The 215,181-nt window shown below is 61.5% G+C and carries 204 protein-coding genes, 1 tRNA gene and 4 pseudogenes (1 of these 209 only partly in view); 123 read left to right on the top strand and 86 right to left on the bottom strand.

The window, feature by feature from the left end; translation table 11 throughout:
* Window positions 1-175 precede the first annotated feature (175 nt).
* The 4 genes from RBB18_RS05300 to RBB18_RS05285 form a co-directional block, all read right to left on the bottom strand.
* On the bottom strand, window positions 176-1,162 hold the full coding sequence (locus RBB18_RS05300; protein ID WP_306110398.1) for a GSU2403 family nucleotidyltransferase fold protein: 987 nt from the start codon (window positions 1,160-1,162) through the stop codon (window positions 176-178).
* Between the two features lie 313 nt (window positions 1,163-1,475).
* Complete coding sequence (gene nadC / locus RBB18_RS05295; protein WP_103762533.1) at window positions 1,476-2,375, bottom strand: carboxylating nicotinate-nucleotide diphosphorylase; 900 nt, start codon at window positions 2,373-2,375, stop codon at window positions 1,476-1,478.
* Window positions 2,375-3,343 carry a quinolinate synthase NadA gene (gene nadA, locus RBB18_RS05290; protein WP_103762534.1) on the bottom strand — a complete coding sequence of 323 codons (969 nt, stop codon included), beginning with the start codon at window positions 3,341-3,343 and terminating at the stop codon, window positions 2,375-2,377. The genes nadC and nadA overlap by 1 nt, the downstream gene beginning before the upstream one ends.
* Window positions 3,344-3,433: 90 nt before the next feature.
* Window positions 3,434-4,330, bottom strand: a complete 897-nt coding sequence (locus RBB18_RS05285) for a hypothetical protein (protein WP_306110397.1) — start codon at window positions 4,328-4,330, stop codon at window positions 3,434-3,436.
* 276 nt (window positions 4,331-4,606) lie between these two features.
* Between RBB18_RS05285 and RBB18_RS05280 the strand changes: the two genes are divergently transcribed.
* From RBB18_RS05280 to RBB18_RS05255, 6 genes are all read left to right on the top strand, one after another.
* Window positions 4,607-5,293, top strand: coding sequence for an IS6 family transposase (locus RBB18_RS05280; protein ID WP_306110396.1), 687 nt, complete (start codon window positions 4,607-4,609; stop codon window positions 5,291-5,293).
* 200 nt (window positions 5,294-5,493) lie between these two features.
* Window positions 5,494-6,579 carry an ROK family protein gene (locus RBB18_RS05275; protein WP_306121236.1) on the top strand — a complete coding sequence of 362 codons (1,086 nt, stop codon included), beginning with the start codon at window positions 5,494-5,496 and terminating at the stop codon, window positions 6,577-6,579.
* Window positions 6,580-6,604: 25 nt separating this feature from the next.
* Window positions 6,605-7,591 carry a tripartite tricarboxylate transporter substrate binding protein gene (locus RBB18_RS05270; RefSeq protein WP_103762538.1) on the top strand — a complete coding sequence of 329 codons (987 nt, stop codon included), beginning with the start codon at window positions 6,605-6,607 and terminating at the stop codon, window positions 7,589-7,591.
* Between the two features lie 54 nt (window positions 7,592-7,645).
* Window positions 7,646-8,149, top strand: coding sequence for a tripartite tricarboxylate transporter TctB family protein (locus RBB18_RS05265; RefSeq protein WP_103762539.1), 504 nt, complete (start codon window positions 7,646-7,648; stop codon window positions 8,147-8,149).
* A gap of 15 nt (window positions 8,150-8,164) precedes the next feature.
* The gene (locus RBB18_RS05260; RefSeq protein WP_103762540.1) at window positions 8,165-9,718 is read left to right on the top strand and encodes a tripartite tricarboxylate transporter permease; all 1,554 of its coding nucleotides are present in this window, start codon (window positions 8,165-8,167) and stop codon (window positions 9,716-9,718) included.
* A gap of 43 nt (window positions 9,719-9,761) precedes the next feature.
* On the top strand, window positions 9,762-11,657 hold the full coding sequence (locus RBB18_RS05255; protein WP_170067159.1) for a metallophosphoesterase: 1,896 nt from the start codon (window positions 9,762-9,764) through the stop codon (window positions 11,655-11,657).
* A gap of 155 nt (window positions 11,658-11,812) precedes the next feature.
* Here RBB18_RS05255 and minE read toward each other — a convergent pair whose 3' ends face one another.
* The 4 genes and pseudogenes from minE to RBB18_RS05235 form a co-directional block, all read right to left on the bottom strand.
* The gene (gene minE / locus RBB18_RS05250) at window positions 11,813-12,097 is read right to left on the bottom strand and encodes a cell division topological specificity factor MinE (protein ID WP_103762542.1); all 285 of its coding nucleotides are present in this window, start codon (window positions 12,095-12,097) and stop codon (window positions 11,813-11,815) included.
* Window positions 12,094-12,942 carry a septum site-determining protein MinD gene (gene minD / locus RBB18_RS05245; protein WP_103762543.1) on the bottom strand — a complete coding sequence of 283 codons (849 nt, stop codon included), beginning with the start codon at window positions 12,940-12,942 and terminating at the stop codon, window positions 12,094-12,096. The genes minE and minD overlap by 4 nt, the downstream gene beginning before the upstream one ends.
* Window positions 12,939-13,688 (bottom strand): septum site-determining protein MinC, encoded by a 750-nt coding sequence (minC, locus tag RBB18_RS05240; protein WP_103762544.1) that lies wholly within the window; start codon window positions 13,686-13,688, stop codon window positions 12,939-12,941. Before minC ends, minD begins: the two co-directional genes overlap by 4 nt.
* Before the next feature lie 381 nt (window positions 13,689-14,069).
* Window positions 14,070-14,369: pseudogene (locus RBB18_RS05235) on the bottom strand (helix-turn-helix domain-containing protein); the annotation flags it as partial.
* A 320-nt stretch (window positions 14,370-14,689) separates the two neighbouring features.
* Between RBB18_RS05235 and RBB18_RS05230 the strand changes: the two are divergent.
* From RBB18_RS05230 to RBB18_RS05200, 7 genes are all read left to right on the top strand, one after another.
* Complete coding sequence (locus RBB18_RS05230; RefSeq protein WP_170067160.1) at window positions 14,690-16,681, top strand: TonB-dependent receptor domain-containing protein; 1,992 nt, start codon at window positions 14,690-14,692, stop codon at window positions 16,679-16,681.
* 36 nt (window positions 16,682-16,717) lie between these two features.
* The gene (locus RBB18_RS05225; protein ID WP_306110394.1) at window positions 16,718-17,641 is read left to right on the top strand and encodes an ABC transporter substrate-binding protein; all 924 of its coding nucleotides are present in this window, start codon (window positions 16,718-16,720) and stop codon (window positions 17,639-17,641) included.
* Window positions 17,638-18,705 (top strand): iron ABC transporter permease, encoded by a 1,068-nt coding sequence (locus RBB18_RS05220; RefSeq protein WP_274592732.1) that lies wholly within the window; start codon window positions 17,638-17,640, stop codon window positions 18,703-18,705. The genes RBB18_RS05225 and RBB18_RS05220 overlap by 4 nt, the downstream gene beginning before the upstream one ends.
* The gene (locus tag RBB18_RS05215) at window positions 18,702-19,454 is read left to right on the top strand and encodes a heme ABC transporter ATP-binding protein (RefSeq protein ID WP_306110393.1); all 753 of its coding nucleotides are present in this window, start codon (window positions 18,702-18,704) and stop codon (window positions 19,452-19,454) included. The genes RBB18_RS05220 and RBB18_RS05215 overlap by 4 nt, the downstream gene beginning before the upstream one ends.
* 17 nt (window positions 19,455-19,471) lie before the next feature.
* Window positions 19,472-20,125, top strand: a complete 654-nt coding sequence (locus tag RBB18_RS05210; RefSeq protein WP_103762549.1) for an O-methyltransferase — start codon at window positions 19,472-19,474, stop codon at window positions 20,123-20,125.
* 68 nt (window positions 20,126-20,193) lie between these two features.
* Window positions 20,194-21,030, top strand: coding sequence for a glycosyltransferase family 25 protein (locus tag RBB18_RS05205; RefSeq protein WP_306110392.1), 837 nt, complete (start codon window positions 20,194-20,196; stop codon window positions 21,028-21,030).
* The gene (locus RBB18_RS05200; protein WP_306110391.1) at window positions 21,017-21,883 is read left to right on the top strand and encodes a glycosyltransferase family 2 protein; all 867 of its coding nucleotides are present in this window, start codon (window positions 21,017-21,019) and stop codon (window positions 21,881-21,883) included. The genes RBB18_RS05205 and RBB18_RS05200 overlap by 14 nt, the downstream gene beginning before the upstream one ends.
* A 14-nt stretch (window positions 21,884-21,897) precedes the next feature.
* On the opposite strand, the gene RBB18_RS05195 is transcribed toward RBB18_RS05200, so the two are convergent.
* Complete coding sequence (locus RBB18_RS05195) at window positions 21,898-22,992, bottom strand: DegT/DnrJ/EryC1/StrS aminotransferase family protein (RefSeq protein WP_306110390.1); 1,095 nt, start codon at window positions 22,990-22,992, stop codon at window positions 21,898-21,900.
* Entirely contained in the window at window positions 22,989-23,399 is a 411-nt protein-coding gene (locus tag RBB18_RS05190; protein ID WP_306110389.1) for an FdtA/QdtA family cupin domain-containing protein, read from the bottom strand. Before RBB18_RS05190 ends, RBB18_RS05195 begins: the two co-directional genes overlap by 4 nt.
* Before the next feature lie 115 nt (window positions 23,400-23,514).
* Here RBB18_RS05190 and RBB18_RS05185 point away from each other — a divergent pair, with 115 nt between their 5' ends.
* Genes RBB18_RS05185 through RBB18_RS05170 form a run of 4 tightly spaced genes read left to right on the top strand, consistent with a single transcriptional unit; the run spans window position 23,515 to window position 27,512 of the window.
* The gene (locus RBB18_RS05185) at window positions 23,515-24,189 is read left to right on the top strand and encodes an acetyltransferase (RefSeq protein WP_103762554.1); all 675 of its coding nucleotides are present in this window, start codon (window positions 23,515-23,517) and stop codon (window positions 24,187-24,189) included.
* 1 nt (window position 24,190) lies between these two features.
* Window positions 24,191-25,120 (top strand): hypothetical protein, encoded by a 930-nt coding sequence (locus RBB18_RS05180; protein WP_103762555.1) that lies wholly within the window; start codon window positions 24,191-24,193, stop codon window positions 25,118-25,120.
* On the top strand, window positions 25,117-26,064 hold the full coding sequence (locus RBB18_RS05175) for a GNAT family N-acetyltransferase (RefSeq protein ID WP_306110388.1): 948 nt from the start codon (window positions 25,117-25,119) through the stop codon (window positions 26,062-26,064). Before RBB18_RS05180 ends, RBB18_RS05175 begins: the two co-directional genes overlap by 4 nt.
* Complete coding sequence (locus RBB18_RS05170; RefSeq protein ID WP_306110387.1) at window positions 26,061-27,512, top strand: hypothetical protein; 1,452 nt, start codon at window positions 26,061-26,063, stop codon at window positions 27,510-27,512. The genes RBB18_RS05175 and RBB18_RS05170 overlap by 4 nt, the downstream gene beginning before the upstream one ends.
* Before the next feature lie 758 nt (window positions 27,513-28,270).
* Here the strand turns inward: RBB18_RS05170 and RBB18_RS05165 are convergent.
* The 5 genes from RBB18_RS05165 to RBB18_RS05145 all read right to left on the bottom strand — a co-directional run bounded on the left by RBB18_RS05165 (window position 28,271) and on the right by RBB18_RS05145 (window position 32,482).
* A complete protein-coding gene (locus RBB18_RS05165) occupies window positions 28,271-29,023 on the bottom strand; it encodes an ABC transporter permease (protein ID WP_103762560.1) in 753 nt (250 codons plus the stop codon).
* A 5-nt stretch (window positions 29,024-29,028) separates the two neighbouring features.
* Window positions 29,029-29,823 (bottom strand): ABC transporter ATP-binding protein, encoded by a 795-nt coding sequence (locus tag RBB18_RS05160; protein ID WP_211286126.1) that lies wholly within the window; start codon window positions 29,821-29,823, stop codon window positions 29,029-29,031.
* Complete coding sequence (locus RBB18_RS05155; RefSeq protein ID WP_103762561.1) at window positions 29,823-30,635, bottom strand: ABC transporter permease; 813 nt, start codon at window positions 30,633-30,635, stop codon at window positions 29,823-29,825. Before RBB18_RS05155 ends, RBB18_RS05160 begins: the two co-directional genes overlap by 1 nt.
* Window positions 30,636-30,696: 61 nt before the next feature.
* Window positions 30,697-31,692, bottom strand: coding sequence for an ABC transporter substrate-binding protein (locus tag RBB18_RS05150; protein ID WP_103762562.1), 996 nt, complete (start codon window positions 31,690-31,692; stop codon window positions 30,697-30,699).
* Between the two features lie 61 nt (window positions 31,693-31,753).
* The gene (locus RBB18_RS05145) at window positions 31,754-32,482 is read right to left on the bottom strand and encodes a FadR/GntR family transcriptional regulator (protein WP_274592743.1); all 729 of its coding nucleotides are present in this window, start codon (window positions 32,480-32,482) and stop codon (window positions 31,754-31,756) included.
* 131 nt (window positions 32,483-32,613) lie between these two features.
* On the opposite strand from RBB18_RS05145, the gene RBB18_RS05140 reads away from it, so the two are divergent.
* The 6 genes from RBB18_RS05140 (at window position 32,614) to RBB18_RS05115 (ending at window position 38,731) form a co-directional block, all read left to right on the top strand.
* Window positions 32,614-33,300, top strand: a complete 687-nt coding sequence (locus RBB18_RS05140; RefSeq protein WP_306110405.1) for a fumarylacetoacetate hydrolase family protein — start codon at window positions 32,614-32,616, stop codon at window positions 33,298-33,300.
* A 308-nt stretch (window positions 33,301-33,608) separates the two neighbouring features.
* Window positions 33,609-33,779, top strand: a complete 171-nt coding sequence (locus RBB18_RS05135) for a hypothetical protein (protein ID WP_274592744.1) — start codon at window positions 33,609-33,611, stop codon at window positions 33,777-33,779.
* An 11-nt stretch (window positions 33,780-33,790) separates the two neighbouring features.
* Window positions 33,791-35,053 carry an imelysin family protein gene (locus tag RBB18_RS05130; protein WP_274592745.1) on the top strand — a complete coding sequence of 421 codons (1,263 nt, stop codon included), beginning with the start codon at window positions 33,791-33,793 and terminating at the stop codon, window positions 35,051-35,053.
* A 61-nt stretch (window positions 35,054-35,114) separates the two neighbouring features.
* Window positions 35,115-36,671 carry a di-heme oxidoredictase family protein gene (locus tag RBB18_RS05125; protein WP_306110386.1) on the top strand — a complete coding sequence of 519 codons (1,557 nt, stop codon included), beginning with the start codon at window positions 35,115-35,117 and terminating at the stop codon, window positions 36,669-36,671.
* On the top strand, window positions 36,668-37,651 hold the full coding sequence (locus tag RBB18_RS05120) for an imelysin family protein (protein ID WP_306110385.1): 984 nt from the start codon (window positions 36,668-36,670) through the stop codon (window positions 37,649-37,651). Before RBB18_RS05125 ends, RBB18_RS05120 begins: the two co-directional genes overlap by 4 nt.
* A gap of 3 nt (window positions 37,652-37,654) precedes the next feature.
* Entirely contained in the window at window positions 37,655-38,731 is a 1,077-nt protein-coding gene (locus RBB18_RS05115) for a DUF1513 domain-containing protein (RefSeq protein WP_306110384.1), read from the top strand.
* Between the two features lie 115 nt (window positions 38,732-38,846).
* Here the strand turns inward: RBB18_RS05115 and RBB18_RS05110 are convergent, their stop codons facing one another.
* The 7 genes from RBB18_RS05110 to RBB18_RS05080 all read right to left on the bottom strand — a co-directional run bounded on the left by RBB18_RS05110 (window position 38,847) and on the right by RBB18_RS05080 (window position 45,450).
* Window positions 38,847-40,292, bottom strand: a complete 1,446-nt coding sequence (locus RBB18_RS05110; protein WP_103762979.1) for an NCS1 family nucleobase:cation symporter-1 — start codon at window positions 40,290-40,292, stop codon at window positions 38,847-38,849.
* 85 nt (window positions 40,293-40,377) lie between these two features.
* Window positions 40,378-41,226: a bifunctional allantoicase/(S)-ureidoglycine aminohydrolase gene (locus tag RBB18_RS05105; protein ID WP_103762568.1), complete on the bottom strand. Its 849-nt coding sequence runs from the start codon at window positions 41,224-41,226 to the stop codon at window positions 40,378-40,380.
* Complete coding sequence (locus RBB18_RS05100) at window positions 41,223-41,723, bottom strand: ureidoglycolate lyase (RefSeq protein WP_103762569.1); 501 nt, start codon at window positions 41,721-41,723, stop codon at window positions 41,223-41,225. The genes RBB18_RS05105 and RBB18_RS05100 overlap by 4 nt, the downstream gene beginning before the upstream one ends.
* A complete protein-coding gene (puuE, locus tag RBB18_RS05095) occupies window positions 41,720-42,970 on the bottom strand; it encodes an allantoinase PuuE (protein ID WP_103762570.1) in 1,251 nt (416 codons plus the stop codon). The genes RBB18_RS05100 and puuE overlap by 4 nt, the downstream gene beginning before the upstream one ends.
* A gap of 94 nt (window positions 42,971-43,064) precedes the next feature.
* Entirely contained in the window at window positions 43,065-44,441 is a 1,377-nt protein-coding gene (locus tag RBB18_RS05090) for an NCS1 family transporter (RefSeq protein ID WP_274592750.1), read from the bottom strand.
* A 21-nt stretch (window positions 44,442-44,462) separates the two neighbouring features.
* Entirely contained in the window at window positions 44,463-45,161 is a 699-nt protein-coding gene (locus RBB18_RS05085) for an aspartate/glutamate racemase family protein (protein WP_103762572.1), read from the bottom strand.
* 49 nt (window positions 45,162-45,210) lie between these two features.
* Window positions 45,211-45,450 carry a hypothetical protein gene (locus RBB18_RS05080; RefSeq protein ID WP_306110407.1) on the bottom strand — a complete coding sequence of 80 codons (240 nt, stop codon included), beginning with the start codon at window positions 45,448-45,450 and terminating at the stop codon, window positions 45,211-45,213.
* Here RBB18_RS05080 and RBB18_RS05075 point away from each other — a divergent pair.
* Window positions 45,370-45,972 carry a GntR family transcriptional regulator gene (locus RBB18_RS05075; RefSeq protein WP_306110404.1) on the top strand — a complete coding sequence of 201 codons (603 nt, stop codon included), beginning with the start codon at window positions 45,370-45,372 and terminating at the stop codon, window positions 45,970-45,972. The two genes, RBB18_RS05080 and RBB18_RS05075, sit on opposite strands and share 81 nt — an antisense overlap.
* 168 nt (window positions 45,973-46,140) lie before the next feature.
* Here RBB18_RS05075 and RBB18_RS05070 read toward each other — a convergent pair whose 3' ends face one another.
* The 3 genes from RBB18_RS05070 to RBB18_RS05060 form a co-directional block, all read right to left on the bottom strand.
* A complete protein-coding gene (locus RBB18_RS05070) occupies window positions 46,141-46,482 on the bottom strand; it encodes a DUF2853 family protein (RefSeq protein WP_103762980.1) in 342 nt (113 codons plus the stop codon).
* Between the two features lie 217 nt (window positions 46,483-46,699).
* Window positions 46,700-47,473, bottom strand: coding sequence for a PRC-barrel domain-containing protein (locus tag RBB18_RS05065; protein ID WP_103762574.1), 774 nt, complete (start codon window positions 47,471-47,473; stop codon window positions 46,700-46,702).
* A gap of 214 nt (window positions 47,474-47,687) precedes the next feature.
* Window positions 47,688-48,002, bottom strand: coding sequence for a hypothetical protein (locus RBB18_RS05060; RefSeq protein ID WP_146049989.1), 315 nt, complete (start codon window positions 48,000-48,002; stop codon window positions 47,688-47,690).
* Between the two features lie 294 nt (window positions 48,003-48,296).
* Here RBB18_RS05060 and RBB18_RS05055 point away from each other — a divergent pair, with 294 nt between their 5' ends.
* On the top strand, window positions 48,297-48,863 hold the full coding sequence (locus RBB18_RS05055; protein ID WP_306110403.1) for an HD family hydrolase: 567 nt from the start codon (window positions 48,297-48,299) through the stop codon (window positions 48,861-48,863).
* Window positions 48,860-49,351, top strand: a complete 492-nt coding sequence (locus tag RBB18_RS05050) for a GNAT family N-acetyltransferase (RefSeq protein WP_306110383.1) — start codon at window positions 48,860-48,862, stop codon at window positions 49,349-49,351. The genes RBB18_RS05055 and RBB18_RS05050 overlap by 4 nt, the downstream gene beginning before the upstream one ends.
* Here RBB18_RS05050 and RBB18_RS05045 read toward each other — a convergent pair.
* Together RBB18_RS05045 and RBB18_RS05040 are read right to left on the bottom strand one after the other, a co-directional pair.
* On the bottom strand, window positions 49,340-49,888 hold the full coding sequence (locus RBB18_RS05045; protein WP_103762577.1) for an ActR/PrrA/RegA family redox response regulator transcription factor: 549 nt from the start codon (window positions 49,886-49,888) through the stop codon (window positions 49,340-49,342). The two genes, RBB18_RS05050 and RBB18_RS05045, sit on opposite strands and share 12 nt — an antisense overlap.
* A gap of 71 nt (window positions 49,889-49,959) precedes the next feature.
* Entirely contained in the window at window positions 49,960-50,586 is a 627-nt protein-coding gene (locus tag RBB18_RS05040; protein WP_306110382.1) for an SCO family protein, read from the bottom strand.
* An 88-nt stretch (window positions 50,587-50,674) separates the two neighbouring features.
* Between RBB18_RS05040 and regB the strand changes: the two genes are divergently transcribed.
* From regB to RBB18_RS04970, 14 genes are all read left to right on the top strand, one after another.
* Window positions 50,675-52,069, top strand: coding sequence for a sensor histidine kinase RegB (gene regB, locus RBB18_RS05035; protein WP_274592752.1), 1,395 nt, complete (start codon window positions 50,675-50,677; stop codon window positions 52,067-52,069).
* 71 nt (window positions 52,070-52,140) lie between these two features.
* Window positions 52,141-53,601, top strand: a complete 1,461-nt coding sequence (locus RBB18_RS05030) for a PAS-domain containing protein (protein WP_103762580.1) — start codon at window positions 52,141-52,143, stop codon at window positions 53,599-53,601.
* A gap of 47 nt (window positions 53,602-53,648) precedes the next feature.
* On the top strand, window positions 53,649-54,122 hold the full coding sequence (gene tsaE / locus RBB18_RS05025; protein ID WP_103762581.1) for a tRNA (adenosine(37)-N6)-threonylcarbamoyltransferase complex ATPase subunit type 1 TsaE: 474 nt from the start codon (window positions 53,649-53,651) through the stop codon (window positions 54,120-54,122).
* Window positions 54,119-55,147 (top strand): aminoglycoside phosphotransferase family protein, encoded by a 1,029-nt coding sequence (locus tag RBB18_RS05020; RefSeq protein ID WP_306110381.1) that lies wholly within the window; start codon window positions 54,119-54,121, stop codon window positions 55,145-55,147. The genes tsaE and RBB18_RS05020 overlap by 4 nt, the downstream gene beginning before the upstream one ends.
* Entirely contained in the window at window positions 55,123-55,815 is a 693-nt protein-coding gene (locus tag RBB18_RS05015) for a nucleotidyltransferase family protein (RefSeq protein ID WP_306110380.1), read from the top strand. Before RBB18_RS05020 ends, RBB18_RS05015 begins: the two co-directional genes overlap by 25 nt.
* On the top strand, window positions 55,808-58,756 hold the full coding sequence (addB, locus tag RBB18_RS05010) for a double-strand break repair protein AddB (protein WP_306110402.1): 2,949 nt from the start codon (window positions 55,808-55,810) through the stop codon (window positions 58,754-58,756). The genes RBB18_RS05015 and addB overlap by 8 nt, the downstream gene beginning before the upstream one ends.
* The gene (gene addA, locus RBB18_RS05005; protein WP_306110379.1) at window positions 58,750-62,109 is read left to right on the top strand and encodes a double-strand break repair helicase AddA; all 3,360 of its coding nucleotides are present in this window, start codon (window positions 58,750-58,752) and stop codon (window positions 62,107-62,109) included. Before addB ends, addA begins: the two co-directional genes overlap by 7 nt.
* A 58-nt stretch (window positions 62,110-62,167) precedes the next feature.
* The gene (gene trxA, locus RBB18_RS05000; RefSeq protein WP_057795333.1) at window positions 62,168-62,488 is read left to right on the top strand and encodes a thioredoxin; all 321 of its coding nucleotides are present in this window, start codon (window positions 62,168-62,170) and stop codon (window positions 62,486-62,488) included.
* A 335-nt stretch (window positions 62,489-62,823) separates the two neighbouring features.
* Window positions 62,824-63,375: an ATP-dependent protease subunit HslV gene (hslV, locus tag RBB18_RS04995; protein ID WP_057795335.1), complete on the top strand. Its 552-nt coding sequence runs from the start codon at window positions 62,824-62,826 to the stop codon at window positions 63,373-63,375.
* 70 nt (window positions 63,376-63,445) lie between these two features.
* Window positions 63,446-64,246 (top strand): alpha/beta fold hydrolase, encoded by an 801-nt coding sequence (locus RBB18_RS04990; protein WP_306110378.1) that lies wholly within the window; start codon window positions 63,446-63,448, stop codon window positions 64,244-64,246.
* 94 nt (window positions 64,247-64,340) lie between these two features.
* On the top strand, window positions 64,341-65,420 hold the full coding sequence (locus tag RBB18_RS04985; protein WP_306110377.1) for a hypothetical protein: 1,080 nt from the start codon (window positions 64,341-64,343) through the stop codon (window positions 65,418-65,420).
* Window positions 65,421-65,483: 63 nt separating this feature from the next.
* Entirely contained in the window at window positions 65,484-66,794 is a 1,311-nt protein-coding gene (hslU, locus tag RBB18_RS04980; RefSeq protein ID WP_306110376.1) for an ATP-dependent protease ATPase subunit HslU, read from the top strand.
* A 198-nt stretch (window positions 66,795-66,992) separates the two neighbouring features.
* A complete protein-coding gene (locus RBB18_RS04975) occupies window positions 66,993-68,306 on the top strand; it encodes a P-loop NTPase fold protein (RefSeq protein WP_306110375.1) in 1,314 nt (437 codons plus the stop codon).
* 293 nt (window positions 68,307-68,599) lie between these two features.
* Window positions 68,600-69,823 (top strand): MFS transporter, encoded by a 1,224-nt coding sequence (locus RBB18_RS04970; protein ID WP_306110374.1) that lies wholly within the window; start codon window positions 68,600-68,602, stop codon window positions 69,821-69,823.
* Here RBB18_RS04970 and RBB18_RS04965 read toward each other — a convergent pair.
* Genes RBB18_RS04965 through RBB18_RS04955 form a run of 3 tightly spaced genes read right to left on the bottom strand, consistent with a single transcriptional unit; the run spans window position 69,806 to window position 72,089 of the window.
* A complete protein-coding gene (locus RBB18_RS04965; protein ID WP_103762591.1) occupies window positions 69,806-70,396 on the bottom strand; it encodes a Smr/MutS family protein in 591 nt (196 codons plus the stop codon). The two genes, RBB18_RS04970 and RBB18_RS04965, sit on opposite strands and share 18 nt — an antisense overlap.
* On the bottom strand, window positions 70,393-71,397 hold the full coding sequence (locus RBB18_RS04960) for a murein transglycosylase A (protein WP_306110373.1): 1,005 nt from the start codon (window positions 71,395-71,397) through the stop codon (window positions 70,393-70,395). Before RBB18_RS04960 ends, RBB18_RS04965 begins: the two co-directional genes overlap by 4 nt.
* A gap of 29 nt (window positions 71,398-71,426) precedes the next feature.
* On the bottom strand, window positions 71,427-72,089 hold the full coding sequence (locus RBB18_RS04955) for a Tim44/TimA family putative adaptor protein (protein WP_306110372.1): 663 nt from the start codon (window positions 72,087-72,089) through the stop codon (window positions 71,427-71,429).
* Between the two features lie 113 nt (window positions 72,090-72,202).
* On the opposite strand from RBB18_RS04955, the gene RBB18_RS04950 reads away from it, so the two are divergent.
* Window positions 72,203-72,700 carry an FxsA family protein gene (locus tag RBB18_RS04950; RefSeq protein WP_103762594.1) on the top strand — a complete coding sequence of 166 codons (498 nt, stop codon included), beginning with the start codon at window positions 72,203-72,205 and terminating at the stop codon, window positions 72,698-72,700.
* A gap of 75 nt (window positions 72,701-72,775) precedes the next feature.
* Window positions 72,776-73,291: a protein-export chaperone SecB gene (gene secB, locus RBB18_RS04945; RefSeq protein ID WP_103762981.1), complete on the top strand. Its 516-nt coding sequence runs from the start codon at window positions 72,776-72,778 to the stop codon at window positions 73,289-73,291.
* Here secB and dnaQ read toward each other — a convergent pair.
* Genes dnaQ through RBB18_RS04925 form a run of 4 tightly spaced genes read right to left on the bottom strand, consistent with a single transcriptional unit; the run spans window position 73,288 to window position 75,995 of the window.
* Window positions 73,288-73,983: a DNA polymerase III subunit epsilon gene (dnaQ, locus tag RBB18_RS04940; RefSeq protein ID WP_103762595.1), complete on the bottom strand. Its 696-nt coding sequence runs from the start codon at window positions 73,981-73,983 to the stop codon at window positions 73,288-73,290. The two genes, secB and dnaQ, sit on opposite strands and share 4 nt — an antisense overlap.
* On the bottom strand, window positions 73,976-74,569 hold the full coding sequence (gene coaE / locus RBB18_RS04935; protein WP_306110371.1) for a dephospho-CoA kinase: 594 nt from the start codon (window positions 74,567-74,569) through the stop codon (window positions 73,976-73,978). Before coaE ends, dnaQ begins: the two co-directional genes overlap by 8 nt.
* Window positions 74,566-75,399 (bottom strand): shikimate dehydrogenase, encoded by an 834-nt coding sequence (locus RBB18_RS04930; RefSeq protein ID WP_306110370.1) that lies wholly within the window; start codon window positions 75,397-75,399, stop codon window positions 74,566-74,568. Before RBB18_RS04930 ends, coaE begins: the two co-directional genes overlap by 4 nt.
* Window positions 75,396-75,995, bottom strand: coding sequence for a nucleoside triphosphate pyrophosphatase (locus tag RBB18_RS04925; RefSeq protein WP_274592958.1), 600 nt, complete (start codon window positions 75,993-75,995; stop codon window positions 75,396-75,398). Before RBB18_RS04925 ends, RBB18_RS04930 begins: the two co-directional genes overlap by 4 nt.
* 416 nt (window positions 75,996-76,411) lie before the next feature.
* On the opposite strand from RBB18_RS04925, the gene hemJ reads away from it, so the two are divergent.
* From hemJ to RBB18_RS04890, 7 genes are all read left to right on the top strand, one after another.
* On the top strand, window positions 76,412-76,861 hold the full coding sequence (hemJ, locus tag RBB18_RS04920) for a protoporphyrinogen oxidase HemJ (RefSeq protein WP_306110369.1): 450 nt from the start codon (window positions 76,412-76,414) through the stop codon (window positions 76,859-76,861).
* A 124-nt stretch (window positions 76,862-76,985) separates the two neighbouring features.
* The gene (gene rho, locus RBB18_RS04915; RefSeq protein ID WP_103762599.1) at window positions 76,986-78,257 is read left to right on the top strand and encodes a transcription termination factor Rho; all 1,272 of its coding nucleotides are present in this window, start codon (window positions 76,986-76,988) and stop codon (window positions 78,255-78,257) included.
* A gap of 23 nt (window positions 78,258-78,280) precedes the next feature.
* Window positions 78,281-79,567 carry a tRNA uridine-5-carboxymethylaminomethyl(34) synthesis GTPase MnmE gene (mnmE, locus tag RBB18_RS04910; RefSeq protein ID WP_306110368.1) on the top strand — a complete coding sequence of 429 codons (1,287 nt, stop codon included), beginning with the start codon at window positions 78,281-78,283 and terminating at the stop codon, window positions 79,565-79,567.
* A 4-nt stretch (window positions 79,568-79,571) separates the two neighbouring features.
* The gene (gene mnmG / locus RBB18_RS04905) at window positions 79,572-81,443 is read left to right on the top strand and encodes a tRNA uridine-5-carboxymethylaminomethyl(34) synthesis enzyme MnmG (RefSeq protein WP_306110367.1); all 1,872 of its coding nucleotides are present in this window, start codon (window positions 79,572-79,574) and stop codon (window positions 81,441-81,443) included.
* Window positions 81,440-82,051, top strand: a complete 612-nt coding sequence (gene rsmG / locus RBB18_RS04900; RefSeq protein WP_274592766.1) for a 16S rRNA (guanine(527)-N(7))-methyltransferase RsmG — start codon at window positions 81,440-81,442, stop codon at window positions 82,049-82,051. Before mnmG ends, rsmG begins: the two co-directional genes overlap by 4 nt.
* Window positions 82,044-82,853, top strand: a complete 810-nt coding sequence (locus RBB18_RS04895; protein WP_103762602.1) for a ParA family protein — start codon at window positions 82,044-82,046, stop codon at window positions 82,851-82,853. The genes rsmG and RBB18_RS04895 overlap by 8 nt, the downstream gene beginning before the upstream one ends.
* A 10-nt stretch (window positions 82,854-82,863) precedes the next feature.
* Complete coding sequence (locus tag RBB18_RS04890) at window positions 82,864-83,763, top strand: ParB/RepB/Spo0J family partition protein (protein ID WP_103762603.1); 900 nt, start codon at window positions 82,864-82,866, stop codon at window positions 83,761-83,763.
* Here RBB18_RS04890 and hemW read toward each other — a convergent pair.
* From hemW to rph, 3 genes are read right to left on the bottom strand one after another with little or no spacing between them, the layout of a single operon-like run.
* Window positions 83,760-84,917, bottom strand: coding sequence for a radical SAM family heme chaperone HemW (gene hemW, locus RBB18_RS04885; protein ID WP_306110366.1), 1,158 nt, complete (start codon window positions 84,915-84,917; stop codon window positions 83,760-83,762). The two genes, RBB18_RS04890 and hemW, sit on opposite strands and share 4 nt — an antisense overlap.
* The gene (gene rdgB, locus RBB18_RS04880; protein ID WP_103762605.1) at window positions 84,910-85,518 is read right to left on the bottom strand and encodes an RdgB/HAM1 family non-canonical purine NTP pyrophosphatase; all 609 of its coding nucleotides are present in this window, start codon (window positions 85,516-85,518) and stop codon (window positions 84,910-84,912) included. The genes hemW and rdgB overlap by 8 nt, the downstream gene beginning before the upstream one ends.
* The gene (gene rph, locus RBB18_RS04875; protein WP_103762606.1) at window positions 85,511-86,227 is read right to left on the bottom strand and encodes a ribonuclease PH; all 717 of its coding nucleotides are present in this window, start codon (window positions 86,225-86,227) and stop codon (window positions 85,511-85,513) included. The genes rdgB and rph overlap by 8 nt, the downstream gene beginning before the upstream one ends.
* A 117-nt stretch (window positions 86,228-86,344) precedes the next feature.
* Between rph and hrcA the strand changes: the two genes are divergently transcribed.
* On the top strand, window positions 86,345-87,409 hold the full coding sequence (gene hrcA / locus RBB18_RS04870) for a heat-inducible transcriptional repressor HrcA (protein WP_103762984.1): 1,065 nt from the start codon (window positions 86,345-86,347) through the stop codon (window positions 87,407-87,409).
* A 9-nt stretch (window positions 87,410-87,418) separates the two neighbouring features.
* On the top strand, window positions 87,419-87,985 hold the full coding sequence (locus RBB18_RS04865; RefSeq protein ID WP_103762985.1) for a nucleotide exchange factor GrpE: 567 nt from the start codon (window positions 87,419-87,421) through the stop codon (window positions 87,983-87,985).
* Window positions 87,986-87,990: 5 nt separating this feature from the next.
* On the opposite strand, the gene mutS is transcribed toward RBB18_RS04865, so the two are convergent.
* Window positions 87,991-90,609 carry a DNA mismatch repair protein MutS gene (gene mutS / locus RBB18_RS04860; protein ID WP_103762607.1) on the bottom strand — a complete coding sequence of 873 codons (2,619 nt, stop codon included), beginning with the start codon at window positions 90,607-90,609 and terminating at the stop codon, window positions 87,991-87,993.
* A gap of 154 nt (window positions 90,610-90,763) precedes the next feature.
* Here mutS and RBB18_RS04855 point away from each other — a divergent pair, with 154 nt between their 5' ends.
* Complete coding sequence (locus RBB18_RS04855; protein ID WP_306110365.1) at window positions 90,764-91,636, top strand: ribokinase; 873 nt, start codon at window positions 90,764-90,766, stop codon at window positions 91,634-91,636.
* Here RBB18_RS04855 and msrA read toward each other — a convergent pair.
* Window positions 91,633-92,295 (bottom strand): peptide-methionine (S)-S-oxide reductase MsrA, encoded by a 663-nt coding sequence (gene msrA, locus RBB18_RS04850; protein ID WP_274592771.1) that lies wholly within the window; start codon window positions 92,293-92,295, stop codon window positions 91,633-91,635. The two genes, RBB18_RS04855 and msrA, sit on opposite strands and share 4 nt — an antisense overlap.
* 181 nt (window positions 92,296-92,476) lie before the next feature.
* Here msrA and RBB18_RS04845 point away from each other — a divergent pair, with 181 nt between their 5' ends.
* Window positions 92,477-93,385, top strand: a complete 909-nt coding sequence (locus tag RBB18_RS04845; protein WP_306110364.1) for a D-amino acid aminotransferase — start codon at window positions 92,477-92,479, stop codon at window positions 93,383-93,385.
* Window positions 93,385-94,116, top strand: a complete 732-nt coding sequence (locus RBB18_RS04840) for an HAD family hydrolase (RefSeq protein ID WP_306110363.1) — start codon at window positions 93,385-93,387, stop codon at window positions 94,114-94,116. Before RBB18_RS04845 ends, RBB18_RS04840 begins: the two co-directional genes overlap by 1 nt.
* 131 nt (window positions 94,117-94,247) lie before the next feature.
* On the opposite strand, the gene RBB18_RS04835 is transcribed toward RBB18_RS04840, so the two are convergent.
* Window positions 94,248-95,474, bottom strand: a complete 1,227-nt coding sequence (locus RBB18_RS04835; protein ID WP_103762611.1) for an argininosuccinate synthase — start codon at window positions 95,472-95,474, stop codon at window positions 94,248-94,250.
* Window positions 95,475-95,581: 107 nt separating this feature from the next.
* On the opposite strand from RBB18_RS04835, the gene ilvA reads away from it, so the two are divergent.
* Window positions 95,582-96,817 (top strand): threonine ammonia-lyase IlvA, encoded by a 1,236-nt coding sequence (ilvA, locus tag RBB18_RS04830; protein ID WP_274592774.1) that lies wholly within the window; start codon window positions 95,582-95,584, stop codon window positions 96,815-96,817.
* Here ilvA and RBB18_RS04825 read toward each other — a convergent pair.
* Entirely contained in the window at window positions 96,809-97,141 is a 333-nt protein-coding gene (locus tag RBB18_RS04825) for an Hpt domain-containing protein (RefSeq protein WP_103762612.1), read from the bottom strand. The two genes, ilvA and RBB18_RS04825, sit on opposite strands and share 9 nt — an antisense overlap.
* A 186-nt stretch (window positions 97,142-97,327) precedes the next feature.
* On the opposite strand from RBB18_RS04825, the gene RBB18_RS04820 reads away from it, so the two are divergent.
* Window positions 97,328-98,542, top strand: a complete 1,215-nt coding sequence (locus tag RBB18_RS04820) for a PP2C family protein-serine/threonine phosphatase (protein ID WP_306110401.1) — start codon at window positions 97,328-97,330, stop codon at window positions 98,540-98,542.
* Here the strand turns inward: RBB18_RS04820 and RBB18_RS04815 are convergent.
* Window positions 98,517-98,957, bottom strand: coding sequence for an NUDIX hydrolase (locus RBB18_RS04815; protein ID WP_103762613.1), 441 nt, complete (start codon window positions 98,955-98,957; stop codon window positions 98,517-98,519). The genes RBB18_RS04820 and RBB18_RS04815 overlap by 26 nt on opposite strands.
* Window positions 98,958-99,049: 92 nt before the next feature.
* On the opposite strand from RBB18_RS04815, the gene RBB18_RS04810 reads away from it, so the two are divergent.
* The 6 genes from RBB18_RS04810 to RBB18_RS04785 all read left to right on the top strand — a co-directional run bounded on the left by RBB18_RS04810 (window position 99,050) and on the right by RBB18_RS04785 (window position 105,620).
* Window positions 99,050-100,045 (top strand): Hsp33 family molecular chaperone HslO, encoded by a 996-nt coding sequence (locus tag RBB18_RS04810; RefSeq protein WP_306110362.1) that lies wholly within the window; start codon window positions 99,050-99,052, stop codon window positions 100,043-100,045.
* A complete protein-coding gene (locus RBB18_RS04805; RefSeq protein WP_274592776.1) occupies window positions 100,035-100,652 on the top strand; it encodes a CoA pyrophosphatase in 618 nt (205 codons plus the stop codon). The genes RBB18_RS04810 and RBB18_RS04805 overlap by 11 nt, the downstream gene beginning before the upstream one ends.
* Window positions 100,636-101,793 carry a CCA tRNA nucleotidyltransferase gene (locus tag RBB18_RS04800; RefSeq protein ID WP_306110361.1) on the top strand — a complete coding sequence of 386 codons (1,158 nt, stop codon included), beginning with the start codon at window positions 100,636-100,638 and terminating at the stop codon, window positions 101,791-101,793. Before RBB18_RS04805 ends, RBB18_RS04800 begins: the two co-directional genes overlap by 17 nt.
* 170 nt (window positions 101,794-101,963) lie before the next feature.
* Window positions 101,964-103,805 (top strand): ABC transporter ATP-binding protein, encoded by a 1,842-nt coding sequence (locus RBB18_RS04795; RefSeq protein WP_306110360.1) that lies wholly within the window; start codon window positions 101,964-101,966, stop codon window positions 103,803-103,805.
* A 3-nt stretch (window positions 103,806-103,808) separates the two neighbouring features.
* Window positions 103,809-105,032 (top strand): class I SAM-dependent RNA methyltransferase, encoded by a 1,224-nt coding sequence (locus tag RBB18_RS04790; protein WP_306110359.1) that lies wholly within the window; start codon window positions 103,809-103,811, stop codon window positions 105,030-105,032.
* Window positions 105,033-105,110: 78 nt separating this feature from the next.
* Window positions 105,111-105,620 (top strand): murein L,D-transpeptidase family protein, encoded by a 510-nt coding sequence (locus RBB18_RS04785; protein WP_274592780.1) that lies wholly within the window; start codon window positions 105,111-105,113, stop codon window positions 105,618-105,620.
* 10 nt (window positions 105,621-105,630) lie between these two features.
* Here the strand turns inward: RBB18_RS04785 and RBB18_RS04780 are convergent, their stop codons facing one another.
* Window positions 105,631-106,146: a CAP domain-containing protein gene (locus tag RBB18_RS04780; RefSeq protein WP_103762620.1), complete on the bottom strand. Its 516-nt coding sequence runs from the start codon at window positions 106,144-106,146 to the stop codon at window positions 105,631-105,633.
* Window positions 106,147-106,315: 169 nt separating this feature from the next.
* On the opposite strand from RBB18_RS04780, the gene RBB18_RS04775 reads away from it, so the two are divergent.
* Window positions 106,316-106,906: a L,D-transpeptidase gene (locus RBB18_RS04775; protein WP_306110358.1), complete on the top strand. Its 591-nt coding sequence runs from the start codon at window positions 106,316-106,318 to the stop codon at window positions 106,904-106,906.
* A gap of 248 nt (window positions 106,907-107,154) precedes the next feature.
* Here RBB18_RS04775 and hemH read toward each other — a convergent pair whose 3' ends face one another.
* Together hemH and RBB18_RS04765 are read right to left on the bottom strand one after the other, a co-directional pair.
* Complete coding sequence (hemH, locus tag RBB18_RS04770; protein WP_103762622.1) at window positions 107,155-108,216, bottom strand: ferrochelatase; 1,062 nt, start codon at window positions 108,214-108,216, stop codon at window positions 107,155-107,157.
* A gap of 60 nt (window positions 108,217-108,276) precedes the next feature.
* Window positions 108,277-109,092: a methyltransferase domain-containing protein gene (locus RBB18_RS04765; RefSeq protein WP_306110357.1), complete on the bottom strand. Its 816-nt coding sequence runs from the start codon at window positions 109,090-109,092 to the stop codon at window positions 108,277-108,279.
* A gap of 47 nt (window positions 109,093-109,139) precedes the next feature.
* Between RBB18_RS04765 and RBB18_RS04760 the strand changes: the two genes are divergently transcribed.
* The 4 genes from RBB18_RS04760 to RBB18_RS04745 are packed head-to-tail and all read left to right on the top strand — an operon-like array spanning window position 109,140 to window position 111,404.
* Window positions 109,140-109,838: a double zinc ribbon domain-containing protein gene (locus tag RBB18_RS04760; protein ID WP_103762989.1), complete on the top strand. Its 699-nt coding sequence runs from the start codon at window positions 109,140-109,142 to the stop codon at window positions 109,836-109,838.
* A 35-nt stretch (window positions 109,839-109,873) separates the two neighbouring features.
* Entirely contained in the window at window positions 109,874-110,131 is a 258-nt protein-coding gene (gene grxC, locus RBB18_RS04755) for a glutaredoxin 3 (protein ID WP_103762624.1), read from the top strand.
* Window positions 110,128-110,958, top strand: a complete 831-nt coding sequence (locus tag RBB18_RS04750; RefSeq protein WP_274592783.1) for a carbon-nitrogen hydrolase family protein — start codon at window positions 110,128-110,130, stop codon at window positions 110,956-110,958. Before grxC ends, RBB18_RS04750 begins: the two co-directional genes overlap by 4 nt.
* A complete protein-coding gene (locus RBB18_RS04745; RefSeq protein WP_245890454.1) occupies window positions 110,949-111,404 on the top strand; it encodes a MarR family winged helix-turn-helix transcriptional regulator in 456 nt (151 codons plus the stop codon). The genes RBB18_RS04750 and RBB18_RS04745 overlap by 10 nt, the downstream gene beginning before the upstream one ends.
* 8 nt (window positions 111,405-111,412) lie before the next feature.
* Here RBB18_RS04745 and ubiG read toward each other — a convergent pair whose 3' ends face one another.
* Window positions 111,413-112,156: a bifunctional 2-polyprenyl-6-hydroxyphenol methylase/3-demethylubiquinol 3-O-methyltransferase UbiG gene (gene ubiG, locus RBB18_RS04740; RefSeq protein ID WP_306110356.1), complete on the bottom strand. Its 744-nt coding sequence runs from the start codon at window positions 112,154-112,156 to the stop codon at window positions 111,413-111,415.
* A 48-nt stretch (window positions 112,157-112,204) separates the two neighbouring features.
* Here ubiG and pip point away from each other — a divergent pair, with 48 nt between their 5' ends.
* The 5 genes from pip to infB all read left to right on the top strand — a co-directional run bounded on the left by pip (window position 112,205) and on the right by infB (window position 118,798).
* Window positions 112,205-113,179: a prolyl aminopeptidase gene (gene pip / locus RBB18_RS04735; protein WP_306110355.1), complete on the top strand. Its 975-nt coding sequence runs from the start codon at window positions 112,205-112,207 to the stop codon at window positions 113,177-113,179.
* Between the two features lie 251 nt (window positions 113,180-113,430).
* Complete coding sequence (rimP, locus tag RBB18_RS04730) at window positions 113,431-114,003, top strand: ribosome maturation factor RimP (protein WP_274592786.1); 573 nt, start codon at window positions 113,431-113,433, stop codon at window positions 114,001-114,003.
* A 4-nt stretch (window positions 114,004-114,007) separates the two neighbouring features.
* Complete coding sequence (gene nusA, locus RBB18_RS04725; protein ID WP_103762627.1) at window positions 114,008-115,639, top strand: transcription termination factor NusA; 1,632 nt, start codon at window positions 114,008-114,010, stop codon at window positions 115,637-115,639.
* A gap of 25 nt (window positions 115,640-115,664) precedes the next feature.
* On the top strand, window positions 115,665-116,288 hold the full coding sequence (locus RBB18_RS04720; RefSeq protein ID WP_274592787.1) for an RNA-binding protein: 624 nt from the start codon (window positions 115,665-115,667) through the stop codon (window positions 116,286-116,288).
* 5 nt (window positions 116,289-116,293) lie between these two features.
* Window positions 116,294-118,798 (top strand): translation initiation factor IF-2, encoded by a 2,505-nt coding sequence (infB, locus tag RBB18_RS04715; protein WP_103762629.1) that lies wholly within the window; start codon window positions 116,294-116,296, stop codon window positions 118,796-118,798.
* Between the two features lie 117 nt (window positions 118,799-118,915).
* On the opposite strand, the gene RBB18_RS04710 is transcribed toward infB, so the two are convergent.
* From RBB18_RS04710 to RBB18_RS04700, 3 genes are read right to left on the bottom strand one after another with little or no spacing between them, the layout of a single operon-like run.
* A complete protein-coding gene (locus RBB18_RS04710) occupies window positions 118,916-119,314 on the bottom strand; it encodes a (deoxy)nucleoside triphosphate pyrophosphohydrolase (protein WP_103762630.1) in 399 nt (132 codons plus the stop codon).
* A gap of 55 nt (window positions 119,315-119,369) precedes the next feature.
* Window positions 119,370-120,599 carry a bifunctional glutamate N-acetyltransferase/amino-acid acetyltransferase ArgJ gene (gene argJ / locus RBB18_RS04705; RefSeq protein WP_306110354.1) on the bottom strand — a complete coding sequence of 410 codons (1,230 nt, stop codon included), beginning with the start codon at window positions 120,597-120,599 and terminating at the stop codon, window positions 119,370-119,372.
* Window positions 120,600-120,601: 2 nt separating this feature from the next.
* Window positions 120,602-121,486 (bottom strand): peptidylprolyl isomerase, encoded by an 885-nt coding sequence (locus RBB18_RS04700; protein WP_306110353.1) that lies wholly within the window; start codon window positions 121,484-121,486, stop codon window positions 120,602-120,604.
* A 186-nt stretch (window positions 121,487-121,672) separates the two neighbouring features.
* Between RBB18_RS04700 and secA the strand changes: the two genes are divergently transcribed.
* The 3 genes from secA to RBB18_RS04685 all read left to right on the top strand — a co-directional run bounded on the left by secA (window position 121,673) and on the right by RBB18_RS04685 (window position 127,282).
* Window positions 121,673-124,393 (top strand): preprotein translocase subunit SecA, encoded by a 2,721-nt coding sequence (secA, locus tag RBB18_RS04695; RefSeq protein ID WP_103762633.1) that lies wholly within the window; start codon window positions 121,673-121,675, stop codon window positions 124,391-124,393.
* A gap of 105 nt (window positions 124,394-124,498) precedes the next feature.
* On the top strand, window positions 124,499-125,701 hold the full coding sequence (locus RBB18_RS04690; protein ID WP_306110352.1) for a hypothetical protein: 1,203 nt from the start codon (window positions 124,499-124,501) through the stop codon (window positions 125,699-125,701).
* Window positions 125,702-125,722: 21 nt separating this feature from the next.
* A complete protein-coding gene (locus tag RBB18_RS04685) occupies window positions 125,723-127,282 on the top strand; it encodes a phosphate ABC transporter substrate-binding/OmpA family protein (RefSeq protein WP_306110351.1) in 1,560 nt (519 codons plus the stop codon).
* A gap of 4 nt (window positions 127,283-127,286) precedes the next feature.
* Here RBB18_RS04685 and radC read toward each other — a convergent pair whose 3' ends face one another.
* From radC to dnaK, 3 genes are all read right to left on the bottom strand, one after another.
* Complete coding sequence (gene radC / locus RBB18_RS04680; RefSeq protein ID WP_103762636.1) at window positions 127,287-128,048, bottom strand: DNA repair protein RadC; 762 nt, start codon at window positions 128,046-128,048, stop codon at window positions 127,287-127,289.
* 167 nt (window positions 128,049-128,215) lie between these two features.
* Complete coding sequence (gene dnaJ / locus RBB18_RS04675; RefSeq protein ID WP_103762637.1) at window positions 128,216-129,388, bottom strand: molecular chaperone DnaJ; 1,173 nt, start codon at window positions 129,386-129,388, stop codon at window positions 128,216-128,218.
* Window positions 129,389-129,453: 65 nt separating this feature from the next.
* A complete protein-coding gene (gene dnaK / locus RBB18_RS04670) occupies window positions 129,454-131,370 on the bottom strand; it encodes a molecular chaperone DnaK (protein WP_103762638.1) in 1,917 nt (638 codons plus the stop codon).
* A 210-nt stretch (window positions 131,371-131,580) separates the two neighbouring features.
* On the opposite strand from dnaK, the gene RBB18_RS04665 reads away from it, so the two are divergent.
* Window positions 131,581-132,189 (top strand): alpha-ketoglutarate-dependent dioxygenase AlkB, encoded by a 609-nt coding sequence (locus tag RBB18_RS04665; protein WP_103762639.1) that lies wholly within the window; start codon window positions 131,581-131,583, stop codon window positions 132,187-132,189.
* Window positions 132,190-132,202: 13 nt separating this feature from the next.
* On the opposite strand, the gene RBB18_RS04660 is transcribed toward RBB18_RS04665, so the two are convergent.
* The gene (locus RBB18_RS04660) at window positions 132,203-132,814 is read right to left on the bottom strand and encodes an SH3 domain-containing protein (protein WP_103762640.1); all 612 of its coding nucleotides are present in this window, start codon (window positions 132,812-132,814) and stop codon (window positions 132,203-132,205) included.
* Window positions 132,811-133,632, bottom strand: coding sequence for an ABC transporter permease (locus RBB18_RS04655; RefSeq protein WP_103762641.1), 822 nt, complete (start codon window positions 133,630-133,632; stop codon window positions 132,811-132,813). Before RBB18_RS04655 ends, RBB18_RS04660 begins: the two co-directional genes overlap by 4 nt.
* A 139-nt stretch (window positions 133,633-133,771) precedes the next feature.
* On the opposite strand from RBB18_RS04655, the gene cysQ reads away from it, so the two are divergent.
* From cysQ to RBB18_RS04615, 8 genes are all read left to right on the top strand, one after another.
* Window positions 133,772-134,569, top strand: a complete 798-nt coding sequence (gene cysQ, locus RBB18_RS04650; protein ID WP_103762992.1) for a 3'(2'),5'-bisphosphate nucleotidase CysQ — start codon at window positions 133,772-133,774, stop codon at window positions 134,567-134,569.
* A complete protein-coding gene (locus RBB18_RS04645) occupies window positions 134,569-135,369 on the top strand; it encodes a 3-deoxy-manno-octulosonate cytidylyltransferase (protein WP_103762642.1) in 801 nt (266 codons plus the stop codon). Before cysQ ends, RBB18_RS04645 begins: the two co-directional genes overlap by 1 nt.
* A gap of 118 nt (window positions 135,370-135,487) precedes the next feature.
* Window positions 135,488-136,387, top strand: coding sequence for a UTP--glucose-1-phosphate uridylyltransferase (locus RBB18_RS04640; RefSeq protein ID WP_274592796.1), 900 nt, complete (start codon window positions 135,488-135,490; stop codon window positions 136,385-136,387).
* A gap of 19 nt (window positions 136,388-136,406) precedes the next feature.
* Window positions 136,407-137,390, top strand: coding sequence for a UDP-glucose 4-epimerase GalE (gene galE, locus RBB18_RS04635; RefSeq protein ID WP_103762644.1), 984 nt, complete (start codon window positions 136,407-136,409; stop codon window positions 137,388-137,390).
* 39 nt (window positions 137,391-137,429) lie between these two features.
* Window positions 137,430-138,452: a glycosyltransferase family 2 protein gene (locus RBB18_RS04630; RefSeq protein ID WP_103762645.1), complete on the top strand. Its 1,023-nt coding sequence runs from the start codon at window positions 137,430-137,432 to the stop codon at window positions 138,450-138,452.
* A 182-nt stretch (window positions 138,453-138,634) separates the two neighbouring features.
* Window positions 138,635-139,621 carry a glycosyltransferase family 2 protein gene (locus RBB18_RS04625; protein ID WP_306110400.1) on the top strand — a complete coding sequence of 329 codons (987 nt, stop codon included), beginning with the start codon at window positions 138,635-138,637 and terminating at the stop codon, window positions 139,619-139,621.
* 13 nt (window positions 139,622-139,634) lie between these two features.
* A complete protein-coding gene (locus RBB18_RS04620; protein ID WP_103762647.1) occupies window positions 139,635-141,335 on the top strand; it encodes a beta-1,6-N-acetylglucosaminyltransferase in 1,701 nt (566 codons plus the stop codon).
* Entirely contained in the window at window positions 141,336-142,766 is a 1,431-nt protein-coding gene (locus RBB18_RS04615; protein WP_103762648.1) for a sulfotransferase family 2 domain-containing protein, read from the top strand.
* Here RBB18_RS04615 and RBB18_RS04610 read toward each other — a convergent pair.
* From RBB18_RS04610 to RBB18_RS04585, 6 genes are all read right to left on the bottom strand, one after another.
* Window positions 142,754-143,218 (bottom strand): PTS sugar transporter subunit IIA, encoded by a 465-nt coding sequence (locus RBB18_RS04610; RefSeq protein WP_103762649.1) that lies wholly within the window; start codon window positions 143,216-143,218, stop codon window positions 142,754-142,756. The two genes, RBB18_RS04615 and RBB18_RS04610, sit on opposite strands and share 13 nt — an antisense overlap.
* Window positions 143,219-143,266: 48 nt before the next feature.
* Entirely contained in the window at window positions 143,267-143,830 is a 564-nt protein-coding gene (hpf, locus tag RBB18_RS04605; protein WP_103762650.1) for a ribosome hibernation-promoting factor, HPF/YfiA family, read from the bottom strand.
* 228 nt (window positions 143,831-144,058) lie between these two features.
* Window positions 144,059-144,817 (bottom strand): LPS export ABC transporter ATP-binding protein, encoded by a 759-nt coding sequence (gene lptB / locus RBB18_RS04600; protein WP_103762651.1) that lies wholly within the window; start codon window positions 144,815-144,817, stop codon window positions 144,059-144,061.
* The gene (gene lptA / locus RBB18_RS04595) at window positions 144,818-145,315 is read right to left on the bottom strand and encodes a lipopolysaccharide transport periplasmic protein LptA (protein ID WP_103762652.1); all 498 of its coding nucleotides are present in this window, start codon (window positions 145,313-145,315) and stop codon (window positions 144,818-144,820) included.
* Complete coding sequence (lptC, locus tag RBB18_RS04590) at window positions 145,312-145,935, bottom strand: LPS export ABC transporter periplasmic protein LptC (RefSeq protein WP_103762653.1); 624 nt, start codon at window positions 145,933-145,935, stop codon at window positions 145,312-145,314. Before lptC ends, lptA begins: the two co-directional genes overlap by 4 nt.
* A 2-nt stretch (window positions 145,936-145,937) precedes the next feature.
* The gene (locus RBB18_RS04585) at window positions 145,938-146,549 is read right to left on the bottom strand and encodes a ribonuclease D (RefSeq protein ID WP_103762654.1); all 612 of its coding nucleotides are present in this window, start codon (window positions 146,547-146,549) and stop codon (window positions 145,938-145,940) included.
* A 416-nt stretch (window positions 146,550-146,965) separates the two neighbouring features.
* Here RBB18_RS04585 and dctP point away from each other — a divergent pair, with 416 nt between their 5' ends.
* From dctP to RBB18_RS04565, 4 genes are all read left to right on the top strand, one after another.
* Window positions 146,966-147,979: a TRAP transporter substrate-binding protein DctP gene (gene dctP, locus RBB18_RS04580; protein WP_103762655.1), complete on the top strand. Its 1,014-nt coding sequence runs from the start codon at window positions 146,966-146,968 to the stop codon at window positions 147,977-147,979.
* A 123-nt stretch (window positions 147,980-148,102) separates the two neighbouring features.
* Window positions 148,103-148,678, top strand: coding sequence for a TRAP transporter small permease (locus RBB18_RS04575; protein WP_371931592.1), 576 nt, complete (start codon window positions 148,103-148,105; stop codon window positions 148,676-148,678).
* A gap of 3 nt (window positions 148,679-148,681) precedes the next feature.
* Window positions 148,682-149,968 carry a TRAP transporter large permease gene (locus RBB18_RS04570; protein ID WP_103762657.1) on the top strand — a complete coding sequence of 429 codons (1,287 nt, stop codon included), beginning with the start codon at window positions 148,682-148,684 and terminating at the stop codon, window positions 149,966-149,968.
* 13 nt (window positions 149,969-149,981) lie between these two features.
* Window positions 149,982-150,422, top strand: coding sequence for a universal stress protein (locus RBB18_RS04565; protein WP_103762658.1), 441 nt, complete (start codon window positions 149,982-149,984; stop codon window positions 150,420-150,422).
* 268 nt (window positions 150,423-150,690) lie between these two features.
* On the opposite strand, the gene RBB18_RS04560 is transcribed toward RBB18_RS04565, so the two are convergent.
* The 4 genes from RBB18_RS04560 to RBB18_RS04545 form a co-directional block, all read right to left on the bottom strand.
* Window positions 150,691-150,766: transfer RNA gene (locus RBB18_RS04560), tRNA-Thr, on the bottom strand.
* Window positions 150,767-150,811: 45 nt separating this feature from the next.
* The gene (locus tag RBB18_RS04555) at window positions 150,812-152,305 is read right to left on the bottom strand and encodes a heme biosynthesis protein HemY (protein WP_306110349.1); all 1,494 of its coding nucleotides are present in this window, start codon (window positions 152,303-152,305) and stop codon (window positions 150,812-150,814) included.
* A 19-nt stretch (window positions 152,306-152,324) separates the two neighbouring features.
* The gene (locus RBB18_RS04550; protein ID WP_306110348.1) at window positions 152,325-153,620 is read right to left on the bottom strand and encodes a COG4223 family protein; all 1,296 of its coding nucleotides are present in this window, start codon (window positions 153,618-153,620) and stop codon (window positions 152,325-152,327) included.
* A gap of 47 nt (window positions 153,621-153,667) precedes the next feature.
* Window positions 153,668-154,396 carry a uroporphyrinogen-III synthase gene (locus RBB18_RS04545; RefSeq protein WP_306110347.1) on the bottom strand — a complete coding sequence of 243 codons (729 nt, stop codon included), beginning with the start codon at window positions 154,394-154,396 and terminating at the stop codon, window positions 153,668-153,670.
* Between the two features lie 71 nt (window positions 154,397-154,467).
* Here RBB18_RS04545 and tsaD point away from each other — a divergent pair, with 71 nt between their 5' ends.
* The 5 genes and pseudogenes from tsaD to RBB18_RS04520 all read left to right on the top strand — a co-directional run.
* Window positions 154,468-155,562 (top strand): tRNA (adenosine(37)-N6)-threonylcarbamoyltransferase complex transferase subunit TsaD, encoded by a 1,095-nt coding sequence (tsaD, locus tag RBB18_RS04540; protein ID WP_306110346.1) that lies wholly within the window; start codon window positions 154,468-154,470, stop codon window positions 155,560-155,562.
* A complete protein-coding gene (locus tag RBB18_RS04535) occupies window positions 155,559-156,518 on the top strand; it encodes an NAD(P)H-dependent glycerol-3-phosphate dehydrogenase (protein WP_103762663.1) in 960 nt (319 codons plus the stop codon). Before tsaD ends, RBB18_RS04535 begins: the two co-directional genes overlap by 4 nt.
* On the top strand, window positions 156,518-156,787 hold the full coding sequence (locus RBB18_RS04530; RefSeq protein WP_274592801.1) for a YciI family protein: 270 nt from the start codon (window positions 156,518-156,520) through the stop codon (window positions 156,785-156,787). Before RBB18_RS04535 ends, RBB18_RS04530 begins: the two co-directional genes overlap by 1 nt.
* A gap of 3 nt (window positions 156,788-156,790) precedes the next feature.
* A complete protein-coding gene (locus RBB18_RS04525) occupies window positions 156,791-157,210 on the top strand; it encodes an EVE domain-containing protein (protein ID WP_103762664.1) in 420 nt (139 codons plus the stop codon).
* Window positions 157,211-157,533: 323 nt separating this feature from the next.
* A pseudogene (locus RBB18_RS04520) lies at window positions 157,534-157,629 on the top strand (chemotaxis protein MotB); the annotation flags it as partial.
* A 231-nt stretch (window positions 157,630-157,860) separates the two neighbouring features.
* Here the strand turns inward: RBB18_RS04520 and RBB18_RS04515 are convergent.
* Both RBB18_RS04515 and RBB18_RS04510 read right to left on the bottom strand, forming a co-directional pair.
* Window positions 157,861-158,220 carry a flagellar protein FlgN gene (locus tag RBB18_RS04515; RefSeq protein WP_103762665.1) on the bottom strand — a complete coding sequence of 120 codons (360 nt, stop codon included), beginning with the start codon at window positions 158,218-158,220 and terminating at the stop codon, window positions 157,861-157,863.
* On the bottom strand, window positions 158,213-158,512 hold the full coding sequence (locus RBB18_RS04510) for a rod-binding protein (RefSeq protein WP_306110345.1): 300 nt from the start codon (window positions 158,510-158,512) through the stop codon (window positions 158,213-158,215). The genes RBB18_RS04515 and RBB18_RS04510 overlap by 8 nt, the downstream gene beginning before the upstream one ends.
* A gap of 114 nt (window positions 158,513-158,626) precedes the next feature.
* On the opposite strand from RBB18_RS04510, the pseudogene RBB18_RS04505 reads away from it, so the two are divergent.
* A pseudogene (locus RBB18_RS04505) lies at window positions 158,627-160,252 on the top strand (flagellar hook-length control protein FliK); the annotation flags it as partial.
* Here RBB18_RS04505 and RBB18_RS04500 read toward each other — a convergent pair.
* From RBB18_RS04500 to ubiE, 3 genes are all read right to left on the bottom strand, one after another.
* Window positions 160,146-162,248, bottom strand: coding sequence for a YjbH domain-containing protein (locus RBB18_RS04500; RefSeq protein WP_371931589.1), 2,103 nt, complete (start codon window positions 162,246-162,248; stop codon window positions 160,146-160,148). The pseudogene RBB18_RS04505 and the gene RBB18_RS04500 overlap by 107 nt on opposite strands.
* Before the next feature lie 116 nt (window positions 162,249-162,364).
* Window positions 162,365-163,897, bottom strand: coding sequence for a 2-polyprenylphenol 6-hydroxylase (ubiB, locus tag RBB18_RS04495; protein WP_306110343.1), 1,533 nt, complete (start codon window positions 163,895-163,897; stop codon window positions 162,365-162,367).
* Window positions 163,898-163,900: 3 nt separating this feature from the next.
* The gene (gene ubiE, locus RBB18_RS04490) at window positions 163,901-164,644 is read right to left on the bottom strand and encodes a bifunctional demethylmenaquinone methyltransferase/2-methoxy-6-polyprenyl-1,4-benzoquinol methylase UbiE (RefSeq protein WP_103762672.1); all 744 of its coding nucleotides are present in this window, start codon (window positions 164,642-164,644) and stop codon (window positions 163,901-163,903) included.
* Between the two features lie 95 nt (window positions 164,645-164,739).
* Here ubiE and mutM point away from each other — a divergent pair, with 95 nt between their 5' ends.
* Together mutM and RBB18_RS04480 are read left to right on the top strand one after the other, a co-directional pair.
* Window positions 164,740-165,591, top strand: coding sequence for a bifunctional DNA-formamidopyrimidine glycosylase/DNA-(apurinic or apyrimidinic site) lyase (mutM, locus tag RBB18_RS04485; RefSeq protein WP_306110342.1), 852 nt, complete (start codon window positions 164,740-164,742; stop codon window positions 165,589-165,591).
* Between the two features lie 65 nt (window positions 165,592-165,656).
* Entirely contained in the window at window positions 165,657-166,433 is a 777-nt protein-coding gene (locus tag RBB18_RS04480; protein ID WP_103762674.1) for an enoyl-CoA hydratase, read from the top strand.
* 31 nt (window positions 166,434-166,464) lie between these two features.
* On the opposite strand, the gene glyA is transcribed toward RBB18_RS04480, so the two are convergent.
* The gene (gene glyA / locus RBB18_RS04475) at window positions 166,465-167,778 is read right to left on the bottom strand and encodes a serine hydroxymethyltransferase (protein ID WP_306110341.1); all 1,314 of its coding nucleotides are present in this window, start codon (window positions 167,776-167,778) and stop codon (window positions 166,465-166,467) included.
* Between the two features lie 103 nt (window positions 167,779-167,881).
* Between glyA and RBB18_RS04470 the strand changes: the two genes are divergently transcribed.
* From RBB18_RS04470 to gyrB, 6 genes are all read left to right on the top strand, one after another.
* Complete coding sequence (locus tag RBB18_RS04470) at window positions 167,882-168,748, top strand: LysR family transcriptional regulator (RefSeq protein ID WP_274592809.1); 867 nt, start codon at window positions 167,882-167,884, stop codon at window positions 168,746-168,748.
* Between the two features lie 195 nt (window positions 168,749-168,943).
* Window positions 168,944-169,207, top strand: coding sequence for a 30S ribosomal protein S20 (gene rpsT, locus RBB18_RS04465; RefSeq protein ID WP_103762677.1), 264 nt, complete (start codon window positions 168,944-168,946; stop codon window positions 169,205-169,207).
* A 487-nt stretch (window positions 169,208-169,694) separates the two neighbouring features.
* Window positions 169,695-171,074 carry a chromosomal replication initiator protein DnaA gene (gene dnaA, locus RBB18_RS04460; protein ID WP_306110340.1) on the top strand — a complete coding sequence of 460 codons (1,380 nt, stop codon included), beginning with the start codon at window positions 169,695-169,697 and terminating at the stop codon, window positions 171,072-171,074.
* Window positions 171,075-171,163: 89 nt separating this feature from the next.
* Window positions 171,164-172,282, top strand: a complete 1,119-nt coding sequence (dnaN, locus tag RBB18_RS04455) for a DNA polymerase III subunit beta (protein WP_103762678.1) — start codon at window positions 171,164-171,166, stop codon at window positions 172,280-172,282.
* A gap of 53 nt (window positions 172,283-172,335) precedes the next feature.
* On the top strand, window positions 172,336-173,439 hold the full coding sequence (gene recF / locus RBB18_RS04450) for a DNA replication/repair protein RecF (protein ID WP_306110339.1): 1,104 nt from the start codon (window positions 172,336-172,338) through the stop codon (window positions 173,437-173,439).
* Between the two features lie 154 nt (window positions 173,440-173,593).
* Window positions 173,594-176,011: a DNA topoisomerase (ATP-hydrolyzing) subunit B gene (gene gyrB / locus RBB18_RS04445; protein WP_103762680.1), complete on the top strand. Its 2,418-nt coding sequence runs from the start codon at window positions 173,594-173,596 to the stop codon at window positions 176,009-176,011.
* 288 nt (window positions 176,012-176,299) lie between these two features.
* On the opposite strand, the gene RBB18_RS04440 is transcribed toward gyrB, so the two are convergent.
* Entirely contained in the window at window positions 176,300-176,749 is a 450-nt protein-coding gene (locus RBB18_RS04440) for an ImmA/IrrE family metallo-endopeptidase (protein WP_306110338.1), read from the bottom strand.
* 114 nt (window positions 176,750-176,863) lie between these two features.
* Window positions 176,864-177,178: a helix-turn-helix domain-containing protein gene (locus RBB18_RS04435; protein ID WP_306110337.1), complete on the bottom strand. Its 315-nt coding sequence runs from the start codon at window positions 177,176-177,178 to the stop codon at window positions 176,864-176,866.
* 169 nt (window positions 177,179-177,347) lie between these two features.
* On the opposite strand from RBB18_RS04435, the gene RBB18_RS04430 reads away from it, so the two are divergent.
* Entirely contained in the window at window positions 177,348-179,081 is a 1,734-nt protein-coding gene (locus tag RBB18_RS04430) for a nucleotidyltransferase (protein ID WP_306110336.1), read from the top strand.
* On the top strand, window positions 179,071-180,102 hold the full coding sequence (locus RBB18_RS04425; RefSeq protein ID WP_306110335.1) for a CBASS cGAMP-activated phospholipase: 1,032 nt from the start codon (window positions 179,071-179,073) through the stop codon (window positions 180,100-180,102). Before RBB18_RS04430 ends, RBB18_RS04425 begins: the two co-directional genes overlap by 11 nt.
* Before the next feature lie 508 nt (window positions 180,103-180,610).
* Here the strand turns inward: RBB18_RS04425 and RBB18_RS04420 are convergent.
* Genes RBB18_RS04420 through RBB18_RS04380 form a run of 9 tightly spaced genes read right to left on the bottom strand, consistent with a single transcriptional unit; the run spans window position 180,611 to window position 187,635 of the window.
* A complete protein-coding gene (locus RBB18_RS04420) occupies window positions 180,611-181,279 on the bottom strand; it encodes an NnrU family protein (RefSeq protein ID WP_306110334.1) in 669 nt (222 codons plus the stop codon).
* A 2-nt stretch (window positions 181,280-181,281) separates the two neighbouring features.
* Entirely contained in the window at window positions 181,282-182,469 is a 1,188-nt protein-coding gene (locus tag RBB18_RS04415) for an NnrS family protein (RefSeq protein ID WP_306110333.1), read from the bottom strand.
* Entirely contained in the window at window positions 182,469-182,723 is a 255-nt protein-coding gene (locus RBB18_RS04410; RefSeq protein ID WP_306110332.1) for a DUF6522 family protein, read from the bottom strand. The genes RBB18_RS04415 and RBB18_RS04410 overlap by 1 nt, the downstream gene beginning before the upstream one ends.
* Complete coding sequence (locus RBB18_RS04405) at window positions 182,720-182,959, bottom strand: NnrT protein (protein WP_306110331.1); 240 nt, start codon at window positions 182,957-182,959, stop codon at window positions 182,720-182,722. Before RBB18_RS04405 ends, RBB18_RS04410 begins: the two co-directional genes overlap by 4 nt.
* Window positions 182,956-183,132, bottom strand: coding sequence for a protein NnrT (locus RBB18_RS04400; protein ID WP_306110330.1), 177 nt, complete (start codon window positions 183,130-183,132; stop codon window positions 182,956-182,958). The genes RBB18_RS04405 and RBB18_RS04400 overlap by 4 nt, the downstream gene beginning before the upstream one ends.
* Before the next feature lies 1 nt (window position 183,133).
* Window positions 183,134-185,017: a nitric oxide reductase activation protein NorD gene (locus tag RBB18_RS04395; protein WP_306110329.1), complete on the bottom strand. Its 1,884-nt coding sequence runs from the start codon at window positions 185,015-185,017 to the stop codon at window positions 183,134-183,136.
* Window positions 185,018-185,022: 5 nt separating this feature from the next.
* Window positions 185,023-185,817: a CbbQ/NirQ/NorQ/GpvN family protein gene (locus RBB18_RS04390; protein ID WP_306110328.1), complete on the bottom strand. Its 795-nt coding sequence runs from the start codon at window positions 185,815-185,817 to the stop codon at window positions 185,023-185,025.
* Between the two features lie 3 nt (window positions 185,818-185,820).
* A complete protein-coding gene (locus RBB18_RS04385) occupies window positions 185,821-187,170 on the bottom strand; it encodes a cbb3-type cytochrome c oxidase subunit I (RefSeq protein WP_306110327.1) in 1,350 nt (449 codons plus the stop codon).
* 12 nt (window positions 187,171-187,182) lie between these two features.
* Window positions 187,183-187,635, bottom strand: coding sequence for a cytochrome c (locus tag RBB18_RS04380; RefSeq protein WP_306110326.1), 453 nt, complete (start codon window positions 187,633-187,635; stop codon window positions 187,183-187,185).
* A gap of 121 nt (window positions 187,636-187,756) precedes the next feature.
* Here RBB18_RS04380 and RBB18_RS04375 point away from each other — a divergent pair, with 121 nt between their 5' ends.
* Window positions 187,757-187,969 (top strand): DUF1858 domain-containing protein, encoded by a 213-nt coding sequence (locus tag RBB18_RS04375; RefSeq protein ID WP_306110325.1) that lies wholly within the window; start codon window positions 187,757-187,759, stop codon window positions 187,967-187,969.
* Between the two features lie 5 nt (window positions 187,970-187,974).
* Here RBB18_RS04375 and RBB18_RS04370 read toward each other — a convergent pair whose 3' ends face one another.
* On the bottom strand, window positions 187,975-188,664 hold the full coding sequence (locus RBB18_RS04370; RefSeq protein ID WP_371931590.1) for a Crp/Fnr family transcriptional regulator: 690 nt from the start codon (window positions 188,662-188,664) through the stop codon (window positions 187,975-187,977).
* 173 nt (window positions 188,665-188,837) lie between these two features.
* On the opposite strand from RBB18_RS04370, the gene RBB18_RS04365 reads away from it, so the two are divergent.
* The 3 genes from RBB18_RS04365 to RBB18_RS04355 are packed head-to-tail and all read left to right on the top strand — an operon-like array spanning window position 188,838 to window position 191,315.
* Window positions 188,838-189,269, top strand: coding sequence for a pseudoazurin (locus tag RBB18_RS04365; RefSeq protein ID WP_306110323.1), 432 nt, complete (start codon window positions 188,838-188,840; stop codon window positions 189,267-189,269).
* A 49-nt stretch (window positions 189,270-189,318) separates the two neighbouring features.
* Entirely contained in the window at window positions 189,319-190,536 is a 1,218-nt protein-coding gene (nirK, locus tag RBB18_RS04360; protein WP_306110322.1) for a copper-containing nitrite reductase, read from the top strand.
* A 17-nt stretch (window positions 190,537-190,553) separates the two neighbouring features.
* Window positions 190,554-191,315: an SUMF1/EgtB/PvdO family nonheme iron enzyme gene (locus RBB18_RS04355; RefSeq protein ID WP_306110321.1), complete on the top strand. Its 762-nt coding sequence runs from the start codon at window positions 190,554-190,556 to the stop codon at window positions 191,313-191,315.
* A gap of 216 nt (window positions 191,316-191,531) precedes the next feature.
* On the opposite strand, the gene RBB18_RS04350 is transcribed toward RBB18_RS04355, so the two are convergent.
* Window positions 191,532-192,206 (bottom strand): GntR family transcriptional regulator, encoded by a 675-nt coding sequence (locus RBB18_RS04350; protein WP_172978124.1) that lies wholly within the window; start codon window positions 192,204-192,206, stop codon window positions 191,532-191,534.
* Window positions 192,207-192,410: 204 nt separating this feature from the next.
* Between RBB18_RS04350 and torT the strand changes: the two genes are divergently transcribed.
* The 9 genes from torT to lhgO all read left to right on the top strand — a co-directional run bounded on the left by torT (window position 192,411) and on the right by lhgO (window position 205,067).
* On the top strand, window positions 192,411-193,469 hold the full coding sequence (gene torT / locus RBB18_RS04345) for a TMAO reductase system periplasmic protein TorT (RefSeq protein ID WP_306110320.1): 1,059 nt from the start codon (window positions 192,411-192,413) through the stop codon (window positions 193,467-193,469).
* 122 nt (window positions 193,470-193,591) lie between these two features.
* Complete coding sequence (locus RBB18_RS04340; RefSeq protein ID WP_306110319.1) at window positions 193,592-195,106, top strand: sugar ABC transporter ATP-binding protein; 1,515 nt, start codon at window positions 193,592-193,594, stop codon at window positions 195,104-195,106.
* Window positions 195,103-196,098: an ABC transporter permease gene (locus tag RBB18_RS04335; RefSeq protein ID WP_306110318.1), complete on the top strand. Its 996-nt coding sequence runs from the start codon at window positions 195,103-195,105 to the stop codon at window positions 196,096-196,098. The genes RBB18_RS04340 and RBB18_RS04335 overlap by 4 nt, the downstream gene beginning before the upstream one ends.
* Window positions 196,091-197,065, top strand: a complete 975-nt coding sequence (locus RBB18_RS04330) for an ABC transporter permease (protein ID WP_306110317.1) — start codon at window positions 196,091-196,093, stop codon at window positions 197,063-197,065. The genes RBB18_RS04335 and RBB18_RS04330 overlap by 8 nt, the downstream gene beginning before the upstream one ends.
* A 23-nt stretch (window positions 197,066-197,088) precedes the next feature.
* On the top strand, window positions 197,089-199,161 hold the full coding sequence (locus tag RBB18_RS04325; protein WP_306110316.1) for a hydantoinase/oxoprolinase family protein: 2,073 nt from the start codon (window positions 197,089-197,091) through the stop codon (window positions 199,159-199,161).
* Between the two features lie 3 nt (window positions 199,162-199,164).
* On the top strand, window positions 199,165-200,943 hold the full coding sequence (locus RBB18_RS04320) for a hydantoinase B/oxoprolinase family protein (RefSeq protein ID WP_152493335.1): 1,779 nt from the start codon (window positions 199,165-199,167) through the stop codon (window positions 200,941-200,943).
* 15 nt (window positions 200,944-200,958) lie between these two features.
* Complete coding sequence (locus tag RBB18_RS04315) at window positions 200,959-202,323, top strand: aspartate aminotransferase family protein (protein WP_306110315.1); 1,365 nt, start codon at window positions 200,959-200,961, stop codon at window positions 202,321-202,323.
* Between the two features lie 17 nt (window positions 202,324-202,340).
* Window positions 202,341-203,777 carry an aldehyde dehydrogenase family protein gene (locus RBB18_RS04310; RefSeq protein WP_306110314.1) on the top strand — a complete coding sequence of 479 codons (1,437 nt, stop codon included), beginning with the start codon at window positions 202,341-202,343 and terminating at the stop codon, window positions 203,775-203,777.
* Window positions 203,778-203,873: 96 nt separating this feature from the next.
* A complete protein-coding gene (lhgO, locus tag RBB18_RS04305; protein ID WP_306110313.1) occupies window positions 203,874-205,067 on the top strand; it encodes an L-2-hydroxyglutarate oxidase in 1,194 nt (397 codons plus the stop codon).
* Between the two features lie 20 nt (window positions 205,068-205,087).
* Here lhgO and RBB18_RS04300 read toward each other — a convergent pair whose 3' ends face one another.
* A complete protein-coding gene (locus tag RBB18_RS04300; protein WP_306110312.1) occupies window positions 205,088-207,922 on the bottom strand; it encodes an FAD-binding and (Fe-S)-binding domain-containing protein in 2,835 nt (944 codons plus the stop codon).
* Window positions 207,923-207,984: 62 nt separating this feature from the next.
* On the opposite strand from RBB18_RS04300, the gene RBB18_RS04295 reads away from it, so the two are divergent.
* A complete protein-coding gene (locus RBB18_RS04295) occupies window positions 207,985-208,884 on the top strand; it encodes a LysR family transcriptional regulator (protein WP_371931588.1) in 900 nt (299 codons plus the stop codon).
* 89 nt (window positions 208,885-208,973) lie between these two features.
* On the opposite strand, the pseudogene RBB18_RS04290 reads toward RBB18_RS04295, so the two are convergent.
* Window positions 208,974-209,306 (bottom strand): annotated as a pseudogene (locus RBB18_RS04290) (TonB-dependent receptor plug domain-containing protein); the annotation flags it as partial.
* A 56-nt stretch (window positions 209,307-209,362) separates the two neighbouring features.
* Between RBB18_RS04290 and RBB18_RS04285 the strand changes: the two are divergent.
* Window positions 209,363-209,503 carry a hypothetical protein gene (locus tag RBB18_RS04285; RefSeq protein WP_306110310.1) on the top strand — a complete coding sequence of 47 codons (141 nt, stop codon included), beginning with the start codon at window positions 209,363-209,365 and terminating at the stop codon, window positions 209,501-209,503.
* A gap of 419 nt (window positions 209,504-209,922) precedes the next feature.
* Here RBB18_RS04285 and RBB18_RS04280 read toward each other — a convergent pair whose 3' ends face one another.
* Entirely contained in the window at window positions 209,923-210,282 is a 360-nt protein-coding gene (locus RBB18_RS04280; protein WP_306110309.1) for a hypothetical protein, read from the bottom strand.
* Between the two features lie 639 nt (window positions 210,283-210,921).
* Between RBB18_RS04280 and RBB18_RS04275 the strand changes: the two genes are divergently transcribed.
* The 4 genes in view from RBB18_RS04275 to RBB18_RS04260 are tightly spaced (at most 6 nt apart) and all read left to right on the top strand, a layout consistent with a single transcriptional unit that may run on beyond the window.
* Complete coding sequence (locus RBB18_RS04275) at window positions 210,922-211,635, top strand: hypothetical protein (protein WP_306110308.1); 714 nt, start codon at window positions 210,922-210,924, stop codon at window positions 211,633-211,635.
* A complete protein-coding gene (locus RBB18_RS04270) occupies window positions 211,632-213,566 on the top strand; it encodes a Mu transposase C-terminal domain-containing protein (RefSeq protein WP_306110307.1) in 1,935 nt (644 codons plus the stop codon). Before RBB18_RS04275 ends, RBB18_RS04270 begins: the two co-directional genes overlap by 4 nt.
* A gap of 6 nt (window positions 213,567-213,572) precedes the next feature.
* On the top strand, window positions 213,573-214,559 hold the full coding sequence (locus RBB18_RS04265; protein WP_306110306.1) for a TniB family NTP-binding protein: 987 nt from the start codon (window positions 213,573-213,575) through the stop codon (window positions 214,557-214,559).
* A protein-coding gene (locus tag RBB18_RS04260) for a TniQ family protein (RefSeq protein WP_306110305.1) crosses the window boundary here: on the top strand, window positions 214,556-215,181 show its start. Its footprint extends 1,156 nt past the window's final position; only the first 626 of its 1,782 coding nucleotides appear in the window; it begins with the start codon at window positions 214,556-214,558; the stop codon falls past the right edge of the window. The genes RBB18_RS04265 and RBB18_RS04260 overlap by 4 nt, the downstream gene beginning before the upstream one ends.

Below are 215,181 nucleotides of genomic sequence, written 5' to 3'. Positions count from 1 at the left end.
AAGCCGCGGCCGCCTAAACTCAAACAGAAACCGAACCAGAGCCTCCGTTACCAAAACAAACGACTTGTCCGAAAAACTCTGAAGACGGACAGAGATCGGGCTGGTCGACATCATCACCATGGCGATGATCGCCGTGCCAGTGATGAAATGTACATCGTCGCTACGATGATCGACGTTAAAGTCTGCTCAAAATGTCATGCGTTTCAGGCATGCGGTCAAGTGAGTTTGCAATGTGCTCCCGCCAGCGCGGGCCGACATCCTGGGCCGCGGCATATGCTCGTGATATATCGTCAGGCCGATCCTCCGCCAGCGTTTCTATGAGAAACGCAGCCTGTTCCCTATCCTTGACTGCCTTCAGGCTCCCTGCCCCGTCGCGCCGACGATCCGCGATAATCAACTTGTGAATTGCGTAGCGCTCCGGACGCGGCACCTGGACCAGTATCCCTGACCTATAGATGGCCGCTGCATAAATCGGCTCCGCAATAAGGAAATTGAGGTAGTTGAGTGCCTGCGCGTTGACACCAAGCGCGGGTAGGTCCTTAACGCTCTCGTCCCCGAAAGCAGGCGTCAGGAACTCGACCAATTGGCCGCTGCCCCCTTGCGTCCATCGCCATGTCCGCCCTTTGTCGAGCCCGGGCACCGGATCGAACTTCAACGCCGAAAAGGTCTCGGCCAGACTTGGGTCAACTTGGTCCCGCAACGCGACGCTGAGCTTTTGGAACTGTGCGATGTCGATGTCGCCGGTGTTCGCCATCCCGCCCAATGGCAGCCGTACCCCAAGCTCGCCTTCATATAGGCGAAACGCATTCGTACCGACAATTGTGCCGCCCAATCTGAACGTCCCCGCATGTGCCATCGCAGATAAAATTGAGCCCGTCGCCCGATCGGTCGGTGTCATGCCTTCGGCACGAAGCAGTCGGACCAGGCGAGATTGCTCGGCCTGCCGCTCTTTGGCAGTTTCTTGCAGTTCTTCGATGCGGTCGATGCGTCCACGCGTTTCCTCGTTATCTTCACCGATATAGAAGAAACGCGTGTCGTGTCCGACGCGGCGCGCGGCGTACCAATACGCCTTGTCGCCGCGTTTTTTCAGCGTCGGCTTGCCTTTCACTCCGGAGACTGCTTCATCCCTTAAGAGACGTACCAAATCGGTATATGCGCTCATTGCGATGCTGCTGAGGGAAGTCATGCCTATCACTTTCATGTTTTGCTTGGCACAATATGCCTAGCAAAAATTTAAATTGCTAGGCATTTTCTCAGGCGCCTTATGGATCGTAGATATGAAACAGCCATTCAGTGGAATTCAAGATGCAACGCTGTATCCGGCTATTCGGAACGGTTGCTCAAAATTTAGGGTTACGAGCTCAATCACCCACAGCTCACAGACTGTTTCTTTCTCAAATCTAAAACTTGCCCAGCCTTTCAGCCGCCACCGGGTTGGCTCATGCACAGCACCGCACACCTTCAGAAGCGGCGCATCATCGCTCTGCCGAGACGAAATCCAGTCCGATATCGAGCACTGGAGCGCTGTGCGTAATCCAGCCAAGCGAGATCAGGTCCACGCCCGAGGCCGCCACCTCGGCAACGGTCTCCGGTGTAACGCCACCTGACGCCTCGGTGATCGCACGCCCGTCGATCATGACTACAGCTTTACGCAGGGTGCCAGGCTCCATGTTGTCAAGCAACACGGCGTCGGCGCCAATCGTCAGCACCTCGGCCAGTTGCTCTAGCGTGTCGACCTCGATTTCGATCTTCACCATGTGCCCGATTTCGGACTGTGCTCGCTTGAGTGCCGGGCCGATTCCGCCCGCCAGCGCGATATGGTTGTCCTTGATAAGCACCGCATCGCCGAGCGAGAAGCGGTGGTTCATACCGCCACCCGCGCGCACCGCGTACTTCTCGAGTGCGCGCAGGCCGGGTGTCGTCTTCCGGGTGCAAACGATGGCCGCTTTCGTCCCGTCTACGGCACGGACCAGACCAGCGGTAGCCGTAGCGACCCCGGAAAGGTGACACAGGAAATTCAATGCGGTGCGCTCCGCGGTCAGGATGCTGCGTGACGATCCCCGGAAGGTCGCGACCCTTGAACCGGGCAGAACAGCGGCGCCGTCCTCGACATGGCGGGTGACGGCGATGCCGGGGTCGATCAGGGCGCAGGCCAGCTCCGCGCAGTCCATCCCGGCAATAATGCCGGGTTGGCGCGTGATGGCGGTACCCACCGAACAATGGTCGGCTGGGATCACTGCCGCCGAGGTCACATCCCCGGCCATCCCCAAGTCTTCATCTAGTGCGCGCCGGACCGCGTTTTCGATGACCGAACGGGGTGGCGGAGTGATCGCGGCCGTTTCCCGACCATCGAAGGGTGTGAAACGGTCCTGCATCAGATCGCCAGCATCCGCTCTACGGCGCGCCGGGCATCTTCAGCGATGGTCGGGTCCACTACAACCTCGTGAGTTCCCTTTTCCAGCGCGACCCGGATATTACGCAGACTGATCTGCTTCATGTGAGGGCACAAGTTGCACGGGCGCACGAACTCCACATCCGGGTGATCCACAGAAACGTTATCGCTCATGGAACATTCCGTCAGCAGGACCACTCGGTTCAGTCCTTTCTGCCCGACATAATCTGACATTACGGCGGTCGAGCCCGAGAAATCAGCCTCCGCGACAACTTCGGGCGGGCATTCTGGATGAGCCAGTACAGTTACTCCGGGCCACCCCTCGCGGATGCCGCGCACGTCCGCCGCCGTGAACAGTTCATGCACCTCGCAATGGCCATTCCAGGAAATGATTTCCACCTCCGTTTCCTTGGCCACGTTCCTGGCAAGGTATTCGTCCGGCACCATCAACACTTTGGGGACGCCCAACGACTCGACCACCTGTTTCGCATTGCCGGACGTGCAGCAGATATCCGACGCGGCCTTCACGGCTGCCGATGTGTTCACATAAGTAACGACCGGCACGCCGGGATTGGCCTGCCGCAACAGCCCGATATCCGCCGGCGTGATCGATTCCGCCAATGAGCAACCCGCGCCGGTATCCGGGATCAGAACAGTTTTTCCGGGGTTCAGCAGCTTCGCCGTCTCCGCCATGAAATGCACCCCTGCCAGCACGATCACATCCGCCTCAACTTCGATGGCCTGCCGTGCCAGCGCCAGGCTGTCCCCTACAATATCGGCGACCCCATGAAAGATTTCCGGGGTCTGGTAATTGTGCGCAAGTATCACCGCACGCTTATCGCGTTTGAGCTGTAGGATTGCCTCTATGTCCCCCTCCATCTGGATCCAGTCCGGTTCCGGGATGATCTTTGCGACACGATCATAAAGCTCGGGAAGGCGAAGTGCGGCCATGGGATTTCTTAATTCTCACTTTGAGTACATTTTCACATGGAATATGCTCCAATTGAGATTAAGTCAACTCCCCTTCCCGTCTGGACCTGACTACCGCGAGACCGGCAAACGTACACTGGTCAGAGCGCGCGCTTCCACAATGTCATTACGGTACCGAAACAGCTTGGCCGGCCGCCCCCGCATGTCGCCCGACATTTCTCCGGTTTCTTCGATCAGCTCCTGTTGGCTGATTTGCCGCCGAAAATTCGGTTTGTGCAACGGCAGACCGGACAGAGCCTCGACCGTGCGCTGCAACTGAAGCAGAGTAAAGCAGTCCGGCATCAGTTCGAACACTACAGGGTGGTATTTGATTTTTGCCCGGAGCCGCGCAATCCCGGTCGCAAGGATACGCCGGTGATCTCCGGTCATGACGCGTCCGAAACCCTGCACACCAGATTGAATAAAGTTTTCGGTCAGCCCGGCCTCGAACATCAGTTCATAGCGCTGCAAAACAAGGTCCTCGTTCCAGGCCATGCCATTCTGGCCGAACAGGAAGTTGATGCGCTGACAACGCAATTCATCGCCTTGCGCCCAATGATGCAGCCTTGCGTACAGCTCGCCCAGAACCTCCGGTCGGGCCGTACGATGATCTTCCCACGGGAAATAGTCATACCATCCGCGCCATTGCGGCCGGTCGGCGCCGAGGGCGTCCTGTTCGCGGACAAGGCCGAGATAGCCAATGGATATCTGGCGAACTTGCCCACCCACGCCCTCGGCAGACGGGGTACGATCACGATCACCAAAGGTGTAAAGCTGCTCGAGATATCCCACCGGATGCTTTGTCTGACTCTCAATCCAGACGCGAAGGCCACTCTGCAAACTGCGGTGTTCGGATTCGAACGGACCCGAAGGCAACGCATCGCCTGCATTTACGGTCATTACCCTGGGGTCATTGTCTGTGACCGCGACAAGAACAGCGATCAGTTCGGCATGTGCAAGCCCGTTCACCACGTAATCACCCAGTCATTGGTCTTCGTCCGAAAGCGTGCAGCTTGAAGGTGCACGTCTATGACGCTAACGGCTATCAGATACGCTTTTAACCGAAGATTTTGGCGCAGGCGATGGCAATGCACACTCCGACCCGGCGAAAAAACTGTCGGCTGAATTGCCACCCAATCCCTGGATAGGATCTGGCGTAATTTGAACGGTTCTGTCGCAAACTTTTGGGTGTTGGGCGTGTTGTGTAAGCAACTGGTCTTTGATTTTGAAGGCGGGTGCTCAAACATGACAATTGATTTCAAAGGCAGCCATTGTCCAAGATCGGTGATCTTGTACGCGGTATTTTTCTATATCCGCTACGGGGTCTCATATCGAGATCTTGAGGAAATCATGGCCGAGCGCGGCGTTGAAATTGATCACGCCACGCTGAATCGCTGGGTCGTGAAGTTCTCACCGTTGATCGCCGAAAAGGCACAGGCCAGAAAGCGGTCAACAGCCAAATCGTGGCGGATGGTCGAAACCTACATCAAGGTTCGTGGCAAGTGGACTTACCTGTACCGCGCAGTTGACCGTGACGGCCAAACCCTTGATTTCATGTTATCTGAACGCCGCGGCACAGCCGCTGCGCGCAGGTTCTTCAAACAAGCGGTTGGCACAAATGGTATCCCTGATCGGATTGCCATCGACAAGAGTGGCGCCAATCTGGCAGGCTTGCAAAGTTTGAACGTCATCCTCAAATTCACTCGGGCGGGACGGACTATCAACATTGTCCAGTCGAAATATCTCAACAATATTGTTGAACAGGACCATCGATTTATCAAGCGCATCACGCGGCCAAGCCTCGGATTCAAGTCGTTCCATTCCGCTGCCGCCACACTTGCTGGGATCGAGGCCGCACACATGATCCGCAAGGGCCAAGTCGGTCAAACAGGGATCTCGCCGTTTAAGCAATTTGCGGCCCTCGCAGAATAAGTGCGTCCTGCGAAAGGCGTTTTTCAAACAACCAAAAACTTTGCGACAAAACCTGAAGAACCTTTCCTTACTAATTAATTTCTTCTAGAATGAAATTAATTAGGAGATTCGGAATGCTTCCGCTTCAATCTAGACAAGTTTTAGGTGAACTACTTCTTAATGGCGCGCTTCCGCGTTCGGTTCTGGCCAAGCGGATCGGGGTGAGCCAGTCGGTTATCACGCGCGTTACGCAATCTCTGATCTCTGATGGGTACCTTCTCGAAGGCAGCGCGCTGTCCAATACGGCCGCCGGTCGGCGTGCAGTGGAATTGCTGCTCCGACCGGATCAGCATCATGTGGTGGGATTGGCTATAAATGCCTACAGGCAATCTGCATCGGTCTCGGACCTGACCGGGCGTGTCATCGCATCGCGCCAGATTCCAAGGATCGCGCAATCGGACCCGGAAAGCACTTTGCAAAAGCTCTCCGAGGTCGCGCGGGAGTTGGTCGCCGAGGCCGGTGTTCCTGAATCGACATTGCTGGCGGTGGGCGTCGCTTGTGTCGGCCAAGTCGACCGAACGGGGCGGTGGATCGCTACCTCGCCGGACCTGGGCTGGAACGACGTGGCCGTCGCCGACCTGGTCGGCGCGGACCTCGGTCTGCCGGTGTTCGTGGACAGTATGCAGAACGCCCTGAACGAAACCGAGCGGAAGTTCGGCAAGGGGGGCGGTATGCAGAACACGCTTCTCGTGTCTGTCGCGCTGGGGATCGGGGCAAGCTGCATCGTCGATGGAAACCTCCTGCGCGGACGACAGCCGGTGGTCGCGACGATGGGCCACATGCCGGTGAACGGCATTGGCCACGGATGCAACTGCGGGCGCAAGGGATGCCTTGCCACCGTGGCGTCTGGTTTCGCGGTGCTGCGCATGTTGGGGCTGGTGGAAGAATATGCCGCGCCTGGCCCGCACGATGCTGCACTCGTACCGATGCTGACCGCGCTGATCGAACGGAGCAGGGACGATGAGGCTGTGAGTTCCGCCTTCAGAACTGCCGGTCATTACCTGGGGCAGGCGTTGAAATCGGCGGTCACGGTGACCTCGCCGGACGCCATTCTGCTCTGGGGGCCGGTCGCGCAGGTCGATACCTATCGCGCGGGTATCGAGGATGCCTTGCGCCCCAATTCTTCCGATCCCTTTGGGTGGGACGGAGAGATTGTGGTGAGCGAAACCCCACTCGATCATGCTGCAGCCCGCCTAGCTCTGGACCGGTTCGCGTTCTGCACGCGGCCAAAGCCCAAAAGAAACTAAAAAATGAACCCAACAGGAGAGAAAAATGACTGGTAAGACATTAACACGGCGTGCGGCTCTTTCGGTCGCTGCGATGACCGCGACGGTGATGGCCGCGGGCCTTGCCCTCGCGCAGGACTTTCCCGACAAACCGGTGCGGCTCGTCGTTCCCTTTGGGGCCGGTGGCGCTACCGATCTGGCCGCACGTGCCCTCGCGAACGTACTGCCGGAGTATCTTGGTCAGCCGGTGGCAGTCGTCAACGTGCCGGGCGCGGGCGGTGCCGTTGGCGTGACCCAGATCATGGAAACGGACGCGGACGGCTATACCATGATCATGGCTGCCATCGGCGCGCTCGCGTTACGCCCGGCCCTGAGCCCGGACCTCAATTATTCCTACGACAGCGTGTCCTACGCGGCGCGCACCCAAATAAACCCGAATGTCCTGATCCTGCCGGACGGCGCATATGAAGATTTCGCTGCCTTCGCCGAGACGCTCGCGAATGCCGACGCGCCCATGCGCTATGGGACCGCCGGGGCTGGGCAGGTTACGCATCTTGGTCCGATCATGCTGGCCGAAAGCCTCGGGCTGGCCGCGGACAGCATCCGCCCCGTCCATTACGACAGCGACAACGGTGCGCTGCTTGCCCTGATGCAGGGCGAAGTGGATTTCGTGCAGGGGAACCTTCCGAGCTTCTCTTCGGCAATCGAGGCGGGGCAGGTGCAGGCCCTGGCGGTGACGACGCCGGAACGACTGGAGGCGTTGCCGGATGTGCCGACTTATGTCGAACTCGACCATCCCGACGTGTCGATCGTTGGATGGCGTGGCGTGGCCGGCCCGAAGGACCTGCCGGAAGACGTGCTGACCGTCTGGCAGGACGCAGTGAAGCAGGCGACGGAAACCGAGGAATGGCTAGAAGCGATCAGTTCGCTTGGCGACGAGGCCGGCTACATGCCGTCGGCGGCGTTCACCGAGTTTGTCGCGAACGACTATGATCGCTACCGCGCCATCGCGGAAAACATCGGACTGCGCTGATCCGCAGACCCGCCTTCGCCATTAGTCCAACCTGCCTGACAAGGATACCGTGTCATGAAACGATGCGCCTATTTTGTCATGCCCGCCATACTGGTCGCAGCCAGCCTGCTGGTCATGTTCTGGGCAATTCCCGTGCAGGTTTCGGTCTTCGGCGGAGGCAGCCCCGGCCTCGGCCCAAGGTTCTTTCCGACGGCGACCGCAGCCCTCGTCGGTCTTTTCGCCCTCATCCGGCTGGTGCAGGTTGCCCTGGGGCATGACCACGGCCTGGAGACGCCTGACGCGGATGCCGGAGACGAAGCGGACAGTACCTCGGTCCCATGGCGTTGGATCTTCCTTTCCGTCTTGGTCTTCGCGATTGTCTACGTCGCGATCCTGCTGATCGGGCTGCTCGCTACCTGTTTCTTCACGCTTCTCGGGTTCACGTATGCCTTCCGCGTGCGGAGCCACACCCAGGTCATCTCAATCTCAGCCATCGGCACGCTCCTTGTTTACCTGTTCTTTACAAGGCTCGCTGCGATCCCCCTGCCGCAGGGCGCAATCAGCGCCTGGCTTCCCTGAACTCGGATCAATTCCATGTCAGATATTCTCGTCGCAATCGGCACCTACTTTTCGGATCTTGGCACAGGCCTCATGGGCGGTGCCGAAATGTTCATGACCTGGAACAACGTGCTGACCATCTTCTTCGGCGTGTTCATCGGGTGCTTCTTTGGCGCGTTGCCAGGGCTCAGCATCAGCCTAGCGGTGGCATTTGTGCTTCCGTTCAGTTTCAGCCTGGAGCCACTGACCGCCCTGTCGCTTTTGAGCGCGGTCTACGTCGGGGCGATCTACGGCGGGTCGATCTCGGCGATCCTGTTCAACACGCCCGGCACGCCAGCGGCGGCCTGTACGACGGCTGACGGTTTCGCGCTGACCAAGCAGAACCGGGCAGGCAAGGCGCTTCAGATGGCCAACCTTGCGTCAATGGTTGGCGACGTCACCAGCACGGTGCTGGTCATTCTGCTGTTCCCGCTGCTAGCGCAGGTGGCGATCTATTTCAAATCGCCAGAGTATTTTGCACTCATATTGTTCGCAGTGATGATCGTCGGAAGTCTTTCGGGAAAGTCGCTCGTTCTCGGCTTGATTTCGGCGGCGCTCGGCTTCGCCCTCTCGACCATTGGCATGGACCCGATCGAGGGATCCGGGCGCTTTGACTTCGGGAATGTGAACCTGCTCAGCGGCATCAGCTTCGTGCCGCTGCTCATCGGAATGTTCGCGCTTCCCGAATTCGTGGCGCAGCTTACCAGGGCGCGCAGACACGACAAGCCGAGCGCGATCGCGCGCTCGGTCGAAGTGGATTCGAACGACAAGCTGACCCGCGAAGAGTTCCGGACCAGCCTGCCGCACATGGTGCGCGGGGGCTTGATCGGTCTCGTCTTGGGCGTGATCCCGGGCCTTGGGGCGACCCCAGCCGCTTTCGTCAGCTATGATCAGGCAAAGAAACGCTCGAAGGCTCCGGAGGCCTTCGGCACTGGCTCGCTCGAAGGGATCGCGGCGGCGGAGGCGGGCAACAATGGCGTCAACGGCTCCACGCTTGCCCCGCTGCTAACGCTTGGTATTCCGGGTGACGTTGTTACTGCAATCATGCTGGGCGCGCTTCTTGTGTTCAATATCCAGCCCGGTCCGATGCTTTTCGTCATGCACCAGGACCTCGTCTACGGTCTCTTCATCGCGCTGCTGATGTGCGATCTGGCGCTACGCGTTGTCGGTCTGATCTTCATCCGGCTCGGACGGCACGTCAGCCGACTTCCCACCAGTTACATCTTCCCCGGCATCATCACGCTTTGCCTCGTCGGCACCTATTCCGTCAACAACAACGTCTTCGACATCGGCGTCATGATCGCGGCGGGGGTCGCGGCACTCGTGATGGGCCGCTGTGGGCTGCCGGTGATCCCCCTCATTATCGCGTTCATCCTGGGGCCGATGCTGGAACGCGGACTGCGCCGGTCGCTGGCAGCCTCGCACGGCGACCCGATGGTCCTGGTCCAGAGCCCGATCGCCCTGGTTTTCTACGGGCTGACCATTATCGCCCTCATCTCGATCATAAGATCCAATCGCAAGCGCGGCTGGCCGCACAAGGCCGACGCTTGAATTCTCGATCCGAATCAAACTGCAATCTACAGGAATGAGTTACATGACCAAGAGACCCAGCGGTGCCCTAAAACTGAAAGCCTGCCTCGTTTCGGACACCCATGTGAACGAAGCAGAGGACCAGTCCGCGTCGCCCTATCCGGCGAACGCGCAGGCCAACCCTCGTGCACGGCACATCTTCGCGCAGATCAACGCAATCGATCCGGCGCTCGTTATTCATCTCGGGGACATGATTAATCCGGTTCCGGAATTGCCTAGCTATGCTCCGGCAGCCGAGAACTTCCAAAAGCTCGCGTCGACGCTCAACGCGCCGCTTTATCTCATGCCGGGCAACCACGATATTGGCGACAAACCCGTGAAATGGATGCCGGCGGGGATGGTGAACCCCGAGTTTTCGCAGCTTTACCGCGACACCTTCGGGCGCGACTTTTTCGCCGTGGAGGAAAACGGGATCCACTTCGTGATGCTGAACTCGCCTCTCGTCAACTCCGGTCAGCCGGAAGAGGCCGAACAGGCGGCGTGGTTCGAAGCGTATCTCGAAAGCAACGCGGGGGCCCGGATTTTCGTGTTCACCCACTACCCGCCGTATATCAACAGCACTGATGAGCCGAGTTCCTACGACAACTACGAAGAGCCGGGGCGGACCTGGTTCCTTGACCTGATCCGAAAGTATCAGCCCGAAGCCGTGTTCGCTGCGCACGTGCATAACTTCTGGTACGACCGGATCGGCGAGACCGAGTATTACGTGACGCCGTCAACCTGCTTCGTGCGGCACGACTATTCCGAGATGTACCGGATCGACGGAGGGTCGCAGAAGGGGCGCAACGATACCGCGAAGCTCGGTTTCCTTACGCTCGAGATCTTTGAAAACGGCCATGTCGCGAAGTATCACCGCAGCTATGGTCAGGGCATGGCGGAAGGCGCCGCCGCACCCGCTGCCCCCCCCCAACACCCGCACGTGAAGACGACGGCGCATGATCGCCTGTTCGTCGATCTGCGGCGTGGCTGGGCCGAGGAAATGGTCATAGCGCCCTCGGGGGGCGTGGATGAGTTTCAGCGTAAGGTCGCGCGCAACGATTATCCTGTCATGGCGATGTGGGAAATGGGACTACGCGGTCTGCGCGTTCCACTTCACGATCTGACCGATGAGCGTGTGCGGCGGCGGATGGCACTCATGGTCGACGTCGGTCACACCTTCCAAGTCTATCTCTACGGCATGCCCAATCCGGCGCAGCTTGAAGTTCTGAAAGCGCATTCGGACTTGGTCGATCGCCTCGAACTGGTGCTCAACTGGGAAGACGTGACATCGCTCGAAGACGAGATCCGCGCGCTGCACGAGGGGACAGGGTGCAAGATCATCCTGTCGCGCGTCAACCGCAAAGACGGAGCAAAACATTCCGGCAAGCAGTTCAACCACCTGATCAGTCACGGCTTCACGACACAGGAAATCGGCGAGTTGAAGTCCCTTATGGCCGCGGCGCCGGGTTTGGTGGACGGTTTCCAGTTCACGATCATGCGCGACGACGATCCGTGGGCCAAAGCAAAGGCGCTGAACGACTTCGCCGCCGATAGCGGGGCGCATGTCACGCTTTACGTGAAATCGACCGGCGCGAGCCCGGCGGAGGCCTTCCTCGACGAAGAGGCGAACACCGAACGGTTCGTGAAAACCGCGATGGCATCCTTCGCCTTCGACATCGACATTGTTCTCGATACGCTTGAGGACGCAGATCGCGGCTATTTCACACGCACCGGGTTGATCGACCGGCGGTTCAATCCGAGGATTGCGGCGATTGCGCTGTCGGAGCTGGTTCAAGCTGCGGACGGCATGGAGTGGAAAGCCGATTTTGATCGCCAGACGCTGACCGGTCCGGGCGGAGTGAGTCTTTCGGTTCAGGCGCTTGTCGATGCAGCCCGGAAACAGTACTGTCCGCAGGAATAATATGTGATGGCATTGCCAACTTGTTTGCCCACCGGCTTTCGCATAGGCAACCGACATTCGCCGTGGGCTGTTCACTGCGAGCGTTTCCGTCTGATCGTTGATTCATGACCGGCGCTGGAGCAACGGGCGTGTAAGGCCTGGACGGAGCCGTGCCCTCAGGTCTTCGAGTCCGATCCGGGCTTTTTGTCAGCGGGAATCTCGACATTGATCTCGAGGCTTGAGATGTCCCTGCTCCGGTCCATCCGGACGTCGACATCTTCGATCTCGATATCGACGTATTTCCGGACCGCCTGCACGATGTCCCGCTGAAGGTCCGGCAGGTAGTCCGGTGTGCCGGAGCCACGGCTGCGTTCATGCGCAAGCAGGATCTGAAGGCGATCCTTGGCCGTCTGTGCCGACTTCGCACGGCGCGATCCGAGATTGAGGCCGAAAAGGTTCATGCCGACCGTCCAAACAGCCGGTGAAAGATCCCCGGGCGACGCTCGCCCGCGATCCGCATCTCCACCTCCTGGCCGGTTAGCCGCGCAACCGCGTCCTCGTAGGATCGGGACGCAGCCGATGGTTCGTCCAGTATGACGGGCGTGCCGATATTCGACGCGCGCAGAACAGCCTGACTTTCGGGAATGATGCCCAGCAAGGGCACTGCCAGGATTTCCAGCACGTCCTCGACCGTCATCATCTCGCCGTTCTCTATCCGCGTCCGGTCGTGGCGTGTCAGCAGGACCTGTGCCTTGACGGGTTCGGAGCCTTCGGTTTCCGCGCGCCGCGTCTGGCTGCTCAGCAGGCCAAGTACGCGATCACTGTCTCGCACGGAAGAGACCTCGGGATTGGTCACGACCACGGCCTCGTCGGCGAAATACATCGCGAGTTGCGCACCGCGTTCGATTCCGGCAGGACTGTCACAGATGATGTAGTCGAACTCCTGCTTCAGTTCGTTTAACACTGTCTCGACCCCCTCCTTCGTCAGGGCGTCCTTGTCGCGCGTCTGCGAGGTGGGCAGGATGGAGAGATTTTCCAACCGCTTGTCACGGATCAGCGCCTGCTTGAGCCGCGCATCACCCTGGATGACGTTGATGAAGTCGAACACCACGCGGCGTTCGCAACCCATGGTCATGTCGAGGTTACGAAGGCCGACGTCGAAGTCGATCACGACGGTCTTGTAACCCATCTTGGCCAGGCCGGCCGAGATGGCCGCGGCCGAGGTTGTCTTGCCAACACCGCCCTTGCCCGACGTGATAACGACGACCCGGCCGAAGGGCGGATCTTCCTTCAATTGCTCCGTCATGTGATCGCCTCCATGCATAGTTTCTCGTCTTCGAGGAAAATTTGCGCGCAACGCCCGCGTGCCTCGGGAGCGAGCGTCTCGCTGGTCTGGTAGAGACCGGCGACAGCCACCAGTTCAGCGTCGAGTTTCTGGCAGAAGATGCGCGCTTTCGCGTCGCCATGCGCGCCTGCCATGGCCCGGCCCCTCAAGGTGCCGTAAACATGAATATTGCCACTGGCGACCAGTTCCGCGCCCGATGCCACGGAGCCGACGATGGTCAAGTCACCGCGTTCGGCGACGACCGTTTGGCCGGATCGGACCGGGACGGTAACGATCTTGTTGTCAGGCGGTAGCAACTTCTCGATCCCACGCTTGCGGCGAGCGCCATCATTCGGACCCGGTGCGTCCCGTCCGGCGGCGACGATCGGAATGAGCCCCATGGCCTGCAGGGCCGGTTGATCCACGGGTCCCGCGTTCTGCACACCGAAAACCAGCAGGTTGCGTTCGCGCAGCGCCTTCGTGAGCCCGCGTATCTTGTCGGTCGTGGCGATGCCGGGGGCCTTGGCGAAATCGAGCACCACCGGAGCCTCGGAAAAGAACTGCGGCGTCTGCTGCAACTGTTCGTCCAGTGCCTGGTAAAAGGTGTCGTCAGGCGGAGCACCTTCGAGCCGGATGGCGAGTGCGGTCAGGAACCGACCGCGAATCTGGAATGGCTTGACAATCGCCGGCACGCCTTCGGGCCGGCCCCTGGGGTGGTGGGAAGACACGGTACTGCTCTGCTCCTGCTCTTATCAGCTAGCGACTCGACTCGCTCCATTTTTGCTCTGGCTATAGGGTTGGTCATCGAGTGCCACGCCGAAAATCGGATCAGGGCAGGTTTCAGCGGGATGCCGCTGTCCGCGATCGTCCGCGAGCGGGTCAAATGTCTCGGCGATGCTTGGATGACAATGATGGAATGGAGGGCGCCGGAAACTCGGCGATCTTGTGCTCGCGTATGGCCTTCAGAAGCGAGCGCAATGGGGCAAACCCAGTCACGCTTTTGAAGGTCGGAGTATCGTTATCTTCTTCATCAAGAGGATTCTTTGCGCCAATGTGCTGGTCAATGGGTCGTTGGTCGAGACGCCGGAACGGTCCGCATCCGGATGTTTTTGGATGCCGTGATAGCGCTCCAGGTACCAGACGATCCGTATCGGGCCGAGATGATACTTGCGTCGTCGATAAAGCACCTTGTCCTCACGCTCAGGCGGCGTCCGATTGGCATGCCACTTGGGAATGGGCGGTGCATTGATCAGGCCAGCTTCGCCGCACTCCGCATAGGCTTGACGCCAACGGTAGAAGCTGGATCGACCTGTCCCGAAATAGCGGCAAGTCCTCGCGACGTGACCGGTCTCCTCCAGATGTCGCAGTATCCGCAATTTGCGCTGAATCTCGCGTTGATCTTTAGCCATGAACATCTCCTTCTTCCCAAACTTGGGAGATTAGAGAAAATGTCCCGCGCGTAACGGCATATCTACGACACATCCGCGCCCGGGTAGCCGATCAATTTTGGTGTGTTGGGTGTTCGGCATTGCCATCCGCTTGACTCCAAACGCAATCCATAGGAGAGAACGCGATTATATTCCGGTCGAACTCTTGGCGCGCGTCTGCGATGGCGTGAGATCAGAGCAGAGCCACCGAAAACCAAAGCAAGGTTCTCCCCAGCTATCCAATGAAATGATGCGCGCGCCTTCGCGAGTGAAGCACGTGCGCCGAACGCATGGGACAGCACATGAACCACAAGAAACTTTCCTTCCTCCGTCCGATACCGCATCTCACCCGCGCCCTTGCTCTTTCCAGCGTCGCCCTGCCCGGTATGGCACTTGCGCAGGACGACGGCGCGCATGACCTCGGCACGCTGGTCTTGACCGCCGCCGGGTTCGAGCAGTTGCTGACCGACGCGCCCGCCTCGATCACCGTGATCGACGCCGAAGACTTCGAGGGTCGCTCGGTCGAGACCATCGCCGATCTTCTGCGCGACACCGCCGGTGTCTCGGTCGAAAAGGGCGGCAAACTCGGTGGGGACAACATCACCATTCGCGGCCTTGGCGAGGATTACGTCCTCATGCTGATCGACGGCAAGCCCATCGGGGCCTCGCAGGATGCTTTCTACAACGGGTGGGGCACGGGCCAGCGCAGCGGTTACCTGCCGCCCGCCTCGGCCATCGAACGGATCGAGGTCATCCGTGGCCCGATGTCGTCGCTCTATGGCTCGGCGGCCTCGGGCGGGGTGATCAACGTCATCACCAAGAACGTGCCCGACAAATGGGGGGGCAGTGTCACGTTGGGTTACACCGCGCAGGAAGACAGTGCGAGCGGCGACGGGTATGCCGGACGCTACTATGTCAGCGGACCGATCCTGTCCGACAAGCTGGGGCTCACCTTTTACGGTCAGCGCTTCGAACGGTACCGCGACAGCTTTGCTGGCGGCTACCCGGGCGGCACCCGGGACACCCACGGGGTCAAGCTGGACTGGGGCGTCACGGAAAATCAGGACCTGCAATTCGAGTACAACTACACTTGGCAGGACTTCGAGAACACGACAGAGAATGCACCCGGCAATGTTGGCTCCGTCCAGAACGAACGCCAATACGGCGCCGTTACTCATGAACTGCGTTGGGGCCAGGGCATCCAGACGACAAGCTTCCTGACCCGAGAAATCGTCGACATCACCAATGGAAACCTCGGCTCGCGTTACGAGCAGACCAACTTCAACACCAAGACGGTGGTGCCGCTGCAAAGCCACATGCTGACCTTCGGTTTCGACTACAAGGACGAGCGCACGCGGCATGACGCGGGCCGGTTCGCGGGATCGATCGACACCGATCTCGACCGCTGGCACTACGCGGTCTTCGCCGAGGACGAATGGAGCCTTACGCCCGATTTCAACCTTACGCTGGGCCTGCGCTGGGACCGGAACGAGAATTACGGCGATGCGCTCACCCCCCGCCTTTACGGGGTGTATTCGCTGAACGACAACCTAACGCTCAAGGGCGGTGTCAGCGGCGGCTACCTCGTGCCCGAGCTCAAGCAGGCCGATTCCAATATCGTTGAACCGGCCGGGCGCGGCGCCGGCTGGGATCGGGGTAACACCGACCTGCAACCCGAGGAAAGCCTCAACTACGAGCTTGGCTTCGTCTATGACGGCGCCGGCGGCATTCAGGCCAGTGTGGTCGCCTTCCATACCGAGTTCCGGGACAAGATCGACCGCGAATTCATCTGCCAGTCGCCCCCGGGCACACTGGCCTGTTCCTACAATGGCCAGACGCGCGAGTGGATCCAGCAATACGTGAACCGTGACAAGGCCGAGCTGCGCGGCATCGAGGCCACGCTCGATTTTCCGGTGGGCGCGGTCGATGTCGGCATGAACTACACCTACTCGGACACCGAGATCACATCGGGGACGGCGGCGGGCCAACCCTTCAGTGACGTGCCGAAGCATATCTTCAACGTCGGGCTCGACTGGCAGGCGACGCAGGATCTGGCCCTCTGGGCCGATGCAACCTATCGCAGCGAAGCGTTCACCAACGGTTTCAGTCGCGGGGCGGGCACCCGCACGCCGCCCTACACCCTGGTCGATATCGGGGCGAACTACGATTTCACTGACAGCGTGCGAGGTCACCTGACCGTCTACAACGCCTTCGACAAGACTATCGAAGACGAGACCTACAACAAGACTCTCGACGGCCGTCACTACTATTTCGGCGTCACCAAAACGTTTTGATTGCGGACCGAACCGCACCTCGCAGGAGTCATGAAAATGAAAAGGTTTTTGCCGGTCGCACTCGTGTTGGGACTGATGGCCATGTTGCACCCCGCAGGATCGGCCAGCGCCGAGGTGGTGGATTTGAGTGATGCTCCGGCCTATCCGGAAATCACCGTCACAACCGAAAGCGTAACTGGCTCCCGCGACATCGTGCTGCTGGGGGCGGACCTGGTTGAGATCGCCATCGCACTTGGCGCGTCCGACCGTGTCCTGGCCCGCCCTCTTGCACCGGGGCTGACCGGTGTTGACGACATACCCCACGTCTTCCGCGAGCGTCCGGGCATCGAAGGCATCGCGGCCATGCGGCCGGGCACCGTGATCGCGTCAAACATTCGCTTCGACTCGCTGCGCAACGGGCTGGAACAGATAGGAATCCAGACCGCGCTGATTGACCGAACACTTCCTGCCACCCAAAAGGTGCGCCGCCTCGCCGCGCATCTCGGCGCCGAGGACCGCGGCGAGGCGCTTGTCGACGCGATCGAGCAGGAATACGCAAATGCCCCGACTGTCACCGCGCCCGATGGCGAAAAGCTGCGGATCATGCATGCGTCCAAGGCGGGCGCCGGCGGTAACTTCTCGGTCGGCGGGTCGGGAACAGCGGTCCACAACCTGATCCAACGGGTCGGCGGGATCAACCCGGCGGCCGAGATCGGCAAGGACCGCTACAGAGGCGTCACGCCCGAGGGCATTCTGCTGATGAAGCCGGACGTGGTACTGATCTCGGCCGAGGAGATGGATGTTTTCGGCAACCTGGATCGTTTCTGGACGGAATATCCGGGCATTGCGCTGACGCCCGCAGGCCGCAACAAGCGCATCATCATAATGCGAGACATGCACGTTCGAGCCGACGCCGCTTCCAGCGGTATCGCGACGCGCGCATTGAGCGAAGGTCTGGCACAGATGTTCGAGGAGCCATGAGCAGCGTCGAAAACGTAGCTCCGCAGCAAAGACGTGCCAGCCGAACCCCGGTCCTGGCCACCCTTGTCGGCATCGCGTTCTGCGGCGTGCTCGTCGCTTCGGTGGCGATGGGGCCGATGATGCTTTCGGTTTCCGACGTGCTGGGTGCGATCGGTGCACGGTTCACCTCCAGCCCGATCTCCGACACGCAAGAGCTGAACATGGCCGTGGTATGGGACCTGCGCCTCGCGCGGTCCGTCACGGCAATCATCGTCGGCGCCTGCCTTGCCACCTGCGGAGCGGCGATGCAGGGTCTGTTCGGCAATCCGCTGGCCGATCCGGGCATCGTCGGTGTGTCGGCGGGCGCATCTCTGGGCGCCATTGCGGTGGTCGTTCTTCAGATATCGGTTTTCGGGATCTGGACACTCCCGCTCGGCGCGTTCGTTGCCGGTGTCGGTACGACCTTCCTAATCTACGTCCTCGCTCGTCCGGGACGGGAAGGCGCTGACAGTTCGCGCCTGCTGCTGGTCGGTATCGCCATCAATGCGATTGGCGGCTCCATCGCAGGCTTCCTCACCTATCTTGCAACGACAGAGCAGCTGATGACGTTGACCTTCTGGTCAATGGGATCTCTGTCTTCGGCGCGCTGGCTGACCGTGTCCATCACCGTGGTCCCGGCCCTAATCGGTACCGCCTTCCTGCTTATGTGGGCACGTCAGCTCGATTTGCTTGCCCTTGGCGAACGGCAGGCACGGCACCTCGGCGTCGATGTGCGCGCGCTGCGGCGCAAGCTCATCGTCATCACAGCGTTGCTGGTGGCCGCCGCAGTGTCCTTCAATGGCACCATAGGTTTCGTCGGGTTGGTGGTCCCGCACCTGGTCCGTCTCATTATCGGACCGGGCCATCGGCTCTTGCTGCCGTTTGCAGCGGCAGGCGGCGGGCTTCTGTTGATGCTGGCCGACCTTGCCGCACGCACTCTCGATCCCCCCAACGAAATCCCGATCGGGGTCATCATGGGCTCGATTGGCGGACCGTTCTTCCTTTGGATGATCTGGCGCGGCGGTGCAAATGGCAGGGCGGCATGATCAAGGTGTCGGACCTCGTCGTCGGGATCGGAGGGAAGACCCTCCTGCATGGCGTGTCAATCGCCTGCGCGTCGGGCACGCTGACCGCGCTTGTCGGGCCGAACGGCGCCGGGAAATCCACGCTGCTTTCCGCCATCGCCGGTGACGTGACACCAGAGGCGGGGACCGTCCTGCTGGACAATCAGCCGGTCCACAGGATGCGCATCCGTGAATTGGCACAATTGCGCTCGGTCTTTCCGCAGGGGTCTGAAATCCGCTTTGGGTACAATGTCGAGGATGTGGTGGGAATGGGGCGGGCCTTTCGAGATCTTCCCCCCGATGAGGACCGCGCCACGATAGCTGCCGCCTTGGCGGACTCCGAGGTCGATCACCTCCGGGACCGCAACGCACAGACATTGTCAGGCGGCGAACAGGCCCGCACCACCTTTGCCAGGGTGCTTGTACAGGAGGCTCCGGTCGTCCTGTTGGACGAGCCCACCGCCGCACTCGACCTGCGTCACCAGGAACGCCTGCTCGAGCGCGCCCGCGGGCTTGCCGCTTCGGGCGGAACGGTCCTCGCGGTCCTGCACGATCTCAACCTTGCTGCCGCCTATGCCGACCAGATCGTTCTGATGCGAAACGGCGGCATCGTGGCAAACGGCCCGCCATGGGACGTCCTGACCGAGCCGCTCATCTCCGATGTGTACCGCCAGCCGGTATGCGTCATGGCACACCCCGAGCGCGACTGCCCCGTCGTTCTCACAAAATAACGGAAGGACACCCACCTATGACAGCTCTGACAGATCCGACGCTCAACGCCGTCCTGAAGCGCGAGCACGAGGCCGCGGATGCAGAACGTGCGGCCCGGCGAGCGGCCTCTGATACCCCCGACGCCCGGGCAGATAATCCGGATTTCCGCTTTTCGGACCGAATGAAGACCGCCTATCTGGCCATCCGACCGGACCAGGGGCGTTTCCTCTACGGGCAGGTGGTTGCATGTGAGGCAAGAACCATAGTCGAGTTCGGTTCGTCCTTTGGCATCTCGACGCTGTACCTGGCCGCAGCCGCCGCCCAGACAGGCGGGCACGTCATCGGCACAGAATACCACGAGTCCAAGGCCGAAAGAGCCCGCGCCACATTGTCAGATGCAGGTCTCGACGCAGACATACGCGTCGGCGACGCCCGCGAAACTCTTTCCGGACCCGGTGCAAATATCGACCTGCTGTTTTTGGATGGCGCTAAAGACCTTTACCTTCCTATCCTGCGCTTGCTTGAACCGCGCCTGGCAAAAGGCGCGCTGATCATCGCCGACAATATCCCGACGGACCGCCAAATGCCGTTTCTAACGGCGATCGCTGAGCCCGCATCAGGCTACGCCACAAGCCTCATTCGGTTCGGCAAAGGCGGCATGAGTTGTTCGGTAAGGCTGTCGCCAGTGTAGACTGCAAGCCTTGGAGCAGAAAACCCTGGATGCGAAACTCGTCCGCGCCAGACATTTTGCGGTACGCCATGCCGTTTTCTGAATTGAAGCATGACCTGGAGTGGCATCTCGTTCCGAAAGCCAATACTTGTAAGGAACCGATGTCAGCTCGTAGAAAGGCGGCTGTTTTGAAAGCGGAGTGTATGATTATCCACCTTGAACGTGCGGAGGCCCGTCTGCCGCAGGTTGAAGCCACGAAAAAGACCGTGCCGCTTGACTCTCATGTTGTCAGAGCCGTGGACGGGCAGCAGATGAGCGAGGCCCACGCCGACGCCTATCGCCGGAAGTTGATGCGGCCGACCTATCCTTTCACCATGCGGTCCTCTGAAATCGCGGCCTTTCACAGTCACCGCGCCTGCTGGCAGAAAATCCTCGATGACGATCTGGACGCGGCCCTCGTCCTGGAAGACGACCTGCATTTTCAGGAGGATGTTTTCCCCAAGGCTCTGACCCTGGCGCTCTCGAACATCCAACCGGGGGATTTCATACGCTTTCCCATCAAGCTGCGCGAGGAGAAGACGGAGGAGATCGATACATCGGGTGGAATCGGGTTGCATCGCTATGACCGGATCGCACTTGGCATGGTCGCGCAGCTGGTCACCCGTGATGCGGCACGCGCGCTGCTTGCCGCGTCCGAACAGTTCGACAGGCCCGTCGATAATTTCCTCCAGATGCAATGGGTCCACGGCGTCCGCGTGCTGACGGTTTGGCCGTCCGGTGTGCGCGAAGTGTCTGCCGAACTCGGTGGCAGCATGATCGGGCGGAAAGAAGGCCTTTGGCAAAAACTGCGCCGCGAGATCCTGCGCCCCCTCTACCGGCGCAAAATTCGTGCAATGGCAAGGCAGCATCTGAATGCCTCGAAGTAGCGCCGAAGACCGCGTGACGATCGTCACGGTCGCGTATAACAGCACGGGTGTGTTGCCCGATATGCTGGCCTCGGTGCCGCAAGGCACACCCGTGGTGATCGTCGACAACGCCTCGGACGATCGCGACCGGCTGCAACGGATCGTCGCCGCACGGCAGGACACGACACGCCTGGTCGAGAATGAGCGCAACCTTGGCTTTGGCGCCGGGTGCAACAAAGGTGCGGAACAGGCGAACACGGAATTTCTCCTGTTCCTCAATCCTGACACGGCGCTTGGCCCTGACACGTTGCAAAAGCTGATCGATGCGGCGGAACGGCATTCGGATGCGTCAGCCTTCAACCCACGAATTCTGGACGAGGCGGGCAGGGCGGTCGTGAAGCGCCGCAGCGACCTCGTCGATCGCTCAAAGTGGTTGCCAAAGCACGAACTGACAAAGGACACGGTCGTTCCGGTCCTCTCCGGCGCCGCGCTCTTCGTTCGTCGGCGCGCCTTCGAGGCGGTGGGCGGATTCGACTCCGAGATTTTTCTGTTCTTCGAGGATGACGATCTCAGCCTTCGCCTGTCCAGATCCCGGGGCCACCTGGTTTATGTGGCAGACGCAGTGGTCCACCATGCCGGAGGCGCGTCATCAGGCGGGTCGTTGAAAAGCGAGCGCATCAAGAATTGGCATTGGGGATATTCCCAGATCTACACCACGCGCAAGCACGGCATGCGCCGCAACTGCTATGCTGCAATCCTCAAGACCGGGATACGCGCCCTGTCACCTGCAACGATCTTTTCGTCCCGGCGCCGACAGAAGTACTTTGCGCGTTTCTCGGGGATGATCGCGGCGCTGCGCCAGAACGATAGCTGAATAGGTGCAGGTCCTCAGGCGAGTTCCAACACCTTTTCGATCACGTACTCGGTCTGCGCTGGCGTCTGTCCGGGGCACATGGGCAAGCTGACGACCTCGTTCGCCAGCCGCTCTGCAACCGGAAAGGCGCCTTGCGTATAGCCAAGGTCGGCATAGGCTTTCTGCAGGTGGGGCGGGATGGGATAGTGGATCACGGTCCCGACGCCGGCCTCCGACAGGCGCGCCTGAAAGCGGTCCCGGTCGGGGTGTCGCAGCACGTAAAGGTGCCAGACCGGCTCGGCCCAGTCGGGCACGTAAGGAGCGCACAGCCCGGCGCGGGCAAAGGCGTTGGTGTACGCGCGCGCGATGGCGCGGCGGTGCTCGGTCCAACTGTCCAGAACCCGTAGTTTCACCGATAGCAGGGCGGCCTGAAGAGGATCCAGACGGCTGTTGATGCCGCGGATCTCGTTCTCGTACTTCCGCTCGGACCCATAGTTGCGCAGCAGCCTGACGGTCTGCGCGACATCGGCATCCGATGTGGTCAACGCCCCTGCATCGCCCAGCGCACCCAAGTTCTTCGTAGGATAAAAGCTCCAGGCCGCAGTGCCGACGCTGCCGATCCTGCGCGACTTGTAGCGTGCGCCATGCGCCTGTGCGGCGTCCTCCAGAACCTTCAGCCCGTTCTGTTGGGCCACTGCGTTCAGCGCGTCCATGTCGGCAGGCTGCCCATAAAGGTGCACCGGCAGGATGGCCTTGGTGCGCCCGGTGACTGCCGCGGCGGTGCCCTCGGGGTCGATGTTGTGCGTGTCCTCGAGGGGTTCGACGGGCATCGGCACCGCACCGCATTGACTGACGGCAAGCCAGGTCGCGATATAGGTGTTCGACGGCACGATGACCTCGTCGCCCGGGCCGATGCCCAGCGCGCGAAGTCCCAGGTGAAGCGCATCCAGCCCGTTTGCCGTCCCGATGCAGGCGCCGGCTTCGACGTAGGCCGCAAAGGCGCCTTCGAAACGCTCCAGCTCGGGGCCCATGACATAGCTGCCGGAATGCGCGACACGCAGAAGCTCGTGGTCCAGCTCGGCCTGTATGCCGGCCCGGGCCGCCGCAAGATCCAGGAAGGGGACGTTCACGCCGCCCCCACCGCTTTGAGGAATTCGCCGCGGTCGCGGATGTAATCCGTCTCGTCATAGGGGGCCGACGCGAGAACCATGCACACCGACCCGGAGGAGAAATTGTCCAGGTAGCGCCACATCATCGGGCAGACGTATATGCCGTAATAGGGCCGGTTGAGCTGGAACCGCTTTTTCTCGAAGCCGTCATCCAGCAGCAGATCGAAACTGCCGGACATCGAGATCACGAACTGGTGCAGGTCCTTGTGCGCATGCTCGCCCCGGTCGGCGCCGCCGGGAACGTCGTAAAGATAGTAGACCCGCTTGACCTCGAACGGGATGTGGTTGTTTCCCTCGATGAAGGTAAGATTGCCCCGTGCGTCCGAGATCTTGGGTAAATCTATTATGCGACAGTCACTTAGCGGCAAGGGATTACGACTCGCTTCTGCATTGGTCCATGTTTATAAACCGCGCAACGACGATTTGAAATAGCCGGGCATCGAAGAGAGACGGCCCGGAACACCGGGCACAGAAAGGTTTGGAATGTCAAAAGATATCCTGATCGTGGGAGCCGGCGAGTTCGCGGATATCGCCTACGAGTATTTCACCGTCGACAGCGATTACAGGGTTGTCGGGTTCGCGGTCGAACGGGACTATCTGGACGAAACCGTCAAGTTCGACCTGCCCGTGGTCCCGCTCGAGGACGCCCCGTCGCATTTCGATCCTGGCAAGACTGACGCGCATGTCGCGGTGACCTCGACCAAGCTCAACCGGATCCGCGCGCGTCTGATCGCGCTGACGAAGGAGCACGGATATCACCTTGCCAATTTCGTCAGCCCGCGCGCTATGGTCTGGCGGACCGCCGAACTGGGCGAGAATGTCTTTATCTTCGAGAACAACGTGGTGCAGCATGGCGTACAGATAGACGACGGATGCGTGCTGTGGTCCGGCAACCATATCGGCCATCAGACCCGCATCCGGGAAAACTGCTTTTTGTCCTCGCATATCGTGGTGTCGGGCTATTGCGATATCGGCGCGCGCAGCTTTCTGGGCGTGAACGCCGCCCTGGCCGACAATGTGCACCTGGCCGAGGATTGTCTCGTCGGCATGGCGGCGGCCGTCACCAAGAGCTTCGACACCCCCGGCCTGATCCTGAACGGCAACCCGGCCGAGGCCGCCAAGGTGTCCTCCTACCGCTATTACCGGATCAAGCCCTGACATGGCCTGGGTGAAACAGGGCCATATCTTCAGCCCTGACGGAAGCCTGGAGTGGGCGCAGCATTCCTTCATGACGCCGTGCCCGTGGTTGCGCGACGAAGACACGATACGGATCTTCGGCGGGATGCGCGACGCACATGGCATCAGCCGCATCGGCTGGGTCGATGTCGCCGCTGACGACCCGACCCGGGTCAAGGCCAGCTCCACGGCCCCGGTGCTGGATCTCGGTGCACCGGGCATGTTCGATGACAACGGCCTTATCCTGGGCGATGTGGTAGAAGTCGCGCCCGACGAACTGCGGCTTTACTACGTGGGGTTCCAGCTGGTGGAGAAAGCGAAATTCCTGGCCTTCACCGGCCTCGCCATCAGCCGGGATCGCGGCGACAGCTTTCAGCGGGTTGGTTCGACCCCGGTGCTCGACCGCTGCCCCGACGGGCCCTTCATCGGCGCGCTGCACTCGATCGCCCGCCTGCCGGATGGCAGCTTTCGCGCGTGGATTTCCCGTGGCGACGGGTGGGAGGAGATCGGCGAAAGGCTTTATCCCCGCTATGATTGCTGGACGCTGACCAGCGACGACGGTGTCACCTTCGACAACGCGGCCGCGCAGCGCATCATCACGCCCACGGGCGACGAGTACCGCATCGGCCGCCCCCGGGCGACGCGGCTGGATGACGGCACGTGGGAATTGCGCGCAACCTCCGACACCCGCGCCAAGCAATATGCCGCCTTCCGCTTCACCTCTCCGGACGGTGTGGAGTTCACCCGTACGGATGATGTCGAACTGCCGCTGGGGGCGCCTGAAAGCTGGGACAGTGACATGACCTGTTATCCCGCGCATTTCGTGGCGCCGGATGGTGGCCGGTACCTGTTCTACAACGGCAACGACATGGGGCGGACAGGTGTCGGCTTGGCGAAGTGGCAGGCAGCATGAGCGGTGACATCGAAATCAAGCGCTACACGCCCGCTCTTTCGACTTCGTGGAACGACTTCGTCGCCGCCTCCACAAACGGCACGTTCCTGCATGACCGTCGTTTCATGGAGTACCATTCCGACCGCTTCGACGATCACTCGCTGATCTTCGAAAGCGACGGCAAGATAATCGCGTGCCTGCCCGCGAACCGGGTGGGCGATACCTTGCAGTCCCATGGCGGCCTGACCTTTGGCGGTCTGCTGATCAAGCCCTCGACCTCCGCCGCGCAGGTGGTCGAGATCTTCGACAGCCTGCGTGACGACCTTGTCAGTCAGGGGATCGGGGCGCTGCACTACAAGCCCGTGCCGCATATATTTCACACTCAGCCGGCCGAGGCCGACATCTATGCGCTGTTCAACGCCGGCGCTCGCCAGGTCCGCATCGACCTGAGCGCCGCCATTCCCCTGCACCGCAAGCTGTCGTTCAGCAGTGGCCGCAAATACGGAGCCAAGAAGGCGGCCAAGGCAGGGCTGACAACAGCCGAGACCACCGATTTCGCCGCCTTCTGGGATATCCTTGCAGAGGTGCTGGACCAGCGCCACGACGCGCGGCCGACCCATTCGCTGGACGAGATCACGCGTCTTAACGCGGCGTTTCCCAAGCGGATCCGTCTGTTCGCGTCCTTCGAGGATGAACGTATGCTGGCCGGCGTCGTGCTGTTCGATTTCGGGCGTAGCGTGCATTGCCAGTACATGGCCTCATCAGGCGATGGGCGTGACCTGGGCGCGTTGGATCTCGTGGTTCAGTCGCTCGTCAACGACACCTTTGCGGACCGCGACTGGTTCAGCTTCGGCATCTCGACCACAGCCGAAGGCCGAGAGCTCAATGTCGGGCTGTCCCGTCAAAAAGAAATGTTCGGCGCGCGCAGCCTCGCGATTCCGCAGTATAAGTGGGATCTGGCATGATAACATCCCGAGCGACGGCTGATCTGCGCGCTCTTTCTGATGTCTTGGCTTCGGTAGCGCTGGACAGTAGTAACCCCAATGACGCGTTGGCACTTTTGCGACTATATGCACGCCTTCATTGGGATAATATCTCGGGGCACTTTTCGAACGAAGAACTGGAGGCATCCATCTACGCAAAATGGAGGCGCTACCTGCCCGAGACCAGTCAGGTTGCCTTCCCGGAAATCGACTTTCTTCACATCGCAACACAGACCTATGAACAGGGCGGTCATTCACGGCTTTTGAAGCGATTGGGTCAGGGGCTATCCAAATACGGAAGCCAAGCCATGCTTCTTACCGACGCGCGCAAAAGAAACCATGTTCCGGACTTTCCTGGACCGGTAATGCGTTTAAGGGACAGACCTGCAGAATGTGCCGCAGCCATCATTGCCGCGTCACGAAATGCCGGAACGATTTTCTTGCATATCCACCCTGACGATAGCCCGGCGGCCTTCGCGGCTCGCGCTCTGCGAGCGGAAGGCAAACGTATCATGTTTGTCAATCATGCCGATCATGTCTTCAGTTTGGGACCCGGCGCTTCGGACGTCGTACTGGAAATCTGTATGACAGGGTGGAAAACAACCCGCAATCGCCGTGCCGCGCGCGCTCAAAGCTTCATGGGTATTCCTATCGTTGATGAGAATGTGCCTGTACAGGAGCATTCCCCCCCGCGGGATGGTCCGATCGTGTCCATAGGCGGTCCAGGAAAATTCTGTCCTACCGATGGCCTGAGTTTTCCAGACTTCCTGATGAACGTGATGTCGCAAGTTTCCAATGACGTGATCCTGATCGGCCCGTCTTCAAAGGAGCCGTGGTGGAAAAACGTCACCGATGCGTACCCCGGCCGTATCCACTTGCGAGGCCTCTTGCCCGCGGGAGAGGTCGACGAGATATTGAGATCCGCGTCCTGTTATGTTGACAGCTTTCCGCTGGACGGTGGCACGGCCTATCCTCAGGCTCTGGCCATGGGCGTTCCTTGTTTTGGCCCGAATGCCGATAACGCCCCGGGCGTTTCCCCGACTGACGAACTGAGATTCGGGACCGTACAAGCGCTTCAAACCTCATTGGTTTCGTACCTCAAGGGTGGTGCCTATCCTTTCGACATCAAAGCGATCCAATCCAAGATCAAACAGGACTTTTCGAATGCTGCCGTTATTGATCGCGTCATGGCGGCTGTAAATGGCGATATTGTCTCGCCACCTGACGAGCTTATGACAGTTGGCAAAAGAGACTCTGACTATAACGCACGCAGATGGGCCGAACAGAACAAGGTTTCCCTCCCCAAACGTATCTGGCGAGACCTTTCGCCAACTGCCCGTCTAAGATTGCACAGAGCGATTCGGCAGTCCAGAATGCCGACCGCTATGAGTCAGGCCATAGTGAGAGAACTGGTAACCCGATGGCTATAGGGGACGACTACAACGTGCGCCGACATAGGCTGGGTCTATGTGGGTCTCGAATGGTCAAAATTCTTGTTTGTGATAGATTTCGTGAGAATTCAAAATACCCCGGTAGTGATACCGTGCCGGTTCGAGTCCGGCCTTGGGTCCAAAGCCTTCAATAGATCACGCCACCTGCGCCCGAAGCGGTGACCCTCTCGTCCGGGATCGCCGCGCCGCACACACCTCCCAGGGGCAATTGCCGCGATATCTCGCATCACTTTTTTCGGAACGGCGAGGGCGTCAAAGCCATTTCTCCGGAGTCGACTGTCAGCGTCCTCGGGTGGCGCAACCTGGCCAAGGCGAAGACATGCCGGGTCTCTGCGTCATCACGTCCTGCGATTGCTTTCCACGTCCACGTTTGGATAAAGAGAATTTGTCGAAATTACGTTTCTGGTGCCGTCCCGGGTATTTTCGCGGTTTCGGGGGTTTTTGGCGGTTTTATTGAATGCAAACCCTAGATTTGTTTGCGTACGAATTCCTGAACTGTCTACGGGAGGCAGGGGCCGGAGGTTCGAAATCTTCTCACTCCGACCAGTAAAATCAGGGCCCGCAGGAAACATTTGTCGCATCAGCCTGCGCCAGATTTTTCCGGCCCCAACTCGGCGTCGTCGTGGTGAAACCGAGTGCCGGAGCCGTAGCGAGATGCTCCAAGCCGGTCTACGGATGGTAGTCCGGCTTGGAGGGGAGTGTCGTGGCCTTAAGGGTGCCGGAACTTCAGGTCGCCCTTAGCTTCGTGCACCAGCATAATATTCAACACGCTGTTCCAGCCGCCCGATCATCTCGGCGAGGCCGAGAGCAAAGGCGAAAAGGATCAGGATCAGAGCCCAGAAATGGGCCATGAGAAAGTTCTGCGAGTAGAGTGCAAAGAGCGCTCCGACCCCGATGATCGAGACAAGCAGCTGGCCGATGACGACGCCCTTGACGCCCCGGATCACGCCCAGCCTGAAGCCGGCAAGGATCTCCGGCAGAGCCGAAAGCAGGATGATTTTCATCCGGTGCCAGCGCGAGGCCCCGAAGGACGAGGACATCTCCATCAGGGATGGCGACACATGCAGGACTCCCGCCCGTGTATCCAGGGCGATGATCCAGACGGCGAACATGAAGACGGTTACGATTACCGTTGGCATGCCCATTCCGAAAAGGATCATGATGACCGGCACGAGCGCCGAAAGCGGCGCCGACAGGAATACGTTCACCCACATGTTCAGAAGTCTGTCCGCGGGCTTGACCAACCCCATGAGAAGACCCAGCGAGACGCCGACGACGAGCGCCAGCGCCAGGCCGCCGAGATAGCTCAGCACGGTGATGCGCGCTGCCTCAAGGAAGCTGGGCGTCGTGATGACGTCCGGGATCGCCAACAGGACGTCGCTGAATGGCGGGAACAACATGACGAGTTCGAACTGGCCGATGATTTCCCAGATGACGACCCAGACCAGCAAAGCTGCCATCTTGGGGACCTTGTATCCGTAGAGTTCCATGTGCGTTACTCCACGTAGTCGCGCAGACCGGCCCAGATATCGTCGATCAAGTCGAGATACTCCGGGTTGCGCCGGATGGCTTCGGGATTGCCGGAGCGGTCGATCTCGGGCGTCACAACCTGTTTCAGACGGCCGGGACGCGGTGACAGAAGAACGATCCGGTCGGACAGGTAGACCGCCTCCTCGATTGAGTGGGTCACGAGAATGAATGTCTTGTTCTCGGTCTCGCGCAGGCGGATCAGGTCCTCCTGGAACTTGCGGCGGGTCTGTTCGTCCACGGCCGAGAACGGCTCGTCCATCAGCAGGACCTCTGCCTCGACCGCCAGCGCACGTGCAAGCCCGACGCGCTGGCGCATCCCGCCGGACAGCTCATGCGGATACTTGTCCTCGAAACCGGCAAGGCCGACCTCGTTGATGTAATGGCGCGCCTTGTCTTCCCGTGCTTTCTGACCAACGCCTTTCAGTTCCAACCCGAACGCCGCGTTCTTGAGCACGGTGGCCCAGGGCATCAGCGCGAAGTCCTGGAAGACGAAGGCGCGTTCGGGGCCGGGGCCGGTCACGGTCTCGCCGTTTACGCGGATCTCGCCCGAGGTGGGTTTCAAGAGCCCTGAAATGATCTTCAGAAGCGTGGTCTTGCCACAGCCCGACGGGCCAAGCAGGCTGGTCAGTTCGCCGCGGCCGAAGCCAAGGTTGATGTCCTTCAGCGCGGTCACGGTTTCGTTGTAGACTTTGTGAATTCCGGCGACCTCGATGATCTGGTCCGCCTCGGTTTCCGCGACGATTGGTTGCGTCATGTGCATCAGGTGCCTCTTTTCTCGGGCCGGAACAGCTTGGTTTCCAGCAATTGAAGGAGCGAAACGGTTATTACCGCGAACGCCACGATTGACAGGATGACCGCGTACATGTGGTCGAATTGCGCGACCGACCTGCTGTAGGTGATCAGGTCGCCGATACCTGTCGGTGTGATCAGAAGTTCGGCCAGAACCGCACCGGAGAAGCCTTCCGCGACGCCAAGCCGTATCCCGGCGAACATCATTGGGCTGGCCGCCGGCAGTATGATCCGGAAAACCTGCTGTCGCCTCGAGCCCTGGAACGACTTGCACATGTCGACCAACGAAGGTGATACGTTGCGGACCGACTTGTAGCTGTTGATCGCGATGACCGGCATGGCCAGCATGACCACGGCCAATACCTTTGATGTCATCCCGATCCCGTAGACAAAGGTGATCAGGGGGATCAATGCGGCCATCGGTGCTGCTTGCATCGTGATGAAGACCGGCAGAGTGATCCATTCCGCATCCCGCCGAAGGCCCATCAGAACCCCTGCGCTTACCCCCACGGCAAGGGAGAAAACCAGGCCGATCACCAGGGGCTGGAGTGTCCGCAGGTAGGCGGAAAAGAGCGAGCCATCGGCGGTCATCTCCCAGAGCGCCGTCATGGTCTCGAAGAAGGTCGGGAAGGCGTAGTTGAAATTGGTCCGCCCGGCGATTTCCCACGCCGCGAAGAACAGAGCAAGCGACAGAAGGCGCCACAGAACCGGCGTGTTGTCCGCCAGCACGCCAAGGGCACCGGTCATGGGGCCAGCAACAGCGGTTGGAGATTGTGTTGTCATTTATAGATCCATCAGGGTCAGGGCTCACCCCGGACGTGCCGGGATGAGCACCAGTGACGTCTTACTGGGCAGCCTTGGCCGCTTCGAGCGGGCCGAAGTTCCAGTAGTCGGCAGGGTCGATCTCTTCCGGGTTGCCCTCGACCTGGCCCGCCGCTGCGAGAAATGCGATGTCATCCTTCGCATTCTGCGGCTCACCCCCGTCGAGCGGATAAACACCGCCCTCGACAGCCTCGCTGTAGTAGGGCACCGCGTCGGCCACGGCATCATCCGGCAGGTCCGGCAGAAGGCCGTATTCCTCGCGCAGGTCCGCCACGATGCTTGGGTCGGCGTCGATGTCCTTCCAGGTCCGCAGCAACTCCTCGACGAATATCGCCAGATCGTCGCCACGTTCCTCGAAGGTCTCGGCATTGGCATAGAGCGCTTCGTCCGTCGCATCGACGCCTTCCAGCGGAAGACGCGCGAACTTGTCGCCGCCCTGTTGCTGCAACAGCCGGAAATTGGCCGCGTCCACGATCGTGGCGTTGATCGTACCCTGAAGCATGGCGCCCGCCCGCACTTCCGAGCCCGGAACATAGGAAATTCGGGAATACTCGATGCCGTGCTTGCTTTCCATCAGGCGCATCAGTGCCTCGGTGCCGGAACCGCGCGAATGAACCGTGACTTCTTCGCCGTCCAGGTCCTCCCATCCGGAATAGACTTCGCTGTTTACCACCGGGAAGAAAAGCAGGCTCGACATCCGGTAGAACATCCGGATCGGTGCCTTTGCGTTCTGGATAAAGGCATAGGGCGCGCCCACCCCGATATCCGCTTCACCGCCCAGAACCGCCTGAGAAGCGACATCCTCGGAGTTGAAGAAGGTCATCTCCATTGGCACACCACGTTCCTTGGTGCGCTCCATGGCGATCAGCAGGTTCAGGCTTTCGACACTTGCGATGTCACCGAAGGCCACGCGCAGCGGATCTTTGTCCTGCGCGAAAACCGGGCCGGCCATCGCCATTATCGTCCCCGCGGCGAGGCCCGCCACGGATTTCAGAATGGATCGTCTTTGCATATTCATCGTCTCCTCCCAAATTCGATGTTGAATGCCCGGTTGGCGGGCTCTGCGACTTGATCTGCTCTTATCCTTCGTCAAAGAGCCGTCGCGAGACCGACCCGAGATGGACGCGCATCGCGTCGTACGCACCCTCCGGATTACGCGCCTCGATCGCGACGGCAATCGCCTCATGCTCCCTGAAACTTTGGTGGTCTCGGTTCGGACGAACCGTGTCGCGCGTGACGCTGCCCCAGGCCACCGCCCGGCGGACCTGATTGAGCTGGTCGAACAGCGACAACAACAGCAGGTTATCGGCCGCCATCGCGATCGTGCGGTGGAAATGGTCGTCCTGCGCCTCGTAATCGTCCCAGTTGGGCGCCGACTCCGCGCGGTTCATGGCAAGGCGCATCCGCGTCATCGACTCGCTCGATGCATTCATCGCGGCCTCTCGGGCGATGGCGGGCTCGATGCAAAGCCGCGCGCGCATCATGCGGAACGGCGTCAACTGCCGGCCAAGCTGCACAAGCCCACCTGCGCCGCCCGAGGCAGCAGCGCCATTGGCCACAAAGGTGCCCTTGCCGACATGTCGCCAGATCACCCCATCCCGTTCCAGATGGTCGAGCGCACGCCGCAGCATCGAACGGCCCATCGCCAGCGCGCCTGTCAATTCCCGTTCAGGGGGCAGTCGGTCACCCGGCTCATAGCCACCATCGGCGATGAAGGCCCGCAGTCGTGCCACGGCATCATTCTGGTCCGACGGTTCCGGCTTGCTGAGCAAGTCGTCTTGCGAAATTGGTGCACCAATTGATCTCATGCCTGATCGATTCCCAGTTTTATCCGCAACCTATACTGCTTTCTTTCGAAAAAACCAGATTGGTTGCGATTGATCTTACCAATCCATATCGCTATTACAAGACACAATCCAAATTTTCCGGGAGGAATCGAATGTCAGACTATGTAATCCCCACGCCACCCGTCGTTGCGCTGCCCGTCGCGGGCAGTGCGGCGAAGTTTCCGGTGCGACGCGTTTATTGCATCGGCCGGAACTATGCCGCTCACGCCATCGAGATGGGCCATGACCCGGATCGCGAACCGCCTTTCTTCTTCCAGAAGAACCCTGACAACCTGGACCCGTCCGGCATTTTTCCCTATCCGGACCATTCCTCGGATGTTCATTTCGAGGTCGAGATGGCGGTGATGCTCAAATCGGGCGGCGATAAAATCTCGATCAAGGACGCGGAGAGCCATATCTTCGGTTATGCGCTGTCGCTCGACATGACTCGTCGTGACCTGCAGGGAGAGCAGAAGAAAATGGGCCGGCCGTGGGAAATCGGCAAAGCGTTCGAGCGTTCCGCGCCCTGCGGTCCGATTCATCCGGTTAGCGAGACGGGCCTGCTGAACGAAGGTCGCATCACGCTGTCGGTCAACGGAGAGGTTCATCAGGAGGGCGACTTGAACCAGATGATCTGGAAGGTGCCCGAGATGATTTCCTACCTGTCCGACTACTTCACGCTCGCTGCCGGCGACGTGATCCTCTCCGGCACGCCCGCCGGCGTGGGGCCGATCAATCGCGGCGACGAAATACTGATGGCTGCCGACGGTCTGGGCGAAGTCAAGATCAAGGTAGAATGATACCGCGCCTGCCCAGGGCGCCGGCCATGGGCAGGCTTTTCTAACCTGAGACGCATTGTGGACGACCGGGTCACCGTTGCATCCGGCCGTCCCAGAATTCACAGAAATCATTGAATTTATTGGTGAATTACCAAAGCTGGTCGTGGCCTTGCCTGGCACCTGACCCGGCGCAAGGGTGATCCGGCGTCATGTCCGGACGAGGATCATGCGCCTTTTTGAATCCCTACTGAAAAACTCGACTATTGCATCGTCCGACTTATTCCGTCAGGAATTTGGCAGAGCGCAATCGGTCCAGCGAAAGATGCAGGATGACCAACGTTGATTCGCAACCCGGTGAGATCTGCCGAAACGCGCTGCTTCAGCTGGCAGTCTATGGCATTGCCGGACAGGGTCTGTCGGTCGAGCGGCTTCTGGATCGCATGGCAAGCCCGGATCGCCCGGACGATGAAGCCACGCCGCGCCGCCTTGGAACCCAATAGAGGACAAAGAGATGCTCCGCACCGTATTGACCACCACTGCCATCGCGACCGCGATGTCGGGACCCGCCCTGGCGCAGTCCGCCACAGAAGTGCTCGACACCTATGCCGATATCGCCGAGGCGAACTACGGCGACAGCCTTGAGGCCGCGCGTGTGCTGCAAGAGGCTGTGAGCGCCCTGATCGAGACGCCGTCGGCGGACACCATGGCCGCCGCCCGCGAAGCCTGGCTGGAGGCGCGTGTTCCCTACCAACAGACCGAGGTCTTCCGCTTCGGCAACCCCATCGTGGATGACTGGGAGGGAAAGGTGAACGCATGGCCCTTGGATGAAGGGCTGATCGACTATGTCGACGGTGCCTATGGTGGTCCGACCGATGCCAACCAACTGGCGGCGCTGAATGTCATCGCCAATCCGACCTTCACCCTGTCGGGCCAGGAGATCGACGCGACCGAGATCACACCTGACCTTCTGGAAAACACCTTGCACGAGGTGGATGGCATCGAGGCCAACGTCGCCACCGGCTATCACGCTGTCGAGTTCCTGCTGTGGGGGCAGGATCTCAACGGCCATGACGACGGCGCGGGCAACCGGCCTTGGACCGACTATGCGCAGGGCGATGCATGTACCAATGACAATTGCGACCGCCGGGCCGATTACCTGTCTGCGGCGACCGATCTCCTGGTTTCGGATCTGGAATGGATCACCGCCCAATGGGCAGAAGGCGGCGAGGCCCGCGATACCCTGATGGCCGACGAACAGGCGGGGCTGTCGGCCATCCTGACCGGTATGGGCAGCCTGTCCTACGGTGAAACCGCGGGTGAGCGGATGCGGCTGGGCCTGATGCTCAATGATCCCGAGGAAGAGCATTCCTGCTTTGCCGACAACACCCATAATGACCACTATTACAACGGTGTCGGCATCCGGAACATCTATCTTGGACGCTACGTGCGCACGGATGGCACCACGGTAAGCGGGCCGTCCTTGTCCGATCTTGTCGCTGCCCGCAATCCCGAGCTGGACACGGAAATGCGCAGCCGTCTCGCCGACGCGGTGCTGGCACTGGGCCGGATCAAGACCGCTGCCGAAGCGGGTTTCGCCTATGACGAGATGCTGGCCCGCGGCAACGAAGGTGGCGAGGCGCTGATCATGGGAGGCGTTGACGGACTGGTCGGCCAGACCCGGTCGATAGAACGCGTCGTTGCCGAGCTAGAACTGGGCGGGATCGAGATCGAGGGCTCCGACAGCCTGGACAATCCCTCCGCCGTCTTCCAGTAACCACACTCAAGCGGGGGTGCGGCGTGTTCGCGCCCCCGGCCTGTCGCACGACGTGAGACCCATGCGAAAGCCGCTGATTTTCCTGCTGCCGCTTGCGGCGGCTTTGTTCATTCCAGTTGCCGCACACCTGTCCGAGACTGCGCCATGGTCGGGCTTGGCGGATGTGCATCTCGACATCATCCCGCGCACCGAGGCGGAGCGTGCACGCATTGCGGCGGTGACCGCGCGTCCAACCGATTTCTCTGCGGCCTGGGCATTCGAACAGAACCCCGCAGGCGGCCAGACCGTGCGGGCGCGCAACACGCCCGACGCCTTTTCCCAACCCGCCGCCAACCTGACCTTCGAACAGGAAATGGAGTTCAAGCTTGGCAATGGCATGTTCGAACGTGTCTGGGTTTCGGCACCCGCGTCGACGCTGGCGTCGGACGGGCTTGGGCCGCTCTATAACGCGCGCTCCTGTCAGCGCTGTCACCTCAAGGACGGGCGGGGCCATCCGCCCGAAGGGCCCGACGACAGCGCCGTGTCGATGTTTCTGCGCGTATCGGTTCCGGCCGCGGCGGCAGAGGCCGAGGCGATCCATTCCTTTATCGAGGGGACCTATCCCGTGGCGCCTGAACCGACCTATGGCAGCCAGTTGCAGGACTTCAGCCTGCCGGGCCATGCGCCTGAATATCGGCTTCAGATCGACTACGAGGAGATCGAGGTCGTGCTTTCGGGAGGCGAGGTCGTCACCCTGCGCGATCCGGCCTACACAGCTGCCGATCTGGGCTATGGCCCGCTGCACGAAGCTGCCATGATCAGCCCTCGCGTCGCGCCCCAGATGATCGGCATGGGGCTGCTCGAAGCGATCCCCACGCAGGATATCCTGGCTTGGGCTGACCCCGAAGATATGGATGGCGATGGCATCTCGGGCCGGCCCCAGGTCGTCTGGTCCGACGTGCACGAGCAGCCGATGCTGGGCCGTTTTGGTCTGAAAGCCGGCAACCCGACCGTGCTCGAACAAAGCGCCAGCGCCTTTGCCGGCGATATCGGTATCTCCAATCCGGTCCACCCGGCAGGCTCGGGCGAATGCACCGATGCACAGACCGATTGCACGGCGGCCCTGCATGGTGGCGACGCGGAACAAGGCGGCCATGAGATCGATCAGGTCGGTCTTGATCTGGTGACCTTCTACAGTCGGACGCTTGCCGTTCCCGCGCGCCGCGACGTGGAGGACGCCCGGGTTCTGCGAGGGCGCGAAGTCTTCTTTCAGACCGGCTGTGCCGATTGTCATCGTCCGAACTACGTGACCCATCGGCTGGAAGGTGACAACCCGGCCAGTTTCCAGTTGATCTGGCCGTTCACCGACATGCTGCTGCATGACATGGGGCCGGGTCTGGCAGACAACCGCCCCGAAGGCCGCGCAAGCGGTCAGGAATGGCGCACTGCCCCGCTCTGGGGGCTCGGCATGACCGAAACCGTGTCCGGCCACACATATTTCCTGCATGACGGCCGCGCCCGGTCGCTTCTGGAGGCGATCCTGTGGCATGGTGGCGAAGCGCAGGCGGCCCGCGACCGGGTTGTCGATATGCCCCCCGCCAACCGCGACGCCCTGATCCGTTACCTGGAGAGCCTATGAGACTGCCCATCCTCGCCACGACGCTTTGCCTTGCCGCGCCAGCCCTGGCCGACGTGGACAGCGCTTTGGACCGGCACATCCTGCCCGGCTTTGACGCTTTCGCCGAAAGGGCCGCGGTGCTGGCGGAAACCGCGGCCGCGGACTGCCGTCCGAAAGCCGTGGGGCCGGCCTATCAGGCCGCGTTCGACGCCTGGATGCCGGTGGCGGACCTGCGCCTTGGCCCCTCCGAAACCGGCGCCCTTTCGATCGCTTTCTGGCCCGACCCGCGCGGCTTTACCCAGCGCACGCTGACCCGTTTCATTGCCGAGGAAGACCCGATCGCCCGTGACCCGGAAGGCTATGCCGATGTCTCGATCGCCGCGCGCGGTTTCTTCGCGCTGGAAATGCTGATCCATGACCCGGCCTTCGCGGAGTATGCCCCCGGAAGCTATACCTGCGATCTTGTCACCGCCATCGCCGCGGACCTGCACAACCAGGCCAAGGCGCTGGAGGCAAGTTGGGAGGGGGAGTTCGCCGCCACCCTGCGCAGCGCCGGCGCTGCGGGCAATGCCACCTTCCTGACCGAAGACGAAGCCCTGCGCGCGCTCTACACGCAGATCCTGTCGTCGCTGGATTTCACCGCGCAAAAGCGGCTGGGCTTGCCCTTGGGCACCTTCGACCGCCCGCGTCCCGCGCTGGCCGAGGCGAGGCGATCAGGGCGGTCCGTCCGCAACGTTGTACTGGCAGCCGAAGCCGCGCATGGGCTGGCCACGGCTCTGGCGGATTGGCCGACGCCTACAACCGACGCCGCTCTGGAGACCGTGCAAACCGCAGCGGCGCGTATCGAGGCGCCCGCGTTTCAGGACGTGACTGATCCACAGGCGCGGCTGCGCGCAGAGGTCCTGCAACAGGCCGTCAACAGCCTTCGCGAGGCCATTGAGCAAGAGATCGGCGCCCGCTACGGGATCACGCCGGGCTTCAATTCACAGGATGGAGATTGAACGATGGCCACGCGGCGCAGTTTTCTCGCATCGCTCATGGCGGCTGGCGCTGCCCCGCGCCTTGGCTGGGCGGCGGTGGGCGACCCACACTACCTGGCCGCGGCGAAAGACCCCGACGGGGTCTTTGCGCTCTATGGCGTGTCCCGGGACGGCACGACGACCTTTCGGGTGCCGCTTCCGGCACGGGGTCACGCCGGGGCGGGACATCCGCGGCGCGCCGAAGCCGTGGCCTTTGCAAGGCGACCGGGCCGTTTCGCGCTGGTGATCGACTGCGCGACGGGTGCGGTGCGCCACCGGCTGACCCCGCCCGAGGGGCAGCATCTGAATGGGCACGGCGTTTTTACCTCCGACGGCGCGCTGCTGCTGACGAGCGAGCAGCGGGCCGACACCAGCATGGGCATGATCGGTGTCTGGGATGCAGCGCAGGGCTACACCCGGATCGGAGCCTTTCCCACCGGCGGCATAGGCCCGCATGATATTCGGCTCATGCCCGACCGCGCGACCCTGGTCGTCGCCAATGGCGGCATTGCAACCGATCCCACGGACCGCAGAAAGTTGAACCTGGAAAGCATGCGACCCAGCCTCGTCTACCTGTCATTGGAGGGCGTCGAGCGGGATCGCGTGGAATTGGCCCCAGAGCTGCACCAGAATTCAATCCGGCACCTTGCGGTCCGGGCAGACGGGCTGGTCGGTTTCGCGATGCAATGGCAGGGCGAGGCCGGGGCCGCGACCCCGCTGCTGGGTCTGCACCGGATGGGCGAAGCGCCGGTTCTTGCCTCCGCGCCCCTGGCCGATGAACTTGCGATGGATGGTTATGCCGGAAGCATCGCTTTCAGCGGGGACGGGGACGGCCCCGACCTGGCCATCACCTCGCCCCGAGGCGGGCGATTGCATCGGTTCACGGATGACGGCACGTTCTTGGGCCGCGTAACCCGCGCGGATATCTGCGGCCTGGCGCCACTCGGGTCGGGATACCTGGCCAGCGACGGGCTCGGCGGGCTGTTCGCCATCGACAAGGCCGGACCGCAAGCGCTGGCCCGGCACGACGTCGCCTGGGACAACCATATCGTCATGTTGTGATAGCGGGCGAACCTGAAACCCTCAGGTCGTCGCCCCGGACGCGCGCCACAAGGCTGATCCGGTCCGCGGTAGGCCGGCAGCATCACTCTGCCGCCGGCCGCCATTTTTGCCAGGGTCAGGTCGTAGCGGACGTCTTGGCCAGCGCATAGTACAACGCGCCGCCAAGGCAGGCCCCGATCACCCAGTTATACCCCGACAGGAACCCGAACCACGGCACCCAGACCGTCGCGACCGAGAAGATCGCCGCGATGGCAAAGACCTTGACCGCCGTGAGGTTCCAACCGTTGCTGTAATGATAGCGCCCCCCCGACATGTCATAGAGATCATCCACGTCCAGGATTTGCCCGCGATGCAGGTAGTAGTCCACGATCATGATCCCGAACACCGGGGCCAGCGTCGCACCCAGCGTGTTGACGAACCCGCTGATGCCGACCTCGCTGATGAAGCTGGTCCAGAAGCCGCCGATGATCAGCGCCAGGAACGAGGTGATCAGCCCCGCCTTGCGAAAGCTGATCTTTTCCGGTGCAAGGTTGGCGATGCCATTCACCGCCGGGATGAAATTGGCGACAAGGTTGATCCCGACCGTGGCCGCAAAGAAGGTCAGCGCGGCGATGACCCCCAGCAGCACGCTATCCGTGCGCTCGACGATAACGCTGGGGTTGGTGATCTCCTCGCCAAAGACGACAGCCGCCCCCGCGGTGGTCAGCAGGGCCAGCGCCGAGAACAGGATCATGTTGAACGGCAGCCCCACCAGGTTGCCCAGCACCATCGAACGCTTGTCGCGCGAATAGCGCGAGAAATCGCTGAAGTTGATCATCACCGCGGCGAAATAGGCCACCATCGTGCCGACGATCGCGACGAAGCCGTTGAACTCGGTCAGGAAGGTCGCATCCGGATTGGCAAAGATCGTGGCGGTCGCGTCCAGCAGCTTGCCGTCGGCGCGTTGCCAAAGCACGATCAGCAGGCCGATCATCACCAGATAGACGAAGGGCCCGGCGATGTTCAGGAAGGTCTCGACCCAGTTCATGCCACGCCAGAAAATCACGATGTGAAACGCCCAGACGATGAAAAACGACAGCCAGTCGATTCCGGTCAGGCCCAGAACCTCCGCGCCCCCGGCCTCGATCCCGGTCAGGGACCGGATCAGCAACGCAACCGCGGTCGAGGCAAAGTAGACCTGCACACCGTACCAGAACACCGCGACCGTCGCCCGCAGGACCGCGGGCAGGCGCGCGCCGCCGGTGCCAAGGCTGGCGCGGGCCAACACGGGATAGGGGATGCCGTATTTCTCGCCCGGCGCACCGGACAGGTTGACCATCCACATGGTGAACAGCCCCGCGGCGATCAGCGCGGCAAAGGCGGTCCAGCCGCTGACCCCGTAGGAGATGAACAGCGACGCCACCAGCGAATAGCCGAACAACGACTGAACGTCGTTGGCCCAGACGTTGAAGATCGCGAACCATCCCCAGGTCTTTTCCCCGGGCTTGACCGGCTGAAGCGTGTTGCCTTCCGGGTCCAGCGTGGACCCGGCATGGCCGTGGTTGTTATCGATTGCAGTCATGGTGTCCTCTCTGTCCATCGACATCATTATTGTTTTTTTGAATTGGCCCGGCGGCGTGTCGACTACCGCTGCCGGGATGCGCCGCTCAGCGCGGCAAGTGACCCAAGGCCCCGGGCGCGAGCGGCATGTGCCGGTTCACGTCCTTGTAAAGAAGATAGCGGAACGGCTCCGGCCCCCCGGCATAGCAGGCCTGCGGGCAGAACGCGCGCAACCACATGAAATCGCCGGCCTCTACCTCGACCCAGTCCTGGTTCAGCCGATAGACCCCCTTGCCCTGCAACACGTAAAGCCCGTGTTCCATGACATGGGTTTCGGCAAACGGGATCACTGCGCCCGGCTGCAGGGTGACGATGGTCACATGCATGTCGTGGCGCAGGTCGTCGGGATCGACGAACCGGGTGGTGGCCCACCGGCCGTCGGTGTCGGGCATCGCGGTCGGTGCGACATCTGCCTCGTTGGTAACCAGCGCCGGGGGCGCGTCGATCCCGTCAACCGCCTGATACGCCTTGCGTATCCAGTGAAACCGGGCCGGCGCCGCGCCCGGTACCCTCAGCTGCCAGTCCGTATCGGGCGGGATGTAGGCGTATCCGCCGGGAGCCATTTCGTGCGCCACGCCATCCAGCGTCAGCCGCAGCGTCCCGTCGACGACGAACAGCACCGCCTCGACCCCTGCTTCGGTTTCGGGCCGGTCGCTGCCGCCGCCGGGCTGCACCTCGGCGATATATTGCGAGAATGTCTCGGCAAAGCCCGACAGGGGCCGCGCCAATACCCAGAACCGGGCCTTGTCCCAGAACGGCAGCTTGCTGGTCACGATATCGCTCATCGTGCCGTGCGGGATCACCGCATAGGCCTCGGTAAACACCGCGCGGCCGGTCAGCAGCTGACTCTGGGGCGGCAACCCGCCCTCGGGATAGGCATAGGTGCGGTCGCTCATGACAGGTCTCCCTGGACTGTGAAAGGTTGCTCGAACCAGTGTTCTTCAAGGTTGTCGCCCGGTCCGATCCGGTCGATCACCAAAAACCGGCCCGGCCCGCCGATCGGGTTCAGGACGCCGTGCCAGACGCCGCGCAGCAGGTTCACCGCCTGTCCGGGCTGGCTGAGAAAGGCGCGCGGTTCGCCGGGGCGGCCCGACGCATCCGGGGCCACGCAGATCAGCATCGCCACGGGATCCATCGGCACGAAGGCCTGGCTTCCCAGCGGGTGACGCTCCATCATCCCGAGGCTGGCGGGCAGGGTTTCCGCCTCGGCGTCGAACAGGCTCAGCCCGGCGCGGCCCTCGTCTCCGAAATCGAGCCGCGCGCGGTCGTGGAACCGGCCACAGCGACCCTGGTTTATCATGATATCGGGCGCGCCCCGAGCCTCGATCACGTCGCCGAACGGGGCAAAGGCCTCTGCCGTCAATGGAGCGGCCTGAATGCGCGGGCCGCTCATGGCAGCAACTCTCGCAGGCGCGGCAGAAGCGCGGTTTCATACGCCGTGCAGGCACGGTCGACGGCGCGCGCGTCTGTCGCCGCTCCGGGATCATCCCCGCCCGCGCCGACCGTCGCGGACTGCGCCGTCCCGGCAAGCTCTTGCGCCAACGCCGCACGCTCCGCGTCAGAGGCGCTGCGCAGGGCGCGGCAAAAGGCATTGTGCAACCCGATGGCGCTGTCATGGCCCGGCCCAAGTTCCAGTGCCCAGGCCCGCGGGGCCAGCCACTTGCCCGCGCCAAGCGTCGGTCCGAACACTTGGATGAACCGTCCCTCTTTCATCGCGCTGGGGCGTTCCTGGCGATGGTGGGGGTGGGTGGCGGCCCAATGCCGCGCGATGTCGCTGCGGAGCGGGCACCAGACGGCATCGTGACGCTGCACATGCTCGATGAAACGGCGCAACCCGGCGATCTTGCCGGGGCGGCCGATCAGGCGGCAATGCAGCCCCACCGTCATCATCTTCGGCGCGCCCGCCGCGCCCTCGGCATAAAGCGTGTCGAACGTGTCCTTCAGGTAGGTCTCGAAATCGCCGCCCGTCACCCAGCCAGGCGTGGCGGCAAAGCGCATGTCGTTGGTTTCCAGCGAATAGGGGATCATGAGTTGATCGCGCCGGGAGAATTCGCGCCAGTGGGGCAGATCGTCGTCATAGCAGTCCGAGATATAGTCGAACCCGCCTTCCTCGGCGACAAGGCGCACGGTGTTGACACTGCACCGGCCCGTGTACCAGCCGCGCGGCCGTTCACCGACCACCTCGGTATGCAGGCGCACCGCTTCGGCGATTGCCGCGCGCTCCTCGTGTTCGGGCATATCCTTGTGGTCGATCCACTTCAGGCCGTGGCTGGCAATCTCCCAGCCGGCGCCGGTCATCGCCGCCACCTGTTCGGGGCTGCGCGCCAGCGCGGTCGCGACGCCATAGATCGTCAGCGGAATACCCGCCCCTGTGAACAGGTCGTGCAAGCGCCAGAACCCGGCCCGCGCGCCGTATTCATAGATCGACTCCATGTTCCAGTGACGCTGGCCCGGCCACGGCACCGCGCCGGGAATATCCGACAGGAACGCCTCCGAGGCCGCGTCGCCATGCAGAACGCAGTTCTCGCCGCCCTCCTCATAGTTCAGCACGAATTGAACGGCGATCTTCGCACCATCGGGCCAGCGCGGGTCCGGCGGCGTCGCGCCGTAGCCGCGCATGTCACGGGGATAGCGGGTCATGTCTGCTCCTTTGTTGAAATCTGTCCGGGCACGCGTCAGCGGCGGACGGGCGGAAGGGGCCGGCGCGCGACCCCTTCCGGGCGATATGCGTGCCTCAGCCGTCGAGGAACCGGCGCGCGGCGGGCATGTGCCGCATCAGCAGGTAATAGGTCAGCCCCGCCGGGATCAGGCTTGCATACCACGAAACCGACGAAAAGGTCAGAGCCGCGGCAATCCCCACGGCCATCGCGATCAGCGCCGCCGGGTTGAATCCCTTGTAATCGCCGGTCTCGTCGTAAAGCTTGTCCAGGTCCAGAACCTGCCGGCGCAGCACGTAATAATCCACCACCAGGATCGCAAAGATCGGGCCGAGGAAGGCGCTGTAGGTCTGGATGAACAGGTTCAGACCGGCGGCGGACTCGTCCTTGACCAGTTCCCACGGGAAGGTGGCGAAGGCCAGCAGACCGACCAGCACAGCCGACGTCTTGTAGTTCAGCTTGAACACATCCATCAGCGCATAGGCCGGCGGCACCACGTTGTTGAGAATGTTGGTCGTCACCTGCGCAAAGGCGATGAACAGCAACGTGATGACCAGCAACAGCTTGTTGTCCACCGCGTTCGAGAACACGCGGATCGGGTCCACCTCGCCGGTCGCACCCGACACCATCAGCCCGATCAGACCCATGAACAGTGTCGCGGGCAGGATCGAGTTGGCATAGATCACCACCTGCCGCGTGCGCCCGACGGAACGGCGCAATTCGCGCGAGTAGTCCGACACGTTCAGCATCATCGTCGCGTAGATCCCGAGGAACAGCATTGTCGCCCCCCAGAACGGCGCGCCCCAGGTGCCTTCGACATTCACGAGGTTCGTGCTGATCTCCTCGCCGTATTTGCCGATCACCGACACGAACATGTAGATCAGCGATCCGATGATGAAGACCGAGCCGATGTTTTCCAGCCACTTGATGCCATGGAACCCGAGGACCGACAGGAATATCTGCAGGAACTGGAAGCCGATGAAGAACACGACGATGTTGGAATAGCCAAACAGCGTTTCACTCACCAGGTTCAGCGCCCCGGCACCGATCCAGCTTTGAAAGCCGAACCAGACGATGGCCGGAACCGACCGCACCAGCGCGGGAATGCGCGAGCCGGTGAACCCGAAGGCGGAGCGCACCTGCACCATCATCGGAATGCCGTACTTGTGGCCTGCCGCCCCGTTGATCATCAGCGCAACGCCGATGACGGTGCAGCCGATGGCGATGGCCAGAAAAACCTGAAGCAGGTTCAGCGTGCCCACCAGGCCCGACCCGATGGTAAAGGTGCCAATCGACACGCAGCCGCCCAGCCACGCGAACAGGTACGACCAGGGATCCATGATCCGGGTCTCCTGCGGGGCCAGCGATTCCTCGCCCAGGCCCTTCTTGTCGATTGCATGGGGTACGTGGTCTTCCTGGGGCATAACGCCCTCGTTTGTATCCGAAATTGTCATCTGTCTCCTCCCAGTTGTCTGTTATTTCGGGTTGGGTGTGGCGTAGGCTCCGATCTTGCTTGTTTTCAGCCCCGCGCCGACCAGCGCCTCGGCGAATTTCGTCGCCACCGAGACACCGTCGATCACCGGAATGCCTGTCTCCTCCGACAGCCATTCCACCAGATCGGACATACCGGCACAGCCCAGCACCACGGCCTCGCAGCGATCCTCCTCGATCGCGCGCAGGATCTCGTCGCGCACCAGAAGGCGGGCATTCGATCCGGGCTCTTCCAGTGCCAGCACGGGAATCGCCGCCGAGCGCACCTTGCGGCACTGGTGATCCAGCCCATAGCGCCGCACCAACTCCTCGATGATCGGGGCGGAACGGGGCAGCGTGGTGATCACGCTGAACGACGTGGCGATCATGCTGGCGGCCTTCACCGCCGCCTCGCACAGCCCCACCACCGGGCCGGTCGCGATCTCGCGGCACGCCCCCAGGCCCGGGTCGTCGAAACAGGCCACGACGATGGCATCGGCATGTCCGGCTTCGGCGTCGCGGACCTGATCCAGAAGCTTGGGCATTGCCATCGCCTCGTCGTAATGGCCTTCGATACTGACCGGCGCGCCGATTCCGGTGCGCGCCTCGATCTCCACGCCCGGCGCGCAGACCGACCGCGCCGTCGCTGCGATCTTGTCTGTCATGCTGACCGTGGCGTTCGGGTTGATGACGGCGATTTTCATGTGCTCCTCCACTTGATCTGCACTTTAGATAACATAAATTGTTAACAATCTAAATAGACAATTTTTGCGGTCGAATTTTGTCGGGAATAATGGCACCTTTCAACACAGGCTGAATTGCGGTGATCCGATGTCCGAAAATCCAGAATTGATGATCGTCGAACATGTTTTGGACGCGGTCGCGGATCAGCGCCTTCAGGCGGGGACCAAACTGGGGGAACAGGCGCTCTGCGATCTTTTTTCCTGCAATCGCGCGCATGTACGCCGTGCGCTGGCGACCCTTGCCGCGCATCAGGTGGTCGATCTGATCCCCAATCGCGGCGCTTTCGTCGCCACCCCGTCCGAAGCCGAGGCGCGCGACGTATTCCAGGCCCGGCGCGCGATCGAGGCCACGATCATCCGCAACGTCGTGCGCAATGCAAACGCCGCCGACCTGACCGCCCTGCGCGCCCATCTGGAGGAAGAAGACCGCGTGCGCAGCGCCAACGACAGGTCCCGGGCGATTCGCGCCTCACGCGCCTTTCACATGTTGCTGGGCCGGATCGGCGGCAACGGCGTGCTGGAAAAATATCTGTCCGAACTGACCATGCGAACCTCACTGATCATCGGGCTATACGGATCCAATCGCGCCAGCCTGTGTGACGATGACGAGCATTCCAGGATCGTCGAAAGCATCGTCAACCGCGACGAGGCGACAGCGCAGTCCATGGTCGACATGCACCTGCGCCACATCGAATCCGAGATCGACTTCAACAAGGAACGCCCGCGCGGCGGTCCCCTGTCGGTCCTGATTCAACCGACGGCTCCCGAATAGAACGCCGGGGCTTTGATGCGGTGAAGATCCGCGCTCGGATAAAGCATTTCGGGCACGCAACGCGGGCGATCTGACAGCTGAAAACCTTGGCCGACCTCTTCAAACAGTCGCCCTGAACGCAAGACGCCCACCACTGGGGGCGGGCGTTTCATTCGGGTCTTGCCGGTCTCAGCGATAGACCGCTTCTTTGCCGAAGTGCTTGGTCAGCATGTAGTAGATCACCGCTCGGTACTTGTTGCGCTCGGACTTGCCGTAGGTCTCGATGCACTGGTTGATCGCATCCATCAGTTGCGGCCCGTCGGACAGACCCAGCTTCTTGATCAGGAAGTTGTCCTTCACCGTCTCCAACTCGTGCTCTTGCCCCGCGGCCACGGTCGCGGCATCGGCATCGTAAATCGCCGGCCCGCAGCCGATCGTGACCTTGGTCAAAAGGTCCATGTCCGGGGTCATCCCGCATTTGGTTTTCAAATCGTCTGCGTATTTTGCAATCAATTCATCACGGCGTCCCATAAAGTCTTCTCCCACCTGTCCCGGCATTCCACCGGGGTGTGTTTTCAGTTCCGGCGCAAAAGCCTCGCGCAGGATAGCCACATACCGTTGCTCGACAAAGGGAATTCTCGCGGCTTTTCCACGGAGCGCACGAATGCGCCGGGGCGATGCCGGAAACGACAACGGGCGCCCCCGTCAAGGGGCGCCCGGCGTCCTGCGTAACGCTGCAGGGTACGATTTACATCGCGCTGTCGAGCGGCACGTCGTCTTCCAGACCTTCCACGCCGGTCTCGTCGAATTCAGGCTGTGCTTTCAGCTCTTCTTCGGTCCACGAGCTCAGCATCATGCCTTCGCCTTCGGGGGCCATCGAGAATTCTTCCAGCGGGATGGCGACGGTGTATTCGCCCAGCCCAAGGAAGCCACCGATGCCGATCACGGCAGCAAGGTCTTCACCCTGGCGCACGATGTAGTCGATCTCGCCCACATCTTCGCCGGCTTGCGTGGTCACGTTCTGGCCAAGGATGTCGCCGACCAGCATGCCGCTGAAGCTGCTGTCCATGCCACCCTCGGTGCTGGTGACGTCGTTGCCTTCTTCAGCATTCATCTCGGTGTCGGCAGCCATGTTGTCCGACGACTCGGTAGCTGCATCGGTCTCGGTGTCAGCAGCAACGTCGCTGTCCGTCATGTCGTCAGCGGCCTCATCGGTCGATTCCGCAACATCATCGGCTGCTTCTTCGGTCGCGTCGGCTGCGCCTTCGGCCATGTCCTCGGCACCCTCGGCTGCATCTTCTGCGGTGTTTTCAACAGCTTGTGCTGTGTCTTCCGCCGCGTCTTCAACAGCATCGCCGGTCTGCTCGGCGCTCTGTTCCAGCTCTTCCGAGGTGTCCTGGCTCTCGACCTCGGCCGATTGCTCGGTCGTCAGCGTGCCTTCGGCATCCGCTTCGGATTGGGCGAACGTTGCGCCGGTCATCAGGGCGATGGCGGCAACAGAAGTTGTCAGTGTCTTATACATTGGATCTTCCTCCTTTGCGTTATGCCGCCTCAACCAAGCCCGCATCAGGTTAGTTCCCGGCGGAATCGAAAATGCCGCCCGGCGGGGCGCAGGGCGGCGCTTTTTTGCCGAAAACGGAGTCTTTCCAGCGAGATGTGCCGGTTGCAGGGCTTTCGTACCCACGAGAAGACGAAGCTTTTGCACAAGGCTCGGAACGGTTCGACCGGAACCGGATTTAGCTGGCCGATCCCAGGATATGCGCGTCTGGCCCCTGCTGGTGCCAGTCGGTGCCGGTGGCCACGATGCATGTCATGCCGTCGGGCCTGGTCATCATCACGGTGAAGGTTCCGGTTTCGCGCGAGGACCACACCTCGACCAGCGCCTGGCTGTCATCCGTGGTCTGCAGGCCGGCGGCGGTGGGCTGTTCGTCGTAATGGACGGCGAGCCGCTCCACGACCGTCTCGCGCTCTGCACATTGCGCGGCGATGGCGGGCGTGCCGATGGCAAATGCGCCCAATGCTGCCCCGACCGCTGAGAGTTGCCTGATCATCTCAAGCTCCTTTTACAGGTCTATCAGGGGCACGCCGCAGCAGTTCGGACATACCCTGTCTATGGTCGCGATCACGTCGATGCGGGGCAGTTCTCGATTGTTTTTTGCCTCATAAGCCCGACATCGTTGGCAGCAGTGATGCGATGCGGCCAGTGTGCGGCGGAAATGTGGCAGGAATGTGGCACACCGGACGTGCCAGCGAAGCTTTGCAATTCGGCCATCCGATGCATAAACCATGAACAAACCCTGTAGTAACGGAGCCCCCCCGTGCCCCCTCCTCGTGCCTGGCAAAAGATGCTGTCCGGTCGTCGTCTCGACCTTCTGGACCCGACGCCCGTCGATATCGAGATCGAGGATATCGCCCATGGGCTCAGCTTCGTCGCGCGTTGGAACGGGCAGACAAACGGCGATTTTGCCTATTCGGTGGCCGAACATTCGCTGCTGGTTGAAAGGCTCTATTCCCGCCTGAACCCGCGTCCGGCCCCAAAATGGCAACTGGCCGCGCTGCTGCATGACGCACCGGAATACGTGATCGGTGACATGATCTCGCCCGTGAAAAATGCCGTTGGGCCGGCCTATGACGAACTCGACAAGCGACTGGCGGCAGCGGTGCATCTGCGGTTTGGCCTGCCCGCGGCGATCCCGATGCAGGTCAAGAAGATGATCAAGAAGGCCGACAAGATCAGCGCCTGGATGGAGGCCACGACAATCGCCGGCTTTTCAGAGGCCGAGGCGACGCGTTTCTTCGGCACGCCCCCGGCTGATATCATCGACGGTCTGCACATCGTGCTGCGCCCGCCGATGGAGGCCCGCGCCGATTACACCGCCCGCCATGCAGAGCTGATGCGCCTGACCGAATGATCCACGTTCGTCAGGCCAATCCGCTCGACGCCCGCCAGATGGCGGAACTGCTGAACCGGATCATCGCCAAGGGCGGCACCACGGCCCGGACGACGTCCATCACTCCCGAAGAGATGCAGGCCGAAATGCGGCTCTATCCCGGCCTGAACGCATGGATCCTGGCCGAAGACGACGCGGCGCAGGTGCTGGGCTTTCAGCATATCGGCCCGCATCCCGACCTGCCGCCCGAGGCCGCCGATATCGCCACCTTCGTCCGGCTGGGCCAGACCGGCCTCGGCATCGGCTCGAAACTGTTCGAGGCCACCAAGCGGCGCGCCAGACGCATCGGATACAAATGGATCAACGCCACGATCCGCGCCGACAACGACAGTGGCCTGACCTATTATCAAAGCAAGGGGTTCGAGGATTGCAGGCGCCTGCCCGACACAGTGCTGGCCGACGGCACGACCGTCGACCGCATTTGCAAGCGGTATGACTTATCGCGGTGAGCGTTTCGCCAGGATCCGCTGCAAGGTCCGGCGGTGCATGTTCAGCCGCCGCGCCGTCTCGCTGACATTCCGGTCGCACAGCTCATAGACCCGCTGAATATGCTCCCAGCGCACGCGATCCGCGCTCATCGGGTTGTCCGGTGGCGGCGGCATTTCGTCGTCACTGGCCAACAAGGCGTTGGTGATGTCCGTCGCATCCGCCGGTTTCGACAGGTAATCCGTCGCCCCGATCTTGACTGCCGCGACGGCGGTGGCAATCGCGCCATAGCCGGTCAGCACCACGACCCGGCTGTCGGGACGCTTTTCGCGAATGGTTTCCACGACGTCGAGGCCATTGCCATCCTCCAGCCGCAGATCGCACACCGCGTAGGCCGGTGGGCGCGCCGTGGCAATCGCCTGTCCCGCTGCAACGGAGCCCGCCATCTCGACTTCGAAGCCTCGCTTCTCCATCGCCTTTGCAAGGCGTCTCAGAAAGGGTTCGTCGTCATCGACAAGCAGCAATGTCCTGTCGGCTCCGAGCTCCGCGTGTTCCGCCATTGTGCAAGTCTCCTCCCGCTCGCGACTTCAGATGTAGCGCGCCCCTGATCATGCGTCAAACTATCGCAGGGTCAACTGGCATCTAAGTAGCACTGGACACGGTCCGCCATAGCCTCGGCGGTGTCATCCCGCCGAAAAAACTCGACAAATCCGTGCTCGGGCAGGGTGAGATAAGTAAAGGTCGAGTGATCCACGAGGTAGTAATCCGGGTCGTCGCTATCCTGTTTGGACGAAAACGCGCGGTAGGCAGTGGTCGCCGTCTTCACCTGCTCCTCGCTTCCCGTCAGGCCAAGCAGATCGGGGTGAAAGGCGTCGGTGAACTCGCGCATCACTTCGACCGTGTCACGCTCGGGGTCGACGGTGATGAAAACCGGCTTCACGTCCTCGCCGCGCTCTTCCAGCATTTCCACGGCGGCCACGTTGCGTGCGTTGTCGATGGGGCAGACATCGGGGCAGAAGGTATAGCCGAAATAGATCAGTGCCGGCTTGTCGATCACGTCTTCTTCGGTCACCGTCTCGCCGGTTTCACTGACCAGCGTGAACGGCCCTCCGATGGCGCCGGCTCCACCGGCTACCGCACCGCCGCGACATTGGGCGAACTGGTCATCGCCTTCGCCGCCCGAAAATCCCAGCCACGACATCGCGCCGACCATCGTTACAACGGTCAATGCCGCAAGAATCGCGTAAACTCGTGTCATGATGCCTGTCACCTCGCTAGGATTATCCGCTTGCCTGTGGCACATCTAAAGCCACCCTTCGCCGAAGGAAAGAGAGACAAGATCACGCATGGCAAACACCCACGTGACCCCGCAGGAGTTCAGCTCGGGCCGGCAATCGGTTCCGCTGCGCACATTGGTGATGCTGCGCTGGTGGGCGGTGACCGGGCAATTGGCCGCGCTCCTGGTGGCGCAATACGTGCTGGGGCTCAGCCTCGCCTTCGGCCTGTGTTATTTCGTCGTCGGCCTGTCGATCATCTCCAACGTCACGGCCTATTTCATCTTTCCCGAAAACAAGCGCCTCAGCCAGCGCGAGACGCTGCTGGTGGTCCTGTTCGACATGCTGCAACTCAGCGCGCTGCTCTACCTGACGGGCGGGCTGCACAATCCGTTCTCTATCCTGATCGTGGGGCCGGTGACCGTGTCGGCCTCGGCGCTGACGGCCGGGTCGACGATCTTCCTCGGCGGCGCGGCGATCCTCATCACGTCGCTGCTGACGCGGTTCTACATGCCCTTGACCACGCAAACGGGCGAACGGCTGTTCATTCCCGACCTGTTCCTTTTCGGGAACTGGATCGCGATCCTGATCGCGGTGGTGTTCCTGGGTGTCTATTCCCGCCGGATCGTCTCGGAAATGTACGCGATGTCCGAGGCGTTGCAGGCGACGCAGATGGCACTGGCCCGCGAACAGAAGCTGACAGACCTGGGCGGCGTGGTGGCTGCGGCGGCGCATGAGTTGGGCACGCCGCTGGCGACGATCAAGCTGACCAGCGCGGAACTGGCCGAGGAACTGGACGACCATCCCGACCTGCGCGACGACGCGCTCCTGATCCGTGAACAGGCCGACCGCTGCCGCGACATCCTGCGGTCCATGGGGCGCGCGGGCAAGGACGACCTGCACCTGCGCCGCGCGCCGCTTTCGGCCGTGCTGGAAGAGGCCGCCGAGCCGCATCTCGACCGGGGCAAGGACATCCGCTTCGAGATCGTCGCCGACATCGCCCATGCCGGGCCGCAGCCCACCATCCTGCGCCGGCCCGAGGTCATCCACGGCTTGCGCAATCTCATCCAGAATGCGGTCGATTTTAGCAGGAACAGTGTCTGGATCGACAGTGAGTGGAACGATTCAGCCATCACCGTGCGGATCATGGATGACGGCCGCGGCTATCCGCAGCAATTCCTTGGCCGCATCGGGGAGCCATTCATGCGTCGCCGTTTCACGCGCCCCGATCCACTGCGCCCGGGATACGAGGGGATGGGGCTGGGGCTGTTTATCGCCAAGACGCTGCTGGAGCGCTCCGGCGCCGATCTGGTCTTTGCCAATGGCAGCGACTCGTTTCGCAAGCGCGAAGGCTTTTCCGACCGCACCGGCGCCTTTGTCGAGGTGTCCTGGCCGCGCGCAAGGCTGGAGGAAGACACCCGGCAGGGACGGCAATCATTGGGTGACAACCAGCTGATCGAGACCTGACGCGCGGCTTCGTTAACGACACATTAACCTTGGGGGCTCATGCTGGCGCTAACTGGATCAGGATACGTTGCATGGCCGGCCTCTCGCCTTTCTCGCTTGCACTGGCACTCGCAGTGTCCGCGGTGGTCTCGCTGCTGGTCTTGTGGGTGCTGGGCCGGTCGTGGCAGCCGGCCACGTCCCGTGATGCCGACAACGGCATGCGGTCCTCCAGTTTTCTCTTTCACGACGACACCCTGACATCTCAGGATACCGGACCCGCTACGCTGCCGGGCCCTGGCTGGGGCGAGATTGATCGCTGGTCGGACCTGCGGCATTGGCTGGGCAACCGCTTTGGCCCGCTTCCCGGCTCCCTGAGCGAGCTGGAAAACGGCGAAATCCGCGACCTGCAAGCGACGATGCGCGGCGATCATGCGTCATTGACCCTCTCGCGGCATGACGGTGCCGAGCGGGTCGAGGTAAACGAGCCCGCCACGCTCCCGCCACCGGGCGCCGCCTTCGACAAGGTGCAGACGGTGTTCGATCATGCCCCCTGTGCCGCGCGCATGCTGGGCGGCGACGGCAAAACGATCTGGCAGAATGCCGCTTTCGCCGATTATCCCGACGCGGCGGCAGAGCAGCTCGTCGCGGCTGCCACCGGGGCAAGTGGCCCGACGCGGGTCCACCTTGACGCGCAGGACCGTGTCTTTGAGGTCGAGCATGTGACGGCGGGCGATATCCGCGCCGTGTTCGCCACCGACATCACCCGGGTCACCAATGCCGAAACCGTGCGCCGCGAGTTTATCCAGACCCTGACCAAGATCTTCGCGAACCTGACAACCGGCCTTGCCGTCTTTGACCGCAACCGCCAGCTGGCGCTTTTCAACCCCGCGCTGCTGGACCTGACCGGGCTGCCAGCCCCTTTCCTGTCGTCGCAGCCCCCGCTGATGCAATTCTTCGACAGCCTGCGCGACAACCGCGTGCTTCCGGAACCCAAAAACTATGACACGTGGCGAAAACAGATCGAGGATATGAGCAGCACCGCCGCCGGGGGCCTCTACCTCGAGGACTGGCACCTGCCCAACAGCGTGACGTACCGCGTCACCGGGCGGCCGCACCCGGACGGCGCCATCGCGTTCCTGTTCGAGGATATCACCGACAACGTGTCGTTGGCGCGGCACTTTCACAGCCAGATCGCCCTGCGCGAGGCCGTGCTGGACGCCAGCGATCAGGCCAAGGTGGTCTTTGGCCCGGACAACATCGTGACCCTGTGCAACCTGGCCTGCCGGAAAATGCTCGGGGTCGATCCCGACGCGTCCTTCGCGGACATGACATTGCAGGATTTCCTGTCGGTCAGCCGACAGGCCCTGCCGGGCGCGTTCTGGGAACGGGTCGAACAGGCGGTGCTGGATCGCGCCACGCTCTCGGACTCCGTCACCGCGCCGGATGGAACGCCTGTGTCCTGTCAGGTCGGGCACCTGCCGGGGAATTCATCGATCATCACCCTGATGGCCAAGGGCAATGTGCCCGGCCCGGTGGCAAAAGCTGGACGTTGACGCGCGCTTTGTATTGCAGGTCAGACCCGGCGGTGTAGTGTCGTGCCATGCCCGCCCGCAGCCTGCACCTCACCCTTCGCGGCCCCGACGCCACCTCCACTCTGGCCCGGCGCATCGGGGCCGTCCTTCGGCCCGGCGACGTGCTGTTGCTCGACGGTCCGGTCGGCGCCGGAAAGACGCATTTCGCGCGCAGCCTGATCCAGTCTCTTCTGCCCGAACCCGAGGATGTGCCATCGCCCACCTTCACCCTCGTGCAGACTTATGACGGGGGCGTGTTCGAAATCTGGCATACCGATCTTTACCGTCTGTCCTCACCCGGCGAAGTGATCGAGCTTGGACTGCTGGAGGCTTTCGAGGACAGCGTCACGCTGATCGAATGGCCCGACCGGCTTGGCGATCTTGCACCGGACCACGCGCTCTCGCTCGATTTCGCGCCGCATGACGACCCCGATCAGCGGGTTCTTGACATCACCTGGCGCGATCCGCGATGGGATGACCGGGCAGGGGAGTTTTCCACATGAGCGACCGCGACACACAGATCGGCGCCTTCATCGAGCGGGCAGGCTGGGGCGATGCGGTGGTCTCGTTTCTCGCGGGCGACGCCTCGAACCGGCGCTACCTGCGCCTGATCCGCCCGTCGAACGCGGAACGTGCCGTGCTGATGGATGCCCCCCCGGAAAAGGGCGAGGATGTGCGCCCCTTTGTGAAAATTGCGGACTACCTGGCAAGCATCAGCCTGAGCGCGCCACGCATTCTCGGTCGCGACGAAGACGCCGGGTTCCTCTTGCTCGAGGACCTTGGCGATGCGCTGTTCGCCAGCATCATCCCGCGGAATCCGGACCTTGAAAACAGTCTCTATTCCACCGCAACGGACGTGCTTGTGCATCTGCACGCCCAGACCCCACCCGCCGGTCTCGCCACCTATGACGCGACGACCGCCAGCGCCCTATCGTCCCTTATCTTCGACTGGTACATCCCCGGGGCGACGGACGATGCCGACACCTCCGCGCGATCCGACGTCGAGCGTTGCCTGCACGACCTGCTGGCCGAGCATGCCGGCACTTGCGACGTCCTGATTCAACGCGACTACCACGCCCAAAACCTGCTGTGGCTGCCCGACCGCAAAAGCATCGCCCGCGTCGGGCTGCTCGACTTTCAGGATGCGATGCTGGGCCACCGCGCCTATGACCTCGTCTCGCTGTTGCAGGATGCCCGCCGCGACGTTCCGCCCGAATTGGAGCAGCGGATGCGCGACCGCTACGCGCTGCAGACCGGCCAGAACCCGGACGCGTTCGCGACCGCCTATGCCGTGCTTGGCGCCCAGCGCAACCTGCGCATCCTCGGCGTCTTTGCCCGGCTTTGCATCCGCGACGGCAAGGCGCATTACGTCGACCTGATCCCCCGGGTCTGGGGCCTTTTGCAGCGTGACCTTGCGCATCCGGCCCTTGCCCCGCTGCAGGCCATGCTGGCCGACCGACTGCCGACGCCTGATCCTTCTCTCCTTGAAAAGCTGAAATCAAAATGCGCGACGCCCCTGACGCAGTGATGCTTTTTGCCGCCGGATTCGGCACGCGGATGGGTACGCTGACCGCGTCCCGGCCCAAGCCGCTTGTCGAGGTGGCGGGGAAGCCGCTTATCGATCACGCGCTCGATCTAGTGGCGGCATACGGTCCTGCGCGCACCGTGGTGAACACGCACTACCTGCCGAACCAGATCGCGGCCCACCTTGCCGGGCGGAATATCCGGATCTCGGACGAACAGCCCGATATCCTTGAAACCGGCGGCGGACTGCGCAAGGCACTGCCACTGCTTGGCGACACCCCGGTCTTTACCATGAACACCGATTCCGTCTGGTCCGGCCCCAACCCGCTGGCGCAGCTTGCCGCCGCGTGGAACCCGACACAGATGGACGCGCTTTTGCTCTGCATTCCGCGCGAAGACGCCATTGGCCATGCAGGCCCGGGCGACTTCGTGATCGAAACCGATGGCCGCGCCAGCCGTGGCCCGGGCGTCGTCTACACTGGCCTGCAGATCCTCAAGACCGACGGCCTCACCGAGATTCCCGAGCCTTCCTTTTCCCTCAATATTTTCTGGAACCGGATGCTGCGAGAGGGCCGCCTTCATGCCGTGACCTATCCCGGCAAATGGTGCGACGTCGGTACGCCCGAAGGTATCACGCTGGCCGAGGCCATGCTGCACAATGCCCATGTTTGAGCCGCTCGACACCCCGCGCGTCTTCGGTATGCCGCTTGGCGCGGACTTTCCCCGGGAACTGGTGCGCGGTCTTCTGGCCGCCTATGACGGCCAGCCGCCCGAGGCGCTGGCGCGGGTGCATCTGATCGTCAACACCCGCCGCATGGCCCGGCGCATCCGGGCGCTGTTCGATCAGGGTCCGGCGCTGCTTCTACCGCGGATCAGCCTTGTCACCGATTTCGGCGAAACCCTGGGACTTGCCCATATCCCCGAGCCGATGCCGCCCCTGCGTCGGCGGCTGGAACTGATCACCGTGGTGTCTGCCCTGCTGGAACAGGAGCCCGATCTTGCGCCACGCGCCGCGCTGTACGATCTGTCGGACAGCCTGGCCCGGCTGATGGACGAAATGCATGGCGAAGGCGTCGTGCCGGAGGACATCACCGCCATAGATACCGGCGATCAATCCGGTCACTGGGCGCGGATCAAGACGTTTCTGGGCATACTCAGTCCCTATTTCGAGGCCAGCGGCGACGCGCCCGATGTCGAAACGCGCCAGCGCCTCGTCATCGAGACCTATGCGCGGCTCTGGCAGGACCAACCGCCCGATCACCCGATCATCCTGGCGGGCTCCACCGGGTCCCGCGGCGCGACCCGGCTGTTGATGAAGACGGTCGCGCAACTGCCCCAAGGTGCCGTCGTGCTGCCGGGGTTCGATGTCGACCAGCCCGATCATGTCTGGGCACGACTGGACGATCCCCGCAACAGCGAGGATCACCCGCAGTTCCGGTTCGCACAGCTTCTGTCCGATCTGGACACCACGCCGTCTATTATCCGTCCCTGGCCCGGAACAGCGCCTGTTTCACCCGAGCGCAACCGCCTGATGTCTCTTGCCTTGCGGCCCGCGCCGGTGACCGACGAATGGCTGTCGCACGGGCCCTCGCTTGCAGGCGATATCGGTCCCGCCACCGAAGGGATCACCCTGCTGTCGGCCCCCTCGGCCCGGATGGAGGCGCTCTGCATCGCCATGCGCCTGCGCGAAGCGGTCGAACACGGACAGACCGCGGCGCTGATCACCCCCGACCGGACCCTGACGCGCCGTGTCGCGTCGGCGCTGGACCGTTGGGGCATACGGCCCGATGACAGCGCGGGCGTGCCGCTGCACCATTCCGCGCCGGGCCGGTTCCTGCGCCACGTGGCCGAGATGCTGAACGCGCCGCTGGATGCCGCGCAACTGCTGACGCTGTTGAAACACCCGCTGACCAACGCGGGCGACGCGCGCGGCATGCACCTGCGGCTGACACGAGAGCTGGAACTGTACCTGCGCCGCGATGGACCGCCAGAGCCGGATCTGGAAACGCTCGACGCCTTTGCAGCCGGGTCCGACGATCCCTATCTTGACACCTGGCTTGCCTGGCTGCGCGCCTGCTTTTTCGGCAACGCCGCGCCAGAGGCGCGACCGCTGACCGCCATCGTGGACAGTCATATCACCCTGGCCGAGGCGATTTCTCGCGGGCCCGATGCGAACGCGCCGTTGCATCTGTGGGACGAGGACGCCGGCATCGAGGCCGAGAAATGCGTCTCTAACCTTGCCGAAAACGCGCAGTATGCACAGGCGATGCAGGCGATCGACTATATCAACCTGTTTCACGCCGTCCTCTCGCGAGAGGTGGTCCGCAACCAGACCGGCACCGATCCGCGCGTCCTGATCTGGGGTACGCTGGAAGCGCGGGTGCAGGGTGCCGACCTGATGATCCTTGCCGGGCTGAACGAGGGAACATGGCCCGAGATCCCGCCGCGCGACCCGTGGCTGAACCGCGACATGCGGTGCCAGGCCGGCCTGTTGCTGCCCGAGCGGAATATCGGCCTGTCGGCCCATGATTTCCAGCAGGCCGCGACCGCCACGCCCGAGGTCTGGATCACGCGCTCGGTCCGGTCGGACGACGCCCAGACCGTGCCGTCGCGCTGGCTGAATCGCCTGACCAACCTGCTGAAAGGATTGCCGGAAGAGGGCGGAACCGACGCATTGGCGGCCATGACCTCGCGGGGCAACGACGCGCTGGCCCGCGCCGAAGCGCTCGAGGCCGTGACGCCCACCCCCTCGGCCCGCCGCCCTGCGCCGATTCCGCCGGTCCACACGCGGCCCAAAGAGCTTTCGGTGACACGGATCGAAAAGTTGATCCGTGATCCCTACGCGATCTATGCCGACAAGATCCTGCGCCTGCGCCCGCTCGATCCGCTGATGAAACTGCCCGATGCCCGCTTGCGCGGCGAGGTGCTGCACGATGTGCTGGAGCATGTCATCAAGGCCACGCTGGACGATCCCGACAGCCTGACACCTGCCTACCTGACACAGGAAACCGTCTCTGTTCTCGCCAAAAGCGTGCCTTGGGGCGAGGCGCGGGCACTTTGGCTTGCCCGCATCGCGCGTATCGCCGACTGGTTCATCGAGACCGAGGCGGGCCGCCGCGCGCTGGCCCGGCCCACCGCGTTCGAACAGATGGCGCGCGCGCAGGTCGAGCCGCTCGATTTCACCCTGACGGCCAAGGCAGACCGGATCGACATCGACACGGGCGGGCGTCTGCACATCTACGATTACAAGACCGGCGCGCCCCCCTCGCCAAAGTCGCAGAAGGCGTTCGAAAAGCAGCTTTTGCTCGAGGCCGCGCTGGCCGAACGCGCCGGGTTCGGGGAGCTGTCGCCCAGCCCTGTCGAAAGGGCGGTTTTCATCGGCCTGACGGGCGAGCCCAAACAGGTGCCCGCCCCACTGGAAGAGGCCCCGACCGGCCGGACATGGGCGGAACTCAAGGACCTGATCACCCGCTACATGGACCCTGGCCAGGGATACCTGTCACGCCGCGCGATGAAGACCAAGGACATGCCGGGTGACTACGATCAGCTGGCCCGCTTCGGCGAATGGGACATCACCGACGAGGCCGATCCGGAAAAGGTGGGCAAATGGTAGACGACGCCACCCAGCGCCAGATCGACGCCGCCCGCCCCGACCGCTCGACATGGCTGTCAGCCAATGCCGGATCGGGCAAGACCAAGGTCCTGACGGATCGGGTTGCACGGCTTCTTTTGGCTGGAACAGACCCGCAGAATATCCTTTGCCTGACCTACACCAAGGCCGCGGCGTCAGAGATGCAGAACCGCTTGTTCGACCGTTTGGGCGAATGGGCGATGCTACCCGATGACATTCTGGAAACACGCCTGACCGACCTGGGCATCGACGGCCCGATCACTCCCGAGCGCCTGCGCGAGGCGCGCCGCCTGTTCGCGGTGGCGATCGAAACGCCCGGCGGGCTGAAGATCCAGACGATCCACTCGTTCTGCTCCGCTCTCCTGCGGCGTTTCCCGCTCGAGGCCGGGGTCAGCCCGCAATTCACCGAGATGGAAGACCGCGCCGCCGCCCTCCTGCGCGCCGAAGTGGTCGAGAAAATCGCCAACGGCCCTGATGCGCAGGCGCTTTATGACCTTGCCGAGCACTACACCGGCGAGGACCTCGAAAGCCTGACGCAGGAGATCGTCGGCAAGCGGGATCGTCTGTCCAACCCGGTCAGTGAGGCCGATCTCTCGGCGCTCTTCGGGCTGAGGCCGGAGGAGTCTGCGCAGTCGCTCGTTACCTCTGTCTTCCTCGGGGGCGAAGCCCAGTTGATGGCCGACCTCCTGCCGATCCTGACCGCAGGCAGCACCAATGATGCGAAGGCGGCGGTCAAGCTGACGATGGCCGACATTCCCTCGCTTCAGGCGCTGCCGATCCTCGAGGATGTCTTTCTGACCGGCAGTAGTGCAAAATCGCCATTCTCGGCCAAGATAGGGTCTTTTCCAACCAAGGCCCTGCGCGAGGCAAACCCAGGCCTGACCGATGCGCTGAATGCCCTGATGGTCCGGGTCGAAGAAGCCCGCGACACGCGCCTTGCCCTTCAGGCGCGGGAGACAGCGCGGATTCTGCACCGTTTCACGGGCATTTTCCTGCCCGCCTATGCCGCCGCCAAGGAGGCCCGCGGCATGCTGGATTTCGACGACCTGATCCTGCGCAGCCGTGACCTTCTGGACGATCCCAAGGTCGCCGACTGGGTCCTGTTCAAGCTGGACGGTGGCATTGACCATATCCTGGTCGACGAGGCGCAGGACACCAGCCCGGTGCAATGGACCCTGATCGAACGCCTGTCGCAGGAATTCACCAGCGGCACCGGCGCCCGCGCCGACCGGCAGCGGACGATCTTTGTCGTGGGCGACAAGAAACAGTCGATCTATTCGTTCCAGGGCGCCGATCCCGAAGGGTTCGACCGCATGAAGGAGGATTTCCGCACCAAGCTGGAGGTGACCGACGCGCCGCTGCAGGACATGGAGATGGAGTTTTCCTTCCGTTCCGCGCAGACCATCCTGTCACTGGTCGACGAAACCTTCCGCGGGCTCGATTCCAGCGGCTTTACCCAGCGCGAAAAGCACAAGGCGTTCCATGATGCGATGCCGGGTCGTGTCGACCTCTGGCCGCCGATCGAGAAGGAAGACGCCGAAGAGCCGCCGGAGTGGTACGACCCCGTCGATATCAAGGCCCCGGGCGACCCGGCCACCCGGCTTGCCGCGCAGATCGCACGCAATATCAAGGAGATGCTGGGCACGCCCTTGCCATCAAAGGAAGGAAACGCCGCGCGGGCCATCACGGAGGGCGATATCCTGATCCTCGTACAGCGCCGCTCCGGCCTCTTTCACGAGATCATCCGCGCCTGCAAATCCGAGGGGCTGAACGTCGCCGGGGCCGACCGCCTGCGCGTCGGCGCGGAACTGGCGGTGCGCGATGTCGCGGCGCTCTTGTCGTTTCTTGCGACGCCCGAGGACAGCCTGTCGCTCGCCACTGCCCTGCGCTCGCCGCTATTCGGGTGGAGCGAGGCACAGCTTTTCGACCTCGCCCATGACCGCCCGCACCGATATCTCTGGCAAACCCTGCGCGAGCGCGCGGCGGAGTATCCCGAAACGCTTGCCGTGGTGAACGACTTGCGCCGCGCCGCCGATTACCTGCGCCCCTATGACATGATAGAGCGAATCCTGACGCGGCACCAGGGGCGCGCCCGCCTTTTGTCACGGTTGGGGCCCGAGGCCGAGGACGGCATCGACGCGCTTTTGTCGCAGGCGATGGCCTATGAACGCAATGCGATCGACAGCCTGACGGGTTTCCTGGTCTGGATGGAAACCGACGACCTGGAAATCAAGCGCCAACTGGACAATGCGGGCAACCGCATTCGCGTCATGACCGCGCACGCGGCCAAGGGGCTGGAATCGGCCATCGTGATCCTGCCTGACAGTGCCAAGCGCGATCTGCGCGTCGACGCCAAGCTGATCGGGGCAGGGGACACCGCACTGTGGCGGCCGCGCAAGGATGATCTGCCCACGGCCCTTCAGGCCATCGACACCGCCGAGCGCGATGCCCAATGGGCCGAGCGCGACCGCCTGCTTTATGTCGCCATGACCCGGGCCGAGCAATGGCTGATCGTCGCCGCGGCGGGTGATCTCGATAAGGAAGGGCGCGACTGGTACAGCAAGGTGCAGGGCGGAATGCTGCGATCCGACGCCGTCGAGCACGTGTTCGACGGCGGGCAGGGCTTGCGGCTGCAATCCGGGAATTGGGCCGGAACAGAGCCTGTATCGGCCCCGGTCGATCTCACGATCACGCCGTCCCTTCCCGCGTTCTTTCAGGATCACGCCAAGCCCGCGATGCGCGCTACTGAGACGCTTGCGCCGTCTGATCTTGGCGGCGACAAGGCCTTGCCGGGCGAGGCAGGGCTGGACGAGGACGCCGCCAAGCGCCGCGGCCGGCAAGTGCACCGCCTTTTGGAAATGCTGCCTCAGCGCGACCAGACCGACTGGGCCGGAACCGCCGAGTCTCTGCTCGCCCACGGACCGGACGCCGCAACGGGGCAGGAGCTTGCCCTGCTCCTTGCCGAGGCCGAACACGTCCTTGCGCAAGAGCCCCTGCGCTTTCTTTTTTCACCGCAGGCGCTGGCAGAGGTGCCAGTTTCCGCCAATCTCGATGCGCTGGGTGGCCGCCGGATTCACGGCGCGATCGATCGCCTGATCGTCACCCCCGAAAAAATCCTTGCCGTGGATTTCAAGACCAACGCCGTGGTCCCCAACGCGCCCGCCGACGTGCCCTCGGGACTTCTGCGGCAGATGGGCGCCTATGCCCATGCCCTGCAACAGATTTATCCCGGCCGCAGCATCGAGACCGCGCTGCTCTGGACCCGCACGGCGACCCTCATGCCCCTGCCACACGATCTTGTGACGCAGGCCCTGGCCGACACCCATATAGCTTGACGCTCCCTATCGCTCTACATAGGTTCGCTGTCGAACCTGAGCTCAAGGAGAAACCGAGATGGCCACCGTTGCCGTAACCGACGACACGTTCGATAGCGAAGTGAAGAACTCCGACATTCCCGTCGTGGTGGATTTCTGGGCCGAATGGTGCGGCCCCTGCAAACAGATCGGCCCGGCGCTGGAAGAGCTGTCCTCCGAGATGGACGGCAAGGTCAAGATCGCCAAGGTGAACGTGGACGAAAACCCCAACTCGCCCTCGCAGCTGGGCGTGCGCGGCATTCCGGCGCTGTTCATCTTCAAGAACGGCGAAGTGGTGTCGACCAAGACCGGCGCCGCGCCCAAGGCCGCGCTGCAAGGCTGGATCGAAGAGTCGATCTGAAGCTAATCGGATAAAACAGTCAAAGGGTCGCCCACTGGGCGGCCTTTTTTCGTTTAAGCACCATGCGCGGAACCAAGGCGCGGCCCTGCCGCGCCGCCGCGTATCGTCATGCGAGTAGCATGCCTTCGGCATGACGCCGCCCCCACGGCACGGCGATTGGGCTGGGCATGGCGCTCCGACCTAAACTTTCACGGACTTGGCTGAAATAAAACACCCAGGAACAACGGTAGATCGCCGCACCGCGGCCCGCCAATGCGCGGCTCCATTTGCCCACCCGGGTTGCCACTCCGCCCCGCGCCTTCCATATAGGTCCAAAGATCAAAGGAGCCCCGACCATGAGCGATTTCCCCGGCTGGCACGGCACAACCATCATCGGCGTCCGCAAGGGCGGGCAGGTCGTCGTCGCGGGCGACGGGCAGGTCAGCCTTGGCGATACCGTCATCAAGGGCACCGCCCGCAAGGTCCGCCGCATCAGCCCTGGTGGCTATGACGTGGTCGCCGGTTTCGCCGGCTCCACCGCCGACGCCTTCACCCTGCTGGAACGGCTGGAATCAAAACTCGAAGCGACCCCCGGCCAACTGCAACGTGCCTCCGTCGAACTGGCCAAGGACTGGCGCACCGACAAGTACCTGCAAAAGCTCGAGGCGATGCTGATCGTCACCGACGGCTCACAGCTTTACGTGATCACCGGCGCGGGCGACGTGCTGGAACCCGAACATGACGTGGCCGCCATCGGCTCGGGCGGGAACTACGCGCTGGCCGCCGCGCGAGGCATGATCGACAGCGACAGGTCCGCCGAACAGATTGCGCGGGATGCCATGGCCATCGCGTCGGACATCTGCGTCTACACCAACGGCAACCTGACCGTGGAATCCATCAGCGCCTGAGGACAAGGCGGAACATCACTGCCGCCCACCTCGTTCTCCTGACTGAAGTGCATCGCACGAGGAGGGCTCCATGAGCTTGCATATCGAAGACACCGGCGGCAACGGCCAGCCGGTCATCCTGATCCACGGCTGGCCCCTGTCGGCAGAGGCATGGGAATACCAGGTTCCGGCGCTCAACCAGGCCGGCCACCGTGTTATTGCCTATGACCGTCGCGGCTTTGGCCGCTCGACCGCGCCCGACGACAAGTACGATTACGACACGCTCGCCGCCGATCTCGAAGAGATCATAAAGGAAAAGAACCTGAACGACGTCACGCTCGTCGGCTTTTCCATGGGTGGCGGCGAGGTGGCCCGCTTCATCGGCACCCACGGCGAGGCACGGCTCAAAAGGGTGGTCTTCGCCGCTGCCGTTCCGCCCTGTCTGATGCAATCGGACGATAACCCCGACGGCCCACTGACCAAGGACGCCGCGCAGGAGTTCGAGGACAACCTGAAGGCAGATCGCGACGCGTTCTTTGAGGGATTCACCAAGGATTTCTTTTCGGCTGATGGCGACCTGAAGGTGACGGAGGAACAGCGGCAACAGGCACTTGACCTGTGCAAGCAGTCCACGCCGGAGGCCGCGCTTGGCTGCATGAAGGCTTGGGCCACGACCGATTTTCGCGATGATCTGGAGAAGATCACCGTGCCCACGCTGGTCCTGCACGGCACCGCCGACGGCATCGTGCCGATCGAAGGCTCCGGCCACCGCACCCACAAGATGGTTGCCCACAGCAGCCTGTGCGAGATCGAGGGCGCGCCGCATGGCTGCAACACGAGCCACGTGCAGGACTTCAACGCCGGGCTTCTGGATTTCCTAGGCAAGCACTGACCTGCCGAGCAGAGTCTTTCCACGTCAGAATGCTGCCTTTCTTTCGGCCAACAGGTCCTTTAGGGCTGGCGCGAAGACGACCCGAGGACCGCCCATGACCCTGACCCAGGACGACCTGCGCGCGGCCACTGCCGCCGGCATCATCGACGAGGCACAGGCCGCGCGCCTCAGCGCCCTATCGCACGAACGCGCCGGCCGTATCGCACGGCGCGCGAACGAGGATGAACCGTTTGAGCTGTTTTCCGGCTTTGCCGAGATCTTCATCTCGCTGGGGCTGATCCTGCTGACCTCGGGGGCCGTAGCTTTCGCAGCCGCCGCGGGCGGTATTCTCTTTGTCATGGCGGCGCTCATCGCCGTCGGCTGGTTCGCCGCGCATTACTTCACGCTCAAACGCCGGATGAGCCTGCCGTCGATCGTGCTGGTCTGCACCTATGCCACCGGCGCGGGCGGGCTGATCGGCTATGTCCTCGACATGATCGGCCTCACCTCCGGCGCGTTGGCCGCCATCCTGCTGGGCCTCGGTGGCATGGCGTCGATCCTGTTGCATTACCGGCGCTTCCGCGTGCCGTTCTCGATGCTTCTCGTCGGCCTTTACGGCTTCATGACGATCTACGCGATCACCACCGAAACCAGCCCTGTCAACACATTGATGTCCGGCAGTTTCTGGAGCCTCTTCGACCTGCGCCAAGGTGGCTCACTGGCCCTCGGCACGCTGATCTTCGGCATCCTCGCCTTCATCTCCGGCCTCTGGTTCGACATGCAGGACCCGCACCGCATCGGCCGCCGCGCCCGCTCGGCCTTCTGGCTGCACCTGCTGGCCGCGCCCGCGCTGGTGAACACCGTGATGATGACCGTCTACAACCTCGACGGCGCCCTCGGCACGATCCTCACCATCGTCGGCTTCCTGCTGGTCACCTGCCTTGCCCTCGTGATCGACCGCCGCTCGTTCCTGACCGCCGGCATGGGCTATCTCGCCGCCGTGATCTACTGGCTCTTCAGCATGGACGGCGGCGGCACGCAGCTTCCGCTCCTGATGCTGGTCATCGGCGCCTTCATCACCGGCCTCGGCACCTTCTGGACCCACCTGCGCGTCGCCCTCATGCGCGCCCTGCCCAACTTCCCCGGCAAGGACCGCCTGCCGCCCTGGGACGACGTCACCGCAACCTCCGAATAACCGCACCTTGCGTTTCGGCCCCCCATGCTTACGTTCCCCGGTAACGCAATCACAGGACGCCCCATGACCGACCTCACCCCGCGCGAAATCGTCTCGGAACTCGACCGCTACATCATCGGCCAGAAGGACGCCAAGCGCGCCACCGCCGTCGCCCTGCGCAACCGCTGGCGCCGCAAGCAGCTCTCCGACGACCTGCGCGAGGAAGTCTACCCCAAGAACATCCTGATGATCGGCCCCACCGGCGTGGGCAAAACCGAAATCTCCCGCCGCCTGGCGAAACTCGCCCGCGCCCCCTTCATCAAGGTCGAGGCGACCAAGTTCACCGAGGTCGGCTATGTCGGCCGCGATGTCGAGCAGATCATCCGCGACCTCGTCGACAGCTCCATCGCCCAGACCCGCGACTTCATGCGCGAAGACGTCAAATCCCGCGCTCACCAACAGGCCGAGGATCGCGTCATCGCCGCCATCGCCGGCGAGGATGCCCGCGAATCCACGCGCGAGATGTTCCGCAAGAAGCTCAAGGATGGCCTGCTCGACGACACCGAGATCGAGCTTGACGTCGCCGACACCTCCAACCCCCTTGGCATGATGGACATCCCCGGCCAGCCCGGCGGCGGCCAGATGGGCATGATGAATCTCGGCGACATCTTCGGCAAGGCCTTCGGCGGCCGCACCACCCGCAAGAAGATGACCGTCCGCGAAAGCTACGACATCCTGATTTCCGAGGAAGCCGACAAGCTCCTGGACGACGAAACCGTCAACCGCACCGCGCTGGAGGCGGTCGAGCAGAACGGCATCGTCTTCCTCGATGAGATCGACAAGGTCTGCGCCCGGCAAGAGGCCCGCGGCGGCGACGTCTCGCGCGAGGGGGTGCAGCGCGACCTCCTGCCCCTGATCGAGGGCACGACCGTCTCGACCAAGCATGGCCCGGTCAAGACCGACCACATCCTCTTCATCGCCAGCGGCGCCTTCCACATCGCCAAGCCGTCCGACCTCTTGCCCGAACTTCAGGGCCGCCTGCCCATCCGGGTCGAACTGCGCGCGCTCACCGAGGAAGATTTCGTGCGCATCCTGACCGAGACGGACAACGCCCTGACCCGCCAGTACTCCGCGCTCATGGGGACCGAGGAGGTCAACGTTGAATTCACCGAGGACGGCATCAAGGCCCTCGCCCGCATCGCGGCGGAGGTCAACCACACCATCGAGAATATCGGCGCGCGCAGGCTCTATACCGTGATGGAACGCGTGTTCGAGGAACTCAGCTTCACCGCCCCGGATCGTGCCGGCGAGAAGGTGGTCGTGGACGAAGCCTTCGTGGACGCCAACCTGGGCGAGCTGATGAAGTCGACGGATTTGAGCAGGTATGTTTTGTGAGGTAGCTATCAAGGCGCGTGGCTGCGCCAGTTGGCTTTCCTTATAAGCAAGATCAAAATCGTTTTGAAACAAAACCTATCCAAAAATTTTTGGCCAATTGGGGCGTATCCTTGATCTGCGCTAATCTAGCTTTGGAGACATAGAGCTTTCGCATAGGATGCATCCCAAGTTCTTCTAAACACTGAGAATGGAAAATTTATGTCTCATACAAGGCTTACACCAAAAGCGCTTGAAATCGACTTGTATAAGCAGGGCTTTGAAGGTGTTTGCAAACTTGGCAGGGCATCAGATGGCAAAAAGCTGTCGGACTTAGTAGAAAGAATTTCTGAACCGATGGTGATTGCTTTGGACGCACCTTGGGGCGCAGGCAAAAGTGTGTTTCTAAAATGCTGGGTCGGTGCCCACAAGTTAGAGAATAATGGAACAGCGGAAACCGTTTATTTTGATGCATTCAAACATGACTTCATGGACGATCCCCTGATTGGCCTGACTGGGGCCATATCAGAAAGACTCGAAGCAAACCCAAAAACGAAGTTCAATTGGCAAAAAGCCAAGCAGGCCGCTTCAAAACTTGTGCGTCCGTTATTCCGTATCGCCTTGTCGGTCGCCACTGTTGGAGCCACAGAAGCAGCCAGCTCTGCTGTTGATCCTGCTCTTTCAGCCGGATCGAAAGAGCTAGAAGACGCTTCCAAGACCTTCTGGGAGAAAGAGGAAGGCAAACGTGCCGCAATGGAAAACTTTCGCACTACGCTTGAGCAAGTTGCAGCCGAACAGAAACTAGTGATTGTGGTCGATGAGTTGGATCGGTGCCGTCCTGACTACGCTCTTAGCCTTTTGGAAGTGGTTAAACACTTTTTCGATGTTGATAACGTGCATTTTGTGCTCGGCGTGAATCTTAGAGAACTGGCCAACAGCGTGCGTGCACGATACGGAGAGAAGGTTCAAGCCGAGCGTTACCTGCAGAAGTTTGTCACGTTATCAATGCCTCTAATCCCGCAACCAAGCAGAGCCGGTACCAGCCAGACTCAAATCAGGTATTTCCGAAAGGTCGCACAAGACATTGGCCTGTGCGACACGTGGAAAGAAGATTGGATTGCGCAGTATCTATCGCAAGTCATTCACCATAATCACCTTAGTCTCCGGGACGTCGAAAAGATCGCTACATTGGCAATGGTCACTCCCGAACCGTCTCACCGCATGCACGCTGCGCTCCACCTATATGTTGGAGCGCTGATTATGCAGGTAATCGCGCCGAGCTTGATCATCAAAGCTCGAAACAAGCAGCTGTCCGACGATGACTTTTTTACTATTTTTCATTTTCGCGACCGCCGAAAAGGCACGCCTGATGGTGAGCCTCACGAGGTGTGGACACTAGCTACATGGGATCGACAAAAGACGCGACCAGTGTATCTAGACGATGCAAGTACAAGCCTATTCGATGACAAAGATCCTCGTGAAACATTAAGTCAGATAATTGCAGAAACATTGGATGTATTTCGCTTAATGGCTTGAGATCAAGATCATTGCAAAAGTTAGCTTAAAGCAACCAACCCGACCAACGTATCTGCAATAGTATTCCCTGATCCAAGCACTGGAGAGGGGCGAAAATGAATTGACATTATCCGATCACACCGCGCTCCCTCTTAACCCCGAAAACCCCAAAAATCGCACCGTCGGCATGCCACCCAAATACCGACGCGATACCGACGTTCCGTTTTGGCCTATCCGGGGGGCTTTAACGAATCAAATCGGCAGCACTTTGAATCCCCTTTCCTTCCCCCGGGTTTCGGGCCACGAAGGGGGCCATGCGGCTCCTCGATTTTCTCCGTGACAACCTCCCCTTCCTGTCGGCGGGTATGCTGCTGACCTTCCTAAGTTCTTTTGGACAAACGTTTTTTATCTCGCTCTTCGCAGGCGAGATTCGGGCCGCGTTCGACCTCAGCCACGGGCAATGGGGCGGTATCTACACGCTCGGCACCACCGCCTCCGCCCTGGTCATGGTCTGGGCCGGCGGCCTCACGGATTTTTTTCGCGTCCGCACCCTCGCCCCTATCATCTTGATATTGCTCGCTTTTGCCTGCCTATCCATGGCCTTCAATCCGGTCTGGTGGGGGTTGATCGCGGTTATTTTTGCTCTGCGTTTCACCGGCCAGGGCATGACCAGCCACCTCGCCGTCGTCGCCATGTCCCGCTGGTTCATCGCCACAAGGGGCAAGGCCCTGTCCATCGCCACCCTCGGCTTCGCCCTGGGCGAGGCCCTGTTACCCATTGTTTTCGTTGCACTTCTGGCGGTCTACGACTGGCACATGCTGTGGGTCGCCGCCGCCCTCATCGCCCTTGTCGGCGTCCCCGTCATCCACCGCCTCCTCCGCCTCGAACGCACGCCCCAATCCCTGGCCGAAACCGACCAGTCCTTGGGCATGGAGTCCCGCCACTGGAACCGCAATCAGGCCTTATTTCATTGGCTTTTCTGGTTCATGGTCCCCGCATTGTTGGGCCCCGCAGCCTTCAACACGGCCTTCTTTTTCCACCAGGTCCACTTCGCCGATCTAAAGGGCATCCCTCACGTCCAGCTGGTCGCCCTCTACCCGTTCTACACCGCTGTCGGCATCGTCGCGATGGTCCTGTCCGGCTGGGCTTTGGATCGCTGGGGAACCGCCAGACTGATCCCGTTCTTCCAGCTCCCCATGGTCGCCGCCTTCGGGATTTTTGCGATATCCGACAATACCTTGACCCTGCTCTCAGGCCTGTTTTTCCTCGGCCTGACAACCGGCGCGAACACAACACTCCCCAACGCCTTCTGGGCCGAATTCTACGGCACCGCCCGCCTTGGTTCGATCAAGGCCATGGCCGCCGCCGTCATGGTCTTCGGCTCCGCCATCGGCCCCGGCCTGACCGGCATGGGCATCGATTTGGGGCTGGGATTGGAGAGCCAGTACCTCATTGTCGCAGGCTATTTCGTCTTCACCACCCTGATGATGACCATCGGCATCACACGGGCCAAACCCCTGCTACCGGTTGCGGCGTAGATACACGTAATACGCCCCGCCACCCCCATGCCGCACATGCGCCTGGGTGATCTGCAAAACCAACCCCGACAACGGTGCCGCGCCCAGCCATTGCGGTACCGCATGGCGCAATACACCATGCCTGGTAGGTATCGGGCCACCGGTATCGTTGTTCCTGCCCTTGCCGGTGATCACCAAAACCAGCCTTTTGCCCTGAGCCTGCGCCCGCAAGATAAAGCCGGTCAGGGCAGGCTGCGCCTGGGCGAGGGTCATACCGTGCAGGTCGATCCGGGCTTCCGGCTCGACCTTGCCGCGTTTCAGACGCGTGTTGGTGCGCTTGTCCATCTGCAGCGGTTGCCGGGCAAGGCGTTCGGGCAGGCCAGGCAAGGTATCGTGGCGATTGGACGGTGTACCGGCCTTTTGGCCGATTTCGAATTGCGGCAACTCGGGCTTGGTTCGCTCGGGCGATTTTCGGGTGGATGGCTGCAGCGAGCGAGGTCTGTCGCGGCTTTTCTCGGGGTCGAGCCTGTCCGCGGTCCGCGCCACCTGTTGCCAAAGTTTCAGTTCCTCCGGCGTGATGCGACGACGGCTCAAAGGTTCGGCTCCGTCGCAGTGGCATAGGCGCGCTGGATCGGCAGAAGGACGACCATGCGACCGGGATCACGCAGGCGCCCGGCTTTGCGACCAGCATCATCGCCGGTGCCGATGAAGATATCCGCGCGCTGCGCCCCCTTGATGGCAGAGCCAGTGTCCTGCGCAATCATAAGCCTGCGGATCGGGCCGGCCCCCTCTTTCTCGATCCAGACCGGAGCGCCGAGCGGGACATAGGCCGGGTCGACCGCAACGGTGCGGCCCGCGGTGACGGACCGGTTCATCGCACCGAGCGGGCCCATGTGGGCGGGCACGGAATCGATCCGCCGGAAGAACACATAGGAAGGGTTGTGCCACAGCAGTTCCTGACCGGCCACAGGATTGCGGCGAACCCAGTTCTTGATGACCTGAGCCGAAACCTGGTGGGCCTGGTAGATACCGCGGCGAACAAGCTCGGCCCCGATGGAGCGATATTCGTGGCCATTCGCCCCACCATAGCCCACGCGGATCTTTCGGCCATCGGGAAGGGTCACACGACCAGACCCCTGGATCTGCAAAAAGAACTTCTCGACCGGATCATCGACCCAGACAATCTCGAGCCCGCGACCCTGCATGGCAACGCCTGCTTCGATTTCTCGACGAGACAACCAAGGTACGGCACCCTGAGCCTCGGGTGGTTTGCGGTAGAGCGGGTAGCGATATCGGCTCCCCGGTGACAAAGACCCGCTGAGTTCCGGCTCGAAATAGCCGGTAAAGAGCGCTTTTTTACCGTCCTCGATGAGAACAGGGCGGAAGAAGAGCTGAAAGAAATCCTTGGCGTTGGGCTTTTGCTGTGCGAGTGCACACAGGGCGCGCCAATCGGGATCATTGAGGTCGGGACAGGTCAGAAGAAAGGCTTCGAGCGCCTTCTCGTGATCATCGGCCTCCCAACCCTTCAGGTCGTCGAAGTCGAGAACAGTATGCGTCACTTCCTCTGCTCTGACGGCGATTGTGGCCATCAGCATAAGGAATAAAGCCGCTGTCGCCCGTCCGATCATTCGTCCGTGGCAACAAGCCGCCAGTTGGGATCGTCGGACCCCATCACACGTTCGAAGGTCCAGGTATCCTTCTGCTTTTTGGATTTGCCAGGCTCACCCTCGACGATCTCGCCATTCTGGTCGCGCACAACCGAGATCAATTCACCGATGAAGCGCACGGTAATCTCGGCAGTATTGGTCGCGTCGTCGAACCGAGCGCTGGCCAGCGTGGTTTCGCGGACACCGACGAATTCAGCCTCGATGGTCAGGCCCTGTTGGGCACGGGACTCGACCACGCCGTTGAATGCCTCGAAGACGTCATCACCAAGGAACGGTCGCATCTCGTCCATCTGGCCGCGCTCAAAGGACATAAGAATCCATTCGTAAGCCTGCTTCGCGCCCTGCAGAAACTCGCCAACAGAGAAACTGCTTTCAATGCGTTTCATGTCTGCAAGCGCCTTGGCATCCTCGGACCCTTCGGGCACATGATCGGTGATGTCGTGATCGGGGCCCCCCTCGATTACTTCGAATTCCTGCCGGCGCGAAGGCGTCTGCGTCGAAGGGCGCGACTGTTGCGAAGGCTCGTACCCGTCGCGGGTGCCAAGAACACTTTTCAGGCGGAGTATCAGGAAAATCGCTATGCCCGCGAGGACAAGCAACTGAAGCAGGGGCGAATTCATTCATACCTCTCAACGTGCCCAGGATGGAAACCTCCCGGTGTTGTTCTTATGTAGGGTGTTGATCCGGGCGAGTCCACCGTACCCGCCTTTAGAAACCAAGGAGGATCGTGCTCATGTGGCTATTTGTAGCCTTTCTGTTGGTGCCGCTTGTCGAAATCGCTCTGTTTATTCAAGTTGGCGGGTTCATCGGTTTGTGGCCGACGCTAGGGATTGTGGTACTGACCGCGATCATCGGCACTTGGCTGGTGCGCACGCAGGGGGCAATGGCCATCGGGCAGCTTCGGTCGTCGTTTCAGAAATTGGATGATCCGACCGAGCCGCTGGCCCACGGCGCCATGATCCTGATTGCCGGTGCGCTTCTGCTAACACCGGGGTTCTTTACAGACGCGGTGGGGTTCTCGCTACTTGCACCGCCCATTCGCAAATCGCTGTTCCAATTTCTTCGCAAGCGGATCAAGGTACGGCGTTTCGAAATGGGCCCCGAAGGCCCGCGCGACATGAAGCGAAAGCCGGGACCGCGCCAGCGGGATGACGTTATCGAAGGCCAATACGAGGAAGTGGATCCGCCGAAGACGCCGACGCATGGCAGTTCGGGCTGGACCCGCCACTGATATGCAAAGCATTGAGGCGCGTTCGGCATCCTGCTAATGCTTCGCACGATGAATTTTTCCGCCTGGAGACAGTACATGGCCGAACAGAATAACGGTGCCGCCAAGACGGACGCCCAAGCTACACAAACCGGACCGAAAATGAACGTGCTGACGCAGTTCATTCGGGACATGTCGTTCGAGAACGCATTGGCCCAGCGTGGATCGGGTGGCGAGGTGAACCCCGATGTTCAGGTCGCGGTAAACCTCGACGCAAAGAAGCGGTCTGCTGAGCATCAGTTCGAAGTCATGATCAAGCTTGTGATCACGTCAAAGAACAAGGGCACTGAAGAAACCCTGTTTCTGTTAGAGTTGGAATACGTCGGCGTATTCCAGATCGAGGATGTGCCGGACGACCAGATGCATCCTTTCCTTCTGATCGAATGTCCGCGGATGATCTTCCCGTTCGTTCGCCGCATCGTCAGCGATGTGACGCGGGACGGGGGCTTCCCACCGCTGAACCTTGAGACGATCGATTTCGTGCAGCTTTACCGCAACGAGATCAAACGCCGCCAAGCCGCCGCGGCAGAGGAAAAACCGACGCCCGACGCCTAAGTCAGTTGTTTCCAGAGCGCGCCGTCGCCCATGTGTTCCACGAATGCCTGGTGTGCGGCGCGTTCTTCTTCATTCAGGCGAGACGGCAGCGGTTTCGACCGTGGTCCGGGATGCCAGTCGGTTTCGGCGCTGTCTTCCGTGGTTTCCGGAGAATAAGCGCCAGCCAGTCCGAAATCCGGCTGTCGGCCACCAATCAGTTCCAGGTAAACCTCGGCCAAGATCTCGGAGTCGAGCAGAGCCCCGTGCAGAGTCCGCGATGAATTGTCGATACTGAACCGGCGGCACAGTGCATCAAGCGATGCAGGTGAGCCCGGAAACTTGCGCCTTGCTATGTCGAGGGTGTCGATTGCCTGTTCCCAGGGAATTTTAGGCATGTTGAGCCAGCCAAGCTCGGCGTTCAGGAACTTCATGTCAAAGGCCGCATTATGGATCACCAGCTTGGCGTCTGAAATGAAATCGACGAAGCTTTGGGCGATCTTCTCGAATACGGGTTTGTCGCGCAGAAAATCATCGCCAAGACCGTGAACCTCAAACGCTTCCTGCGGCATGGAGCGAAGCGGATTGATGTATTCGTGAAAGGTGCGGCCCGTCGGCATGTGGTTGTAAAGTTCCACCGCGCCGATCTCGACGATACGGTCGCCCTGTTCGGGATCGAAGCCCGTGGTTTCGGTATCGAGTACGATTTCACGCATGGTTCTGCCTGCTTCGGATGTCCTTGAGGATATTCTGAACCTGCACGCGGGCATGTTCAAGCGTATCGGTCACGATGACAAAGTCGGCGCGGGCGCGTTTTTCCTCGTCGGGCATCTGCTTGGACAGGATCGCGTTGAACTGGTCTTCGGTCATGGTGCCACGGGCCAAAACGCGGTCCTTCTGAGTTTCGGCGGACACGGTGACGCAGACGGTGGCGTCCATCTGCGCGTCGCCGCCGGTTTCGAACAGCAGGGGAATATCCAGCACCGTAATATCAGCGTCTGTACCGGCCAAGAAAGCCGCACGGTCTCGAGCAACGAGGGGATGGACGATGCTTTCGATGGTTTCGAGGTCATGTGGATCTTCGGCGATAAGTGCCTTGAGTCGGTCGCGCGACACCGAGCCGTCTTTGACCGCTGTAGGGAAGGCGCGGCCGATGGGGGCGACTGCCGCACCGCCCCGAGCGTAAAGACGATGAACCGCCGCGTCGGCATCCCAAACCGCACAGCCGTTTTCGGCAAAGAGTTTTGCCGTGGTCGATTTTCCCATTCCGATGGAACCTGTCAGGCCCAGCTTGAAGGTCATCGGAGCGCTGCCGCCCGGGTCGCGCTGTCAACCTCGGGACGCACGCCGAACCAGCGCTCGAACGCGGGCACGGCCTGATGCAGCAACATTCCCAGGCCATCAACCGTCTGGCAGCCCAGCGCCTCTGCCTCGGCCAGAAGACGGGTCTTGAGCGGGGCATAGACAAGGTCCGTGACCAGCGTGCCCTTGTGCAAACCGTCGAGCGGAACGCGCAACGGCGGTTTGCCCATCATGCCAAGTGCGGTGGTGTTCACGACTGTTGCGGCATCTTCCATCATGTTCCCGGCCTGCACCCAGTCGACCACCACGATCCGCTTGCCGAACTCGGTTTTCAGCGCGTCGGCACGGACCCGCGTGCGGTTGGCGATCATGATTTCCGGCACGCCGACTTCAAGCAACGCCGAGATAACCGCCCGTGCCGCTCCACCAGCGCCCAGCAAAGCGGCGGGGCCAGCCTTGGGATTCCAGTCAGGCGCATTCTGGCGAAGATTCTGTATAAAGCCGACGCCATCTGTATTGTCGGCATGGATTTTGCCGTCCTTGCGGAAAATAAGCGTATTGGCCGCGCCGATCAGCGTGGCGCGATCGGTGATCAGGTCAGCGATTTCCAGCACCTTTTCCTTGTGTGGAACGGTGATATTGACGCCGACGAACCCCATCTTCGGAAGAGTGCGCAGGACATTTTCCAGATCATCCGCAGCGACGTCCATTGGAACGTAATAGCCGGGGATCCCGTGTGTCTTGAGCCAATGGCTGTGGATTTGCGGAGATTTCGAATGCGCAACCGGAGATCCGATCACGGCCGCCAGAGGAATCCTTTTCTTGGTCATGTCTCGATCTCTCCGCGCAATGCCAGGTATGAAAGCAATTCCAGAAGTGGCAGGCCAAGAACGTTGAAATAATCCCCGTGAACCTGGCTGAACAGCCGGATGCCTTCCTCTTCCAGCTTGTATGCACCGACGGCGTGCCGGATGCTATCCCAGTTACGGGTGACATACCCTTCGAGATAGTCATCCGAAAAATCTCGCATCGTCATCCGTACCACACCAACATGTCTCCAAACCGGCTTGCCGTCTTCGCAGATCACTGCGGCTGAAAGCAGTTCGTGCCGTTTGCCACGCATCGCCCGAAGCTGATCGAGCGCCTGTTCCGGCGTTTCGGGTTTGGACAGGATGCGGCGCTCGAAGCTGAGAACCTGATCGCAACCGATGACCAGCGCACCGGAGTGCTTCGTGCTTTGCTTGACGGCCTTCATTTCCGCCAGCGCATCGGCAATATCGCGTGGTGGCGCATCATCGGCCACCATGGAATCTCGGATCGAGTCCTCATCCACGCGGGCCGGCGACACCTCGAATTCCACCGCGGCGTTCCGGAGCAGCGTCTTCCTGATATCCGACCCCGAGGCCAGAATTATCCTGCGTGACATGTGGATATCCCGTTGCATATCTCTTCGGGTTTTTAGGGATACAACGACGAAATTTCCAACACTTCCGGCGGCGACCTGAAAACCCCACCAGATCGTCATCTTCCGCCTGCCTTTTACACGTGGGGAAAAGGAAAACCTGTTCTTCTGGATAAGCGCGATCAGGCGACCTCGGACAGTAGTTAATCCACTGTGAGCTTCAATCTCTGATAACTGAAAAACGATTTTAATTCAGCATTTTATCGGAAAATTATAGAAATTCGGAAAAGGTATTAACAAGTTTATCCACACAATCCCGGCACTCGGGACAAATCGGGTATAATTACATAATCTCCAGCTTGACCTGCCCCCTACAAAATCATCATCCTTTTTCTTCTTATATTTATTTATTAGGAGGAGAGAACGTAGATAGGGAAAACATGACAGACCTCCTTGCCTCGCTTTATCCATGGACGAAGGCGCTGCATATCATGGCGGTGATTTCCTGGATGGCAGGGCTATTCTACCTTCCCCGTCTTTTCGTTTATCACGCAGAACAGTCCAAGCCGGGTGACAGTCGTGACGAAGTGTTCCAGACGATGGAGCTAAAGCTTTTACGCGTCATCATGACTCCGGCGATGATTGTGGCCTGGGGTGCGGGGATCATACTGGTCGCCACGCCGGGTATCGTGGACTGGAGCGCTGTGTGGCCATATCTCAAGCTGGCCGGTGTGCTCGGCATGACGTGGTTCCACCATTGGCTTGGACAGCAGCGAAAAGCCTTTGCCGGTGGTACCGCGACATTGTCGGGCCGACAGTACCGGATGATGAACGAAGTGCCTACGATCCTGATGGTCGTCATCGTTCTTGCGGTGGTCGTGAAGTTCTGAGATTGACTCGTGCCGTAGCTGATCTTAGGTAGCGTCAAACGGCGCCCGTCCGGGTTACCCGTCTTCCGTATATAAAATCTGAACACGCGCGCGCTCCACGCGTCGATGCCGCAAGGACCTATCCATGTCTGACGAACGTTTGAATCTGTCCGATCTCAAGAAGCAGACCGCCAAGGATCTGCTTTCGATGGCTGAAGAGCTCGAGATCGAGAATGCCTCGACCATGCGCAAGGGCGAGATGATGTTCCAGATCCTCCGTGAGCGCGCTGACGAGGGCTGGACCGTTTATGGCGACGGAACGCTTGAGGTCTTGCAGGATGGTTTCGGATTTCTGCGCTCGTCGGAAGCGAATTATCTGCCGGGCCCGGATGATATCTATGTCTCACCAGAGACGATCCGCAAACATTCTCTGAGGACCGGCGACACGATCGAAGGCGAGATCAAGGCTCCCGAGGAGAACGAGCGGTACTTCGTGCTGACCTCGGTGACGCAGATCAACTTTGCAGATCCGGAAAACGCGAAGCACAAGATCGCATTCGACAACCTGACGCCGCTTTACCCTGACGAGCGGTTTCAGATGGAAATTGACGATCCGACGATCAAGGACAAGTCCGCCCGGGTGATCGACCTGGTCGCGCCAATCGGTAAAGGTCAACGGTCGTTGATCGTGGCGCCGCCGCGGACGGGTAAGACCGTCATCCTTCAGAACATCGCAACCAGCATCGAACGGAACCATCCCGAATGCTATCTGATCGTTCTACTGATCGACGAACGTCCCGAAGAGGTGACGGACATGCAGAGATCGGTGAAGGGAGAAGTCATCAGCTCGACCTTTGACGAGCCGGCCGCGCGGCACGTCGCGGTGGCGGAGATGGTGATCGAGAAGGCCAAGCGTTTGGTCGAACATAAACGAGATGTTGTTATTCTTCTCGATTCAATAACAAGACTTGGTAGGGCTTATAACACTGTTGTGCCGTCGTCGGGCAAGGTTCTGACAGGTGGTGTAGACGCCAATGCGCTGCAACGTCCAAAACGGTTCTTTGGTGCGGCCCGGAACATCGAGGAAGGTGGTTCGCTGACGATCATATCCACCGCGCTGATCGACACCGGCAGCCGGATGGACGAGGTGATCTTCGAGGAATTCAAGGGTACGGGTAACTCGGAACTGATCCTGGATCGCAAGATTGCAGATAAGCGCGTGTTCCCGGCCATCGACATCTTGAAATCGGGTACGCGGAAAGAAGACTTGTTGATCGACAAGGTAGACCTGCAAAAGACCTACGTCCTGCGTCGTATCTTGAATCCGATGGGGACGACGGATGCTATCGAGTTCCTGCTTGGAAAACTCAAGCAGACCAAGACGAACTCGGATTTCTTCGATTCGATGAACACTTGATGTAACACCCTGTCGGAAGACTGATGGACACGATTTTTGCCCTTTCGACGGCACCCGGAAAGGCAGGTGTCGCCATCATCCGTGTTTCTGGCGCTGGTGCATTTGCCGGGGTCAGGGCGTTGGTGGGTGACCTGCCGTGCGAAAGGCAAGCGGCTTTGCGCACGGTCCGGTCGCAAAACAGAGAGGTCATCGATAAAGCACTGGTGCTCGTGTTCGAAGAAGATCGAAGCTTTACGGGCGAGCCAACGGTTGAGCTTCAATGCCACGGCTCGTCCGCTGTCATTTCGGCGATCCTGGAGGCGCTTGGTCAGCAAAATGGATTGCGGCCGGCCGACCCTGGTGAGTTCACGCGGCGTGCTCTGGAGAACGAGCGGCTGGACCTTGCCCAAGTCGAAGGGTTGGCCGATCTTATTGACGCCGAAACCGAAGCACAACGAAGGCAGGCGCAGCGGGTCTTCTCCGGCGAACTTGGCGCGCGGGGCGAGCTTTGGCGTAGCAAGCTGATCCGGGCAGCGGCCTTGCTGGAGGCGACGATAGACTTCGCGGATGAAGAAGTGCCCGAGGACGTGTCGCCAGAGGTGAACGCGCTTCTGTCCGAAGTTCGCAGTGAATTGGACCTCCAGATTTCTGGCGTCCGTACTGCAGAACGCATCCGCGAGGGTTTTGAGGTTGCGATCGTAGGAGCGCCGAACATTGGCAAATCAACGCTTTTGAATGCGTTGGCCGGTCGTGACGCCGCGATCACGTCTGAGGTTGCGGGCACAACACGTGACGTCATCGAAGTGCGGATGGATTTGCACGGACTTCCAGTAACGCTTCTCGATACTGCGGGATTGAGGGAAACCGAGGACGTGGTCGAATCGATTGGAGTCGAGCGCGCGCGGGCACGGGCAGAGAATGCAGATCTTCGGGTATTTCTCGTACAGCCAGGTGGCGCGCCCGAGATTTTACCTCAAGAGAACGACTTGCTGCTCGTAGGAAAAGCGGATCTCTATGGTAATCCGCATGACGGCGTATCCGGTGCAACGGGACATGGGGTGTCCGGTCTTGTCCAGCGGATAACTGATGTTTTCAAAGACAGGGCGTCGAACGCTGGGGTGGCCACGCGTTTGCGGCATAAGCGGGCCTTGGAAGCCGGGAGCGCTTATCTGGAAGCTGCAACGGACATGCTGAACACTCCGGAGGGCGCACCGGATCTTGTCGCAGAAGAGCTGCGAAGTGCTGTGCGCGCCCTTGATTCTCTGGTAGGACGAGTTGATATCGAGAACGTTTTGGACGAAATATTCTCGAGCTTTTGCCTGGGTAAATAGCGGAGTGTTTCACGTGAAACATTTTGATGTCATCGTTATTGGCGGCGGTCACGCTGGCGCTGACGCGGCGCACGCGGCGGCGCGAATGGGCGCGCGCACGGCGCTTGTTACGCTGACACACGCGTCTATCGGTGTGATGTCGTGCAACCCAGCGATTGGGGGGTTGGGAAAAGGGCACCTCGTACGAGAGATTGACGCTTTGGACGGTATCATGGGGCGCGTCGCGGATGCGGCGGGTATTCAGTTTCGTCTTTTGAACCGTCGGAAAGGTCCAGCGGTACAGGGCCCTAGAACCCAGGCTGACCGCAAGATTTACCGCGAGGTGATACAACGAGAGATTGCTGCGCAGCCGAATCTCTCCGTCATTGAGGGTGAGGCGGCAGATTTTCTGTTTGAGGGCGAAGCGGTCGCAGGCGTACTGCTTGCGGATGGCAGCAGCATTTCTGCGCATTCAGTGGTGCTGACGACCGGTACATTTTTGCGCGGTGTCATTCACATTGGCGACGTCTCGCGCCCCGGCGGTCGTATGGGAGACAAGCCATCTGTAAAGCTTGCCGAGCGAATTGATGAATTCGGACTGCCCTTGGGGCGGCTCAAGACGGGCACACCGCCCAGGCTGAACGGAAAGACGATCAATTGGGATGGGCTGGACGTGCAGCCGGCAGATGAAGATCCGGTGATGTTTTCCTTCATGTCCAAGGCGCCAACGGCCCGGCAGATTTCATGCGGGATTACGCATACCAACGAGACTACACACGACATCATTCGAGCCAATCTTAAGCGCTCAGCCATGTACGGTGGGCATATATATGGGGTCGGACCACGCTACTGCCCCTCCATCGAGGATAAGATCGTGCGATTTGCGGACAAACAGTCTCACCAGATCTTCCTTGAGCCGGAAAGCCTGTCTGATGATGTGATTTACCCGAACGGTATTTCGACATCGTTGCCAGAAGACATCCAGCAAGAGTACGTTCACTCGATTAACGGCCTTGAGAATGCTGAGATTCTTCAGCCTGGTTACGCGATAGAATACGATTACGTGGACCCCCGGGCGCTAGATACGACGCTCGCGGTACGATCGGTGCCCGGACTTTATTTGGCTGGTCAAATCAATGGGACTACCGGTTATGAAGAGGCCGCCGCGCAAGGGGTGGTGGCAGGATTGAACGCTGCGCTCTCGGCTTTGCGGCGTGAGCCGGTCATTTTCAAACGCTCTGAAAGCTATATCGGGGTCATGATCGATGATCTGACCATGCGTGGCGTGACGGAGCCGTACAGAATGTTCACGTCCCGCGCAGAGTTCCGGTTGTCGCTGAGAGCAGACAATGCGGACCAACGCCTGACACCTATCGGTTTGAGCTTGGGGTGTGTCGGGGAAAACCGTCGTGCCGCCTTTGGCGAAAAGATGGAGCGGCTCGAGGCCGGTAAGGACAAGATCAGCGCACAAAGCTACACACCCAAACAGTTGAATACAGCGGGCATCAAAGTAAACGAGGATGGGTCGAAGCGTGATGGGTTTGCGCTGCTTGCGTATCCTGACGTACAGTTCGAAGATCTGCTCGCTCTTGACCCATCTCTTTCCGAGATTGATGTGGAATCGCGTCGCCAGCTTGAGAGGGATGCGCTTTACGCGAATTATATCGAGCGTCAGAACCGTGATGTCGAGCTTATGAAGAACGACGAAAAGCACGCGATACCGAATGGCTTCGACTTCAGTTGTGTCGAAGGATTATCGAGTGAGCTGAAAAGTAAGCTGACTGCTGCACGACCGGAAAACCTTTCCCAAGCGAGTAGAATCGACGGAATGACGCCGGCTGCTTTGACAATCATATTGGCCAAGCTCCGCCAGCAAAAAAGATCTAGGTCGGCATGAGCGTCATTGGCGACTTGCGTGTTTCACGTGAAACAATCCAAAAGCTGGAGCATTACGCAGACGCGCTCAGAAAATGGAACCCCAAGATCAACCTCGTCTCCAAGTCGACTATTGATGATCTTTGGCGCCGACACTTTGTCGATTCTGCGCAGATCTTGGAGCTTGCGCCTTCGGATGCGAAAACATGGGCAGATCTTGGCGCCGGTGGTGGTTTTCCAGGCTTGGTTGTCGCTATTATTGCCGCAGAAATTCAGCCAAAACTTTCTATGACACTTGTGGAATCGGACCATCGAAAATGCACATTTCTCCGTAGCGTATTAAGGGAAACCTCGATCAAGGCAAACGTAATCTCTCGTCGTATCGAAGAGATCCCGCCGTTGCAGGCTTGCGTTATATCGGCACGTGCTTTGGCGGAATTGCCAAAGCTTCTTTCGTTGTCGCACGGGCATTCAGCAAAAGGCGGTGTAATGCTGTTTCCAAAGGGCGAAAACTGGCGAACAGAAGTGACTGAGGCGCAATCGAAGTGGCGTTTCGACCACCAAGTTGCTAAAAGCAAGACGAACACAAAATCCGTCATTCTACGCATTTCAGGAGTATGCCGTGCTTGATCTCACGCGCACTGCCGGACCGAAAATCATCGCGATCGCAAATCAGAAAGGCGGCGTCGGAAAAACCACAACAACAATAAATCTGGCAGCCGCCTTGTCAGAGGACGGGTTCAAGGTTTTGATTGTCGATCTTGATCCACAGGGCAACGCATCGACCGGCTTGGGAGTTGAGCCTGGCGAGCGGGAATACACCACATACGAGCTTTTGCTTGAGGAAATCGAGCTTGGCCGGGTAATCCAAAAAACGGCTCAGGACAACTTGAGTATCGTGCCTGCCACGGTCGATCTGAGTTCTGCGGACATGGAGCTTATTTCGAACGAAAAGCGAAGCTTTCTTTTGCATGACGCGCTGCGTCAGCCCGCAATGGACGGTTTTGCGTTCGATTTCATTCTGATCGACTGCCCGCCTTCGCTTAATCTTCTGACCGTGAACGCGATGGTGGCGGCGCACTCCGTTCTTGTGCCATTGCAATCCGAATTCTTCGCACTCGAGGGGTTGTCTCAGCTGATGTTGACGGTGCGCGAGGTACGTCAGTCCGCGAACAAGGATTTACGGATCGAAGGTGTTGTCTTGACCATGTATGACGGCCGGAACAATCTGTCATCACAAGTCGAACAAGATGCCCGCGACAACCTTGGGTCACTGGTGTTTCAGACGAAAATTCCGCGTAATGTCAGGGTGAGCGAAGCGCCATCTTATGCCCTTCCGGTGCTTTCCTACGACCCGGCATCCAAAGGTGCGGAGGCGTACCGTGCGCTTGCACGGGAACTGGTACAAAACAACAAGCGCCAGGCGGCGTAAGGAGAGCGGGATGTCCGAAAACAGATCAAAACGAGGCCTGGGACGGGGGTTGTCGGCGTTGATGTCAGATGTGGCAGAGTCGCAAGATGCGCCCGAGAACGCGGCAAAGGCTGCGGACAAGGCGGTACCGATCGAAAAGATCGAGCCGAATCCCGACCAGCCGCGGCGGGACTTCGACGAAGCAGCGATGCAAGACCTTGCGTCGTCGATCGGGGCAAAGGGCATCATCCAACCTTTGATCGTACGGCCGAACCCCAGAAAGAGTGGCGCCTACGAGATTGTTGCAGGCGAACGGCGTTGGCGGGCCGCGCAACTCGCCAAGCTTCACGATGTTCCGGTAATCGTTCGGGAGTTTGACGATACCGAGGTTCTGGAAGTCGCCATTATTGAGAATATCCAGCGCGCCGACCTGAATCCAGTCGAAGAAGCGGCTGGATACAGCCAGCTAATGGAGCGGTTCGGTCACACCCAGGAAAAGCTGGCCCAGGCCTTGGGTAAGAGTCGCAGTTACATTGCGAACCTTGTTCGTTTGCTTGGTTTGCCAGATGACGTCCTGACATATTTGCGCGACGGGAGGTTGAGCGCAGGCCATGCGCGCGCCCTGATAACATCTGACGATCCGTCCGGACTTGCCAGCCAAGTGCTGAAGAAAGGGCTGTCAGTGCGCGAGACCGAGAAGTTGGCCAAGAAAAGCGAGGGCAACATTTTTTCGGATGAAGGCAAGCCGAAGAAGAAGGGCTCGGCGCAGAAGGACGCCGATACAAAGGCACTGGAAGGCGATCTGGCGGCGAACCTCGGGATGAAAGTTGCGCTGAACCACAAGCCGGGGGCGGAGAATGGGAGCATGACCATTTCCTATACTAGCCTCGATGAACTGGACGATCTGTGCCGAAAGCTAACCGGCAGTTAGTCGTTGAGCAGTTCCGCAATGACGCGGTTAAGGAGCAGCCGGCCAGCAGGCGTGACCGATAACCGCTCTCGCTGAACCTCCAGTAGGCCAAGTTCTGTTAGCTCGGTTATTTTAGACGGCGAAATTGGCGCGCCAGACAAAGCATGGTGCCTGTACAGATCAATGCCTTCGACGATCCTCAGGCCCATCAGAAGATGCTCGGCCTTCTGATCTACGCTATCTATTTTACTGAATAATTTCAGTGACTTACTTTCTTCTGAGCGCGTCAGCCATTGCTCCGGGTTGGACCAGGCTTCCGTCTCGTGTCGCGCGCCGTTCAGCGTGATCCGGCCATGGGCGCCGGGGCCGATGCCCACGTAGTCGCCATAACGCCAGTAGACGAGATTGTGCCGGGATTCGGCGCCCGGCTTGGCGTGATTTGAAACCTCGTAGGCGCTGAATCCGGCTGCTTCGCACAGTTCCTGCGTCAGTTCGTACATATCGGCGGCAAGATCGTCCGATGGAAGGCCACGCAGACCGCCCCGAGCGCGCCTTTGAGAGAAGATCGTGCCGGGTTCGATGGTGAGTTGGTAAAGAGAGAGGTGATCGACAGCGAGCGCAAGGGCCTCGGAAAGCTCCTGGCGCCAATCCGTCAGGGTTTGATCCTGCCGGGCATAAATGAGATCGAAACTGACCCGGTTGAAATGGGCGCGGGCGATTTCATAGGCGCTGATGGCCTCTGCCGCGCTGTGAATGCGCCCGAGACGGCGCAGGTCGTCGTCGCGAAAGGATTGAACGCCAAGGGACACCCGGTTTACACCAGCTTGGGAAAACCCGGCGAAACGATCCGCCTCGACCGAACCGGGATTCGCCTCAAGCGTGATTTCGATATCGTTGGCAGGCGTCCAGATCCGACAGGCATGTTCGATGATGGTCGCCACCAACTCCGGCTTCATAAGGCTTGGCGTGCCACCTCCGAAAAAAATGGAGTTCAAAACCCGGCCCGGGAGGCGTTCGGCAAATCGGTCAAGTTCTCGCAAATAGGCTCTAAGCCACCGCGATTGATCGATCTCGCTCCGAACGTGGCTGTTGAAATCGCAATAAGGGCATTTCGCCTCGCAGAAGGGCCAATGAATGTAGAGGCCAAAGCCGCCAGCCTGCCAATCCTCAGTCAAAGCAGCCCTTCACAAGTTTGGCAAACGCATCGGCGCGATGACTGATCTTGTTCTTCTCCGACCCGTCCATCTCACCGAAGGTAATGTCGTATCCGTTCGGTTGAAAAATCGGGTCGTAGCCGTGGCCGTGCGTTCCGCGCATCGGCCAAACAATTTTCCCGTCAATGGTGCCGGGAAAAACTTCGTCATGCCCATCGGGCCATGCCAAAACCAAAGTGCAGCAGAACCGTGCTGTCCAGGGCTGTGCTGCACCAACCTCCAGGATGCGGTCATGTGCCTTGACCATCGCCATGGCAAAATCGCGACCAGTCTCTGTTTCAGCCCAATCCGCTGTATAAACGCCCGGAGCGCCCCCAAGCGCGTCAATCTCGATACCACTGTCGTCGGACAAGGAAGGCAGCCCCGTCGCCTGCGCGGCGGCATGGGCCTTGATCCGGGCATTGCCAACAAAGGTGGTTTCGGTTTCATCGGGCTCGCCCAGTTGCATTGCTGCGGCGCCGACGACCTTGATACCGTAGGGTTCAAGCAACGTTACGATCTCTTCAAGTTTGCCCGCGTTGTGGGTGGCAACCAGAAGTGTATCGCCCGAGAACTTACGCATCCGCAGCCGCTTTCTGTATCGCGACAAGCTCGCCGACGCCTTTTTCCGCGAGGTCCATGAGGCTCTCCATCTCGGTCCGGCTGAAGGTTGCACCCTCGGCACTCATCTGGACCTCAATGAGGCGGCCGGTGCCGGTCATGATGAAATTGCCGTCGACACCGGCGTCGCTGTCCTCCGGGTAGTCCAGATCAAGGACGGGCTGGCCCGCATAAATGCCACAGCTGACGGCGGCCACGGGATCGACGAGCGGGTCACTGAGTATGTCGCCGATTTTGAGCAGTTTGTTGACCGCAAGGCGCAGCGCGACCCAACCTCCGGTAATGGAGGCGCAACGTGTTCCACCATCAGCCTGAATTACATCGCAATCGACGGTGATCTGACGTTCGCCCAAGGCCACACGATCGACACCGGCGCGCAGACTGCGCCCGATGAGGCGCTGAATCTCAACGGTCCGTCCACCCTGTTTGCCTGCAGATGCCTCGCGCCGCATACGCGACGTGGTCGAACGCGGCAGCATTCCGTACTCTGCCGTGACCCAGCCGAGGCCGGAGCCCTTGATGAACGGCGGAACACGATCCTCGATCGTTGCGGTACACAGGACGTGGGTGTCGCCGATGCGGATCATGCAGGATCCTTCGGCATGTTTGGTCACGCCCGTTTCGATTGAAACCGCGCGCATTTCACTTAAGTCTCTTCCCGAAGGACGCATGCCAGATCTCCTTGTTTGCCTGTTCGGGATACAGGCGACCGAAACCTGATAGCAACCCCGATTGACCTTTTCGGCAAGCCGTTATTAATGGCACTTCACGGGGTGACAGAAATGAAGATGGATAACGCGCGACAGATCCTCGAAGAGATGAACGACCGCTCGCGGGAAGTGTTTCGGCGGGTTGTCGAAGGGTATCTCGCCACCGGCGATCCTGTGGGGTCGCGTACGCTGACCCGCGACATGAGCGAGAAAGTGTCCGCGGCGACTATTCGAAATGTGATGCAGGACCTCGAGTACCTTGGGCTGCTGGACAGCCCTCATGTCTCGGCCGGGCGCGTCCCGACGCAGCAGGGCCTCAGGATGTTCGTCGACGGACTGCTGGAGGTCAGCGACCTTGAACTGAATGATCGGGAGAAGATCGACGCGACGTTGGGCTCCAACTCGGATGACGTCAGTCTTGCGCTGGATCGGATCGGCTCTGCTCTTTCTGGTGTGACACAGGGCGCCTCGCTGGTTTTGGCGCCGAAGCGCGAAGCGCCGATCAAGCATATCGAGTTCGTCGCGCTGGGCCACGATAGAGCGCTGGTTGTTCTGGTTTTCGCCGACGGGCATGTCGAGAACCGTATCTTCCATCCGCCGCCGGGACAGACGCCAAGCTCGATGAGAGAGGCGGCAAATTTTCTGAATGCCCTGATCGAGGGAAAAACACTTTCCGATGTCCAGACGGTCATCGCCAAAGAGATCGACAATCGTCGCCAGGAAATCGACGGACTTGCGCATCAATTGGTCGAAAGTGGGCTGGCCGTATGGGAGGGCGAGGCTGACAGTTACGAGAGGTTGATCGTGCGGGGGCGTGCGAATCTGATCAACTCAGAGGTTGAACAGGAGGACCTTGACCGGATGAAAACCCTGTTCGACGACCTTGAACGGAAACGAGACATCGCAGAATTTCTCGAATTGACCGATCAAGGCGAGGGTGTGCGCATTTTTATCGGGTCAGAGAACAAACTTTTCTCACTTTCGGGTTCCTCTTTGGTGGTCTCTCCATATATGAACGCTGATCGTAAGATCGTGGGCGCGGTCGGTGTGATTGGTCCGACGCGCTTGAACTACGGTCGAATTGTTCCAATCGTGGATTACACCGCGCAGCTTGTCGGAAAGCTGATCGCGGACCGAAAGTAGAGGATGAGCATGGCACAGTCGAAAGAAGACCCGTTTCTGGACGACGTGGAGCAAGCGGAAGAAGAAGAGCACGCTGCAATGACCGAAGAAGACGCTCCGGAAAGCCCGGAGCATCAAATCGAGGCGCTGCGGGCTGAGCGTGACGCGTTCCAAGACAAGTTCATGCGGGCCCTTGCCGATGCCGAAAACGCCCGGAAACGGGCTCAGCGGGAGCGCACGGAAGCCGAGAATTATGGCGGGTCGAAGCTGGCCCGGGATATTTTGCCGGTCTACGACAACCTGAAGCGTGCGGTCGAGACCGTGACCGACGAACAGCGCAAAGAAGCGGCGGCTCTGATCGAAGGTGTCGAGCTGACAATGCGCGAACTGGTCAACGTGTTTTCCAAGCACGGTATTCAGGTGATCGATCCCCAAGTGGGCGACAAGTTCGACCCGAAACAGCACGAGGCAATGTTCGAGGCGCCTGTGCCCGGCACCAAGGCGGGTGAGATCATCCAGGTTTCGGCACAGGGCTTCATGTTGTACGACCGTATCTTGCGCCCGGCGCAGGTGGGCGTTTCTTCCTTTTCAGGCTGACGCTCTCAGAGATCGCGAGACAAACCTTTCAGCTCGTAGAGCAGATCCAAAGCCTCTTTGGGGCTAAGGTGATCCGGTTGAATTTCTTTTAGCCGCGCGTCGACCACTGAGTCTTTTGACACAGGTTGGGGTGCGGGCGGCGGGGACGCGGCAAAAAGAGGCAGATCGTCGATCAAGGCGGCACGCTTGCCGCCGCCCTCGCGCTCGCCCTTTTCCAAAGCATCCAGAACGACGCGGGCGCGCTCAACTACAGCGGCGGGCAAACCGGCCAGCTTCGCCACCTGCACGCCATAGCTGCGATCCGCTGCGCCACGCCGGACCTCGTGCATGAAGATCACGTCGCCCTCATGCTCTTTAACAGCGACGGTGGCATTATCCACGCGCTCCAGCTTGTCGCTCAGCCGTGTCAGTTCGTGGTAATGCGTAGCGAAAAGGGCGCGGCAGCGGTTGGTTTCATGAAGATGCTCCAACGTCGCCCACGCGATGCTGAGCCCATCGTACGTGGCCGTGCCACGGCCAATCTCGTCCAGGATCACCAGCGCCTTGTTGTCAGCCTGGTTCAGAATGGCCGCGGTTTCCACCATTTCGACCATGAAAGTGGAGCGGCCACGGGCCAGATCGTCAGAGGCGCCGACGCGGCTGAACAGTTGGCTGACAAGCCCGATATGCGCCCTTGTTGCCGGAACGTAACTGCCCATCTGGGCGAGAACTGCGACAAGAGCATTCTGGCGCAGGAAGGTCGATTTACCGGCCATGTTCGGCCCGGTCAGCAGCCAGATATCGCTGATCTCGCCGAGAGCGCAGTCATTCGCGATGAAAGGTGCCCCGCCTTGCGATCGGAGGGCTGCCTCGACAACAGGGTGACGGCCCGCTTCGATGTCGAGCGCGCGGCTTTCATCGACCTTGGGGCGGCACCAGTGTTCGGCCCGGGCGAGATCGGCAAGGCCGGCGGCGAGGTCGAACTCGGCCAGTGAGCGTGCCGCTAGCGATACGTCTCCGGACCGCTCCAGAATCGCGCGCTTCAGGGTGTCATAGAGCCGTTTTTCAATCTCCAACGCCCGACCGCCTGCGTTGAGAATGCGGGTTTCCATCTCGCTGAGCGGAACGGTGGTGAACCGGACCTGGTTCGCGGTGGTCTGGCGATGCTTGAAGGTTTCGTTGAGCGGCTCTGACAGCATCTTGTCGGCGTGGGTGGCGGTGACTTCGACGAAATAACCCAGAACGTTGTTATGTTTGACCTTCAGGCTTTGAATCCCGGTCGTCTTTGCATAATCCGCCTGCATTCCGGCGATGACGCTACGCCCCTCGTCGCGCAGCTTGCGCGCCTCGTCCAACTCGGTGTCATAGCCGTCGGCGATAAAGCTTCCGTCGCGGGCGAGCAAAGGCGGCTCGGCGATCAGGGCTTCATCGAGCAGGTCGAGCAGCTCATCGTGGCCGGTCAGCGCCAAAGACACTTCCTGAAGCGGTTTTGGCAGGTCCTGTCCCTCAAGCATCCGCGCAACCTCGGCGCTTTGCGCGAGGCCGTTACGAATGGCAGCGAGGTCGCGGGGGCCGCCCCGGTCGAGCCCGAGACGCGACAAGGCCCGGTCAAGGTCGGGAACCTTGCGCAGCGCTTCGCGCAGATCCTGAGAGAACCGTGCATTCTGAACCATGAACTCCACGCAATCGAGGCGATCCTGAACCACATGCAGAACGCGGCTGGGGCTGGAGATGCGCCGCTCGAGCAAGCGACCGCCCCCGGCGGTTACCGTACGGTCGATGCAAGACAGAAGCGAGCCCGCCCGCCCGCCGGTCAGTGACTGGGTCAGTTCCAGATTTCGACGCGTGGCGGCGTCGATCTGAATGACACGCGCCTCGTTCTCGCGCACGGGTTTTTGCAGGAGCGGCAGCTTTCCCTTCTGCGTGATTTCCAGGTACTCGGCGATCGCGCCCATTGCGGCGATTTCTGCGCGTTCGAACTGACCGAAGGCCTCGAGCGTGTTGACGTCGAACAAAGAACAGAGCCGCCTTTCGGCGCCTGCGCTGTCAAATGCCGAGCGGCCGAGCGGGGTGATCGAGATGCCATGTTCCTCGGTGATGTCACGAATGTCGGCTTCGTCACTATCGGCCACGATCAGTTCACTGGGCGCAAGGCGGGCGAGCTCAGGCGACAGGCGCGGGCCGGCCAGCGGCATGACATGAAACGCGCCGGTCGAGATATCGACCCAGGCCAAAGCAGAGCTTTCACGTATCTTCGCGAATGCGGTCAGAAAGTTGTGGCGGCGCGCCTCGAGCAGACTTTCCTCGGTCAGCGTTCCGGGGGTCACCAGGCGCACCACGTCACGTTTGACCACGGATTTCGAGCCGCGCTTCTTGGCCTCGGCGGGGTCTTCCATCTGCTCGCAGACGGCAACGCGAAAGCCCTTGCGTATAAGGGTAAGAAGGTAGCCCTCGGCGGAATGTACGGGCACGCCGCACATGGCGATATCTTCGCCCAGATGTTTGCCGCGCTTGGTAAGGGCGATATCCAGCGCCTCGGCGGCGGCAACCGCGTCTTCAAAAAAAAGCTCGTAGAAATCACCCATACGGTAGAACAGAAGTGCGTTCTGGTACTGTGCTTTCAGTTCCAGATATTGCGCCATCATCGGCGTCACGGTTGTTGTCGTGGATGCCACATTGCCCCCTATAGGCTTTGGCCGGCAGCTTACAAATCGCGAGCAGGGGGTGAAAGGCAAAAGCGAAGCAAGGCTTGAAAACTGCGCCCATGCGCGGAAGCTGTGAAAAGCGATGGAGGGGCGAATGATCTTCAACCTGGGCTCTGTGAATACCGACTACGTCTATCTGGTGCCGCACCTGCCGCAGCCGGGCGAGACGCTGGCGGCGGCGTCGATGTCGGTCGAGTTGGGCGGCAAGGGCGCCAACATGTCGGTAGCGATTGCAAAGGCGGGGGGACGCGTGCGCCACATAGGTGCGGTGGGACCGGATGGCGCCTGGGCCAAATCGCGGTTGGCCGAGTACGGCATAGACGTGGAACATATTAAAAAGGTCGATGTGCCGACGGGGCATGCAATCATTAGCGTCGACCCGCAGGGCGAGAATGCGATCGTGATCTTTCCCGGCGCCAATCACGAGCAATCGCATCATGGGATTGCCGCGGCCTTGGCGGAGGCGGGTGCGGCTGACCTTCTGGTGCTTCAGAACGAAACCAAGGGCAGGGCGTTTGCCGTGGCGCAAGCGCGGGAACGGGGATCGAGGGTGATGTATGTACCTGCGCCCTATGATGAGAAGGCGGTAATCGGGTTACTTCCGCACGCGCATATCCTGGTGTTGAACGAAGTCGAATTCGGCCAGATGGTGCAGGCCACGGGGCGGGATGTAGCAACGCTTGGAGTACCGACCATCGTCGTGACACGCGGGGCGCAAGGGGCCCTTCTTCTGGAGGAAAGCTCTGGCTGGTCGGAACGGAATTTCCCGGCACCGAAGGTTGACGCGGTTGATACGACAGGCGCGGGAGACACGTTCGCTGGATTTCTGGCCGCCGGGCTGGACTCCGGCTTTTCGGCCGAACGGGCGGTGGAGCGCGCCGTTTTCGCGGCGGCGTTGAAGGTCACGCGGCGCGGGACGGCGGAGGCTATTCCGTCCTTGGCCGAGGTTCAGGCCTTCGTGGGTTAAGAGCCGACGAACGGCGCGTTGTCGCCCCAAAGCTGGCGGATGCGTTCGTCGCGGCCACAGGCCTCGCGATATGCCTTGTAGGCTTTGGCCTGGGTCTTCGGGCCGAACCGCGTGATGATCAGGCGGTCGCCCTTGTAGTAATCCTGATGATAGTCTTCCGCCTCGTAGAAGTTCGACGCGGACAGGATCGGGGTGACAATATCTTGGCCGAGGGTAGCGGCGGCCTTGGCCTTGGCAGTCTTCGCCGCTTGTTCTTCGGCGGCACCGTCGGCAAAGATCGCGGTGCGATAGCTGTCGCCACGGTCGCAGAACTGGCCGCCGGCATCGGTCGGATCGACCGAGCGGAAAAACAGCGACAAGAGTTCCTCGCGGCTGACTTGTGCCGGATCGTATTCGATCTGCACCGCCTCGTAATGGCCCGTTCCGCCGCGCACGACCTGCTTGTATGTGGGGTTTTCCACGGTGCCGCCGGTGTATCCCGATACGACTTCGCTGACGCCGTCCACGGATTCGAAATCCGCCTCGACGCACCAGAAGCAACCGCCCGCCACCGTAAGCGTTTCGGTTTCTGCGGCCTTGGCGGCGTTGGTCTGGACGCCAAAGCCGATGACGATGGATATGGCGAGCACGGTCGCCTTGATGTTACGCAGATGGTTCATGGCACAGCCTCCCTTTGCCTGAGGTCAAACTGCCGCGTTTGTGCAACTGTTCCAACTCACCTGCTTGTGAGGTCACGGGGCGGTGAAGCGAATTTATCTCTTGGCACCGAAATGGCCTGTTCCTAGCGTGGGCTGAAACAAATCGCGGGGGTGGTTTGTAACAAAGTGAAAGGCGACAGGCATGGCAGAGCATCAGACGACACACCAAGCAGAAGAGGATGCGCGAAACGAGGACATCCTGATCTGGCTGAACGGGCGGATTGTGCCCAAGGCCGAGGCGGTCGTCAGTGTCTATGACAGCGGGTTCATGCTGGGCGATGGAGTGTGGGAGGGTTTGCGACTGTATAACGGGACGTGGGCTTTCGTAGACGAGCATCTTGATCGGTTGTTCGAAGCGGCAAAGGCGATTGACCTCGATATTGGCCTGACGCGGCAAGAGGTCTTGCAGGCGCTTCTGGACACGCAGACCGCCAACGAGATGACGACGGACGCGCACGCCCGCCTGATGGTGACGCGGGGCATCAAGACCCGGCCGTTTCAACACCCCAGCCTGTCGCGGCAAGGACCGACGATCACGATCATCATGGAGCATTCGCGCCCCAAGATCGCGCGGCCCATACGGCTGGCCACGGTGCCGCATATCCGGGGCTTGCCGATGACGCAGGACCCGAAGCTGAATTCCCATTCCAAGCTCAACTGCATCCTGGCGTGCATCGCCGCGGAAAAAGCGGGTGCAGACGAAGCCCTGATGCTGGATGTGCATGGGTTCGTGAACACGACTAATGCCTGCAATTTCTTTATCGTTCGTAAAGGGGCCGTTTGGACCTCGACCGGGGACTACTGCATGAACGGGATCACGCGGCAGAAGGTGATCGACCTGTGCCGGGAAAGTGACATCCCGATCTACGAGCGGAATTACTCTCTGGTGGACACCTATGGTGCGGACGAAGCATTCCTGACCGGCACATTCGGCGCGCAGACACCGGTGAGCGAGATCGATGGGCGGCCCATTGGCGACGGCGAGGCCGGGCCGGTGACGCGAAAGATCCAGGGGCTGTACAGGGACCTGATCGCGAAGGAATGCGCCTGATGCGGATCGCGATGTGGTCGGGGCCGCGAAACCTGTCGACGGCGATGATGTATTCGTTCGCGGCGCGGGGCGATTGCGCCGTGATCGACGAGCCGTTCTATGCCGCCTACCTGACGATGACAGGGCTGGAGCACCCGATGCGGGACCAGATCATTGCCTCGCAGCCGAGCGACCCGGCGGATGTGGTCGCGGGTCTGATGGGGCCTAACCCACGGGGAAAGCAGCATTATTACCACAAGCATATGGCGCAGCACATGATAGACGGCATGCCGCGCGACTGGATCCGGGACGTGGTGAACGTGTTCCTGATCCGGCATCCGGCGCGGGTGGTGGCGAGTTTCTCGGCCAAGTATGAAAAGCCCACGCTGGACGATATCGGGTTTCGCCAGCAGGCGGAGCTGTTCGACCAGGTCAAGGCGCTGGGCGGAGATCCGGTGGTGATCGACAGTGCGGATATACGGCGCGATCCGGAGGGGCACTTGCGGGCCTTTTGCGACCGGATCGGGCTGGACTGGACGCCGGACATGCTGCGCTGGCCCAAGGGCGGGCACGCGGATGATGGGGTCTGGGCCAGTCACTGGTATGGGGCGGTACATGGCTCGACCGGGTTCGCATCGGCCGAGGGAGAGGTGCCGGAGTTGACCGGGTGGAAGGCGGATTTATCAACGGCCGCGATGCCCTACTACGAGGCGTTGCGCGGGGAAGCGGTTAAGGCACCGTTGCAGGGTTAACGGGCGAATCAGGGTCGAAAATGGCACGTCGGTATCGCGTCGGTAGTTCAGTGGTATCGCGACGGTGCCAATTTCGCAGAATGCCGTGGTAAACGGGCCGAACGTTCGTCGGCCCGTTTGAGCTGCCTTTCTTAACCTTTCAGGCGACGGTTGCGGGCAGCCAGAAGTTTCAGACGAAGCGCGTTCAACTGGATGAAGCCAGCGGCGTCTTTCTGGTCGTAAGCGCCGGCGTCTTCCTCGAAGGTCACGTGCGCCTCGGAATAAAGCGAGTGATCGGACCAGCGGCCGACGCAGGTGGCCGACCCTTTATAGAGCTTCAGTCGGACGGTGCCGGTGACGTGTTCCTGGCTTTTGTCGATGGCGGCTTGCAGCATCTCGCGCTCGGGGCTGTACCAGAAGCCGTTGTAGATGAGCTCGGCATAGCGCGGCATCAGGCTGTCCTTGAGGTGGCCTGCGCCGCTGTCGAGGGTGATCTGTTCGATGCCGCGATGCGCCTCGAGCAGGACGGTGCCGCCGGGCGTCTCGTAGATGCCGCGGGACTTCATGCCGACAAAGCGGTTTTCCACGAAGTCGAGCCGGCCGATGCCGTGCTTTCCGCCAAGCTCGTTCAGCTTGGTCAGGATCGTGGCCGGCGACATCGCCTCGCCATTGATCGAGACGGCGTCACCTTTCTCGAACCCGATCTCGACGAGTTCGGGCATGTCGGGCGCATCCTCGGGGTTGGTGGTGCGCTGGTAGACATAGTCGGGCGCCGGCTCGGCGGGGTCTTCCAGCACCTTGCCCTCGGACGAGGTGTGCAGAAGGTTGGCGTCGACGCTGAACGGCGCCTCGCCGCGCTTGTCCTTGGCGATGGGGATCTGGTTCTTCTCGGCGAACTCGATCAGGCGGGTGCGCGAGGTCAGGTCCCATTCGCGCCAGGGGGCGATGACCTTGATATCGGGGTTGAGCGCGTAGGCAGCCAGTTCGAACCGGACCTGGTCATTGCCCTTGCCGGTGGCGCCGTGGGCGACGGCATCGGCGCCGGTCTCGGCGGCGATCTCGACCAGGCGCTTGGAAATCAGCGGGCGCGCGATGGAGGTGCCGAGCAGGTACTGGCCCTCGTACAAAGCGTTGGCGCGGAACATCGGGAAGACGAAGTCGCGGACGAATTCCTCGCGGATATCCTCGATGTAGATATTGTCGGGGTTGATACCGAGGAGTTCGGCCTTCTTGCGGGCCGGGTCAAGCTCCTCGCCCTGGCCGAGATCGGCGGTGAAGGTCACGACCTCGCAGCCATATTCGGTTTGCAGCCACTTGAGGATGATCGACGTATCGAGGCCGCCGGAATAGGCCAGCACGACTTTCTTGGGCGCGGACATCTTGGTACCCCTTTGCATGATGTTGCAGGGGCGATTACCGGGTTTTCACAGGCGGGGCAAGGCGGCGGAGGCTTGTCATGCGGGCCGTGATGGGCGAAGGACGAGGCATGAGCGATTTCAGAACCCAAGCCCGGGCCGCCGAGGCCGAAATGCGCGCCGTCTTCGAGCCGACGCCGTTGCAGCGCAATGCGCACCTGTCCGACAAATACGGCGCGGAGGTGTATCTGAAGCGGGAGGATCTGAGCCCGGTTCGGTCATACAAGCTGCGCGGTGCGTTCAACGCGATGCGCAAGGTGATGGCTGCGGGTGAGGATGCGCCGGTGTTCGTTTGTGCCAGCGCGGGCAACCATGCGCAGGGCGTGGCGTTCATGTGTCGGCATTTCGGGGTGAAGGGCGTGATCTTCATGCCGGTGACGACGCCGCAGCAGAAGATCGGACAGACGCGCAAGTTCGGCGGCGATGCCGTGACGATCCGCATGGTTGGAGACTATTTCGACGATACGCTGGCGCAGGCGCAGGCCTATTGCAGCGATGTGGGCGGGCATTTCCTGTCGCCGTTCGATGATGAGGATGTGATCGAAGGGCAAGCCTCGGTCGCGGTGGAGATCGAGGCGCAGCTGGGCGCGGTGCCCGACCGGATCGTGCTGCCGGTCGGTGGCGGCGGGCTGTCGTCGGGTGTGCGCAGTTACTTCGGGCCGGAGGTGAACATGGTGTTCGTGGAGCCGGTGGGCGGGGCCTGCCTTGCGGCGGCTTTGCAGGCCGGTGCGCCGGTGCGGTTGAAGTCCGTGAACACCTTTGCCGACGGGGCGGCTGTGGCGCAGATCGGGGCGCGGACGTTCGCGCGATTGCGCGATGTCGATCCGGCCAATGTGGTCGCCGTGGCCGAGGATCGGGTCTGCACCACGATGCTGGAAATGCTGAACATCGAGGGCATGGTGCTTGAACCGGCAGGCGCGCTGGCGGTGGATGCGTTGAAGGATCTCGACATCAGCCCCGGCGAGACGATCGTCTGCGTGACCTCGGGCGGGAATTTCGATTTCGAGCGTCTGCCGGAGGTGAAGGAACGGGCGCAGCGGTTCGCGGGGCTGAAGAAATATTTCGTGCTGCGGATGCCGCAACGGCCCGGGGCGCTGAAGGATTTCCTGACCATTCTTGGACCCGACGACGATATCGCGCGGTTCGAGTACTTGAAGAAGTCTGCGCGCAACTTTGGTTCGGTCCTGATCGGGATCGAGACCAGCGATGCCGCGAATTTCGAGCGGATCGAGGCGGAAATGACCGCGGGCGGGTTCGAGCATCGCGACATCACCAATGACCAGATCCTGGCGGAATTCCTAATCTGAGGCGAGGTGCGGCAGCGCGCCCAGGAACTTGGTCTTGGACGAGGTGTAGGTCTCGACGATATTGGCGAGGTCGATATCGGAGGCGTCGCCGCGAGCGGCCGTGAGCTCGACATCCTTACAGAGCCTGGAAAAGTCATCGAAGCCGAGGTTGAGCGCGCTGCCCTTGAGGAAATGCAGCTTGGCCTCGAGCGTTTCGGGGGCCGGGTTGGTGCGAAGCTCGGCAATCTCTTCCTCGACCTCTTCGAGGAAGATCTCGACCACCTCGTCGAAATCCTCGGCCCCGATTTCGTCGCGGAGCTGGGTGACGCGGTTCCAATCGATCATGGCATCCTCCTTGGACCTGAACGCTAGGCGCGGCGAATTAAGGGCGGGTGAAGAATGTGGGCGAATTAGACGGCATTTTAGGCTTCACATGGCATTAAGAGGCGCGTGCTTGCATATGGGCGAAAACGCATAGGCAAGACCGTGTCGGCCCACCCCAGCAAGGCGATAGACCCGCCGCCCGATCAGATGAGCATCCGCCGTGTGCTGGTTGTGGATGACAGCCGGTTGCAGCGGCGCATCATCACCGCGGCCCTGTCGCGGCTGGGGCTGGACGTGGCCGAGGCCGGATCGGGAACCGAGGCGCTTGCCATTTGCGAAGCGGTGCCGCCGGACCTTGTGATCAGTGACTGGATGATGCCCGGGATGAACGGGCTGGAGCTGTGCCGCGCGTTCCGGGCGCTGCCGCGGGAGGATTACGGGTATTTCATCCTCGTCACCTCGAAAAGCGAGAAGGAAGAGGTGGCGCTGGGCCTGGAGGCCGGGGCGGACGATTTTCTGACCAAGCCGATCAACCCCGGTGAGCTGCGCGCAAGGATCGCGGCAGGGGACCGGATCGTGCGGATGCAGCGGGAATTGAGCGAGACAAACCGGCTGGTGCGCGAAACGCTGGAAGAGCTGCAGGGCCTATACGAATCGCTCGACAATGACCTGATCGAGGCGAAAAAGCTGCAACAGTCCCTGATTTCAGAGCGGTTCAGGGACCTTGGGCCGGCCCAGGTGTCGTTGCTGTTGCGCTCGGCGGCGCATGTGGGGGTCTTTCCGGTCAGCGAGACGCGGATCGGCCTGTATGCGATCGACGTGTCGGGGCATGGTGTGAGTTCGGCACTGATGACCGCAAGGCTGGCGGGGTACCTTTCGTCCACGTCGCCCGAGCAGAACGTGGCGCTGGCGCAAGGGCCGGACGGGTTTCTGCCACGGCCGCCCGACGAGGTGCTGGCGGACCTGAACCAGATGTTTCTGGGTGAAATAGAGACTGAATTGTACTTTACGATGTTGCTGGCCGATGCGGACCTGGCGACCGGGCGCGTGACCATGGCACAGGCAGGGCATCCGTGCCCGGCCATCCAGCGCGCCGATGGGCGGGTCGAGATCAAAGGCCCCGGGGGATTGCCCGTGGGGCTGATCGACGGCGCAACCTATGAGCGGTTCGACGTGCAGCTTTATCCCGGTGATCGGTTGCTCCTGCATTCCGACGGGGTGGACGAATGCGTGGATGGCACGGGCAGGCTGTTGGGCGAGGACGGGGTGCGGCGCATCCTGCAGGAGTTGCGGCAGACCGAAGGCATGGCGTTTCTGGAATCGGTGATCTGGAAACTGGCAGAGTATGCCGGGCGGGACGATTTCGACGATGACGTGTCGGCGGCGTTGCTGGAGTTCAAGCCAGTCGGAAAAGTGCCCTGACGAAATGCCTGTCGCCCGGATTGCCGACGTGACGTGCGGCGGTTTCCGGATCCGCGAAAAAGGCGGTATGGCCCGGCTCGGACGGCGCGGAGAGCGGCCGGACCGGACGGGCGTGGTAGATGATGCAGATCTTGTCGGCCCAGAGATCGTATTCCGGCATGTAGACGAAGCGCCGGAAGGAGCCCAGCCGCTGGGGCGAAGCGATGCGCCAGCCGGTTTCCTCGAACACTTCGCGATGCAGCGCTTGCAGGGGCGATTCGCCGGGGTCGATGCCGCCGCCGGGCAGTTGCATCTCGGGCTTGGGCTCTTCCTGCCAGGTCAGGAGCAGTTTTCCGTTGCGCGGCAGGATGGCGTAGGCGCCGGGACGCGCGGTGTAGCGGATATCTGGCCTTGGCGGCTTGCCGAAGCGTCGCATGGCGGGCCCCCCTTGGAGTATGCCTTGTTGCGCATATATAGTCGCGATATGCCAAGAACGGGCGCCCAAGAAAACCCCCTTAAGGATACGCGATGACACTCGGCCAGAAGATCGCCTGGGACGATACCGTCCTGCCATTTCAATTGGACCAATCGGACGTGCGCGGCCGCGTGGTGCGGCTGGACGGTGCGCTGGATGGTGTGCTGAAGCAGCATGACTATCCCGCGCCGGTCGAGGCGCTGATCGCCGAAATGGCGCTGATGACGGCGCTGATCGGCCAGACGATCAAGCTGCGCTGGAAGCTGTCGTTGCAGGTACAGTCGCAAGGCCCGGTGCGGATGATCGCCACCGATTACTTTGCGCCGGAGAACGAGGGCGAGGCCGCGTGGATCCGCGCCTATGCCAGTTTCGATCCTGATGGGATTACCGACGCGCCCGCGTTCGAGCAGTTGGGCGACGGGTATTTCGCGGTGATTTTGGACCAGGGCCAGGATACCGCGCCTTATCAGGGGATCACGCCGATTGCGGGCGAGCGGCTGAGTGACTGTGCCGAGGCGTATTTCGCGCAGTCGGAACAACTGCCGACGCGGTTCGCGCTGAGCTATGGACGGTCGACCGAGCGCGATGGGCGCGAACATTGGCGCGCCGGTGGCGTGTTGCTGCAACTGATGCCCAAGGCGTCGCCCTTCGCCACGGGCGGCGGTAGCGGCGAGGACGGATTGTTGCAGGCCTCGGATATCCTGGACGAGGACAGCGAAGAGAACTGGAACCGGGTGAACACCCTGTTGGACACGGTGGAAGACCTCGAGCTGATCGGGCCTTCGGTGTCGTCCTCGGACCTGCTGGTGCGGTTGTTCCACGAGGAGGTGCCGCGGGTGTTCGACGTTCAGGCGGTGCGGTTTGGATGTACCTGCTCGGAAGAGAAGGTACGTAGCAGCCTGTCGATCTATTCGGCCAAGGATATTGCGACGATGACGACCGAAGAGGGCATCGTGACCGCCGATTGCCAGTTCTGCGGCGCACATTATGCGATGGACCCCAAGACGCTGGGGTTCGAGGCCGAAGCGCAGGACGGCGATGAAGAGTGACCTTGTCGCGACCCTGCGCGCAGCGTTGCAGGGCGAAATGGCGCCGTCGTCGGATTACGACCTGAACCCGGACGTGGTTTTGCCGGAGGGGCGCAAGCTGCGGCCCGCCGGCGTTCTGGTGCCGATCGAGGTGACGGAGACGGGCGCAAGGCTGTGGCTGACCAAGCGGTCCTCGGCCTTGCAGCATCACCCCGGGCAAGTGGCCTTTCCCGGCGGCAAGCAGGAAGAGGGTGACGCCGATATTGTTGCTGCCGCGCTGCGCGAGGCGCACGAGGAAATCGGGCTGGCACCGGGCATGGTGGAGGTCATGGGCACGTTGCCGCCGCACGAGACGGTGACGAGTTTCCACGTGACGCCGGTGATCGGGGTGATCTCGGAGCCGTTTTCGCCTGTGCCCGAGGCGGGCGAAGTGGAGGAAGTGTTCTCGGTTCCCTTGGATCACGTGTTGGAATTGGGCCGGTTCAGGGTCGAATCCCGGCGCTGGCGCGGGACGCGGCGGTACTATTTCGCGGCGCCTTACGGGCCCTATTATATCTGGGGCGCGACCGCGCGGATGTTGCGCGCGATGGCGGAGGCTGTACGTTTGCAGCATGACGCTGACGGGTGAGTGGATTGACGCGGGCGAGACGCAGGATGTGTGCCGGATGCTGGAGGCAGCCGGGCATCGCGCCTTGATGGTCGGTGGCTGTGTGCGGAACGCGCTGATGGGCGTGGCGGTGAACGACATCGACATCAGCACCGATGCGCGGCCGGAAACCGTGGTCTCGCTGGCCGAGGCGGCGGGAATGAAGCCGGTGCCGACGGGCATCGAGCATGGCACGGTGACGGTGGTGTGCCGGGGCGTACCCTTTGAGGTAACCACCTTTCGCAAGGATGTGGAAACGGACGGGCGGCGCGCCGTGGTGGCCTTTGCCGACGACGTGGAAAGCGATGCGCGGCGGCGGGATTTCACGGTGAACGCGCTTTATGCGACGCGCGAGGGCAAGGTGATCGACCCGCTGGACGGGCTGCCCGATATTGAAGCGCGGCGCATCCGGTTCATCGACGACGCCGAGACGCGGATACGAGAGGATTACCTGCGTATCCTGCGGTTTTTCCGGTTTCACGCGGCCTATGGGGACCCCGCCGGGGGGTTGGACCCGGATGGCCTCGCGGCCTGCGCGGCGCTGGCGGACGGGATCGACGGGCTATCGAAAGAACGGATCGGGGCGGAGATGGGCAAGCTTTTGGCCGCGCAGGACCCTGCGCCGTCGGTGGCGGCGATGCGGCAGGCGGGGGTGCTGGCGCATGTTCTGCCCGGTGCCGATGACCGGGCCCTGGCGCCGCTGGTGCACCTGGAAGAGATGCATGAGGTCTCAGCCGAAGCCGCGCGGCGACTGGCAGCATTGGGTGGGGAAAACCCCGTCGAGGCGCTGCGGCTGAGCCGCAAGGACGCGCGGCGGCTGGAGGTTTTGCGCGACGAGGCCGCGGGCACGCAAACACCCGAGGCGCTGGGCTATTTCCACGGGTCGCAGACGGCGCGGGATATCGTGCTGTTGCGCGCCGCCCTGTTCGAGATGCCGGTTCCGCGTGATGCTTTCGCTACCGTGGACTTGGGGGCGAACGCGGTCTTTCCTGTCAGCGCGCAGGACTTGATGCCGACGCTGGAAGGCCCGGCATTGGGCAAGGCGTTGAAAACGCTGGAGGACGCGTGGATCGCGTCGGGCTTCACGCTTGACCGGCAGGCGCTGCTGAGCCTCGCGACATGAAAGGGTCATTTGACTTCGCCGGGGTTTGGCGGCATCTTGCCCGCACCACATGGAGGTTGAGACATGTTTATCGGGGATTTTGAACGCTCATAAGCGCCGGATCGCAGGAGTGATCCCGTGCGCGGCGTCGCGCCCCTTTGCCATGTCTTTCCCTTCGCGGAGTTCCCTCCATGTTCAAGCTTTTCGAAAATCTGGTTGATCCCTATGTGCCGTACGAAGAGACGGACAGGCCGCCGACGCGCCTGTGGCCGTTCATGCGGCTATACATGGCGCCGTTTCGCCGGGTGTTCTGGATGGCCGGGATCATGTCGGTGGTGGTGGCTGCCATCGAGATCTGGCTGATCTATTACATGGGACGGATCGTCGATATCCTGGCGGGCGAGCCGATGGAGGTGTGGGAGCAATACGGCACCGAGATTATCGTGGTGGCGGTCTTCATCCTTCTGATCCGACCCGCGATACAGGCGTTCGACGTGATGTTGCTGAACAACACGATCCTGCCGAATTTTGGCACGCTGATCCGCTGGCGGGCGCACAAGCATGTGCTGCGGCAGTCGGTGGGATGGTTCGAGAACGACTTTGCCGGGCGGATCGCCAACCGGATCATGCAGACCCCGCCCGCGGCGGGCGAGGCGGTGTTCCAGGCGTTCGACGCCATCGCCTTTTCCATCGCTTACATCATCGGGGCGGGCATATTGCTGAGCGATTCCGATCCGCGACTGATGCTGCCCCTGATCGGGTGGCTGGTGCTGTACGGCTTTTTGGTGCGCTGGACGGTGAAGCGGGTGCAGCCGGCGTCCAAGGCGGCGTCGGATGCGCGGAGCCTTGTGACGGGGCGGGTGGTGGATGCCTATACCAACATTCATTCGGTGAAGCTCTTTGCGCACAACACGCGCGAGGTGGAATACGCCAAGGACGCCATCGAACACGCGCGTCAGACGTTCCAGAACGAGATGCGGATCTACACGGTGATGGACGTGGTCCTGACGCTGCTGAACGGCCTGTTGATCGTGGCGGTGGTGGGTTGGGCCATGTGGTTGTGGATGCAGGGGCAGGCGAGTGTCGGCGTGGTGGCCGCGGCGACGGCGCTGACCCTGCGACTGAACGCGATGACCGGGTGGATCATGTGGGCGCTGACTTCTTTCTTTCGGCAACTGGGTGTCGTGGCCGAGGGGATGGAGACGATTGCCCAGCCAATTACGCTGGTGGATTCAAAAGAAGCAAAGCCGTTGGATATGCAGGAAGGCCGGATCGAGCTGCGCGAGCTGTCGCATCATTTCGGGCGTGACAGCGGCGGGTTGGACCGGATTTCGCTGAGCATTCAGCCGGGCGAGAAGATCGGGCTGGTCGGCCGGTCCGGGGCCGGGAAATCGACCCTGGTCAAGCTGCTTTTGCGGTTTTACGACGCCGAGAAGGGTCAGATCCTTATCGACGGGCAGGATATTTCCCAAGTGACTCAGGACAGTTTGCGCGACCGGATCGGGATGGTGCAGCAGGACAGTTCGTTGCTGCACCGCTCGGTGCGGGACAACATCCTCTATGGCAAGCCCGAGGCAAGCGAGGCGCAGATGCTGGAGGCCGCGAAGAAGGCCGAGGCGCATGAGTTCATCTTAGACCTGGCGGATCCGCAGGGGCGCACGGGCTATGACGCGCATGTGGGGGAACGGGGTGTGAAGCTGTCGGGCGGGCAACGGCAGCGGATCACGCTGGCGCGGGTGATCCTGAAGGATGCGCCGATCCTGTTGCTGGACGAAGCGACCAGTGCGCTGGACAGCGAGGTCGAGGCAGCGATACAGGAGACGCTCTATGGCATGATGGAGGGCAAGACCGTGATCGCGATTGCCCACCGCCTGTCGACGATTGCGCAGATGGATCGCATTATCGTGCTGGATCAGGGTCGAATTGTCGAGGAAGGCGGCCATGCCGAACTGCTGGCGCAGGGCGGGCTTTATGCCCGGTTCTGGAGCCGCCAGTCGGGCGGGTTCATCAATGCGGACGAAGCGGCGGAGTAAGGCATGTCCGAGTTTGTCATCGAGCGGTTGGGCCATCTGGGTGACGGGATTGCCGAGGGGCCGGTCTATGTGCCCGGCGCCCTGCCCGGCGAGCGTGTGGCCGGGACGCTTGAGGGCAACGTGCTGCGCGAGGTCAAGATCGTGGAGCCGTCAGGAACTCGGGTGAAGGCGCCGTGCCGACATTACAAGTCCTGTGGCGGGTGCCAGTTGCAGCATGTGGATGATGCTTTCCTGGCCGAGTGGAAGACGGGGATCGTGCGCGAAGCGCTGGCGGCGCAGGGGATCGAAACCGAGTTGCGTGAGATCGCGGTATCCCCTGCGAATGCGCGACGCAGGGCCGGGTTTTCGGCGCGGCGTACCAAGAAGGGTGCGACGGCGGGGTTTCACGCCAAGGGATCGGACCTGATCGTCGAATTGAGCGAATGCCACGTGGTGGTGCCCGAATTGCTGGAGGGCGCAAGGGTGGCGCAGGAGCTGGCCCGGATCGGCACCAGCCGCAAAGGCGAGTTGAGCGTTTCGGTCACGCTGTCGGAGGCGGGGTTGGATCTGCGTGTGGAGGGCGGCAAACCGCTGGACGGTCCGCTGCGGATCGCTCTGGCGCAACTGGCCGAGAGTGAAGACCTGGCGCGGCTGGCCTGGGACGATGAAACCGTGGTCACCCGGCGACCGCCGATACAGCAATTTGACGGGATCGCCGTGACGCCGCCACCAGGGGCGTTCTTGCAAGCAACGAAGGACTCGGAGCGTCTGTTACAGGAGGAGGTTTCGGCAATTTTGGCCGGAACAGAGCCTGTTATCGACCTGTTTGCCGGCTGTGGCACCTTTGCCCTGCCGCTGGCGCGCGCGCGAGCGGTCCACGCCGTCGAAGGCAGCGCGGCGATGACCCGTGCGCTGGATGAAGGATGGCGGCACAGTGAGCGGTTGAAGAAGGTCACGGTCGAGGCGCGGGACCTGTTCCGTCAGCCGATCATGGCCGAAGATCTGAAACGTTTCGGTGGTGCCGTGATCGACCCGCCACGCGCCGGGGCCGAGGCGCAGTGCCGCGAGCTGGCCGAAGCGCAGGTGCCGGTGATCGCCTATGTCTCCTGCAACCCGGTGACCTTCGCGCGCGATGCAAAGATATTGGCGCAGGCGGGCTATGAGGTGGAGTGGGTGCGGCCGGTCGACCAGTTCCGGTGGTCGGTCCATGTTGAGCTTGTGGCCGCAATCCGCCACAAAATAAGCTGATCGGGGCAAATTTGAAATGACGTGGCGGGTCTGACGCGGTAAAAGGTTGTCAGGGACAGGCAACAGGTTTATCGAGCAATGAATCGCAGGAATTTCGTACTTCTGTCGGTCGCCAGCGCGTTTCTGGCGGCCTGTGGATCCAAGTTCAAATCTTACAATGGGCCCGAGGTGACTCAGGTTCTGATCAGCAAGAGCCGGCGGCGGATGTATCTTTTCCACCACAACGAGGTGCTGAAGGCGTATGACGTGGACCTTGGTTTTACCGCTGCGGGGCACAAGCAGTTCGAGGGTGACGGCAAGACGCCGGAGGGCGATTACACGATCGATCGGCGCAATCCGAACAGTTCGTTCCACCTGTCGCTGGGTATTTCGTATCCCAACGAGGCCGACCGCGCCTTTGCCGAGGCGCAGGGGAAGAAACCTGGTGGAGATATCTTTATCCACGGAGAGCCCAATGATCTGGGCTGGGTCCGCAAGCGGCGTTTGGGCCGAGACTGGACCGCCGGGTGCATTTCCGTGCGAAACAAGGAAATTGAAAGGATCTATGCGATGGTGCGGAACGGCACCCCGATCCGCATTACGCCGTGATGGGCTGGGCTTACTTGCCCATCACCATCGTCCACCAGATCTTGCCGTTGCGCTCCTGCTCCCAGGAAAAGCCCATTTGCCGGGCGTCCGGTGCCATGATGACCTGCTTGGTCGACGGCTCGTCCATCCAGGCAGTCAGGGTTTCCAGCTCGGTCTCGTAGGTTTCCGAGATGTTTTCGCCGACAAGCTCGCCGCCATAGCCGACGCGGCGCACGCGGTCGATGGGAGAAGAGCCGTCGGAGCCGAAATGCCAGGGGCGGTTCTGGACCGACATGTCGCGTGAATGCGTGGCGGCGGCGGCGTTGAGTTGAGCGTTCAGTTGAACGGCAGGCCGCCCGGCCGCCTGGCGCAGGGCGTTGACCGCGTCGAGCATCCGGTACTGGATTTCGGCGGTCTGGCCCGAGCGGATGCGATAAACCTGGGGCACCGGTTCGCCATTGGGGCCGACAGTGGTTTGCGGCGGCGGCGGGGCGCAGGCCGACAAGAACACAAGTGCGGAAACCAGCAGGCCGAAAATACGCGTCATCAGTGTCTACCACCCAGAAGTTCGTTCGACTCGCTCCTTAGCGCGGCTTGCGTGGTGTTTCAAACCCACAACCGCGTCAGGTGGGCGAATGTTGCCGGTTTGATTTGCGACTGAGACATTCGCGCCATATGATTCGGTCAGTTCCAAAGCAGACAGTTGGAAAACAGACATGTCCATTGATCTTAAAAATACTTTCAGTCGGCGCGCTTTCCTGGTCGGAACCGCCGCAAGCCTATGCGCGCCTGCCTTGGCGCAGACCGGCACGACCGAGATGGAAAGCGCGATTACCCAGACGGTACAGCGCAACATCTCGAGCTTTCGCGCTGCGGACTGGCGGCCGCATTTCAGCAGCTTGAGGAATGGCGCGATCCTGGTCGATATTTCGTCGCGCGCGTTGCATTTCTGGGACGAGGACGGGCAGACGAAGTTCTTGTTCCCGTCGAGCATCCCGATGTCCGAGGAATTGACCCGCCGTGGCCGGACGCGGGTGGTGCGCAAGGTCGAGGGCCCCGACTGGCGTCCGACGCCGTCGATGCTGAAGCGGAACCCGGACTGGCCGTCCTATGTGCCGCCGGGGCCGGACAACCCGCTGGGCACGCACGCGCTGTACCTTGGCTGGACCTATTACCGGATCCACGGCACCCATGACACGCGCAAGATCGGGCGGCGGTCGTCGAACGGGTGTATCGGGCTTTACAACGAGCACATCGCGCAGCTGTTCGCGCGGGCCAAGGTTGGTACGCAGGTTCTGGTGATCTGAGGCGGATTCCACTGGATTAGAGACGAATATAGGCAGCGTTCCGGCGCTGCCTTTTCTTTTTGTTTGGAGGGTCAAGCTGCTTTGCGCGGAATCGAGGCCGAAGGCCGCCGCGCGATCGCCAGACCGCCCCCCGGGCTGGCGATTGGTTGACACAGGCGCGTCGATCAAAAGTTCTGCGGAAGTGGCCGAAATAAACTGCGTCAAACCAATGTTGGGTCGCCATCCCGCGGTCTGGCAATCGCGCGGCTCTAGTCCAGCCAGCCCTTCAGGTTGTCCTCGATCACCGTGCTCAGCGCCTTGATGTGGGCGTCGCTGTCGTTGAGGCAGGGGATATAGAGGAACTCCTCGCCGCCGGCTTCCTCGAAGCTTTCCTTGATCTCTTCGTTGATCTCTTCCAGCGTCTCGATGCAGTCGGCGGAAAATGCGGGGGCGATGACGGCGATGTTCTTTTTGCCGTCCTCGGCCAGCTTGGCGACATGTTCGACCGTGTAGGGGCGCAGCCATTCCTCGGGGCCGAAGACCGACTGGAAGGTGGTTGTGATCTGGGTGTCGTCCCAGCCAAGCCGTTCTTTCAGCAGGCGCGTCGTTTTCTGGCACTGGCAGTGGTAGGGGTCGCCCTGTTTGAGATAACGCTGTGGCATCCCGTGATAGGAGACGACGAGGATCTCAGGCTTCGTTTCAGTCTCTGCATAGGCCTTTTCGACCGATTGGGCCAAAGCCTCGATATAAAGCGGATGCTCGAAATAGGGTTCGACCACGCGGGCGATGGGCTGCCAGGTTTCGTCCATCAGGGCGCGGAAGAACTGGTCGTTCGCGGTGGCGGATGTGGCGCCGGCATAATGCGGGTAGAGCGGGAAAAAGAGGATCCGGGTGCAGCCGGCCTCGACCAGTGCGCGGACCTTGGACTTGGTCGATGGGTTTCCGTAGCGCATGCAGAAATCGACCATGACGTTGTCGCCGTAGCGGGCCTGCAGCGCCTCGGACAGTTTTGTCGTCTGGTCCCGGGTGATGGTCATCAGGGGGCTTTCGCCCTTGTCCTCGTTCCAGATGGATTTGTAGGCCTCGCCGCTGGTAAAGGGTCGTTTCGACAGGATCACCAGTTGCAGCAGCGGCTGCCAGAGCCAGGGCGAATAGTCGATGACGCGGCGGTCCGACAGAAACTCGTTCAGGTAGCGCCGCATCGACCAGTAGCCATAATCGTCGGGCGTGCCGAGATTGGCGATCAGAACCCCCGTTTTCGGTTCCGGAATGGCCGGATGGTCGGACGGAGCATGGACAGGACAGGTCTTGTTCTTGGCGGCGTCAAACATGGGCGGGCGTCTTTTCTTGTCGGATTGGATCACGGACACATAAAGGATTGCAGTCGGTCGTCAATCTTTGAACTTGGTCTCGGACGTGCCGAGCGCATCGGCGAGACGTGTTGTCGCGCTTCCGGGGCGGAGGGGCTGGGGTTGGTCTTCGGACGGGGCCCAGCCGGTGAGGGTGATAAGCTCGAACGTGGCGGGGATGCGGCCGTCGGGCGTGCTGAAAGAGCTGGCGTAGAGGTCGGCGGCGCGCAGGAGCACGTCGCGGCGGGTGAAATTGCGGGGCCGGGCGTCGAGCGCGTTGGCCTCGCCCATGGCGCGCAGGTCGTGCATCAGGGCGATGAGGCTTTCGTAGCTGACATCGAGCGGCAGGGTGTCGGCGACCGGAAGGGCGAAACCGGCGCGCTGCAGAAGCGCGCCAAGGTCGCGGATGTCGCCCATGGGCACGACCCGGGGTGAGAGACCGCCGCGCAGGTCGGATTCGGCCTGGGCCAGTACGGCACGCAGCTGGTGCAAGGTCTGGCCGCCGAAGAACACCGCGATGAAGAGGCCATCGGGGCGCAGGGCGCGGCGGGACTGGATCAGCTGGCCCACCGGGTCGTCGGCCCAGTGCAGGGACATGGCGTGCAGGATCAAGTCGCGTGATTCAGTCTCTAACGCGAGGGTTTCGGTATCCTCTACGATCTGCGCGTCGGGGAACGCGGCCTTCCATGGGTCGGGCAGGCCTGTGACGATGCTCGCATCCGTAAAGGATTTGTTAACGAAACTCAGCCGATCCTGTACCTCGTCGATCGCGGTCTCGTGCAAGAACAGCGCGGGGTCGCGGCTGGCTCGTTGGCGGTTGCGCTGAAGCGCGCGGCGATCGGTGAGGGTTCTGGTCATGGTGGCTAAATAGAGTGGCTTTCGAGGCAATTCAAACGGCGCTTCGCGTGGTCTATCCCCCGCGCTGCACGCTATGCGGCGGGTTGGTGGACAGCGAATTCGGCCTGTGCGGGCCGTGCTGGCGCGATACGCCGGTGCTGGCCGGGCTGGTCTGTGACCTGTGCGGCTGTCCCCTGCCCGGCGAGGAGTCGAGCGGGGACGCGCGGTGCGACGATTGCCTGCGCGTGGCGCGGCCCTGGCAGAAAGGGCGGGCGGCGCTTATCTACAAGGACAACGCGCGCAAGCTGGTGCTGGCTTTGAAACACGGTGACCGGCATGACGTGGTGCCGCTGGCGGCGACGTGGATGAAGCAGGCGGCGGGACCGCTGATGGTGCCGAATTGCCTTTTCGTGCCGGTGCCGTTGCACTGGACACGGCTGTTGAAACGGCGGTTCAACCAGTCGGCGCTGCTGGCGCAGGCGGTGGCGAAGGAGGTGAACGCGGCGTGGTGCCCCGATGTGATGGAGCGGGTGCGGCGCACGCCATCGCTGGACGGGATGGGCATGGAGGCGCGGTTCGCCACGCTGGACGCGGCCATAGGTGTGCGGCAGGGGCGTCGCGTGAGGATCCAGGGGCGTGTGGTGATATTGGTGGATGACGTGATGACCTCGGGCGCGACGCTGGCGGCTTGCGCAAGCGCCTTGTTGGCGGGGGGCGCGGCGGAGGTCAGGACACTGACACTGGCGCGTGTGGTCAAGTATGCTTAAGTAGGGTCCAACCACGGAAAGGATTGGACCCTGTCATGAGACCCGTTGAAATCTACACCTCGCAGCTTTGCGGATTTTGTCACGCGGCCAAGCGGTTGTTGTCGCAGAAGGGTGTGGACTACACCGAGATCGATGTGGGCCGGGAGCCCGAGAAGCGGGCGGAGATGACGCAGCGTGCGAAGGGCGGGCGGACGGTGCCGCAGATCTTCGTCGGCGATGTGCATGTCGGTGGCTGTGACGAGCTTTATGCGATGGACCGGGCGGGCAAGCTGGATGCGTTGCTGAAGGCATGAAAACGGCTCTGATACAGCTTAATACGTCCGATAGCCCCGACGACAACCTGCCGGTCACGCAGGGTTTTATCGACGAGGCGGCGGCGGGTGGCGCGGGGTTCGTGCTGACGCCGGAAGTGACGAATTGCCTGTCGGCCAGCCGCACGCGGCAGAACGAAGTTTTACGCCACCAGGAGGACGATCCGACGCTGGCCGGACTGCGACAGCAGGCCGAGCGGTTGGGGATCTGGGTTTTGATCGGGTCGATCGCGGTCAAGACGCAAGACGCGGATGGGCGGTTCGCCAACCGGTCTTTCCTGATCGACCCCAAGGGAGGGATCGCGGCGTGGTATGACAAGATTCACATGTTCGACGTGAAAGTGTCCGAGACCGAACAGTACCGGGAATCGGCCGGCTATCGCCCGGGCGACCGGGGTGTGACGGCGGCGACGCCGTTTGGCACTGTCGGCTTGACCGTATGCTATGACCTGCGGTTTCCAAGGCTTTACCGGCGGTTGGCGCAGGCTGGGGCGGAGATTTTGACCGTTCCGTCGGCCTTTGCGGTGCCCACGGGCGAGGCGCACTGGGAGACGTTGCTAAGAGCACGGGCAATCGAAACGGGATGTTATGTGCTTGCCCCGGCGCAAACCGGGCAACATTCGGCCACGCGGGGCAAGGAACGCCGGACTTATGGGCATTCGCTGGCCGTGGGGCCATGGGGTGACGTATTGGCAGATGCCGGAACCGAGCCGGGTGTGGTATTCGTGGACGTGAACCGGGACGAGGTGACCCAAGCGAGGGCACGGATACCGGCAGTAAACAGTGAGGTCGATATCACTTGGTCGTAACCACGGATAACACGCTGCATTCGATTGCCGTTTCGCTGTTCAGCGAGGTTCTGGCGAACGAGCAGTTGATCCGGAGCCGGTTGAGCCGGGTTCTGCCGAAAGGCATGGAGATCTCGCATTTCTCGGTGCTGAATCACCTGGCGCGGGCCAATGGCGAGCGGAGCCCGGCGCAGCTGGCCAAGAGTTTTCACGTCACGCGCGGGGCGATGACCAACACGCTGAGCAAGCTGGAATGGGCGGGGTATGTTCATATCCGGCCCGACTGGGACGATGCGCGGCGCAAGATGGTGTCGATCAGCCCGGCCGGTACACGCGCCCGGGATGCCGCGATTTCCGCGATCATGCCGCTGATCACCGAGGTGGTCGCAGAGTTGGGCGAGACCAATGTGCGCGCCACCCTGCCCGTTCTGCGCGAGATGCGGGCGAAGCTGTCGGACGAAAGCTAGACTCTAATTCAGGGTTTTATGCTGGTCGTGACGTAATTCACGGCAAGGTCGCGATCCGACAGGGACCAGGACCAGCTGATGGGACTGAAGACGAAGCCCTTGCGGTCGACCGGGTCGAGGCCTGCGTCGCGCAGAAGGTCATAAAGCTCTTCCGGGGTGATGAACTTGTTCCAGTCGTGGGTACCCTTGGGCAGCCAGCGCATGATGAATTCCGCGCCGACGATGGCGGCGGCAAAGCTTTTGGCGGTGCGGTTGAGGGTAGAGCAGATGTGCAGGCCGCCCGGTTTCAGCAGGCGCTGGCAGGCAGTGAGATAGGTGGCGGGGTCGGCCACATGCTCGACCACTTCCATGTTCAGAACGACGTCGAACTGCTCGTCCGCCGCTGCCAGGTCCTCGGCGGTGGTGTTGCGGTAGTCGATGTCGAGGCCGGATTGCGCGGCGTGGACCTGTGCCACGGGAATGTTGCCTGCCGCGGCGTCGGCGCCGACCACCGTCGCGCCAAGGCGGGCCATCGGTTCGGCCAGCAAGCCGCCGCCGCAGCCGATATCCAGAAGGCGCAGGCCGGTGAACGGTTTCGACGTTTTCAGGTCGCGATCGAATTCCGCGCCGATCTGGGAGGTGATATAATCCAGCCGGCATGGATTGAGCATGTGCAGCGGCTTGAACTTGCCGTTCGGGTCCCACCATTCGGCGGCCATCGCCTCGAACTTGGCGACTTCTTCGGTGTCGATCGTGGTCGAGTTGGGTTGCATTCCGCGTTCCATGTGCTCAATGTCTCAGACGGTCTATATAGGACATTCATGGACAAGTTTTCGAGCCAAAATAGCGCAGCGCAATTCCTGTATCCGTCGATCGAGCCGTTCGACCGGCGAATGATGGACGTGGGCGACGGGCACACGATCTATGTCGAGCAGTCGGGCAATCCCGACGGCACGCCCGTCGTGGTGCTGCATGGCGGCCCCGGTGGCGGGTGCAGTCCGGCGATGCGGCGGTATTTCGATCCGAACCATTACCGGATCGTGCTGTTCGACCAGCGCGGCTGTGGCCGGTCGAAGCCGCATGCGAGTGTCGAGGACAACACGACGTGGCACCTTGTGGCGGATATCGAGCGGATCCGCGACGCGCTGGGCATCGAGACGTGGATCGTCTTTGGCGGAAGCTGGGGCGCGACGCTGGCGCTGATTTACGGCCAGAGCCATCCCGAAGCGGTGGCGCATCTTGTGTTGCGCGGCGTCTTTACCATGACCCAGCGGGAGCTGGACTGGTTCTATGGCGGCGGCGCCGGGCGGTTCTGGCCCGAGACATGGGCGAAATTTCGGTCGCTGATCCCCGAGGATGAACAGGGCGACATGATCGGGGCCTATAACAAGCGCCTGTTTTCCGGTGACCGGGCCGAGGAGGTCCGGTTCGCCAAGGCGTGGAGCGCCTGGGAGAATGCGCTGGCCACGGTCAATTCCAACGGCCAGAGCGGCGACAGCCCGGCGGATTACGCGCGCGCGTTTGCACGGCTGGAGAACCATTATTTCCGGCATGGCGGGTTCCTGGGGCAGGACGGCTATATCTATGACAACATGGACAAGCTGGCGGATACGCCCGGCGTGATCGTGCAGGGGCGGTACGACATGATCTGCCCGCCCGAGGCGGCGCACCGGCTGGCGGGGCTGTGGCCCAAGGGAGATCTGCGAGTTATTCCGGTGGCGGGGCATGCGCTTTCGGAGCCGGGGATCAGTGCCGAGCTGGTGAAGATCATGGACCGGATGGTAACCGGGCGGTAATAGGCGGGGTCTTGGAGTGCCGTCACCCTCTGGCTTGACCAGAGGATCTCTGACCGCGCGAGATCACCGATCAAGTTGGTGATGACGTGCGCGGGAAGGGCTGACATGTGCGCAACCTGCTTTCCCCCTTGCAGACTCAGCCATCGAGTCGTATATCCCATCTCAACAGCGGCGCGCTGGGGTCCACACCCGACGCTCCACCGGGAAAGACCGACGGGCCGCGCGCCCGTTTTTTTGTGTTTGAAAGACCCATGAGCAACGACCTGATTGCAAAATCCTCGATGGATCGGCGGCTGGCCGAGATCGTCACCCCTGTCATAGAGGACATGGGGTTCGAGCTGGTGCGCGTGCGCCTGATGGGCGGCAAGACCGCCACGCTTCAGATCATGGCCGAGCGGCCCGAAGGCGGCATCGAGGTGGACGAGTGTGCCGAGATTTCCACCGCCGTCAGCGCCGTGCTGGATGTGGAAGACCCGATCGTCGATGAGTACACGCTGGAAGTGTCCAGTCCCGGCATTGACCGGCCCCTGACACGGCTGAAGGATTTCGACGAGTTCGAGGGCTACGAGGCGAAGCTGGAGACCCACGAATTGATCGACGGGCGCAAGCGGTTCAAGGGCGTTCTGGCCGGGACCGAGGGCGGCGAAGTGCTGATCAACGTCGAGGAAGGCACCATCGGGCTGCATTTCGACTGGCTGGCGGATGCCAAGCTGGTTCTGACCGATGAGCTGATCAAGGACATGCTGAAGGCGCGCAAGGAAGCGGGCGTTCTGAACGAAGACAATTTTGACGACATAGAGACTGACTCGTCCGAGGAGACCTGAGACAATGGCTATTACCTCTGCCAACCAGCTTGAGCTTTTGCAGACCGCCGAGGCGGTGGCGCGGGAGAAGATGATCGACCCGAGCCTCGTGATCGAGGCGATGGAAGAAAGCCTCTCGCGCGCGGCCAAGAGCCGGTACGGCGCCGAGATGGACATCCGCGTCAGCATCGACCGCAAGACCGGCAAGGCGACGTTCACTCGCGTGCGCACCGTCGTCGAGGACGAGGAGCTGGAGAATTACCAGGCGGAGTTCACCGTCGAGCAGGCCAAGCAATACCTGGACGATCCCAAGGTCGGTGACACCTTCGTCGAGGAAGTGCCCCCCGTGGACATGGGCCGGATCGCCGCGCAGAGCGCCAAGCAGGTGATCCTGCAGAAGGTGCGCGAAGCCGAGCGTGATCGCCAATACGAGGAATTCAAGGATCGTGCCGGCACGATCATCAACGGTGTGGTCAAGCGCGAGGAATACGGCAATGTCATCGTCGACGTGGGTGCGGGCGAAGCGATCCTGCGCCGGAACGAGAAGATCGGCCGTGAAAGCTATCGCCCGAATGACCGGATCCGCTGCTACATCAAGGATGTGCGCCGCGAGGCCCGGGGGCCGCAGATTTTCCTGAGCCGCACCGCGCCGGAATTCATGGCGGAGCTGTTCAAAATGGAAGTGCCGGAGATCTATGACGGCATCATCGACATCAAGGCCGTGGCGCGCGACCCGGGTAGCCGCGCCAAGATCGCGGTGATTTCCTATGACAACTCGATCGACCCTGTCGGCGCCTGCGTCGGTATGCGCGGCAGCCGCGTGCAGGCCGTGGTGAACGAGCTTCAGGGCGAGAAGATTGACATCATTCCGTGGAACGAGGACCAGCCGACCTTCCTGGTGAACGCGCTGCAGCCCGCCGAGGTGAGCAAGGTGGTTCTGGACGAGGAAGCCGAGCGGATCGAGGTCGTGGTGCCCGAGGACCAGCTGAGCCTGGCCATCGGTCGCCGGGGTCAGAACGTGCGGCTGGCGAGCCAGCTGACCAACCTCGACATCGACATCATGACCGAGGCCGAGGACAGCGAGCGCCGTCAGAAGGAATTCGAAGTGCGCACGAAGCTGTTCATGGACACGCTGGACCTGGACGAATTCTTTGCCCAGCTTCTGGTGTCGGAAGGCTTTACCAACCTCGACGAGGTTGCCTATGTCGAGATCGACGAACTGTTGGTGATCGACGGCGTCGACGAGGACACGGCCAACGAACTGCAGGCGCGTGCGCGTGACGTACTGGAGGCACAGGCGAAGGAAGCGCTGGAAAAAGCCCGCGCGTTGGGAGCCGAGGACAGCCTTATTGAATTCGAAGGCCTGACACCCCAGATGGTACTGGCGCTGGCCGAAGATGACGTGAAAACGCTGGAAGATTTCGCCACCTGCGCCGACTGGGAATTGGCAGGCGGCTGGACCACCGTGGATGGCGAGCGCGTCAAGGACGACGGTGTGCTTGAACCCTTCGAAGTATCGCTGGACGAGGCGCAGGACCTTGTGATGACCGCGCGGGTCATGCTGGGCTGGGTCGACCCGGATGATTTGCAGGCTGACGAGGAAGCCGAGGACGAAGACGGCGCTGAAGGCGACACCGCAGAGGAGGCCGAGGCCTGATGCGTCAGGTCTCGTAGGCGTTGATATGGGGCGCGGTGGACAGCCCAAGGACCGGACGAATGGTCCCGAGCGCAAGTGTATTGCCACGGGTGAGGTGCGTCCGAAGCACGGGTTGATCCGGTTCGCCATCGGTCCCGAGGGTCAGGTGGTGCCGGATATCCTGGAGAAACTGCCGGGGCGGGGCATCTGGGTGAGCGCCTCGCGGCAGGCGCTGGAAACGGCGGTGAAGAAAGGCCTGTTCTCGCGCAGTGCGAAGCAGAGCGTCACGGTGCCCGACGGGCTGGTCGAGCAGGTCGAGGCGATGCTGGCGCGGCGGGTCGTGGAGTTGCTGAGCCTGGCGCGGAAAGGTGGCCAGGCGGTGGCCGGATACGAGAAGGTCAAGGACTGGCTGGCCAAGGAAGAGGCCGAGGTTCTGATCCAGGCCAGCGACGGGTCCGCGCGCGGGAAGACGAAACTGAGCACGCCCTATGGCGGTAGCTGGATCGGCTGGATCACTGCCGATGAGCTGGGCCAGGCCTTTGGGCGTGAAACAAGCATCCACGCAGCACTCGCTGCTGGCGGTTTGTGCGAGCGTGTTGTAGAGGAGGCGGCAAGACTCAAGGGCTTGCGCGTCACGGACGGGGACCGACCCCGCCGGAAAGGAAGTTGAGATAGATGAGCGACAACGACGGAAAGAAAACTCTGGGTGTGCGTGGTGGTGGCGGTCCTCGGTCGGGGAACGTCAAGCAGAGCTTTAGCCATGGCCGCACCAAGAACGTCGTGGTGGAAACCAAGCGCAAGCGCGTCGTGAAGCCCAAACCGGGTGCTGCGGCGCCTGCGCCGGGTGGCGCCAAGGCGGGTGCGCCCGGATCTGCATCGAAACGGCCGGCGGGGATCTCTGACGAGGAGATGGAACGCCGGATGAAGGCGCTTGCCGCCGCCAAGGAACGCGAGGCGGAAGAGGCCGCCCAACGCGAGGCCGAGGCGAAAGACCGCGAGGAAGAGAAACAGCGCCGCCGCGAGGAAGCCGAGGCCAAGGAGCGCGAACAGCGCGAGGCCGAGGAACGCGCCAAGGCGAAAGCCGACGAGGAAGAGCGCAAGAAGCGCGAGGAAGCGGACGCTGCCAAGCAGGCTGCTGCCGCTGCCGCGGCACCGCCGGCAGAAGAGACGCAGGCGCGTGCCTCCAAGCAGGCGCCACGCAGCAAACCGCCCGAGCGCGACCAGCGCGGTGACGATGGCCGTGGCAAGGGCAAGGGTCGTGGTGGCGACGATGGTGGCCGTCGGTCCGGCAAGCTGACGCTGAACCAGGCGCTGTCGGGTGGCGAAGGCGGCCGGCAGAAATCCATGGCCGCCATGAAGCGCAAGCAGGAACGCGCCCGGCAAAAGGCCATGGGCGGCACGCAGGATCGTGAAAAGGTCGTGCGCGATGTGCAGGTGCCCGAGGCGATCGTGGTCAGCGAGTTGGCCAACCGGATGGCCGAACGCGTGGGCGATGTGGTCAAGGCGCTGATGAACAACGGCATGATGGTCACGCAGAACCAGTCGATCGACGCCGATACCGCCGAGCTGATCGTCGAGGAATTCGGTCACCGTATCGTCCGGGTCAGCGATTCGGACGTGGAAGACGTGATCGATTCGGTCGATGACAAGGAATCTGATCTTCAGCCGCGTCCGCCGGTGATCACGATCATGGGTCACGTGGACCACGGCAAGACATCGCTTCTTGACGCGATTCGCGACGCCAAGGTCGTGGCGGGCGAGGCCGGTGGCATCACCCAGCATATCGGCGCCTACCAGGTGACGACCGATGGCGGGGCTGTTCTGAGCTTCCTCGACACACCGGGTCACGCCGCGTTCACCAGCATGCGCGCCCGCGGTGCGCACGTGACGGACATCGTGGTTCTGGTGGTGGCTGCCGACGATTCGGTGATGCCGCAGACGATCGAGGCCATCAACCACGCCAAGGCCGCCGAAGTGCCGATGATCGTGGCGATCAACAAGTGCGACAAACCCGAGGCGAACCCCGACAAGGTGCGCACCGAACTGCTGCAGCACGAGGTGATCGTCGAGGCGATGTCGGGCGACGTGCAGGATGTCGAAGTGTCTGCCCAGACGGGTCAGGGCCTGGACGAGCTACTGGAAGCCATCGCGCTGCAATCCGAGATCCTGGAGCTGAAAGCGAACCCGGACCGCGCCGCCGAAGGTGCGGTGATCGAGGCGCAGCTGGACGTGGGCCGTGGCCCCGTGGCGACGGTTCTGGTGCAGCGCGGGACGCTGAAACAGGGCGATATCTTCGTCGTGGGCGAGCAGTACGGCAAGGTCCGTGCGCTGATCAACGACCGCGGCGAGCGCGTGAAGGAAGCCGGGCCGTCGGTGCCTGTCGAGGTTCTTGGCCTCAACGGCACGCCGGAGGCGGGTGACGTTCTGAACGTGGTGAAATCCGAAGGCCAGGCGCGTGAGATTGCCGAGTACCGCGAGAAGGCCGCGAAGGAAAAACGCGCGGCTGCCGGTGCGGGTACGACGCTTGAACAGCTTCTGGCGCAGGCCAAGGAGAACGAGAACGTCAAGGAACTTCCGATCCTGGTCAAGGCCGACGTGCAAGGCTCTGCCGAGGCGATCGTTCAGGCGATGGACAAGATCGGCAATGACGAGGTGCGCGTGCGCGTGCTGCACTCGGGCGTTGGCGCGATCACCGAATCCGATATCGGCCTGGCCGAGGCATCGGGTGCGCCTGTGATCGGCTTCAACGTGCGGGCCAATGCGCCGGCACGGAATTCAGCGAACCAGAAGGGCGTCGAGATCCGCTATTACAGCGTGATCTATGACCTCGTGGATGACGTGAAGGCGGCCGCCAGCGGTCTGCTGGGAGCGGAAATCCGCGAGAACTTCATCGGTTACGCCGAGATCCGGGAGGTCTTCAAGGTCACGGGCGTCGGCAAGGTTGCGGGCTGTCTGGTGACCGAAGGCATCGCCCGCCGGTCGGCCGGTGTGCGCCTGCTGCGCGACGACGTGGTGATCCACGAAGGCACGCTGAAGACGCTGAAGCGCTTCAAGGACGAAGTGTCCGAGGTGCAATCCGGACAGGAATGCGGCATGGCGTTCGAGAAGTACGAGGACATCCGCGAAGGCGATGTAATCGAAATTTTCGAGCGCGAGGAATTCGAGCGCAAACTCGATTAAGCCTTGTCAGAGACTGTTTTGGAAAGGGGCGGCCTGTTTGGTCGCCCTTTTTCGTGCGGCGCGCCAAATCTTTTATGAAAAGATTTGGCAAAAGCTTTGTGAAAGCTTTTGCCGTCGTCAGAGCCAGTCGCGGAGGATCGGAATGAGGGGGATGTCCGCGGGTGGCATTGGGTAGTCGCGCAACGCGTTGGGACGGACCCATTTCAAAGCCTGTTCCTCACGCGATTGGGGCATGCCCTCCCACTTGCGGCAGGCAAAGAGCGGCATCAGCAGGTGAAAATCGTCGTAGCTGTGGCTGGCGAAGGTCAGCGGCGCGAGGCAGCTTTCCCAGGTGTTGATGCCAAGCTCTTCTTCCAGTTCGCGGATAAGCGCGACCTCGGGCGTTTCACCCGGCTCGACCTTGCCGCCGGGGAATTCCCAGAGGCCGGCCATGGATTTGCCCTCGGGGCGTTGCGCCAGAAGGATGCGGCCATCGACGTCGATCAGGGCGACGGCGGAAACCAGAACGGTCTTCATTGCCGCAATCCCGGACGGAAAACCGGAGCCCACTTTTCCTGTGATTGCTTCGGTTTCAAGACCGATAATCCGCGTTGATCGAGATGTAGCCGTGGGTCAGATCGCAGGTCCAGACGTGGGCGGTGCCGCCGCCCAGACCGAGATCGACATGGATCGTGATCTCCTGGTTCTTCATGTGGGCGGCGCCGTCTTCTTCGCGGTATGAGGGACTAACCCAGCCTTTTTCGGCTACGAGCGTGTCGCCGAACCAGATCGACAGCGTGTCGCGATCGGCTGGCGCGCCGGATTTGCCGATGGCCATCACGATCCGGCCCCAGTTGGGGTCTTCGCCGGCGATGGCGGTTTTCACCAGCGGTGAGTTCGCGATGGCGAGGCCGTGGGTCTTGGCGTCATTGTCACTGGAGGCGCCGGTGACGGAGATGGTGACGAACTTGGTTGCCCCTTCGCCGTCCCGGACAACCTGATGGGCGAGGTCGAGCATGACGCCGCGCAGCGCCTCCATGAAGCCGACGCTGTGATCGGTGACGCGCACGCCCGAGGCGCCGGTGGCGGCGACCAGAAGCGTGTCGGAGGTGGAGGTGTCGCTATCGACGGTGATGCAGTTGAAAGTCTTTTCATTCAGCGCCGAGACCATCTGTTGCAGGTGCTCGCGGTCGATGGCGGCGTCCGTGAAGATGTAGACCAGCATTGTCGCCATGTCGGGCGCGATCATGCCGGAGCCCTTTGCGATGCCGGCGATGCGCACCTCCTGCCCCTCGAACATGAGGGTCGCACTGGCCCCCTTGGCGAAGGTGTCGGTGGTCATGATCGCGCGGGCGGCGTCCTCGATGCCGTCGGGGGAAAGCTTGTCATTAAGTTCGGACATTTTCGCGGTGATGCGGTCGTGTTTCAGAGGCTCCCCGATGACGCCGGTAGAAGAACTGAAAATACGCGATTCCGGCAGGGATAGGGTCTGTGCGACGGCATTCGTCACCGCCTTGACCGACTCCACCCCGTTGCGCCCGGTAAAGGCGTTGGAATTGCCGGAATTGACGATGATCGCCGCGCCCTCCGCGGACTGGAAGGAGATCTTTTCCTGGCAGTCGAGCACCGCGGCGGAGCGCGTTGCGGACCGGGTGAAGACCCCCGCCATGGCCGTGCCCGGCGCCAGCCGCGCCAGCATCACGTCCGTGCGACCGGCATAGCGCACGCCGGCCTCGACGCTGGCGAATTCCACGCCGCCGATGGCGGGAAGCTCGGGAAATGTGGCAGGCGCCAGTGGCGACACGGCGAGGGTCTTGGCCATTGTCAGTTCTCCAGGAGTTCGAGCGCGTCGATCACGGTGGGGTCTATTTCCTCGAGGTCGATCCGGTCGATCTCGGCGTTGGACTCCAGGCTTTCGATATGGGCTTCGAGTGCGCCCTGTTGAAGCTGCGCTGTCAGTTCCTCGCGCACGGTCTCAAGCGCAGGACGTTCCTTGTTGCGAGTCTCGGCCAGCGTGATCACGTGCCAGCCGAACTGGGTTTCGACCGGGTCGGACACTTCGCCGGGTTCGAGCGCGGCGACGGCATCGAAGAACGGTGCGACCATGTCGCTGGCGCCGAACCAGCCGAGATCACCGCCGGAGGCGCCCGAGGGCCCGGTGGATTTTTCGCGGGCCAAAGCGGCGAAATCGGCATCGCCTTCGAGCGCGGTCACCAGTTCCTGCGCCTCTTCCTCGGTTTCCACCAGGATGTGCGAAGCGCGGTATTCGGTTTCCTGCACATCAGCGGGGTATTGCTCTTCGTAGGCCGCTTGCAGGTCCTCGTCAGAGGGGGCCTGCTGCATCACGCCGGCCATGACCTCGCCGGCGATGATGGCGCGTTCCTCGTTCTCGATCGAGACCTGGCTGCGCAGGGAAGGCTCGCCCTCCAGCGACTGGTTCAGCAGGGTATGCTGGATCAGTTGGTCGACGATGCCCTGCAACAGCAAGTTCGGAGGGAACTGGTTGTATTGCTGCGGCAAGGTGGCGCGGAGCGCTATGACGTGGGCCAGCGTGATCTCGGTGCCGTTGACCGTGGCGACGACCTGGCCGACATCGGCGTCCGGTGCCGCGTCAGTCTCTGTCTCGGCTGTATCCTGGGCCAGGGCGCCATGAGCGAGTATGGCGGTGGCGCAAGCGGCGGTCAGAAGCGACTTAATCGGATGTGACATGGAAAACCCTTTGCTTTCTCGCGCCAAGACGTGGCGCGTTGTGACGTTGACAGTCCATGAGCGGCCCCTTACATCGCCTTATGATCAAAGGCAGGGCCGTCCCCTTGGGCCCGTTCTAGGGCGGTGCGGCGGACGGGGCAAGCGATTGCCTTTCACGAGATAGTCAAAGACCGGAACGGATAGGATATGCTGGGTATTGGAACGGTTGCCAGAAAGGTTTTTGGCACTCCGAACGACCGAAAGGTCAAGACGACCCGCCCGCTGGTGGAAAAGATCAACGCCCTGGAGCCCGAGTACGAGGCTCTGGACGACGCCGGGCTGATCGCCAAGACCCAAGAGTTCAAGACGCGTATCGCGGACGGTGAGAAACTGGACGCGATCCTGCCCGAAGCCTTCGCCAACTGTCGTGAAGCCGCCCGACGGGCGCTGGGCCTGCGGGCCTTCGATGTGCAGTTGATGGGCGGGATCTTCCTGCATCAGGGCAACATCTCGGAGATGAAGACGGGTGAGGGCAAGACCCTTGTGGCGACCTTTCCGGCCTATCTGAACGCGCTGACCGGCAAGGGCGTGCATATCGTCACGGTGAACGATTACCTCGCCAAGCGGGATGCCGAGTGGATGGGCAATGTCTTTTCCGCGCTGGGGATGACTACGGGCGTCGTCTATCCGCAGCAGCCGGATGACGAGAAGAAAGGCGCGTATGCCGCCGACATCACCTATGCCACCAACAACGAGCTCGGCTTCGATTACCTGCGCGACAACATGAAATCGAGCCTCGAGGAAATGGCGCAGCGCGGGCATAATTTCGCCATCGTCGACGAGGTGGACAGCATCCTGATCGACGAGGCCCGGACGCCGCTGATCATCTCGGGCCCGGCGCAGGACCGCAGCGAGCTGTACGTGACCATCGACGGGCTGATCCCGAGCCTGGAAGAAGACCACTACAAGATCGACGAAAAGACCAAGAACGTCACCTTCACCGACGAAGGCAACGAATATATCGAAGAGCTGCTGCACCAGAAGGGTCTGCTGGAAGAGGGTCAATCGCTTTACGATCCCGAAAGCACGACCATCGTGCACCACATGAACCAGGGCCTGCGGGCGCATAAGCTTTTCCTCAAGGACAGAGACTATATCGTCCGCGACAACGAGGTCGTGCTGATCGACGAGTTCACCGGGCGGATGATGGCCGGACGCCGGCTGTCGGATGGTCTGCACCAGGCGATCGAGGCCAAGGAAGGCTGCGAGATCAAGCCCGAGAACGTGACGCTGGCGCAGGTGACGTTCCAGAACTATTTCCGCCTGTATGACAAGCTTTCGGGCATGACCGGGACGGCGACGACCGAGGCCGAGGAGTTTGGCCAGATCTACGGGTTGGGCGTGGTCGAGGTGCCGACGAACAAACCGATTGCTCGCGTGGACGAGGACGATGCCGTCTACCGCACCGCGCAAGAGAAATTCGACGCCATCGTCACGTCGATCAAGGAGGCACACGAGAAAGGCCAGCCGATTCTTGTGGGCACGACGTCGATTGACAAGTCGGAGATGCTGAGCGAGTTGCTGAAGAAGGCGGGGGTGAAGCACAATGTGCTGAACGCGCGCCAGCACGAGAAGGAAGCGCAGATCGTCGCGGATGCCGGCAAGCTGGGCGCGGTGACGATTGCCACAAACATGGCCGGGCGCGGCACCGACATCAAGCTGGGCGGCAACCTGGATTTCCAGATCATGGAAGCGATTGCCGCCGATCCTGAAGCCGACACCGAGGAGCTGCGCAAGCGGCTGGAAGCCGGGCACAAGGATGACGAGCAGGCGGTGATCGATGCCGGTGGTCTGTTTGTTCTTGCCACGGAACGGCACGAAAGCCGCCGGATCGACAACCAGCTGCGCGGCCGGTCGGGCCGCCAGGGCGACCCGGGGCGGTCGGCGTTCTTCCTGAGCCTGGATGATGACCTGATGCGCATTTTCGGGTCTGAACGGCTGGAAAAGGTCCTGTCGACGCTGGGCATGAAGGAAGGCGAGGCGATCATTCACCCGTGGGTGAACAAGAGCCTGGAACGCGCGCAGGCGAAGGTCGAGGGGCGCAACTTTGACATCCGCAAGCAGCTTCTGAAGTTCGACGACGTGATGAACGAGCAGCGCAAGGTGATTTTCCGGCAGCGTCTGGACATCATGGAGGCGACCGACCTGTCGGAGACCGTCAAGGACATGCGTGGCGAGGTGATCGACGACCTGATCGACCAGTACATGCCGCCCAAGACCTATGCCGACCAGTGGGACATGGAAGGGCTCTATGCCGCGGTGATCGAGCGGCTGAACCTGGACGTGCCGGTGATGGCCTGGGGCGACGAGGAAGGCGTGGACGACGACGTGGTCGCCGACCGGCTGGAAGAAGCCGCCGACGAGATGATGGCCGAAAAGACCGAGGCGTTTGGGCCGGAACAGATGCGGATGATCGAAAAGCAGGTCCTGCTCCAGACCATCGACAGCAAATGGCGCGAGCACCTGTTGACGCTGGAACACCTGCGCAGCGTCGTGGGTTTCCGTGGCTATGCGCAGCGCGACCCGCTGAACGAGTACAAGAACGAGGCGTTCCAGCTGTTCGAGACCATGCTGGACAGCCTGCGGCAGGACGTGACCCAGCAGCTGGCCCGGATCCGCCCGATGACGGACGCGGAACAGCAGCAGATGTTGCGTGACCTGCAGGCGAAACAGGCCGCGATGGCGCCGAACCCGTCCGAGACGGAAGAGCGCGAGCCCGGTGCGGTGACGCTCGAAGACCCCACGGGCGCCGCCCTGCCCGGGTTCGACGAAAACGACCGGTCTACCTGGGGCAACCCGGGGCGGAACGAGGCCTGTCCCTGCGGTTCGGGCAAGAAATTCAAGCATTGCCACGGGCGGCTGGGCTGACGCCGGACGCCACAACACGGCCCAAATGACACCCTCTGGTTGCCTTCAAGCAGCCATGTTCATCGACTAGCGATCTTTTGACCTATGAAGGTGTGGGAGATCGTTATGATCAAGTTGGGGAATTCGAAACGTATCGCCATGGCCGGCGTGACCTTGGGCTGTGCCCTTGGGATTGGCTATTTCATGCAGTTGTCGAGTGGCGATCGCAACGTGCCTTCGGCGCAGGCATCCGCGATTGATACCGCGTCTGCCGATGCGTTCGCGCAGGCGTTCGTGGGAGCGACACCCAAACCGGCAGATACGGCGCAGTCGCCTGTCACGGTTCCTGTCGAAGAAAAGATTGGAGTGACCGCGCGGGCGGAAGAGCGCGAGGCGCCGGTCCTTGCCGCCGACGCCGGGAAAGATGAGCTTTTGCAAAAGGCTGTTTTGGTGACTGGACAGAGCTTTGAGGCGGATGGCCTTGAAGTTCAAAGCGTCACGCTGACGTCGGCCGAGCCGGTTCCACCGGCCGCGGCTCCGCAGCCCAAGGCGCTGCCCGATGCGCCGCTGCAATTGGCCGCGTTGCAGGATGCGCCGATCCGGACCTTCCCGAAGGAAGAAAAGGCCCCGGCTCTGGCGGCGTGTGAAGGCGAGATCGAGATGGTCGCGCGCCCCGACGCAGCAGCGATGGTTCAGCTGGAGCTGACCGCGCCTTGCCATGCGGACACGCAGTTCACTCTGCACCACAATGGCATGATGTTCAGTGCGATCACCGATCTCGATGGCACATGGTCGATGCAGGTGCCAGCCCTGACGCAGAGCGCGGTGTTCATCGCGGCCTTCGACAATGGCGAAGGTGCGGTGGCGCAGGCCGATGTCGATATGCTGGATTATTACGACCGTTACGTCGTGCAATGGCAGGGCCGCAGCGGGCTGCAGATTCACGCGATGGAATACGGCGCGAACTATGGCGAGCAGGGCCACGTCTGGCGCGATGCGGCTCGGGATGTATCCAGCGCAGCGACAGGCGAGGGCGGTTTCCTTCTGCGCCTTGGCGACGGGGTGATCGAGGAGACGACCCTCATGGCAGAGGTTTACACCTTCCCGACGCAGAACGCGCTGCGCGAGGGCGATATACAGGTGAGCCTCGAAACCGAGATCAACGCGGCCAATTGCGGCCGGGATATCGCGGCGCAGGCATTGATCAAGCCCGGGGCTGGGGAAATCTCGGCGCGCGACCTGACGATGGCGATCCCGGATTGCGATGCGGTGGGTGACTTTCTGGTGTTGAAAAACCTGTACGAAGACTTGAAGATCGCGCGCAACTGACGCTGCGATCCGAGGGCATCCATGAAAATGCTACGTGCGGCGGCTTACGCCGCACTTTTCCTTTTTGCGGGCGCGTTCCCGGTCAGCGCGCAGGATGTGACGCTGACGTCGCGTGACGGAAATGTCGAGATTACCGGTAACCTTCTGGGATTTGATGGCGAGTTTTACCGGGTCGATACGGTCTATGGCGAGCTGACGGTAGACGGCTCGGGCGTGGATTGCGCAGGGCCGGGCTGCCCCAATCTGGATACCTACGTGGCGCAGGTGGTGTTTTCCGGGGCGCCGACGATCGGACGGCTGTTGATGCCGGCGCTGGTCGAGGCCTTCGCCATCCGCGAAGGTTATGAAATGAGCCGCGAGACGCTGGAGGACGGCAGCTTGCTGTTGTCGATCCACGACCCGGCCGAGGCGCGCGTCGTGGGCGAGTTCCAGTTCCGGTTGACCAATTCCGACGAAGGTTTTGCCGACCTGATCGCGGATGTGGCGGACATTGCCATGTCGATGCGCGAGATCCGCCCCCGAGAGGTGCGGCTGGGCAAGGATGCGGCGCTGGGCGACATGTCGGCCAATGGGCGCGGGCGGGTCATGGCGCTGGAGGCGCTGGTGCCGGTGGTGGCGCCGTCGAACCCGGTGCAGCAGGTGACGCTGACGCAATTGGCCGAGGTTCTGTCGGGCAAGATCGATAATTGGAACGCGCTGGGTGGGCCGGACGCGCCGATCGCGGTACATCTTTTCGATGCGCGGTCCGGGCTGGGACAGGCCAGCGAGGATCTTGTGGTGCGCCCGGCGGGCGTGAGTTTTGCCGAGACCGTCACCCGCCATGCCGACGGCGTGTCGCTGGCCGAGGCGGTGGCGGAGGACCCGTTCGCAATGGGCCTGATGGCGCGGGCCGAGACGGGGAACACGCTGACGCTGGCGCTGAGCGGAGAATGCGGGTTCGCGTTGCGCGCCACGCGGCGGGCGGTCAAGACCGAGGATTATCCTTTGACCGCACCGATGTTCCTGTACCTGCCGGCGCGGCGCCTGCCAAAGCTGGGGCGGGAGTTCCTGGCATATCTGAAGGACCCGTCGGCGCAGCTGGTGATCCGGAGGGCAGGTTTCGTGGATCAGGCGCCGGAGGAGATCGGGATCAACGAACAGGGCGACCGCTTGGCCAATGCGATTGCGCAGGCGGGCGAGGAGCTGGGGCTGGAGGAGCTGCAGCGCATGGTGTCGGCCCTGACGTCGCTCAAGCGGCTGACAACCACGTTCCGGTTCGAGGCCGGGTCGGCGCGGCTGGATGCACAGTCACGCTCGAACGTGGCACAGCTTGCGCGGGCGATGGAAGTTGGCAAGTACGATGCGCGGCGGCTGGTCTTCGTGGGGTTCAGCGACGGGGCGGGTCCAGCCGACAACAATCGGCGGATCGCGCTGCGCCGGGCCGAGGCGGTACGCAGTGCTGTTGTCGCGGCGGCGGAGACGGCGAACATGGATCGGATCACGACAGAGCTGGAAGCCTTTGGCGAGGCGATGCCGATGGCCTGTGACGGCACCGGCTGGGGCCGGCGGATCAACCGGCGGGTCGAGGTTTGGGTGCGGTAGCGCCCTAGATCAGGCCTTTGCTGCGGAAACTGGTTTCGCAGGATTTGCCGATGATGATGTGATCGTGCAGCGTGATGCCAAGCGCGCTTGCCGCCGTCTCGATCTGTATGGTCATGTCGATATCGGACTGGGAGGGCGTGGGATCGCCCGATGGGTGATTGTGCACGAGGATCAGCGCGCTGGCGTTGAGATGCAGGGCACGTTTGACCACTTCGCGCGGATAGACCGGCACGTGATCGACGGTGCCGCGCGCCTGTTCCTCGTCGGCGATGAGCGTGTTGCGGCGATCCAGGTAGAAGACGCGGAACTGTTCGATATCCCGGTGCGCCATGGCCGTGTGACAATAGTCCAGCAGGGCATCCCAGCTGGAAACGATGGGGCGCTGGGCGACGCGGGACCGCGCGAGGCGGTGGGCGGCGGCCTCGACCACCTTGAGTTCGCAGATCACGGCCTCGCCCACACCCGGAACGGTGCAAAGCTGATCGAAGGGGGCGGAGATCACGGCGTTGAAGCTGCAGAACTGTTCAAGCAGGGCATGCGCCAGCGGTTTGACATCGCGCCGAGGGATTGCGCGGAAGAGCACGAGTTCGAGCATCTCGTAATCCGGCAGCGCTTCGGCGCCGCCGGCCATGAAGCGGTCACGCAGGCGCTTGCGGTGGTCGCGGATGTAGGAAGGTTGTTTGCCGGGCACGTTCGCGGAAACGGGAACCTCGTCGCTGTCGAAGAGCGGCAGGGACATTTCCTTGAAGGCGCGCGAGTCGGGCATGGCCCGAAGGTGACGCGGGAAGGTTAGTGAATGGTTAATGCCGGAAGAGAGGCCCCGGGTCAGGCCCGGGGCGGGGCTTTGCGTTGGCGTGACGCCATCCCGGACCTGATCCGGGATCTCATGCAGTCAGAGATCCGCAGGTCAGACCCGAGGATGAGGTTTGCGCTTTAGCTTTTCATCGAGTCCCAGAAGCCCTTCACCGATTTGAAGAAGCTCTTGGTTTCCGGGTTGTTGTCCTCTGACAGCGTGTCGAACTCCTTGAGGATTTCCTTTTGCCGCGAGGTCAGGTTGACGGGTGTTTCCACCGCCAGTTCGATGAACATGTCGCCGTGACCGCCGCCACGCAGGGCGGGCATGCCCTTGCCGCGCAAGCGCATCTGGCGCCCCGATTGCGAACCCTCGGGGATCTTGACCCGGCTGCGGCCGCCGTCGATCGTCGGCACCTCGATATCGCCGCCGAGCGCGGCCTTGGCGACCGAAACGGGGACGCGGCAGAAAAGGTTGGTGTCCTCACGCTCGAATATCTTGTGCGGCGCGACCTCGAGGAAGATGTAAAGATCGCCTGCCGGACCGCCGCGCATTCCGGCCTCGCCCTCGCCGGCGAGGCGGATGCGGGTGCCGGTTTCGACGCCTGCGGGAATGTTCACCGAAAGCGAGCGGTCCTGTTGCGTGCGGCCCTGGCCGCCGCAGGTGTTGCAGGGGTTCTTGATGATCTGGCCGAGGCCCGAGCATGTTGGGCAGGTGCGTTCGACCGTGAAGAAGCCCTGTTGCGCACGAACCTTGCCCATGCCCGAGCAGGTCGGACAAGTCGTCGGTTCGGCGCCGCCTTCGGCCCCGGACCCGTCACAGGAATCGCATTTGACCGAGGTGGGCACGTTGATGGTTTTTTGCAGGCCACGATACGCGTCGTCCAGGTCGACGCGCAGGTTGTAGCGCAGATCGGCACCACGCGCCGCACGCTGGCGTCCGCCGGGACCACCACGGGCACCGCCGCCCATGAAATCGCCGAACAAGTCGTCGAACACGTCGGAAAACGCACTGGCAAAATCGCCCTGACCGGGACCGCCTGCGCCGCCGAACCCGCCACCGGGTCGCGCGCCGGCACCCGTGCCGCCCTCAAAGGCCGCGTGGCCGAAACGGTCATAGGCCGCCTTCTTCTCGGCGTCCTTCAGGATGTCGTAGGCCTCGCCCGCTTCCTTGAACTTCTTCTCGGAATCGGGGTTGTCCTTGTTGCGGTCGGGGTGAAGCTCTTTGGCCTTGGTGCGGTAGGCTTTCTTGATCTCGTCGGCACTGGCGCCCTTGGACACGCCAAGAACCTCGTAATAATCGCGTTTGGCCATCGGATGTCTCCTTTATATCGGAGAGCAGGGGGCGCGGATGCGCCCCCTGCCTGTCCGTTTGACGCTTAAGCGCGTTTATCGTTGTCGAGGTCCTCGAAATCGGCGTCGACGATGTCTTCGTCGTCTTTGCCCATTTCGTCGGCGCCCGCAGGTTCGTCATCGCCGTCGTCCTGGCTGGCCTTGTAGATCGCCTCGCCCAGTTTCATGGCGGCCTCGGTCACGTTCTGGATGCCGGCCTTGATCTTGTCGGCGGTGGCATCCTCTTTCTCGAGGTCGTCCTTGAGGGCCGAGATGGCCAGTTCGATGGCCTCGATGGTGGACGGATCGACCTTGTCCGAATGCTCTTCCATCGACTTCTCGGTCGAGTGGATGAGGCTTTCGGCCTGGTTGCGGGCCTCGACCAGGGCGCGGCGTTCCTTGTCCGCGTCGGCATTGGCCTCGGCGTCCTTGACCATCTTGTCGATGTCCTCCTCGGACAGACCGCCCGATGCCTGGATGGTGATCTTCTGCTCCTTGTTCGTGCCTTTATCCTTGGCGGAAACAGAGACGATGCCGTTGGCGTCGATGTCGAAGGTCACCTCGATCTGGGGCATGCCGCGCGGGGCCGGCGGAATGTCCTCGAGGTTGAACTGACCCAGGATCTTGTTGTCCGCGGCCATTTCACGCTCGCCCTGGAAGACGCGGATCGTCACGGCCGACTGGTTGTCTTCGGCGGTGGAGAAGATCTGCGACTTGTTGGTCGGGATCGTGGTGTTGCGGTCGATCAGGCGGGTAAACACGCCACCCAGCGTTTCGATGCCGAGCGAGAGCGGGGTCACGTCGAGCAGGACAACATCCTTGACGTCACCTTGCAGAACGCCGGCCTGAATGGCGGCGCCCATCGCGACCACCTCGTCGGGGTTCACGCCCTTGTGCGGCTCCTTGCCGAAGAACTTGGTCACTTCCTCGACGACCTTGGGCATACGGGTCATGCCGCCGACGAGAACGATCTCGTCGATGTCGCCAGCCGAGAGACCCGCATCCTTGAGCGCGGCCTTGCAGGGCTTCAGCGAGTTGGTGATGAGGTCGCCCACCAGGCTTTCCAGCTTGGCGCGGGTCAGTTTCATGACCATGTGCAGCGGCGAGCCGTCGGAGCCCATCGAGATGAACGGCTGGTTGATCTCGGTCTGGGACGAGCTGGAAAGCTCGATCTTGGCTTTCTCGGCCGCCTCTTTCAGACGTTGCAGCGCCATCTTGTCCTTGGTCAGGTCGACGCCGTGTTCCTTTTTGAACTCGTCGGCAAGGTAGTTGACGATGCGCATGTCGAAGTCTTCACCGCCCAAGAACGTGTCGCCGTTGGTGGATTTCACTTCGAAAAGGCCCTCGTCGATTTCGAGGATTGTCACGTCGAACGTACCGCCGCCAAGGTCATAGACCGCTATGGTGTGCGTGTCTTCCTTGTCGAGGCCATAGGCCAGCGCTGCCGCGGTCGGCTCGTTGATGATGCGCAGCACTTCGAGACCGGCGATCTTGCCGGCGTCTTTCGTGGCCTGTCGCTGGGCGTCGTTGAAGTAGGCGGGCACGGTGATGACGGCCTGCGTCACTTCCTCGCCGAGGTAGCTTTCGGCGGTTTCTTTCATCTTGCCGAGGATGAAGGCCGAGATCTGGCTGGGCGAATACTTGTCGCCCTTGGCGCGCACCCAAGCGTCGCCATTGCCACCGTCGATCACTTCGAACGGCATGTTCTTCTTGTCCTTGGCCAGATCGCTGTCGTCCGCACGACGACCGATCAGGCGCTTGACGCCGAAGATGGTGTTTTCGGGGTTGGTGACCGCCTGGCGTTTCGCCGGCTGGCCGACAAGGCGCTCGTCGTCGGTGAAGGCGACGATCGAGGGCGTGGTGCGTGCACCTTCGGAGTTCTCGATGACGCGCGCTTGCGAGCCATCCATGATGGCGACGCAGCTGTTGGTGGTTCCGAGGTCAATACCAATGACTTTGGACATGTTTTTCGATCCCTTCTGTTCTTAAGGCGATTGAGGGGCGACCGGACCCGTCAAAGGCATCTGGCCACCATGTGAGTTACAGATACCGAAAGCGGTCTCTGCGCTTCGGACGGTATATAGGCAGGGGACTATGACCCTGCAAGCGGTTGAAAAGCGGTGAATCGCAGGATTCGGGTTTTAATTTGACGGATTCGATGGAATTCGGGGTACATGGCACAGGAGACGCTGGAGATACGCGGTTTCCGCATTTTCAAGGGATTCCTTGAAGCGGCGGAGCAGGCTGCGCTGGTGGAGGCGCTGCGGGGCGTGGTGCGCGCCGCGCCGCTGTTTTCGCCGATGACGCCCTATGGCAAGCCGATGCGGGTCAAGTTGACCTCGGCCGGACGCTATGGCTGGGTGTCCGACAGGCGGGGATACCGGTACGAGCCGCGGCATCCGGACGGTATGGCGTGGCCGCCGATCCCCGAAGAGGTGCTGCAGATTTGGCGCGATCTGGTGAGCAGTGAGCGCATGCCGGATTGCTGCCTCGTAAACTTCTACGATGCAGATGCGCGGATGGGGATGCACCAGGATCGGGACGAGGCCGATTTCAGCTGGCCGGTGCTGTCGGTATCCTTGGGGGACGAGGGGCTGTTCCGGATCGGGAACGCGACGCGGGGCGGCAAGACGGAATCGCACTGGCTGCAATCGGGGGACGTGGTGGTGATGGGCGGTGACGCGCGGCTGACCTATCACGGGATCGACCGGATCAAGCCGGGTACCTCGATGCTGCTGGAAAAGCCGGGGCGGATCAACCTGACATGCCGGGTCGTGGATTGACGCCGGAAGTTGGTCAGCGTGCAAGGTTGCAGCAGCCTGTGAGGTAGGTGACACCGGACTCTTCGGTGACGAAGAGATCGACGCTCATTCCGTAAAAACGGTCGGACATGCCGTCGGTGCAGGCGTCACGCTGGAACATGAAGGTAAAGACCTGGGTTTGCGCCTGGCCGAAAATCGCATAGCGGTCGGTGCGGTTTTCAGAGGTGACGGGATCGAGGGTCGCGACAGAGATGGGATCGTCGTCCATGCGGTCGAGCGTGGCCGTGGAGGTCCTGGCAACATCGAGCGACCAGAACGGCTCGGTTCCGGCGCACATCAGCGGGCGGGGCAGCTGATCGTCCGGCTGATCCGGGCGTCGGTCCAGGAAGCGCAGGGCGACCCAGCCCGACGTCTCTTCCACATTGACGCGAGCCCATTCTCGGCTTTCGTCGAATGCGACGACTTCGATGAAGCGGGCGTCGGCGGTCAGCTTTGCGACGATGGAGTTTCCGACGCCGGGACCTGCGCGGACATTCAGGACGTCGTCAGGTGCGACGCCCGAGACATCGTAGAAGGCAGGTAGCGCCTGAGCATGGGCGAAGGTGGCGCACAGTAGAAGGGCACAGGTCGCGAGAAGTGTTCTCATCTGCGGGCGTACCAACTGCTGGAGGCGAATTGCCGGGTGTAGAATTCCGCCAGAAGCCCGATGACGAGAAGAACGCAGCCTACGATAACCGCGTATTCGACACTGGTGTTGCGCGGGAAGTAGTTGGCGAAGACGTACCCACGGCACTGATCGATGGCGTGAAAGAGCGGGTTCCAATCGAACATCGCCAGCATGTAGCCGGGCAGCGTATTGGCGACGAAAAGCTTGCCCGAGGCGATCATGTTGGCCCGGGTATAGACGATCTGGATCAGGTTCACGGCGGTCGGGAACCACGGCTTGGCCGCCATGACCAGCAGACCCACGCCGCAGCCGGTGAACCAGGCCAGCAACAGCATTCCGAAGGCGCCGATGGGATCGGCGATCTCGATCCGTTGAAAGGCGGTGTGATAGATGAACAGGATCACCAGGGCCGACAGGACCTGTATGTAAAGGGAGCCAAGCGCGGCGGAGGTGATCGATATGATCGTGTTCATCGGCGCGTGCTGCATCATCGGCGATGACGGGCCCGCCGCACCCGCCACGGCGCCCAGCGCCTTGACGTGGGTAAGGTAGAGAAACACGCCGGACATCATGTAGAGCAGGAAGTCGCCGCGCAGCTTGGCCCCGCGCAGGCCAAGGACCGAGAACATGAAGTAGAAGGCAAGAACGAAGATGATCGCGGTGCTGATGTTGAGGAAAAGCGCCATGAACGCGTTGCCATGCGCGCTGCGCACGTCGCGGACCGTAGTATGATAGATCAGCTCGCAAATCGTCATGATGGACGAAAGAACCGATTTCTTGCGCGTATTCTGGAACATGACCTGTCTGAAGCAACCGCCTTGTTGTGAAATTCTCGCACGGAATTCTTGCTGTCCCGTTAGTGACATATCATAAGGGGCGCGCATCAGTCCCGCAACAAACGCCTTTGTGCGTTGGACAAAAGAATTGGAGCAGGCATTGGATTACGACAATCTTGTCACGGTCATGCGGAGGCTGGCGCTGGAAGCCGGCGACCGGATCATGGAGATCTACGACATGGACGATTTCGACGTGAAGGTGAAATCGGATGACAGCCCTGTCACCGCGGCGGACGAGGCGGCGGACAAGATCATCTCGGACGGCCTGCGGGCGACGTTTCCCGATGTGGCCCTGATCACCGAGGAACAGGTCGCGACCCATGGCGAGCAGGCCGACACGTTCCTGATCGTCGATCCGCTGGACGGAACCAAGGAATTCATCCATCGGCGCGGCGATTTCACCGTCAACATCGCCTATGTCGAGAACGGCGTGCCGACGCGCGGCGTGGTCTATGCGCCGGCCAAGGGACGGATGTTCTTTACCCGCGCCGACGGGGTTTCGGTGGAGGAAACCGGACCCTTCGCACGGCACAGGTCGGGCGCGCTGAAAAAGATCAGGGTGTCCGATCCGGACAACGCGGCGCTGATGGTCGTAGCCAGCAAGTCGCACCGCGACCAGGCGACGGATGATTACATCAACAAATATGCCGTGAGAGACATGAAAAGCGCCGGATCCTCGCTGAAGTTCTGCCTGATCGCGACGGGAGAGGCAGACATCTATCCGCGCCTTGGCCGGACCATGGAATGGGATACCGCCGCCGGGCACGCGGTGCTGTTGGGCGCCGGGGGCCAGGTGGTGCGATTCGATGACCAGACACCGCTTCGCTATGGCAAGGAGGCTTATGCCAACCCGTTCTTCATTGCCTATGCGCCCAAGGTGGAGCTGAAGCCCGCCTGATGAGTGTGTTGGTGGTCATCCCGGCACGCTATGCCTCGAGCCGCTATCCGGGCAAACCGTTGGCCGTTCTGCGTGGTGCGGATGGCACGGAAAAGAGCCTGATCGAACGCAGTTGGCTTGCGGCCACGAGTGTCTCGGGTGTCGACCGGGTGGTCGTGGCCACGGATGACACGCGGATCGAGCAGGCGGCACGCGGTTTTGGTGCCGAGGTCGTGATGACCTCGCCGGACTGCGCCAACGGGACGGAACGCTGTGCCGATGCGCTGCGAAATCTTGGTGGCGATTACGAGATCGTGGTGAACTTGCAGGGTGACGCGCCGCTGACCCCGCATTGGTTCGTCGAGAACCTGATCGCGGGAATGCGCGAAAACCCGGAAACCGATGTGGCCACACCGGTGCTGCGCTGCGACGGCCGGGCGCTGAATGGTTTCCTGGAAGATCGCGCGAATGGCCGGGTCGGCGGCACGACGGCGGTTTTTGGCCAATCGCGCCACGCGCTCTATTTTTCGAAGGAAGTGGTGCCCTATACGTCGCGTGTGTACGGCGACGGGGAAGAGACGCCGGTGTTTCACCATGTGGGGGTCTATGCCTACAGGCCCGATGCATTATATGCTTACGGCACTTGGCCGGCTGGCCCTCTGGAGACGCTGGAAGGGCTTGAACAACTACGCTTCCTCGAGAACCGGCGGTCGATCCTGTGTGTCGAGGTCGAGGCGCGCGGCCGACAATTCTGGGAACTTAACAACCCGGAAGATATTGAAAGGATAGAAGGCATGATGCGGGATATGCACATGTCATGAGCAGATCGAAGAAAAGGCGCCGCATTGTGTCGGTTTGCCGCTTCGGACCGCTTGTGTTCCGGTCTGTGACGTGGGCCTTTTCGATTGTGTTGCCAGGAAAGCGGCAAAGGAGTTCTAGATGCGCAAGAAACTGACAAAGGCGATTTTTCCCGTCGCGGGGCTGGGAACGCGATTCTTGCCGGCAACCAAATCGGTTCCGAAAGAGATCATGACGCTGGTCGACCGCCCGCTGGTGCAATACGCCATCGACGAGGCGCGCGAAGCAGGTATCAAGGAATTCATCTTTGTCACGTCCCGCGGCAAGGGCGCGCTGGAGGATTATTTCGACAATGCGCCGCAGCTTGAGCAGGAGTTGCGCAAGAAGGGCAAAGACGAGCTTCTGGAAATTCTGAAGTCGACCAACATGGACAGCGGCGAGATCGCCTATACCCGGCAGAACAAGGCTCTGGGCCTGGGCCACGCCGTGTGGTGCGCGCGGCGCCTTATCGGCAACGAGCCTTTCGCGGTGATCCTGCCCGACGATGTGATCGCGGCGGAAAAGTCCTGCCTGGCGCAGATGGCCGAGGCGTTCAAGGAAACCGAAGGCGAGAACAACATGGTCGCCGCCATGGAGGTGCCCGAGGACAAGGCGTCGGCCTATGGCGTGCTGGACGTGAAGGAGGATATGGGCCGGATCGTTTCGACCAAGGGCATGGTGGAGAAACCCGCCCCCGGCGAGCAGCCATCGAACCTGGCCGTGATCGGGCGCTATATCCTGACGCCGACGGTTTTGCAGAAACTGAACAAGAAACAGACCGGCGCCGGCGGAGAGATCCAGCTGACGGATGCCATTGACGCGGCCCGGGGCGAAGGCGAAGAGGTCCTGGGGTATCGGTTCGAGGGTGAACGGTTCGACTGCGGCTCGAAGTCCGGGTTCCTTCAGGCGACAGTGGCCTTTGCGTTGAACCGGCCCGAGTTGCGCGACGACCTGCTGAACTATATCACGGATGTGGTGCAGCCCGCGAAGGCCGCGCAATAACGAAGGAGTGCGGCGCCCCTTGCCCAATGTTCTTGTCACCGGCGGCGCGGGCTATATCGGTTCGCATGCCTGCAAGGCGCTGGCAGGTGCCGGCTATACCCCGGTTACCTATGACAACCTGAGCACTGGTTGGGCGGACGCCGTGAAGTTCGGCCCGTTCGAGCAGGGCGACCTGCGTGATCGGGCGCGGCTGGACGCGGTGTTTGCGGCCTACCAGCCCATCGCGGTGCTGCATTTCGGGGCGCTGAGCCAGGTGGGCGAGAGCATGCGCGAGCCGGGCCTCTATTGGGATAACAACGTCACGGGCTCGTTGGTTTTGCTGGAGGCGGCGGTGGCGGCGGGCTGCGAACGGTTCGTATTTTCCTCGACCTGTGCCACCTATGGCGATCAGGATAACGTCGTGCTGAACGAGGACAGCCCGCAGGCCCCGATCAACGCCTATGGCGGGTCGAAGCGGGCGATCGAGAACATGCTGCGTGATTTCGAGGCGGCACACGGGTTGCGGCACGTAATCTTTCGGTATTTCAACGTGGCCGGGGCGGACCCCGAGGCCGAGGTGGGCGAGTTCCACCAGCCGGAAACGCACCTTGTGCCGCTGATCCTGGACGCGATCGACGGCAAGCGCGACGCGCTGACGATATTCGGCACGGATTACGACACGCCCGACGGTACGTGCATACGCGATTACGTGCATGTCTGTGACCTGGTGGATGCGCATGTGCTGGGCTTGAAATGGCTGGAGGACGACAAGGGCAGCCGGGTGTTCAACCTTGGGACCGGAAGCGGTTTCTCGGTGCGCGAAGTGGTGGAGCATGCGCGCAGCATCACGAACAAGGAGGTGCCCGTTGTCGAAGGTCTGCGGCGGCCGGGGGACTGTACCAAGCTGGTGTCGGGCTCGGAGCGGGCGGTGTCGGAGCTGGGCTGGACTCCGGGCCGCTCGACACTGGACGAGATGATCCGCGATGCGTGGCGGTGGCATCAAACTGGACATTACGAAAAATAACGCCGACCCTGCGGTCGAAGGAAGGGTCAGGCAGGACGAATGAGCGTGCTGTTGCAAGCATGGGAGGCGTACAGGCTTCGGTGGAAGCGCCGGCGCCTGTTGTTTCGCGCGCTGCGCAAGCGGCGGCAGTTGCGCCCGGTTGTGGATCGCACCGACCGGATCGCGCCGGGGGACATCCTGTGCTTTTCCACCGTGCGGAACGAGGCGGTGCGCCTGCCGTTCTTCCTGCAGCATCACCGCGCGCTGGGCGTGCGACATTTCCTGTTCGTGGACAATGACAGCGACGACGGCACGCGCGACTATCTGAAGGCGCAGGAGGATGTTTCCCTGTGGTGGACGCAGGCCAGCTACAAGCTGTCGCGCTTTGGCGTCGATTGGCTGACATGGTTGCAGATGCGGCACGGGCACGGGCATTGGTGCCTGACGCTGGATGCCGACGAGATCCTGATCTATCCGCATCACGAAACGCGCCCTTTGCCTGCGCTGGTCGAAAGGCTGGAGCAATCGGAGCGTGACTCGTTCGGGGTGCTGATGCTGGACATGTATCCCAAGGGGCCGCTGGCGCAGCATGACTATGCTGCCGGGGCAGATCCGTTCGAGCGGCTGTGCTGGTTCGACGGCGGGAATTACATGATCCAGAAAAAGCCTGACCTGCATAACCTCTGGATCCAGGGGGGTGTGCGGGCGCGGAAGTTCTTTGCTGACCGGCCCGAGCGAGCGCCGACGATGGGCAAGATGCCCTTGGTGAAATGGAACCGACGCTATGCCTATGTCAGCAGCGCGCACTCGCTGTTGCCCCGTCGGCTGAACCGAGTTTACGACGAGGACGGTGGCGAGCGTCTGTCGGGGGTCTTGCTGCATACGAAGTTTCTGAACACGGTGGTGGACCGGTCCGCCGAGGAAAAGCAGCGGCAGGAGCATTTTGCCAACAGCGACCTTTACGACAGCTACTATGACGCGCTGACCGGGAACCCCGATCTTTGGTGCCCAGCTTCGACGCGGCTGATCGGATGGCGGCAGCTGGAGGCGATGGGCCTGATGTCAAAGGGCAATTGGATCTGAGGGCCAGAATTGATTGCGTTTTGGAAACAATCTCTTATACCGATTGAAGGGGAACGGAACCGGCCTTTGCGGCGGTGTACCATTTTGGAAAAGAATGTATTAACACGATGCGTGTATGGTGGCGGCTGGTCAGTCCGGTGGCCCAGAGGATGTGAGTAGTGAGTTTGTTGCAGTCATATGCCATGCGGCTGCGCCGGAAGCGGCACAGGGTGCGCGCATTTCGCAAACATTTCTCGCTCAAGCCCGTGGTGGATCGCACGCGAAAGATCCGGCCTGGCGACATCCTTCTGTTCAGCACGATGCGTGACGAATTCGTGCGCCTGTCGTTCTTTTTGCAGTATTACCGCAACCTTGGCGTTTCGCATTTCCTGATCGTGGACAACGACAGCACCGATGGCGGGCGCGAGTTCATGGCCGACCAGGAGGATGTGTCGATCTGGACCACCAAGGCCAGCTACAAGGGGTCAAAGTTCGGGGTCGACTGGCTGAACTGGTTGCAGCGCAAATATGGCCACGGGCACTGGACGCTGGTGGTCGATCCCGACGAGCTTTTCATCTATCCGTTCTGCGACACGCGCCCCATTCGGGCGCTGACCGACTGGCTGGACACCAGTCAGGTCAAATCCTTTGGCGCGATGCTGTTGGATATGTATCCCAAGGGGCGCATCGACGACGTGCGATATTTGCCCGGACAGGACCCGTTGGAGATTGCGGGATGGTTCGACCCCGGCAATTACGTGATCCAGAAGAATCGGCAATACGGCAACCTGTGGATCCAGGGCGGGCCGCGCAGCCGGGTGTTCTTTGCCGACCGGCCCAAGAAGGCGCCGGCGCTTAACAAGACGCCGCTGGTGCGGTGGGACAAGCGGTACACCTATATCAGCTCGACCCACACGCTTTTGCCGCGGGGGCTGAACCTGACCTATGATGAATGGGGCGGGGAAAAGGCCAGCGGGATCCTGCTGCACGCGAAGTTCCTGAACACGTTTACCGCCAAGGCCGAGGAAGAGTTGCGGCGCGGTCAGCACTATGCCGGAAGTGTCGAATACAAATCATACGCCGAGAAATTTCAGGACAGTCCTGACCTTTGGTGCAAATGGTCGGAAAAATATATAAACTGGCGGCAATTAGAAATTCTTGGGCTGATGTCCAAGGGGAACTGGGCATGAGGATGGGCAGAGGGTGAGCGTCGGCATCATAATGCTGGTCCACACGGCCTTTGACCGGGCCGAGCAGGTGGCGCGCCATTGGGCCGCCTCGGGCTGTCCTCTGGTCATTCATGCCGACCGCAACGTGCCCAACGCGACCTACCGGAAATTCGTCAACGCCCTGTCGGACCTTGATCAGGTGGAATTCGCCAGGCGCCACCGCTGCGAGTGGGGGACGTGGGGGCTGGTGGCGGCGACGCAGGAAGCGTCGGAAATCATGCTACAGAGTTTTCCGGATGTGCGGCACGTCTACCTTGCCTCCGGCTCCTGCTTGCCGCTGCGCCCGGTGCAGGAGCTGATCGACTATCTGGCAGAGCGGCCTCAGACGGATTTCATCGAAAGCGCGACGACGGCGGATGTGCCTTGGACGATCGGGGGGCTGGACCACGAGCGGTTCACCCTGCGCTTTCCGTTTTCGTGGCGGCGAAATCGCAAGCTGTTCGACCGATATGTCCGCCTGCAACGCAAGATCGGTTACAAACGGCGCATTCCAAACGGGATCGTGCCGCATATGGGCAGCCAGTGGTGGTGCCTGACGCGGCAGACCCTGTCGGCGATCCTGACGGACCCGGAACGGGCGACCTATGACAGCTATTTCAAGCGCGTGTGGATCCCGGACGAAAGCTATTTCCAGACGCTGGCAAGGCTCTATTCCCGGCAGATCGAAAGCCGGTCACTGACCCTGTCGAAGTTCGACTACCAGGGCAAGCCGCATATTTTCTACGACGATCACCTGCAACTGCTGCGGCGGTCCGATTGCTTCGTGGCGCGCAAGATCTGGCCCTTTGCCAATCGGCTCTACAATGCGTTCCTGACCGACGCGGCAGGCGCGATGAAGCGGACCGAGCCCAACCCCGGCAAGATCGACCGGATCTTTGCCAAGGCCGTGGAACGGCGTACCCGCGGGCGGCCCGGCCTGCTGATGCAGAGCCGGTTCCCAGTGGAGGGGCGCGAGAACGGGCTGACCTGTGCGCAATACTCGGTGTTCGAGGGGTTCAGCGACCTGTTCGAGAATTTCGAGCCGTGGCTGGCCAAGGTCACCGGCACGCGGGTGCACGGCCACTTGTTCGCACCGGAGCGCGCCGAGTTTTCCGACGGCCAGACCGTGATGAACGGCGCGCTGAGCGACAGTGCGAAGTTGCGCGATTACAACCCTCAGGCGTTCCTCGCGAGCCTGATCTGGAACACGCGCGGCGAGCGGCAGTGTTTCCAGGTCGGACCGCGCGACCACATCGAGAAGATCGAGTGGTCGCTGGCCAAGGACCAGAACGCGCAGATCTCGGTGATTTCGGGCGCGTGGGCGGTGCCGTTGTTCAAGTCGAACATGAACTTCGCCGATATCCGGCAGGAGGCCGCGCTGTTGCAGCAGGTCGAAAGCAAGCACCTGGACGTTCTGCGGTCGCAGTGGGGCAAGGCGCGGGTGCGCATCTGGACCATGGCGGAATTCATCGAGGCCCCGATGGAACCCTTGCAGACGATCATCGACGAGATCGGCAAGCAAAGCGTGCATGGCCTGGCCGAGGTGCCCAAGATGGCCGACCTGACCGGGTTCGGGCAGTTCCTGCAGAACCTCAAGAATCAGGGGATGCATCCCTACCTGATGGGCGATTTCCCGGTGGAGCATCGCCTGCATGAGCCGCAGGGGCAGACGCGCAAACCCTACCTGGTGCGATAGATGGCAGGCCAATTCGACTATTTCGTCGTGTTTGCAGAGATGCGCACCGGGTCCAACTTTCTCGAGGCGAACCTGAACGCATTCGAAAACTTCGAGTGCTTCGGCGAGGCGTTCAACCCGCATTTCATCGGCTATCCCAACCGCGACGAGATCGCGGGGGTGGCGCGGCACACGCGCGATGCCGATCCGATGCAGCTGATCAAGGCGGTGCGGGACGTGCCGGACAAGATGGGCGGGTTCCGGTATTTCCATGACCACGATCCGCGCATCCTTGACGTGATGCTGGATGATCCGCGCTGTGCCAAGATCATCCTGACGCGCAATCCCCTGGACAGTTATGTCAGCTGGAAGATCGCGCAGGCGACGGGCCAGTGGAAGCTGACCAACGTCAAGCAGCGTAAGGACAGCCAGGTGCGGTTCGACAAGGCCGAGTTCGAGACGCACGTGACCAAGCTGCAGGAGTTCCAGGTGTTCCTGCTGAACCGGCTGCAAGCGTCGGGTCAGGCGGCGTTCTACATCGCCTACGAGGACCTGCAGAACCTTGATGTGCTGAACGGTCTGGCGAAGTTTCTGGGCAGCGACGAACGGCTGGAGGCGCTGGACGCGTCGCTGAAAAAGCAGAATCCCAGCGGGCTTGAAGACAAGGTGTCCAACTTCAGGGATATGGAACAGGCCTTTGCCGGGCTGGATCCGTTCAACCTGACCCGGACGCCGAATTTCGAGCCGCGCCGGGGGCCGGCGGTGCCCGCTTTCGTGGCCGGGGCGCATGCGGCACTCCTGTATATGCCGATACGGTCGGGGCCGGAGGCGGCGGTGTGCGACTGGCTGGCCGGGCTGGATGGCGTGGCGGTGGACGACCTGCCAACCAAGCTGAACCAGAAGGAGTTACGCCAGTGGAAACGGCGCAAGCCAGGGCATCGCGGCTTTACCGTGTTGCGGCATCCGGTGGCACGTGCCCATGCGGCATTCTGCGACAAGATCCTGCAAACCGGGCCGGGATGCTTCTTGGACATCCGCAAGACGCTGCGCAATTTTCACAAGCTGCCGCTGCCGGGGAAGATGCCGGACGAGGGGTATGATCGCGAGACGCACAAGCTGGCCTTTGCCGCGTTTCTGCAGTTTCTGAAGGCGAACCTTGCCGGGCAGACGAATATCCGGGTGGATGCGCATTGGGCCACACAGTCGTCCATCATGCAGGGTATGGCACAGTTCAGCCTGCCGGACATCGTGCTGCGCGAGGACGAGCTGGCCGAGGCGCTGCCGCGCCTTGCGGCGTCGGTGGGATATGACGCGGCCGCGGCGCCTGCGAGACCGGCGCCAGATCAGCCATTCTCGATCGACGAGATCTATGATGAAGAGATCGAGTCGCTGGTCAGCGACATCTACCAGCGGGACTACATGATGTTCGGGTTCCGGGCCTACGCCGCCTGAACCGACTGCGATTCCGTTATGATCGTGTGCAACGTCGCCGGGTCGTCATTGGCGCGCAGCTTGGCGCAGATCGAAGGATCGCGCAGGGTTCGCGAGACAAGCGCCAATGCCTTCAGATGTTCCACACCCGCATTCTCGGGCGCGAAGAGGGCGAAGGCGAGGTCGACCGGCTGGCGGTCGACCGAGTTGAAATCGATGGGCGTGTCCAGAAGCACGAGCGCACCGACGACCATGTCGATGCCCTCCAGCCGCGCATGCGGCAGGGCGACGCCATGCCCCACGCCGGTGGGCCCAAGGTTTTCCCGTTCGATCAGGGCATCCACCACCTTTTGCGGATCAAGGCCATAGACGGACTCGGCAATGCTGCCGAGTTCGTGCAACAGCCGCTTCTTGCTGGACACGGAGGAGTAGACCCGGACCGCGTCAGGCCGCAAAATCTGAGTGAACTGCATTCAGCTATGCTCCATCGGCGGCCGGCGCCGCCTTGCTTGCTCGATAATTTAAGGGTCGATCCATCCGATATTGCCATCATCGCGGCGATACACGACGTTCAACCCTTCTTTCCCTTCATTTCGGAACACGAGCACCGGTGCGCCGGCAAGCTCCATCTGCATGACTGCTTCGCCGACCGACAAAGAGGGAATATGATGTTCCATCTCTGCAACGATAACGGGCTGGAGGCTTTCTGGTTCCGATTCTTCCCCTTCGCTTTCGGAGGCGAGGATATAGGCGGATGCCTGAGAAAGTTCAATAGGTTCCGCCCGCTCTCGGTGATGGTCCTTCAATCGGCGCTTGTACCGGCGCAACTGCTTTTCCAGCTTCTCGCTGCAATCGTCGAAGGCGGCGTAGATTTCATGCGCATGGGCCTTGGCCGTGGCCGTCATGCCCGTGGACAGGTGAATCGTCGCTTCGCAGACGAATTCGCTCGCGCTTTTTGAAAAGAAGACATGCGCGTCCGTGGGCCGTTCGGCGTATTTTTCCACAATGGAGGTCAACTCGTTCTCGACATGAGTCTGCAAAGCCTGGCCGACATCGATTTGTTTTCCACTGATTTGATAGCGCATTCAGAACCTCCAAGATGCGGACAGAAGTGACCTTCGGGGCGGTGTTTCGCCCTGATCTGGGTCAATTCTGTGAGGGATAAAATGACGTTTTCTGTGTGCTCGGCCTCGGCCCAAGTGATGGGTCGCACGGTTCGAACAGTGCAAAAACCGAAAGCGTCATACCTCATTTGATCCGCGATATGGGCGTCTTGTCAATGGAGATTGCGTTAACGTGTGGCGTAACATCGCTCAGGATATACGAAAATTTTCGCCGAGGTAGACGCGGCGGACGTTTTCGTTCGACACGACCTCGTCCGGGGTGCCAGACATCAGGACTTGGCCGTCATGCAGGATATAGGCGCGGTCCACGATTTCGAGCGTTTCGCGGACGTTGTGATCGGTGATCAGCACGCCGATGCCGCGTTTCTTGAGATCCGCGACCAGGTGGCGGATGTCACCGACCGAGATCGGGTCGACCCCGGCAAAGGGTTCGTCGAGCAAAAGATACTTGGGCCGAGCGGCAAGGCAGCGGGCGATTTCCACCCGGCGGCGCTCCCCGCCAGACAGCGCCAGGGCAGGGGCGCGGCGCAGGTGTTCAATGGAGAATTCCGACAAAAGCTCTTCGAGCCGTTTGCGGCGTTTGTGCCGGTCGTCCGTGGATATATCGAGGATGGACATGATGTTGTCCTCGACCGACATGCCGCGAAAGATCGACATCTCCTGCGGGAGGTAGCCCACGCCAAGCTTGGCGCGGCGGTACATGGGCAGGGCCGTGACATCGCGTCCGTCTATCTTGACGTGGCCGCCTTCGGGATAGATCAGGCCGGCGATGGCATAGAAGGTCGTTGTCTTGCCCGAGCCGTTGGGGCCAAGCAGGGCCACAACCTCACCCTGCCGCAAGGACAGGCTGACATCGCGGATCACGACGCGCTTCTTGTAGCTTTTGCGCAGGTTCTCGACCGACAGACCGGTGCTTTCGTGGGCAATATGCAGGTCGGGACGTGCCATTTACTGATCGCCATTCTCGGGTTGCAGGATGGTCTTGACCCGGCCGGTGACGCGGGCGGTGCCCGCGCGCGTGTCGACGAACATCTTGTCGCCGGTCAGTGCGTTGGGGCCCTGCACGAGAAGCACGTCGCCCTGCATTTCGATCAGGCCAGTGTCGACGTTGTAATCGGCCTGCGACGCCTCGGCGGCATCCTCGCCGCTGACGAGGGTGACACCTCCGGTTGCCTGAAGCTGCTCGATCCCGCTTTGATCATCCTTGTACACCACAAGGACGCGCGGCGCGGACAGACGCATTTCACCTTGTCCGATCAACACATTGCCAGTGAAAACAGCGGAGCCGTCTTGCTGGTTCACGTCGAGGTTGTCGGCGGTAACCTCGACGGGAAGCGTGCTGTCCTGCGCTGTGTTGCCGAAGGCGATCTGCGCTCCTTGGGCCAGAGCGGCAATCGGATGGCACAACAGGATGAGCGCGATCAAAATGCGAAACGAATGGGTCACTGTTCAATGTCCTCGGCGGGCTGAGGCGTATATATCAGCTTCACACCGTCGGTGAAAACCAAATGTGCTTCACCGGTTTCCTCGTCCCCGGTCAGCACCATGCGTCCAGCCGTAAGGTCACCGGGCGGACCCTTGCCAGAGACCTGGCCCGGCGTTTCGGCGTACAGCACATCCAGCCTGGCATCGAGGCGTTCGGTCGTCATCTTGTAGCCGGTGGAGGTGTCGACGTTAACATTGCCGATCAAAGAGGCGTTCAGATCGGATTGGTGCACGTCGCCACGGTCCGAGGTCACCGTCACGACGCTGCCTGATACGAGGTGCATTTCAGCGGTGACGTCTTCGGCATTGATCAGGCGGGGATCATCCGGCGCAGGGCGGGCGGTGTCAGCGGCGATCTTCACCTCGTCCCCGCCGCGGGTGACGCCGGCGAAGGCCGCGTTGGTGGCGCCCTGCTCCTGCGCGCGTTGTTCCAGGTCGATCTCGGCGATGGGTATGGATTTCGTGGGGTCGATGTGGCGCGATATCAGGAACAGGGTGGACAAGATGCCAAGCGCGGTCAGAGGCAGGATGATCTTCATCCATGCCACCAGCCGTGAATAGAAATTGTCCGTTGCTGCCATGATCAATGCGCGAAGATGTCCGTTTCGGGCCAGCCGGCAAGGTCCAGACGCGCGCGCGTCGGCAGAAAATCAAAGCAGCTTTCGGCAAGCTCCGTACGGCCTTCGCGCGCCAGGCGGGCGTCGAGTTCGGTTCGCAGCTGATGCAGGTAAAGTACGTCGGACGCGGCATAGTCCAGCTGTGCCTCGGTCAGATCGGACGCGCCCCAGTCCGACGATTGCTGCTGTTTCGAGATATCGATGCCGAGCAGTTCCTGAAGCAGGAATTTCAGGCCATGCCGGTCGGTATAGGTGCGGATCAGCTTGCTGGCGATCTTGGTGCAGTAGACCGGCGCGGCCAGGGCACCGAAAGCGTTGAACATCGCGGCGATATCGAAGCGGCCAAAATGAAACAGCTTCAAAACGCTGGCGTCCGTAAGAAGACGTTCGAGGTTGGGTGCGCTTGTCTGACCCTGCATCACCTGGACGATATGCGCGTCTCCGTCACCACCCGAGAGCTGCACCACGCAGAGCCTGTCCCGGTGCGGATTCAGCCCCATCGTTTCACAGTCGATGGCGACGACAGGACCGAGGTCGAGGCCGTCTGGAAGATCGGATTTGTAGAGATGGTTGGCCATGGTCCGCCGCAGTTGTTTCAGATCTATATAGTGCGCTGCCGCGCAATTTGAGCCTGCTTAAGCGAAAAGATGCGAACGCTCAACGAAAAGCCGGACAATACTGCCGTCAGCAAAGCTGGGCTGCCGTGCCGGAAGATCCAGCGTTCGTGTCTCCATGTCAGAATGCCCATTTTTATCTCGTCTTGGGGCAAGTTCCTGTTTGATGCTCCGGCGAGAATTTATTTTCCGGCCCGTTTTAAGCCGTGATACAGGATTGCATGATAGTGGCTAACCTACTGTCAAAAAACGAAGATTTAGTCGAAGGTGCCAAAGCTGGACGCTCGGGGTCGCCTTGGCGCGCTTTGTAATGCATCATTGACAGGCCAAAAGGTTGAACGCAGCCTAGACGAAATCACGAGATATTAAGGAGATTGAATATGGCTAGATACTCGCACACTTCCATGGCGATGGCCGTTGCAGGCAGCATGATGTTGAGCGCGAGCGTTGCTCAGGCAGACACTTGGCGCTACGCCTTTGAGGAGGCGCTTGACGAGGTGCAGGGCGTCTATGCTCAGAAGTTCAAGGAAGAGGTCGAGGCCAATTCCGACCACACTGTCCAACTTTTCCCCTATGGCACGCTGGGCGAATCTGCCGACACGATGGAACAGGCGCAGACCGGCATCCTGCAATTCGTCGATCAAAGCCCGGGCTTCACCGGTTCGCTGATCCCCGAGGCACAGGTCTTCTTCGTGCCCTACCTCTTGCCGCAGGACACCGAGAAGCTTGGCGAGTTCTTCCGCACCTCCAAGGCCATCAACGAGATGTTCCCCGAACTTTACGCCGAACAGGGGCTGGAACTGCTGACCATGTTCCCCGAGGGCGAGGTCTGCATGACCACGCAGGAACCCGTGACCGGGCCGCCTGACCTCGACCAGGTCAAGTTCCGCGTCATGACCAACCCGCTTCTGGTGGAAAGCTACAAGGCCTTTGGCGCGACGCCCACGCCGCTGCCTTGGGGCGAGGTCTACGGCGCGCTTCAGACCGGGATCATCCAGGGCCAGGAAAACCCGATGTTCTTCATCGAGTCGACCAAGATGTACGAGGTGACCGAAGTCATCACCTGCGCCGGCCACAACAACTTCACCACTGCGGTCATGGCCAACCAGGAATTCTATGAAGGCCTGTCGGAAGAGGACCAGACAGTGATCCAGAACGCGATCGACGTCGCCTTCGACCACATCATCGACTACCAGAAAGGTCTTCACGAAGAGAGCATCGAGAAGATCAAGGAAGCCAAGCCTGACATGCAGGTCAACACGCTCAGCGAGGAAGAGCGTCAGCCCTTCGTCGAGGCGGGCGCGTCGGTCGAGGACACGTTCCTTGAAATGACCGGCGACGGCGGCAAGAAAATCCTCGACCAGCTCAAGGCCGACCTGGAAGCCGTGCAATAACGAAATGGCTCTTCGGCGGCTGTGCCAGTTGGGCATGGCCGCCGTTGCACGCAACGGACGTGGGGACAGGTTATGTCAGACGAACACGGCTCTCAGCTACAGTCGCAGACCGACACGACGGGGATGGATGACGAACCCACGGGCGAATACGTCTCCACGCTACTCGGATTTCTCGGCACCATCGACATCCTGATAAGCAAGATCGAGGCGGTAATGCTCGCCGTCGGTGTCCTGCTGATGGCGGCCAACACCATCGCCAACGTGGTCGGGCGCTTCGTCTTTCAGAACAGCATCTTCTTTTCCGAAGAACTCAACCGCATCCTCATCATCCTGATCACCTTTGCCGGGATCAGCTATGCCGCCCGCCACGGTCGGCATATCCGCATGTCCGCAATCTATGACACCATGCCGCCCAAGGCCCGCAAGCTGATGATGATCGTCATCACGCTGGTCACCGCGGTCTTCATGTTCGGCCTGGCCTACTACGCCTATACCTACATCCTCACCCAGTCGGGCCGCGGCCGCGTCCTGCCGTCGCTTCAGATCCCGGTCTGGATCACGCTCGTATGGGTGCCCGTCGGCTTCTTCATGACCGGGGTGCAGTACCTTCTGACCGCGATCAAGAACATCATCGACAAGGATATCTACCTCTCGACCGCGGTGCTCGAAGGGTATGACGACACCGAGAAGGAGGTCTGACAGATGGCCCTTACCATCTTTTCCGTCATGGTCGTCCTTCTTCTGTTGGGCTTCCCGATGATGATCCCGCTGATCGTCGCCGCCTTCATCGGCTTCTACACCATGTTCGGCGGCTTCGGTCAGCTTGAAACCATGATCCAGCAGATCATGGCGGGTATCCGGCCGGCCTCGCTGATCGCGGTGCCGATGTTCATCTTTGCGGCCGACATCATGACACGCGGCCAGTCCGCCAATCGCCTGATCGACCTGGTGATGGCGTTCGTGGGGCATCTCAAGGGCGGGCTTGCGGTGTCCACCGCGGCCGCCTGCACCATGTTCGGCGCGGTATCCGGCTCCACCCAGGCGACCGTGGTCGCCGTCGGCTCGCCACTGCGCCCCCGGATGCAAAAGGCGGGCTACAATGACAGCTTCATTCTTGCGCTGATTGTCAACGCCTCGGACATCGCCTTCCTGATCCCGCCCTCGATCGGCATGATCATCTATGGCGTCGTGTCCAACACCTCCATCGCCGAGCTTTTCATCGCGGGCATCGGGCCGGGCCTGCTGATCCTTTTCCTGTTCTCGATCTACGCCTGGATCTACGCGGTCCGCAACAACGTGCCGACAGAGCCCAAGTACAGCTGGGGCGAACGTTTCAACGCCGGGCGCAAGGCGCTCTGGCCACTGGGTTTCCCGGTGATCATCATCGGCGGTATCTACGGCGGCATCTTCAGCCCGACCGAGGCGGCGGCGGCCTGCGTGCTCTACGCGCTTGTGCTCGAGGTCATCATCTTTCGCGAGATGGACCTCAAGGGCGTCTATGAGACGGCCAAGTCCACCGGCCTCATCACCGCCGTCGTGTTCATCCTCGTCGGCGTCGGCGCGGCCTTCTCGTGGGTCATTTCCTTCGCCCAGATCCCACAGGAAATCCTGGGCTCCATCGGCATTGACGAGATGGGCCAGATCGGGGTGCTCTTCGTGATTTCCGTTGCCTTCTTCGTCGGCTGCATGTTCGTGGATCCGATCGTGGTGATCCTCGTTCTGGTTCCGATCTTTGCGCCGGTGGTCGAATCCGTCGGCCTCGATCCAGTGCTGGTCGGCACGATCATCACGCTTCAGGTCGCCATCGGCTCGGCCACGCCGCCCTTCGGCTGTGACATCTTCACGGCGATCGCGGTGTTCAAGCGGCCCTACATGGAAGTGATCCGCGGCACGCCGCCCTTCATCTTCATCCTGCTGTCGGTCGCCGTACTGCTGATCTTCTTCCCACAGATTGCCCTGTTCCTGCGGGACCTGGCCTTCGACAAGTAACCGGAGGAGAGACATGTACAAATCCATACTGGTGCCCTTTGACGGGTCGCCCAATTCAGAGTTGGCCGTCGACAAGGCCGTGGAGATGGCCGCGCTTTGCGGCGGGGCCGCGCTGACGATCCTGACAGTCTATCGCCACCATTCGATGCTGGAGGCATCGCTGTCCATGGTCCGGCCGGACGATCCGGGCAACATGGACGACGCCATGCGCACCCACGCCGAAGAGGTTGTCGGAACCGCCAAGGAACGCGCAAAGTCCGCGGGCAAGACCGACGTCCGCGCCTTCGTCAAGGCCGGTCCCACGTCGCGCAATATCGTGAAGTTCGTCGAGGAGCACGGCATCGACCTCGTCGTGATTGGCCGCCGCGGCATGGGATCAATGGAAGGCTATCTTCTGGGCAGCGTTTCGCAGAAGGTCACATACCTGTCCCCGGTTCCCGTGCTGATCGTCTGACCAGATCGGGTACGGTTTCGACGCTCACCTGCGGGCGCTGGCTGAGACTCGGCGCGCGGAGCCGGGTGGCATAGCCGGTCTTGAGTGATGGCCCCTCAAGCTAGCCAAAGGTTGCTGTCAGCGACGAAGGAAGCGATCGCACCAAAATTTCGTCACCTTACGAACTTAAGAAGCCGCAGGTGCGACAACGCAAGGGTGGATGTTCACGTGGATAGAATTAGGCAGCCTGCAAACAGAAACTGATCTTCAGTCGTTTGCAGAAGTTTCGTGGTGCCGCTGAAGGGACTCGAACCCCCGACCCCATCATTACGAATGACGTGCTCTACCAGCTGAGCTACAGCGGCCCCGTGGAGCGCGGCTATAGCACTCCAATTCGTATCCGAAAAGAGCTATTTTTCGGTCTTTTCGGGACCGGTGTCCTCGACGATCTCCGCGTCGGCGACCTCGGCGTCGGTGATCTTGTCGCTGTCATCTGACTCGTCCGGGGTATCCGCACCATGATCCTCGATGGAGCCGATGATCAGGGGCAGCATCTCGATCCCTGTCGAAGAGGATACCGACGACGCCGGAGGCGCGCGCCAGCTCAGGGTGTCGAACGCGTCGCAATTGTCGCAGGACGGGGCCCATTGCGCGTGAATGTGCTGGCAGTTCTCGCAAACCCATTGCGGTCCGCGGGGTGCCGAAAGCGCACGGGCGAGCCAGCCCTTGACCACGCTGTCGGACGCGCCTTCGCCGCGCTCGATGGCGGCCATGATGGTCAGCGCGCGGGCGTCGGGATCTACCTCTGCCAGATCTCCCAGCGCACGGCGGGCTGCCGGGAAATCCTCGGCGGCAAGATGCAGTTCGGCGTCGATCAGGCGGGTTTCGCGGTGATCGGGATGGATCTTGAGAAGCTTGGCGAAGCGCTTGATGCGGGCCTGCGGCGTCTCTTCGGGTTCGATCTCGGCGAAGGCGGCCGCGAGGTCGGGATGGGGTTGGGCATCCCATGCCTTTTTGATCACGCGGGTGGCGTTGCGCTTGTTGCCCTGCTCGATGTAGCCGCGCGCTGTCAGGACGGCGGCGGGCACGAGGTCGGGCGAGAGGCGGTTCGCTTCGATCGCGGATTCGCGCGCTTCGATGCTTTTGCCTTCCTCCAGAACATCGCGCGCCTCGGACAGGGCCAGAACGGCGTCGCGGCGGCGGTGGACGGCACGCGGCAGGTTGCCGGATTTCAGCTTGGCGCTCAGCGTTTCGCGTGCGCCTTTCCAGTCGCCGGTCTGAGCCTGAAGTTTCAGCAGCGTGTCCTGCACCTCTTCGTGCTTGGGTTTCAGCGCGAAGGCGGTCTTTGCCAGCTTCAAGGCTGTCTCGGTTTCGCCGTTCGCCAGTTTCTGGCGCATGATGCCGCGCACGCCGACGAAGCGGGTCTTCTCGTTGGTCAGCAGCCGCTTGTAAGTCTCCTCGGCCTTGCGACGATTGCCGGAGATCTCGGCCGCCTGCGCGGTGATCAGGTTGGTCAGCGCGGGCTTGTTGAGATACCGTTCGGCCTTGCCGGCCTTGGCCATGGCAAGCTCTCCTTCGCCCGATGCGAGAGCCATCAGGCCCTCGGACAGCGCCTGATACCCCTTGTCCTGACGATTGCGCTGGAAATAGCGTGACAGCGCGGTGTCGTCGCCGTTGATAAAGTGCAGTACGGCCACGAGCAAAGACACGAGCTTGAGCAAGAGCCAGACCGCGACGACCAGGAGGACCAGTACGATGACAGCCATAAGCGGGGTCAAGTTGAATTCCTGCCCGGCCATGACGATGCGCACCCCGCCGTCAAGTTCCAGCAGGTAGATCGCCCCCCAACTGGCCGCGGCGACGAGGCCGATGAAGAGGATAATCTTGATTACGGACCACAGCATTCTCTGAGTTCCCCCGGCGTTAATTCAATGTCTCGCTCAGCGACTGGGCCGCGCCCACCGCCTCGCGCCGTTGTGCCGCTTGACCGGCCCAATCGGAGAGTTCGGCGCGGCCCTCTTCGGGGAGCGCCTCGATTTCCGCCAGAGCGTCCTGAAGCCGACCATCGCGGATCGCCGCTTCGGCGCGGGACAACACTGCGTCCGGATCGCTGCCTTCGCGCGGCTCGAGCGACCGTGCCCCAAATTGACTGCGCAGGAAACCTGTCAGCCCGGTGCCTTCGCCGGTGGCGTCGCGAGACGTGTCGAGCGCGGCGCGGGCAGCCTCGGGAAAGCTTTCCTGCAAGCTGGAGAGTGTCGGCACACCGGCGTCGGCGGAGGACACCAGGACTTCGGGCACGTCGACGCCGGTATCCTGAAGTTCGGCCACGGAACCGGCGAAGCCTGCGCCGTTGTCCAGAGCGGCCAGGATACGGCTGATCGCGGCCCGTTGCATTGCGGCGACCGCTGCTTCGTCGGCTGCGGTTTCGGTGTTCATCGCCTCGTCGATGAGGGCCTGCAGGTCTTCGCGCTGCGCGGCAAGTTCCTCGCGGGCGGCGTTCAGTTCGTCCTCGTAGGCGGCGATGGTTGCGGCGTCGGCACTTTCGGTGACCGGGCGCTGTTCGACGTCGCGCAGCCGCGCATCGATCGCTTCCAGGGTGTCCTCGGCCTCGGTGACGCGTTCTGACAGGGTGCCAAGCGCCTCGATCTGCGCCTCGAGCGCGGAGTCGTCGGTGTTGGCGATGCCGCCGACCTTTTCAGTGAGCGCGTCGATTGTATCGGCCTGTTCGTCGAGACGGCGCGCGGCTTCGCTGACTTCACCGACGAGCGCTTCGTCACGTGGGGGTGGATTTTGCGTCAGGCCGAAGTAGGCTGCGGCGAAACCGATTGCGCCTGCGACGATGCCACCCAGAATAAGCGCGCCTGCGCCGGGACCTTTCGCCGGTTGCGGCGTTGTCGCGGGGACAGAGGCGGACATCGGCGCGTTGGGCGCGGAGTCGCTCTTTGTGTTTTCGTCGGGCTGCGCATCCTGCGGTTCGTCCTCAGCCGCGTCGTCAGGGGTATCAGGCGCATCGTCAGGAAACGCTGGCGTGTCGTCGGAAGACTCTTCGTCCGCCTTCGTGTCGTCAGGCGTCTCGCCGGGCGTGACGGTCCCGCTATCGTCCTGCGGCGCGTCCTCGGAGCTCTCGGTGGCTTTGCCCGCCTCGTCGGCGGTTTCGTCCGTCTGCGATACATTCTTGTTTAGCGAGATATTCGCCTTGGACGGTGGTTTCTTTGCCACTTGAAAACCTCTTTCGAATCTTGCCACTAGTGCCTGGCGTGCCAAGCTTACTGTGGCCTGTCTCTGCCCTCAAGCCGGTTGGCATGGGACCATAGTCTTGCAACGCACGCGAGCATTGCCGGCCCGTCGGGCGTTTCCGCGACCTCTATCCTATGCGCCTTGGCCGAAGGGATAACCTCCGCCACGGCGTTGCTGATCGCCGCGATTTGCAAGTTAGTGCCATTTGGCAGCGCATCTAGCAAAAGCTGCGCGCTGCGCGGTGAAAAAACCGGAACGACAATGGTGTGCGCCTGGAGGACACGGGCAATGACGTCGTCCGGCAAGGGGAGAGGAACCTGTTCGTAGATGATGGCATCATGCGTCTCTGTTCCCGCGGAATTCAGGTAACCTGCGATATCAAAGGCCACGTGATCGCCCCGAAGATGAAGGCAGGGCGTTGCCGGCGAATCGTTCCGGATGCGTATGGCCAACTCTCGGCCGGTGCCCGGGCCGACAATGGGGGACAAGCCGCATGCGCTGGCTTTGTCGCCCGTCGCCTTGCCCACAGCGTAGCAGGTAAAGTCACGGCACGTTGTGGCCTGAGCGAAAGCGTCAACCGCGTGGGAGGAGGTAAATATCAGCGTGCGGTAGACCGACAGCGCGGGCAGGTCCGGCAATTGCCGAATTTCCATAAGGGGCGCGAGAAGGATTTCGGCTTTGGGTCCCAGCTCCGCTGCCAGACGGGCGGCAAAGCTATTGGCCGCCTCGATGGGTCTGGTGATCAGGATCAGCGGCATGAACGCTCCGGAGTTGTCTGAGTGTCTCCGCGGTGTTACCTGCGACGAGGGCTTGGCGCAACGGGCGTGACATGACGGACAATCTGGTGATCCTTGGATTGGAAAGCAGCTGCGATGATACGGCTGCGGCAGTGGTATCCCTGTCGGGGGACAGCGCCGAGATCCTGTCTTCGGTCGTACTGGGGCAGGATGCGCTGCACGATGCGTTTGGCGGCATCGTGCCGGAAATTGCGGCCCGCGCCCATGCCGAGAAACTGGATATCTCGGTGAAACAGGCTCTGTCTCAGGCAAAAGTGGGTCTTGGGGATGTCACCTTGGTGGCGGCGACCGCAGGACCGGGGCTGATCGGCGGCGTGCTGTGCGGGGTGACGACAGGCAAGGCCATCGCCGCCGCGCGGGGCATTCCTTTGGTCGGAGTGAACCACCTTGCGGGACACGCGCTGACGCCGCGGCTGACCGATGGTCTGGCGTATCCTTACGTGATGCTGCTTGTTTCTGGCGGGCATTGTCAGTTCCTTGTGGTCGAGGGCTGTGACCAGTTCACGCGTCTGGGCGGCACCATTGACGATGCACCGGGCGAGGCGTTCGACAAATCGGCCCGGCTGCTTGGCCTGGGCCAGCCGGGAGGGCCGGCGATCGAGTGCGCTGCGCGCGACGGTGACCCGGGGCGTTTTCGATTTCCTCGCCCGCTTCTGGACAGGCCGGGATGCGATATGTCTTTTTCCGGTCTCAAGACCGCGCTGTTGCGGGCCAGGGACACGGTGATCGCAGAAAAGGGTGGCCTGACGCGGCAGGATCGGGCCGATCTCTGTGCGGGTTTCCAAGGGGCGGTCGCAGATGTGCTGCAGGAAAAGACGCGACGTGCCCTCACCGAGGCGCGCAGGCAACTGGCCGAACCGCCCGCACTGGCCGTGGCGGGCGGCGTTGCGGCGAACACCGAAATAAGGACTGGACTAGAGGCTGTTTCAGGCGAATTCGGCGTGCGGTTCGTGGCGCCGCCCCTGGCGCTTTGCACTGACAATGCCGCGATGATCGCTTACGCTGGTGGGGAACTCTTTCGTGCGGGGCGCATTGACGACATGACGTTGGCCGCGCGTCCGCGCTGGCCGTTGGACAAGCGCAGTCCGGCCTTGCTGGGCGGTGGAAAGAAAGGGGCAAAGGCATGATCTTGGTGATCGGCGCCGGTGCATTCGGCACGGCCCTTGCAGTATCGCTGGCGCGCAATGGTCCGGTGGCACTTTGGGCGCGGGACGAAGAGCACGTGCGGGAGATGAACGCGACCCGGGAGAATGCGCGGCGATTGCCGGGGGTCGCTTTGCCGGAGAATGTAAGCGTTTCAGCAGAGTTAGAGACTGTTTCAGAGGCGGAAATCGTTCTCTTGTCGGTTCCGACACAGAAACTTCGCACGTTTCTGGAAACGCACGGTCGGTCGCTGGCGGGAAAGCCCTTGGTCGCCTGTTGCAAGGGGATGGAGCGCGGCACCGGGCTGAGACCGACACAGATCATCGCGGAGCACGTCCCCGACGCCGTCCCGGCCATGCTGACAGGTCCGTCCTTTGCCCATGACATTGCGCGGGGTCTGCCGACGGCGCTGACCTTGGCCTGTGCCGATGAACGCGTAGGCGAGAGCCTGCAACAGCGGCTGACGACGCCCAATATCAGGCTCTATCGCACTATGGATGTAACAGGTGCAGAGCTGGGCGGCGCGCTAAAGAACGTGATTGCGATTGCGTGCGGCGTGGCGATTGGCGCCGGGTTGGGCGAAAGTGCACGTGCGGCGCTGATGACTCGTGGTTTTGCCGAACTGGTCAAGGTGGCGGAAATGCACGGCGCCCGGGCAGAGACGCTGGCAGGGCTTTCGGGATTTGGTGACCTGGTGCTGACCTGCACCTCGGAGCAATCGCGCAACTACCGCTACGGCCAGAGCCTGGGACGCGGAGAGACATTCGATACGGGCGTGACAGTCGAAGGGGCCGCGACGGCGCAGGCGCTGGAAAAGATGGCGCGGGAGGCGGGGCTGGACCTGCCGATCACGCGCGTGGTGACCGGATTGGTGCGCGGTGAATTGAACGTTCGCGACTCGATGGATATGCTGCTTCAACGGCCATTGAAGGAAGAATGATGCTGATCGCTTTGATTGCCCGGGACAAGCCCGGCGCCTTGCAAACCCGTCTCGACAACCGTGACGCGCACGTGGCCTACCTGAAGGAGACGGGCGTCGTGAGCCAGGCGGGTCCTCTGCTGGATGCGGATGGTGGCATGATCGGCTCGCTGGTGGTGCTGGAGGTCGAGGATATGGCGCAAGCCGAGGCCTGGGCCGCGAAGGACCCGTACAAGGCGGCGGATCTGTTCGAAAGTGTCGAGCTGATCCCCTGGAACAAGGTAATCTGACCGATGCGGTATTGGCTGTTCAAGTCCGAGCCGTCGACATGGAGCTGGGATCAGCAGGTCGCACGGGCGGAGGCCGGCGAGGAATGGGACGGCGTGCGGAACTACCAGGCGCGGAACTTCATGCGCGAGATGGCGGTGGGCGATCGGGGCTTTTTCTACCATAGCCAGACGGAAAAGGCGGTGGTCGGTACCGTCGAGGTGATTGCCGAGGCGCATCCCGACAGCACGACCGACGACGATCGCTGGGACTGCGTGGATATCAAGGCGGTGGAAACAGCGAAAACGCCGGTGACGCTCGATATGATCAAGCAGGATCCCCGCCTTTCGGAGATGGTGCTGGTGCGCAACTCACGTCTGTCGGTGCAGCCTGTAACCGCTGAAGAATGGAAGATTGTCTGTGAAATTGCGGGTCTGACGGCGTAGCCGCTTCAGCATTTCGGCGGCGATAATCCCGTGAGTTCGTACGGAGGGTATCGCGCGTATCGGCCGATACCCTCCGTTGCCCCACGTGCTCCCTACGCACCACACGTGTCTCTGGAAATGGTTTCGGCCATACTGGCGCGATCATGAGTTGGATATCACTTTCTCGCCCGATTCACAAAAACCGAATGCCCGGCATTTCACTAAAATGCAGTGGTTGCCCCGCGGCGATGCGCGACCCGATAAAGCGGACAAATTGATCTGTTAACAGCCGAGTAAGACCTGGTCTGCTAACGATCGTTTCGGGTGAGTGAATAGGTGGTGAGATGAGTGCGTCTGGTGACAATGCCGCGCCAGTCATCATCAAACGGAAAAAGGTCACGGGCGGTGACGGGCATCATGGCGGTGCCTGGAAGGTCGCGATAATAGCATAGTCCTTTTGCTGCGACGCTTTTGCGCCGATACATGTCCACCGCCCCGGGGCGGTGGTTTCGAAAGTCGTTCTGACGTTTGCGATGCACGTTGTCGGCATCGCGCCATCCACCTTGGGACGCAGGCCGAGAAATGCCTTGAAAGTACTAAGAGAGTCCTAAAACGGCTGTGGGTCTGTGACTGGCATTTGAGACAAATTCTCTTAAAAAAAGTCCCGGGAATTATGCTCGCTTTTCCAACTGCCGCGTGACCTGGGCGTCGATCGTCTTCTTCTGTCCGTCCTCGCCGTAGGTCTCCAGCGAACGGCGCACCTTTCTCACGGCGGCAAGCCGTGCGGAGGCCCGTCTTATTCCCTGCAGCGCGCCATCGAGCAGCACCTGGTTCCGGGCAAGTTTGTCCTGAACTTCCGATATCGCGGCGGCATCTGCCGCGTCGAGTTCGCTCAGCGCGTCGATCAGGCTCTCTTTGCGCGCCAGCAGTCGTGACATGTCGTCGAGGTTGCCGCCGAGGACGGCCTCGCGCTCGGCCTCCAGCAGATTGTCCAGTTCGTCGACCAGGTCTTGTGCGGAATGTTTAGTCATTGCTTGTCTCCAGCATCGCGTTCAGGAAATGTTCGGAAAGGCCGATGCCCCCGGCCTCCGCGATCTTATCCGCGACCGCCTGACGGTGGAACGAGGCGAACTGATCTTCGCCGGTCCCGCCGGAAAACGAGTTCACCTGTTCGCCGAAACCGGCGGCCTTCAGCATCTCGGCGAGAAACGTCGCTTCCAATTTCTGTGCCGCCTGCTGCGCAGCGTGCAGTGACGTGCGTGCAAAAGGGGGCGGCAAAGGGCTCACGCCCAGCTTGGGTTTCATCGGTAAATGATCGGTCACCAGAATCCCTCGAATGCTGTGAACTTTTCGGGATATGACACCAAAGCGGTAAAGAACTGGTAATCACGATCTGCGAAGTTCGACGGGCTGAGGAAGAAATCCCGGAGCTCAAGAATGTTTTACACGGTCACAAGCGAGACGTCTGCCGCACAGACAAACAGCGGGAATGCGGTAAGGAATGTGCCTGCCGCGGAGGACGGCAAAGCCGAGGGCAATACGCACCGCCCCAGCTTTGCTTCCGTGTTTGTCGAGGCAGTACCGCGTCCCTCTGAGACCGACACTCCCAAGCAGAAAGCGAAAATCGATCTTCAAGTGGAGGATCCCGACGCGCACACAGAGGCATCGGGCGAGGCCATCGAATCCGACAGTGGTGAAACCGATGCACCGGTTGAGGATGAGCACCCGACCGCCACGGAGGCCGCAGAAGAGTCTCGCCTTGTCGCCGGGGTGAGCGAGGCGGAAATCGAAGAGCAGAATGCCACGCCGAAACATGACGCGCTTCGCAAGGATAGAACGGCACTGACAGAGTCTTTGCCTTCGAAGCCGGCCATAGCGTCGGACGGGAAAGGTGAGGTCTCTTGGGCGGGCAGCGACCGGGACCACAAGGTTGAGGGCCGGAACGCTGCGCTGCAAGCGAGGCACCAGGCTCCGGCTGAGCCATCGCAGAACCCGGTGCGCAGCCCTGATGGTTTCGGTGCCGAGCGTGACCTCGCTGAGGGCAAAGGCCCATCGGATCCGGCGGGCCGGACAAGTTCTGCTGCGCCTTCGCCGGGGGCCGCGAAGTCTGCAGAGTTTCTTGCCACAGCGGGCGAGAGACCTCAGGTCGGGTGTTTCGCTCCTTCGGCAGACGGCGAGTTTCGTGCGGACGAAGCGCTGACACGAAGGCCGACAGTCAATTCCAAGCCAGAGAATTACATGCTGGTACCCCAATCTGGCGACAAAAGACCCAATCAGGCTGTTGTGATTTCATCGGATCAAGCGGGCGAGGCCGACAATACCGTCTCCAGGCAAGAGCGGGATATTCGCTCGGTTCCGAATGTCCAGAATCGCGTCGGCGCTGGCACGCTATCCCAGTTCGTGGTGCTAGACGGCGGGGTCGCCGCGCCGCCAACGCAAAGCATCGTGAAGTCCGAACCTTCGGTCGGCATGGGTCGTGGATGGTCATCGGCCGTTCCGGCATCCGATACATTCGCGCGTCAGATCGCGATGTCGAAGCCCGCGGCCGAAGTGCAGCAGGTCCCGAACTCGGAACCGGCCGACTATCGCAGGCTGTCCGCGGCGGAGGCGCGAACGGCCAACCAGGGCACTCTGCAGCCGGACCTCGCGCCAGCCTACGGCAGCAAGCCGGTTTCCAGCCCCCCGATTGTCACATCCGCAGTCGTTCCCGAGAACTTGGATGCGCACAGCAAAGGCGAGGATTGGGCTAGGACATTCGAACCGGACAGTAGCCGCATGAATACCGTCGGCGCCTTGACAAGCCAGGTCGAGACCAGCGCGCCGTTGCGCACAAGTCTTGTTGGCTTGGCGCGAATGCCGCGCCATGTTTCGGAACAACTGGCAGCGGGCTTGCGCCGGGCGACGGAACAATCCGCCGAAATTCGCTTGAACCCGGCCGAGCTTGGGCGGGTCCGGATCAACCTGCAGACCAGCGATACCGGCGTCGTCGTGAGCGTATTGGCTGACAGGCCGGAAACGCTGGACCTGCTGCGGCGAAACTCCGACATCCTGGCGCAGGAGTTCCGTGAGATCGGCTATGGCGCGGCAGAATTCTCGTTCGGACAAGGCGGCGATCCGCAAACCGGTCAGAAGAGTGACGCGGATCGCCGAATTGGCTGGCCGAAACGTCGGTGAACGTGGCGAATGCGCCGATTTTCCAGCCGTTTGCGAACTCTCGGTCGATGGTGATCGTGCCACCCCAATCCCCGGCGAGATAGCGCCCGGCGTCGATCTGGCCGTGAAAACCGTTGCCAAAATCGTAATACGCGGACACGTGGCCGTTGAACTCGGGGATCGTACCCCCGGGCGTTACGCGGGAGCGAAGGCCGAACTGCTGATCGAAGTCGCGCGGATGCGTATAGTTGACCTCGGCGCCAAGCGCCAAGCGGCTGTTCACGGGCTTCCAAAGGACTTCGCCGGAAATGCCGGCATACATGCGTTCAAGATAGCCTGCGGTGACGCGGCTGTAGAAATCAGGCCCGAGCCGCCCGTATTTCGCCACCGTGAGATTCTCCAGGAACGGCTCATCCGTTCGGTTGTAGAGGGCGACGTCCGAGCGGACCCGCGGTAGCTGAGAGTTGTTTGGCTTGACCGCGCTATCGAGATTGCCGATCACTTTTTGCCCAAGAGACCCGGACACGATCCAACCCGAGCCGAGGTGATATTTTCCCTTGGCGCGGATGCCGATATCGCCCCGAAGCGGATCGCCAGGATCAAACAGCGACGTGCGCAGATAGGGGCCGATTGACCATTCGAAGCGCGGATAGTTGCCTGGCAACGGTTCGGGGTAGTCGCCAAAGCGCAGCGTGTCGGTGAACTGCGCGGCGGCTAGCGCCTCGCGCGCCGGCCGGTGCTCCAACCGCTCCAGGTCGGTGCGGCTGAGTGACATCGTGCTGGCCGGGATGCCGTTCTCGATCAGGGTGACGTGAAGCATCTCGACCGATGCAGGCAGTTCACGGCTCATGCTGCGCAGGGTGCGGCCCAGTGCCTGAGACGTGGCGTCATATTTTTCGTTTCGGATGCGCACATGCGCGGAGCGCCCGCTCAGGGTGATGCCTTCAAAATCGAGATCGGATTGCTCAAGGCTACTATCCAGCGAAGCCGTGATCGCTTTTTCGCGGCCCGGCTGAGTGGTCCAGCCCAGATCCTCGGCGCTGCGCGGACCGCGGACCGCGACGGGCAAGGGCGCAAGTTCGGTGCCGCCTTTTATCGAGGGCGACCTGGGATTGAGATTGAACGTGAGCGCCGCGCCGGATTCCTCGCCATGCAGGGCAAAGGCCCGCAGCGAGGTGTTCTCGCTGACCTGGTAAGTCGCCGCAAAGTTCCACGGTATCGACCGCTTAAGGATGCCGGCAGATTGCGCGATGTCGTAATTGTCCGAGGAATACTCCGCGCTCAGCAACAGCTTGTCGGTCACCTGATAGCTTGCACCGCCAAAAAATGCGTAGTCGCCCTGGAACCAGTCATCGATGTTGAACTGCCCGCCCGTGCCGACCCCGGCAAAGCTGAAGGGTGCACGCGACCCGATGCTGCCGTCGCTGCCGTAGCTGCCCAGACGCCCGAAACCCAGACCACCGGTCACACGCAACCGATCCCCGATGGATTTCGTGGCGACGACATACTCGCCGGACAGAATTCCCGTCCCGACGAAATCGCGCAGGCCAATGGAAACCGCCGGGGTGAAGTCTGTTTCGTCAAACAGGCGAAAGCGCAGATCGAAGCTGCGGTCGTAATACGTGGAGAAGGACGGCGTCAAATCCTCCGTGCCTGCATAGCGGAAGCTACCGGAAAGCCGGTCGGTAATCTGAAAACTCAACGTCGCGCGAAAGAAACCATCGAAATACGTGACATTGGTTGTCAATTCACCGTCCGGTGCCGACTCGGCCGTCGGCATGTCGATCAGACCGCCGGGCGTGCCATAGTTGTTTGTTGTCCGCGTTTTCAGATTGTCGGCGACTGCCAGGCCGGGAAGGCCAAGCAATCCAAGCGTGATCAGAACGCGTGTCGGTATGCGGATCACTGCGCGTTTCCCTCCATTGACGTCCCGTCGACGTTAGCCAAGCACATGTGATTCCGACACCGCCCGAAGCGTTGTGTCATTCGATAGATAGCAGGAGTCACATCAAAACCACGTCTTCAGAAAAACATCGTTGCCAGCAAAGTTGCCATGGCACCAAGCGTGATGCCCATACCCAGCCATAGCACGGATTTCCAGCGCAGGCCGCGCGTTGGCTCCGGTTCGGGCGACGATTGGCGGATCAACGCGCTTTCGACTATCTTGGGCAGGCGCGGCCCATACCGCGACAGCACCATCAGCGTGCGGCGCAGGTCGCGCACCGCGGCGCCGGGGCCGAGGTTCTTGCGGATGTAATCCTCGACCACGGGCTTGGCGACCTGCCAGATGTTGGTCTGCGGGTTCAGGCTTCGCGCGACACCCTCGACAACGACCATCGTGCGTTGCAGAAGGATAAGCTCGGTGCGGGTCTCCATCCCGAATCTTTCTGTCACTTCAAATAGATAGCTTAACAGCCCGCCCATCGAGATCTTAGAGGCATCCATGCCGAAAATCGGCTCGCCGACGGCTCTCAGCGCACGGGCAAAGTCGTCCACGTCGCGGTCGGGGGGGACGTAGCCGGCCTCGAAATGCACTTCGGCGACACGCTGGTAATCGCGCTTGATAAAGCCATAGAGGATCTCGGCATAGACCCGGCGGGTGTATTCGTCGATATGCCCCATGATCCCGAAATCATAGGCGATGATATCGCCGTTCGGCGCGACCTTCAGGTTGCCCTGGTGCATGTCGGCGTGAAAAAAACCGTCTCGCAGGGCGTGTTTCAGGAACAGTTGCAGCACCCGTTCGCCAAGCTCCGCCCGGTCGTGGCCGGCGGCGTCTATGGCGGCGTTGTCGCCCATCGGCGCCCCGTCGGCCCATTCCATCACCATCACGCGCCGCCCGGACATATCCCAGTTGACGGCCGGCAGGCTGAAGCCTTCATCCTCGGCGGTATTGGCGGTGAACTCGCTGGCAGAGGCCGCTTCGAGACGCAGGTCGAGTTCTCCGTTAACCACGCCCTCGAAATGGGCGATCACGTCGCGCGGTTTCAGGCGGCGCGCGGACGGAGACAGCACCTCGATCATGCGCGCCGCGAAATAGAACGCGTCGATGTCCCGGCGAAAGGCCCGCTCGATTCCCGGGCGCAGCACCTTGACCGCCACGTCCTGTCCAGTGTCTCGCAGCCGCGCCTTGTGCACCTGCGCGATCGACGCGGCGGCAATCGGGTCGCTGAACTCCGAGAAAACGGCATCGACCGGCTGACCCATCGAGCTGGCGACACTGGCCTTGGCCACCTCCGCATCGAAAGGCGGCAGCTTGTCCTGCAACACCCGCAACTCCTGGGCCAGCGCATCACCGACGATGTCGGGCCGGGTCGAGAATACCTGCCCGAACTTGATATAGGCCGGGCCCAGCGCGGTCAGCGCGCGTAGCGCGGGCGGCATATTGGTGTCGCCCTTGTAGCCCAGCCATTGAAACGGCCAGGCCAGGAATCGCATGGTGCCGCGCACCAGCGGCGGCGCGTCCATCGCATCCATGATCAGGCCCATGGCGCCGGTGCGTTCCAGCGTGGCGCCCGTGCGGATCAGGCGCAGGATGTTGTGCGGTCCGCGCATGGCTCAGATCTTCCAGCCGGAATGCAGGCAGGCTATTCCCATGCTCAGGTTGCGGTACTTGGCCTGCTCGAACCCGGCTTGCCGCACCATGCCCAAGAACGTTTCCTGGTCGGGGAACTTGCGGATCGACTCAACAAGGTACTGATAGCTGTCGCGATCCCCGGCGATGGCCTTGCCCATCTGCGGAATGATGTTGAAGGAATACAGGTCATAGACCTTCTGCATCAGGTCGTTCGGGATCTGGCTGAACTCCAGCACCATCAGCCGCCCGCCGGGTTTCAGCACGCGAAAGGCTTCGTTCAGGGCCTCCTGCGGTCGAGTGACGTTCCGGATACCGAAACTGATCGTGTAGACATCGAAACTGTTGTCGGCAAAGGGCAGCGCCATCGCGTCGCCCACCACCCAGTCAAGGCTTTCGGCCATCTGTTCCGCCTCGGCGCGCTTGCGGCCTTCGACCAGCATTGGTTCGGTCAGGTCCAGAACCGTGGCGTGGCCCGACCCGGCGCGTTCGAGGAACCGAAAGGCGATGTCCCCGGTGCCACCCGCCACGTCCAGCAGGCGCTGGCCCGCGCGCGGCGCCAGCCAGTCCATCATCGCGTCTTTCCAGACGCGGTGGATGCCGAAGGACATCGCGTCGTTCATCACGTCGTATTTCGACGCGACCGAGCCGAACACGCCGCGCACGCGGCCCGCCTTTTCCTCCTCGGGGATGTCCTCGTATCCGAAATGCGTTGTTTTCCCGGTCATTTATCCCCGCGGCCTTGCCGTTTGATCCTCAAGTCCTTCTTATAGGTCGCCGGGGGCGGGTTACAATGCGCCCGTTTGGTCGCAGAGGGGGCAGAATGCCGGAATTGCCAGAGGTCGAGACAGTGCGCCGCGGGCTGGAGCCCGCGATGACCGGTGCCGTGATCGCGTCGGCACAGGTCAACCGCCCGGACCTGCGCTGGCCCTTTCCGCCGGGCATGGCCACGCGGCTGACCGGACAGCGTGTCCTGGGTCTGCGGCGGCGGTCGAAATACATCCTTGCCGACCTGTCCTCGGGCGAGACGCTGTTGATCCACCTTGGCATGTCCGGCCGCATCCTGATCTCGGGAGCTCCGCTGGGGCAGTTCGTGCACGATCATCCCGCGGCGGAGAAACATGACCACGTGGTGCTCGACATGGCCAACGGCGCCCGCATCACTTTCAACGACCCGCGCCGCTTCGGCGCGATGGACCTGATGGCCACCGACAACGCCGAGGCGCATCCCCTGCTGGCCAAACTGGGCCCCGAGCCCTTGGGCAACCAGTTCGACGAGCCTTATCTCGTCGCAGCGCTGCAGGATAAGAACACGCCGATCAAATCGGCCCTGCTGGATCAACGAATCGTGGCGGGGCTGGGCAATATCTACGTCTGCGAGGCGCTCTTCCGGGCCGGCATCTCGCCCCTGCGCCGCGCCGGACGAATCTCGGCCAAGCGGGTCGCGGCACTGGTGCCGATCATCCGCGCCGTGCTGAACGACGCGATTCTCGCTGGTGGGTCTTCGTTGCGCGATTTCCGCCAAGCCGATGGCGAACTTGGATATTTTCAGCACAGCTTCGACGTCTACGACCGCGTAGGCGCCCCCTGCCGCCGCCCCGGCTGCCCGGGAAATGTGCGCCGCGTCGTTCAATCGGGCCGGTCGAGCTTCTATTGCGCGACCTGCCAAAGATAACCTTGATCCGACTGACCCAAATGGTAATGACTCAAATCTGACAGAAACAAGCGAAAGCAGATTTCATGGCCTATGAGACGATCATCGTCGAAGTAGAAGACCACGTCGCCAAAATCACCCTCAACCGCCCCGATGCCCTGAATGCCCTCAACGATCAGTTGCTGGGCGAACTTGTCGATGCGTTGCAGGATGCCGAAGGCAACGACAAGGTGCGCTGCATCGTCATCACCGGCTCGGAAAAGGCTTTCGCCGCCGGCGCGGACATCAAGATGATGTCGGAAAAGTCCTTCGTGGACGTCTTCGCCGGCAACCTCTTTGGCCCCGAGGCGGACGCCATCGTGCGCATCCGCAAACCGATCATCGCCGCCGTGTCGGGCTATGCGTTGGGCGGCGGGTGCGAGCTTGCCATGATGTGCGACTTCATCATCGCCGCAGACAACGCCAAGTTCGGCCAGCCCGAGATCAACCTCGGCGTGATGGCCGGGATGGGCGGCAGCCAGCGCCTTACCCGTTTCATCGGCAAGTCGAAATCCATGGACATGAACCTGACGGGCCGCTTCATGGATGCCGAAGAAGCTGACCGTTCGGGCCTTGTCAGCCGCGTCGTTCCGGCCAAGAAGCTTGTGGAAGAGGCCATGGCCGCCGCAGGCAAGATCGCCGAGAAGTCCATGATCACCGTCATGGCGGTCAAGGAAGCGGTCAATCGTTCTTACGAGGTGCCTTTGGCCGAGGGTCTGTTGTTCGAGCGCCGCGTGTTCCACTCGCTCTTCGCGACCGAGGACCAGAAGGAAGGCATGGCCGCCTTTGCCGAGAAACGCGAAGCGCAGTTCCGCGACAAGTGAGGGGCAGGGGCCTGTCTGCCCCCGCTCGATTTCAGATCACGAAATGCAGCGTGTCGAACCGCTTGCGCATTGACTGAGTACGCGGCGCGACCGCCTCTGGATCTTTGGTCAGGCCTTCGTGGATCAACGCGGCAAGCGCCGGAGCGTCTTGGGCCGTGACACCCCATCGCACCAATTCTGGCGTGCCGATGCGCAACCCGTTCATGTCGCCCGGAACCTCCGCGATGGGCAGGCCGATCCCGCAAGCCAGGAAGCCGGCTTTGCGCAAGGTCTTTGACGCGGCCTGACCACCGCCGAAACTTGCTGCCTCGATCGCGAACTGGTGCGAATTGGTGTATCCGTTGGGCGTGTTGAAAACCGGAACGCCATTGGCGGCCAAGGATTCTGCCAACGCCTTGGACAGGTCGATCATCACCTGCGCATAGGCTGGTCCATGTTCGCGCCAGTCCAGCATCGAGACGGCGAGGGCCGCCGACTTGGCAGCATCGAAGTTCGCGGTCATGCCCGGAAAGGCGATGGCGTCCAGACGTGCTGCCAACTCTGCCTCGTTGGTGACGATCACGCCGCCTGCCGGGCCGCCCAGGCTCTTGTAGGTGCTCATCGTCATCAGGTGCGCGCCTTCGGCCAACGGGTTCTTCCACGCGCGCCCGGCGATGATCCCGCATTGGTGGGCCGCGTCGAACATGACCTTCGCGCCCACGCCGTCGGCAATGGCTCGAACCTCCGCGACGGGATGTTCGAACAGGTTCAGCGAGCCGCCCACGGTGATCAGCGCGGGCTTTTCCTGCTCTGCCATCGTGCGCAGCGCGTCTATGTCCAGCGTGTAGCCATCGGGGTTGACCGGCGCCGGCACGGTGCGCAACCCGAACAGCCCGGCGCAGCCGTCAATGTGATGCGTCACGTGCCCGCCGATCGTGGCCGGGGGCGCGATGATCGTGTCGCCCGGTTTGCACGTCGCCATGAAGGCATAGAGATTCGCCATCGCGCCCGAGGCCACGCGGATCTCGGAAAACCGCGCCTGAAAGATCTCGGCAACCAGCTCGGCGGCGACAACCTCGATCTCTTCGATCGCCTCCAGCCCCATCTCGTACTTGTCGCCGGGATAGCCCAGCGACGGGCGCGAGCCGATGCCGGACGATAACAGGGCTTCGGCCCGTGGGTTCATCACGTTTGTGGCCGGGTTAAGGTTGAAACAGTCGCGTTCGTGGATCTTGCGATTTTCCTCGGCAAGGGTCGCGATCCGCGCCGCGATGGTTTCGCTGTCCTGCGACGCCGTCCGCGTGGCGATGGTCTGAACAAGCGTTTCGCTGGGGGCGGGCACCCAGTCGCGATGGGCAAGGGTCATGGTCGGTACTCCGATTGATCTGCCCGGGATCATGCCGAGGCTCGACGCTGGGCGCAAAGCAGAATAAGGAATAATGAGGTTAGAAAAACTAAGGCTAGTTTAAGTGCCCGTGTCGCCTCCCCGCCCCAAGGGTCCGCCGCTCAATGCGCTGCGCGCGTTCGAGGCCGCCGCCCGACTGGGCGGATTCGCTCTGGCGGCGGAAGAACTGTGCGTGACGCCGGGCGCGGTGTCGCAGCACATCAAGACGCTGGAAGACTGGGCCGGAACACCGCTGTTCGAGCGCCGTTCTCACGGTGTGCGCCTGACCAAGGCCGGGTCCAGCCTGTTGCCGAAATTCACGGCCGCTTTCGACCAGCTTGGTCACGCCACGCGGGCCTTGCGCGGTGTCGCCCCGGCCAAGACGGTTCAGATCGCGGCGCTGCCCTCCGTCGCCCAGCTTTGGCTGGCGCCGCGGTTGCCGTCGCTGCGCGCGGTTCGGCCAGAGGCGCGCATGTCCGTGACGGCACTCGAAACGCCGCCCAACCTGTCGCGGGACATGTTCGATCTCAGCCTGTTCATCGCAGTGCCAGGCAAACTCGAGGCGCAGCACGTGCTCGCCCGCGACGAAATTTTCCCGGTCTGCGCCCCGGCACTGGCGCGCAAGATCCGAACGCCGGATGACCTTGCGGCGCAGACCCTGCTTGTCGACGCGGCCTGGCCCGAGGATTGGTCGCTCTGGGCCACGCAGGCTGGGGTGACGCTTCCCGGCGATTTCGGCAGCGCGTCCTTTTCTCTTTACGCAATGGCATTGGAAGAGGCGCGTGCGGGTGCAGGCGTGTTGATGGCGCACCGTGTGCTGGTACAAACCGCGCTGGATGCAGGCCAACTTGTCTGTCCGTTCGACATCGCGGTCCCTACGGGCAAGGCCCTCGTCCTGACCGCCGCACCGGGGGCCGAGGATCTGGCGGCCGCGCTGCTGGAGGCAGGCTGAAGGCGCTTTGCGGGCACAGGGCCGGATATGTGGAACTTTGCTGTTTGCTTTCGCGGCATTTGCGGCTATACGCCTGCGCCATACATGCGCGTGCGGCCCGCTCTGGCCAGAATCATTCCGGCCCTTGGCCTGCCGGAACGGGCTCGACCTCGTGCACATCTGAAACGAAATGACAGACCCGAAAAGGTTCACAACATGGCCAATACTCTCCAGTCCAAGAAGCGCGCGCGCCAGAACGCCCGCCGCCTCAGTGTCAACAAAGCGCGCCGCTCGCGGATTCGCACCTTCCTGCGCAAAGTCGAGGAAGCCATCGCCTCCGGCGACAAGGAAGCTGCACAAAATGCGCTCCGTGCCGCTCAGCCCGAACTGATGCGGGGCGTATCGAAGGGAGTGTTTCATAAAAACACCGCTTCACGGAAAATGGCGCGCCTGTCTTCGCGGGTGAAATCGCTCGGCTGAGCCACGGCCCTAAGCTATTGAAGGAAAAGGTGCCGAATCGCGCGGCACCTTTTTTTTATGGCTATGAACGACTCGGGTTCGTGTGACTTTTTCGCGGCAAAGACCGAGTCAAGCGCTAAGATCAGTTGCCGTCTCGCTGACTCAATTGCTAATTTGCCAGAGCGATTCACGCTTGGGGGGACAGGCGCTCGCACCGGACACGGATCAACTGCTCTGATCATGCCGGTGTATCCGACCGATGTCGGGAGCCATATTGTCCAACGGATTGGCGCGATCCATGCGGCTTGGTCCACGCTTGTGGGGACGAGACAGGGCCAGCGCTGGGTGGCGCTCAGATACAGGCCAAACGGCTTTTCTCCCGGTACTCCGTGTCGGGTGATGGGTTGTCGTTTGCCTATTGCCGACCGAACCGCGAACGCAATTGTAAGGGGTATGCCAATCGGGGGCGTGCTGGATGGAAACGATAAGACCGCGGAACGGGATAAAAATGACAAGTGATCAATGGGGCCAGATCAAGCAAGACCTGCTCAAGACAATCGGCAAGAACAACTTCACCAACTGGATCGAGCCGCTGGAACTGACGGCGATCAACGATGACGTTGTGACCTTCAAGGTTCCGACGACCTTCCAGGGCAATTACGTGTCCCGCAATTTCGGCGAGCTGATCCTGTTCAAGGTGAACGGCTACGCCCCCTCTATCCGCCGGATCGATTTCCAGGTCGCGGCGAATTCCTCCCAGAAGCCGCAAGCGACCGTAACCAACGCATCGGAAACAACGAAAGCCACGCCCTCCGCGGCTCCGGCGCGCCGTTTGACCGACGACGTTCTGTCTTCCGCGCCGCTGGATGAGCGCTTCACCTTTGATCGTTTCGTGGTGGGCAAGCCCAACGAGCTTGCTCATGCCGCGGCCAAGCGTGTGGCCGAGGGCGGCCCGGTCACCTTCAACCCGCTTTTCCTCTATGGCGGCGTCGGCCTTGGCAAGACACACCTCATGCATGCCATCGCCTGGGAGCTTCAGGCAGCGCAGCCAGAGCTGAACGTGCTCTATCTGTCCGCAGAGCAGTTCATGTACCGCTTTGTGCAGGCATTGCGGGACCGCCGCATGATGGATTTCAAGGAGCTTTTCCGCTCGGTCGACGTGCTGATGGTCGACGACGTTCAGTTCATCGCCGGCAAGGACAGCACGCAGGAAGAATTCTTTCACACGTTCAACGCGCTCGTGGATCAGAACAAGCAGATCGTCATTTCAGCCGACCGCGCCCCGGGGGAGATCCAAAACCTGGAAGAGCGCATCAAGTCGCGCCTGCAATGCGGCCTGGTGGTGGACCTGCATCCCACCGACTACGAGTTGCGGCTTGGAATCCTTCAGTCCAAGGCGGACCGCTTTGCCGAGCAGTATCCGAGCCTCGAAATGGCCGATGGGGTGCTGGAATTCCTCGCGCATCGCATCTCGACCAACGTGCGTGTCCTCGAAGGCGCGCTGACGCGGCTTTACGCCTTTGCCTCGCTGGTCGGTCACCAGATCACGATGGAACTGGCCCAAGACTGCCTTGCGGATATCCTGCGCGCGTCCGAGCGGAAGGTTTCGATCGAAGAGATACAGCGCCACGTCTCGGAGCATTTCAACATTCGTTTGAGCGATATGGTCGGGCCGAAAAGAGTCCGCACTTTTGCCCGCCCCAGACAGATCGCGATGTTCCTGTGCAAGCAACTGACCTCGCGGTCTCTTCCTGAAATTGGCCGGCGGTTTGGCGGCCGGGATCACACCACGGTGATGCATGGCGTGCGCCGGATCGAAGAACTCAGCGCGCAGGACGGGCAACTCGCCGAAGACCTCAGGATTCTGCGCCGCGCGCTCGAGGGCTGAGGGGCAATAAAAGGCTTGAGCATAAGGCGAAACTTGCTAACGTGCCGGTCCCAGTGCCCGGCAGAGGCACGCACGCAGGGAGCGAGGGCATGAAACTCAGCATCGAACGCGGAACGCTGCTCAAGGCGGTCTCGCAGGCCCAGTCCGTCGTCGAACGGCGCAACACGATTCCGATCCTCGCCAACGTGCTGATCGAGGCCGAGGGCGATGCGGTGCATTTCCGCGCCACGGATCTGGATATCGAGGTCGTCGACAAGGCCCCGGCCCAGGTCGAGCGCGCGGGCGCCACGACTGTTTCCGCCGTGACCCTGCATGAGATTGTGCGAAAGCTGCCCGACGGGGCACTGGTGACGTTGACCGACGATGGTGCCTCGGGGCGCCTGACGGTCGAGGCGGGACGCTCGAACTTCTCTCTGGCGACCCTGCCCAAGGAAGATTTCCCGGTGATGGCCTCGTCGGAATATTCCTGCAATTTCTCGGCCAAGGCTCCGGTGCTGCGCCGGCTCTTCGACAAGTCGAAATTCGCGATCTCGACGGAAGAGACACGCTATTACCTCAACGGCGTCTACATGCACGTATCGGACGCCGAGGGCGGCAAGGTGCTGCGCTGCGTCGCGACCGACGGTCACCGGCTGGCCCGGATCGACGCCGACCTGCCCGACGGCGCCGAGGACATGCCGGGCGTGATTGTTCCGCGCAAGACCGTGGGCGAGCTGCGCAAGCTTCTGGACGATGATGACATGGCCATCGCGGTGTCGGTCAGCGAAACCAAGGTGCGCTTTGCCACGCCCAATATCACGCTCACTTCCAAGGTAATCGACGGCACGTTCCCCGATTACACGCGCGTCATCCCGCAGGGCAACACCCGCAAGATGGAGGTCGACGCCAGCGAGTTTGCCCAAGCCGTCGACCGTGTCGCCACCGTCAGTTCCGAACGCTCCCGCGCGGTGAAGCTGGCGCTGGACGAAGACCGCCTGATCCTGTCTGTCAACGCGCCCGACAGTGGCGCCGCCGAAGAAGAACTGGCTGTGGCCTATGGCGACGAGCGACTGGAAATCGGGTTCAACGCCAAGTACCTGCTGGAAATCGCCAGCCAGGTCGATCGTGAAAACGCCGTCTTCATGTTCAACTCCTCGGGTGATCCCACGCTGATGCGCGAAGGCAATGACACCTCGGCGGTCTATGTCGTCATGCCGATGCGCGTGTGACGCCCGTCGGTGCCTCCGGCGGGGATATTTTTGGCCAGAGGAAAAGGGCGTGAATGGCCGGATTGTACCTGTCTTCGCTCAGCCTGTCGCATTTCCGGTCGCACAAGGGCGTGCGGATCGATGCGGACGCACGACCTGTCGCGCTCTACGGTCCGAACGGGGCGGGCAAGACCAATATTCTCGAAGCGGTCTCGCTCTTTTCACCCGGACGCGGTTTGCGCCGGGCCGCGGCACAGGACATGGCACGGCGGCCGGATGCAATCGGCTGGAAGCTGACCGGCGTTCTGCGGTCGATGCACCAGGTCCACGAAGTCGAGACCTGGTCCGAAGAAGGCGGCGCGCGGCAGCTCAGGATCGACGGCAAGACCGCGTCGCAGGTGGCACTGGGGCGGATTGCCCGGGTATTGTGGCTGATCCCGTCCATGGACCGGCTGTGGATCGAGGGAGCCGAAGGGCGGAGGCGGTTCCTGGACCGCATGACGCTCAGCTTCACGCCCTCTCATGCCGACGCGACGCTGGCGTATGAGAAGGCCATGCGCGAGCGCAACCGCCTTCTGAAGGACCAGGTGCGGGACGGGCATTGGTACGTGGCGCTGGAGCGGCAGATGGCCGAGGCGGGGACGGCGATCCATGCGAACCGCGTCGCCGCGCTGGAGCAATTGGCAGAGGCGCAGGCGCAAGCCGAGACCGCTTTCCCGGTCGCGGAGTTGGAACTGACTATGACCGAAGGGGAGATGCCCGGCACCGAGTCCGATTTCCGCGATGCCCTGTCCGAAAGCCGCTTTCGCGACATAGCGGCCGGGCGAACGCTTGTCGGGCCGCACCGGGCGGACCTCTATGGCGTCTACGCGGCCAAGGGGGTTCCGGCCGCGGACTGCTCGACAGGCGAACAGAAAGCTTTGCTTGTGTCGCTGATTCTCGCGAACGCGCGGGCGCTGGCCCGGGACTTTGGCGCACCGCCGATCCTGCTCTTGGACGAGGTCGCGGCGCACCTGGACGCGGCGCGGCGGGTGTCGCTTTACGATGAGGTCTGTGCCTTGGGGGCGCAGGCGTGGATGACGGGAACGGGGCCAGAGCTGTTCTCGGAACTGGGCGAGCGTGCGCAGGTTTTCGAGGTGACGGAGGATGATGCGGCGTCGATCGTGAATGCCCGCTGAAATCGGGAAAATGACACCGACGCGATGCGACCCGGATACCGACACGATACCGATATTAAGATCCTGATCGTTAAACACAAAATCTTGTGTCTATCGCGTGACATTCCCCGCTGAGAATCGTATAAAATATGAAACTGAACGAAGGATAATCTGCATGGCAGAAGCCGCCGCGTCCCCCGAAGAATATGGTGCCGAATCTATCAAGGTTCTCAAGGGGTTGGAAGCTGTTCGCAAGCGCCCTGGCATGTATATCGGCGACACCGACGACGGGTCGGGCTTGCATCACATGGTCTACGAGGTTGTCGACAATGGTATCGACGAGGCCCTCGCCGGGCATGCGGACCACGTAACTGTCTGTATTCACAAGGATAGTTCTGTATCGGTCAGCGACAATGGCCGTGGCATTCCCGTGGAAATGCACGAGGAAGAGGGCGTTTCCGCCGCCGAGGTCATCATGACCCAACTGCACGCCGGGGGCAAATTCGACAGCAATTCCTACAAGGTTTCCGGGGGCTTGCATGGAGTGGGCGTATCGGTTGTCAACGCATTGTCGGACTGGCTGGAATTGCGCGTCTGGCGAAGCGGCAAAGAACATGTAGCGCGGTTCGAGAAGGGCGAGACGGCCAAGCATCTGGAAGTGGTCGGTGACGCCGCAGGAAAACGCGGGACCGAAGTGAGGTTTCTGGCGTCACTCGATACATTTTCGAACCTTGATTACAGCTTCGACACTTTGGAAAAGCGTCTGCGAGAACTGGCGTTTTTGAACTCCGGCGTGCGCATCATCCTGCGTGATGAGCGTCCGGCTGAACCGCTGGAAACGGAGTTGCATTACGATGGCGGCGTGCAGGAATTCGTGCGCTACCTCGATCGCAGCAAATCTCCGCTTATGACTGACCCGATATTTGTCACAGGAGAGCGTGACGAAATCGGTGTCGAGGTCGCGATGTGGTGGAATGATAGCTACCATGAGACTGTCTTGCCGTTCACGAACAATATTCCGCAGCGCGACGGGGGTACGCATATTGCCGGGTTTCGCGGGGCACTGACACGGGTTTTGCAGAAGTACGCTGCCGAAAAAGGGATCGCGAAGAAAGAGAAGGTCACCTTCACCGGGGATGACGCGCGCGAGGGTCTGACCTGCGTGCTGTCGGTCAAGGTGCCTGACCCGAAATTCTCGAGCCAGACCAAGGACAAGCTGGTGAGTTCCGAGGTGCGTCCGGCCGTCGAAAGCTTGGTGAACGAAAAGCTGGCGGAGTGGTTTGAAGAGAACCCGAACGAAGCCAAGATGATCGTTGGAAAGATCATGGAGGCAGCCATGGCCCGAGAGGCGGCGCGCAAGGCGCGGGAATTGACGCGCCGAAAAACCGCGCTCGACGTCAACTATCTTGCCGGAAAGCTGAAGGATTGTTCCGAGAAAGACCCTTCCAAAACAGAGGTTTTTCTCGTCGAGGGGGACAGCGCTGGAGGATCGGCTCAGACCGGTCGGGATAGGTCCACGCAGGCGGTTTTGCCCTTGCGTGGCAAGATCCTTAACGTGGAACGGGCTCGGTTCGACCGGATGCTTTCAAGCCAGGAGATCGGCAACCTGGTGATGGCACTTGGCACCGGCATCGGGCGCGACGAGTTCGACATATCGAAACTGCGTTACCACAAGATTGTCATCATGACTGATGCCGATGTGGACGGTGCGCATATCAGGACTTTGCTGCTTACATTCTTCTACCGCCAAATGCCGGAGTTGATCGAAGGCGGCTATCTCTACATCGCGCAGCCGCCGTTGTTCAAAGTGAGCCGTGGAAAGTCCGAGGTCTACCTCAAGGATACGCCTGCGCTTGAAGACTACCTGATCGCGCAGGGAACCGAAGACGCGGTTTTGCGGCTTGGAACAGGCGAGGATATCATCGGGCAGGACCTCGTGCGCGTGGTCGAGGAGGCGCGGCAGGCAACCCGCATCCTTGAGGCCTTTCCGACGCATTACCCCCGCCACATCCTTGAGCAGGCAGCGATCGCGGAAGCGTTCGAACCAGGGCGCGTGGACGCAGATATCCAATCGGTCGCGGACAGCGTGGCGAAACGCTTAGACCTGATCGCACTTGAGTACGAGCGGGGTTGGCAGGGTCGTCAAACTCAGGATCATGGCATTCGCCTGACCCGTATACTGCGGGGCGTTGAAGAGGTACGCACCCTGGATGGGCCGATATTGCGTGGTGGCGAGGCAAAGCGTCTGGGCCAACTGACAAAAGGATTGCGCGAGATCTATTTCGAGCCAGCAACATTGCATCGCAAGGACCGGTCACAAGCCATTTATGGTCCGCTCGACCTGTTGGATGCGATCTTGAAAGAGGGCGAGAAAGGTCTTGCCCTGCAGCGTTACAAAGGCTTGGGCGAAATGAACCCCGATCAATTGTGGGAAACAACGTTGGACCCGGAGGCCCGCACGCTTCTCAAGGTGAAAGTAGATGATGTGGCGGAAGCCGACGACTTGTTCACCAAACTGATGGGCGACGTAGTGGAGCCGCGGCGCGAGTTCATCCAGCAGAACGCGCTGAGCGTTGAAAACCTAGATTTCTGAGACCTGTAGGATCGCGCATATTCATGCGCGATCCCCATAAGTTTGCGCAATTCACCCATAATCTTGCGCGGGTCGAAAATGGAGATCCCGAGATCGACACAAAAATAGCTTAGTGTTCTGAGGCCTTCGCCGTGGAAGGAAGTAGCCAGGAGTTGGAAGCTGCGAGCGCCGGGCTCATGCGGCGACCGGAGCGAGACGGACCTTAAGCGGTTGAGCGGGATGGTAAAAGGTATAGGCGCACTGTGCATCCTTGGCAGCGATACCCGTGGAAATAGACGGGAAGCCCCGCTACCTCCGAGACAATTGGTAATCCACCCCTGTCATTCGAGCCCGCCAAGTCAGCATTTCCCGGCTGACCAGATACTGGTCGCACGCCACTTCATCCGGAATCCTTTGGGATCGGATCGAGAGTAGCGCAGGCCGAGGCAACAATAAGGTGCCGGCGAGCCAGTCAGCCTCATATTCCTGGTCCTGATCGAAGTTTCCCGGCACCAACGAGCCATCTTCCATAAGGAAAGCCTGAGCGAGTTCGTGCCCCAGGATGATGTGCGACAGTTCGTGCATAATCACGTTGTTCCTGCGGCCCGGCGAGGAGACCGGCTTATAGACAACGAGGTTCGAAGGTCCCATGCGCATCGTCAATGCAGCCCAAGAGTCATCCGCCTCGTTGGTCAGAACCGAGAGGTTCTCTGCGTCAAGATCTTCGATCTCTTTGACCGACCACACGGTGATGCCCAAGTGGTCCGCCAAGCGATCGGCTGACAGCGGCCCGGTAGCATGTACTCCAAGCTGCTTGCGATACTCGACTGATCGCCGCTCGCACTGCGATTTGAACCCTCGCCGAAACGCCACCTAATGCCCCCTCGCGTTGACCTTCGCGAACTGGTCGGCTGCTTTCTCAATCAGCGTCGCCAGAGATTGGGCCGTCCGCGGAGGCAGCGCCTTCTTGTTCTTGAAGGCAATCTGAAGGTTGCCGACCCCGGTGAATTTCGATGTGTCCTCTCCCAGCCAAGCGCATACCTTCTCGAGTGTCGCGACGTCCGGGACATGGCCATTTTCTATGCGTGACAGTGTTGAAGGGCTAATCCCGATCTCCCTGGCCGCCGCGCGAACGCCCATGTTGCCCCTGCGTCGCGCCAGAAGATTGCCTATGTCTCCAAGCTCCATGTTGACCTCCTGAGTAGTGCATGTACGACAATTAGTGTTTCATAGACTGGACAGCGGGGCGGGCCGCCGTTACTGTCCAGTCTATGAAACACTAATATTCACCTAAGAGACGGTTGAATCACGTCGGGGTGAACCAGTCAACATTGATGATTCGGCAAGAGAGGCGAGCATGAACCAACTTCCGAAGCACCCCTTCATCCCGCTCGACTCACTGGGCGAGCGCTTGCTGGCCGCCGTGGCGATCAAGCTGGAACTCCCCCCGAGCCAGCATTTTCTGATGACCCAACGAAAGCAGGCCCTCGAGAAGCACCTTGAGCGGGATGGTAGTCCGCTCAAGGATCTCATCCGGATCTTCTACCAGCAGGGCTCGGTCGCGATTGGGGCGACCATCAAGGCGAAGCATCGCAATGTCGGCTTCGACATCGACATCATCGTGGAGCTGCTGCTGAATGACATCAGGCCGTCCGAGGCGCTCGATCTCCTCTACGAGGCGATCCGCGGTGAACAAGGCTCTCGCTACCATGACTGCACGACGCGGCAGACCCGATGCGTCACGGTTCACTACGCGGACGGGATGCACATCGACCTCTCCCCCTCGGTCTTGCTCGAGGCAGGCGATCCCCGCCGGAGCTGCATCTTCCATTCCAAACCAGAGGACCCTCGGTCCAGCGACTATTGCGTGCTCATGAACAGCTTCGCGTTTGCTGAGCACTACAACGCGCTTTGCCCCGTCGATCAGACTTTTGCGGAGGCATATGCGAAGAGGGTCATGGCTGCGGATCAAGCGTTCGAAGTAATCGCGAAAGATGCCGATTCCGTCCCCGTTCCAGAGCATTCGTCTGAAGTAGGCGGCAAGTCTGCCGTCACTGTTGGGTTGCAGCTGTTGAAGCGTAATCGGGACATCCGCTGGATCCCCAGGAAAGGGAAGCGGATGCCCGCCTCCGTGATGTTCAGCTGTCTGACCGTAGAAGTGGCCGAAGCTGGACGCACGATCGGCGAGAACCTCCGTGTTACCGCCACCCACATTCTTGATCGTCACCTCTCTGCAAAACGTATGGGCGAGCTGATCGTGGTGGAGAACCCGCGCTGCAGTGGGGAATTCTTCACGGATCGTTGGCCCGAAGACTGCCACGACCAGGACCTCCTAATCAAGGATATGAAGCTTTTCCTCCGGCAACTCGAAGTGGTTCTCGACGAGAGCCGCTCGCTCAAAGATCGGACCGCAGCCCTTGAGGTGATGTTCGGGGAAACGGTTGCCCGAGACGTCGTGAAGGACTTCGCGGAAGAAACTGGCGATCTTGTTCGGAGCGGCACGCACGCTCTTGGGGCAGCGGGCGGCATCCTCGCGGCGCCTGCGTCAACGAAGGCCAAGCCGGCGGCGAGGACGAACACCTTCTTCGGCTCTAAGCGTCCCCTTCGCCCCCAGACCGGGCTTGTCGCAACGTCGCTCTCGGCCCAGGCCAAGGCCATGGCCCGCAGGTGGCCCCAGTTTCGAGCCACGCTCGGGATGGGGCCTCAGTCGCTGGTCTGGTTCGGAGATTTGAAGGGGCTGGAACGCAGCTTCCACATCAGTGTCGAATACGGACTGCCTCGTCCGGGCGACACCACCATGTCCAGGTTCATGCCCGTCGTCCGGGTGTTGCGCCCTTCGCTCGTCCTCAACTTCGATGCGATCGAAGAGGCGCCCCTTCCCCATGTCTACTTCGAGGGGCCAGACATCCGCCTGTCGCCTCTTTGCTTGTTCGATCCCCAGGCGCGTGAGTGGGACCCCACCATGTTGATCGCAGATACCATACCGTGGGCGGCCCGTTGGCTGGCCTGCTACGAGGTCTGGGAAACAACTGGGCGGTGGGTCGGCGGCGGTCGTCACGCGCATGGGGGAGAGCGAGACAATGCCGCCTGACGCCTCCTACGACCATACAGTACCCCGTCGTTCCGATGGAACCAGACAGACACTCCGCCCGGTTCAGCCGTGGCCGGAGGGAAAACCCTTCAAGATACTCTCAATCGACGGTGGTGGCATTCTCGGCCTTCTCCCTTGTCTCATGTTGGCCGAAATCGAAAACCGGTTTCTCGATGGTGAACCCATCGGGCAGCACTTCGACATGATTGTGGGGACATCAACGGGAGGGATCATCGCCTTGGGGCTGGCGCAGGGGAAATCGGCCGAGGAGGTCTCCAGGCTCTACATTGAACGCGGTGAACGCATCTTTCCCGGGAACAGGCTGACTCGTTCGCTCCGCAATTTCGGTCGGTGGTTCGTGAACCCTTACGACCGGCGCCGGCTCGAGAACGAGTTGCGTCGCGAGTTCGGGGACGCGCTCTTGGGATCTGCGAAGGTGCCGACGTGCATTCCTTCTTTCGAGGGGCGCTATGGTGAGCCCTATATCTTCAAGACACCGCACCATCCAGACTACAAGAAGGACCAGTTCGAAAAGCTGGTCAACGTCGGGCTCTCCACGGCGGCAGCGCCGACTTACTTCTCAGCGATTGAGCGAGACGGCTACGTATTCGCTGATGGCGGAATATGGGCGAACAACCCGGCGATGGTCGGAGTTGTCGACGCTACGACCTGTTTCGATATTGACCGGACACAGATCAGGCTTCTGAGCCTTGGATGTGGCCAGGACACCTATCGAATGCGGTGGTGGCATCGGATTGGTGGCCAGCTTGTCTGGGCCAACCAGTTCTATCTCTCCGCGATGCGCGCTCAGTCACACAATGCACTTGGCCAGGCCGGGCTTCTGATCGGCCGTGAGCACCTCGTGCGGCTTGACGCACCAGAAATGTCAAAGCGCGTTGCCATGGATGATGTCGCGCGTGCGGTGGCCGAGATGCCCCCAATCGCCCGTGCGCTGGTCGAGGCGGCGGGACATCTGGTCGAGGGCATGTTTCTTGCTCGAGCGGTTCCAGAGAGTCAATAAGCGCCAAATCGGCCCCTCTATCGGCGTCCATAATTGAGACATCTGGGTGCGCGCGAAGCTGGCCCAAGGCGACGTGGCTCCAAATTGCGAGTCAGATCCGGCCAGTGTGTGGCTCGGTGTCAAAGTCGGGATGGGGTCGTTTGTGCTGGTTCAACAGGATGGGGCGGACTCCGGGCTTTCGCCGCAGTAGCGATACCCTTCCTCACAAAAAACGAAAGCTGACATTCACCAGGAATGAAATCAAAACCTTGTGGATTGGCAGGCAGGCGGACATCCACACGCAGTACCTGTTGTCGGGAGAGAGAACCTGTATCGATTGCCGTAAGGCGATCGCTCACGAATTGCCCGACATGACTGGAATAGAACCGGGTTGGACAGAACCCGAGGAGCTTCAGGCGGAGGAGCAGCCCGGCCTTGACGACGGAAAGGAAATCCGGAGTTTCCTTACCGATACCGCATCAGGATAATGTGGTCGCAATTCAGCCCTATCTGCTTGCCTCACCTATGCTTACGAAGCGGAAACTCCGATCACGTAGGGATGCGCCAGCAGCAGAGCAGCGAAAGCGGCGAGAGCTATCAAAAACCTGAAAAACAGGTTCGGCCAGGAGTACGGCGCGTGAAACGGTGGAGCAGCCTTGCGGGTCGAGTCGAGCGCCTTCCAGCGTGACACGCCAAGAAGCCGTCGTTTCCGCCGATCGATCAGAGGGCGCCCGGCAAGGGCGAAGCTGCCCAGCACACCGAACAGGATGACATGCGCAAGATCGCCGTTCGGCAGAAGGTGCACACCTGCCCAGATCGCCAATGCCAGCAGGACGGGATGCCGCGTCCAGCGCACGATACCGGGCCGGTCGGGATCGAACCTGTCGTTCCGCGCGCCGCCGAAGGAAAACGGGTTTGGCCGCCTGATGCTGAGCGCAAGGACCAGACACACCACCAGCATGCCCAAATGCGCTGCATGGCGATGCCATTCCATCTGCGGCCAGAGCTGAACGTAGGGTGCCTCGCCGGCGGACCAGATCAGCAGAGCCAGCATCCCGATCGACAGGGCCGAGTAGGCAAGCCCGAAACCGCGCGTGCCGATCCTGCACTCCAAGCGCGACTTTACGGCCGGGCGCACGGGGATCGAGTGCGTCAGGAAGAATGCCGCGAAAACGGCGGCGAAGCCAGTCCATCCCATCTTTATTTCTCCGGTTTGCGGCGCAGGAGCAATGGGCCGTAGGCAAGCGCGAAGCCTGCGAAAGCAGCCAGCCAGAGTGCCCCTGACAAATGGGTCATGCTCGGGTGAACGGTTCCCAGGTAGCGCGCCAGGACCGAGCCGAAGAGGCAGAGGTAGATCGCCAGTGTCGCCCGGTTTCCGGTGAGTGTCTGCCCGGTGTGGCCCAGGCTGGCGCGAGTCATTACGGCAAGGGTCATCGCGCCGATGGCCCCGGCCATCCAGACGTGCTGCGCCCCGGCGGTGTCCGGATTGCCCATGATCTGATCAAGCCCGAGCGCAAGGGCACCCAAGGGGATGAACAGGTAGGCTGCGTGCAGCACCCATAACAGGGGCTCTTGCAGCGTGTGGAGTGGCGTCCAGCGAGCCTGTCGGACGAGGTGCAACCCGCCGAATAGGATCAGGGCGACACCGGTTTGCACCTCGAGGGGCCGGATGACCCAAAGCGTCAGGATGGCGATGCTTCCCAGCAATACCAGCTTGTCGAAACGTTGCATCGGCGGGGCGGGCCGCGCGGGATCATTCGCCTTGGCAAGCCAGTTGCGGGTGAAGGAAGGGATGATCCGCCCGCCGATTACCGCGATCATCATGATGCCGGTCGCAAGGCCAAGGCGCAGCCCGATCCCCTGCGCGGCATAAGCCCCCGTAAGGGCCTCGACATGGAAAATCCCGTTGGCCAGCGAGAAGACGGCCAGGAGGCCCAGCACCACCAGGTTGCGCCAGTTCCGGCCCGCCACGATCTCGCGCAGGATCAGGCAGCCCAGCACCAGCGGAAAGGACAGGTCGATGACGGGTGCGACCGCTGCGGGCAAGTGGCCCGAGATCAGCACCGCCACGCGCCCTGCAACCCAGAGTGCGAAGAGGACCGCCAGCGACCAGCCCACCATCGGCAGCCGTCCCGTCCAGTTCGGCACCGCCGTCAGCAGGAACCCTGCCAGAACCGCCCCGAGATAGCCGAAGAGGAATTCATGCGCATGCCACGACACCGGGTCGAACCGCGTCGGCAGGCTGATTGCCCCTGATAGGGCGGGCAGCCACAACAGCATCGCCAGCGCGACCCAGAGCGCGCCGAACAGGAAGAAGGGCCGAAAGCCGAAGCTGAAGAGCGCCGGCCCCTGCCACGCCCGCATCTGTTCTGCCGATGTCTTAGCCATCATCTTGAGTCCGTTTTGGTGCGCAGGGTCTTGAGCACCGTTCCGTCCTCGGAACAGGTCAGACGCACGCGCAAGTTACCGTGAAAGAAGCTGAGCCGCATTTTTCCGGCGTCGTCCCCCGCGCCGGTTTCCAGCCGCGTTGTAATCCGGCCGTCGCGCATCCTGTCGCGCACATCGGCCGGGGTCAGGTCCAGCAGCCCGGCGAGGTCGGTCGCGTCGATGGTTGGCTGGCCAGTCTGCATGTCGATTTTCATGACGCCTCCTCTCCGTCGGCCATATCCATCAGGTGACGGATGTGCCGAGCGAAATACCACGTCGCGGGTGTCCCGATAACACAGCCCAGCCCCAGCGACCAAGCCGTCGAGGCGATCGGCCCACCGATCCAGCTGAAGATCAGAGAGGCGAAGAAGACGTTGACCGCCGCCGCCCCGGCCCCGAACGGGTAGAGCGCCAAGGCAATGCGCCAGGTGGACCACCCTCGCCGGGTCATCTGCGCGACACCAGTTTCTGCACCGCGATCATGGACGCGACGAGCGCGATGCAGGCCATCGCGTACCAGAATTCCGCGGTGGCCGATTGGGCCTGCGGGATCGGCCGGTCGAAGCTCTCGGCAATAGCGGGCGAAGCGAAGAGCGTGGCAAAGGGAAGGATCAGTCTGCGCATGTCAGGTCTCCTGTGTCAGGGTGCGATAGATGTCGGGCAAGGCGCGGGTCAGGCGTTCGGGGTCGGGCAACAGGGTAAAGCCGCCGCGCCCGAAGATGCGGGCGAACCAGTCCTGCCCGTCTTCGTCTATGATGATGCCGTGCAGGCTTTGCCCTGCATTTCGGGCTTCGCGCACGGCCATGTGGCTGTCCTCGATACCGTGCTGGCCCTCGTAGTGGTCAAGGTCGTTTGGCTTGCCGTCGGTCAGCACGATCAGCAACTTGCGTGTGCTCGGCTGGTCCGCCAATTTTGCGCTGACATGGCGGATCGCGGCACCGAGACGGGTGTAGTGGCCGGGGCTCAGCGCGCCGATATTGGCGGTGATGTCCGGCGACATGGGGGCGTCGAAATTCTTGCAGCGTGTCAGGAAGACGCGGTCGCGGCGCAGGGACGAGAACCCCCAGATGCCCAGCCTGTCGCCCGCCGCGTCGATGCCCCCGGCCAGCGCCGCCATCGCCTCGCGCGCAACCTCGATCACCGAGGTGTCACCGATCGCGGCCTCGGTGGAACGGGAGGTGTCGATCAGGAACGCCACGGACAGGTCCCGCTCGGTCTGACGGGCCGATTGCCAGACCCGGTCCGAGCCGTGCCCGGTGGCGGCCAGGTCCGCGCGGGCCGTCAGCAGGGCGTCGAGGTCAAGCTCGGAGCCGTCCACCTGGCGCGGTTGCAGGATCCGGCGCGGGCGCAGCGCCTCGAACTGGCGGCGGACCTCGCGCAGGCGGCGGGCATCGGGCACGAAAGGCGGACCATCGGGGCGCGCGGGCGCGTCGAGCACGCGGCAATGGCCGGGCATGTAGCTGCGGCTGCGGAGGTTCCACTCGGCATAGGTATATTCCCCGGCCAGCGCCTCGTGATCGGCATCGGCGGGCGACAGGTCAAGATGCAGTCGCAGGCGGGTCGCGGCCTTGCGATCCTGTTTCGACAGGGTGATTCGGTCCTGGTCGTCCGCGGCCTTCTGGGCATTCTCGTCGTCGTCATCATCGACGCTGCGATTGATGTTCATCGACTCGACCCAGGACAGGATCGACTCGAACCGGTGGATGATGAAGCTGTCCTTGCGGTTCTGCTGATCCTGATCCTTGCGCTCGCCCAGTTTGCGGCTGGCATGTGCGGCATTGGGCGGAGGCGCGGCTGGATCGACCTGTTCGTCGCCCGCCGCGGCGCCGGAGCCGGGGGCGGCAAAACGCAGCCAGATCGGCACGGGTGCCGCGGGCATGTAGCCGCGCGGGGCCTGGGTGGGCGCAAGCGCCGGGTTCGCTCCGCAAAGCTGGTCGAGAATGGCGGCCTCCATGGCAGCCTCCTGCACCGGGCGGACGACGTTCGGGCGTGTTTCGGCGCAGAACAATGCCATCTGCGCATAGCTTTTCCGCAGGCCGGGACAGGCGGCATAGGCCGCGTCCGCTGCCGCCATGTTGGCCCGGATCTGGGCGCAGTCGAATGCGGGTCCGTCTACAGCGAAGTCGTACTCCGCGATCTCGGAGCAGGCCGCCAGTGCTGTCAGCCAGAAATAGGCCGCACGGTTCAGAGCGGGGTCCGGAAAGCCGGCGATGAAGGGCGGCAGTGCCAGGCGTTCCCCATCGAACCGGGCGACCCATTCGTGATCGCGCTCGGCCCCGAGCTTGCGCCGGAGGGGCCGCCGGTGGCGCACCAGCGACGCGGCGGCCTCGGACAGTTCGACTCCCGGCGCGCCGCCCAGCGAGCGGAACAGAACGGCAAGGCTGGGCCGGACCGAGGCAAGCGTGACGCTCGCCTCGGGGTAGCTGACCACCACGCCGATCCGGCTGGCCATGTCATGCCAGAGATTGCCGACGGTCTCTTCCGGTTCCATGAGATCGAGAAGATGCATCGCGCTTACCCGTAGATCGTTTCGACGAGGTCGCGCAGCGCCTGCTGCACGTCCGGCTCGTCGCTGAGGGGTTCGATGACGGCAGCCTCGAGCGCCTGAGCGACCCCCATGCCGCCCGCCATCAGCTTGGCGGCATAGATCAGCAGGCGGGTCGAGACGCCTTCCTCCAGGTCCATGCCCGACAGCCGCCGGATATGCCCGGCCAGCCGCACCAACGGTGCGACGCGTCCCGGCTCCAGCCGGCTTTCGGCGGCGACCACAGCGATCTCGCTTTCCGCCTCCGGGAAGTCGAATGAGATCGACAGGAAGCGCTGACGGGTGGAGGGTTTCAGCCGTTTGAGCACGTTCTGATAGCCCGGGTTGTAGGACGCCACGAGCATGAAGCCCGCAGGTGCCACCAACTCCTCGCCGGTGCGGTCGATCATCAGGGTGCGGCGCGTATCGGTCAGCGGGTGCAGGACCACGGTGACGTCCTTGCGCGCCTCGACAACCTCGTCGAGATAGCAGATCCCGCCCTCACGCACCGCGCGGGTCAGGGGGCCGTCGACCCAGACCGTTTCGCCCCCCTTGAGCAGGTAGCGCCCGATCAGGTCGGCGGCCGACAGATCGTCATGGCAGGCCACGGTGTAGAGCGGCTTGCCCAGCCGGGCCGCCATATGCTCGACGAAGCGGGTCTTGCCGCAGCCGGTCGGCCCCTTCAGAAGAAGGGGCAAACCGTTGTCATGGGCCGTCTCGAACAGGTCGCATTCACGGCCCGTGGGCTGATAGAACGGCAGGGTGGGCTTGTTTTCCATGTTCATCGCTCATTCTCCGGGAACAGGGTTGGCGGGGCCCGGGGTGATTACTTCTTTCCGGCGCACGACCAGCATCGAATAGATGAAGAGGAGAGCCCCGATCACCACGGTCGCCCCGGCGCCGAAGCGCATCAGGTAGAAGACCGACAGGCTATCCTGAACGTCCATGTAGTAGTCGCCCACGACGCGCTGCATATGCGTCTGGATGGTGCCGGCGAAGGTCAGCACGAAGGTCATGAAGGCCATCCCCCCGGTCATCAGCCAGAAGCTGGCCATGTTGAGCACCTGGTTGTAGGGCTCGCGCTGGCGCAGCATCGGCATCGCGTAGGTGAAGACCGCCAGGTTCAACGCAACGTAGGCGCCATAGAAGGCAAGGTGGCCGTGGGCCGCGGTGATCTGCGTGCCGTGGCTGTAGAAATTCACCCCGTGCAACGTGTGCAGGAAGCCCCAGACACCCGCGCCGAAGAAGGCGACGGTGGAGGAGCCCAGCGACCACAGAAGGGCAGCCTTGTTCGGGTGGTTCTTGCGGCCTTTCCAGACCATGACGAAGGCGAATGACATCATCAGGAAGAACGGGATCACCTCGAAGGTCGAGAAGATCGAGCCAACCCACTGCCAGTAGCCCGGCAGGCCGATCCAGTAGAAGTGGTGCCCGGTGCCGAGAATGCCCGAGAAGAGCGCTGTGGCGACGATGACGTAGAGCCACTTTTCCACCACCTCACGGTCCACGCCGGTCAGTTTCAGCAGCAGGAAGGCCAGGATCGCGGCCATCACCAGCTCCCAGGTCGCCTCGACCCAGAGGTGGACGACGAACCACCAGTACATCTTGTCGAGGCTCAGGTTGTCGGGGTTGATGAAGGCGAAGATCCAGAGCAGCGACAAGAGCCAAAGGCCCATGAGCAGCACGTTGGTGATGGCCGTCCTCTTGCCGGACAGCACCGTCATCGAGATGTTCACGAGGAAGATGACCGCGGCGACGAGGATCCCGAACTTGACCCACAAGGGCTGTTCGAGAAATTCGCGGCCGCCGTGGATGCCGACGAGGTAGGAGCCCACCGCACCGAGCGTGCCAACCAGCAGGATGATGAGCTGCAGATAGGCCAGTTTCGGCGACCATATCTCGCGCTCGGCCTCTTCGGGCACGAGGAAATAGGCCGCCGCGAAGAAGCCCAGCAGCAGCCAGACGATCAGCGCATTGGTGTGGATCATCCGGATCACGTTGAAGGGCAGTAACTCGGACAGGAAATTGGGCGAGACATAGACCCACCCGGCCAAGAGCCCGCCGGCCACCTGGATGCCGAAAAGGGCCAGCGCGGCCAGGATGTACCAGTACGCCACTTTCTGAGATTCGTATTTCATTGGTTCGCCTCCTTATCCGGCGTCGTTGGGCGGCCAGCCCTGTGTGTCTGTCTGATCGGCCCAGCGCAGGAATTCCGACAGGCCGCGAAGGTCCTCGTCGGTCAGTTCGTAGCGTGGCATCTGGCGGCGTCCTTCGATGCCGCTGGGCTGGCTTTCGATCCAGCCCTTGAGCATCTCGAATGCGTCTTCGGGGCTTTCCATGACGCCCCAGCGGGTCATGACGTTGCCAAGCTCGGGCGCGAAATAGGCGCCTTCGCCGTGCAGGCTGTGGCAGTTGATGCAGGAATGTTCTTCCCACACGTGTTTGCCGTGGCGCACCTCTTCGCTCAGCGGCATGCCGGCGGTCGAAGTTTGCACCACGTAGCGGTGCGAGTGGACGGTCATCCCCACGAAGACCACGACGAAGAAAATCGAGCCCCCGTAGAAGATGTTTCGCGCCCGGGATTTCGTGAGAATTTCAGCCATGTTCGGGCCTCCTTGAAAGCGGGATGCCCATTCGTAGCCGCACCTCAGAGGCCGAAGTTTGTGCCAGCGCAAAGTTCGCCGCGATTGGCCGCTTAAGGTGATCGTTGAAAGGAGACATCTCATGGCCCGCCTGCGTTTGGACGACCCCGATCTGCCTCTGGCCGACCTGATGACGGCGTGGCCACAGACGATCCCGGTCTTCGTGCGGCACAAGATGCTGTGTGTCGGGTGCCTTATCAGCCCGTTTCACACCGTGACCGACGCCTGTGCCGAGTATCACCTCAACGAGGAAGACTTCTTGGCGGAACTCAAGCAAGCGGCGGAGTTGGGGTAGCAGTGCTACTTCTGGCTAAGAACGACCAGCGCGTGGGGATCGCGCACGACAATGCGCTTGCGGCGGCTTTCGACCAGACCCTGCTTCTCCCAGCCGCTGAGCAGGCGACTGACGGTATGCAGCGTGGTCGCGGTCAGTTCCGACAGGTCCTGTCGCGTGATCGGGAAATCGATCTCGATCCCGTTTTCGACCTTGCGACCCGTCTGGTTCACTAAACGCAGAAGCGCATTGGCGACACGCTGTTCGACCTGTTGGGTGGCCATTTCCACGATCTTGTTCTGCACTTCGCCCAGCCGTTGACCAAGTGTCTTGTAGCTTTCGGTGGCAAAGCCGTCGTAGTCCGCGACGAAGCTGTCCCACAGGTGCATCGGCCAGCTGAGCGCAAGCGATTCCGACGCGGTCATCGCGGTCGCGGGATAGGTATCGCGCCCAATGGCGCGGGCGATGCCCATCAGTTGGCCCGGCGGGATGTGTAGGGCCGTGACCTGTTCGCCAGTGGGCGTGATGCGCACGACCCGGACATACCCATCCACTAGCATGTAGAAGCGCTCCGCCGGGTGCCCTTCCTGAAAGATCGCCACGCCCTCGTCGTAGCGCCGTGACGATGCCTGATCCAGGATCGTGCGGATCTGCCGTTTCTCGAGTCGCGAGAACGGAGGCAGGTGCGTCAGCAGGCTCTCGTCGAGTCGCGGCAGCGTCTTGCGCGAATGGGAAGCATCCATGCCCGGGTTTTGCCACATTCCGGCGCGTCGGACCAACACGCATTTTCCAGGTCATCGCGCAGAAGTTTGTGCCAGAGCAAAAAACGCCTGACACGGACACGGTATCTTTCAGTCAACCGAAACAGCGATCTGAAAGGAAGAAACCGATGATCCGCACACTGGCAACCGGGATGGCACTCGCGGCCCTTATGGGCGGTGCTGCCTTCGCCGAAACGTTCGAAGTCAAGATGCTCAACAAGGGCGCCGATGGCGAGCGCATGGTTTTCGAACCGGCCTTCGTGCAGGCAGCCCCGGGCGACACGATCAAGTTCATCGCCGCCGACAAGGGCCACAACGCCGAGACCGCCAAGGACATGATCCCCGAGGGGGCCGAGGGCTTCAAAGGCAAGATCAACGAAGAGATCGAGGTCACCCTCGATACTGAAGGTGTCTACGCCGTGCTCTGCAAGCCGCACTATGCCATGGGCATGGTGATGACCATCGTCGTTGGTGATGTCGAGGCACCCGACAGCTTCCTCGAAGGCCGAGTGCCGAAAAAGGCCAAGGCCCGTTTCGAAGAGCAACTGAGCAACATGTGATGCATCGGTGCGGGGGGCACCCGCCGCACCCATTTCCCAGGAGGAACAAATGACCAAGTTCATCAACCCAGGCCTGACAAAAACCAGCCGCCGCAACGTTCTGCGCGGATCGATCCTGGCCGGCGCCGCCGCCATGACCGGCGCGAGCGCAATGGCAGCCCGCCGCCCGCAACAGCCGCTGAAGGCCGACGCGGTCTCGCGCAACCTTCACAAGGCGGCTGCCGACGGTGCGTCCGCCAGCACCGCGAAACCGGCCGATCTTTCAGGCTATACCCGTGTCAAGCAGGAGCTTGTCGCGCCGCCCTTCGCGCCGGAGCACGAACAGGTCGCCACCGGCGGGCCCAAGATCATCGAGATCACCATGGTCACCGAAGAGCGCCTGATGGTTGTCGATGAAGACACCGGGGCCAGTGTCTGGGCATTGACCTATAACGGTTCGGTCCCCGGCCCGCTGATCATCTGCCACGAGGGCGACATGGTCGAACTGACCCTGCGCAATCCCGCGGACTCGATGATGGAGCACAATATCGACTTCCACGCCTCCACAGGCGCACTGGGCGGCGGTGGGCTGACCCATGTCTATCCGGGCGAGGAATGCGTGCTGCGCTGGAAGGCGACCAAACCGGGCTGCTTTACCTATCACTGTGCCCCCGGTGGCGCGATGATCCCGTACCACGTCACCCACGGCATGAACGGTGCCATCATGGTGCTGCCGCGCGACGGGCTGAAGGACGCGCAGGGCAATCCGCTGCGCTATGACAGCATCGCGTATATCGGTGAGCAGGACTATTACCTGCCGATGGACGAGAACGGCGACTACAAGAGCTATGACGCCGCCGGCGACGACTATGCCGACAGCCTTGAGGCCATGCGGTCACTGGTGCCGACGCACCAGGTGTTCAACGGCGCGGTCGGTGCGCTGACAGGCGAACACGCGCTGAAGGCGAAAGTCGGCGAGACGGTTCTGATGGTCCACAACTCTTGCAACGTGGACAGCCGCCCGCACCTGATCGGCGGGCATGGCAACTATGTCTGGGAAAGCTCCTTCACCGATGTGCCGCTTACGGGCATGGAAACCTGGTTCGTTCGTGGCGGCAGCGCGGCGGCGGCCATGTACACGTTCGAGCAGCCGGGCGTCTACGCCTACGTGAACCACAACTTGATCATCGGCGCGATGCTGGGGGCAACCGCGCACTTCGTCGTAGAGGGCGAGTGGGACAACAACCTGATGGAACAGGTCGTGGAACCACGACCCTTTGAAAGCTGAGCGAAAGGAGCGGAAACATGACCGCCGCGATGACATTGAAGCCTGGCCGGAAGGTGTCCCTTCTTCTGGTTACGCTGTTGGTCATCGCGGCGGTTTTTCTCGGCACCGCGCTGACCCGGCGCGGTGCCGGATACGATCCGACGCTTCTGCCGGAAATGGCCGCAAGCCCCGTCACGCTGTCCACCGGAGCAAAGCTCTACGTCCAGAAGTACGAAGTCAGCGTGGCCGAATGGAACATTTGCCACGATCAGGGCGCCTGCACCCTGCGCCTGCGGAACCGGTCGGACCAGGACGCGCACGTGACGCCCGCAACGGGCCTGAGCTATGTCGATGTCGGTGAATATCTCGACTGGATCAATGACGCGACCGGCGCGAATTTCCGCCTGCCCACCGTAGGCGAGTGGACCGAGATGGCAGCGTCCGTCCTGCCGGAGAAAGCCGATCCGATCTTCACCGATCCTTCGCTCACCTGGGCGTCTACCTATCTGACCGAAGGTTTGACGCCTCGTGCGCTGAAGCCGCGGGGAAGCTTCTCAACCTCTCCTGAAGGCATCGCCGATCTTGACGGAAGCGTTTGGGAGTGGACGCAGGAATGTTTTTTAGGCGCATCCGGTGACTCCGATCCGGCACGGTGTCCAGCATTTTACGTAGGAGGCGAACATGTCGCCGCGATGTCCTACCTTATCCGCGACCCCGCCCGCGGCGGATGCGCCGTCGGCTCGCCCCCAGCACACCTCGGCATGCGTCTCGTAACCGAAAAGGCAGTTGGAGAGCTTTGACTTTGTCTCTCAAACTGCTCTGTTGGCGGTCAATGTCCGCTTTGATGATACCGCACCGCAGCGTTCCCTTCGTTGCGAAATGACCGGTTTGGGCCGGAAGCTGACCGTGGCTGGATTCGAAGAAAGTTCGGCACTTTGATACCTGAGTTAAGCTCCCTGGTCCGATGATGAAACAAGAAAAAAGTTCGGAGTACTTAGCGGCAATTCGGCACGAAACTACGAAATCGCCGCTTGTTCGATATGTGCGATGATGTGGTCCACGGAACTGGCGATATCGCGCACGATGTGCTTGCGTGCATCGGCCGGCTTCTGCTCTTTGATCGCTTCGAAGACATCGTAATGATGATCAATCATGTCACGCCCGCCATGTGCGTAGAAGGATGAAATTGGCGGGCCGATTTGTAGCCAGAGCCCGTCGAGATGGCTGGAAAGGATCGGCATGTTCGCGGTTTCGGCCAGCGAAAAGTGGAATTGCTTGTTCAAGACGATACAGCGTTCCCAGTCCTCGGCCTTCATGGCGGCTTCATTGTCGGTGATATTATTCTTCAGTGCGACGATATCGGCGTCTGTCCGACGTTCGGCTGCGCGAGCGGCGGCAAGACCTTCAAGTTCCAGGCGGATATCGGCGATCTCGCGGTACCGATCAGAGGTGATTATGGGAACGCGAATGTCGCGGGCCGCACGCTGTTCAAGCGCACCTTCCAGAAGCAGGCGTTTCACCGCGTCTCTGACTGGTGTGGAGCTGGTTTCAAGTCGATCGGCGAGGTTTCGAATGGTCAGCTTTTCACCGGGCTTAAACGCCCCGCTGATAATCGCGTTTGCGATCTTTTCGTAGGCGACGTCTCCCAGAGATGCCTGGCTAATGGCTGAAAGCCCGTGATGGTCCTCCACTTTTCGCTCCTTCAGATAGTCACGGTTCGACAATAGCGTTTGGGGCGATCCGTAAAACCCGGTTGCTTAATAGCACGGCATATTAATTTTGTCATGCGTCAAATATGATGCATCATACTTGACGCATGAGATCCATGGGGTATGGTCGCCCGAGTTCCGCTTGGGTTTCCTTTGGGGAATCGGGCTCAGACAGGGAGTATTAAAATGTCCAATAACCACACGCTTCTCGCCACCACGGCTCTTGCCTGCGTGGTGACATTTTCGCCGGCCGCATTCGCGCAAGAGGCTGAGTGGGAAAGCTTTGACGTCTACAACTTTGACAGCGGTGAAGCCGTCGAGGAAACGATTGCACCGACCGAAAGCGCTTCCGAGAAATGGTCGCTTTGCGCTGTTGTTCCGCACATGAAAGACGGCTACTGGATTTCCGTTGATTACGGCCTTGTGGCCGAGGCCAAGCGGCTGGGTGTTGAACTGACGATCTTGCAGGCCGGTGGCTACGACCAGCTGTCGCGTCAGGTCAGCCAGTTCGACGACTGTATCGCTTCCGGTGCGGATGCCGTGCTGATCGCGCCGATCTCTGAGGCCGGCCTGGCCGATAAGATCGCCGCGACCGCCGAGACCGACGTGGTGCAAGTCGGTTTCGTGAACCCGATCCAGTCCGCGCCCGTCAATTCAAAGATTTTCGTCGATTACGCGACCAAAGGTCTTCAGACGGGCAAGTTCCTCGTCGACCATCTGGGCGAGGAGGGTGGCGGTGCCGTCGCGCTTCCGGGTCCGCAGGGGTCCGGCTGGGCCGAGTCGTACATGAGCGGTTTCGAAGAGGGCGTTGCCGACAGCCCGGTCGAAATCCTCGAGCGCAAGTTCGGCCCCGCGGGCGTGGCCCAGTCGCTGGGTCTTGTCGAGGACGCGCTGCAGACGCACCCGGATCTGAAAGCGATCTGGGGCGGTGCGCCTGCCGCCGAGGCGGCCGTGGGCGCTGTGGAAGAAGCCGGTTATGACGACGTGACGATCGTGGCCTCCTACGAGAACCAGACCATGGTCGATAGCCTGAAAAACGGACAAGTTTCCGCTTTTGCCACCGAGTTCCCGGTGATGCAGGGCCGGATCGCGGTGAGCTTGGCCGTCGCCGTGCTTGAGGGCGAGGAAGTGCCCCAGCATCTGGGTGTCATCCCGCAGATGGTTACAACCGACAATGTGGAAGATATCGACTTGACAACGGTGCTGGCGCCGGTCGGTTTCCGCCCGGAATTCTCGGTAGACTGATCCATTCCTTTGCCCGGCCGCGCCTTGGCGCGTGGCCGGGCTCAATACTCATCCTGCAGCCAAGGTACGGCCAAACCCCGAAGCGAAGACCGGCCATTGGCTGTCTGCGGAAAGCGGAGTTCATGCTTGAACTGAACGGAATAACGAAGCGGTTTCCCGGAGTCGTGGCGCTGGACGACGTGGAGTTCCGGCTTAAGCCCGGCGAGATCCATGTCCTGTTCGGCGAGAACGGCGCCGGCAAGTCGACGCTCGTGAACGTGATGGTGGGCAACCACCGGCCCGAAGAGGGCAGCTACACAATCGACGGGAAAAATATGCTGGGTCTCAGCCCTGCGATTGCGCGAGAGAACGGCGTTTCAGCGGTGTTCCAGGAATTCAGCCTCGCGCCGTCACTCACGGTCCTGGACAATATCTGGCTTGGGCGCGAGTTGACAAAATTCGGTCGGATCGACCGAAAGCGGATGCGCGAACTGGCCGAGGCAAAGCTGGCCGAGATGCGCACGAGCCTGCCGCTTGACGCGATCACCTCGACGCTGAGCCGGGCGCAGAAGCAGCAGGCAGAGATCGTCAAGGCGCTGTTGCAGGGTACGCGGTACATCATCTTCGACGAGCCGACGGCGTCTCTGGCGGATGTGGAGGCACAGAATGTGCTTCGCATCATCAAGGAACTGCGCGACCAGGGTGTCGGCGTCGTCTATATTTCCCACCGAATGCGTGAGATCCGCGAACTGGCCGAACGTGTCACCGTGCTTCGCAACGGTAAGTACGTGGGCACCATCGAACAGGACGAGATCGAGGAAGACCGGCTGGTGTCGATGATGACCGGCCGCAGCATGGTCGACCTGTTTCCCCATGTGCCGCACAATCCGGAAGAAGAAGTTCTATCCATCTCGCACCTGGCCACAGCATCCGGTGGGGTGAAAGATGTGAGCCTCGAAGTGCGCGCGGGCGAAATCGTCGGACTGGCGGGGCTGGTTGGCTGCGGAAAGGGTCGCGTGGGACGCGCCTGTTTTGGGCTGGAGCCTGTTGCCCGGGGTGAAATCTTTCTCAAGAGGGTGCCCGTCACGCCGCGTAGCCCGGCGCAAATGCTGCAGAGCGGCGTCTGCTATTTCCCGTCTGACCGGGGGGCCGAAGGGCTTTGTCTGAACCGACCAATCTCAGAAAACATTACGATGAGCGATCTTGATACGCCAGAGATCGGCAAGCGGGGATTGATCGACCTGAACGGCGAACGCCGCCGTGCCCAAACTGCCGCGGAGCGGCTGAAGTTGTCGACCGACAACATGAACACGCGGGTCGAAATGCTGTCAGGTGGCAACAAGCAGAAGATCCTGCTCGCGCGGGGCCTCTCGCGGGAGTTCGACCTGTTTATCTTCGACGAACCAACGGTGGGCGTCGACATCGGCGCCAAGGCCGAGATCTATCAGCTGATGCGCGACTTGACCGAAGGCGGTGCCGCGATCCTCGTGATCTCTTCAGACCTCGAAGAGGTCGTGCATATCAGCCACCGCATCTACTCCATCCACGAGGGGCAGGTCGTTGCCGACCTTCGCGAGGGAGCCAAGACCGAAGAGCGCGTGCTCGCCAGCTTTTTCGGCAAGCAGCCGGACACCGAGACAGAGGATATCGCGCAATGACTGCCCAGACCGATACCCCCAGCAAGCCGAGGTTCACTGCGCAGACGCTCGCGACATGGATCTTGCCGGTCATCATCGTCGGAATCTTGGCGGTGATGGCGCTGGTCGAGCCGCGCTTCTACAGCCGTCTGAACATCTTCAACATCCTCCGCAATTTCACTCTGACGTCTCTGCTGGCGCTGGCGCAGGCGCTGGTGATGATCGTGGGTGGGTTCGATCTTTCGATCGGCGCGATCATGGCGGCGGGTTCTGTCGTGGCTGCGGTCTCGATGCTTGCTCTTACCGAACCGTTCTATTCACAGCCGATGCTGATCATCTCGCTTGGCTTTGGAGGGGCGCTGCTGGTCGGCTGCTTCGCGGGTGCGATGAACGGTATCCTGGCGGCCAAGTTGAAGGCGTCGCCCTTCATCATCACGCTGGGCACGATGACCGTCATATCGGGCCTGACTTTCTGGTACACGAAAGGGGCGCCGATCTATGGCACGCCCAGTGAACTGGTCTCGGAGATCGGGCGCGGGCGGCTGTTCGGCGTGCCGGTGATCTTCTGGTTCGGCGTGGTGGTGATGGGATTGCTGTGGTGGCTCTGCACGCAAACGAAGTTTGGCCGGCATATCTATGCCGTGGGCTCGAACCCTTCGGCGGCGCGCGAAAGCGGCATCAACCCGACGCGGGTACTGGTCGTGGTTTACGGTCTCTCAGGCGTGCTGGCTGCCGCAGCGGGGCTTATCCTGACCGCGCGGCTGGGCTCGGGGCAGTCCGGTATCGGCGGCGACGCGGCGATCCAGTCGATCGCGGCTGCGGTTATTGGCGGGGTCTCGCTGAGGGGTGGTATCGGCTCGGTTCCCCGGGTCGTCATGGCCGCCCTGTTTCTTGCGCTCATGTCCAACGCGCTCAACCTCGCCCAGATCGACAGCAAATTCCAGACGCTGGTTCTGGGTGTCTTCCTGATCGGCTTTGTCGCCATCGAGAGAAAGTTCGACCGCAATGACTGATGTTTCCTCCTTCATCCGGTCCGATCGGATCCGGAGCCAGATGTTCGAATTGGCGATGGTCGCGGCCATCCTGATGATGATCGTCATCTTCGCCGTCGCCGAGCCGCAGTTCCTGTCGCTTACCAACGTGTCCAACGTTCTAACTCAATCGAGCTACCTCGTGCTTCTGGCCTGCGCGCAAGCCGTGGTGATCCTCGTGCGCGGCTTCGACCTGTCGCTGGGCGGTACCGTTTCCCTGGTCAGCCTGACCGCGGCGATGGGCATGACGATGACAGGCGCATTGCCGATCCCGGCGGGGATCGCGGCGGGGGTTGTGACGGGTCTGATCGTAGGGCTGTTCAACGGGTTCTGCGTTGCCTGGCTCAAAATTAACCCGTTCATCGTGACGCTTGCGACGATGAATATCCTCCTTGCCATCTCGTCGACCATCACCGGCGGCTTCCCGGTGACTGACCTGCCCGATGGGTTCAGCGACATGCTTTCAACGGCGGCACCGTTGGGCGTGCCGGTGCCGGTCATCGTCACCGCGGTTGTGGTCTTTCTGCTACATCTCATGCTGCGCCGCACCCGGTTCGGGCGGTCGATGTTCCTTGTCGGCTCGAACCCCGAGGCGGCCTATGTCGCCGGAATCTCGTCGCAGCGGATCCTGTTGTGGAGCTATGCGCTGTGCTCTTTCTTGATCGCGTTGGGCGCCATCCTGATGACTGCCCGTACAGGATCGGGTGAGCCCAATCTTGGTGGTGCGCTGACCCTTCAGACCATTGCCGCCGCGGTGATCGGGGGTATGAGCCTTCGCGGTGGCGAGGGAAGTATGGCCGCACCGGTTCTGGGCGGTTTCTTCGTCACAATCCTGTCGAACGGGATGAACCTCACACGCGTGGACGGCTACCTGCAGGAGGTGACGCTGGGCGTCCTGATCGTCGCTGTTCTCGTTCTCGACCGTTTGCGCCACCGGCGCACTTCATGACCCCAACAAGGAATGATCGCTTCATGAGCTACCAAGTTTGCATCGACATCGGCGGGACTTTCACGGACTGCCTGGTCGTCGCACCCGATGGCGAGGTGCGTATCTTCAAATCACCCACCACGCCGGGCGAATTCGAAAACGGTTTCGTCAACGTGCTGCACGTCGCGGCGGAAGGTTATGGGCTGGAACCTGCGGAGTTCATCGCCCAGATCGACCAGATTGTGCATGGGTCGACCGTATCCACAAATGCGCTTGTCGAGCGCAAGGTGGCCCGCACGGGCGTGATCCTGAACGAAGGACACAAGGATATCCTGACGCTGCGCGAAGGCCCGCGGAAAGGCGCCTTCGAGTGGAAAATTGACTATCCAGAGCCTTACATCCCCGCGTCGTTCACGAAAACGGTCAGGGGCCGGATTGATGCCCGCGGCCACGAACATGTGGCCCTGGACGAGGCGCAGGTACGCGAGGCCGTGCAGGCCCTGATCGATCGCGGTGTCGAGGCTATTGCCGTGGGGTTGCTCTGGTCGGTCGTGAACCCGGCGCATGAACTGCGCGTTTCAGAGATCATCCGCGAGATGAAGCCGGACCTCGCCGTATCGCTGAGCCACAAGACCAACCCGCTGCCGCGCGAGTACAAACGCATCATCGCAACGGCGATCGACGCGTCGATTAGCCCGGTCATATCCTCTTACATCTCCAAGCTGGTCAAAAAACTGGACGAGGCGGATTTCAGCGGCGAGCTTCTGCTGGCCAACTGCGTGGGCGGGATGATGCCCACCGAGACCATGATAGAACAAGCGATCTATTCGGTTATGTCGGGCCCAACGCTCGCCCCGATGGCCGCGCTGGCGCTCACCGACGAGAAAGACGTTATCGTCGGCGATATGGGCGGGACCACCTTTGACGTCTCGGCGCTGCGCGACCACAAACTGATCATCACGCCGGATTCGATGATCCACGACGACGCGCTTGGGATTCCGAAGGTCGATGTGCGCTCGGTCGGGGCAGGGGGCGGTTCCATCGCTCAGGTCGATGTGGGTGGCATGTTGCAGGTTGGTCCGCATTCGGCCGGGGCGCGTCCGGGGCCGGCCTGTTTCGACAAGGGCGGAGACAAGCCCACCGTGACAGATGCCAACCTGCTGCTCGGTCTCATAGATCCGGACTACTTCCTTGGCGGCGCCTTCCCATTGCGCCGCGACTTGGCCGAGCAGGCTGTGAAGCCGCTGGCGGACGAGCTGGGCGTGAGCGTGGAAAAGGCGGCTTATGCCATCTACACAACTGCCAACCACAACATGGTCGGCGCAATCGAAGACATTACCATCCGCGAGGGGCTGAACCCCCGCGACAGCTATTTCGTCGCTGGGGGTGGCGGCACCGCTTTGCATATCGCCGAGATGGCCGACGTGATGGGACTTTCGAGCTACATGATCCCGCGCTTCATGGCTGGCCTTTCTGCCTTTGGCGGACTGATTTCCGACCTGCGCAACGATTTCTCCGGCGCGCTGCATACCGACGCGCGGCGCTTCCGGCTGGATAACGTGAACCGGCTGATCGACGACCTGCGCAAGGAGGCGAAGGCGTTTCTCGAGACCGCCCGTGTACCGGAGGATCAGCATGCGTTCGAACTTAGCTTTCAGGGACGCTACGAATACCAATCGTGGGAGATCGAGGTGCCGTTCACCCTTGAGAATGGCAAGCTGAGCGAGGCAGATATCGAAGATCTGTCGAAACGGTTCCACGAGATGCACGAACGCATCTACTCGATCCGCAACGAGGACGACACGGTAGAGTTCACCCGCTGGAACGTCCGGGCCATCGGCAAGCGTGACACAATCGATACGTGGCGGGCCGGCAAGATCGCCCCGCAGAACGGGGCGCCCGCGCCCAAGGCGCATCGGTCGGTCTGGATTCAGGAGGGCGTCGATGGCGGCTTCCGTGACTTGCCGGTCTACAACCTGAACGACCTCGGCGCCGGCGCCGAGGTGTCCGGCCCCTCCGTCGTCGAGGCAGAGACCTACACGGCGATCTTCCGTCCCGGTCACGACTTCAACGTCGATGATCTCGGCAACCTTCTCGTCACTATCAAACGGAGCTGAGCCATGAGCACGACCCAGCAGACCCGACTCGACCCGTTTCTCGTTTCCGTGCTGAAAAGCCGGTTCGAATCCATCGTCCGCGAGATGACGCTCGTCGTAACCAAGGCGAGCCGATCGGCCGTCATCAAGAACGCCAAGGACCTGAGCTGCGCGCTTCTGACCTATGATCACCGCCTGGTGACGACAGAGGATGCGCTGCCGATCCACGTCACTTCGATGGATGTGGCCACGCGCCCGATCACCGAATTCTTCGATGACGTGAAACAGGGCGACATCTTCCTGAACAATTCGCCTTTCACTGGCGGCACCCACCACGCTGACCTGATCATGGCGCTGCCGGTCTACTTCGACGGCGAGCCGCTGTTCTGGGCGGTGGCGCTGTCGCACCATGCCGATACCGGTGCGCCGGAGCCATCGACGTACCTGCCATATGCCAAATCGATCTTCGAGGAGGGCATGCACTGGCCCTGTGTGCGGGTGGCGGAGAACTACGAGGAAAAAAAGGACATCCTGAGGATGGGCGCGCTGCGCAACCGGGTGCCCGACCTGTGGCTCGGTGACGTGCGGGCCCAGAAGGGGGCCGTGCTGACCGCAGAGAAGCGCATCGTCGAGCTCTGCGAGAAATACGGGAAGGACTCGATCAAGGACTTCGTGGAAGACTGGTTCGACTATGCCGACCGTCGTGCCAAGGCCGAGATATCGAAGCTTCCCAAAGGCACCTATGATTACCAGATCTCGCATGACCCGGTGCCGGGCGTGGCCGATGAGGGCATTCCAATCAACCTCAAGATCGAGGTCGACCCGGAGGCCGGCGAGATCACCGTCGATGTGCGCGACAATATCGACTGCGTTCCCGGCGGGCTGAACCTGACAGAAAACACCTGCCTTGGCGCCTGCCGGATCGGGGTGTTCAACAACCTCGATGCCAGCCTTCCGCATTGCTATGGCTCTGCGCGGCGGATCAACGTGCTGATGCGCGAGGGGTCGGCCATCGGCAAGCCGGTCTACCCGGCAGGCACGTCCGTAGCGACGACCAACGTGAACGACAGGCTCACCACAGCGGGCAACGCGATCTTTTCAAAGATGGGCAAACCATTCGGTCAAGCCGAGGGTGGGCCGCACCTGCCTGTGGGCATGGCGGTCATCTCGGGACAGGACCCGTTCAAGGACGGACAGACCTACGTCAACCAGATCTTTGTCGGCTATGCCGGGGGCGGGGCAAACCATGGCCATGACGGTTGGCTGACATATTGCGGGCCGGCGAATGGCGGTTTGATCACGCTTGATAGCGTCGAGGTGGATGAATCCATGTACCCCTTCATTATCGAATCCCGCGAAGTCGAAGCCGATAGCCAAGGCTATGGCGAGTTCGAGGGCGCGCCGGGCGTGCGGGGGGCCTATTACCCTCTCGATCACGACATGACCGTTATGTACGCGGCCGATGCCTCGACCTTCGCACCGCGCGGCGTGCTGGGTGGACTCGACGCAAACCCGACGAAGTCGCGCAAGAAAACCCGGGCGGGCGAGGTTGTAGATCTACCCGCCTTCAACCAGGAACTCTGCGGCGACGGAGAGAAGATGATCTTCAACTCCTGCGGCGGAGGAGGTTACGGCGATCCGTTGGATCGCGAGCCGGCCCGTGTCGCCAAGTCTGTCAACCTCGGCTTCATCTGCGCCGACACGGCCCGCGACGTCTACAAGGTCGCGCTCTCCGGCCCGGACGCCTCCGGGCGGTACGATGTTGATTCCGAAACCACCGCAACCCTGCGCAAAACTGCCTGATCATTAGGTGATATCATGAATAAAATGCTTCCCAACTCCGCCGAGGCGCGCGACGTCGCCTATCACTTCCACGCTTACACGAACGCCCGCGCCCACGAGGAAAATGGCCCCGTGATCATGGAGACGGGCAAGGGTGTCCGCGTCTTCGACAACAACGGCAAGTCCTATATCGAGGCGATGGCCGGACTGTGGAGCGCCGCCGTTGGCTTCGACGAGGAACGCCTTGCGGACGCGGCTTATCAGCAGATGCGCAAACTGCCATTCTACCACAACTTTTCGCACAAATCGCACGGCCCGGTCGTGGACCTTGCCGAGAAGCTGATCTCTATGGCGCCGGTGCCGATGTCGAAGGCGTTCTTCACCAATTCCGGCTCGGAGGCCAACGACACGATCATCAAGCTGGTCTGGTATCGCTCGAACGCGTTGGGCAAACCGGAGAAGAAGAAGATCATCTCTCGACTGAGGGGGTATCACGGGGTGACCGCACTATCGGCCTCGCTGACCGGGCTGCCCAACAATCACAAGTCCTTCGATCTGCCGTTCGACGGAATCAAGCACACCACTTGCCCTCATTACTGGAAGGACGGTCAGGAGGGCGAGACCGAGGAAGAGTTTGCCACCCGCTGCGCCGAGGATCTGGACGCGATGATCCAGGCAGAGGGGCCCGACACCGTCGCCGCCTTCATTGCCGAGCCGATCATGGGCGCCGGCGGGGTCGTCGTGCCGCCGGCTACCTACTGGGAGAAAATCCAGGCGGTGCTGGCCAAGTACGACATTCTGCTGATCGCCGACGAGGTGATCTGCGGCTTTGGCCGCACCGGCAAGATGTTCGGCTGCGAAACTTATGGGATCAAACCGGACATCATGACCATGTCCAAGCAAATCACGTCCTCCTACATTCCGTTCTCATCCTTCATGATCAACGAACGGGTCTATGAACCCGTCGCCGACGAAAGCAACAAGATCGGCGTGCTCGGCCATGGTTACACAGGCGGCGGACATCCGGTTGGCGCGGCCGTGGCGCTTGAGAACATCAAGATCATCGAAGAGCGCAACCTTGTGCAGAACGCGGCGGAGACCGGAGCCTACATGCAGGAGCAACTCGGTGCGCTGCTGGGGCACCCTCTTGTCGGAGAGGTGCGGGGCAAGGCCCTGATCGCTGCGGTCGAGGTGGTGCCGCCAAAGGGCCGCGAGGCCGACTTCAAACCGGGCGCACTGGGTGGACGGCTCAACGCGCTGATGGCAGAGAACGGTGTCATCTCGCGCAACATGATCGACGCGCTGGCCTTCTGCCCGCCGCTGATCATCACGCGCGAGGAGGTGGACGAAGTTGTCAGCACCCTCGGCCGCAGCCTCAACCAGCTTGAAGCCGAACTCTGAACAGAGGCCCAACAGATATGACAAGACAGAACTTCATAAACGGCGCATGGGTTTCAGGCGCCGGAGAGACAGAGAACGTCAACCCTTCGGACCTTTCGGACATCATCGACGTCTATGCACAGGCTGACGCAGGGCAGGCCGAGGATGCCATCACGGCGGCCCGTGCGGCGCTGCCCGGGTGGCGTTCGGCTTCGCCGCAGGCAAGGGCTGACGCGCTGGATTTCGTTGGCACGGAGCTACTGGCCCGCAAAGAAGAACTGGGACGCCTGCTGTCGCGCGAAGAAGGCAAAATCCTCGCCGAGGGGATCGGCGAGGTGACGCGCGCTGGCCAAGTGTTCAAGTTCTACGCGCAGGAAGCGCTTCGTGTTGCCGGCGAGTTTGTCCCCTCGATCCGCGCTGGCGTCACGGCTGACGTGCGCTACGAGCCGATGGGTGTCGTGGGGCTGATCACGCCGTGGAATTTCCCTGTGGCAATTCCGGCCTGGAAGGCGGCGCCGGCGTTGGCCTATGGCAATACGGTCGTGCTGAAGCCCGCAGAGCTCACTCCCGCGATGGCATGGGCGTTGACGGAAATCCTGTCGCGGTCGGGCATTCCCGACGGTGTTTTCAATCTCGTGATGGGGCCGGGTCGGGTCGTCGGCAACACGCTGTGTGTCTCCGAAGATGTTGACGCGGTATCCTTTACCGGCTCCGTGTCGACTGGGCAGACGGTGCGCGAGACGGTGGCGGCACGCGGCGGGAAGGTCCAAGAGGAGATGGGGGGCAAAAGCCCCTTGATCGTTCTCGACGATGCCGATCTCGAAAACGCCGTTGGCTGTGCGATCGGCGGGTCGGTCATCTCGACCGGTCAGCGTTGCACGTCCAACACGCGGATCATCGCGACGCCCGGTATCCACGACCAGCTGCTCGACGCGATGGTCCAGCGGACAGAGGCGCTTCGGGCCGGCCACGCGCTTGCGGATGACAGTGATCTGGGGCCAGTTGTCGACGCGCGGCAGCTGAAGGTCAACGAGAGCTATCTGCAGATCGCGCGCGACGAGGGCGCCGAGATCATGTGCGGGGGCGAGCGTGTCGAGCGCGACACCGAGGGTTTCTTTATGTCGCCGTCGGTAATCGGTCAGGCTACCAACCAAATGCGGCATGTCCGCGAAGAGATCTTTGGCCCTGTCGTGAGCCTGCTGAAGGCCGATGATTATGACCATGCTCTGGCCATCGCGAATGACAGCGACCTCGCGCTTTCGTCGGGAATCTGCACCCGGTCTCTGAAACATGCCGAGCATTTCAAGGCGCATTCAGATTCTGGCATGGTGATGGTCAATCTGCCGACGGCAGGGGTGGATTACCATGTGCCGTTTGGCGGGCGAAAGAAATCGAGCTATGGCTCTCGTGAGCAGGGCCGCGCGGCGCGCGAGTTCTTCACGTCGAGCAAGACATCCTACACCCTGCCGGTGTGACCGCGGTCCTCATCCCGCGGATCTGGCGCGCGCGCTGTTCTCCCGGGGCGCGCGCCTCTTACCTTTCTTTCTTGCGTCTTCGGAAAGGCCGTTCGCATGACAAACCATGATGTCGTAATCGTCGGCGGTGGTATCGTCGGCCTCGCTACTGCACGCGATGTGCAGCGGCGCCAGCCGGGTGCGAAAGTGCTGTTGCTGGAAAAGGAACCGGCCGTCGCGCTGCATCAGTCGGGTCGAAACTCCGGTGTGATTCATGCGGGTGTCTATTATGCGCCGGGAAGCCTGAAGGCGCGGTTCTGCGCCGAGGGGAAGGCGCAGATGCGCGCGTATTGCGATGCGCGGAGGATTCCCTACGAGATGTGCGGCAAATTGATCGTTGCCGTTGACGAAGACGAGGTGGCGCGGCTGAAGGCGCTCGGCGAACGGTCGCGGGCCAATGGGATCGAGATCGAGGCGCTGGACGGGGAACAGTCGCGTGCGCTGGAACCCGATATCCGCGCGGAGGCGGCGTTGCTGTCGCCCTCGACGGGAATCGTCGATTTCGGCGAGGTCGCCCGAAGCATGGCACGCGACGTGACCGAGGCAGGCGGCGAGATCCGGTTTGGCACCCGGGTCACGGGTGGCGCGGAAACGGCCGCGGGGGTTCGGGTCGAAACCAACCAGGGGCCGGTGTCTGCCGGAAAGTCGGTTTTCTGTGCGGGACTGTGGGCGGACCGCTTGGCGCGAGACTTCGGCGCCGAGGTGGATTTTCGGATCATACCCTTCCGGGGAGAATATTACCGCATCCGGAATCAGCGCTCGGACTTGGTCCACCACCTTATCTACCCGGTCCCCGACCCGGCGCGCCCGTTCCTTGGTGTCCACCTGACGCGCAAGATGGACGGGGGGTTCACGGTGGGTCCGAACGCCGTTTTAGCCCTGTCGCGCGAAGGCTACAAGCGAAGCGATCTCGATGTTCGGGACACACTTTCAGTGCTGGGGTATCCGGGGTTCTGGAAGCTGATTGCGGCGAACTTCGGATCGGCCTCGCAGGAACTGTCAGCATCTCTCTTCAAGCGGTTGTATCTCAAGCGGGTGCAGCAATATTGCGCGCGGATCAAAGGCACGGACCTCGAGCCGTACCGCTCCGGCATCCGGGCGCAGGCGGTGTGGAAGGATGGCCGCATGGTCGAGGATTTCTTGTTCCGCGAGACAGAGCACACGCTGCATGTTTGCAACGCCCCGTCTCCGGCGGCTACCTCAGCGATTCCGATCGGTCAGCATATCGGCGCGCGGTTGCTGGGCGGTTGAGGCAGGGCGCACCAGTCAGTTTACTGGCGCAGGCCTTCGGCAATCAGGCCCATCGGGTGACGTAAATTGTGACCGGAGAAACGGCTGGCCTGACAGCGGCAAGAGAACCCAGTTGCCGCTACGGGCTGGTCCGTCTCGACCTGCGTGCGCCATGACAGATCGAAAAGCGCTCTGGAAACGCCCTGGTGCCGCGACTGGTGGCCGAAAAGACCCGCCATGCCGCAACAACCCGTGGCCGGTGTTTCTGCCTCGATCCCGATGGTCTGGCAAATGCGGGTCCACATTGCTCCGCTCTTCTGTACGCTTGTGGCTTCCGTGCAGTGAGACAAAAGGCGCAAAGGTGTACCGCCCCGGACGCTCGGAAACGTTTTGCCAGCCTCTATTTCCTGCACGAGGAATTCCTGCACCAGCAGAACCTCGGGGACAGCAAAGCCGGCCTTGGGGTAATCCTGCCGCAGCATCATGACGAATGCCGGATCAAGGCCCACCAGTGGCGCGCCGGTTTCGGCGGCACGGCTGAGCTGTTGGGAAAGGGCCTGGGCCATCTTCTCGAACCCCTTGCGATCCCCCATCGTCAGCGCCGCCTTGCCAGCCGGTCTCATCTCGAGCAGTCGCGGACGATAGCCGAGGGCGCGCAGCCCCTCCGCGATGTCCTTGATCGCCTGCGCGTCAAAAAGCGCCGTGAACCAATCCTGCACAAGCAGCACAGTGTCGTCGGGAAGGGATGTGGACGCCAGATCCTTGTCGGACAGACGCAGAGACGGGGCCGCCTGGCCGGCAAGACGGCGAGGCAGGTCCTGCGTGCCGGTGAGGCGCTGACCGATGCCTGCAAGAAGGGGCCACACAGGTGACACGAACGGGGATACCGCTTTGAATTGCCGGCTCATTCGCTCCGCGAGAAGTGTCAGGCGGTCCGCAAAGGGGCGGGTGTGACGGCTGAAATAGTCCTCGTAGAAGGTCGTGCGCATCGTGAGGATGTCAACCTGAACCGGGCAGGAGGATTCACATGCCTTGCAGCCGAGGCAGCCGTCGAGGGTATCCAGCAGGTCCGCCTCGAGTTGATCGTCAGTGTGTCCCGCGGCACGGAGGCTATGCCATTCGCGCAAGGCGTCTGCGCGCCCCTTCGGACTCTGGCGCAGATCGCTGGTCGCTTTGAACGAGGGACACATCGGCGTGCTGTGCGCGTAGCTGAGACATTGAGCATTGCCATTGCAGCGAAAGGCCCGTTCCAGCGGATCGCCCTCCGGCGCATTGAACTGGCGGAACGGGGTGGTCGCGATGCCCATGATCGCCTCGCCATTCCCGGTAAGTTTACCGGGATTAAAGCGCCCTTCCGGGTCAAACGCCTGCTTTACCCCCTGAAGCGCAGAATAGGCCTCTTCGCCGATCCACGGCCGAAGATAGGCCCCACGCACCCCTTTGCCATGCTCTCCCCAAAAGATGCCGCCGTACTTCCGGGTCAGGTCGAATACGGCATCGGATATGGCAACAAGCCTGTCCCGGTCGTCTTCACTGTCAATGTTCAAGGTCGGACGAAAGTGAAGGCAACCGACATCGGCATGCCCGTAGATGCCGAAAGACAAGCCGTTGCTGGTGAGCAAGGCGCGGAAATCGTCCACGAAGGCCGGCAGGTTTTCCGGGGGCACGACGCAGTCTTCGACAAAGGCGACGGGCCGGGCAGGGCCGTCTACCTTGCCCAGAAGGCCGACGCTGCCCGAGCGGATGGCCCACAACCGCTGGATTTCGGATCGGTCGCGTGCTTGGTAGATTTCGTCTGCGCCGGGCAGCTCGGCCAGAATCTCGCGGCAGTGTGCGATCCGCGCGGCGATGGCCGCCGGGTCGTTGCCGTTGAATTCAATGAAGGTATAGGCGATCTCACGCCCCGGCACCGCGCGCAACGCGGCTGGCAAACCGTCGAGCAACCCCGAATCCGATGCGATTTTCTGGACCGTTTCGTTCATCACCTCGATGGCCGTCGGCTCCGCGGCAAGAAGCGGGTTGGTGGAGGACAGGGCATTGCGGAACCCGTCGAAGCCGACGACCAGCAGTTGCTTTTCGCTTTCGATGCGGCGCAGTTTCACCCGGATACGCGTGATCAGGCCAAGCGTGCCTTCGGCCCCGAGGAAAAGACGCCACCATTCGAATCCGCCGCCAGGTGGGCAAGCCCGTTCAAGATCGTAGCCGGTGAACCGCCGGTTCAGGCGTGGGGTATTCGCCATGAAGGCATCGCGCCCTCCGCGTGCGGCCTGTTCGGCGCGGTGCAGCATTGGGGCGGCCCATTCGGGCGGCTTCTCGTTGCTTGACAGCAGGCCCTCGGGGCGCGCGATCTGCAGCGCAAGGATATTGTCGCTGGTCTTGCCGTAAACCCGAGAGCCCTTGCCGGAGGCGTCGGTGCTGACCATCCCGCCGATCGTGCAACGGGTCGAGGTGGAGGTTTCCGGCGCGAAGAAAAGTCCGCTGGGGCGTAGCTGCTCGTTCAGGTCGTCAAGCACGAGGCCCGGCTCAACCTCGGCCCAGCCTTCTTCAACGTTCACGTCCAGCAAACGGTGCATGTGGCGCCGGGTGTCGATGATAAGGCCACGGTTCAGGCTTTGCCCATTGGTGCCCGTCCCACCGCCACGCGGCGTGACCGCGACCGAGGCAAATTGAGGCTGAGACAGCACGGAGGCGATGACAGCGCAATCGGCGCTGTCGTGCGGTGCGACAACTATGTCGGGTCGGATTTGGTAAATCGAGTTATCGGTCGACATTGCCGAGAGCAAAGCGGTGTCGTTCTCAATCTCTCCGGCGAAACCCGCGCGGCGAAGCGCTTGGGGCAGGGTGTCCTGGCTGAGGCTCTTGTCGTGCTGGGTCATGTAGGCGTCCTATTCAGAAGCCCCTTGAACCACATCTCAGCGCTTCGTAAAATCAGTAAGTAATGAAGTTAAATTCGGAAAATGCGAACTTTAACATTCGGCATCTTCGGGCCGTGATGGCCGTGCAGGCGCATGGATCTTTTTCGCGGGCGGCCTCTGCCCTTGGCGTCGTGCCTTCGGCCTTGTCCGAGACGATCCAGCAGCTTGAGACAGCCGTGGGCGCCCCATTGTTTGATCGAAGCCAACGCCCCCCGGCGCCGACAGCTGCCGCCATGACCTTCATGCAGGAAGCCGCGCCTTTGCTGGATGGTCTCGACCGTGCGGTAGCCCGGCTGCAGACACGTGGCGTTCAAGGGATCGGAACGCTTAATATCGGGTGCAGTCCTTCTGCGATCAATGAACTGGTTGCCCCGGCGATATCGCGATTCCGCAGCCTTTATCCAGATGTCCGGCTGCGGATTCACGACGATATCGCGGAGACACTGGCGCGGATGGTCGTGGAGGGAGAGCTTGACCTCGCGGTGGCCGGCCGGGCGCTGCATTCGCCGGACCTCAAGCAGGAAGAAATCTTGCGCGATCCCGTCGGCCTGGCCTGCGCGAGCGGACATGCCTTTGCCGGGCGCACAGATCTGACCCTGAAGGACATCGATCCGGGCGAGGTGATCTCACTCAGTCCGGGGACCGGAACGCATCAGTTGCTTGCTTCAAGCACCCTTGTTCCCCAAGCCTTGCGGGTTGGCGCGATCGAGGCGCACTCCACGATCGCGCAACTGGCGATGATCCGAGCCGGGCTTGGCGTCGGTCTCCTGCCTCGGAACGCGCTGATGCTGTTCGGGGACCCGTGCCTTGCATTCGTTCCGATTGCCGATCTTAAATTGTCCCGGACCTTGTTCATGCTTTTGCCGGCGCAAAGACCGCTTTCAAAATGGTCCCGCGCTTTCGCCGAAGGTCTTCGGCGATAGACTTGTGTACGGTGATAGGGTAGCCCAGCATGACATTGCCCCCATTTGTCGGGCACGTTCTTGGTGATGACGTTGATCACCCCGCCCGAGGCTGCCGAGCCATAGAGCGACGACCTCGGGCCACGGATGACCTCGATCCGTTCGATGGCCGAGGCGGGCGGCAGGTAACCGCTGCGCTGGCCCGTGCCCCACCCGTTGTAGAAAGCATCCTGCGAGGCCTCGATGGGTTTGCCGTCGATCAGCATGAGGACATAATCCTCGCCAAGGTCGCGAATGGTGATGTTGTCCCCACCGAGTTTGCCGCCCTTTTCGACCGAGACACCGGCGGTGTCGCGCAGAAGATCGGCGATGGTCTCGACCGAGCGATCCTCGAAATCTTCGGCGTCGATCACGGTGATCGAGGCGGGCGCGTCGGTCAGCAACTGCTCGAACCCGGCGGCGGTCAAGACCAGCGTGCCAAGGTCAGGATTATCGCTTTATGTCCACGATCGAAGCAGACACATACTTCGACGTCGAATGGGCGGATCAAATCGACGTGGGAGAGCAATCCTTTAAGACCCAGGACGATGAAGTGATGACGCTCCTTGTCGCCAAGAGCGGCAGGATGCTCGCTGATTGATACGGTCCCGCAGCTTCTCACACTTCAAGAATAACAGCTCCAGAGCTGGGAACGGAAGGAACAAGTGAGGATTTACTGGAAGCCTGGTGATCCATGTCTGCCAATATCAATCCAGGCTCAAAGTCTTCGTGGAAGCCCCAAACTTGGTCGGGAAATCCCTATTTCTTCTTGCCGCCGTCTTTATCGCCGGAGGGCTTCCAATTCGATGGTATCGGAAATGTCTGTATGATTTTCGCCAACTCAGTGATCCTCCATGTGTCCCAAATAATACCGCAGTCGGCGTCGATATTCCAGTACGGTAACTCTGTTCGCCCGCTCATCAGTTAAGGGTGTCGGCGAAAGCCCGTGCCTCACGAGCCTGGTAATGGATCGAATTGCCGGCTCTATTAGGATCGGCAACAGCAGGACCGTTGTCAGGCTCATCCGACGGACTGTTCGTCTGCTCGGACGATGCTACCGGCAGCATCAAGGCCTACCGCAGCGCCGCTCGTACGCAAACCGGCGAAGAAAGTCTTTTCCTCAAAGCCGGGGTTCGACATCTTCTCAAGGAATGCCTCTGACCAAACCGCCTTTTCTTCAGCGGTCAGGGTGCCCGTTTCAAGATCGCCCGCAAGTGCACGCGAGACCTTGGTATGATCAAACCTGCCGGATCTCTCAATTGCACGACCGATGCGCGCCCAATGCGTGATCTGGTCGGCAAGCGACCGTCTATGGACCATGGAAACAGCGCGGGCATCATCAATGAACGCAACATCGGTGAATTTCACGAACTTGGCCATTTCGCAACTCCTGTGCCAAACGGTGGCGTTTCGCCACTCAAATGTCGAGTCATCACTATCACGACGCATCCTGATACCGCTTCAGAACAGAAACCTTCGATTATCGTGATCGCGCTCATCTGGAATTGTCCACGAAGCAACATCGACCCGTTAACGGTGACAACATATCCGGAAGGGGGCTTGCCGCAAATCTTGCTGGTTACTCGAAATATCGGGCTGCCGTCAGGTCATCCACCGCTTGAGTAATTAGGCGATCTTGGTCCGCAACGGTGCCTGGTCGATACAAGCATAACCTCAAAAATTATTCGCGCCTGGTGCTCGGGTAACATGCAACCGGTGATATTCTCCGGGCTGCCGCAGGCCACCTCCACGACAGGCCGAATCACTTCAGGAGCCTTTTCGAGGCGTGTCGTAAACGCGATTAGCCCTATAGGGCTACTGTATTTGTCAAGAATTAGGCACCCCAAAATCCAACCCTCGCGTAATCCATTCCAATAGCCCGATTTTCCAAAAATAAAATCAATTCCAGACAACCACTTATACGATTCTCGGGATGAATCTTAGCTGTAAGTTTCTCGGCACCCAAGGATCGCCCCACTTTGCTCGCAGACAAGGATGGCCCTAACGGAGGTCCGAAGGATGCAGCTCGAAGACAACATCATTGGAAATGATCCTGCTCGTACGATCTACAAGCGTGGCTTGCAGAAGAAAGTGAACCGTCAGTCCTGTCGCAAAGCGGCAGGTATCGTCGACACAGAATGCCTGGGTGAATCTATCATACTGGTGGCAGGTGAAGTCGATCCGCGGGTTTGCAGGATCGTGGCCCAACCGATGACGTTTGATTTGAACACTGGCGAAGCTTATCCGACCAAGACGGCGATGGTTGAGGCTCTTCATGGGACAGGCTACAAGCCTTGGATCTACACGCCCGACTTCCTGTTCAAGATGGTCAATGGCCAGAGTGTTTTCGTGGAAGGAAAGCATAGTCGCTGGCTGCTCAATACTCCCGAGTTCGTCGCTGTGCCGCGGGCGATGGAAGAGCTCGGTTATCGGCTCTCCGTTGTGACGGAGTTGATGTTCTCTCGGGCACTTCACCGCAATTTACGCGTTCTGAGGGCGCTGTCACACCGTCAGTTACACCCCTCCAAGAGAGCATTGATTGAAGCTCAACTTCCCGATACGCTTACGTTCGGCAACGCGCAGCGGGCCTTTGGTCTGACAAGACCGGATGTCTATGCAGCTCTCTTTGAAGGCCTCCTCTCTACAGATCTCTCGCTCGCTCCATTCGCCGACCGGACGAAGCTTGTCCGCGTGGATGGTGATGTAACGCATCTTGAGATCCTTCCGCTATGAACCGGCTGCAGGCATATGACGGTCGCCACCTTAGAGATGGCGAAGCGCTTCACCGTGTGCTTGGCCGCGTTCGCGGGAAGCCGGCCGTGCTTCTCGATTTGAACGGATCGCAGACAGAAATAACCCTTGAGGAATTTCATCGGCAGATTGCGCTTGGAAATGTATCCGAAGGCCAAGAGCCAGTTTTTTGCGACCGGATCATGAGTGAGGGCGAAAAGTGCGAAGCGGCTTTCCGCGAGCGGCTACTTGAATTAGTTGATCGGTTTCAAGAATTGGGCCTCACTTGGCCGGAGATAAAGAAAGCAATCCCTCAGGAGTTGGAGAAAGATCCTCGCTTTGCGTGGCGCGCTACGCGTGTGCCGGCGGTTCGCACGATCCAGAAGTATCGTACTGACTTTTGCGCCAAGGGCAGTCTCGCCTTGGTCGATAACCGCTCTCAATCCGGGAACCCGATAGAGCGTTATGATCACCTGTTTAGGGAAGTCGTTCTTGATCTTCTTGAAGAATCGTACCTGACCTCTGATCTCATGACATTGTCTGACCTCGTCAGGCAGTCACGGATCAGGTATTTGAAATCGTTCGCTGCGGAAAAACCTGGAGACAAGCCCGGAAACCACGGCAGGAAAGCTGTCGAGTCGGTAATTGATAGGTTTATTCCTCACTCCGACTTGCTCAGGAAGCGACTGGGGAAGAGGGCAGCCAGAAAAGCGTTGCTCCAAGCTGGCAGCTTCCAGACAATCGAACATGCATACGACAGGCTCGAGGTCGACTCCACGCAAGCCGATATTTTCGTTATCTACGATGGTGAGCTGATCCGGCCTTGGATCACACTGGTGGTGGATGCTGCGACCGGCTTCATCGCCGGCCTCGTGGTTTCTCTCGAGAACCCGACTGGTCTGACAACCGCGACTGCACTCTTTGAAGCCATGACGGGGAATGATGAAGCGTTTTTCGATCGCTTCGGCATCAAGAACCGCGTGCAGGTTGTAGGCTATCCCTTGACTGTCGTGGCGGACCAAGGGCCCGAGAATTCGGGCAGTATCATTAACCGCCTACTCTCGATGACCGCCATTGAGCTGCAAAAGAACACCCCGGGACATCCTGAAAAAAAGCCGTTTGTCGAGCGTTCCATTTCGACTCTCAAGACTTTCGTGACCAAGCTTGAGGGCGCAACTCAAACCCAAGAACTTTCCTTCAAGGATCGCTATGACCTGGCCAGATCGGAGGCATGCTGGACTTTCGACGAGTTCATTCAGAAACTTCAGATCTGGCGCTACGATGTTTATGGCGTTCTTCCGCGCAGACGCGTGCAGTCGCCGCTGAAGCGCCGAGAGAGCCCGATCGAGAGTTGGCGTCGCCTCTCAGTGGAAGCCTACGTCCCGGAGCCGCCCAGCAAACAGAAGCTTGCCCAGTTGTTCTTTCACCACGCCGAGAAGAGGGTGGTTCATAATTACGGGATCGAAGTGGGATACGTTCAGTATTCCTCATGGGAATTGCGGGAGCTGAAGAAGAACACGAGGGGCAAGCTCGAGGTCGAGGTTCGGATCAATCCAGCCGACATCAGAGAAATTATTATTTCTCATCCGAAATCCGGTGAAGCATATTACGTTCCCTGCAAAGACCCCGATATGCCGGCGATATCGGTGGCTGAACGGGATCGCATTATTGCGCTCAATCGGCGTGATCCTGACGACTACATATCTGCGCATGAGGTTCTTGCGGCTCTGGTGGCGGGCAAGCACCATAAACCGTCAAAGGCGAAAACCAAGGCGCGGAAGGCGCGTCATGCTGCTCAGCGCAGGCGGCGGGACGACGAAATCACTGAACACAGCAATGGGTCAAGCCGAGCGGCATTTCAAGAAGATGCTTCACGCCCGACGATGCCAGTATGCACCCCGAAACGGCGCAACCGAATCTCAGCACGAGGATAATCAACTATGACGGATATTTCTCTGAGGGATCTGCGGATATCACACGCCCGTTATGACGCGGCAATGAACCAGATGCTCGAGGCAATCGAATTGGCAGGCTCGAACGGTACCTGCATCCCGTTTCTTGGTCCGACACGCGTCGGGAAATCCGACCTCCTGTCATCAGTGAAAAGCCAGGTGTCTAAAGATCGATCGGGACCGGGATACATGTTCCCGACACCGGATTGTCTAACTGGCGAAATTTTTCCCAAGCCGAACGATGCGGAAGTCTATGCTTCCGTCGTTCGTACTATGGGTCGGGTTGGTGCAAATCCGAAGCTCTCGCTCTTGCAGGACCGGATGTATGACCTGCTCGAGCAGCGCGACGTTCGTATCGTGGCGCTTGATGAATGCAGCCATTGTGCAGAGCCTGGCGCGAACTTGACCCGCCGCGCGGCAGCGGATCATTTCAAGACAATCATCGATCGGGCAGGCGTTATTCTGATCTTGACTGGGCTACCGAAGTTCCAGCGCCTGATCGATGAGAACGAGCAGTTTGCTGCACGCTCAATGGCCACAATCGAGCTCCATCCCTATCGTTGGACGAACCAAGATGACCGGAATGAGTTCGCAACAGTGATCTACAGTATATTCGATTACTTGGAGGAGCGAAGCGTATCGCTCGAGTTCGATTGGACTGACATGACTCGTCGCCTCTTTGCGGCTTCCGGGGGCCGTGTTGGAATAGTGATCGAACTGCTCGAGGTTGCGGTTCGATCCGCTTCGCGAAGCGATGTCCTCAGATTGCCGGATATGAACAAGGCTGCGGGGTTGAGGCTTCAGGGTCTCGCTCGTCTGGCGCCGATCTTTGGCCCGGATGCCCCGCAGGACGACGTGCTACTTCGATCCTACGCGAAGGTCATGAGGGACGCTGGGTTGCAGCTACCTGATCCCAATTCATCGCTCGAACTCGACGCATTCCGGGCTGCGGATGAAGAGGTCCTGGCAGCATGACACCTGAGACGCACGAAAGCCTCCTCGGCTACATCAAACGGCGGTCGGACGCAGAAGGATTTCCCGAGGCAGGCGGATTTCTTACGATGCTCGGACAGACCTATGGGCGCGCCTCTGTTGAGGAGGCCGAGCGACTTGCTGCGGACCTTGATCTCGAACTGGCAACCCTGAAGCCGATCCTTCCAGCTGCCAGGCCCAAGGAGGCTGCGCTCGATTGGTCTTTCCATCGCATGCATAGTGATCCGGTTTGCCCAACATGTATCGCGGCCCGTCAGCCACGCAGGAAAGAGTGGCGACATGCATTGCTCACTGCATGTGCAGAACATGGCTGCCAGCTCATTGACGAATGTCCAGGCTGTAAGAAACCTCTAAGCCTTCTCGGGGACCGGTATGCCGGTTGTTTGTGTGGCGCTTCATATGGGGACGCGAAGGCTGTGAAAGCCACTTCGTTCGAGATTGAATTCGCTCGTATGGTAGCCGACCTCACTTCTCAATTGGCTGGTGTTCAACTTGATGCCGGCGAGGCTCTGCAGACGACCCGAACAATATGGTTTCTCTGCGCGAACATGACTCGGGCGCGGACCGGAAAGGAGGGTAAGGCCACGTGCCCCAAAACCGTCGC

This window comes from Roseovarius sp. MMSF_3298 (assembly GCF_030733705.1).
GTDB lineage: Bacteria > Pseudomonadota > Alphaproteobacteria > Rhodobacterales > Rhodobacteraceae > Roseovarius > Roseovarius confluentis.
Note: the sequence above shows the minus strand (reverse complement) of the source record. Positions and strands in the feature narration are given on the sequence as shown.

Excerpts from the sequence above, each read along its gene's own strand:
- RBB18_RS05300 (WP_306110398.1), bottom strand. The coding sequence starts at position 1,162 with ATGAGCGCATATACCGATTTGGTACGTCTCTTAAGGGATGAAGCAGTC.
- nadC (WP_103762533.1), bottom strand. The coding sequence starts at position 2,375 with ATGCAGGACCGTTTCACACCCTTCGATGGTCGGGAAACGGCCGCGATC.
- nadA (WP_103762534.1), bottom strand. The coding sequence starts at position 3,343 with ATGGCCGCACTTCGCCTTCCCGAGCTTTATGATCGTGTCGCAAAGATC.
- RBB18_RS05280 (WP_306110396.1), top strand. The coding sequence starts at position 4,607 with ATGACAATTGATTTCAAAGGCAGCCATTGTCCAAGATCGGTGATCTTG.
- RBB18_RS05270 (WP_103762538.1), top strand. The coding sequence starts at position 6,605 with ATGACTGGTAAGACATTAACACGGCGTGCGGCTCTTTCGGTCGCTGCG.
- RBB18_RS05265 (WP_103762539.1), top strand. The coding sequence starts at position 7,646 with ATGAAACGATGCGCCTATTTTGTCATGCCCGCCATACTGGTCGCAGCC.
- RBB18_RS05260 (WP_103762540.1), top strand. The coding sequence starts at position 8,165 with ATGTCAGATATTCTCGTCGCAATCGGCACCTACTTTTCGGATCTTGGC.
- RBB18_RS05255 (WP_170067159.1), top strand. The coding sequence starts at position 9,762 with ATGACCAAGAGACCCAGCGGTGCCCTAAAACTGAAAGCCTGCCTCGTT.
- minE (WP_103762542.1), bottom strand. The coding sequence starts at position 12,097 with ATGAACCTTTTCGGCCTCAATCTCGGATCGCGCCGTGCGAAGTCGGCA.
- minD (WP_103762543.1), bottom strand. The coding sequence starts at position 12,942 with ATGACGGAGCAATTGAAGGAAGATCCGCCCTTCGGCCGGGTCGTCGTT.
- RBB18_RS05230 (WP_170067160.1), top strand. The coding sequence starts at position 14,690 with ATGAACCACAAGAAACTTTCCTTCCTCCGTCCGATACCGCATCTCACC.
- RBB18_RS05225 (WP_306110394.1), top strand. The coding sequence starts at position 16,718 with ATGAAAAGGTTTTTGCCGGTCGCACTCGTGTTGGGACTGATGGCCATG.
- RBB18_RS05220 (WP_274592732.1), top strand. The coding sequence starts at position 17,638 with ATGAGCAGCGTCGAAAACGTAGCTCCGCAGCAAAGACGTGCCAGCCGA.
- RBB18_RS05215 (WP_306110393.1), top strand. The coding sequence starts at position 18,702 with ATGATCAAGGTGTCGGACCTCGTCGTCGGGATCGGAGGGAAGACCCTC.
- RBB18_RS05210 (WP_103762549.1), top strand. The coding sequence starts at position 19,472 with ATGACAGCTCTGACAGATCCGACGCTCAACGCCGTCCTGAAGCGCGAG.
- RBB18_RS05205 (WP_306110392.1), top strand. The coding sequence starts at position 20,194 with ATGCCGTTTTCTGAATTGAAGCATGACCTGGAGTGGCATCTCGTTCCG.
- RBB18_RS05200 (WP_306110391.1), top strand. The coding sequence starts at position 21,017 with ATGCCTCGAAGTAGCGCCGAAGACCGCGTGACGATCGTCACGGTCGCG.
- RBB18_RS05185 (WP_103762554.1), top strand. The coding sequence starts at position 23,515 with ATGTCAAAAGATATCCTGATCGTGGGAGCCGGCGAGTTCGCGGATATC.
- RBB18_RS05180 (WP_103762555.1), top strand. The coding sequence starts at position 24,191 with ATGGCCTGGGTGAAACAGGGCCATATCTTCAGCCCTGACGGAAGCCTG.
- RBB18_RS05175 (WP_306110388.1), top strand. The coding sequence starts at position 25,117 with ATGAGCGGTGACATCGAAATCAAGCGCTACACGCCCGCTCTTTCGACT.
- RBB18_RS05170 (WP_306110387.1), top strand. The coding sequence starts at position 26,061 with ATGATAACATCCCGAGCGACGGCTGATCTGCGCGCTCTTTCTGATGTC.
- RBB18_RS05165 (WP_103762560.1), bottom strand. The coding sequence starts at position 29,023 with ATGGAACTCTACGGATACAAGGTCCCCAAGATGGCAGCTTTGCTGGTC.
- RBB18_RS05160 (WP_211286126.1), bottom strand. The coding sequence starts at position 29,823 with ATGCACATGACGCAACCAATCGTCGCGGAAACCGAGGCGGACCAGATC.
- RBB18_RS05155 (WP_103762561.1), bottom strand. The coding sequence starts at position 30,635 with ATGACAACACAATCTCCAACCGCTGTTGCTGGCCCCATGACCGGTGCC.
- RBB18_RS05150 (WP_103762562.1), bottom strand. The coding sequence starts at position 31,692 with ATGAATATGCAAAGACGATCCATTCTGAAATCCGTGGCGGGCCTCGCC.
- RBB18_RS05145 (WP_274592743.1), bottom strand. The coding sequence starts at position 32,482 with ATGAGATCAATTGGTGCACCAATTTCGCAAGACGACTTGCTCAGCAAG.
- RBB18_RS05140 (WP_306110405.1), top strand. The coding sequence starts at position 32,614 with ATGTCAGACTATGTAATCCCCACGCCACCCGTCGTTGCGCTGCCCGTC.
- RBB18_RS05135 (WP_274592744.1), top strand. The coding sequence starts at position 33,609 with ATGACCAACGTTGATTCGCAACCCGGTGAGATCTGCCGAAACGCGCTG.
- RBB18_RS05130 (WP_274592745.1), top strand. The coding sequence starts at position 33,791 with ATGCTCCGCACCGTATTGACCACCACTGCCATCGCGACCGCGATGTCG.
- RBB18_RS05125 (WP_306110386.1), top strand. The coding sequence starts at position 35,115 with ATGCGAAAGCCGCTGATTTTCCTGCTGCCGCTTGCGGCGGCTTTGTTC.
- RBB18_RS05120 (WP_306110385.1), top strand. The coding sequence starts at position 36,668 with ATGAGACTGCCCATCCTCGCCACGACGCTTTGCCTTGCCGCGCCAGCC.
- RBB18_RS05115 (WP_306110384.1), top strand. The coding sequence starts at position 37,655 with ATGGCCACGCGGCGCAGTTTTCTCGCATCGCTCATGGCGGCTGGCGCT.
- RBB18_RS05110 (WP_103762979.1), bottom strand. The coding sequence starts at position 40,292 with ATGACTGCAATCGATAACAACCACGGCCATGCCGGGTCCACGCTGGAC.
- RBB18_RS05105 (WP_103762568.1), bottom strand. The coding sequence starts at position 41,226 with ATGAGCGACCGCACCTATGCCTATCCCGAGGGCGGGTTGCCGCCCCAG.
- RBB18_RS05100 (WP_103762569.1), bottom strand. The coding sequence starts at position 41,723 with ATGAGCGGCCCGCGCATTCAGGCCGCTCCATTGACGGCAGAGGCCTTT.
- puuE (WP_103762570.1), bottom strand. The coding sequence starts at position 42,970 with ATGACCCGCTATCCCCGTGACATGCGCGGCTACGGCGCGACGCCGCCG.
- RBB18_RS05090 (WP_274592750.1), bottom strand. The coding sequence starts at position 44,441 with ATGACAATTTCGGATACAAACGAGGGCGTTATGCCCCAGGAAGACCAC.
- RBB18_RS05085 (WP_103762572.1), bottom strand. The coding sequence starts at position 45,161 with ATGAAAATCGCCGTCATCAACCCGAACGCCACGGTCAGCATGACAGAC.
- RBB18_RS05080 (WP_306110407.1), bottom strand. The coding sequence starts at position 45,450 with ATGCGCGGCAAGGGTCGCCAGCGCACGGCGTACATGCGCGCGATTGCA.
- RBB18_RS05070 (WP_103762980.1), bottom strand. The coding sequence starts at position 46,482 with ATGGGACGCCGTGATGAATTGATTGCAAAATACGCAGACGATTTGAAA.
- RBB18_RS05065 (WP_103762574.1), bottom strand. The coding sequence starts at position 47,473 with ATGTATAAGACACTGACAACTTCTGTTGCCGCCATCGCCCTGATGACC.
- RBB18_RS05060 (WP_146049989.1), bottom strand. The coding sequence starts at position 48,002 with ATGATCAGGCAACTCTCAGCGGTCGGGGCAGCATTGGGCGCATTTGCC.
- RBB18_RS05055 (WP_306110403.1), top strand. The coding sequence starts at position 48,297 with ATGCTGTCCGGTCGTCGTCTCGACCTTCTGGACCCGACGCCCGTCGAT.
- RBB18_RS05050 (WP_306110383.1), top strand. The coding sequence starts at position 48,860 with ATGATCCACGTTCGTCAGGCCAATCCGCTCGACGCCCGCCAGATGGCG.
- RBB18_RS05045 (WP_103762577.1), bottom strand. The coding sequence starts at position 49,888 with ATGGCGGAACACGCGGAGCTCGGAGCCGACAGGACATTGCTGCTTGTC.
- RBB18_RS05040 (WP_306110382.1), bottom strand. The coding sequence starts at position 50,586 with ATGACACGAGTTTACGCGATTCTTGCGGCATTGACCGTTGTAACGATG.
- regB (WP_274592752.1), top strand. The coding sequence starts at position 50,675 with ATGGCAAACACCCACGTGACCCCGCAGGAGTTCAGCTCGGGCCGGCAA.
- RBB18_RS05030 (WP_103762580.1), top strand. The coding sequence starts at position 52,141 with ATGGCCGGCCTCTCGCCTTTCTCGCTTGCACTGGCACTCGCAGTGTCC.
- tsaE (WP_103762581.1), top strand. The coding sequence starts at position 53,649 with ATGCCCGCCCGCAGCCTGCACCTCACCCTTCGCGGCCCCGACGCCACC.
- RBB18_RS05020 (WP_306110381.1), top strand. The coding sequence starts at position 54,119 with ATGAGCGACCGCGACACACAGATCGGCGCCTTCATCGAGCGGGCAGGC.
- RBB18_RS05015 (WP_306110380.1), top strand. The coding sequence starts at position 55,123 with ATGCGCGACGCCCCTGACGCAGTGATGCTTTTTGCCGCCGGATTCGGC.
- addB (WP_306110402.1), top strand. The coding sequence starts at position 55,808 with ATGTTTGAGCCGCTCGACACCCCGCGCGTCTTCGGTATGCCGCTTGGC.
- addA (WP_306110379.1), top strand. The coding sequence starts at position 58,750 with ATGGTAGACGACGCCACCCAGCGCCAGATCGACGCCGCCCGCCCCGAC.
- trxA (WP_057795333.1), top strand. The coding sequence starts at position 62,168 with ATGGCCACCGTTGCCGTAACCGACGACACGTTCGATAGCGAAGTGAAG.
- hslV (WP_057795335.1), top strand. The coding sequence starts at position 62,824 with ATGAGCGATTTCCCCGGCTGGCACGGCACAACCATCATCGGCGTCCGC.
- RBB18_RS04990 (WP_306110378.1), top strand. The coding sequence starts at position 63,446 with ATGAGCTTGCATATCGAAGACACCGGCGGCAACGGCCAGCCGGTCATC.
- RBB18_RS04985 (WP_306110377.1), top strand. The coding sequence starts at position 64,341 with ATGACCCTGACCCAGGACGACCTGCGCGCGGCCACTGCCGCCGGCATC.
- hslU (WP_306110376.1), top strand. The coding sequence starts at position 65,484 with ATGACCGACCTCACCCCGCGCGAAATCGTCTCGGAACTCGACCGCTAC.
- RBB18_RS04975 (WP_306110375.1), top strand. The coding sequence starts at position 66,993 with ATGTCTCATACAAGGCTTACACCAAAAGCGCTTGAAATCGACTTGTAT.
- RBB18_RS04970 (WP_306110374.1), top strand. The coding sequence starts at position 68,600 with ATGCGGCTCCTCGATTTTCTCCGTGACAACCTCCCCTTCCTGTCGGCG.
- RBB18_RS04960 (WP_306110373.1), bottom strand. The coding sequence starts at position 71,397 with ATGCTGATGGCCACAATCGCCGTCAGAGCAGAGGAAGTGACGCATACT.
- RBB18_RS04955 (WP_306110372.1), bottom strand. The coding sequence starts at position 72,089 with ATGAATTCGCCCCTGCTTCAGTTGCTTGTCCTCGCGGGCATAGCGATT.
- RBB18_RS04950 (WP_103762594.1), top strand. The coding sequence starts at position 72,203 with ATGTGGCTATTTGTAGCCTTTCTGTTGGTGCCGCTTGTCGAAATCGCT.
- secB (WP_103762981.1), top strand. The coding sequence starts at position 72,776 with ATGGCCGAACAGAATAACGGTGCCGCCAAGACGGACGCCCAAGCTACA.
- dnaQ (WP_103762595.1), bottom strand. The coding sequence starts at position 73,983 with ATGCGTGAAATCGTACTCGATACCGAAACCACGGGCTTCGATCCCGAA.
- coaE (WP_306110371.1), bottom strand. The coding sequence starts at position 74,569 with ATGACCTTCAAGCTGGGCCTGACAGGTTCCATCGGAATGGGAAAATCG.
- RBB18_RS04930 (WP_306110370.1), bottom strand. The coding sequence starts at position 75,399 with ATGACCAAGAAAAGGATTCCTCTGGCGGCCGTGATCGGATCTCCGGTT.
- RBB18_RS04925 (WP_274592958.1), bottom strand. The coding sequence starts at position 75,995 with ATGTCACGCAGGATAATTCTGGCCTCGGGGTCGGATATCAGGAAGACG.
- hemJ (WP_306110369.1), top strand. The coding sequence starts at position 76,412 with ATGACAGACCTCCTTGCCTCGCTTTATCCATGGACGAAGGCGCTGCAT.
- rho (WP_103762599.1), top strand. The coding sequence starts at position 76,986 with ATGTCTGACGAACGTTTGAATCTGTCCGATCTCAAGAAGCAGACCGCC.
- mnmE (WP_306110368.1), top strand. The coding sequence starts at position 78,281 with ATGGACACGATTTTTGCCCTTTCGACGGCACCCGGAAAGGCAGGTGTC.
- rsmG (WP_274592766.1), top strand. The coding sequence starts at position 81,440 with ATGAGCGTCATTGGCGACTTGCGTGTTTCACGTGAAACAATCCAAAAG.
- RBB18_RS04890 (WP_103762603.1), top strand. The coding sequence starts at position 82,864 with ATGTCCGAAAACAGATCAAAACGAGGCCTGGGACGGGGGTTGTCGGCG.
- rdgB (WP_103762605.1), bottom strand. The coding sequence starts at position 85,518 with ATGCGTAAGTTCTCGGGCGATACACTTCTGGTTGCCACCCACAACGCG.
- rph (WP_103762606.1), bottom strand. The coding sequence starts at position 86,227 with ATGCGTCCTTCGGGAAGAGACTTAAGTGAAATGCGCGCGGTTTCAATC.
- hrcA (WP_103762984.1), top strand. The coding sequence starts at position 86,345 with ATGGATAACGCGCGACAGATCCTCGAAGAGATGAACGACCGCTCGCGG.
- RBB18_RS04865 (WP_103762985.1), top strand. The coding sequence starts at position 87,419 with ATGGCACAGTCGAAAGAAGACCCGTTTCTGGACGACGTGGAGCAAGCG.
- mutS (WP_103762607.1), bottom strand. The coding sequence starts at position 90,609 with ATGATGGCGCAATATCTGGAACTGAAAGCACAGTACCAGAACGCACTT.
- RBB18_RS04855 (WP_306110365.1), top strand. The coding sequence starts at position 90,764 with ATGATCTTCAACCTGGGCTCTGTGAATACCGACTACGTCTATCTGGTG.
- msrA (WP_274592771.1), bottom strand. The coding sequence starts at position 92,295 with ATGAACCATCTGCGTAACATCAAGGCGACCGTGCTCGCCATATCCATC.
- RBB18_RS04845 (WP_306110364.1), top strand. The coding sequence starts at position 92,477 with ATGGCAGAGCATCAGACGACACACCAAGCAGAAGAGGATGCGCGAAAC.
- RBB18_RS04840 (WP_306110363.1), top strand. The coding sequence starts at position 93,385 with ATGCGGATCGCGATGTGGTCGGGGCCGCGAAACCTGTCGACGGCGATG.
- RBB18_RS04835 (WP_103762611.1), bottom strand. The coding sequence starts at position 95,474 with ATGTCCGCGCCCAAGAAAGTCGTGCTGGCCTATTCCGGCGGCCTCGAT.
- ilvA (WP_274592774.1), top strand. The coding sequence starts at position 95,582 with ATGAGCGATTTCAGAACCCAAGCCCGGGCCGCCGAGGCCGAAATGCGC.
- RBB18_RS04825 (WP_103762612.1), bottom strand. The coding sequence starts at position 97,141 with ATGATCGATTGGAACCGCGTCACCCAGCTCCGCGACGAAATCGGGGCC.
- RBB18_RS04820 (WP_306110401.1), top strand. The coding sequence starts at position 97,328 with ATGAGCATCCGCCGTGTGCTGGTTGTGGATGACAGCCGGTTGCAGCGG.
- RBB18_RS04815 (WP_103762613.1), bottom strand. The coding sequence starts at position 98,957 with ATGCGACGCTTCGGCAAGCCGCCAAGGCCAGATATCCGCTACACCGCG.
- RBB18_RS04810 (WP_306110362.1), top strand. The coding sequence starts at position 99,050 with ATGACACTCGGCCAGAAGATCGCCTGGGACGATACCGTCCTGCCATTT.
- RBB18_RS04805 (WP_274592776.1), top strand. The coding sequence starts at position 100,035 with ATGAAGAGTGACCTTGTCGCGACCCTGCGCGCAGCGTTGCAGGGCGAA.
- RBB18_RS04800 (WP_306110361.1), top strand. The coding sequence starts at position 100,636 with ATGACGCTGACGGGTGAGTGGATTGACGCGGGCGAGACGCAGGATGTG.
- RBB18_RS04795 (WP_306110360.1), top strand. The coding sequence starts at position 101,964 with ATGTTCAAGCTTTTCGAAAATCTGGTTGATCCCTATGTGCCGTACGAA.
- RBB18_RS04790 (WP_306110359.1), top strand. The coding sequence starts at position 103,809 with ATGTCCGAGTTTGTCATCGAGCGGTTGGGCCATCTGGGTGACGGGATT.
- RBB18_RS04785 (WP_274592780.1), top strand. The coding sequence starts at position 105,111 with ATGAATCGCAGGAATTTCGTACTTCTGTCGGTCGCCAGCGCGTTTCTG.
- RBB18_RS04780 (WP_103762620.1), bottom strand. The coding sequence starts at position 106,146 with ATGACGCGTATTTTCGGCCTGCTGGTTTCCGCACTTGTGTTCTTGTCG.
- RBB18_RS04775 (WP_306110358.1), top strand. The coding sequence starts at position 106,316 with ATGTCCATTGATCTTAAAAATACTTTCAGTCGGCGCGCTTTCCTGGTC.
- hemH (WP_103762622.1), bottom strand. The coding sequence starts at position 108,216 with ATGTTTGACGCCGCCAAGAACAAGACCTGTCCTGTCCATGCTCCGTCC.
- RBB18_RS04765 (WP_306110357.1), bottom strand. The coding sequence starts at position 109,092 with ATGACCAGAACCCTCACCGATCGCCGCGCGCTTCAGCGCAACCGCCAA.
- grxC (WP_103762624.1), top strand. The coding sequence starts at position 109,874 with ATGAGACCCGTTGAAATCTACACCTCGCAGCTTTGCGGATTTTGTCAC.
- RBB18_RS04750 (WP_274592783.1), top strand. The coding sequence starts at position 110,128 with ATGAAAACGGCTCTGATACAGCTTAATACGTCCGATAGCCCCGACGAC.
- ubiG (WP_306110356.1), bottom strand. The coding sequence starts at position 112,156 with ATGCAACCCAACTCGACCACGATCGACACCGAAGAAGTCGCCAAGTTC.
- pip (WP_306110355.1), top strand. The coding sequence starts at position 112,205 with ATGGACAAGTTTTCGAGCCAAAATAGCGCAGCGCAATTCCTGTATCCG.
- rimP (WP_274592786.1), top strand. The coding sequence starts at position 113,431 with ATGAGCAACGACCTGATTGCAAAATCCTCGATGGATCGGCGGCTGGCC.
- nusA (WP_103762627.1), top strand. The coding sequence starts at position 114,008 with ATGGCTATTACCTCTGCCAACCAGCTTGAGCTTTTGCAGACCGCCGAG.
- RBB18_RS04720 (WP_274592787.1), top strand. The coding sequence starts at position 115,665 with ATGGGGCGCGGTGGACAGCCCAAGGACCGGACGAATGGTCCCGAGCGC.
- infB (WP_103762629.1), top strand. The coding sequence starts at position 116,294 with ATGAGCGACAACGACGGAAAGAAAACTCTGGGTGTGCGTGGTGGTGGC.
- RBB18_RS04710 (WP_103762630.1), bottom strand. The coding sequence starts at position 119,314 with ATGAAGACCGTTCTGGTTTCCGCCGTCGCCCTGATCGACGTCGATGGC.
- argJ (WP_306110354.1), bottom strand. The coding sequence starts at position 120,599 with ATGGCCAAGACCCTCGCCGTGTCGCCACTGGCGCCTGCCACATTTCCC.
- RBB18_RS04700 (WP_306110353.1), bottom strand. The coding sequence starts at position 121,486 with ATGTCACATCCGATTAAGTCGCTTCTGACCGCCGCTTGCGCCACCGCC.
- secA (WP_103762633.1), top strand. The coding sequence starts at position 121,673 with ATGCTGGGTATTGGAACGGTTGCCAGAAAGGTTTTTGGCACTCCGAAC.
- RBB18_RS04690 (WP_306110352.1), top strand. The coding sequence starts at position 124,499 with ATGATCAAGTTGGGGAATTCGAAACGTATCGCCATGGCCGGCGTGACC.
- RBB18_RS04685 (WP_306110351.1), top strand. The coding sequence starts at position 125,723 with ATGAAAATGCTACGTGCGGCGGCTTACGCCGCACTTTTCCTTTTTGCG.
- radC (WP_103762636.1), bottom strand. The coding sequence starts at position 128,048 with ATGCCCGACTCGCGCGCCTTCAAGGAAATGTCCCTGCCGCTCTTCGAC.
- dnaJ (WP_103762637.1), bottom strand. The coding sequence starts at position 129,388 with ATGGCCAAACGCGATTATTACGAGGTTCTTGGCGTGTCCAAGGGCGCC.
- dnaK (WP_103762638.1), bottom strand. The coding sequence starts at position 131,370 with ATGTCCAAAGTCATTGGTATTGACCTCGGAACCACCAACAGCTGCGTC.
- RBB18_RS04665 (WP_103762639.1), top strand. The coding sequence starts at position 131,581 with ATGGCACAGGAGACGCTGGAGATACGCGGTTTCCGCATTTTCAAGGGA.
- RBB18_RS04660 (WP_103762640.1), bottom strand. The coding sequence starts at position 132,814 with ATGAGAACACTTCTCGCGACCTGTGCCCTTCTACTGTGCGCCACCTTC.
- RBB18_RS04655 (WP_103762641.1), bottom strand. The coding sequence starts at position 133,632 with ATGTTCCAGAATACGCGCAAGAAATCGGTTCTTTCGTCCATCATGACG.
- RBB18_RS04645 (WP_103762642.1), top strand. The coding sequence starts at position 134,569 with ATGAGTGTGTTGGTGGTCATCCCGGCACGCTATGCCTCGAGCCGCTAT.
- RBB18_RS04640 (WP_274592796.1), top strand. The coding sequence starts at position 135,488 with ATGCGCAAGAAACTGACAAAGGCGATTTTTCCCGTCGCGGGGCTGGGA.
- RBB18_RS04630 (WP_103762645.1), top strand. The coding sequence starts at position 137,430 with ATGAGCGTGCTGTTGCAAGCATGGGAGGCGTACAGGCTTCGGTGGAAG.
- RBB18_RS04625 (WP_306110400.1), top strand. The coding sequence starts at position 138,635 with ATGCGGCTGCGCCGGAAGCGGCACAGGGTGCGCGCATTTCGCAAACAT.
- RBB18_RS04615 (WP_103762648.1), top strand. The coding sequence starts at position 141,336 with ATGGCAGGCCAATTCGACTATTTCGTCGTGTTTGCAGAGATGCGCACC.
- RBB18_RS04610 (WP_103762649.1), bottom strand. The coding sequence starts at position 143,218 with ATGCAGTTCACTCAGATTTTGCGGCCTGACGCGGTCCGGGTCTACTCC.
- hpf (WP_103762650.1), bottom strand. The coding sequence starts at position 143,830 with ATGCGCTATCAAATCAGTGGAAAACAAATCGATGTCGGCCAGGCTTTG.
- lptB (WP_103762651.1), bottom strand. The coding sequence starts at position 144,817 with ATGGCACGTCCCGACCTGCATATTGCCCACGAAAGCACCGGTCTGTCG.
- lptC (WP_103762653.1), bottom strand. The coding sequence starts at position 145,935 with ATGGCAGCAACGGACAATTTCTATTCACGGCTGGTGGCATGGATGAAG.
- RBB18_RS04585 (WP_103762654.1), bottom strand. The coding sequence starts at position 146,549 with ATGGCCAACCATCTCTACAAATCCGATCTTCCAGACGGCCTCGACCTC.
- dctP (WP_103762655.1), top strand. The coding sequence starts at position 146,966 with ATGGCTAGATACTCGCACACTTCCATGGCGATGGCCGTTGCAGGCAGC.
- RBB18_RS04575 (WP_371931592.1), top strand. The coding sequence starts at position 148,103 with ATGGATGACGAACCCACGGGCGAATACGTCTCCACGCTACTCGGATTT.
- RBB18_RS04570 (WP_103762657.1), top strand. The coding sequence starts at position 148,682 with ATGGCCCTTACCATCTTTTCCGTCATGGTCGTCCTTCTTCTGTTGGGC.
- RBB18_RS04565 (WP_103762658.1), top strand. The coding sequence starts at position 149,982 with ATGTACAAATCCATACTGGTGCCCTTTGACGGGTCGCCCAATTCAGAG.
- RBB18_RS04555 (WP_306110349.1), bottom strand. The coding sequence starts at position 152,305 with ATGCTGTGGTCCGTAATCAAGATTATCCTCTTCATCGGCCTCGTCGCC.
- RBB18_RS04545 (WP_306110347.1), bottom strand. The coding sequence starts at position 154,396 with ATGCCGCTGATCCTGATCACCAGACCCATCGAGGCGGCCAATAGCTTT.
- tsaD (WP_306110346.1), top strand. The coding sequence starts at position 154,468 with ATGACGGACAATCTGGTGATCCTTGGATTGGAAAGCAGCTGCGATGAT.
- RBB18_RS04535 (WP_103762663.1), top strand. The coding sequence starts at position 155,559 with ATGATCTTGGTGATCGGCGCCGGTGCATTCGGCACGGCCCTTGCAGTA.
- RBB18_RS04530 (WP_274592801.1), top strand. The coding sequence starts at position 156,518 with ATGCTGATCGCTTTGATTGCCCGGGACAAGCCCGGCGCCTTGCAAACC.
- RBB18_RS04525 (WP_103762664.1), top strand. The coding sequence starts at position 156,791 with ATGCGGTATTGGCTGTTCAAGTCCGAGCCGTCGACATGGAGCTGGGAT.
- RBB18_RS04515 (WP_103762665.1), bottom strand. The coding sequence starts at position 158,220 with ATGACTAAACATTCCGCACAAGACCTGGTCGACGAACTGGACAATCTG.
- ubiB (WP_306110343.1), bottom strand. The coding sequence starts at position 163,897 with ATGCGCGGACCGCACAACATCCTGCGCCTGATCCGCACGGGCGCCACG.
- ubiE (WP_103762672.1), bottom strand. The coding sequence starts at position 164,644 with ATGACCGGGAAAACAACGCATTTCGGATACGAGGACATCCCCGAGGAG.
- mutM (WP_306110342.1), top strand. The coding sequence starts at position 164,740 with ATGCCGGAATTGCCAGAGGTCGAGACAGTGCGCCGCGGGCTGGAGCCC.
- RBB18_RS04480 (WP_103762674.1), top strand. The coding sequence starts at position 165,657 with ATGGCCTATGAGACGATCATCGTCGAAGTAGAAGACCACGTCGCCAAA.
- glyA (WP_306110341.1), bottom strand. The coding sequence starts at position 167,778 with ATGACCCTTGCCCATCGCGACTGGGTGCCCGCCCCCAGCGAAACGCTT.
- rpsT (WP_103762677.1), top strand. The coding sequence starts at position 168,944 with ATGGCCAATACTCTCCAGTCCAAGAAGCGCGCGCGCCAGAACGCCCGC.
- dnaA (WP_306110340.1), top strand. The coding sequence starts at position 169,695 with ATGACAAGTGATCAATGGGGCCAGATCAAGCAAGACCTGCTCAAGACA.
- dnaN (WP_103762678.1), top strand. The coding sequence starts at position 171,164 with ATGAAACTCAGCATCGAACGCGGAACGCTGCTCAAGGCGGTCTCGCAG.
- recF (WP_306110339.1), top strand. The coding sequence starts at position 172,336 with ATGGCCGGATTGTACCTGTCTTCGCTCAGCCTGTCGCATTTCCGGTCG.
- gyrB (WP_103762680.1), top strand. The coding sequence starts at position 173,594 with ATGGCAGAAGCCGCCGCGTCCCCCGAAGAATATGGTGCCGAATCTATC.
- RBB18_RS04435 (WP_306110337.1), bottom strand. The coding sequence starts at position 177,178 with ATGGAGCTTGGAGACATAGGCAATCTTCTGGCGCGACGCAGGGGCAAC.
- RBB18_RS04430 (WP_306110336.1), top strand. The coding sequence starts at position 177,348 with ATGAACCAACTTCCGAAGCACCCCTTCATCCCGCTCGACTCACTGGGC.
- RBB18_RS04425 (WP_306110335.1), top strand. The coding sequence starts at position 179,071 with ATGCCGCCTGACGCCTCCTACGACCATACAGTACCCCGTCGTTCCGAT.
- RBB18_RS04420 (WP_306110334.1), bottom strand. The coding sequence starts at position 181,279 with ATGGGATGGACTGGCTTCGCCGCCGTTTTCGCGGCATTCTTCCTGACG.
- RBB18_RS04415 (WP_306110333.1), bottom strand. The coding sequence starts at position 182,469 with ATGGCTAAGACATCGGCAGAACAGATGCGGGCGTGGCAGGGGCCGGCG.
- RBB18_RS04410 (WP_306110332.1), bottom strand. The coding sequence starts at position 182,723 with ATGAAAATCGACATGCAGACTGGCCAGCCAACCATCGACGCGACCGAC.
- RBB18_RS04405 (WP_306110331.1), bottom strand. The coding sequence starts at position 182,959 with ATGACCCGGCGAGGGTGGTCCACCTGGCGCATTGCCTTGGCGCTCTAC.
- RBB18_RS04400 (WP_306110330.1), bottom strand. The coding sequence starts at position 183,132 with ATGCGCAGACTGATCCTTCCCTTTGCCACGCTCTTCGCTTCGCCCGCT.
- RBB18_RS04395 (WP_306110329.1), bottom strand. The coding sequence starts at position 185,017 with ATGCATCTTCTCGATCTCATGGAACCGGAAGAGACCGTCGGCAATCTC.
- RBB18_RS04390 (WP_306110328.1), bottom strand. The coding sequence starts at position 185,817 with ATGAACATGGAAAACAAGCCCACCCTGCCGTTCTATCAGCCCACGGGC.
- RBB18_RS04385 (WP_306110327.1), bottom strand. The coding sequence starts at position 187,170 with ATGAAATACGAATCTCAGAAAGTGGCGTACTGGTACATCCTGGCCGCG.
- RBB18_RS04380 (WP_306110326.1), bottom strand. The coding sequence starts at position 187,635 with ATGGCTGAAATTCTCACGAAATCCCGGGCGCGAAACATCTTCTACGGG.
- RBB18_RS04375 (WP_306110325.1), top strand. The coding sequence starts at position 187,757 with ATGGCCCGCCTGCGTTTGGACGACCCCGATCTGCCTCTGGCCGACCTG.
- RBB18_RS04365 (WP_306110323.1), top strand. The coding sequence starts at position 188,838 with ATGATCCGCACACTGGCAACCGGGATGGCACTCGCGGCCCTTATGGGC.
- nirK (WP_306110322.1), top strand. The coding sequence starts at position 189,319 with ATGACCAAGTTCATCAACCCAGGCCTGACAAAAACCAGCCGCCGCAAC.
- RBB18_RS04355 (WP_306110321.1), top strand. The coding sequence starts at position 190,554 with ATGACCGCCGCGATGACATTGAAGCCTGGCCGGAAGGTGTCCCTTCTT.
- torT (WP_306110320.1), top strand. The coding sequence starts at position 192,411 with ATGTCCAATAACCACACGCTTCTCGCCACCACGGCTCTTGCCTGCGTG.
- RBB18_RS04340 (WP_306110319.1), top strand. The coding sequence starts at position 193,592 with ATGCTTGAACTGAACGGAATAACGAAGCGGTTTCCCGGAGTCGTGGCG.
- RBB18_RS04335 (WP_306110318.1), top strand. The coding sequence starts at position 195,103 with ATGACTGCCCAGACCGATACCCCCAGCAAGCCGAGGTTCACTGCGCAG.
- RBB18_RS04330 (WP_306110317.1), top strand. The coding sequence starts at position 196,091 with ATGACTGATGTTTCCTCCTTCATCCGGTCCGATCGGATCCGGAGCCAG.
- RBB18_RS04325 (WP_306110316.1), top strand. The coding sequence starts at position 197,089 with ATGAGCTACCAAGTTTGCATCGACATCGGCGGGACTTTCACGGACTGC.
- RBB18_RS04320 (WP_152493335.1), top strand. The coding sequence starts at position 199,165 with ATGAGCACGACCCAGCAGACCCGACTCGACCCGTTTCTCGTTTCCGTG.
- RBB18_RS04315 (WP_306110315.1), top strand. The coding sequence starts at position 200,959 with ATGAATAAAATGCTTCCCAACTCCGCCGAGGCGCGCGACGTCGCCTAT.
- RBB18_RS04310 (WP_306110314.1), top strand. The coding sequence starts at position 202,341 with ATGACAAGACAGAACTTCATAAACGGCGCATGGGTTTCAGGCGCCGGA.
- lhgO (WP_306110313.1), top strand. The coding sequence starts at position 203,874 with ATGACAAACCATGATGTCGTAATCGTCGGCGGTGGTATCGTCGGCCTC.
- RBB18_RS04300 (WP_306110312.1), bottom strand. The coding sequence starts at position 207,922 with ATGACCCAGCACGACAAGAGCCTCAGCCAGGACACCCTGCCCCAAGCG.
- RBB18_RS04295 (WP_371931588.1), top strand. The coding sequence starts at position 207,985 with ATGAAGTTAAATTCGGAAAATGCGAACTTTAACATTCGGCATCTTCGG.
- RBB18_RS04285 (WP_306110310.1), top strand. The coding sequence starts at position 209,363 with ATGTCCACGATCGAAGCAGACACATACTTCGACGTCGAATGGGCGGAT.
- RBB18_RS04280 (WP_306110309.1), bottom strand. The coding sequence starts at position 210,282 with ATGGCCAAGTTCGTGAAATTCACCGATGTTGCGTTCATTGATGATGCC.
- RBB18_RS04275 (WP_306110308.1), top strand. The coding sequence starts at position 210,922 with ATGCAGCTCGAAGACAACATCATTGGAAATGATCCTGCTCGTACGATC.
- RBB18_RS04270 (WP_306110307.1), top strand. The coding sequence starts at position 211,632 with ATGAACCGGCTGCAGGCATATGACGGTCGCCACCTTAGAGATGGCGAA.
- RBB18_RS04265 (WP_306110306.1), top strand. The coding sequence starts at position 213,573 with ATGACGGATATTTCTCTGAGGGATCTGCGGATATCACACGCCCGTTAT.